175 protein-coding genes, 1 tRNA gene and 2 pseudogenes (2 of these 178 running past the window's edge) are annotated in these 173,522 nt (G+C 74.5%); 88 read left to right on the forward strand and 90 right to left on the reverse strand.

Translation table 11 applies throughout. The features are described from left to right. Both I4I82_RS28025 and I4I82_RS34560 read right to left on the reverse strand, forming a co-directional pair. Positions 1 to 565, reverse strand: the 5' portion of a protein-coding gene (locus I4I82_RS28025) for an ABC-F family ATP-binding cassette domain-containing protein (protein WP_226370287.1). 1,034 nt of this gene lie to the left of the window's left edge; the window shows 565 of its 1,599 coding nt (coding positions 1–565); its start codon is at positions 563 to 565; the stop codon falls past the left edge of the window. Between the two features lie 171 nt (positions 566 to 736). Continuing rightward, positions 737 to 2,665, reverse strand: coding sequence for a serine/threonine-protein kinase (locus I4I82_RS34560; RefSeq protein WP_218596227.1), 1,929 nt, complete (start codon positions 2,663 to 2,665; stop codon positions 737 to 739). A 190-nt stretch (positions 2,666 to 2,855) separates the two neighbouring features. Here I4I82_RS34560 and I4I82_RS28035 point away from each other — a divergent pair, with 190 nt between their 5' ends. Further along, the gene (locus I4I82_RS28035) at positions 2,856 to 3,359 is read left to right on the forward strand and encodes an SDR family oxidoreductase (RefSeq protein ID WP_218594529.1); all 504 of its coding nucleotides are present in this window, start codon (positions 2,856 to 2,858) and stop codon (positions 3,357 to 3,359) included. Between the two features lie 43 nt (positions 3,360 to 3,402). After that, the gene (locus tag I4I82_RS28040; protein ID WP_218594530.1) at positions 3,403 to 3,594 is read left to right on the forward strand and encodes a hypothetical protein; all 192 of its coding nucleotides are present in this window, start codon (positions 3,403 to 3,405) and stop codon (positions 3,592 to 3,594) included. Positions 3,595 to 3,645: 51 nt separating this feature from the next. On the opposite strand, the gene I4I82_RS28045 is transcribed toward I4I82_RS28040, so the two are convergent. Beyond that, on the reverse strand, positions 3,646 to 5,046 hold the full coding sequence (locus tag I4I82_RS28045; protein ID WP_218594531.1) for an RNA polymerase sigma factor: 1,401 nt from the start codon (positions 5,044 to 5,046) through the stop codon (positions 3,646 to 3,648). Positions 5,047 to 5,277: 231 nt separating this feature from the next. On the opposite strand from I4I82_RS28045, the gene I4I82_RS28050 reads away from it, so the two are divergent. Beyond that, a complete protein-coding gene (locus I4I82_RS28050) occupies positions 5,278 to 6,144 on the forward strand; it encodes an inositol monophosphatase family protein (RefSeq protein WP_226370288.1) in 867 nt (288 codons plus the stop codon). A gap of 4 nt (positions 6,145 to 6,148) precedes the next feature. On the opposite strand, the gene cei is transcribed toward I4I82_RS28050, so the two are convergent. Together cei and I4I82_RS28060 are read right to left on the reverse strand one after the other, a co-directional pair. Beyond that, positions 6,149 to 6,781, reverse strand: a complete 633-nt coding sequence (gene cei / locus I4I82_RS28055; RefSeq protein ID WP_218596228.1) for an envelope integrity protein Cei — start codon at positions 6,779 to 6,781, stop codon at positions 6,149 to 6,151. Next, on the reverse strand, positions 6,778 to 7,902 hold the full coding sequence (locus I4I82_RS28060; protein WP_226370289.1) for a phosphotransferase family protein: 1,125 nt from the start codon (positions 7,900 to 7,902) through the stop codon (positions 6,778 to 6,780). Before I4I82_RS28060 ends, cei begins: the two co-directional genes overlap by 4 nt. A gap of 220 nt (positions 7,903 to 8,122) precedes the next feature. Between I4I82_RS28060 and I4I82_RS28065 the strand changes: the two genes are divergently transcribed. Next, on the forward strand, positions 8,123 to 8,422 hold the full coding sequence (locus tag I4I82_RS28065) for a DUF4193 domain-containing protein (protein WP_172164589.1): 300 nt from the start codon (positions 8,123 to 8,125) through the stop codon (positions 8,420 to 8,422). Positions 8,423 to 8,524: 102 nt separating this feature from the next. Here the strand turns inward: I4I82_RS28065 and I4I82_RS28070 are convergent, their stop codons facing one another. Further along, positions 8,525 to 9,007 (reverse strand): DUF3093 domain-containing protein, encoded by a 483-nt coding sequence (locus I4I82_RS28070; protein ID WP_218594383.1) that lies wholly within the window; start codon positions 9,005 to 9,007, stop codon positions 8,525 to 8,527. 134 nt (positions 9,008 to 9,141) lie between these two features. Here I4I82_RS28070 and dut point away from each other — a divergent pair, with 134 nt between their 5' ends. Together dut and I4I82_RS28080 are read left to right on the forward strand one after the other, a co-directional pair. Next, complete coding sequence (gene dut, locus I4I82_RS28075) at positions 9,142 to 9,612, forward strand: dUTP diphosphatase (RefSeq protein ID WP_218594386.1); 471 nt, start codon at positions 9,142 to 9,144, stop codon at positions 9,610 to 9,612. Then, positions 9,609 to 12,110 carry a DUF3710 domain-containing protein gene (locus I4I82_RS28080; RefSeq protein ID WP_218596230.1) on the forward strand — a complete coding sequence of 834 codons (2,502 nt, stop codon included), beginning with the start codon at positions 9,609 to 9,611 and terminating at the stop codon, positions 12,108 to 12,110. The genes dut and I4I82_RS28080 overlap by 4 nt, the downstream gene beginning before the upstream one ends. Positions 12,111 to 12,142: 32 nt before the next feature. Here the strand turns inward: I4I82_RS28080 and I4I82_RS28085 are convergent, their stop codons facing one another. After that, entirely contained in the window at positions 12,143 to 12,892 is a 750-nt protein-coding gene (locus I4I82_RS28085; RefSeq protein ID WP_226370290.1) for an alpha/beta fold hydrolase, read from the reverse strand. Between the two features lie 99 nt (positions 12,893 to 12,991). Here I4I82_RS28085 and I4I82_RS28090 point away from each other — a divergent pair, with 99 nt between their 5' ends. Together I4I82_RS28090 and I4I82_RS28095 are read left to right on the forward strand one after the other, a co-directional pair. After that, on the forward strand, positions 12,992 to 13,369 hold the full coding sequence (locus tag I4I82_RS28090) for an OB-fold nucleic acid binding domain-containing protein (RefSeq protein ID WP_218592475.1): 378 nt from the start codon (positions 12,992 to 12,994) through the stop codon (positions 13,367 to 13,369). Then, complete coding sequence (locus tag I4I82_RS28095) at positions 13,366 to 14,004, forward strand: DUF3159 domain-containing protein (RefSeq protein ID WP_226370291.1); 639 nt, start codon at positions 13,366 to 13,368, stop codon at positions 14,002 to 14,004. Before I4I82_RS28090 ends, I4I82_RS28095 begins: the two co-directional genes overlap by 4 nt. Positions 14,005 to 14,038: 34 nt before the next feature. On the opposite strand, the gene I4I82_RS28100 is transcribed toward I4I82_RS28095, so the two are convergent. Then, positions 14,039 to 14,695 (reverse strand): potassium channel family protein, encoded by a 657-nt coding sequence (locus I4I82_RS28100; protein WP_218592476.1) that lies wholly within the window; start codon positions 14,693 to 14,695, stop codon positions 14,039 to 14,041. A 2-nt stretch (positions 14,696 to 14,697) separates the two neighbouring features. Next, on the reverse strand, positions 14,698 to 15,360 hold the full coding sequence (locus I4I82_RS28105; protein WP_218592477.1) for a potassium channel family protein: 663 nt from the start codon (positions 15,358 to 15,360) through the stop codon (positions 14,698 to 14,700). A 60-nt stretch (positions 15,361 to 15,420) separates the two neighbouring features. Here I4I82_RS28105 and I4I82_RS28110 point away from each other — a divergent pair, with 60 nt between their 5' ends. Next, the gene (locus I4I82_RS28110) at positions 15,421 to 17,451 is read left to right on the forward strand and encodes an APC family permease (protein WP_218592478.1); all 2,031 of its coding nucleotides are present in this window, start codon (positions 15,421 to 15,423) and stop codon (positions 17,449 to 17,451) included. After that, entirely contained in the window at positions 17,448 to 18,632 is a 1,185-nt protein-coding gene (locus tag I4I82_RS28115; RefSeq protein ID WP_218592479.1) for a class I SAM-dependent RNA methyltransferase, read from the forward strand. Before I4I82_RS28110 ends, I4I82_RS28115 begins: the two co-directional genes overlap by 4 nt. A 119-nt stretch (positions 18,633 to 18,751) precedes the next feature. Here I4I82_RS28115 and I4I82_RS28120 read toward each other — a convergent pair whose 3' ends face one another. The 3 genes from I4I82_RS28120 to I4I82_RS28130 form a co-directional block, all read right to left on the reverse strand. Beyond that, positions 18,752 to 20,671: a primary-amine oxidase gene (locus tag I4I82_RS28120; RefSeq protein WP_218592480.1), complete on the reverse strand. Its 1,920-nt coding sequence runs from the start codon at positions 20,669 to 20,671 to the stop codon at positions 18,752 to 18,754. 129 nt (positions 20,672 to 20,800) lie between these two features. After that, a complete protein-coding gene (locus I4I82_RS28125) occupies positions 20,801 to 21,292 on the reverse strand; it encodes a hypothetical protein (protein WP_218592481.1) in 492 nt (163 codons plus the stop codon). A 123-nt stretch (positions 21,293 to 21,415) separates the two neighbouring features. Further along, a complete protein-coding gene (locus I4I82_RS28130; RefSeq protein ID WP_218592482.1) occupies positions 21,416 to 21,616 on the reverse strand; it encodes a hypothetical protein in 201 nt (66 codons plus the stop codon). Between the two features lie 158 nt (positions 21,617 to 21,774). Here I4I82_RS28130 and I4I82_RS28135 point away from each other — a divergent pair, with 158 nt between their 5' ends. Continuing rightward, the gene (locus tag I4I82_RS28135) at positions 21,775 to 24,336 is read left to right on the forward strand and encodes a Tex family protein (RefSeq protein ID WP_218596231.1); all 2,562 of its coding nucleotides are present in this window, start codon (positions 21,775 to 21,777) and stop codon (positions 24,334 to 24,336) included. A 100-nt stretch (positions 24,337 to 24,436) separates the two neighbouring features. Here I4I82_RS28135 and I4I82_RS28140 read toward each other — a convergent pair whose 3' ends face one another. Together I4I82_RS28140 and I4I82_RS28145 are read right to left on the reverse strand one after the other, a co-directional pair. Next, positions 24,437 to 25,120 (reverse strand): haloacid dehalogenase-like hydrolase, encoded by a 684-nt coding sequence (locus tag I4I82_RS28140; RefSeq protein WP_218594284.1) that lies wholly within the window; start codon positions 25,118 to 25,120, stop codon positions 24,437 to 24,439. 34 nt (positions 25,121 to 25,154) lie between these two features. Continuing rightward, a complete protein-coding gene (locus tag I4I82_RS28145) occupies positions 25,155 to 25,871 on the reverse strand; it encodes a tyrosine-protein phosphatase (protein ID WP_275948782.1) in 717 nt (238 codons plus the stop codon). Positions 25,872 to 26,111: 240 nt separating this feature from the next. Between I4I82_RS28145 and I4I82_RS28150 the strand changes: the two genes are divergently transcribed. The 4 genes from I4I82_RS28150 to ilvD all read left to right on the forward strand — a co-directional run bounded on the left by I4I82_RS28150 (position 26,112) and on the right by ilvD (position 32,413). Then, a complete protein-coding gene (locus I4I82_RS28150) occupies positions 26,112 to 27,842 on the forward strand; it encodes a DEAD/DEAH box helicase (RefSeq protein WP_225920706.1) in 1,731 nt (576 codons plus the stop codon). A gap of 45 nt (positions 27,843 to 27,887) precedes the next feature. Beyond that, a complete protein-coding gene (locus I4I82_RS28155) occupies positions 27,888 to 29,312 on the forward strand; it encodes a hypothetical protein (protein ID WP_218596232.1) in 1,425 nt (474 codons plus the stop codon). A gap of 84 nt (positions 29,313 to 29,396) precedes the next feature. Beyond that, positions 29,397 to 30,743: an MFS transporter gene (locus I4I82_RS28160; protein ID WP_218594527.1), complete on the forward strand. Its 1,347-nt coding sequence runs from the start codon at positions 29,397 to 29,399 to the stop codon at positions 30,741 to 30,743. Continuing rightward, the gene (gene ilvD / locus I4I82_RS28165) at positions 30,740 to 32,413 is read left to right on the forward strand and encodes a dihydroxy-acid dehydratase (protein ID WP_218596233.1); all 1,674 of its coding nucleotides are present in this window, start codon (positions 30,740 to 30,742) and stop codon (positions 32,411 to 32,413) included. Before I4I82_RS28160 ends, ilvD begins: the two co-directional genes overlap by 4 nt. Positions 32,414 to 32,427: 14 nt before the next feature. Here ilvD and I4I82_RS28170 read toward each other — a convergent pair whose 3' ends face one another. Beyond that, complete coding sequence (locus I4I82_RS28170) at positions 32,428 to 33,687, reverse strand: HNH endonuclease signature motif containing protein (protein ID WP_218596234.1); 1,260 nt, start codon at positions 33,685 to 33,687, stop codon at positions 32,428 to 32,430. 289 nt (positions 33,688 to 33,976) lie between these two features. Here I4I82_RS28170 and I4I82_RS28175 point away from each other — a divergent pair, with 289 nt between their 5' ends. Continuing rightward, positions 33,977 to 34,495 carry a hypothetical protein gene (locus I4I82_RS28175; protein ID WP_218588862.1) on the forward strand — a complete coding sequence of 173 codons (519 nt, stop codon included), beginning with the start codon at positions 33,977 to 33,979 and terminating at the stop codon, positions 34,493 to 34,495. A gap of 24 nt (positions 34,496 to 34,519) precedes the next feature. On the opposite strand, the gene I4I82_RS28180 is transcribed toward I4I82_RS28175, so the two are convergent. After that, positions 34,520 to 34,837: a putative quinol monooxygenase gene (locus tag I4I82_RS28180; RefSeq protein WP_226370292.1), complete on the reverse strand. Its 318-nt coding sequence runs from the start codon at positions 34,835 to 34,837 to the stop codon at positions 34,520 to 34,522. A 111-nt stretch (positions 34,838 to 34,948) separates the two neighbouring features. Between I4I82_RS28180 and I4I82_RS28185 the strand changes: the two genes are divergently transcribed. The 5 genes from I4I82_RS28185 (at position 34,949) to I4I82_RS34565 (ending at position 39,996) form a co-directional block, all read left to right on the forward strand. Then, a complete protein-coding gene (locus tag I4I82_RS28185) occupies positions 34,949 to 35,869 on the forward strand; it encodes an alpha/beta hydrolase (RefSeq protein WP_218588863.1) in 921 nt (306 codons plus the stop codon). Positions 35,870 to 35,902: 33 nt separating this feature from the next. After that, positions 35,903 to 36,799, forward strand: coding sequence for a tyrosine-type recombinase/integrase (locus tag I4I82_RS28190; RefSeq protein ID WP_225922414.1), 897 nt, complete (start codon positions 35,903 to 35,905; stop codon positions 36,797 to 36,799). A gap of 176 nt (positions 36,800 to 36,975) precedes the next feature. Next, positions 36,976 to 37,314 (forward strand): DUF3291 domain-containing protein, encoded by a 339-nt coding sequence (locus I4I82_RS35110; RefSeq protein WP_218588865.1) that lies wholly within the window; start codon positions 36,976 to 36,978, stop codon positions 37,312 to 37,314. Positions 37,315 to 37,789: 475 nt separating this feature from the next. Continuing rightward, a complete protein-coding gene (locus I4I82_RS28200; RefSeq protein WP_218588866.1) occupies positions 37,790 to 38,605 on the forward strand; it encodes an EAL domain-containing protein in 816 nt (271 codons plus the stop codon). A 134-nt stretch (positions 38,606 to 38,739) separates the two neighbouring features. Beyond that, entirely contained in the window at positions 38,740 to 39,996 is a 1,257-nt protein-coding gene (locus tag I4I82_RS34565; RefSeq protein WP_267461584.1) for a hypothetical protein, read from the forward strand. Here I4I82_RS34565 and I4I82_RS28210 read toward each other — a convergent pair. Next, positions 39,887 to 40,852 (reverse strand): AraC family transcriptional regulator, encoded by a 966-nt coding sequence (locus I4I82_RS28210; RefSeq protein WP_218588867.1) that lies wholly within the window; start codon positions 40,850 to 40,852, stop codon positions 39,887 to 39,889. The two genes, I4I82_RS34565 and I4I82_RS28210, sit on opposite strands and share 110 nt — an antisense overlap. 254 nt (positions 40,853 to 41,106) lie before the next feature. Continuing rightward, entirely contained in the window at positions 41,107 to 41,454 is a 348-nt protein-coding gene (locus tag I4I82_RS28215) for an STAS domain-containing protein (protein WP_218588868.1), read from the reverse strand. Positions 41,455 to 41,744: 290 nt separating this feature from the next. Here I4I82_RS28215 and I4I82_RS28220 point away from each other — a divergent pair, with 290 nt between their 5' ends. Beyond that, entirely contained in the window at positions 41,745 to 42,485 is a 741-nt protein-coding gene (locus tag I4I82_RS28220; RefSeq protein ID WP_218588869.1) for a PAS domain-containing protein, read from the forward strand. A 16-nt stretch (positions 42,486 to 42,501) separates the two neighbouring features. Here I4I82_RS28220 and I4I82_RS28225 read toward each other — a convergent pair whose 3' ends face one another. Then, positions 42,502 to 42,843: an STAS domain-containing protein gene (locus I4I82_RS28225; RefSeq protein ID WP_218588870.1), complete on the reverse strand. Its 342-nt coding sequence runs from the start codon at positions 42,841 to 42,843 to the stop codon at positions 42,502 to 42,504. A gap of 235 nt (positions 42,844 to 43,078) precedes the next feature. Between I4I82_RS28225 and I4I82_RS28230 the strand changes: the two genes are divergently transcribed. Then, positions 43,079 to 43,765, forward strand: coding sequence for an MEDS domain-containing protein (locus tag I4I82_RS28230; protein ID WP_218588871.1), 687 nt, complete (start codon positions 43,079 to 43,081; stop codon positions 43,763 to 43,765). After that, entirely contained in the window at positions 43,762 to 44,166 is a 405-nt protein-coding gene (locus tag I4I82_RS28235) for a hypothetical protein (RefSeq protein ID WP_218588872.1), read from the forward strand. The genes I4I82_RS28230 and I4I82_RS28235 overlap by 4 nt, the downstream gene beginning before the upstream one ends. 40 nt (positions 44,167 to 44,206) lie before the next feature. Here the strand turns inward: I4I82_RS28235 and I4I82_RS28240 are convergent, their stop codons facing one another. From I4I82_RS28240 to I4I82_RS28300, 13 genes are all read right to left on the reverse strand, one after another. After that, positions 44,207 to 45,166: an AraC-like ligand-binding domain-containing protein gene (locus I4I82_RS28240; RefSeq protein ID WP_218588873.1), complete on the reverse strand. Its 960-nt coding sequence runs from the start codon at positions 45,164 to 45,166 to the stop codon at positions 44,207 to 44,209. Next, on the reverse strand, positions 45,166 to 45,618 hold the full coding sequence (locus I4I82_RS28245; protein WP_218588874.1) for a DUF1931 family protein: 453 nt from the start codon (positions 45,616 to 45,618) through the stop codon (positions 45,166 to 45,168). The genes I4I82_RS28240 and I4I82_RS28245 overlap by 1 nt, the downstream gene beginning before the upstream one ends. A gap of 15 nt (positions 45,619 to 45,633) precedes the next feature. Further along, positions 45,634 to 47,343: an FAD-dependent oxidoreductase gene (locus I4I82_RS28250; RefSeq protein WP_218588875.1), complete on the reverse strand. Its 1,710-nt coding sequence runs from the start codon at positions 47,341 to 47,343 to the stop codon at positions 45,634 to 45,636. Further along, entirely contained in the window at positions 47,340 to 47,612 is a 273-nt protein-coding gene (locus tag I4I82_RS28255) for a UBP-type zinc finger domain-containing protein (protein ID WP_218588876.1), read from the reverse strand. Before I4I82_RS28255 ends, I4I82_RS28250 begins: the two co-directional genes overlap by 4 nt. Beyond that, the gene (locus I4I82_RS28260; protein ID WP_218588877.1) at positions 47,609 to 48,022 is read right to left on the reverse strand and encodes a hypothetical protein; all 414 of its coding nucleotides are present in this window, start codon (positions 48,020 to 48,022) and stop codon (positions 47,609 to 47,611) included. Before I4I82_RS28260 ends, I4I82_RS28255 begins: the two co-directional genes overlap by 4 nt. Beyond that, on the reverse strand, positions 48,019 to 48,510 hold the full coding sequence (gene trxA, locus I4I82_RS28265) for a thioredoxin (protein ID WP_218588878.1): 492 nt from the start codon (positions 48,508 to 48,510) through the stop codon (positions 48,019 to 48,021). The genes I4I82_RS28260 and trxA overlap by 4 nt, the downstream gene beginning before the upstream one ends. Then, on the reverse strand, positions 48,507 to 51,137 hold the full coding sequence (clpB, locus tag I4I82_RS28270) for an ATP-dependent chaperone ClpB (RefSeq protein WP_218588879.1): 2,631 nt from the start codon (positions 51,135 to 51,137) through the stop codon (positions 48,507 to 48,509). Before clpB ends, trxA begins: the two co-directional genes overlap by 4 nt. Beyond that, positions 51,137 to 51,463, reverse strand: a complete 327-nt coding sequence (locus I4I82_RS28275) for a chaperone modulator CbpM (RefSeq protein WP_218588880.1) — start codon at positions 51,461 to 51,463, stop codon at positions 51,137 to 51,139. The genes clpB and I4I82_RS28275 overlap by 1 nt, the downstream gene beginning before the upstream one ends. After that, the gene (locus I4I82_RS28280) at positions 51,460 to 52,467 is read right to left on the reverse strand and encodes a DnaJ C-terminal domain-containing protein (RefSeq protein ID WP_218588881.1); all 1,008 of its coding nucleotides are present in this window, start codon (positions 52,465 to 52,467) and stop codon (positions 51,460 to 51,462) included. The genes I4I82_RS28275 and I4I82_RS28280 overlap by 4 nt, the downstream gene beginning before the upstream one ends. A 2-nt stretch (positions 52,468 to 52,469) precedes the next feature. Next, the gene (locus I4I82_RS28285) at positions 52,470 to 52,991 is read right to left on the reverse strand and encodes a nucleotide exchange factor GrpE (protein WP_218588882.1); all 522 of its coding nucleotides are present in this window, start codon (positions 52,989 to 52,991) and stop codon (positions 52,470 to 52,472) included. A gap of 48 nt (positions 52,992 to 53,039) precedes the next feature. After that, the gene (gene dnaK, locus I4I82_RS28290; protein WP_218588883.1) at positions 53,040 to 54,920 is read right to left on the reverse strand and encodes a molecular chaperone DnaK; all 1,881 of its coding nucleotides are present in this window, start codon (positions 54,918 to 54,920) and stop codon (positions 53,040 to 53,042) included. Between the two features lie 3 nt (positions 54,921 to 54,923). After that, a complete protein-coding gene (locus I4I82_RS28295) occupies positions 54,924 to 55,478 on the reverse strand; it encodes a general stress protein (RefSeq protein ID WP_225920708.1) in 555 nt (184 codons plus the stop codon). Positions 55,479 to 55,546: 68 nt separating this feature from the next. Continuing rightward, complete coding sequence (locus I4I82_RS28300; protein ID WP_226370293.1) at positions 55,547 to 55,948, reverse strand: Hsp20/alpha crystallin family protein; 402 nt, start codon at positions 55,946 to 55,948, stop codon at positions 55,547 to 55,549. A 551-nt stretch (positions 55,949 to 56,499) separates the two neighbouring features. Here I4I82_RS28300 and I4I82_RS28305 point away from each other — a divergent pair. After that, positions 56,500 to 58,221 carry a PucR family transcriptional regulator gene (locus I4I82_RS28305; protein ID WP_218588884.1) on the forward strand — a complete coding sequence of 574 codons (1,722 nt, stop codon included), beginning with the start codon at positions 56,500 to 56,502 and terminating at the stop codon, positions 58,219 to 58,221. Between the two features lie 46 nt (positions 58,222 to 58,267). Here I4I82_RS28305 and I4I82_RS28310 read toward each other — a convergent pair whose 3' ends face one another. Further along, complete coding sequence (locus I4I82_RS28310; RefSeq protein WP_218588885.1) at positions 58,268 to 58,864, reverse strand: Dps family protein; 597 nt, start codon at positions 58,862 to 58,864, stop codon at positions 58,268 to 58,270. Between the two features lie 298 nt (positions 58,865 to 59,162). Next, positions 59,163 to 59,465, reverse strand: a complete 303-nt coding sequence (locus tag I4I82_RS28315) for a putative quinol monooxygenase (protein WP_218588886.1) — start codon at positions 59,463 to 59,465, stop codon at positions 59,163 to 59,165. 303 nt (positions 59,466 to 59,768) lie between these two features. Between I4I82_RS28315 and I4I82_RS28320 the strand changes: the two genes are divergently transcribed. Further along, positions 59,769 to 60,182 carry a GlcG/HbpS family heme-binding protein gene (locus I4I82_RS28320; RefSeq protein WP_218588887.1) on the forward strand — a complete coding sequence of 138 codons (414 nt, stop codon included), beginning with the start codon at positions 59,769 to 59,771 and terminating at the stop codon, positions 60,180 to 60,182. 73 nt (positions 60,183 to 60,255) lie between these two features. Here the strand turns inward: I4I82_RS28320 and I4I82_RS28325 are convergent, their stop codons facing one another. Beyond that, positions 60,256 to 60,513, reverse strand: coding sequence for a WhiB family transcriptional regulator (locus I4I82_RS28325; protein ID WP_218588888.1), 258 nt, complete (start codon positions 60,511 to 60,513; stop codon positions 60,256 to 60,258). A 383-nt stretch (positions 60,514 to 60,896) separates the two neighbouring features. Between I4I82_RS28325 and I4I82_RS28330 the strand changes: the two genes are divergently transcribed. The 4 genes from I4I82_RS28330 (at position 60,897) to I4I82_RS28345 (ending at position 66,187) form a co-directional block, all read left to right on the forward strand. Continuing rightward, the gene (locus tag I4I82_RS28330; protein WP_218596236.1) at positions 60,897 to 61,796 is read left to right on the forward strand and encodes a hypothetical protein; all 900 of its coding nucleotides are present in this window, start codon (positions 60,897 to 60,899) and stop codon (positions 61,794 to 61,796) included. Positions 61,797 to 62,664: 868 nt separating this feature from the next. Next, positions 62,665 to 63,630 carry a helix-turn-helix domain-containing protein gene (locus I4I82_RS28335; RefSeq protein WP_218591325.1) on the forward strand — a complete coding sequence of 322 codons (966 nt, stop codon included), beginning with the start codon at positions 62,665 to 62,667 and terminating at the stop codon, positions 63,628 to 63,630. Between the two features lie 164 nt (positions 63,631 to 63,794). Continuing rightward, the gene (locus I4I82_RS28340; RefSeq protein ID WP_226370294.1) at positions 63,795 to 64,751 is read left to right on the forward strand and encodes a ferritin-like domain-containing protein; all 957 of its coding nucleotides are present in this window, start codon (positions 63,795 to 63,797) and stop codon (positions 64,749 to 64,751) included. Positions 64,752 to 64,915: 164 nt separating this feature from the next. Continuing rightward, complete coding sequence (locus I4I82_RS28345) at positions 64,916 to 66,187, forward strand: glutaminase (protein WP_218591323.1); 1,272 nt, start codon at positions 64,916 to 64,918, stop codon at positions 66,185 to 66,187. Between the two features lie 29 nt (positions 66,188 to 66,216). Here I4I82_RS28345 and I4I82_RS28350 read toward each other — a convergent pair whose 3' ends face one another. Continuing rightward, positions 66,217 to 66,993, reverse strand: a complete 777-nt coding sequence (locus tag I4I82_RS28350; protein ID WP_226370295.1) for a SigB/SigF/SigG family RNA polymerase sigma factor — start codon at positions 66,991 to 66,993, stop codon at positions 66,217 to 66,219. Between the two features lie 107 nt (positions 66,994 to 67,100). Between I4I82_RS28350 and I4I82_RS28355 the strand changes: the two genes are divergently transcribed. After that, a complete protein-coding gene (locus tag I4I82_RS28355) occupies positions 67,101 to 67,628 on the forward strand; it encodes a sigma factor (RefSeq protein ID WP_218591322.1) in 528 nt (175 codons plus the stop codon). Here the strand turns inward: I4I82_RS28355 and I4I82_RS28360 are convergent. From I4I82_RS28360 to I4I82_RS28370, 3 genes are all read right to left on the reverse strand, one after another. Continuing rightward, the gene (locus I4I82_RS28360) at positions 67,585 to 68,061 is read right to left on the reverse strand and encodes a DUF5134 domain-containing protein (RefSeq protein WP_218591321.1); all 477 of its coding nucleotides are present in this window, start codon (positions 68,059 to 68,061) and stop codon (positions 67,585 to 67,587) included. The genes I4I82_RS28355 and I4I82_RS28360 overlap by 44 nt on opposite strands. A gap of 3 nt (positions 68,062 to 68,064) precedes the next feature. Continuing rightward, complete coding sequence (locus tag I4I82_RS28365; protein WP_226370296.1) at positions 68,065 to 69,999, reverse strand: primary-amine oxidase; 1,935 nt, start codon at positions 69,997 to 69,999, stop codon at positions 68,065 to 68,067. A 218-nt stretch (positions 70,000 to 70,217) separates the two neighbouring features. Beyond that, positions 70,218 to 71,342, reverse strand: a complete 1,125-nt coding sequence (locus tag I4I82_RS28370) for a histone deacetylase-like amidohydrolase (RefSeq protein WP_218591319.1) — start codon at positions 71,340 to 71,342, stop codon at positions 70,218 to 70,220. Between the two features lie 215 nt (positions 71,343 to 71,557). Here I4I82_RS28370 and I4I82_RS28375 point away from each other — a divergent pair, with 215 nt between their 5' ends. Continuing rightward, positions 71,558 to 72,250 carry a helix-turn-helix transcriptional regulator gene (locus tag I4I82_RS28375; RefSeq protein WP_226370297.1) on the forward strand — a complete coding sequence of 231 codons (693 nt, stop codon included), beginning with the start codon at positions 71,558 to 71,560 and terminating at the stop codon, positions 72,248 to 72,250. Positions 72,251 to 72,278: 28 nt separating this feature from the next. On the opposite strand, the gene cynS is transcribed toward I4I82_RS28375, so the two are convergent. Together cynS and I4I82_RS28385 are read right to left on the reverse strand one after the other, a co-directional pair. Continuing rightward, positions 72,279 to 72,749 (reverse strand): cyanase, encoded by a 471-nt coding sequence (gene cynS / locus I4I82_RS28380; protein ID WP_218591318.1) that lies wholly within the window; start codon positions 72,747 to 72,749, stop codon positions 72,279 to 72,281. Then, the gene (locus I4I82_RS28385; RefSeq protein WP_218591317.1) at positions 72,730 to 73,095 is read right to left on the reverse strand and encodes a cupin domain-containing protein; all 366 of its coding nucleotides are present in this window, start codon (positions 73,093 to 73,095) and stop codon (positions 72,730 to 72,732) included. Before I4I82_RS28385 ends, cynS begins: the two co-directional genes overlap by 20 nt. 194 nt (positions 73,096 to 73,289) lie before the next feature. On the opposite strand from I4I82_RS28385, the gene I4I82_RS28390 reads away from it, so the two are divergent. Beyond that, complete coding sequence (locus tag I4I82_RS28390) at positions 73,290 to 74,039, forward strand: helix-turn-helix transcriptional regulator (RefSeq protein WP_218591316.1); 750 nt, start codon at positions 73,290 to 73,292, stop codon at positions 74,037 to 74,039. Between the two features lie 44 nt (positions 74,040 to 74,083). On the opposite strand, the gene I4I82_RS28395 is transcribed toward I4I82_RS28390, so the two are convergent. Continuing rightward, positions 74,084 to 74,674 carry a sigma-70 family RNA polymerase sigma factor gene (locus I4I82_RS28395; protein WP_218591315.1) on the reverse strand — a complete coding sequence of 197 codons (591 nt, stop codon included), beginning with the start codon at positions 74,672 to 74,674 and terminating at the stop codon, positions 74,084 to 74,086. A gap of 65 nt (positions 74,675 to 74,739) precedes the next feature. Here I4I82_RS28395 and I4I82_RS28400 point away from each other — a divergent pair, with 65 nt between their 5' ends. From I4I82_RS28400 to I4I82_RS28410, 3 genes are read left to right on the forward strand one after another with little or no spacing between them, the layout of a single operon-like run. Then, on the forward strand, positions 74,740 to 75,489 hold the full coding sequence (locus tag I4I82_RS28400) for a zf-HC2 domain-containing protein (RefSeq protein WP_218591314.1): 750 nt from the start codon (positions 74,740 to 74,742) through the stop codon (positions 75,487 to 75,489). A 54-nt stretch (positions 75,490 to 75,543) separates the two neighbouring features. Beyond that, positions 75,544 to 76,068 carry a MauE/DoxX family redox-associated membrane protein gene (locus I4I82_RS28405; RefSeq protein ID WP_218591313.1) on the forward strand — a complete coding sequence of 175 codons (525 nt, stop codon included), beginning with the start codon at positions 75,544 to 75,546 and terminating at the stop codon, positions 76,066 to 76,068. Beyond that, positions 76,065 to 76,736, forward strand: a complete 672-nt coding sequence (locus I4I82_RS28410) for a DsbA family protein (protein ID WP_218591312.1) — start codon at positions 76,065 to 76,067, stop codon at positions 76,734 to 76,736. Before I4I82_RS28405 ends, I4I82_RS28410 begins: the two co-directional genes overlap by 4 nt. Positions 76,737 to 76,743: 7 nt before the next feature. Here I4I82_RS28410 and I4I82_RS34570 read toward each other — a convergent pair whose 3' ends face one another. Together I4I82_RS34570 and I4I82_RS28415 are read right to left on the reverse strand one after the other, a co-directional pair. Beyond that, on the reverse strand, positions 76,744 to 76,869 hold the full coding sequence (locus I4I82_RS34570; RefSeq protein ID WP_267460546.1) for a class F sortase: 126 nt from the start codon (positions 76,867 to 76,869) through the stop codon (positions 76,744 to 76,746). Between the two features lie 105 nt (positions 76,870 to 76,974). Next, positions 76,975 to 78,213, reverse strand: coding sequence for a PP2C family protein-serine/threonine phosphatase (locus I4I82_RS28415; RefSeq protein WP_218591311.1), 1,239 nt, complete (start codon positions 78,211 to 78,213; stop codon positions 76,975 to 76,977). A 122-nt stretch (positions 78,214 to 78,335) separates the two neighbouring features. Here I4I82_RS28415 and I4I82_RS28420 point away from each other — a divergent pair, with 122 nt between their 5' ends. Then, a complete protein-coding gene (locus I4I82_RS28420) occupies positions 78,336 to 78,515 on the forward strand; it encodes a hypothetical protein (RefSeq protein ID WP_218591310.1) in 180 nt (59 codons plus the stop codon). A gap of 38 nt (positions 78,516 to 78,553) precedes the next feature. On the opposite strand, the gene I4I82_RS28425 is transcribed toward I4I82_RS28420, so the two are convergent. Next, on the reverse strand, positions 78,554 to 79,261 hold the full coding sequence (locus I4I82_RS28425; protein WP_218596237.1) for a DsbA family oxidoreductase: 708 nt from the start codon (positions 79,259 to 79,261) through the stop codon (positions 78,554 to 78,556). A 321-nt stretch (positions 79,262 to 79,582) separates the two neighbouring features. Here I4I82_RS28425 and I4I82_RS28430 point away from each other — a divergent pair. Together I4I82_RS28430 and I4I82_RS28435 are read left to right on the forward strand one after the other, a co-directional pair. Next, positions 79,583 to 80,314: pseudogene (locus tag I4I82_RS28430) on the forward strand (maleate cis-trans isomerase family protein); the annotation flags it as partial. Between the two features lie 617 nt (positions 80,315 to 80,931). Beyond that, positions 80,932 to 81,564, forward strand: coding sequence for a class I SAM-dependent methyltransferase (locus I4I82_RS28435; protein WP_218594132.1), 633 nt, complete (start codon positions 80,932 to 80,934; stop codon positions 81,562 to 81,564). On the opposite strand, the gene I4I82_RS28440 is transcribed toward I4I82_RS28435, so the two are convergent. The 3 genes from I4I82_RS28440 to I4I82_RS28450 are packed head-to-tail and all read right to left on the reverse strand — an operon-like array spanning position 81,497 to position 82,924. Beyond that, the gene (locus I4I82_RS28440; RefSeq protein ID WP_218594131.1) at positions 81,497 to 81,862 is read right to left on the reverse strand and encodes a DUF2256 and DUF3253 domain-containing protein; all 366 of its coding nucleotides are present in this window, start codon (positions 81,860 to 81,862) and stop codon (positions 81,497 to 81,499) included. The two genes, I4I82_RS28435 and I4I82_RS28440, sit on opposite strands and share 68 nt — an antisense overlap. Further along, complete coding sequence (locus I4I82_RS28445) at positions 81,855 to 82,634, reverse strand: shikimate dehydrogenase (protein WP_218594130.1); 780 nt, start codon at positions 82,632 to 82,634, stop codon at positions 81,855 to 81,857. The genes I4I82_RS28440 and I4I82_RS28445 overlap by 8 nt, the downstream gene beginning before the upstream one ends. A 20-nt stretch (positions 82,635 to 82,654) precedes the next feature. Continuing rightward, complete coding sequence (locus I4I82_RS28450; protein WP_225922428.1) at positions 82,655 to 82,924, reverse strand: MSMEG_0570 family nitrogen starvation response protein; 270 nt, start codon at positions 82,922 to 82,924, stop codon at positions 82,655 to 82,657. A gap of 59 nt (positions 82,925 to 82,983) precedes the next feature. Between I4I82_RS28450 and dprE2 the strand changes: the two genes are divergently transcribed. Continuing rightward, on the forward strand, positions 82,984 to 83,718 hold the full coding sequence (gene dprE2, locus I4I82_RS28455; protein WP_218594128.1) for a decaprenylphospho-beta-D-erythro-pentofuranosid-2-ulose 2-reductase: 735 nt from the start codon (positions 82,984 to 82,986) through the stop codon (positions 83,716 to 83,718). On the opposite strand, the gene I4I82_RS28460 is transcribed toward dprE2, so the two are convergent. The 3 genes from I4I82_RS28460 to I4I82_RS28470 all read right to left on the reverse strand — a co-directional run bounded on the left by I4I82_RS28460 (position 83,715) and on the right by I4I82_RS28470 (position 85,041). Further along, a complete protein-coding gene (locus I4I82_RS28460; RefSeq protein WP_218594127.1) occupies positions 83,715 to 84,332 on the reverse strand; it encodes a class I SAM-dependent methyltransferase in 618 nt (205 codons plus the stop codon). The genes dprE2 and I4I82_RS28460 overlap by 4 nt on opposite strands. A gap of 55 nt (positions 84,333 to 84,387) precedes the next feature. After that, complete coding sequence (locus tag I4I82_RS28465) at positions 84,388 to 84,864, reverse strand: DUF309 domain-containing protein (RefSeq protein WP_218596238.1); 477 nt, start codon at positions 84,862 to 84,864, stop codon at positions 84,388 to 84,390. Positions 84,865 to 84,967: 103 nt separating this feature from the next. Then, positions 84,968 to 85,041, reverse strand: a tRNA-Leu gene (locus I4I82_RS28470). A gap of 150 nt (positions 85,042 to 85,191) precedes the next feature. On the opposite strand from I4I82_RS28470, the gene I4I82_RS28475 reads away from it, so the two are divergent. The 6 genes from I4I82_RS28475 (at position 85,192) to I4I82_RS28500 (ending at position 91,552) form a co-directional block, all read left to right on the forward strand. After that, complete coding sequence (locus tag I4I82_RS28475) at positions 85,192 to 85,794, forward strand: ANTAR domain-containing response regulator (protein WP_226370449.1); 603 nt, start codon at positions 85,192 to 85,194, stop codon at positions 85,792 to 85,794. 194 nt (positions 85,795 to 85,988) lie between these two features. Continuing rightward, on the forward strand, positions 85,989 to 87,215 hold the full coding sequence (locus tag I4I82_RS28480; RefSeq protein ID WP_218592518.1) for a branched-chain amino acid ABC transporter substrate-binding protein: 1,227 nt from the start codon (positions 85,989 to 85,991) through the stop codon (positions 87,213 to 87,215). Between the two features lie 110 nt (positions 87,216 to 87,325). Next, the gene (locus I4I82_RS28485; protein ID WP_225920709.1) at positions 87,326 to 88,258 is read left to right on the forward strand and encodes a branched-chain amino acid ABC transporter permease; all 933 of its coding nucleotides are present in this window, start codon (positions 87,326 to 87,328) and stop codon (positions 88,256 to 88,258) included. Next, positions 88,255 to 90,030, forward strand: a complete 1,776-nt coding sequence (locus I4I82_RS28490; protein ID WP_218592519.1) for a branched-chain amino acid ABC transporter permease — start codon at positions 88,255 to 88,257, stop codon at positions 90,028 to 90,030. The genes I4I82_RS28485 and I4I82_RS28490 overlap by 4 nt, the downstream gene beginning before the upstream one ends. Next, entirely contained in the window at positions 90,027 to 90,833 is an 807-nt protein-coding gene (locus I4I82_RS28495) for an ABC transporter ATP-binding protein (RefSeq protein WP_226370298.1), read from the forward strand. The genes I4I82_RS28490 and I4I82_RS28495 overlap by 4 nt, the downstream gene beginning before the upstream one ends. After that, positions 90,830 to 91,552, forward strand: coding sequence for an ABC transporter ATP-binding protein (locus I4I82_RS28500; protein ID WP_218592520.1), 723 nt, complete (start codon positions 90,830 to 90,832; stop codon positions 91,550 to 91,552). Before I4I82_RS28495 ends, I4I82_RS28500 begins: the two co-directional genes overlap by 4 nt. Before the next feature lie 8 nt (positions 91,553 to 91,560). Here I4I82_RS28500 and I4I82_RS28505 read toward each other — a convergent pair whose 3' ends face one another. From I4I82_RS28505 to I4I82_RS28525, 5 genes are read right to left on the reverse strand one after another with little or no spacing between them, the layout of a single operon-like run. Continuing rightward, on the reverse strand, positions 91,561 to 92,052 hold the full coding sequence (locus I4I82_RS28505) for a cupin domain-containing protein (protein WP_218592521.1): 492 nt from the start codon (positions 92,050 to 92,052) through the stop codon (positions 91,561 to 91,563). Between the two features lie 34 nt (positions 92,053 to 92,086). Continuing rightward, positions 92,087 to 92,467: a PaaI family thioesterase gene (locus I4I82_RS28510; protein WP_218592527.1), complete on the reverse strand. Its 381-nt coding sequence runs from the start codon at positions 92,465 to 92,467 to the stop codon at positions 92,087 to 92,089. A 45-nt stretch (positions 92,468 to 92,512) separates the two neighbouring features. Then, on the reverse strand, positions 92,513 to 92,662 hold the full coding sequence (locus tag I4I82_RS28515) for a hypothetical protein (protein WP_218592528.1): 150 nt from the start codon (positions 92,660 to 92,662) through the stop codon (positions 92,513 to 92,515). After that, entirely contained in the window at positions 92,623 to 93,603 is a 981-nt protein-coding gene (locus tag I4I82_RS28520; protein ID WP_372451398.1) for a DNA glycosylase AlkZ-like family protein, read from the reverse strand. The genes I4I82_RS28515 and I4I82_RS28520 overlap by 40 nt, the downstream gene beginning before the upstream one ends. A gap of 25 nt (positions 93,604 to 93,628) precedes the next feature. Then, positions 93,629 to 94,444, reverse strand: a complete 816-nt coding sequence (locus tag I4I82_RS28525) for a class I SAM-dependent methyltransferase (RefSeq protein ID WP_218592523.1) — start codon at positions 94,442 to 94,444, stop codon at positions 93,629 to 93,631. A 221-nt stretch (positions 94,445 to 94,665) separates the two neighbouring features. Between I4I82_RS28525 and rpsA the strand changes: the two genes are divergently transcribed. The 5 genes from rpsA (at position 94,666) to I4I82_RS28550 (ending at position 99,998) form a co-directional block, all read left to right on the forward strand. Next, the gene (gene rpsA, locus I4I82_RS28530; RefSeq protein ID WP_218592524.1) at positions 94,666 to 96,171 is read left to right on the forward strand and encodes a 30S ribosomal protein S1; all 1,506 of its coding nucleotides are present in this window, start codon (positions 94,666 to 94,668) and stop codon (positions 96,169 to 96,171) included. A gap of 156 nt (positions 96,172 to 96,327) precedes the next feature. After that, on the forward strand, positions 96,328 to 97,014 hold the full coding sequence (locus I4I82_RS28535; RefSeq protein ID WP_218596239.1) for a hypothetical protein: 687 nt from the start codon (positions 96,328 to 96,330) through the stop codon (positions 97,012 to 97,014). A 23-nt stretch (positions 97,015 to 97,037) separates the two neighbouring features. Beyond that, the gene (gene coaE / locus I4I82_RS28540; protein WP_218594826.1) at positions 97,038 to 98,219 is read left to right on the forward strand and encodes a dephospho-CoA kinase; all 1,182 of its coding nucleotides are present in this window, start codon (positions 97,038 to 97,040) and stop codon (positions 98,217 to 98,219) included. An 88-nt stretch (positions 98,220 to 98,307) separates the two neighbouring features. Then, positions 98,308 to 99,336: an RNA polymerase sigma factor gene (locus tag I4I82_RS28545; protein WP_218596240.1), complete on the forward strand. Its 1,029-nt coding sequence runs from the start codon at positions 98,308 to 98,310 to the stop codon at positions 99,334 to 99,336. Further along, on the forward strand, positions 99,336 to 99,998 hold the full coding sequence (locus I4I82_RS28550; RefSeq protein ID WP_218594406.1) for a hypothetical protein: 663 nt from the start codon (positions 99,336 to 99,338) through the stop codon (positions 99,996 to 99,998). The genes I4I82_RS28545 and I4I82_RS28550 overlap by 1 nt, the downstream gene beginning before the upstream one ends. Here I4I82_RS28550 and I4I82_RS28555 read toward each other — a convergent pair. Continuing rightward, a complete protein-coding gene (locus tag I4I82_RS28555) occupies positions 99,991 to 100,533 on the reverse strand; it encodes a ribonuclease FAU-1 family protein (RefSeq protein WP_218594408.1) in 543 nt (180 codons plus the stop codon). The genes I4I82_RS28550 and I4I82_RS28555 overlap by 8 nt on opposite strands. Between I4I82_RS28555 and uvrB the strand changes: the two genes are divergently transcribed. Then, positions 100,532 to 102,805 carry an excinuclease ABC subunit UvrB gene (uvrB, locus tag I4I82_RS28560; RefSeq protein ID WP_225920710.1) on the forward strand — a complete coding sequence of 758 codons (2,274 nt, stop codon included), beginning with the start codon at positions 100,532 to 100,534 and terminating at the stop codon, positions 102,803 to 102,805. The genes I4I82_RS28555 and uvrB overlap by 2 nt on opposite strands. Here uvrB and I4I82_RS28565 read toward each other — a convergent pair. Further along, positions 102,798 to 104,141, reverse strand: a complete 1,344-nt coding sequence (locus tag I4I82_RS28565; RefSeq protein ID WP_218593008.1) for a DUF2254 domain-containing protein — start codon at positions 104,139 to 104,141, stop codon at positions 102,798 to 102,800. The two genes, uvrB and I4I82_RS28565, sit on opposite strands and share 8 nt — an antisense overlap. 150 nt (positions 104,142 to 104,291) lie before the next feature. On the opposite strand from I4I82_RS28565, the gene I4I82_RS28570 reads away from it, so the two are divergent. Then, positions 104,292 to 105,551, forward strand: coding sequence for a glycosyltransferase family 87 protein (locus tag I4I82_RS28570; RefSeq protein WP_226370301.1), 1,260 nt, complete (start codon positions 104,292 to 104,294; stop codon positions 105,549 to 105,551). A 336-nt stretch (positions 105,552 to 105,887) separates the two neighbouring features. On the opposite strand, the gene I4I82_RS28575 is transcribed toward I4I82_RS28570, so the two are convergent. Beyond that, a complete protein-coding gene (locus I4I82_RS28575; RefSeq protein ID WP_218593006.1) occupies positions 105,888 to 106,799 on the reverse strand; it encodes a LysR family transcriptional regulator in 912 nt (303 codons plus the stop codon). Positions 106,800 to 106,870: 71 nt separating this feature from the next. Here I4I82_RS28575 and I4I82_RS28580 point away from each other — a divergent pair. Further along, positions 106,871 to 107,758: pseudogene (locus I4I82_RS28580) on the forward strand (EamA family transporter); the annotation flags it as partial. Between the two features lie 2 nt (positions 107,759 to 107,760). Here the strand turns inward: I4I82_RS28580 and I4I82_RS28585 are convergent. The 7 genes from I4I82_RS28585 to I4I82_RS28615 all read right to left on the reverse strand — a co-directional run bounded on the left by I4I82_RS28585 (position 107,761) and on the right by I4I82_RS28615 (position 114,585). Continuing rightward, entirely contained in the window at positions 107,761 to 108,570 is an 810-nt protein-coding gene (locus I4I82_RS28585; protein ID WP_225920712.1) for a hypothetical protein, read from the reverse strand. A gap of 92 nt (positions 108,571 to 108,662) precedes the next feature. Next, on the reverse strand, positions 108,663 to 109,571 hold the full coding sequence (locus I4I82_RS28590) for an ABC transporter permease (RefSeq protein WP_218593004.1): 909 nt from the start codon (positions 109,569 to 109,571) through the stop codon (positions 108,663 to 108,665). Next, on the reverse strand, positions 109,568 to 112,372 hold the full coding sequence (locus tag I4I82_RS28595) for an alpha/beta fold hydrolase (RefSeq protein ID WP_218596242.1): 2,805 nt from the start codon (positions 112,370 to 112,372) through the stop codon (positions 109,568 to 109,570). Before I4I82_RS28595 ends, I4I82_RS28590 begins: the two co-directional genes overlap by 4 nt. Positions 112,373 to 112,418: 46 nt before the next feature. After that, positions 112,419 to 112,724, reverse strand: a complete 306-nt coding sequence (locus tag I4I82_RS28600; RefSeq protein WP_218593954.1) for an antibiotic biosynthesis monooxygenase family protein — start codon at positions 112,722 to 112,724, stop codon at positions 112,419 to 112,421. 15 nt (positions 112,725 to 112,739) lie between these two features. After that, positions 112,740 to 113,696, reverse strand: a complete 957-nt coding sequence (locus I4I82_RS28605; RefSeq protein ID WP_218593955.1) for a DNA polymerase domain-containing protein — start codon at positions 113,694 to 113,696, stop codon at positions 112,740 to 112,742. Between the two features lie 3 nt (positions 113,697 to 113,699). Then, the gene (locus I4I82_RS28610; protein ID WP_218593960.1) at positions 113,700 to 114,197 is read right to left on the reverse strand and encodes a metallophosphoesterase family protein; all 498 of its coding nucleotides are present in this window, start codon (positions 114,195 to 114,197) and stop codon (positions 113,700 to 113,702) included. Positions 114,198 to 114,210: 13 nt separating this feature from the next. After that, positions 114,211 to 114,585 (reverse strand): FKBP-type peptidyl-prolyl cis-trans isomerase, encoded by a 375-nt coding sequence (locus I4I82_RS28615; RefSeq protein ID WP_226370302.1) that lies wholly within the window; start codon positions 114,583 to 114,585, stop codon positions 114,211 to 114,213. A gap of 199 nt (positions 114,586 to 114,784) precedes the next feature. Here I4I82_RS28615 and I4I82_RS28620 point away from each other — a divergent pair, with 199 nt between their 5' ends. Then, positions 114,785 to 115,828 (forward strand): sodium:calcium antiporter, encoded by a 1,044-nt coding sequence (locus tag I4I82_RS28620; RefSeq protein ID WP_218593957.1) that lies wholly within the window; start codon positions 114,785 to 114,787, stop codon positions 115,826 to 115,828. Between the two features lie 16 nt (positions 115,829 to 115,844). Here I4I82_RS28620 and pqqE read toward each other — a convergent pair whose 3' ends face one another. The 7 genes from pqqE to I4I82_RS28655 are packed head-to-tail and all read right to left on the reverse strand — an operon-like array spanning position 115,845 to position 121,218. Continuing rightward, complete coding sequence (gene pqqE, locus I4I82_RS28625; RefSeq protein ID WP_218593958.1) at positions 115,845 to 116,927, reverse strand: pyrroloquinoline quinone biosynthesis protein PqqE; 1,083 nt, start codon at positions 116,925 to 116,927, stop codon at positions 115,845 to 115,847. Beyond that, complete coding sequence (gene pqqD / locus I4I82_RS28630) at positions 116,920 to 117,201, reverse strand: pyrroloquinoline quinone biosynthesis peptide chaperone PqqD (RefSeq protein ID WP_226370303.1); 282 nt, start codon at positions 117,199 to 117,201, stop codon at positions 116,920 to 116,922. The genes pqqE and pqqD overlap by 8 nt, the downstream gene beginning before the upstream one ends. Further along, positions 117,191 to 117,919 carry a pyrroloquinoline-quinone synthase PqqC gene (gene pqqC / locus I4I82_RS28635; RefSeq protein ID WP_225920713.1) on the reverse strand — a complete coding sequence of 243 codons (729 nt, stop codon included), beginning with the start codon at positions 117,917 to 117,919 and terminating at the stop codon, positions 117,191 to 117,193. Before pqqC ends, pqqD begins: the two co-directional genes overlap by 11 nt. 8 nt (positions 117,920 to 117,927) lie before the next feature. After that, positions 117,928 to 118,896, reverse strand: coding sequence for a pyrroloquinoline quinone biosynthesis protein PqqB (gene pqqB / locus I4I82_RS28640; RefSeq protein ID WP_267461585.1), 969 nt, complete (start codon positions 118,894 to 118,896; stop codon positions 117,928 to 117,930). 25 nt (positions 118,897 to 118,921) lie between these two features. Continuing rightward, positions 118,922 to 119,014, reverse strand: a complete 93-nt coding sequence (gene pqqA, locus I4I82_RS28645) for a pyrroloquinoline quinone precursor peptide PqqA (RefSeq protein ID WP_218591329.1) — start codon at positions 119,012 to 119,014, stop codon at positions 118,922 to 118,924. Positions 119,015 to 119,055: 41 nt separating this feature from the next. Further along, positions 119,056 to 120,744, reverse strand: coding sequence for a PQQ-dependent dehydrogenase, methanol/ethanol family (locus tag I4I82_RS28650; protein ID WP_218591330.1), 1,689 nt, complete (start codon positions 120,742 to 120,744; stop codon positions 119,056 to 119,058). Positions 120,745 to 120,759: 15 nt separating this feature from the next. After that, positions 120,760 to 121,218: an MSMEG_3727 family PQQ-associated protein gene (locus I4I82_RS28655; protein ID WP_218591331.1), complete on the reverse strand. Its 459-nt coding sequence runs from the start codon at positions 121,216 to 121,218 to the stop codon at positions 120,760 to 120,762. Positions 121,219 to 121,764: 546 nt separating this feature from the next. On the opposite strand from I4I82_RS28655, the gene I4I82_RS28660 reads away from it, so the two are divergent. Beyond that, entirely contained in the window at positions 121,765 to 122,535 is a 771-nt protein-coding gene (locus I4I82_RS28660; protein WP_218591332.1) for a hypothetical protein, read from the forward strand. Here I4I82_RS28660 and I4I82_RS28665 read toward each other — a convergent pair. From I4I82_RS28665 to I4I82_RS28705, 9 genes are all read right to left on the reverse strand, one after another. Beyond that, a complete protein-coding gene (locus tag I4I82_RS28665; protein WP_218591333.1) occupies positions 122,522 to 123,283 on the reverse strand; it encodes a ribonucleotide-diphosphate reductase subunit beta in 762 nt (253 codons plus the stop codon). The genes I4I82_RS28660 and I4I82_RS28665 overlap by 14 nt on opposite strands. Positions 123,284 to 123,295: 12 nt before the next feature. Next, complete coding sequence (locus tag I4I82_RS28670) at positions 123,296 to 123,511, reverse strand: rubredoxin (protein ID WP_218591344.1); 216 nt, start codon at positions 123,509 to 123,511, stop codon at positions 123,296 to 123,298. Between the two features lie 57 nt (positions 123,512 to 123,568). Further along, complete coding sequence (locus I4I82_RS28675; protein ID WP_226370304.1) at positions 123,569 to 124,000, reverse strand: YkvA family protein; 432 nt, start codon at positions 123,998 to 124,000, stop codon at positions 123,569 to 123,571. 69 nt (positions 124,001 to 124,069) lie between these two features. Next, positions 124,070 to 126,175 carry a S9 family peptidase gene (locus I4I82_RS28680; RefSeq protein ID WP_218591334.1) on the reverse strand — a complete coding sequence of 702 codons (2,106 nt, stop codon included), beginning with the start codon at positions 126,173 to 126,175 and terminating at the stop codon, positions 124,070 to 124,072. A gap of 27 nt (positions 126,176 to 126,202) precedes the next feature. Beyond that, on the reverse strand, positions 126,203 to 127,519 hold the full coding sequence (locus I4I82_RS28685; RefSeq protein ID WP_218591335.1) for an LCP family protein: 1,317 nt from the start codon (positions 127,517 to 127,519) through the stop codon (positions 126,203 to 126,205). A 149-nt stretch (positions 127,520 to 127,668) separates the two neighbouring features. Beyond that, positions 127,669 to 128,796, reverse strand: coding sequence for an ABC transporter substrate-binding protein (locus tag I4I82_RS28690; RefSeq protein WP_218591336.1), 1,128 nt, complete (start codon positions 128,794 to 128,796; stop codon positions 127,669 to 127,671). A 30-nt stretch (positions 128,797 to 128,826) separates the two neighbouring features. Further along, on the reverse strand, positions 128,827 to 129,579 hold the full coding sequence (locus I4I82_RS28695; RefSeq protein WP_218591337.1) for an ABC transporter permease: 753 nt from the start codon (positions 129,577 to 129,579) through the stop codon (positions 128,827 to 128,829). Further along, a complete protein-coding gene (locus I4I82_RS28700; protein ID WP_226370305.1) occupies positions 129,576 to 130,400 on the reverse strand; it encodes an ABC transporter ATP-binding protein in 825 nt (274 codons plus the stop codon). Before I4I82_RS28700 ends, I4I82_RS28695 begins: the two co-directional genes overlap by 4 nt. Next, positions 130,397 to 131,242, reverse strand: a complete 846-nt coding sequence (locus I4I82_RS28705) for an ABC transporter permease (protein ID WP_218591338.1) — start codon at positions 131,240 to 131,242, stop codon at positions 130,397 to 130,399. The genes I4I82_RS28700 and I4I82_RS28705 overlap by 4 nt, the downstream gene beginning before the upstream one ends. 151 nt (positions 131,243 to 131,393) lie before the next feature. On the opposite strand from I4I82_RS28705, the gene I4I82_RS28710 reads away from it, so the two are divergent. Next, positions 131,394 to 132,161, forward strand: a complete 768-nt coding sequence (locus I4I82_RS28710; protein WP_226370306.1) for an AraC family transcriptional regulator — start codon at positions 131,394 to 131,396, stop codon at positions 132,159 to 132,161. Between the two features lie 20 nt (positions 132,162 to 132,181). Here I4I82_RS28710 and I4I82_RS28715 read toward each other — a convergent pair whose 3' ends face one another. Next, the gene (locus I4I82_RS28715; protein WP_218591340.1) at positions 132,182 to 132,868 is read right to left on the reverse strand and encodes an MBL fold metallo-hydrolase; all 687 of its coding nucleotides are present in this window, start codon (positions 132,866 to 132,868) and stop codon (positions 132,182 to 132,184) included. Between the two features lie 153 nt (positions 132,869 to 133,021). Here I4I82_RS28715 and I4I82_RS28720 point away from each other — a divergent pair, with 153 nt between their 5' ends. The 5 genes from I4I82_RS28720 to I4I82_RS28740 all read left to right on the forward strand — a co-directional run bounded on the left by I4I82_RS28720 (position 133,022) and on the right by I4I82_RS28740 (position 137,617). Next, entirely contained in the window at positions 133,022 to 134,242 is a 1,221-nt protein-coding gene (locus I4I82_RS28720) for an ABC transporter substrate-binding protein (protein ID WP_218591341.1), read from the forward strand. A 4-nt stretch (positions 134,243 to 134,246) separates the two neighbouring features. After that, positions 134,247 to 135,104: a branched-chain amino acid ABC transporter permease gene (locus I4I82_RS28725; protein WP_218591342.1), complete on the forward strand. Its 858-nt coding sequence runs from the start codon at positions 134,247 to 134,249 to the stop codon at positions 135,102 to 135,104. Then, entirely contained in the window at positions 135,101 to 136,072 is a 972-nt protein-coding gene (locus I4I82_RS28730) for a branched-chain amino acid ABC transporter permease (protein WP_218596243.1), read from the forward strand. The genes I4I82_RS28725 and I4I82_RS28730 overlap by 4 nt, the downstream gene beginning before the upstream one ends. Beyond that, entirely contained in the window at positions 136,069 to 136,830 is a 762-nt protein-coding gene (locus tag I4I82_RS28735; protein WP_218591829.1) for an ABC transporter ATP-binding protein, read from the forward strand. Before I4I82_RS28730 ends, I4I82_RS28735 begins: the two co-directional genes overlap by 4 nt. 70 nt (positions 136,831 to 136,900) lie before the next feature. Next, on the forward strand, positions 136,901 to 137,617 hold the full coding sequence (locus tag I4I82_RS28740) for an ABC transporter ATP-binding protein (protein ID WP_218591817.1): 717 nt from the start codon (positions 136,901 to 136,903) through the stop codon (positions 137,615 to 137,617). 757 nt (positions 137,618 to 138,374) lie between these two features. Here I4I82_RS28740 and I4I82_RS28745 read toward each other — a convergent pair. After that, on the reverse strand, positions 138,375 to 138,776 hold the full coding sequence (locus I4I82_RS28745) for an OsmC family protein (protein WP_218591818.1): 402 nt from the start codon (positions 138,774 to 138,776) through the stop codon (positions 138,375 to 138,377). Between the two features lie 137 nt (positions 138,777 to 138,913). Here I4I82_RS28745 and I4I82_RS28750 point away from each other — a divergent pair, with 137 nt between their 5' ends. From I4I82_RS28750 to I4I82_RS28780, 7 genes are all read left to right on the forward strand, one after another. Further along, a complete protein-coding gene (locus I4I82_RS28750) occupies positions 138,914 to 139,420 on the forward strand; it encodes a DUF2617 family protein (protein ID WP_218591819.1) in 507 nt (168 codons plus the stop codon). Further along, complete coding sequence (locus tag I4I82_RS28755) at positions 139,417 to 139,818, forward strand: DUF4247 domain-containing protein (RefSeq protein WP_218591820.1); 402 nt, start codon at positions 139,417 to 139,419, stop codon at positions 139,816 to 139,818. The genes I4I82_RS28750 and I4I82_RS28755 overlap by 4 nt, the downstream gene beginning before the upstream one ends. Before the next feature lie 14 nt (positions 139,819 to 139,832). After that, the gene (locus tag I4I82_RS28760) at positions 139,833 to 140,276 is read left to right on the forward strand and encodes a DUF350 domain-containing protein (RefSeq protein WP_218591821.1); all 444 of its coding nucleotides are present in this window, start codon (positions 139,833 to 139,835) and stop codon (positions 140,274 to 140,276) included. A 36-nt stretch (positions 140,277 to 140,312) separates the two neighbouring features. Beyond that, complete coding sequence (locus I4I82_RS28765) at positions 140,313 to 141,869, forward strand: polyamine aminopropyltransferase (protein ID WP_218591822.1); 1,557 nt, start codon at positions 140,313 to 140,315, stop codon at positions 141,867 to 141,869. A gap of 729 nt (positions 141,870 to 142,598) precedes the next feature. Continuing rightward, positions 142,599 to 145,520: an excinuclease ABC subunit UvrA gene (uvrA, locus tag I4I82_RS28770; RefSeq protein ID WP_218591823.1), complete on the forward strand. Its 2,922-nt coding sequence runs from the start codon at positions 142,599 to 142,601 to the stop codon at positions 145,518 to 145,520. 119 nt (positions 145,521 to 145,639) lie between these two features. Next, positions 145,640 to 145,870, forward strand: coding sequence for a hypothetical protein (locus tag I4I82_RS28775; protein ID WP_218591830.1), 231 nt, complete (start codon positions 145,640 to 145,642; stop codon positions 145,868 to 145,870). 206 nt (positions 145,871 to 146,076) lie between these two features. Next, complete coding sequence (locus tag I4I82_RS28780; RefSeq protein ID WP_218591824.1) at positions 146,077 to 146,640, forward strand: hypothetical protein; 564 nt, start codon at positions 146,077 to 146,079, stop codon at positions 146,638 to 146,640. 13 nt (positions 146,641 to 146,653) lie between these two features. Here the strand turns inward: I4I82_RS28780 and I4I82_RS28785 are convergent, their stop codons facing one another. Genes I4I82_RS28785 through I4I82_RS28795 form a run of 3 tightly spaced genes read right to left on the reverse strand, consistent with a single transcriptional unit; the run spans position 146,654 to position 147,815 of the window. Then, positions 146,654 to 147,328 (reverse strand): class I SAM-dependent methyltransferase, encoded by a 675-nt coding sequence (locus tag I4I82_RS28785; RefSeq protein ID WP_218591825.1) that lies wholly within the window; start codon positions 147,326 to 147,328, stop codon positions 146,654 to 146,656. After that, positions 147,325 to 147,573 carry a hypothetical protein gene (locus I4I82_RS28790; protein ID WP_218591826.1) on the reverse strand — a complete coding sequence of 83 codons (249 nt, stop codon included), beginning with the start codon at positions 147,571 to 147,573 and terminating at the stop codon, positions 147,325 to 147,327. The genes I4I82_RS28785 and I4I82_RS28790 overlap by 4 nt, the downstream gene beginning before the upstream one ends. Further along, positions 147,573 to 147,815, reverse strand: a complete 243-nt coding sequence (locus I4I82_RS28795; protein WP_218591827.1) for a hypothetical protein — start codon at positions 147,813 to 147,815, stop codon at positions 147,573 to 147,575. The genes I4I82_RS28790 and I4I82_RS28795 overlap by 1 nt, the downstream gene beginning before the upstream one ends. A 69-nt stretch (positions 147,816 to 147,884) precedes the next feature. Between I4I82_RS28795 and I4I82_RS28800 the strand changes: the two genes are divergently transcribed. The 6 genes from I4I82_RS28800 to I4I82_RS28825 all read left to right on the forward strand — a co-directional run bounded on the left by I4I82_RS28800 (position 147,885) and on the right by I4I82_RS28825 (position 154,829). Then, positions 147,885 to 150,659, forward strand: coding sequence for an AfsR/SARP family transcriptional regulator (locus tag I4I82_RS28800; protein ID WP_218591828.1), 2,775 nt, complete (start codon positions 147,885 to 147,887; stop codon positions 150,657 to 150,659). Positions 150,660 to 150,833: 174 nt separating this feature from the next. Then, the gene (gene infC / locus I4I82_RS28805; RefSeq protein ID WP_218596244.1) at positions 150,834 to 151,523 is read left to right on the forward strand and encodes a translation initiation factor IF-3; all 690 of its coding nucleotides are present in this window, start codon (positions 150,834 to 150,836) and stop codon (positions 151,521 to 151,523) included. A 37-nt stretch (positions 151,524 to 151,560) separates the two neighbouring features. Next, positions 151,561 to 151,785 (forward strand): 50S ribosomal protein L35, encoded by a 225-nt coding sequence (gene rpmI, locus I4I82_RS28810; RefSeq protein WP_172164090.1) that lies wholly within the window; start codon positions 151,561 to 151,563, stop codon positions 151,783 to 151,785. A 34-nt stretch (positions 151,786 to 151,819) separates the two neighbouring features. Then, positions 151,820 to 152,206 carry a 50S ribosomal protein L20 gene (gene rplT, locus I4I82_RS28815; protein ID WP_218594451.1) on the forward strand — a complete coding sequence of 129 codons (387 nt, stop codon included), beginning with the start codon at positions 151,820 to 151,822 and terminating at the stop codon, positions 152,204 to 152,206. Between the two features lie 50 nt (positions 152,207 to 152,256). Then, positions 152,257 to 153,048 carry a TrmH family RNA methyltransferase gene (locus I4I82_RS28820; protein ID WP_218594453.1) on the forward strand — a complete coding sequence of 264 codons (792 nt, stop codon included), beginning with the start codon at positions 152,257 to 152,259 and terminating at the stop codon, positions 153,046 to 153,048. A gap of 74 nt (positions 153,049 to 153,122) precedes the next feature. Next, positions 153,123 to 154,829 (forward strand): carbamoyltransferase family protein, encoded by a 1,707-nt coding sequence (locus I4I82_RS28825; RefSeq protein WP_218594452.1) that lies wholly within the window; start codon positions 153,123 to 153,125, stop codon positions 154,827 to 154,829. Here I4I82_RS28825 and I4I82_RS28830 read toward each other — a convergent pair. After that, positions 154,786 to 156,186, reverse strand: coding sequence for a N,N-dimethylformamidase beta subunit family domain-containing protein (locus tag I4I82_RS28830; protein WP_218596245.1), 1,401 nt, complete (start codon positions 156,184 to 156,186; stop codon positions 154,786 to 154,788). The genes I4I82_RS28825 and I4I82_RS28830 overlap by 44 nt on opposite strands. Positions 156,187 to 156,313: 127 nt before the next feature. Here I4I82_RS28830 and pheS point away from each other — a divergent pair, with 127 nt between their 5' ends. The 3 genes from pheS (at position 156,314) to I4I82_RS28845 (ending at position 161,379) form a co-directional block, all read left to right on the forward strand. Then, positions 156,314 to 157,348: a phenylalanine--tRNA ligase subunit alpha gene (gene pheS / locus I4I82_RS28835; RefSeq protein ID WP_218591057.1), complete on the forward strand. Its 1,035-nt coding sequence runs from the start codon at positions 156,314 to 156,316 to the stop codon at positions 157,346 to 157,348. Positions 157,349 to 157,356: 8 nt separating this feature from the next. Then, entirely contained in the window at positions 157,357 to 159,843 is a 2,487-nt protein-coding gene (pheT, locus tag I4I82_RS28840) for a phenylalanine--tRNA ligase subunit beta (protein ID WP_218591058.1), read from the forward strand. 72 nt (positions 159,844 to 159,915) lie between these two features. Beyond that, positions 159,916 to 161,379, forward strand: a complete 1,464-nt coding sequence (locus I4I82_RS28845) for a carboxylesterase/lipase family protein (protein WP_218591059.1) — start codon at positions 159,916 to 159,918, stop codon at positions 161,377 to 161,379. A gap of 10 nt (positions 161,380 to 161,389) precedes the next feature. Here the strand turns inward: I4I82_RS28845 and I4I82_RS28850 are convergent, their stop codons facing one another. Continuing rightward, positions 161,390 to 161,962 carry a hypothetical protein gene (locus I4I82_RS28850; RefSeq protein ID WP_218591060.1) on the reverse strand — a complete coding sequence of 191 codons (573 nt, stop codon included), beginning with the start codon at positions 161,960 to 161,962 and terminating at the stop codon, positions 161,390 to 161,392. A 90-nt stretch (positions 161,963 to 162,052) separates the two neighbouring features. Then, positions 162,053 to 162,736: a DNA alkylation repair protein gene (locus I4I82_RS28855; RefSeq protein ID WP_226370307.1), complete on the reverse strand. Its 684-nt coding sequence runs from the start codon at positions 162,734 to 162,736 to the stop codon at positions 162,053 to 162,055. Positions 162,737 to 163,151: 415 nt separating this feature from the next. Here I4I82_RS28855 and argC point away from each other — a divergent pair, with 415 nt between their 5' ends. The 10 genes in view from argC to I4I82_RS28905 are tightly spaced (at most 41 nt apart) and all read left to right on the forward strand, a layout consistent with a single transcriptional unit that may run on beyond the window. After that, on the forward strand, positions 163,152 to 164,177 hold the full coding sequence (gene argC, locus I4I82_RS28860) for an N-acetyl-gamma-glutamyl-phosphate reductase (RefSeq protein WP_218591061.1): 1,026 nt from the start codon (positions 163,152 to 163,154) through the stop codon (positions 164,175 to 164,177). Next, positions 164,174 to 165,334 (forward strand): bifunctional glutamate N-acetyltransferase/amino-acid acetyltransferase ArgJ, encoded by a 1,161-nt coding sequence (argJ, locus tag I4I82_RS28865; RefSeq protein ID WP_218591062.1) that lies wholly within the window; start codon positions 164,174 to 164,176, stop codon positions 165,332 to 165,334. Before argC ends, argJ begins: the two co-directional genes overlap by 4 nt. Further along, positions 165,318 to 166,208, forward strand: coding sequence for an acetylglutamate kinase (gene argB, locus I4I82_RS28870; RefSeq protein ID WP_218591063.1), 891 nt, complete (start codon positions 165,318 to 165,320; stop codon positions 166,206 to 166,208). Before argJ ends, argB begins: the two co-directional genes overlap by 17 nt. Then, a complete protein-coding gene (locus I4I82_RS28875; protein WP_218591064.1) occupies positions 166,205 to 167,389 on the forward strand; it encodes an acetylornithine transaminase in 1,185 nt (394 codons plus the stop codon). The genes argB and I4I82_RS28875 overlap by 4 nt, the downstream gene beginning before the upstream one ends. Beyond that, positions 167,386 to 168,309, forward strand: coding sequence for an ornithine carbamoyltransferase (argF, locus tag I4I82_RS28880; protein WP_218591065.1), 924 nt, complete (start codon positions 167,386 to 167,388; stop codon positions 168,307 to 168,309). The genes I4I82_RS28875 and argF overlap by 4 nt, the downstream gene beginning before the upstream one ends. After that, positions 168,306 to 168,791 carry an arginine repressor gene (locus I4I82_RS28885; protein ID WP_218591066.1) on the forward strand — a complete coding sequence of 162 codons (486 nt, stop codon included), beginning with the start codon at positions 168,306 to 168,308 and terminating at the stop codon, positions 168,789 to 168,791. The genes argF and I4I82_RS28885 overlap by 4 nt, the downstream gene beginning before the upstream one ends. Positions 168,792 to 168,832: 41 nt before the next feature. Continuing rightward, complete coding sequence (argG, locus tag I4I82_RS28890; protein ID WP_218591067.1) at positions 168,833 to 170,272, forward strand: argininosuccinate synthase; 1,440 nt, start codon at positions 168,833 to 168,835, stop codon at positions 170,270 to 170,272. After that, positions 170,272 to 171,678 (forward strand): argininosuccinate lyase, encoded by a 1,407-nt coding sequence (gene argH / locus I4I82_RS28895; RefSeq protein WP_218591068.1) that lies wholly within the window; start codon positions 170,272 to 170,274, stop codon positions 171,676 to 171,678. The genes argG and argH overlap by 1 nt, the downstream gene beginning before the upstream one ends. Positions 171,679 to 171,703: 25 nt before the next feature. Next, complete coding sequence (locus I4I82_RS28900; RefSeq protein ID WP_218591069.1) at positions 171,704 to 172,954, forward strand: aspartate aminotransferase type Ic; 1,251 nt, start codon at positions 171,704 to 171,706, stop codon at positions 172,952 to 172,954. After that, positions 172,951 to 173,522, forward strand: the 5' portion of a protein-coding gene (locus tag I4I82_RS28905; RefSeq protein WP_218591070.1) for a DNA-3-methyladenine glycosylase. 49 nt of this gene lie beyond the right edge of the window; the window shows 572 of its 621 coding nt (coding positions 1–572); the start codon lies at positions 172,951 to 172,953; the stop codon falls past the right edge of the window. The genes I4I82_RS28900 and I4I82_RS28905 overlap by 4 nt, the downstream gene beginning before the upstream one ends.

Raw genomic sequence — 173,522 nt, forward strand, 5'->3', positions numbered from 1 at the left:
CGTGGCCCGCACCGAGCAGGCAGGCCAGCCGGACGCGGTGGCGCTGCCCGACCGACAGCGTCGCGAGCGGGCGCTCCCGGTCGGTGGCGGCACCGAGCGCGGCCAGGGAGACCTCGACGCGGCGGTCGGCGTCCCAGGCGTCGTGGGCCTCGGCGGCCGTCAGCGCGTCGGCGTAGCGCTGCTCGGCGTCGGGGAGGCCGTCGGCGAGGGCGGTGGTGGCCTCGTCGAGCTCCTGCAGGGCGCGGCGGACCGCGGCCATCCCGACGTCGACGAGGTCGCCGACCGTCCGCCCGGCGGCGGGGATCTCCTGCGCGGCCGCGCCGAGGGTGCCGACGCGGCGCACGGTGCCGCGGTCGGGCACCAGGGCGCCGGTCAGCACCTCGAGCAGGGTGGTCTTGCCGCGGCCGTTCTCCCCGACGACGGCGAGCCGGTCGCCGGGGGAGACGGCCAGGTCGACGCCGGTCAGGACAGGTCGCCCGCCGCGGGCGAGGTGGACGTCGGACGCGCCGAGGTGGGCGCGGGCGCGCGCGGGCAGGGTGGTGCTGGGTAGGCCGGTGCTGGGCACGGGGTTCCTCCGGGGACGGGCCCGTCGGTCGGGGCCCGGGTGTGCGGTCGGGTGCGGACGCGCTCGGCCGGGCCCGGACCCGGGGAACCGGGTGGGGCCGCCGAGGGGCCGCCCCTCAGAGGAAGAAGAGCTGCTGCACGGGAACCACGATAGGGCCGCCCGCAACGGGTTTCAGCCGGGGACGCGGGCGCGCGCTCCCGGCCCGAACCCGGGGGCCACTACGAGGGCGCCGCGCTCGCGGCGGCACGACGCCACGGCGACGTGGCAGGGCCGCGGCACCGACGCGGGCAGCAGCAGCCCGCCGTCGAGCTGGTAGCGCATGTTCGTGATCTTCCAGGTGGTGGCGGCCGGGTCGCCGGGGGACAGCGGCGGCTGGTCACGGCGGACCACGACCATCGCCTCGGTGACGCCGTCGGGCCAGGTGAGCACGAGGGTGCCGGGGGCGGAGACGGCCAGATCGGTGACCGCGGGGATCCCGCCGGGGTCGGTCACGTCGGGCGACGGAGCGGGCGCGGGCCGCTGCGGCTGCTCCTGCTGCGCCTCGTCGGGGACCACCTCCTCGGACACCGCCTGCGCCGACACCTCGCTGCCGACCCGCGCGACGACGGCGTAGACGGGGACGTCGGAATCGGCGGCCGGTGCGCCGTCGATGAGGCCCGTGGTCCGGGTACGGCCGACGACGTGCCACCGGCCGTCGGGGCACAGGCGGCTGACCTTGTACTCGACGTCCCGGTCGTCGCCCGGCGTCCAGGTGACGGTGACCGAGGTGTCGTCGGTGCCGCGCTCGGCGCGGACGTCGACGGGGGCGGGGACGGCAGGCGGTGCGGGGACGACGGGCTCGGAGGCGACGGGCTCGGGCTCGACGGGCTCGGGCTCGACGGGCTCGGGCTCGACGGGCTCGGGCTCGACGGGCTCGGGCTCGACGGGCTCGGGGGCGACGGGCTTGGGAGCCGCGGCGGCCGGGGCGGGCGCCACCGGCACGGGGTCGGGCGCGGCGTGCCGGGGCCCGGGGACGGCGGCGGGCGGCTGCTCCGGTTCCGCCTGCGCGGGTTCTGGCTTCGCGGGTGCCTGCTGCGCGGATGCCTGCTGCGCGGGTTCGGGCGGGGCCCCCGGCACCGGCACCGGGAGCGGCCGCGTGGGCCGCAGCGCGCGCCGCGTCGGGGCCACGGGCTCGGGCGGCACCTCCGGCGCTGCCGGGCGGCGGGGGCCGGGGGAGGGCCGCGGGCGCGACGGCGGGGCGGTGGCCGCCGCCGCGAGCGCCGCGACGAACGCCGCGCAGCTGTCGAACCGCCGGGCCGGGTCCTTCGCGGCGGCGCGGGCGAGCACGTCGTCGACGGCGGGGGGCAGGTCGGGGCGCAGCAGGCTCGGGCGCGGCGGGTCGGCGGCGAGGTGGGCGTAGATGACGGCGGCGGTGTCGTCGCGCGGGTAGGGCACCTGCCCGGTGAGCCCGCGGTGGACCAGGCACGCGAGCCCGTACTGGTCGGAGCGGCCGTCGATCCACTTGCCCTGGATCTGCTCGGGCGAGGAGTACTGGAGGGTCCCGAGGTAGCGGCCGGCCGCGGTGATGTCGCTGCCCGGGTCGGTGCGCCCGCGCGCGATGCCGAAGTCGCACAGGTACACCTGCCCCGACCGCGAGCGCCCCGGCCGCGAGATGAGGACGTTGCCGGGCTTCACGTCGCGGTGCACCAGGCCGGCCTCGTGCACGGCGTCCAGCGCGTCGGCCACCGGCCCGAGCAGCGCGCACAGCCGGGTGACGTCGAGCGGGCCCTCGCGCTGCAGCACGGCGCCGAGGTCGTCGCCCTCGATGAAGCGCATCGACAGGAACAGCACGCCGTTGGCGTGGCCGGCGTCGTAGATCGGGACGACGGCCGGGTGCTCGAGGCTGGCGGCGATGGTGGCCTCGCGCTCGAACCGCCTGCGGTACTCGAGGTCGGCGGCGAGCGCGGGGGACAGAACCTTGAGCGCGACCGTGCGCCGGAGGTTGAGGTGCGTGGCGCGGTAGACCACGCCCATCCCGCCCTCACCGACGAGCGCGTCGATGCGGTGGCCGGCCAGCACGTGCCCGACCCATCCCGCCGCTGCGCCCTGCTGCTGCGGCACCGGGGCCCCGCCCTCCCCTCGCTCTCGTGCGCGCCGTCCGGGGGCGGGCGCGGACCTGCACGGCCACCGAGGGCCGGTCCCCGCCGAGCCTACGGCCACCGGGCCGGGTGCGGCCGAGGCGCCCGCGCGCGAACGGCACTCTCGCCCGACCCGGTCGAGCGGGAGTGCCGCTCGCCTACGCTCGGGCCCCATGACGATCCTGGGCGCGCTCACCACCGACCCGGTGCGGGCCGCGCTGCCCGAGGGCGTGGAGGTCGCGCGGGGCTGGCTGCGCCGGCCGCACACGCTGCCCGCGGCGCTGCGCGGCGTCGACCGGATGTACCTCGCGCCGACCCCCGACACCGTCGACGAGGTGCTGGCCGCGGCGCGCGACGCGGGCGTGCGGCACGTCGTCGACCTGTCCGGGGAGCCGGAGAGCTGGTGGGGGAGCGTGACGCGGGCCGTCGAGGCGTCCGGGATCGCGTGGACGCACCTGTGGCCGGGCGACTTCTTCGAGAACGCGCTCACCTGGGCCCCGCAGGTCCGGCCGACGCGGACGGTGCGCGAGCCGTGGCCGCACGCCGCGAGCGCGCCGGTCGCCATGGACGACATCGCCTCGGTGGCCGCGACGGCGCTGCTCGACGACCGGGGCGCACGTGCACCGGGCCCACGCCCTCACCGGCCCGGAGACGCTCCGCCGGACCGCGCTCGTTGAGCACATCGCCGCGGCTCTGGGGGAGCCGGTCGATTTCGTCGAGGTGCCCCGCGACGAGGCCGTCGCGGTGCTGGAGCCGGTGATGGGCGCGGACGCGGGCTGGTACGTCGACGCCGTGCTCGGCGGCTTCGCGGAGCACCCGCGGGAGGCGACACCGGTCGTCGAGGAGCTCGCCGGGCGGCCCGGCACGACGTTCGCGGCCTGGGCCGTCGCGCACGTGGACGCGTTCCGCTGACACGACGACGGCCCCCGAGCCGGAGCTCGGGGGCCGTGGTCGGGAACGTGCCTAGTCCAGGTAGTCGCGCAGCACCTGGGACCGCGACGGGTGGCGCAGCTTCGACATCGTCTTCGACTCGATCTGCCGGATCCGCTCACGGGTGACCCCGTAGACCTGGCCGATCTCGTCGAGCGTGCGGGGCTGGCCGTCGGTGAGGCCGAACCGCAGCCGCACCACGCCCGCCTCGCGCTCGGACAGCGTGGCCAGCACCGACTGGAGCTGGTCCTGCAGCAGCGTGAAGCTCACCGCGTCGACGGCGACGACCGCCTCGGAGTCCTCGATGAAGTCGCCGAGCTGGGAGTCGCCCTCGTCGCCGATGGTCTGGTCGAGCGAGATGGGCTCCCGGGCGTACTGCTGGATCTCCAGCACCTTCTCCGGGGTGATGTCCATCTCCTTGGCGAGCTCCTCCGGGGTGGGCTCACGGCCCAGGTCCTGGAGCAGCTCGCGCTGGATGCGACCCAGCTTGTTGATGACCTCGACCATGTGCACCGGGATGCGGATGGTGCGCGCCTGGTCGGCCATCGCGCGGGTGATGGCCTGCCGGATCCACCACGTGGCGTAGGTCGAGAACTTGTAGCCCTTGGTGTAGTCGAACTTCTCGACCGCGCGGATCAGACCGAGGTTGCCCTCCTGGATCAGGTCCAGGAACGCCATGCCGCGGCCGGTGTAGCGCTTGGCCAGGGAGACCACGAGGCGGAGGTTGGCCTCCAGCAGGTGGTTCTTGGCGCGCTCGCCGTCGCGGACGATCCAGCGGAGGTCGCGGCGCAGCTGCGGGGAGACCTTCTCGCCGGCGTCGATCGCGCGGCGCAGCCGCTCGGCGGCGTAGAGGCCGGCCTCGATGCGCTTGGCGAGCTCGACCTCCTCCTCCGCGTTGAGCAGCGCGACCTTGCCGATCTGCTTGAGGTACGCGCGGACCGAGTCGGCCGAGGCGGTGAGCTCGGCGTCCTTGCGGGCCTGGCGGAGAGCCTCGGACTCCTCCTCGTCCCAGACGAAGTCCGACGACTTCGTAGGGGTGGAGGAGCGCTCGCGGGGGCCGCGGCGGTTGACGCCGGTGTTGGCCGGCTCGTCCTCGTCGTCCTCGTCGTCCTCGTCCTCGTCGGTGGCCTTGCCGGGCACCTGGACGCTCTTGGCGGGCGCATCGGGAACGAGCTCGGCGTCGTCGAGGTCGACCTCGACCTCCTCCAGATCGGCGCCCTCGGGGGCTCCGTCCAGCTCGACGCCGTCGACGTCCGCGCCGTCGAGGTCGGCGGGCTCGTCGCCCGCCTTCTTCGCGGGGGCGGCCTTGGTGCCGGTGCGGGGGGCACGCGGCTTCGGTGCGGTCTTCGCCCGAGGTGCCCGACGTGCCGGGGCGGGAGCGGCGGCCTGGTCGGCCGTCGGCTCGGTACGGGTTGCGGAATCTGCGGCTGCCACCTAGGCCCTCTCACTACGGTGCGCTCTGTGGTGAGCCGGAGAAAAGCATGCACCGGCTGCCTGACGAGAATCTTGTGTGGTCACGAACCCCGTCGCGTCGCCCCCCGGAGGTACCGGAGGCGGGCGTCCCGCGATGGGGTGCGGACCCATTGTAACTGCGTGCGCCCGCAGTGCTCGCGCCTCGCATCCCGTAGGCGTGTCCGGACCCTCCGGATGTGATCGGATGACGTCGTGAGCACCCCCTCCGACAGCCCTGCCCCGACGGTCGACCAGGAGGCGTTGCGCCTGGTCGCGGTGCGGATCGCCACCGAGGCGGCCGAGCACCTGCGCGGCCTCCCGAGGCCGTGGGAATCCGGTGGCGCGGCCGGTTCGGTCGCCACCAAGAGCACCCCGACCGACGTCGTGACGGCTTCGGACACCGCGGTCGAGACGCTGGTGCGCGAACGCCTCGCCGCACTGCGTCCGGCCGACGCCGTGGTGGGGGAGGAGCACGGCGGCAGCGCGGGCGTCGACCCCGAGCGCGTGGTGTGGGTCGTCGACCCGATCGACGGCACGGTCAACTTCCTCTACGGCCTGCCCTGGTACGCGATCTCGGTGGCCGCCACCCGCGCCGGGCAGACGCTCGCGGGCGCGGTCGTGGAGCCCGACTCCGGCCGGGTCTGGAGCGCCGCGCTCGGCCTGGGCGCCACCTGCGACGGGCGGCCGCTCGCGGCGTCGGGCGCCACCGACCCCGCGCTGTCGCTGCTGGGCACCGGCTTCGCCTACGACGGGACGCGGCGGGCCCGGCAGGCGGGGATGGTCGCGGCGCTGCTGCCCCGCGTGCGCGACGTCCGGCGCACCGGCTCGGCGGCTCTCGACCTGTGCGCGGTCGCGGCCGGCTGGACCGACGGCTACCTGGAGCACGGCTGCAGCTGGTGGGACTGGGCCGCGGCGGCGCTCGTCGCCCGGGAGGCGGGCGCGGTCGTGCGCACGCCCGGCGTCGCGGGGCTCGCACCGCCCGACGACGGCCTCGGCGCCGACGCCCTGCTCGCCGCCGCACCGGGCGTCGCGGACGCGCTGGCGGAGCTGGCCCGGGAGGCCGGAGCCGCCTCGGTGTGACCGGTCAGCAGGGCGTCGTGCTGCGCGCCTCGGCGAGCGCCGCCGGGTCCGGCGGGGCGGGCGCGCCGGCCTCGCCGTCGTCGGCGGGGGAGGGGGCGCCGAGCGTCTCCAGCACGTCGCGGACGGGGCGGGGCGGGTTGACGTCGCCGAAGCCCGTGCCCACCGCGACGTCGACGGTCTCGTCGGCGCGCTCGTCGCGGATGAGCTCCGCGCACGGCAGCACCAGCGCGAGCGTGCCCGCGGCGGCCTCACCGGCGGGGCCGAACCGGACCTGCCCGACGCAGTCCATGTCGCCGTCGGGGTAGAAGGGGTCGTTGTCGGGCGGGCCCGCCGTGCCGAAGCCCAGGTCGTCGAGCTGCGCGGCCACGAGGTTGGCCTGGCCGCGCTGGCCGCCGGCGTTGAGCACGCGCACCGGGATGGCGGCGGGCGGCGCGGGCGCGACGGCGTCGAGCGCCCCGGCCTCCAGCGTCACGCCGGGCGATGCCCCGGCCACCGGGGTCGGGCAGGACTGCGGGCCGCTCGGACCGGACGCGCCGACCAGCACGACGGTCCAGGTGACGACCGCGATCACGGCGAGCACGGACACCACCGCGACGATCGGCGTGCGCCGCCTGCGGCGGTAGGGGACCGCGGTCACCGGGCACCCCGCCCGAGGCCGTGGGCCAGCACGTGCTCGCCGAGCGCGACGAGCGGGTCGACCGCGTCGTCGAGGCCCTCGGCCATCGACGCCGGCACCATCCCGGCGTGCACGCGGGCCAGGATCCCGGCCAGCACCACGGCGAGCTTGAAGGCGCCGAAGGCGACGTACCAGGGCAGCTGCTCCAGGTCGAGGCCCGAGCCGCGGGCGTAGGCGGCGGCGATCTCGGTGCGAGTGGGGAAGCCGGGCAGGCGCGTCGGGCTCGACAGGTGCTGCGCGGCCCGCCACACCGGTTCGTCGTCGGCCTCGTGCCAGTAGACGAGCAGCAGGCCCAGGTCGGCGAGGGGGTCGCCGAGGGTCGAGAGCTCCCAGTCGAGCACCGCGCGGATGCGGCCGGGGTCGTCGGTGTCGAAGAGGCAGTTGTCGATGCGGTAGTCGCCGTGGACGATCGTGTGCCGCTGCGCCTCGGGGACCCGCTCGGCCAGCGCCGCGCCCAGCCCCGTGAGCGCGGTGGCGGTGCCCTCCTCGACCGCCCCGCCCGACTCGCGCGCCGCGTCCCACTGCTTGCCCCAGCGGCGGACCTGACGGGCCATGAACCCCTCGGGACGGCCGAAGTCGCCGAGCCCGACCTCGTGGGGGTCGACGGCGTGCAGCGCGACCAGCACGTCGACCAGCGCGGCTCCGGCGCGGGCGCGGTCGGCCCCGGTGTCGGCCCAGCCCGCCGGCAGCTCGCCCAGCGGCACCACGCCGTCGACGAGCTCCATGACGAAGCACGGCGCGTCGACGGGCGGGCCCTCCTCGGACCACGCCAGCACGGCCGGCACGGGCACCGCGGTGCCGGCCAGGCCGGCGATGACCCGCCGCTCGCGCCCCATGTCGTGCGCGGTGGCCGCGACCTGCCCGACCGGCGGGCGGCGCAGCACGACCGCGCCCGCCGCGCTGTCGACGCGGTAGGTGAGGTTGGAGCGGCCGCCGCCGATCGGTGACAGCGCGCACTCCGCCCACCGGGGATCGCCCAGACGCTCGGCCAGCCACGGCCCGACGGTGCCGGGATCGGCGCCGGGGACGATGCCGTACGGGGTGCCGTCGGGGGTGGATCCGGGGGGCGTCGACGCGGTCACGAACCGGAACCCTAGCCCGCGGCGCGCCGCCGGGCCGGGCCCGTCACGGGCACCCTCGCAGGGGCTTGACGGGTGGGTTAGGGTTCGCGCCCCGGGACAGGCGCGGGGAGCCTCCGGCGAGTGAGACCGGGGTCACTCCGGGCCCGGGCACAAACCCTGCTGCTGTGACGTTGTCCAGCGGCACGACGACGAAGAACTGCTGTTCACAGAGGGTGGGACGATGGCAACCGACTACGACGCTCCACGGCGCAACGAGACCGACGACATGGCGGAGGACTCGCTCGACGAGCTGAAGGCCCGTCGCAACGAGGCTCAGTCGTCCGTGGTCGACGTGGACGAGACCGACACGGCCGAGAGCTTCGAGCTCCCGGGCGCCGACCTGTCCGGCGAGGAGCTCACCGTCAAGGTGATCCCGAAGCAGGCCGACGAGTTCACCTGCTCCAGCTGCTTCCTGGTGCACCACCGCAGCCGCCTGGCCGAGAGCAGCCCCCAGTTCGTCTGCCGCGACTGCGCGGCCTGACGCACCGTCCACTTCGACGCCCCGGACCCGCGAGGTTCCGGGGCGTCTTCGTGTGCGCAGCCGGACCGAGTGGCCCGGAGCCGGCGACCCGTGGCCCAGGAGTCAGCGGCCCAGGGCCCGGACCAGCCCCTCGGCGTCGCGCACGCTGACCACCCAGTACGGCGTCGGGTCTTCCGGGTCGGTGACCTCCACCCGCACCACCGGACGCACCCACGCGCGGTGCAGCAGGTGGGCGGTCGGGTCGAGGTCGGGACCGAGCGCCACCTGCTTCTCGTCGCGGTCGCGCAGCACGTCGACGCGGCCCACGTGCCGCAGCGCCAGCGCGGCGCCGCCGGCCCGCAGCTCGCCGTCGCGGACCTGCACGCGCACCCGCCCCAGCCAGACCAGCACGGCGACCGCCAGCGGGATCAGCGCGGCGTAGCCGATCCACGCCCGGATGCCCGGGTAGCCCATGTGGATCTCGGCGCCCAGGAGCACCGCGACGCCGATCGCCGGGAGGTACCACCACCACGGCACGGACAACCGCTCGTCGAATCCGGAGGTGCCGGACGTCGCAGGGTCCGTGGCCGGTGCGTGCTCGTTCACGATTCCTCAGGGTAGCGTCGGCCGTCGTGTCCGGCCCCGTCGATGCTCCCCAGCAGGCGCCGTCCACCGCACCGCCCGCCGCGCCGTCCCCGCGCGCGCAGGTCGGGACGCCGGTCGACGAGCGCGCCGCCGCCGTGGCTGCCGCGCGTCCGCTCGACGTCGAGGTCGTGCGGCTGGACCCGTCGCTGCCGCTGCCCGCCTACGCGCGGCCCGGCGACGCGGGCGTCGATCTGGCCTGCACCACCGACGTCGTGCTGGCCCCCGGGCGTCGCGAGCTCGTCGGCACGGGGGTCGCGGTCGCGCTGCCCGAGGGGTACGCCGGGTTCGTGCACCCCCGGTCCGGGCTGGCCGCGCGGACCGGGCTGTCGATCGTCAACGCCCCCGGCACGGTCGATGCCGGCTACCGCGGCGAGATCCGCGTCTGCCTGGTCAACCTCGGGCAGGACGAGGTGCGCCTGGTGCGCGGCGACCGGATCGCGCAGCTGGTCGTGCAGCGGGTGGAGCAGGTGCGGTTCGTGGAGGTCGACGCGCTGCCGGAGTCCGAGCGCGGCCCGGGCGGGCACGGGTCGACCGGCGGGCACGCGGTCCTCGGGGGTGCGCGGTGACGGCCGACGCCCGCGTCGGGCGCCGCTCCACGGCCACCGGCACGTTCGGCACGGCGGCCATCCGCCGCCGCCTCGCCGCCTCGCGCGACTTCGGCCCGTTCGACGCCGAGGACCTCGACCCCGCCGTCGTCGACCCCGGGCTGCTCGACTTCGGGTCCATCCGCGTGCCGGTGCCGCCGGAGGGCTCGGTCACCGTCGAGCCGACGGCCGACGGACGGCTGCAGGCCGTGCACATCGCGCTGCCCGGCGGGCGGCTGTCGGTGAGTGCGCTCGCGGCGCCGAAGTCGTCGGGCCTGTGGGCCGAGCTGGTGGCCGAGATCGACAGCTCGCTGCGCGAGGGCGGGGCCCGCGTGCGGTCCTTCCAGGGCGACTGGGGCCGCGAGCTGCACGCGCAGACCGGCGCCGCCCTGTCGGTGTTCGTGGGCGTCGACGGGGCGCGGTGGATGCTCTACGGCGTCGCCACCGGGCCCGAGCGGCACGCCGGCGACCTCGACGCGGCGCTGCGGCAGATGCTCAAGGGCACCGTCGTCGACCGTGGCCGCTCGCCGTTCCCGGTGCGCACGGTGCTGCCGCTGACGGTTCCCGAGGAGCTGGCCGACGTCGACGTCGTCGACGGCTCGGCGCTCGGGGTGCCCGGGCCGCCGCCCCGCCGCCACGACGAGCTCCCGCACCACGACGACGCGCCGGGCTACGACGACCCGCTCGCCGAGGGTGCGGGCTCCGGTCCGGTGCGGGCTCCGCAGTGCCGGCCCGCCGTTCCCCCCGCCCACCTCCCGCCCGCCCACCTGCCTCCGGTGGGTCCTGGACGGCCCGGTCCGCCGCCCGGTGGGGATCGTCCCGGTGGGGATCGTCCCGGTGCTGCTCCGGTCCCGGTCCGCGCACCCGCGCCGGTGGTGCCGCGGCGCATCGACGCCCCGACGGTCGTGCGGCCCGCCGTGGCCCGCCCGGCCGCGGCGCGGTCGGTGCCGCCGGTCGCGCCGCCCGCCCACCCGGCGCCGCCCGTGCGGCCCGCCGCCGCGGCGTGGTCCGGGGCGTCCGACCCCCTCGGCCCCGACCCCCTCGGCTCCGACCCCTTCCGCTCCGATCCCCTCGGCGCCGGCCCGTCGTCGGGCGGGTCGTGGGCGGAGGAGACGCGGTACACCGAGGCGTGGTCGCCGCAGCCCCGGCAGCCCGAGCCCTCGCCCTACGACTCGCCGCCGTACGATTCCCCCTCGTACGGGTCGACGCCGGCCCGCAGCACGGCCGACCCGACGCAGGCCCTGCCCGCCGCCCGGCGCGACGGGCCGCGCGACCGCCCGTCGGAGACGCCCGTCCCGCTCTGGGCCGCTCCGGCCGGGCAGCCCGACGACGCCCTCGGACCCGACCCGACCACGGCGCTGGGCCTCGGCTCGTCGGGCGACCGCTCCGCCGACCGGTACCCCGTCGCCGACAGCGCCGAGACCGAGTGGTGGCCGGCCCTCGACCGGTCCGCCCCTGACCGGTCCGGCTCCGACCACCGCACCGCGGACCGGTACGACGGCCGACCCGACGACCGCGGCTCCGACGTCGCGCCAACCGAGATCCGGCCCCTGCGCCACGAGCCCCTGCGCCACGACCCGGAGCCGTCGGGCGCCCGTCCGTCGAGCGAACCCTGGTCGGCCGCCGACCCGTGGGCCGCCGCCACCCCGCTGCACGACGACCTCTCCGCGCCCCCCGCCGGCTACAGCGGCGCCCGCGACCCGGGCTTCGACGACTCCGGCCTCCTCGGCGGCCACGTCGGCGCCCCGGGCCACGACGACCCCCTGCGGCCTGATCCCCTGAGTCCCGACCCCCTCCGCCCGGACCCGTTCCGTTCCGACCCCGTCCGGCCCGACCCCCAACGGCACGACGCCCTGCGCCCCGAGCCCCCCGCCCGGTCGGCCGACGACCCCGCCGCCACGCAGTGGTGGCCCGCGCTCCCGCCCGAGACGCCCGCGGCCGACCCCGGTGCCGGTCCGTACCTCGCGGATCCGTACGAGGACCTCTCGCGCCACGGCCGCCCCCGCGAGGACCGGAACGGGGACCGCTACGGGTACGGCGACCGTCGGGCTGCGCCCGAGGTGCCCCGCACCGGCCGACGCCGTCGCGCCGAGGACACCGGCACCGGCCCGGCCGTCGAGGCCACCCTCGACCTCGCCGCACTCGTCCGCGAGCGCCCCGGCCGCCGCCGCTCCCGCTACGAGCCCGAGGCCCCGCCCGGCGAGCCGACCCCGGCGCGCTGGGAGTCCGGCGGGCACAGCACCCGCCGGTCCGACGACCTGCGCCCGTCGGGCCGCCGCCGCGCCCCCGAGGACGGCGTCACCGACCCCCTGCCGAGGGTCACCGGCAGCGCGGCCGACGAGGGCGGGGCGGCCCGTCCGCGCCGCCGCCGCAGCGTCGACGTGCCACCGGACCCCGACTGGGCGCCGCCGTCGGCGCGCGGCGGCCGGACCATCGGGAGCGACGACCCGGGCCCGGGCCGCCACTCCCGCCCCCGCTGACCCGTGCCCCGCTGGCGCGGGCCGGCTCCGGGCTACCGGCCCTGCGCCCGCCGCCACCCCGACACCGCGGCCCGCCCCAGGACGGCGGGGTCGGCGCCGAACGCGTCGAGCGTCGAGGTCTCCAGCACCGCGCGGGGGAGCAGGCCCGCCCAGCGCCGGGCCTCCGCCAGCGGGTGCACGGCGTCGCCGGTGAGCCCGACCAGCCCGGCGGGCACGTCCAGCCCCTCCAGGTCCGCGGGCGAGGGCCCGGGCTCGGCCGCCGCGGCGTCGCGGGCGTCGGCCAGCCCGTCGCCGTGCGCGGCCCACGCCCGGGCGAGCTCGTCGGCCAGCCAGGCCGGGGCGCCGGACCGCGCCGCGCCCGCCGCCGCGGCGAGCCCGCCGCCGCGCACCTGCGCCGCGGTCAGCCGGGCGGCGAGCGCGGCCGGGGCGTCCGCCGGGTCGCCGCCCCACGCGGGCAGCGCCAGCAGCAGCCCGGCCACCCGACCCTCCGCGAGACCGGTGCGCGCCGCCCACCGCACCGCCACGTGCGCCCCCAGCGACACGCCGCCGACCAGCAGCGGGCCGTCGGTGCGGTCGAGCGCGGCGTCCAGCGCGGCCCGGTACCCGGCGACGACGTCGCGGCCCCGCCGCGGTGCGGGCGCGACCAGCGCGATCCCGGCGTCGCGCAGCGGACCGGCGAACGCCGAGCGCACGAACACGTCGTCCGAACCGGACCCGGGCAGCACGACCGCCGTGGCGGGCCGCCGTTCGGCGCTCGGCGCGGCACGCGCGGCTCGGATCACGGGATCGGCCCCGTCCGGTGGCATCGACGCAGGTTTCCGGGGAGTTACATTGGTGACCGTAGCGGGCCCGACGGCGGGCCCGGATGTGATGGGGGAGAGATGGGCACCACCGACGGTGGCGCGTTCAAGCGGATGCTCAAGCGTCTCACCAGCGACGTCGACACCCTGGACGCCGACGACCTCTCCTCCGACGCCGAGAAGTCCGGTGCCCAGCGGGCCTCGGACTGCGCCTGCGGCGAGGAGGTCGAGGTGCTCGGTAGGCTCCGCAGCGTGGAGTTCTGCCCGCAGGACGCGAACGCGTCCCTGGAGGCGGAGCTGTTCGACGGGAGCGAAGGGGTCACCTTGATCTGGCTGGGCAGGCGGCGCATCCCGGGCATCGAGCCCGGACGCACCATGCGCGTGCGGGGGCGGCTCGCCGTCCGCGACGGGCGCAAGGTGCTCTACAACCCGTACTACGAGATCTGCCAGGCCCAGTGACGGCTGGTCCCGACGGGGAGCGGCCCGCGCGCGAGACGCCGACGCTGCTCGACCAGATGGGCGGTGTGTCCGGCGTCATCGCCTCCACCATCCCGGTGGGCGTGTTCGTCGTCGCCAACGTCCTGTCCGACCTCCAGCCCGCGATCATCGCCGCGCTCGTGGCCGGCGTCGCCGTGGCGGTGTACCGGATCGTGCGCAAGCAGCCGCTGCAGCCCGCGATCTCGGGGCTGTTCGGCGTCGGCCTGGCGGCGTTCATCGCCTCCCGCACCGGCGAGGCCCGAGGCTTCTACCTACCCGGCCTGATCACCAGCGCGTTCTTCGGGCTGGCGTTCCTGGTGTCGGTGCTGGTGCGCTGGCCGCTGGCCGGCGTGGTGTGGCACGGCGTCAACGGCGACGGGCACGGCTGGCGGCGCAACCCCGCCCTGCTCCGCGCCTACACCTGGGCCACGCTGCTCTGGACGCTCGTGTTCGCCTCGCGCGTCGTGCTGCAGGGCCTGCTCTACGACGCCAACGAGGAGACCTGGCTCGGCGTCGCCCGCCTGGCCATGGGCTACCCGCTCACCGGCCTGGCGCTGCTGTTCACGATCTGGGCCGTCCGCCGCGCCCACCGCACGACGGGCACCCCCGCGACCTGATCGGTCGGCAGCCGGGCGGTCAGCGCTCCGGTGGTCAGCGCTCCAGCGCGGCGCGGATGTCCTCCTCGACGGCCGTGGTGGCCACGAAGAGCAGCTCGTCGCCCGGCTCGAGGGCGTCGTCGCCCTGGGGCACGATCACGCGGCCGCCGCGCAGGATCACGACGAGCGCGGAGTCGGTCGGCAGCTTCACCGAGCGCACGGGGCGCCCGGCCAGCGGCGTGTCCTCGGGCAGCGTGACCTCCACGAGGTTGGCCTGGCCCTGGCGGAACGTCAGCAGGCGCACCAGGTCGCCGACGGCCACGGCCTCCTCGACGAGCGCGGCGAGCAGGCGCGGCGTGGACACCGCGACGTCGACGCCCCAGTTGTCGCCGAAGAGCCACTCGTTGCGCGGGTCGTTGACGCGGGCGACGACGCGGCGCACCGCGAACTCGGTCTTGGCCAGCAGCGACACGACGAGGTTGACCTTGTCGTCGCCGGTGGCGGCGATGACGACGTCGCAGCTCTCGATGTCGGCGTCCTCGAGCGTGGAGAGCTCGCACGCGTCGGCGTGGACCCACTCGGCGGCCTCGACCGTCTCCGGCGCGATGTTCGCGAGCTCGCGCTCGATGAGCATCACCTGGTGGCGGTTGTCGAGGAGCTCGAGGGCGATGGAGCGGCCGACGGCCCCGGCCCCGGCGATGGCGACGCGCATGGTCAGGACTCCTGGGGTGCGGCGGCCGCGGCGGCCGTGACGTCGCTGACGGTGCCCGAGACGGCGGCGACGTAGACCGTGTCCTCGGCCTGCACCACGGTGTCGGGCCGGGGCAGCACGCCCGTGCCGAAGCGGACGATGAACGCCACCCGCGACCCCGTGACGCGCTCGAGCTCGGACACCGGGTGCCCGACCCAGTCCTCGTGCACCGGCAGCGGCAGGATCGCCACCGTGCCCGACGGCTCCCGCCACGCCGACGCGACGCCGTCGGGCAGGATCATCCGCAGCAGCCGGTCGGTGCTCCACGGCACGGTGGCGACGGTGGGGATGCCCAGGCGCTCGTAGACCGCGGCGCGCTTCTCGTCGTAGATGCGGGCGACGACCCGCTCGACGCCGAAGTTCTCGCGCGCGACCCGCGCGGCGATGATGTTGGAGTTGTCGCCGCTGGAGACCGCGGCGAACGCCTGCGCCTTCTCCACACCGGCCTCCACGAGCACCTCGCGGTGGAAGCCCTCGCCGACGACCTGGCGCCCGTGGAACTCGGGCCCGAGCCTGCGGAAGGCCTGCGGGTTCCGGTCGACGACCGCCACCTCGTGGCCGAGCCGCTCCAGCCCGGCGACGAGCGACGAGCCGACCCGGCCGCACCCCATGATCACGACGTACACGAGGGGGAACGTTAGCGCGCCCGGTGCTCGGACGTCGGGTCGCAGGCATAGGCTGCGCGCGTGTCCACGCTCGCCACCGCGGTGAAGCGCATCCTGGTGGGACGGCCGCAGCGCAGCGATCGACTCAGCCACACGCTGCTGCCCAAGCGCATCGCGCTCCCCGTCTTCGCCTCCGACGCGATGTCGTCGGTCGCCTACGCGCCCGAGGAGATCTTCCTGACGCTGTCGATCGCCGGCGTCGCGTCCTACGCGTTCTCGCCGTGGATCGGGCTGGCGGTCGTCGTCGTGCTGCTCACGGTGGTCACGAGCTACCGGCAGAACGTCAAGGCCTACCCGTCGGGCGGCGGCGACTACGAGGTCGCGACGGTCAACCTGGGCAAGCGCGCCGGGCTCACCGTGGCGAGCGCGCTGCTCGTCGACTACACGCTCACCGTCGCCGTCTCGATCTCCGCGGCCGCGGCCAACGTCGGGGCGCTCGTGCCCTACGTCGCCGAGCACAAGGTGCAGTTCGCGGTGGCGGCGATCATCGTGCTCACCGCCGTCAACCTGCGGGGGATCCGCGAGTCGGGCGTGGCGTTCGCGATCCCGACCTACGCGTTCATGCTCGGCATCGCCACGACGATCGTCTGGGGCCTGACGCGGATCCTGCTGCTCGGCGAGACCGTGCAGGCGCCCAGCGCGAGCCTCGACCTGGTGGCCGAGGGCGACGCGCTCACCGGCCTCGCGCTGGCGCTGCTCGTGCTCCGCTCGTTCACCCAGGGCTGCGCGGCGCTCACCGGCGTCGAGGCGATCAGCAACGGCGTGCCGGCGTTCCGCAAGCCCAAGTCGCGCAACGCCGCCACCACGCTGCTGCTGCTGGGCGGCATCTCGGTCACCATGTTCATGGGCCTGATCTGGCTGGCGCAGCTCACCGGCGCGAAGATCGCCGAGAACCCGGCGGTGCAGTTCCCCGGCGCCCCGGCCGGCTACGTCCAGCAGACGCTGGTGGCGCAGCTGGCCGACGCCGTGTTCGACGACTTCCGCTTCGGCTTCTTCTTCGTCGTCGTCGTCACCGCGCTGATCCTGGTGCTCGCCGCCAACACCGCCTACAACGGCTTCCCGGTGCTCGGCTCGATCCTCAGCCAGGACCGCTACCTGCCCCGCCAGCTGCACACCCGCGGCGACCGCCTCGCCTTCTCCAACGGCATCCTCGTGCTGGCCGGGGTGGCGATCCTGCTGGTCGTCGGCTTCCAGGCCGAGGTCACGCGGCTGATCGCGCTCTACACCGTCGGCGTGTTCACCTCGTTCACGCTCAGCCAGTTCGGCATGCTGCGGCACTGGAACCGCCACCTCGCCACCGAGACCGACCCCGCCGAGCGAAGCCGGATGCGCCGCGCGCGCGTCGTCAACGGGTTCGGTGCGGGGATGACCGGCGTCGTGCTGGTCATCGTGCTGATCACCAAGTTCACCCGCGGCGCGTGGATCGCGATCGCCGCGATGGCCGTGTTCTACGTCCTCATGCTCGCGATCCAGAAGCACTACGACCGGGTGTCGGCCGAGCTGGTGGCGGGCGACGTCGACGGGGTGCTGCCCTCGCGCAACCACGCCATCGTGCTGGTCTCCACGCTGCACAAGCCGACCCTGCGGGCCGTCGCCTACGCCCGGGCCACGCGGCCCGACGTGCTGGAGGCCGTCACCGTCAACGTCGACGAGGCCGACACGAAGCGGCTCATGCGCGACTGGGACAAGCGCAAGATCCCGGTGCCGCTCAAGGTGATCGAGTCGCCGTACCGCGAGATCACGAAGCCGGTGCTCGACTACGTCAAGCGCATCCGCGGCGACAACCCACGCGACGTCGTCACCGTGTTCATCCCCGAGTACGTCGTCGGGCACTGGTGGGAGCAGATCCTGCACAACCAGAGCGCGCTGCGGCTCAAGGGCCGGCTGCTGTTCCAGCCCGGGGTGATGGTGACGAGCGTGCCGTGGCAGCTCGCGTCCTCCGAGCGGGTCGCCACGCCGCGCCCGGAGACCCCACCCGGCTCGGCCCGCCGCGGGTACGAGACGCCCGCGCGCGACCGCGCCCCCGACCTCCCTGTGAAGGCACGCCGATGACGCTCGACTGGACCGACCGGATCCTCGACCTCGAGATCGGCCCCGTCGCGCACGGCGGGCACTGCGTCGCGCGGTCGGAGGGGCGGGTCGTGTTCGTGCGGCACGCGCTGCCCGGCGAGCGCGTGCGCGCGGTCGTCAACGAGGACGGCGGCGGCTCGTTCTGCCGCGCCGATGCCGTCGAGGTGCTCGACGCCTCCCCGCAGCGCGTCCCGGCGCCGTGCGACTGGGCCCGCGCGGGCGGGTGCGGGGGCTGCGACCTGCAGCACGCCGACCCCGCCGCCCAGCGCGCGCTCAAGGCCACCGTGCTCGCCGAGCAGCTGCAGCGCCTCGCCGGGATCGTGCGCCCGACCGAGGTGGAGGAGCTCCCCGGAGGGCCGCTGGGCTGGCGGCACCGCGTGCGCCTGGCCGTCGACGAGGCCGGGCGCGCCGGGCTGCGCGCGCACCGCAGCCACGACGTCCTCCCCATCGCCGACTGCCCGCTCGCCCCGGCCGGCAGCCTGCCGCCCGTGCTGGAGCACGCGTTCGAGCCCGGGGGAGAGGTGGAGATCGCCTCCGACGCCGACGGGCTGCTGCACGTCGACGCCCCCGGCCCGCACGCGGGCGGCTTCCCCGAGGACGGGCCTGTCGTCCAGCGGGCCGCGGGCCGGGAGTGGCGGCTCTCGCCCGGGGTGTTCTGGCAGGTGCACCCGGCGCTGCCCGACACGCTCGCCGCGGTCGTGGGCGAGTGGGCGCAGGTCCCGGCGGGCGGCGTGGCGTGGGACCTGTTCGGCGGCGTCGGCCTGTTCGCCGCGGTGCTCGCGGAGCAGGTGGGGCCCGCGGGCGGGGTCACCGTCGTCGAGTCGTCGCGGCAGGCCGTGGCCGACGGGCGGGCCGCGCTGGCCGACCTCCCGCAGATCGGGTGGCGCGTCGGGCGCGTCGAGAAGCTGGTGACCACGCTCGACGGGCAGCCCGACGTCATCGTCGCCGACCCGCCGCGCAAGGGGCTGGGCCGCGAGCTCGTCGAGTCGCTGGTGGCGCGCGGGCCCGCGCGGATCGTGCACGTGGCCTGCGACCCGGCGTCGCTGGCGCGCGACGTGGCCCTGTTCGAGGGGCGCGGCTACGCGCTCACCGAGCTGCGGGCCTTCGACGCGTTCCCGATGACGCACCACTTCGAGTGCGTCGCGCTGTTCGTGCGCTCCTGAGCGCCGGACCCCTGCCCTGACGCCGGACCCCCGCCCGGGCGACGGGCGCGGGCCGCTGCGGCTCCGCCGCTCGTGAGCGGCAACCGCGGCTCTGGCCACGGTTGCCGCTCACGGGTGTGTCAGGAATGGCAGTGCGGGCTGCTGGCGGGCAGGTCGAGCGAGGGGTTGCCGTCGAAGAACCCGCTCGGCTTGAGCATGAAACCCGCCGTGCTCACCGGCATCACCGGCCAGTCCTCCGGACGCACCACGTGGTGGGCGCCGAAGGTGTACCAGACGACGACGTCGGTGGCCTCGAGCGGACGGTCGCCCGCCGCGTACGCCGGCAGTCCCTGGCCGCCGGGGTGCTGGTTGGGGTAGTCGCCCGCGGCGTAGCGCTGCGTGTCGTCGCTCGCCGTGACCCACAGCTGGTGCCCGGTGAACCCCGCGCGCGGCGCGAACACCGCGTCGGGGGAGTACATCGGCGGCACCGTGGCGCCCGGCATGAGGGCGTAGGCCGTGGGCGCCCCCAGCGCCGACGTCCGCTCCGCGCTCTGGATCTTCCAGTACCGCGCCCGCGACGCGTCGACGTCGCGCTGGGCCACCGCCTCCGACGCCAGCACCGTCTTCTCGACGTGCCACGCGTTGCCGTGCGGGTTGGCCGGGCCCGCCGGGCTGGGCGCGGAGTCGACCTCCACGACCGTGTTCGCGACGCCGTCGACGGTCATGTCCAGGCGCACGCAGAAGAAGTGCTGGTGGTTGGGCCCGTACAGCCCGGGCGCGACGAGCGTGCCGTGCTCGGGCACCTCGCCGGGGGCGATCGCCGCCGTCGAGATGACGCCCGTCAGCTTGACCTCGTACTCGATCGTGCCGTCGGTGTAGAGGTACCAGAAGTAGCCGTACTCGTAGTTGCCGACGGTGACGATCGTCGACACCACCAGCCGCCGCCGGCGCCGCACCTGCACGGCACCGGTGCGGAAGTCGGTGTGCTTCCAGGCGATCCCGGCGTCCTCCTCGTGCATGCACACCGCGTTCGGGATGACGACGGGCGCGCCGTCGTTGTCGTGCACGACGCCGTCGAAGTAGTGGATGTGGCCGACGCAGTCGCAGCCCAGCGTCAGCGAGTTGGCCAGCCACCCGACGCCGTACTCGCCCTGGTCGAACACGTTCTTGAAGCGGTGCGTGGGCGCCGGGTCGCCGTACGGGACGTACATCTCCGCGAGCGACGCGCGGTGCACGATCGGCCGCCCGTCGTAGGCGACCTGGTGCAGCACCAGACCCTCGCGCGGGGTGAACCCGATCCGCAGCGTCCACTTCTGCCACGCGACCGCGTGCCCGTCGACCGTGAACGACGGACCCTCGGGCTGGGTGATCTCGATCGGCTTGACGTCGGTGCGCGGGCCGTCGAACGCGGGCACGTTGCCCGGCTGCGACATCCACGGCTCCTCGTAGTTCCCGGCCTGCGTCGGGAACGGGACGATCCCGTGGTCGGTGACGTCGATGACCGCGCCGGCGTCCAGGTCGACCAGCACGATCAGCCCCTCGACGGGCCGGGCGTACCCGTGCTCCCCGGGCGCGGACCGCAGCCACGTCAGCGGCCGGGCGATCCGGCGCTGCGACGGGTCGTCCTCCGGCCCGGTCCAGCTCGACGCCCACGGGTCGACCATCGCGAGCGAGAAGTCCTCGACGCCGCGCCGGCGCATGGCCTCCTGCCAGCGGCTGTCGGCCATGACGATGGACTCGCAGGACTCGAACTCCTCGGCCATGATCGGCGGCTGCACGCCGGGCACGTGCGTCCACGCGACGACCGCGCGTTCGGTGAGCGAGACCACGGTCTCGTAGGTGTTGCGGGTGCCGCGCTCGTAGAGCACGAGGTGCGCCTCGCGCGGGACCTCCTCGCCCGACCAGCCGAGCACCACCGACTTCGGCGGCTCGTGCAGCGCCACGAAGACGAACCGCATGGCGGGGGTGAAGCGCTCGGAGTCGCGCAGGACCGCGGTGGCCGCGGTGATCTCGTCGGCGGTCAGCGGCTCCAGCGGATGGCCGGTGATCACTGCGGTCATGTCGTCACCTCGAACTGCCCGAGACGGGCGTAGACAAGCGGGCGCCGGGACCGCAGCACGAGCGCCACGGCCATCCCGACGAGGAACACGGCGAGCACCACCCAGGGAAGCACCCGGATGTAGGGCGCGTCACCCGCTCCGGACAGATCGGACCTGTTGACGACGAGCAGCACGCACGCGCCGGCCATCGCCAGACCGCCGAGGATCGGGACCACCAGCGTCGTCCACCAGTGGAACCCGTCGCGCCACGATCGCCGTCACGGGCATCGCCGCCGGCACCGGGCTGCGCGTCGCGGACACCCGCGCGAGCGCCGCGGGCAGCACCCCCTCGCGGGCGAGGGAGAAGGCGTAGCGGGCGCCGGTGTCGTAGAAGGCCTGCGCGCAGGCGAAGGAGCCGGTGACGATCTCGAACCCGACCCACGACCAGAACGCCGCGAACAGCGCGATCCGGGCCGCGCCGCCGCCGAACACCCCGACCGCGGCCGGGTTGTCGAAGATCTCCACCGGGTTCAGCGGCCGCAGCGAGAAGCCCTCCGCGCCCCCGACGGCGAGCACCCCCACCGCGAGCACGCCGAGCGCCTTCGCTGTCAGCCCGATGTGGAACAGCGCGAGCACGGTCATCAGCCGATCAGCAGGCCGGCCCCCACGCCGACCACGCGCCCGAGCCCCGGGCGACGAACGTGTAGAGGCCGCCCGCGGACGTCACGCGCCTGCTCATCGCGATGCAGCCGACGGAGAAGATCGTCAGCGCGGCGGTGGCGACCGCGAATGCGGCGGGGGGGCGTACCCACCGCCCGGGGTGGCGACCGGGACGTCGAACAGCACGGCCGTCAGCGGCGCGGCGCCGGTGACGATGCAGAACAGCACGGAGGTCAGCCCGAGCGCGCCGCCGGCGAGCTGCCCGGGTTCGCGGGTGGTGGTGGGTGGGTCGGCCGTGGCGGTCATGGGCACTCCCTGCGGGGCTGGGACGAGGGGATCGCTGCAGCGTGCGACCCCCACGTGGCGCCCGTGTCGCCCGCCCGTGTCGAGCGCGAGGCCCCGAACGGGAACGCCGGGCCCGCCCGGGCGTGGAGCGCCGCGCGTGACCGGGCACCATGTGACCGGTGACGAGTACTGCCCCCGCACCGCAGAAGACCCGCCAGCCCGGGACCCGCCCGCACACCGTCGAGCAGCGGATCGCCGACGAGCTCGGCGTCCGGCCGAACCAGGTCGCCGCGGCCGTCGAGCTGCTCGACGGCGGCGCCACGGTGCCGTTCATCGCCCGCTACCGCAAGGAGGCCACCGGCACCCTCGACGACGCGCAGCTGCGCACGCTCGAGGAGCGCCTGCGCTACCTGCGCGAGCTGGAGGAGCGGCGCGCCGCGGTGCTGGAGGAGATCGCGAAGCAGGGCAGGCTCGAGCCCCCGCTGGAGGAGCAGATCCGGGCCGCGGAGTCGAAGGCGCGCCTGGAGGACATCTACCTGCCGTTCAAGCCCAAGCGCCGCACGAAGGCGATGGCGGCGCGGGAGAACGGCCTGGAGCCCCTGGCCGACGCCCTGCTCGCCGACCCCTCGCTCGACCCGCAGGCCACCGCGGCCGGCTACGTCACCGAGGCCGTGGCCGACGCCGCCGCGGCGCTGGAGGGGGCGCGCTCGATCCTCGTCGAGCGGTTCTCCGAGGACGCCGACCTCATCGGCGGCCTGCGCGAGCGGATGTGGACCCGCGGTCGGCTCGTCACGAAGGTGCGCGAGGGCAAGGAGACCGAGGGCGCGAAGTTCGCCGACTACTTCGACTTCTCCGAGCCGTTCACCAAGCTCCCCAGCCACCGCATCCTGGCCGCGTTCCGGGGGGAGAACGAGGAGGTCCTCGACATCGCCCTGGAGCCCGACCGCGAGCCTGTCGAGCCTGGCGTGCGCACCGACTACGAGGCGACGGTCGCGGCGGCGTTCGGCGTCACCGACGAGGGCCGCCCGGCCGACAAGTGGCTCGGCGACGTCGTCCGCTTCGCCTGGCGCACCCGCATCCTGCTGCACCTGGGCATCGACATCCGGGTCCGGCTGCGCACCGTCGCGGAGGAGGGCGCCATCGGCGTCTTCGCCACCAACCTGCGCGACCTGCTCCTCGCCGCCCCCGCCGGCAGCCGCGCCACGATGGGTCTGGACCCGGGGCTGCGCACCGGCGTGAAGGTCGCCGTCGTCGACGCCACCGGCAAGGTCGTCGCCACCGACACCGTCTACCCGCACGAGCCCCGCAAGGACTGGAAGGGCGCCCTGGCGACGCTGACGAGGCTGGCCGCCGCGCACGACGTCGAGCTCGTCGCGATCGGCAACGGCACGGCGTCGCGCGAGACCGACCAGCTCGCCCGCGAGCTCGCCGCCACCAACCCCGCACTGAAGCTGACGCCGGTCACGGTCAGCGAGGCCGGGGCGTCGGTGTACTCGGCGTCGGCGTTCGCGTCGGCGGAGCTGCCCGACCTCGACGTCTCCATCCGCGGCGCCGTCTCGATCGCGCGCCGGCTGCAGGACCCGCTGGCCGAGCTCGTGAAGATCGACCCGAAGTCGATCGGCGTGGGGCAGTACCAGCACGACCTCGCCGAGTCGGCGCTCTCGCGCTCGCTCGACGCGGTCGTCGAGGACTGTGTGAACGCGGTCGGCGTCGACGTCAACACCGCGTCGGTGCCGCTGCTGCGCCGCGTCTCGGGCATCACCGAGGGCCTGGCGACGCAGATCGTCACCCACCGGGACGCGCACGGCCCGTTCCGCACCCGCACCGCGCTGGCCGACGTCCCGCGGCTGGGCCCGAAGGCGTTCGAGCAGTGCGCGGGCTTCCTGCGCATCCGCGGCGGCGACGACCCGCTCGACGTCTCCGGCGTCCACCCCGAGGCCTACCCGGTGGTGCACCGCATCCTGGGCGCGGCGAAGGTCGAGATCGGGTCGCTGATCGGCAACGCGCCGAAGCTGAAGTCGCTCAAGCCGCAGCAGTTCGTCGACGACAAGTTCGGCCTGCCGACCGTCACCGACATCCTCGCCGAGCTGGAGAAGCCCGGCCGCGACCCGCGCCCGGCCTTCCGCACGGCGACCTTCGCCGAGGGCGTGCACAAGATCTCCGACCTGCGCCCCGGGATGCTGCTGGAGGGTCAGGTCACGAACGTGGCCGCGTTCGGCGCGTTCGTCGACGTGGGCGTGCACCAGGACGGGCTCGTGCACGTGTCGGCGATGTCGAAGGACTTCGTGTCCGACCCGAGCGACGTCGTCAAGACCGGCGACGTCGTGCGCGTCAAGGTCATGGAGGTCGACGAGGCCCGCAAGCGGATCTCGCTGACCCTGCGCCTGGACGACGAGGTGGGCGCCGACGGTGTGCCCAAGGGCCGCCGCGGCGGCGGACGTCCCGAGGGTGCCGGTGGCGGCCGGGGTGCCGGGGGCGACCGCGGCGGACCCGGTGGCCGAGACCAGCGCGGCGGCCGTCCCGGTGGCGGCGCCAAGGGCGGTGCCGGGGGCAAGGCCGGGGCCGGAGCCAGGGGCGGTGCCGGCGGCGGCGGTGCCCAGGGCGGCGGCAAGGGCGGCGGGGGCAAGAGCGGTGCCCCGCGCGGCGGGTCGAGCAGCTCCGGCGGCTCGGGCGGCGGCGGCCTCGGCAACAGCGCGATGGCCGATGCCCTGCGCCGCGCCGGGCTGGCGAAGGACAAGTAGCCGCAGGCCACTCCCACCCGGCTCGCACACAGGCCGCGGGGGTCGCACACAGGGCCGGACCTGTGTGCGAGCCCCCGGAGGTGTGTGCGAGCGGGGCGGGTCAGCCCGTCAGCACCGCCACCGCCCGCTCCACGTCGTCCAGGCCCGGGAGGACGTGGTGGGCGCCCGCGGCCGTGAGCTCCTCGACGGTCGCCGGCCCCGTCGCCACCCCGACGGCGACGACGCCCGCCCCGAGCGCGGCCGCCACGTCGTGCACGGTGTCGCCGACGACGAGCACGTCCGCGTCGGCGAAGGGGCCGTAGGCGGCCTCGGCGCGCTCGCGGCTGCGGCGCACGAGCTCGGTGCGGACCGAGTGGTCGTCGCCGTAGCCGCCGACCGCCGTGTCGAGGTGCGGGTGCAGCCCGAACGCCGTCACCTTCGCGACGCCGACCGCCGCGATGTTGCCGGTGACCAGCGTCTGCACGACCCCGGGCCGCCCGGCCAGCGCGGCCAGCACCGCGGCGGCACCGGGCAGCAGCGTGCCGTGCGCGGGGAGCTGATCGGCGCGGGACGCGAACTCGGCGGTGTAGCGGGCGAAGAACGGCTCCAGGTGCGGGCCGGCGTCGTCGATGCCGTGCCGGGCGAACAGCTCGGGGGTGATCGACAGGTCGGTGCGCCCCGCCGCGACGAGCGCGCCGCGCCACGGCACCCCGGTGACGGCGGTGAAGGCCGCGGCGAACGCGTCGACGCCCAACCCACCCGCGACGAGCAGGGTCTTGTCGACGTCCCACTGGATCAGCCTCATGGGCCGATCCTGCGTCATGCCTCTGGTTCCGACGTCAGGCGGCCGACTCGTAGGCCCTGCCGAGAAGGCGGTCCGAGAGCCGCGCCAGCGCGGCGCCGTCGACGCCGTGCGCGGCCAGCCAGCCCGCGGCGCCGCACTCGTGCGCCTCGACCTCGTCGAGCACCGCCTCCAGCGCCGCGCGGTGCACGCCCATCAGGGCCCGGTTACGCGGCTCGGGGATCCCGGCGGCGCGCAGCGTGGCCCACAGGCGGGGGAGGTTGGCCTCGGTGCGCAGGTAGTCGGCGACGACGTCGTCCCGGCGCACGCCGACCGCGCGCAGCAGCACCGCGACGACGACGCCGGTGCGGTCCTTGCCCGCGGTGCAGTGCACGAGGACGGGGCCGGGGGAGTCGGCGACGAGCGCGGCGATGTGCGCGATCCGGTCGGCCGCGTCGCGGACGAGGATCGCGTAGGCCTCGGCCAGGTCGTGGCCGGTGGGCCGCTCGGCGGCCAGCGCGGGTGCGAGGTCGGCGCCCATCGGGACGGAGTGCACGGTGGTGCCGGGGAGGTCGAGCCGGTGCGGGGCGGGGTGCTCGCCGGGCACGCGCAGGTCGATGACGTCGGCGGGCGGCCACACCGCGACCTCGGCCGACGCGGCGGTGTCCGACAGCGGCAGCTCGCTGCGGTAGAGGACACCGCGGCGGACGATCCGGCCGTCGTCGGTGCGCAGTCCGCGGAGGTCCCGGAGGTTGGCGGGGGCGTGGTTCGTCACGCCGTCCAGGCTGCCGTCCGCAGGTGAACGGCGGGCGACGTCGTGACCGAGAGCCCGTGTGATCTCCGCGTCAGGTGACCCGCCGTCGCCGTGAGCGGCGTCACCTGGGAGTATGTGAGGCCGATGGTGCGTTGAGACCATCAGAGACCGCAACGGCCAGGCAGAACTCGTGCAGAGGGCCCGCGGGCTCGCCCGCGGGTACGCCGACGTGTGCCCGCTGACTGCGACGGAAGATTCCACTTGTCTGAGTTCGACCTCGACCTGCCCGCCTTCTCCGACCTGCCGCTGCGCGACGAGCTGCTCGCCGTCGTCCACGAGTTGGGCTACACCCACCCGAGCCCCATCCAGGCCCAGGCGATCACGCCCCTGGTCGAGGGCCGCGACCTGCTGGGCCAGGCGGCCACCGGCACCGGCAAGACGGCGGCGTTCGCGCTGCCGATGCTGGAGCGCATGGCCGACCAGCGCCCCTCCCGCGAGCGCGGAGCCGCCCCGTTCGGCCTGATCCTGGCCCCCACCCGCGAGCTCGCGCTGCAGGTGTCCGAGGCCGTCCAGCGCTACGGCGCCGGGCTGCAGGCCCGCGTGCTCACCGTCTACGGCGGCGCGCCGGTCGGCCCGCAGCTCAAGGCGCTGCACCAGGGCGTCGACGTCGTCGTCGCCACCCCGGGCCGCGCGATCGACCTGATGAACCGCGGCGCGCTCAAGCTGCACGACCTCGAGGTCGTCGTCCTGGACGAGGCCGACGAGATGCTCGACATGGGCTTCGTCGAGGACATCGAGACGCTGCTCGACTCCACCCCGGACACCCGGCAGGCGGTGCTGTTCAGCGCCACCATGCCGCGGCGCATCGAGACCCTGGCGCAGAAGTACCTGCGCGAGCCGGTCACGGTGCGGATCCGCCGCGAGGAGGTCGCGGAGGGCGAGGCCCCCAAGGTCCGCCAGACCGCCTACCTCGTGCCGCGCACCCACACCACCGCCGCGCTGGGCCGCGTCCTGGAGGCCGAGCGCCCCAAGGCCGCGATCGTCTTCTGCCGCACCCGGCTCGACGTCGACGCGGTCACCGAGACGCTCACGGGCCGCGGCCTGCGCGCCGAGGCGCTGCACGGCGGCATGGACCAGGAGCACCGCACCCGCGTGGTCGAGCGGCTGCGCAGCGGGCGCACCGAGCTGCTCGTCGCCACCGACGTCGCGGCCCGCGGCCTCGACATCGACCTGCTCACCCACGTCGTCAACCACGACGTACCGCAGAGCTCCGAGGCCTACGTGCACCGCATCGGCCGCGTCGGCCGGGCCGGGCGCGAGGGCGTCGCGATCACGCTGGCGCCGCCGTCGAAGGTCTACGCGCTGCGCAACGTGGAGCGGCTCACCGGCCAGACCATCGAGATGGCCGCCGTCCCCACCGCGGCCGACCTGCGCGCCGCCCGCCTCGAGCGCACCCGTGAGGCGCTGCGCGAGGCGCTGGCCGACATGCCGGCCGACGACGACGGCGTGGCCGCCGTGGTCGCCGGGCTCGCCGAGGAGTTCGACGCCGCCGACGTGGCCACCGCCGCGATCCGGCTGATGACCGCCGCCGCGGGCACGCCCGACGACGGCGAGGACATCCCGGTGGTCAGCGCGCCGCGCTCGGGCTCGCGCGACTCGCGGGGTCCGCGCGACGCCCGCGACTCCCGGGGCCGCGGCGGCGCCGCCGGCACCCGGGCGCCGAAGGCCGGCACCACGCGGCTGTTCGTCAACGCCGGCCGCGCCAGCGGTGTGCGCCCGCAGGACATCGTGGGCGCACTGGCCAACGAGTCGAACCTGACGGGTCGCGACATCGGCGCCATCCAGATCCACGAGCGGCACGCGCTGGTCGAGATCCCGGAGCACGCCGCCGACGACGTGCTGCGCAGCCTGCGCGGCACGACGACGCTCAAGGGCCGCCGCGCCAACGTGCGCCGCGACCGCGGCTTCGCCTCCGCCGGCAGCCGGGACTGATCTACTAGGCCGAACGGCCCAACGTCGTCCTGCTAGCGTTCGTCCATGCGCTGGCGGACGGCGGTGGCCGTGCTGGCCGCGCTCACGGCCGGGTCCACCGGGGCCGGGTGCTCGGCCACCGTGCCCGGCACCGGCTCACCCGCCCGCGACGCCGCGCTCGCCGCCCTGCCCTTCGACGAAGCCGAACGCGTCCTCGCGGGGCAGATGGCGGTCCTGCGGTCGTGGGACGTCTGCGCGATGCACGACGTCGCCGCGGCCGAGCGCGCCTCCGGGGCCGTGGCGTTCGCGCTGCGCCCGGTCCGCGGCCACGACGGCTGCGAGGTCGCGCTGGAGTCCGCCGCCGACGGCGCGCTGTCCTACGTGACGATCGAGGTCGCGGAACTCGTGCGGGGCCCGGGCGCCCCCCGCGAGATCGGCGGCCGCTCCTTCCCGCCCGTCGCGCCGGCCGAGGAGGCGCACGGGCGTCCCGAGTGCGGGTACGCCCGCGAGGTCGCGCTGGGCTGGGGCGTCGTCGTGCGCGGCGAGGTCGCCGACGACCCGGCGGCCTCCTGCGCGCTGGCCGGCGACTACCTCGCCGACGTCCTGCCCCGCATCGACGCCCCGCCGCTGCGCGCCGCCGCGGGCACCGACCCCGCGTTCGCGCTGGGGGAGCAGGACCCGTGCGCGGCGCTCGCCGCCGTCGACCCAGCGCCCGCCGGCGTCACCGTCGGCGGGCCCCGGACCTGCTCCGCGCCCGGCGTCGCGGTGGCGTTCGGGCTGGCCCAGGTCGAGGTCGACGTCGAGGGCGTCGCGGGGATGTTGCCCGACGGCCGGGTCGAGGTCGTCGACGACGCCCCGTCCGGCTGCACGGTGACCCGCCAGGTCAGCGACGCGACGCTGCTCGTACCGTCGCTGCCCTACCTGTTCCGCGAGACCCTCGCCGTGACCGCGCCCGGCTGCGACGCCGCCCGCACCGGCGTCGACCGGGCGGCCGCGACCCTGCCCGGCCCGCTCCCCGCCGCCGCCGGGGCGCTCGCGCTGGGCTCGCTGGAGGACCTGCCCACCGCCGACGACGTCGGCGCGCCGTTCGACCCCTGCGCGACGATCGGCTGGTCCGCGTTCCCCGCCGAGGTGCGCCCGCCCGGCGTCGACCCACGCCCGTTCCCCTCACCGGTGGAGGCCGGCACGCTCTACCGCGTGGGCTGCGACTACGCCTCGGACGCGCTGCTGTCGGTCGTGAGCTGGGGCCCGGCGGCGGGCGCCTACAGCGTCGACCCCGCCGCGCGTCCCGGCGTCGCCACCCGGTTCGGCGACCGCCCCGGCCTGGAGCACCGCGCCCCGCCGGCGCCCGGCCAGGCGGCCCTGTGCCTGTCGACGATGCAGCTGGGCAACGGGCTGGCCGGCGTCGTCACCCTCGCCCGCGGGACGCAGGCCGACCTCTGCGCGGTCAACCGCGCCGTGCTGGAGGCGCTGGCGCCCCGGGTGCCCTAGGAGGGTCCTGACCAACGCCGCGTTGGTCAGGGCGCTCCTGGCTCCCGCTTGTCCCCGTCCGCGACCCGGGGTAGGCAGTGCCGCATGGCCGATGACGTCCAGGGGTCCCCGCTCGTCGACGCGGCGGTGCGGCGCGCCATGTGGCGCCTGCTGCCCTTCCTCGGGCTCTGCTACCTGCTCAACTACGTCGACCGCGTGAACGTCGGCTTCGCCGCGCTGCGGATGAACCCCGACCTCGGGCTGTCGGCCGCCGCGTACGGGCTGGGGGCGGGGCTGTTCTTCGTCGGCTACTTCTTCTTCGAGGTGCCGAGCAACGTGGTCCTGCACCGGGTCGGCGCACGGCTGTGGATCGCGCGGATCATGGTGACCTGGGGGATCGTCGCGTCGTCGACGGCGTTCGTGACGAACGAGCTCGGCTTCTACGCCGTGCGGTTCCTGCTCGGCGTGGCCGAGGCCGGGTTCTTCCCCGGGATCATCCTGTACCTGACCTACTGGTTCCCGCGGGCGCGGCGGGCGCGGGTGGTGGCGCTGTTCTTCCTGGCGGTGCCGCTGTCGACGGTGCTGGGCGCGCCGCTGTCCACGTGGCTCATCGAGAACGGCGACGGCGTGCTCGGCTTCGAGCAGGGCTGGCGGTTCATGTTCTTCGCCGAGGGCGTGCCGGCCGTCCTCGTCGGGCTGCTGGTGCTCGTGCTCCTGCCCGACCGCCCGACGAAGGCGCGCTGGCTCGAGCCCGACGCGGCCCGCGCGCTGGAGGCGCGGATCACCGCCGAGGACGCCGCGCAGGTGCCCGGGACCACCGGGATGCGCGACGCGCTGCGGGACGGACGGGTCGTCGCGCTGTCGGTCGTCTACTTCGGGGTGGTGTTCGGGCTCTACGTGCTGGCGTTCTTCCTGCCGCAGGTGGTGTCGGACCTGCAGGAGCAGTTCGGCGTCGAGTTCTCGCTCGTGCAGATCGGGCTGATCACCGCGGTGCCCTACGCGGTCGCGTCGGTCGTGATGGTGCTCAACGCCCGGCACTCCGACGCCACCCGCGAGCGGACCCTGCACGTCGCCGTGCCGGCGCTGGTGGGGGCGGCGGGCGTCGCGGTCGCGCTGTTCCTGGACTCGCCCTACCTGGTGATCGCCGCGATGTGCGTGTGCGCGTCGGGCGTCTTCGCCGCGATCCCGGTGATCTGGCAGATCCCGCCGACGTTCCTCACCGGCGTCGGCGCGGCGGCGGGGATCGCGCTCATCAACTCCTTCGGCAACCTCTCCGGGTTCGTCGGGCCGTACCTGACCGGGTGGCTGCAGGGCGTCACCGGTGACTTCCGCGCCGGCATGTTCGTCGTCGCCGGGTTCATGGTGCTGGCCGCCGTGGTCGTCCTGGTCGTGGGACGCCGGGTGGGCACCCGCGATGATGGGGCCCCCACCACGGCAGGAGTCCGTTCATGAGCGACATCAAGCCCCGGTCCCGCGAGGTCACCGACGGCCTGGAGCGCACCGCCGCGCGCGGCATGCTCCGCGCCGTCGGCATGCGCGACGAGGACTTCGGCAAGCCCCAGATCGGCATCGCGTCGAGCTGGAACGAGATCACCCCGTGCAACCTCTCGCTGCAGCGCCTGGGCCTCGCGGCCAAGGAGGGCGTGCACCGGGCGGGCGGGTTCCCGATGGAGTTCGGCACGATCTCGGTGTCGGACGGCATCTCGATGGGTCACGTCGGTATGCACTGGTCGCTGGTCAGCCGCGAGGTGATCGCCGACTCCGTCGAGACCGTCGTGCAGGCCGAGCGCCTCGACGGCACCGTGCTGCTCGCGGGCTGCGACAAGAGCCTGCCCGGGATGCTGATGGCCGCGGCGCGCCTCGACCTCGCCGCCGTCTTCCTCTACGCCGGGTCGATCATGCCCGGGTACGTGGGGGAGCGGGAGGTGACGATCGCCGACGCGTTCGAGGCGGTCGGCGCGTGTCAGCGGGGCCTGATCACGCGCGAGGAGGTCGACGCCATCGAGCGCGCGATCTGCCCCGGCGAGGGCGCCTGCGGCGGCATGTACACGGCCAACACGATGGCGAGCGCGGCCGAGGCGCTCGGGATGGCGCTGCCCGGCTCGGCCAGCCCGCCCGCGGTCGACCGCCGACGCGACGGCATCGCCCGCGCGTCCGGCGAGGCCGTGATCGGGATGATCGAGAAGGGCATCACGGCCCGGCAGATCCTCACGCGCGAGGCGTTCGAGAACGCGATCGCCGTCGTCATGGCGTTCGGCGGGTCCACCAACGCGGTGCTGCACCTGCTCGCGATCGCGTGGGAGGCGGGCGTGCCGCTGGAGCTCGCCGACTTCACCCGCGTCGGCGACCGCGTGCCGCACCTCGCCGACGTCAAGCCGTTCGGGGCGCACGTGATGTCCACCGTCGACCGCGTGGGCGGCGTGCCCGTCGTCATGAAGGCGCTGCTCGACGCCGGGCTGCTGCACGGCGACGTGCTCACCTGCACCGGCTCCACCGTCGCGGAGAACCTCGCCGCGATCGACCCGCCGGACCTCGACGGCGAGATCCTGCGCGCCCTGTCGAACCCCATCCACCCCACCGGCGGCATCACGATCCTGCACGGCTCGCTCGCGCCCGAGGGGGCCGTCGTCAAGAGCGCCGGGTTCGACTCCTCGCGCTTCGAGGGCACCGCCCGCGTCTTCGACGGCGAGCAGGGCGCGATGGACGCCGTGCCGGACCTGCAGCCCGGCGACGTCGTCGTCATCCGGTACGAGGGGCCCCGCGGCGGGCCGGGGATGCGCGAGATGCTCGCGGTGACCGGGGCGATCAAGGGCGCCGGGCTGGGCAAGGACGTCCTGCTGCTCACCGACGGCCGCTTCTCCGGGGCGACGACCGGGCTGTGCGTGGGGCACGTCGCGCCCGAGGCCGTCGACGGCGGGCCGATCGCGTTCGTCCGGGACGGCGACCGGATCGTGCTGGACATGGCGTCGCGGACGCTGGACCTGGTCGTCGACGAGGCGGAGCTCGCGCGCCGGCGGGAGGCGTGGTCGGCGCCCGCCCCCACCCCCGAGCTGCGGCGCGGGGTGCTGGGGAAGTACGCGAAGCTCGTGGGGTCGGCGGCGCAGGGGGCGGTCTGCGGGTAGTCGGCGCGCGCCGACTACGCGGCCAGGTGGGCGAGGGCCGTGCGGCGGGGTCTCTGCGCGGGGTCGATCCAGCGGGGTGGGACGAACTCGGGTAGCCCGTCGCGGATCCTCACCTGCCAGTCGGTGTGGTGGATCTGGCGGTGGTGGGCTTTGCACAGCATCACCAGGTTGTTCAGGGCAGTTGCGCCGCCGTGTTCCCAGTGGTGGATGTGGTGGATCTCGGACCAGGAGGGTGGGCGGTCGCAGCCGGGGTGGGCGCAGCCGCGGTCCCGAGCGGTGACGGCGCGGCGGAGGCCGTCGGGGATGGTGCGGGTGGCGCGGCCGATGTCGAGGGGCTGTCCGGCGCCGTTCATCACGACCGGGATGACGCCGGCGTCGCAGGCCAGGGTGCGCAGCGCGGCCGGGGTGAGCGTGCCGCCGAACTCGAGCATGGCCGATCGGGCGCGGTGCTCGAGGTCCTCGAGCCGGACGAGGACGGTGAGCACGGGTCGGCGGCCGCCGGTGTCGGGGAGGTCGCCGTGGTCCAGGACGTAACCGCACACGTCGGCGAGCGCTTCGGCCTGCCGTTGAGCAGCAGGTCGATCGTCGTCAGCCGTCAGGGGCGCGGACTTTGCGTCGATGGCCGCGGCGATGGCGTCGTAGAGGGCGGGGTCCTCGAACCGGCCCTTGATCGACCCGCCACTGGCATGACGGGTCAAGCGCAGTTCATTCACCGGGGCCGGAGTGGAGTCGGGTTCGGCGCCGTCCTGGTCGAGCAGCGCGACCAGTGCGGTGCCCAGCGTCTGGAGTTCGGAGGGGTTGAGGCGGGTGGCGTCGGCGGGGAGCTGGGTCTCCACTGAGGCCCACTGCTCGGGGGCCAGGCGGGATGCGGCGTCGGTCGCGAGGACGCGTCCGATGACCTCGACGTGGCGCAGCGCGATGTCGCCGTCGGCGAACGCAGCGGCGGTGGCAGGCAGCCGGGCGGGGAGCGGCGTCCCGTCGAGCGTGGTGCGGGCGTGCACGTCACCGGCGACGGTCGTGCGGCGCCGGGCGTCGAGGTGATCGACGTGCAGCAGATCGGCCAGTGCCCGCGCGGTGGACCGGTAGCCGCGCGTCAGGAAGGCGCCCTGGTCGTCGAGAGTGGCGATGGCGGCGGTGGAGAGGGCCTCGACCCGCCGGGCGAGGTTCTCGCACAGCGTGAGCACGGACAGCAGCTCGGTCTCGGAGGCGGTGGCGAGCTCGTCCGACGCGGCAGCGAGGTGCTGCTGCGCGAGACGGATCGAGTTCGATGGCATGAGCACAGGGTACTCGAACACATGTTCGATTAGTAGCCTGTCGTCGCAGGTCAACAGCCGTTCGGCGCTTGTCCTGAGGGGATCACGGGCTGGTCCGTGCGTGCCTTGCAGAACCGCTCTGTGCTCAGGCTCGGAGGCAGGCCGACCACGACGGCAACCGACCCGGTCACCGCTCGTCTGCCCCACGGGACCACCGCTGAGCGACGATCGCACCCGGACGGGACCGGAACCGACCGCACGCCGAGGCCCACCATCACGAACCACGCGAACCCTGCCTAGGCTGGCCGACATGAAGGAAGACCGTGGGGCCCGGGAGATCGCGAAGGCCGCCGAGGCGATCGGCGACCTGCTCTACCGCGCGGTGGAGGCCACGCTGGAGGAGTCCTCGCCCGACCCCGGTCGCCAGGCCACGGCACAGTTCGTCGAGCTGGACGCCCGCGCGGTGCCCGACGGCGACGGCGGCCCGGCGCAGCTGATGGCCACGCTCACGCTCGTGCGGCTGCTCAGCCTGGTCCGCGAGGCCGTGGCCGACCGCCCGGACCGCGTCGAGGAGGCCCTCGGGTGGATCACCGAGCGGATGGGCAAGCGGTACTCGGCGCGGGCGCGGTACGTCACCGGGGTGCTGCAGAGCGAGGCGGACACGGCCGACGTGCCGGCGAAGCGCCAGGTGCTGATGTCGGAGTTCCTGCCGTCGCTGGTGTGGCTGCTGACGGGCGCGGTGGCCGTGTTCGGTGACGGCGACCTCGACTGGCTGCGCGGCCTCGAGGCCGGCACCCCGACGACGGCCAGCTTCCTCACGGGGAGCTGACCGCCGCCGTCGTCCGGGCGGTGCTCAGGCGACCCGGTTCAGCGGGGTGATGACGAGGTCGCCGTCGAGCAGCTCGGGGATCTTCGGCAGCGCGGACTGCAGGTGCGGGGTGCCGAGGTGGGCGTCGAGGGCGGCCTGGTTCGTCCAGTGCTCGACGAAGATGAACACCGCGGGGTCCTGCGCGCCCCGGTGCAGCGCGTAGGTGACGTTGTCGGCCTCGGCGCGCGTGGGCGCGATGAGGGCCTCGAGCACCTCCTGCAGCTCCTGCTCCTTGCCGGGCTTGGCGCGCATGGTGGCGACGACGGTGAGCAGGTCGCGGTTCTCGTCGGTGGGCAGGGTCACGGGGGCTCCTCGGGGTGGTTCGGCGGTGAACGGAGATCACCGTAGACCGCGAACCGGTAGCGTCCGCCCGGCGAAGGTGTGTGCGGGGCCACACGGGACGAGGAGCGGCACATGGTGAGCGAGACCGGGTTCGACAGCCACGGCACGCGGTGCTCCGCGTGGTACCTGGAGGCCGGGACCGGCGCGCTCACCGGCCCGCGCGGCCGCCCGTGCGTGGTGATGGCGCACGGCTTCGGGGCGACGAAGGACGCGGGGCTGCTGCCCTTCGCCGAGCGGTTCGCCGCGGCCGGCGCCGACGTGCTCGTCTTCGACTACCGCGGCTACGGCACCTCGGGCGGCAGCCCGCGCCAGAACGTCTTCCACGTCGCGCACCGGCAGGACTACCACGCCGCGCTGGCCCACGCCCGCGGCCTGCCCGGCGTCGACCCCGACCGGATCGTGCTCTGGGGCAGCTCCTACTCCGGCGGGCACGTGGTGCCGGTGGCGGCGCGCGACGGGCAGGTCGCCGCGGTGGTCTCCCAGGGCGCGGCCATGGACGGCCTCGCGGCGCTGCTGGAGATCGGGCGGTACGCCGGGATCGGTCAGCTGCTGCGGCTCACCGGCCACGGCCTGCGCGACCTCGTCGGCTCGGCACTGGGCCGCGGCCCGCACCTCATCCCGGTCGTCGGCCCGCCCGGCTCGCTCGCGGCGATCACGGCCGAGGGCGCCGAGGACGGCTACCGCTCGATCATGGGCCCGACGTTCCGCAACGAGATGCTGGCCCGCGGGGCCCTGTTCATCCCGCTCAACCGGCCCGTCGCCGCCGCCGCGAAGCTGCGGGCTCCGATCTTCCTGGTGGTGGCCGCCGACGACAACATCGCGCCGCCCGCCGCGGTACGGGCAGTGGCCGCGAAGGCCGGGGCCGGGTCGGAGATCCTGGAGCTGCCCTCGGGTCACTTCGACATCTATTCGGGCGAGTTCTTCGAGAGATCATCCGCTGCACAGGTCGCATTCCTGCAGCGGGTGCTGCGGGTCGAAGCGCCGGCGGTCTGACGGAGCGCGTCGACAGCGCTCACTCGCCTGATGATGTCGGAGGATGGATCTCACCCCGTTGATCGCCGGTTCCGCCGCGATCTCCGTGCGCAGCGGCGCAGCCCGTTGACGATCCGCAACTACGAGCTCTCGATCACGCAGTTCTGCGACTGGCTGCGGGCCTCGACGGGCCGGGCGGACCTGGCCGACGTGACGCGCGAGAACCTCAAGGGCTGGGTGCTCGACGCGTCCGGGAGGTGGGAGGCGTCGACCACGAACACGAAGATCGCCGGCGTGCGCAGCTTCGGTCGGTGGCTGGTCGAGGAGGAGTACCTGACCACGAACCCGGCGTCGAACCTCCCGGTCCCCGCCGTGGTGGAGGTCCCGCCGGAGGTCCTGAGCGACGAGCAGCTCACGACGCTGCTCGCGTCGTGCAACGGCAGGAGCTTCCTCGAGCGGCGCGACCACGCACTGATCCGGGTGCTGCTCGACACCGGCGTGCGGGTGTCCGAGCTGTGCCAGATGACCGTGAGCGGCACCGATCTCGACGCGGAGATGACCACGGTGCTCGGCAAGGGCGGGCGTCCCCGCGCCGTCTACTTCTCTGCGCGCACGATCTCGGCCCTGGACCGCTACCTGCGGGCGCGGGGCGGCAACCCGCACAGCTCGTCGGACCACCTCTGGTTGTCGCAGCGTGGTCGCCTCACCCCCGACGGCGTGCGGACGCGCCTCGAACTCCTCGGTGAGGCGGCCGGGATCCCGGGACTGCACCCGCACCGGTTCCGCCACACCTGGGCGCACGACCACATGCTCCACGACATGAGCACGACCGATCTGAAGCGCCTCGCCGGCTGGCGGTCGGATGCGATGGTGAGCCGGTACGGGGCGTCGGGCGCCGACGTCCGGGCCGCAGCGGCCGCACGCAGGGCGGCTCGCGGGGATCGGGTCTGACCGTCCGTCAGATGGTCGGATCCGTGGCCTCGGCGTGGCTGTCGCGTGGTCGGATGCGCTCGACCGGATCCACCGGCTCGCCGAGGCCAGCCTGGGTTCGTGTGGCGGCTCGGCACCGGCGCCGACCACGGCCTGGTCGTCGTCACCGATGACGGGGGCCGGCGTTCCTCAACCTCTTGATCTGGAGCGACTACGCGGCGCTGCACGAGTTCGTCTACCGCAGCGGGCACGGTGGGCTCGTGCGGAACCGCTCCCGGTGGTTCACCACGACCCGGCAGCCCTCGACGGCTCTGTGGTGGATCCCGGCCGGGACGCGTCCCACCGCGGGTGACGCCGCGCGCCGGCTGCAGCACCTCCGGACCCACGGCCCGTCGCCGCGGGCGTTCTCGCTGCGACGCCGCTTCACGGCCGGCGGTGATCCCGAGGGCCCGGTGCGGCCCGGCCCACGGGGCGCTGCGGGGCCACGGCAGCGGTGGTCACGTCACCCGTCCACGGTAGGTGGACGGCGAACCTAGTGCGCGTGCACGACCGCACGGTCGCGGGTGGTAGTCGAGCTCGTAGGTCTCCAGGTGTCGCCGCGTCAGCTGTCCAGCTCGCCGCGCACCCCAGGTGCTGGTGCCCCGCCGTGGCGTCGACCGCGTCTTCCGGCCACGACGGCGCGCGCAACGGCTCGACGCGGCGCGGCCGGTTGCGGTCTGATCTTGCGGCGCACCCTCGGAAGAGCGGACGCCCCTGATCGTGGGGGCTGCGGCAGAGCGGTTCGACAGGTCCTGATCGAGCTTGGGGCCGCTCGCGAGAGAGGACGTGTGTGACGCACGAGTGGGGTCCACCCGCTGACATCCCGTCCATCGTGGCGGCCGCGGCCGGCCAGGCTCCGGTGGCGATGCTGGTGGTCGACGGCAGCGGCGTGCGCTGGCACAACGCGGCGGCCGCCCGGCTCGTCGAGCCGCAGGGGGGCACTGGCAGGACCCCGAAGGCCCCGCCGCAGTGGTGGCAGCCGTCCTCTGCGGCGCGGTGCGCCTGCGCTGGCCGGCTCCGGACGGGTCGGTGCGCTGGTGGCGGGCGGGCAGCAGGGAGCTGCACGGCGGCCGGATGATCGAACTGTCCGACGAGACCGACTACGACGGCGGTCCGGTCGCGGCCGTCCCCGGCACCGCCACCTGGGACTGGGACGTCGTGACCGATCGGATGCGGCTGTCCCCGGCGCTGCTGGACATGCTGATCCACCGGCTCGATCGCTGGGTGCTCGGCCGCGCCGTCCGCGCCCTGGCGACGCCGCGCGCGCGGGCCCTCGGCCTGCGGCTGGAGGCGAACATCTCGGGTCGGTCGTTGGAGGATCCCGATTTCGGACCGTGGGTCCTCGCCGAGCTGCGCCGCCACGGCGTCGAGCCGGCCCGGCTGGGCGTCGAGGTCACCGAGACCGCGGCGGTGACCGACCTGGCCGCGGCCCGCAGCCTGGCCGCGGTGCTCATCGATTCCGGGGTCGGGTTCGCGCTCGACGACTTCGGCGCCGGGTTCGGCTCGTTCGCCTACCTCAAGCACCTGCGGTTCACCTCGGTGAAGATCGCCGGTGACTTCGTCGCGCATGTCGACCACGACCACGTCGACCGGGCGCTCGTCAGCGCCGTCGTCGTCGTGGCGCGGCGGTTGGGACTGGTGACCGTGGCCGAGCAGGTCGACCGGCCCGAGCTGGTCGACGACCTGCGCGAGCTGGGCGTCGATCACGGGCAGGGCTACCACCTGGGCAGGCCCGTCCCGCTCGACAGGCTGATCGGCATGGGAGCAGCACCCGGTCGCACCGGGTAGCGCCGCTGACCCGGGGCCACGAGGACGTCGGCGGCGCACCGTCGCCGGCGTCGCCGGGAGCGGCCTATGCTGCCGGCATCCCTGGAGGGCACCCCCGTCCCGTCGACCGCGATGAGCGGTCGCGTGCGGGCCTGTTGGGCAGTCCGCGACCTCGGTGGGTCGCTGTCGACCGACCCAGGGAGCCTCGAATTCCCGACGTGCAGCACCAGGACCGCGCCGGTTCGGCGGACGACGCGCGGGAGGTCGTGCTCGTCGGGCTGGTGGCGACCCCGCCGGACCATCCTGCCGAGGTCCTCGAGCGGTTGGCCGGAGAGTCGTCGAAGTTGCTCTCCGCGCGTGCGGACCGATCGGTGCGCTGGGAGGTGCGGACGGGGTGGGGTGCGGTCGCGCCGCGTCGCGACGGTGGGGTCGAGGCGTTGCTGGAGGACGTCGCGCAGCGCCGGGAGGGCGAGGGGTGGGACGTCGCGGTCTGCCTGACCGATCTGCCGCTCTCCGTCGAGCGGGTGCCCCTCGTCGCGCACGCGTCGGCTCGGCGCCGGGTCGGTGTGGTCTCACTGCCCGCGCTGGGCGTGGGTCAGTTGCGGGCGGCGCGCGCGGCCGTCCCGGGACTGGTGGAGGGACTGGCCGGCGGCTGGTCGGAGACGCCGGGGGCGTCGCGGGACGAACGGCTGGGACGGATGGTCGAGGCCGTCGCGCCGATCCATCGCGTCGTCGACCGGACCGACGACGGTGAAGTCGGGTTCGTGGCCTCCCGGGTCGGTGGCAGGTTGCTGGTCGGGGCGTTCGGGACAGCTGCGTTCGCGCTGACGACCAGCACCATCTGGGACATCGGCGACGCGCTGGACGGGCTGCGACTGACGGTGATCATGCTGCTGTCGCTGGCCGCGCTGATCACGTGGCTCGTCGTCGCGCACGACCTGTGGGAGAAGCCGTCCGCGGACACCCCACGGGAACTGGCTCGGATGTTCAACGCGGGCACCCTGGTCACGCTGGGCCTGGCGACCGCCGCGTGCTACCTGGTGCTGTTCATCGGGACGGCGGCGGCGGCAGCGCTGCTGATCGACCCGTCGGTGCTCGGACACCCTGCACCGCCCGGTCACCGTCGGCGACTACACCACCCTCGCCTGGATCATCAGCTCGATGGCGACCATCGGTGGCGCGATCGGGTCCGGGCTCGAGGACGAGGAGCACGTGCGTGCCGCGGCGTACGGCTACCACCCCACCCCGGGCGGCTGGCGGGACGAGGCCGACGACGCGGACGGCCGCTGACCGCGCCGGAGCTCAGTCCGTCCGGCGGAGGGTGGCCGAGGGGAGCTCGCCGTAGCGCGTCCGGTACGTCCGGGCGAAGCGTCCGATGTGGACGAAACCCCACCGCCGCGCGACGGCGCTGACCGTGGTCTCGGTCGGATCCGACGATCGCAGCTGGTCGTGGGCGCGGGCGAGCCGGGCGCGGCGCACGTGCTCGGTGGGAGTGGTGTCGAGGTGACGCCGGTAGAGCTCCTGGAGCGTGCGCACGCTCACCGCGGCGATGCGGGCCATGTCGGTGAGGGTCAGGTCGCGGGTGGGATCGGCCTCCACGGCGTCGACGACGCGGCGCAGGGCCGCCGGCCCGAAGGAGGGCGCCGGCGCGTCGAGGGCGTCGCGGTAGGGGTGGTCGACGGCTCGGAGCAGGCCGTGGAGCACTGCCTCCCGCAAGGGCGCGGCCACCATCTCGCTGCTGGCCACACCGCCGGGTCCGGCCTCTGCGACGAGCAGCCGCACGAGTCGGGCCCAGCCCGCTCCGGCACCGCTCCTGAGGTCGATCATCGGGCCGAGTGCCAGCGGCTGCGTGACCGGCCGCCCCAGGATGACCTCCAGCGCACCCTCGAGGGCGCCGGGAGCGACCTTGACCGCGAGGCAGGAGTAGTCGTCACCGGTCGTCATCGCGACATCCCCGGTCGCCTGGAAGACCACGCCCCGGCTCGGGTCGACCTGCACGACCTGCCCGCGGTGGCGGGCGAGCAGCGTGCCACCGGTGGCGATGTTGATGTAGACGGAGCCGACCTCCTCGATGCCGATCTTCATGCCCGAGGTGTAGTGGGCGTCGCCCACGGTGAGCGGGCTGTGCGCGTGTCCGACGAAGCGGAACTCGTAGGGCGCCGCGGCGGTGCAGAGGTCGAGCGTGGTGGGGAAGTAGCTCTGTGCGATCGCCGCGCGGGCGCCGTCGAGGTCGAACTCGTGGAAGGAGAAGGGGATCGGAGCCGGCACGGTTTCCCCTCGCGGTTGCCACTCGACGTCGGAACTCGACACTCGAGACTACTCCGGTGGCCGGCCGCTTCGGGCCCCGCCGGCGGGCACGCCGACGGGACCCGGGAGCCGGACGCCGCACCGGGAGGGGGCGGTGCGCCGGGCTCGGCGCACCGCGGGGCTCGACGGTGCGCTGCGGTGATCACACCGCAACCGGCCTCGTCGCGTCGAGCCGCGGCGCGCACGGTTCGGACCGGAATACGCGCTGACGGTGGTCACACCACTACGCGGAGAGCGGCGAGGGCGGCATCGACGTCGTGATGGAGGTCGAAGAGCTCGGTCAGGTCGACCTGGGCGACGGCGGACCGGACGGCGTCGGCACACACCAGGCTCAGACCGACGTCGAGTTCACCCGCGGCGACCGCCACCCGTACGAGCATCGCCATGCCCGCAGGTGTGATCGCGTCGAGCGGACGGAGGTCGGCGACGATTCCCCACGGGCGCCGGGCCAGCGCAGCATCGACCGCCGATCCCAGCTCCGCGACGGCGAAGCTGCCGAGCGTGCCTGCAGCGGCGCGGACCCGCACGATCCCCGGGCGGATGTCGTCGGTGCGCACCGGCACCGGCGCAGGGGACGGGGTGGAACACATCGGACCAGTCCACCGGCCGGAGCGGTCCACGTCGATCCGTTCTGCGTGCAGCTGAGGACGATTCGCGCCGATCCGGCTTGCCCGACGGCGTCGGTCGGTGCACCGTGGTGCGTCGGGAGGCCGTTGCGGATCCCCCGTCCGTCGGGTCGCCTGCTCTCGGCACCTGTCGAACCCTGTTCGAGAAGGTGTGGCCGACGATGATCCGACCGAGCGAGCATGCCGCCCCCGATCCGGGATCGGGGGCGACCCCGCAGCGTCCCGGCGTGGTGGATCCACTGCCCGCGCCGTTCGCCGCGCTGCTGGCGGCCCGGGAGGACGGGACGACGCTGTGGAGCGTCTGGGGCTTCGACTCCTACTTCCGGGACGCGGATCAGCGGCTGCTCGAGCTGCTCGGCTGGACCGAGGCCGAGTTGTCGAGTGCCTCGTACTGGGACTTCGTCCATGCCGACGACCAGCACCCGCTCGTAGAGGCCCTCGAGCGGATGATGACCACGGCGGGCACGCTGGAGGGCTACGAGATGAGGGTGCTGGGCCGCGACGGTGGGTGGCGTCGGATGCGGTGGGATATGGTCGCCGACCGCGAGACCGAGCTGGTGTTCAGCGTCGGCGCGCGGATCGAGACCGGGGAGTCCGTCGACGGGGTGGCTCGGCCGCTGGTGGGCACCTGGGCCTGGCAGGGCCGAGCGGGCACGTTCACCTGGTCCGACGAGCTGTACGACATGTTCGGCCTCCCGATCGGGACAGCGCTCACCGATGCGCTGATCAGGTCGCGCATCCACCCGCAGGACCATCCGCTCGTGGAGCAGGTGTGGCGGGCCCGGCTGGCCGACGGCGACGCACACGGTGTGCGCTTCCGGACGGTCCTGCCGGACGGGACGACGCGCCACGTGGAGTGCACGGGGCGGGCGACGGCCGGACGCGACGACCACGCGTTCACGATCCGCGGCATCACCGTCGATGTCACGGCCGCGCTCGCGGACTCCGGGACCGAGGTCGGAGGCTGATCCCGCTGGCTCCTCGTCACCATGTCGTCCTGACCGGCCACCCGACCAGTCCGAGCAGTCGCTCCACGGGCGGCGCGGGCGAGCCGACGAGCAGGATCGTCATGCCGCCCTCGTCGGCCAACTGCCGCACCTCGAGCAGCACGTTCAGCCCCGCCACCCCCAGGAACTCCAGCTCGGACAGGTCGAGGGCCACCAGCGCCGGGCGCGCCTCGATCTCCCGGCACAGGTCGAGGTGCAGGCGCGGCGCGCTGAACGCGTCGATCCCGCCGCGGAGCCGTACCACGCGGACGCGCGACCCGTTCCGGTCGCCCGCACCGAGGAGCACGAGCCGTGGGTCGATCCTGCTGGATGCCGTCATCGGGTCAGCGTCACGGGATCGGTCCACGACGGGCTTCGACTCCGCAGCGTCAACCGGGACGCCGCCGCTCGGCCTCCGAGGGCGACCGGCCGGTCCCGGGACGGTCCCGGCCGGGAGGTCCGCGGCCCCCGGCGGTGGCCCGGCTCGCGGCGGTTGGGCCTGCCGGGCCGATGCGGGACGAGGTGTCGAGCGGCTACAACACCTCTACCACCCGAGCGAACGAGAGGCAGATGCCGTGACGTCCGCTGACGACCCGTCGACATTCGAACAGTCCGCCACCATCGGCGGGCTGCCGGTGCGCACCCACGATCACGTCTGTGTCCTGTACCGGGGTGCGGCCCAGCGGGACGAGCTGATGGCGGAGTTCCTCGCCGACGGCGTCCGTGCGGGCAACCGGTGCTACTGCCTGATCACGGCCGACGACCACCGGCGGATCGCGGCTGCGGTGTCCGCACGCAACGAGCGGGCCGCGGCGGGCCCGGCATCCGGTGTCCCGGGTCGGGTCGACTTCGTCGACCCCGGAGGGAGCTACGTACGGGGCGGGGGGTTCGTGTCCGACCGGATGCTGCGATTCTGGGACGAGTGGGGAGCCGCGACCTATGACCGCGACGGCGTGGCCCATGCGCTGATCGGCGCGGACATGAGCTGGGCCAAACCGCTCGTCGACGCCCCGGGGTTCGTGATGGACCTGGCGCGCTACGAGACCCGGTTCACCGTCTGGGCCCGCCGCCGCCCCCAGGTGACGGCGTGCCTGTACGACCTGGACAGGTTCGACGGCGAAGTGATCGTCCCCGTCGTCCGCGCGCACCCGAAGGTGTGGATGAACGGTGTCGTCCTGACCAACCCGTACTACCTGCAGAGCGAGTACTTCTCGGCGGCCGAGACCCACGAGCTGTCGGGCCGTGCTGCGGCCCCCGTATGACGACCCTCCCCGGTGACGACCGCGGCCAGCAGCCGTTCTGGGCGCACGCCGAGATCGACGGGACCGCGCTCGACGTCGTCACCGCGCTCGTCCTCGCCCTGGCCACGCGCTGGGTGTCCGACGACCTGGCCGATCGGTTCGGCCACAGCGTCGCGACGGCCGCCGCCACCGTCGTGATGGGGGGCGACGGCACGTTCGACCTCTGGGAGGAGCCGGGACGGTTGGTGTGCCACGTCGCCCGCCGTGGAGCTCCTGACGCGATCGGCCTCCAGCCGGATCCGCGGCGGCTGCGACTGGTCACCCGGGCCGTGGGACCGGGCAGGCCCGAACCCGGGTCCGGCATCGTGGTCGAACGCAGCCCGGGCCGGGTCACGCTGATCCTGCCCGTGCCGTTCGAGTGACCCCGGCGTCCCCCCGCGCCGAGCCGACCGGGCCTGACCGTCAGGCCCAGGCGGGACCGCGCAGTGTCTGCTCGGGGGAGCGGCCGAAACGCGCGCCGTAGGCCGCCACGAACTGCTGCGGCCGGAATCCCCACGATCTCGCGACCGCGGTCACCGTGGTCTCTCCGGGCCGGTAGAACTGCAGGTCGCGGTGCGCCCGCCCGAGCCGGACCCGGCCGACGTCGTGCCCGGGGCGCACCTCCCGATGCCGCAGCCAACACCCTTCGAGGGCCCGGATGCTCAGCCCGGCGTCCGCGGCGAGGCCGGCCGGCGTCAGCGGGCGCTCCGGATGGGCCTCGATGTACTCGACGCATCGCCGCACGGCCCGGGGCCCCCAGGTGGGTACGCGTTCGTCGAGCGCGTCACGGTGCGGGTGGTCGGCCGCGAGCAGCAGCCGGACCAGCAGGGTCTCCTGCAGCGGTTCGGCGCTCATCGGGTCGGCCAGCACCGCGGCCGTGTCGGCGGTGGTGCCGGCAACCAGCCGCACCGTGTCCGCCCACGTCCGGCCGGCCGCGGTGCCGACGGTCATCGAGGTCAGCAGCCGGAGGGGACGGGGCACGGTCCGGCCGAGCAGCGCCTCCAGCATGTCCTCCAGCGCGGCCGATCCGACGTCGAACAGCAGCATGTCGAAGCGGTCGCCGGTGACCACCGTGGTCTCCGGCCACGGGGAGAAGACGGCCGCATCGCCCGGACCCAGGCCCAGCTCCTCGCCGCGGTGGTCGGCATGCAGCGGCCCGCGCACCGGCACCCCGATCTGGTAGCTCGGACGATCGGGCAGCCGGAGGTGGATCCCGTCGGTGCCGTGGGTCTCCTCGACCACGAGCGGGCCGCAGGTGACCCGGTGGACGTGGAACGCGAACGGCGCCGTCGGGACGTGATCGAGGTGCACGGCCGGCGGGAGCTGGGCGTCCACCCGGCCGACGTCGGTCACGTGGAGGTCGGCGAACGAGGAAGTCGTCATCAGTACACCTGCCGGAAGAGGTCGGTGACGCGGTCCCAGAGTTCCGGGGCGGGGTGGACGAGCTCGGGTCCGACGGTGCGCAGCGCCCGGGCGAAGGCGATGCCCAGGCCGCCGAAGACCTCCGGCAGCATCTCCTCGGTCTCCTCGGAGAAGGTCACGTCGGCCGGTGGTCGGCGCACGACCCCGGCCAGCACGGTGCGGATGTCGGCCGCCTCGTCCAGCTTGTCGAACTCGCGCATCCGCTCCTGGAGCCCCTTCGTGATCGGCAGGTCCATCGGAGCGATGACGTCCCGACCGTTCGCCCTGGCGGAGTTCCGGCCCGCGATGGCGATGTCGTCGACCATCTCGTCGACGAACTCGCGGAACCGCTTCACGTCGTTCCTGTCCACCTTCAGCTGCGCCACCGAGCGGAAGAACCGCTCGAACACCGGAACGTTCGACGGGCCGGCCATGTCTGCATCTCCTCGCTATCGCACGTGCGCCAGGTGCTCGTGCACCAGGCGGATCGCCATCGCTCCTTCGCCGACCGCGGACGCCACCCGCTTGGTCGACCCGCTGCGCACGTCGCCGGCCGCGAAGACGCCCGGGATGCTCGTCTCCAGCAGCGCGGGCGTCCGTCGCGCTCCCCGACCGCCGTCGCCGTTCTCGGCGGCCCGGCCGGTGCGCACGTAGGCGCCGGAGTCGAGTGCGACGGCGCCGGCCAGCCAGCCGGTGCACGGATCCGCACCGATGAACACCATCAGCTCACGCGCGGGCAGCGTGGACCGGGAACCGTCCTGCGAGTCCTGCACGACGACGGCCTCCAGCTGTCCGCCCTCACCGACCAGCTCGCGCACCTCGGTGTGCAGGTGCACCTCGATCCGCGGATCGTGCAGGATCCGGTCGGCCAGATAGCGCGACATGAACTCGTCGAGGCTCTGCTCGCGCACCACCAGCCGGACCGTGCGGGCGTGGTCGGCGAGGAAGAGGGCGGCCTGGCCGGCCGAGTTGCCGCCGCCCACCACCACGACCGGGTCGTTCACGCACAGCTGCGCCTCGATCTGGGTGGCCGCGTAGTAGACGCTCGTCTGCTCGAACTCCTCCAGCCGGGGCACGGGCAGCCGCCGGTAGTGGGCCCCGGTCGCGATGACCAGGGTGCGCGTGACCAGCGTGTCGCCGCCGCGCAGGCGAACCACGTGCTGCACGCCCGAGGTGTCCAGCGCGATCGCCTCGGCCGGCGCGCAGGTCGTGGCCCCGAACTTGACGGCCTGCACCACGGCCCGCTCGGCCAGCTCGGTGCCCGAGATGCCGGCCGGGAAGCCGAGGTAGTTCTCGATCCGCGAGGTGGTGGCCGCCTGGCCGCCGGTGGCCACGGCGTCGACGACCTGGGTGAGCAGGCCCTCGGACGCTCCGTAGACGGCGGCGGCCAGGCCGGCCGGACCGGCGCCGATCACCACCACGTCGTGCAGCCGGGACGGGGACTTGGCGGGGCGCTGCCCGATCAGCGCGGCCAGCGCGGCCGGGTCGGGGTTGCGCAGCACCTTGCCCCGCCAGACCACCACCGGGGTCTCGGCGGGGGTGATGCCGACGGCCCGCAGCAGCGATTCGGCGTCCGCGTCGGACTCCAGGTCCACGAACCGGTGCGGCAGCCGGTTGCGCGCCGCGAACTCGCGCAGCGTGCGGGTGCTGGCCGAGAACCGGGACCCGACGATGCGGAAGCCGTGCCCCTCGCCGATGGCCAGGGTGCGCCGGATCAGGTAGGCGCGCAGGATCTCGTCCCCGAACGCGGGTTCCCGCAGCAGGCATGCGCGCAGCCGGTCCAGGGGCACCTCGAGCACCTCGCCGGGGTCCGCCGTGATCGCCGTGAAGAACGCGACCTGCCCGGTGAGCAGGCCCAGTTCGCCGAGGAACCGGCCGGGCCCGTGCATCCGCACGATCTGCTGCTCCGGCGTGCCGAACGCCTTGACGATCGCGACCCGGCCGGAGAGCACGACGACGAACGCCTCGTCGGGGCGGCCCTCGACGATGAGCAGCTCACCGCGCGAGGTCGGCCGCCGCGATCCGTAGGCGCTGAGCATCCGGATCTGGTCAGCGGTCAGCCGGGGGTAGGCACCGGACAGGTCGGGTGTCTCGTTGGACGGGGCCGTGGCCAGCAGGTCCTCGACATCGGCTGTGACGGTCCCGGAGTCCTGCGTCATGCGAACGCCTCGTCCACGTAGCACCAGCGCCAGCTCTCGCCGGGCTCCAGCGAGCGGACGATCGGATGGCCGATCACGCCGGCGTGCGCGCGGGCGTGCCGCATGGGGGAGGAGTCACAGCACCCGACGTGCCCGCAGCTCAGGCACAGCCGCAGGTGCACCCACGGGGTGCCCATGCGCAGGCACTCCTCGCAACCGCGGGTGTGCGGGGTGACGTCCCGGATCCATCCCACGTGCGGATCGGTGAGGACCGAGCGCGGGGCGGTCACCGGCGGTCTCCCGCAACCAGCGCCGCCCCGATGGCGACCAGCCAGGAGTCCTTGGCCAGCGCGATGCCGTCCTGGGTGGGGAAGGGCGTGCCGGGCCTGCGCATCCCGGGGGTCCGCGCGTACAGGCCGAGCAGCCCGGCTCCGAACCCGAGCAGCCCGAGGCCGGCGATGCGGGCCGGGACGACCGGTACGAGCAGCGCCGCCCCGATCAGCATCTCGGCCGCGGCCAGCGCCTTGGTGAAGGTGACCGGCTGGACGGCGTCCAGGAACGGGTAGGTACCGGCGGCGAATCCGTGCATCTGCTTCGCCGTGTCGTCGTCGGGATCCCGCTTGCGCAGGCCCGAGTCCAGGATGTAGGTGCCGGCGGTCAGTCGCAGCGGCAGCTGCCAGGTGAGGTCGCGCCCGTTCATGACGGCTCCTTCTTCTCGGGCGGATTCGGTTCGGGGGCATCCGGTTCGGCGAGGGCGTCGTCCAGCCAGCGCCGCAACACCGCCACCGGGGCGGCCCCCGCCTGCCGGGCGGCGATCTCTCCGCCGCGCAGCACCAGCAGCGTGGGCACCGCCTGGACCTGGAACCGCCGGCCGAGCTCGGGAGCCCGGTCGATGTCGACCTTCACGAGCTTGATCACGCCGGCCCGTTCGGTGGCCAGCTGTTCCAGCACGGGGCTGACCATGCGGCACGGGCCGCACCAGGTCGCCCAGAGATCCACCAGCACCGGGATCGACGGCCGCTCGGCGACCGCGGCGAAGTCGTCGTCGCCCGCCTCGGTGATCCACGGCAGCGGGTTCCGGCAGTTGCCGCACCGGGGGAACCCGTCGGCCACCGACGGCACCCGGTTGCGCGTGCCGCAGTGCGGGCAGGTGACGACGGTGCGGCCCACGGCCACGTCGGCGGTCATGCCGGCGCCCCGGCCGGGATCTCGTGGGAGACGACCAGGTCGCCGCCCTCGTCGAGGTCGAGGTGGATCGTCGCGCCGTCGGGCACCGCGTCGCGCAGCAGCGCCCGCGCGATCCTGGTCTCCACCTCGCGGGCGATGTACCGGCGCAGCGGCCGGGCCCCGTACACCGGGTCGTACCCCGCCCGGGCGATGTGGGCCAGCGCCATCGGGCTCACCTCCAGGCTCAGGTCGCGGGCGGCCAGCCGGCGGCGCAGGTCACCGACGAGCAGTTCCGCGATGCGCTCGATCTGGACCGGGGTGAGCGGGGTGAACAGCACCGTGTCGTCGATCCGGTTCAGGAACTCGGGGCGGAAATGGCCCCGCAGCTCGCCCAGTACCAGGTCACGCGCGTCCGGCTTGAGCTGCCCGTCGGGGGTCACGCCGTCGAGGAGGTACTGCGATCCGATGTTCGACGTCATGATGATCACGGTGTTGCGGAAGTCGACCGTGCGGCCCTGGGCGTCGGTGAGGCGGCCGTCGTCCAGCACCTGCAGCAGCGTGTTGAACACGTCGGCGTGCGCCTTCTCGATCTCGTCGAACAGCACCACCGCGTAGGGCCTGCGGCGCACGGCCTCGGTGAGCTGACCGCCCTCGTCGTAGCCGATGTAGCCGGGCGGGGCCCCGACCAGCCGGGAGACGGTGTGCCGCTCCTGGTACTCGCTCATGTCCAGCCGGACGATGTTGTCCTCCGAGTCGAACAGGGCCTGGGCGAGCGTGCGGGCCAGCTCCGTCTTGCCCACCCCGGTCGGGCCGAGGAACAGGAACGAGCCGGTCGGCCGGCGCGGGTCCTTCACCCCCGACCGGGCCCTGATCAGGGCGTCCGCCACCGCCTGGACCGCCTCGTCCTGCCCGACGACCCGCTCGTGCAGCACCTCGTCGAGGCGCAGCAGCTTCTCCCGCTCGCCCTCGGTGAGCCGGACCACCGGGATGCCCGTCCACACCGACACGATCTCGGCGATCTCCTCGGGGGTGACGACCTCGCGCAGCAGCCGGTGCTCGCCCTGCTTGTTCGACAGCCGGGCCTCCTCGGACTGCAGGCGCCGCTCCAGCTCGCCGAGCCGGCCGTAGCGCAGTTCGGCGGCGCGGTTCAGGTCGTAGGCGCGCTCGGCCTCCTCGACCTCGTGACGAACCCGCTCCAGGTCGGCCCGCAGCTCCTGGACCCGCCGGATGGCCTGCCGCTCGGCCTCCCACTGGGCCCGCATCGCGTCGGCCTGCGCCCGCAGGTCGACCAGCTCGGCGCGCAGCTGGTCGAGCCGGGCCCGGCTCGCCGGGTCGTCCTCCTGGGCCAGACCCGCGTCCTCGATCTCCAGCCGGAGCACCTTGCGGGTGACCTCGTCCAGCTCGGCGGGCATCGAGTCGATCTCGGTGCGGAGCCGGGCACAGGCCTCGTCGACGAGGTCGATGGCCTTGTCGGGCAGGAACCGTTCGGTCAGGTAGCGGTGCGAGAGCGTGGCCGCGGCGATCAGGGCGGCGTCCTGGATCCGCACGCCGTGGAACACCTCGAACCGCTCGCGCAGCCCGCGCAGGATCGACACGGTGTCCTCGACGCTGGGCTCGTCGACGTGCACGGGCTGGAAGCGACGCGCCAGCGCGGCGTCCGCCTCGACCCGCTTGCGGTACTCGTCCAGCGTCGTTGCGCCGATCATGTGCAGCTCGCCCCGGGCGAGCATCGGCTTGAGCATGTTGCCGGCGTCCATGCTGCCCTCGGCGGCGCCCGCGCCGATCACCGTGTGCAGCTCGTCGAGGAACAGCAGGACCCGCCCCTCGGCCGCCTTCACCTCGGCCAGGACCGCCTGCAGGCGCTCCTCGAACTCACCGCGGTACTTCGCCCCGGCCACCAGCAGGCCCATGTCGAGGGAGAAGACGGTGCGGTCCCGCAGCCCCTCAGGGACGTCGCCGTGGGCGATCCGCTGCGCCAGGCCCTCGACGATCGCGGTCTTCCCGACGCCGGGGTCGCCGATGAGCACCGGGTTGTTCTTGGACTTGCGGGACAGGATCTGGACCACCCGGCGGATCTCGGCGTCGCGGCCGATCACCGGGTCCGGCTGCCCGGAGCGGACGGCGGCGACGAGGTCCTGCCCGTACTTGGCCAGCGCCTCGTAGGTGCCCTCCGGCGTGGCCGACCGGACGCGCTGGTTGCCGCGCACCTCGGCGAGCCGGCCGAGGAACGCGTCGCGGGTGATGCCGTGCCGGGCCAGCACCCGACCGGCCGGGCTGCGCTCGGCCTCGGCGACCATCGCCACGAGCAGGTGCTCGACGGAGACGTACTCGTCGGAGAGCCGCCGGGCCTCCTTCTCCGCCTCGTCGAGGAGCGTGGCCAACCGCGCCGAGACCACGACCTGGCCCTGCGGGGCGCCGGCGCGGGTCGAGCGCGGGACGCGCTGCAGTTCGGCCTCGACGTCGGCGGTGAGCCGTTCCGCGTCGACCTCCATGGCCTCGATCAGTCGCGGCACCAGCCCGTCGGGCTGCTGGAGCAGCGCGAGCAGCAGGTGCAGCGAGTCGACCTCGACATGGCCGGCCCGGGTCGCGGCGTCCTGTGCCGCGGAAAGGGCCTGCTGGGATTTCTGGGTCAGGCGGTTGGGGTCCATCAGGAGATCCACCCTCGGGTCGATTCGTGCGCGGCACGCTGCGTGCGCAGCGCCATTTCGAGCCGGCTGATCCGGTCGAGCAGCTCGACGATCAGGCCCAACGCGGCGTAGTTGACCGGCAGCTCGGCGCGCAGCCGCTCGATCCGGTGGACCGCGGCGAGCTCGCCGACGGGGAACGACAGCCGACCGTCGGCGTCGGGGGTCGCGCGCAGCAGGCCGAGGGCGAACAGCCGGTGCAGGTGCTCCGGGTGCAGGCCGCTCCGGCGCGCGAACTCGGCCTGGCTCAACGGCCGGCCGGGCCGGGCCAGGAGAGGATGGACCGTCACGACGTCGCCGCCTTCCGTCGTCGGGGGCTGTCGGGTTCCGAGCGGGGGATTTCCCGCCTCGGGTCGAAGGCCGACACGTCGGCCAGCTCGGAGAACAGCTCCCGCTCGCGCGGGGTGAGCCGGGGCGGGACCAGCACGCTGATCTCGGCGAGGAGGTCACCGCGGGCACCGCGCCGGCGGGGCATGCCCTCGCCGCGCAGGCGCAGCTGCCGCCCGGTGGAGGAGCCCGGCGGCACGGTCACCGTGACCTCGCCGCCCGGGGTGGTCACCGGCACCGTCGCCCCCAGCGCCGCCTCCCACGGGCTCAGCGGCAGCGGTACGACGATGTCCCGGCCGACCAGCCGGTAGCGCTCGTGCGGGAGGATCCGGACGACCAGGTAGAGGTCGCCCGCCGGGCCGCCGCCCAGGCCGCGGCCGCCCTCGCCGCCCAGCCGGATGCGCTGCCCGTCGACGACCCCCGGGGGGATCGTCACGGTGTAGGTGCGCGGGCCGGAGGTGCCCGACAGCTGCACCTCCCGACGGCCGCCGCGGTAGGCCTCCTCGACGGTCAGCGGGAGCTCGGCCTCCTGGTCGGCGCCGCCGACCGGCCGGCCGGCCCGGCCCCGGCCGAACAGCCCGCCCAGCAGGTCCTCGATGTCGACCCCGGCCCCGCCGAAGTCGGTAAAACCGGAGTCCCCGAAGTCGGTGAAACCGGCGTCCCCGAAGCCGGAGCCGCCCTCCCGGGATCCGCGGGCCCCACCGCGGCTCCCGGACCGGGACACCTGCTCCTCCCAGTCCTCCGGCACCCGCCGGAAGTCGTCGCCGAAGCGGTCGTAGCGGCGGCGCGTCGACGGGTCCGACAGCACGTGGTAGGCCTCGTTGACCTCCTTGAACCGGTCCTCGGCCGCCGGGTCCCGGTTCACGTCCGGGTGGTTGGCCCTGGCCAGCCGCCGGTACGCGGCCTGGATCTCCTCCGCGCCGGCATCGCGCCCGACGCCGAGCACGTCGTAGTAGTCGCGCGCCACGGCTAACGCCCCGACCCGTCGGCCACGGTGACGGCCGCGGGTCGCAGCTGCCGCTCGGGGTCGCCGTAGCCCGGTCGCAGCACGGCGGCGACCGCTCCGGCGGGCTGCCTGGCCTCCTCCGGGCTGACGACCGCGACGACCTCGTGGCGGAGCGGGTCGAACGGGACGCCGACGTCGTCCTGCCGCGGGTAGCCGAGCGCGGCGAGCACGGCCAGCGCCTGTTCGCGCACGGCCCGGACCCCCGCCACGATGGAGTGGGGGTCGGCGTCGGCGTGGGCCAGCGCCATGTCGATCGTGTCCAGCACGGGCAGGAACGCCGCAGCCACCCGCGCCCGCTCGGCGGCCCGGGCCTGGGCCAGGTCCCGGGCCTGCCGCTTGCGGACGTTGTCGAGATCGGCCACGGCCCGGCGCCACCGGTCCTCGAAATCGATCCCCGCCGATGCGGTCGCGGTCGCGGTCGCGTCGTCGGCGTCGACACCGGCGCCGGGCGCGGTGTCGTGGTCGTCCGATGGTGGGACGCTCATCGGTGTCCTCTCGGGTCAGCTCCGGTTCGCGGCAGGTCCGGTTCGTGGTCAGGTCCGGTCGAACTCGGCGTCGATCACGTCCTCGTCCGCGGTGTCCCCGGTCCCGCCGTCGTCCTGGGCGCCGCTGCGGCCGTTGCTCCGGCTGGTCTGCAGCCCGCTGAGCACGCTCTGCAGCTCGGTGGCCAGCTCGCGGACCCGGTCGATCGGGGCCTGCTCCCCGACGGCCTGCTGCGCATCGGCGATCGTGAGCTCCGCGCGGGACCGCTCGTGCGCCGGGACGGAGTCGCCGAGCTGGTCCAGCAGGCGCTGGGCCTGGTGCGCCAGCGAGTCGAGCTCGTTGCGGGCGTCGACCTCCTGGCGCAGCTGCTGGTCGGCGGACCGGTTCTGCTCGGCCTCGGCGACCATCTGCTCGACGTCGGAGGCGTCCAGGTTGGAGCTCTCCGAGATCGTGATCCGTTGCTCCTTGCCGGTGTCCTGGTCGCGTGCGGTGACGTTGAGGATGCCGTTGGCGTCGATGTCGAACGTCACGTCGACCTGGGGCTCGCCCCGCGGTGCCTGCCGGATGTCGGCGAGCTGGAACCGGCCGAGCACCCGGTTGTCGGCGGCGCGTTCGCGCTCGCCCTGCAGTACCACCACGTCCACCGCGGGCTGGTTGTCCGCCGCGGTGGAGAAGGTCTCGCTGCGGCGCACCGGCACCGTCGTGTTGCGGTCGACGATCCGGGTCATCACGCCGCCCTGGGTCTCCACACCCAGCGACAGCGGGGTCACGTCGAGCAGCAGCACGTCGGAGACGTCGCCCTTCAGCACCCCGGCCTGGATGCCGGCACCGACGGCCACCACCTCGTCGGGGTTGACCGTCATGTTGGGGTCACGGCCGCCGGTCAGCCGCCGGACCAGGTTCTGCACCGCCGGTACCCGGGTGGAGCCGCCGACCAGGATGACCTCGTCGATGTCGTCCGGGCTCACCTTGGCGTCGCTCATCGCCTGTTGCAGCGGGCCCATGGTCCGCTCGAGCAGGTCGCCGATGAGCTCCTCGAAGGTCGAGCGCATGATCGAGGTCGTGAGGTGCTTCGGCCCGGTCGCGTCCGCGGTCACGAACGGCAGGCTCACCTGTGTCTGGGTGACCGTGCTGAGCTCGACCTTGGCCTTCTCCGCGGCCTCGAACAGCCGCTGCAGGGCCTGCGGATCGGCCCGCAGGTCGATGCCGTTCTCCTTCTGGAACCCCTCGGCGAGGTGGTCCACGATCCGCCGGTCGAAGTCGTCGCCGCCCAGGCGGGTGTCGCCCGCGGTGGCCCGGACCTCGACCACGCCGTCGCCGACGTCGAGCAGGCTGACGTCGAACGTGCCACCACCGAGGTCGAAGACGAGCACGGTCTCGTGCTTCTGCTTGTCCAGCCCGTAGGCCAGCGCCGCCGCCGTCGGCTCGTTGATGATCCGCAGCACCTCGAGCCCGGCGATCCGGCCCGCGTCCCTGGTCGCCGTGCGCTGGGCGTCGTTGAAGTACGCCGGGACGGTGATGACGACCTCGGTCACCTTCTCCCCGAGGTTGCGGCCGGCGTCGTCCGCCAGCTTGCGCAGGATCATCGCGCTGATCTCCTCGGGCGCGTACAGCTTGCCCCGTACCTCGATCCGCGCGTTGCCGTTCTCGTCCGGCACGACGTCGTAGGGGACCTGACCGGCCTCCTGCTCGACCTCGGAGAACTTGCGGCCGATGAACCGCTTGACCGAGGAGATGGTGCCCTTCGGATTGAGGATGGCCTGGCGACGGGCGAGCTGGCCGACCAGCCGCTCGCCGTTCTCGGTGAATGCGACCACCGACGGGGTGGTGCGGGTCCCCTCGGCGTTGGGGATGACGTCGGCCTGACCGCCCTCCCAGGCGGCGATGACCGAGTTGGTGGTGCCCAGGTCGATGCCGGCGGCTCTGGCCACGGGTCACACCTCCCGGTCGAGCAGTCGGGCCGCGTCCACTGCGAACTCGTCGTCGACGACGAGGTCGTAGTGCTGGGCCTGCATGATCGTCACCGAGGAGAAGTCACGCCGACCGCGCTGCAGGGCGTAGGTGACCAGGCCCATCACCGCGCCGAGCACGGCGCCGAAGATCAGGCCGTACAGCGTGAGCAGCAGGGCTCCGATCAACGGGTCGAGCCAGGCGAACAGGCCGAAGATCCAGCCGATCAGGGCACCGGGCAGCGCACCGGACAGTGCTCCCTGCCAGGCGGCGGAGACGAAGGTCAGCCGACCGGTGATCTGCTCGACCGACCGCATGTCGCGGCCGACGATCGCGGCCCGCTCCACGGGGAATCCCTGGGAGGTGAGCCGCTCGACGGCCCGCTCGGCGTCGAAGTAGTCGTCGAACGTCGCGATTCTCCGGCGTGCGGGGTGCTTGGCGTGCTTGGCCGAGTCGATCGGCGACTGGTGCGTCCCGTTGTCGGTGGCCGCACGGCCGGTCGGCGGGCGGTCGGCGATGGGGATGGACTGCTCGGACATGGTGTGATCTCCGATCCGTAGGGGCCGGCCGCGACGGTCTCCCCGTCGGTCCCGGCCGCGCCTGGCGACTACTGGGAGGACGAGGCGAGTGCGACACGCCGGGGCTTGCTGGCCTCGCTGACCGGGATGCGCAGGGTGAGCACCCCGTCGGCGAGATCCGCGGCGAGACCGTTGGAATCGAGGTTGTCGCCGAGGAACAGCTGCCGGCTGAACTCGCCGTAGGTCCGCTCGTCGGCGATCACCTCGTCCCCTTCCTCGCGTTGCGGCATGCGCCGGGCCCGGATGGTGACCACGTTGTTCTCGACGGTGACGTCCACGTCGTCGCGGTTCACCCCGGGCAGATCCAGGTGCACGGCGAACTCGTCGCCACGGCGCAGGGCCTCCATGGGCATCGTGCGGGTGGCCTGGGAGAGGGTTCGTTCGGTGAGTCGATCGAGCTCGCGGAACGGGTCGAAACGCATGAGCGCCACGGGGACTCCAAACGGGTTGCAGGGGTGCTGATGCCCGGGCCCGGCTCGGTGCCGGTCGGTGGGGCCTGACGGTGGCAAAGGCGCACCGGCTCCGATTCGGTCCCGGAGAGGCAATCTCGGTGCGGCACCTAGGCCCGGCAGGTCGACCGGTGCCTGTCGGGGCATCACGACCGCGCGCGTCGCGATCGGCCCGGCGGGGTGAACCGGGGGCCGCGGGTTCGCCCCGGCCGGTCCTAGCCGCACGCCGCGGTCACCGCCAGGCTGGTCGCGGCCCGACGGACGAGTCGCGGCCCGGCGGACGAGCAGTCGGCGAGCGGGGGGACCGACGATGACGGATCACCGTTCCCGGACGGCGGGGTGATCATGAGGCCGGTCGAGCACGGCTCGTGGACCCCGGCCCCCGGTCGACGCACGCGACCACGTTGATGGCGCCCGTTCCTGCGAATTGTCGCGGCGCCGAAGACGCCTTCGATCGGCCCGAGCCGAGTAGCCTCCCGCACACGTTCCCCGGACGCCCGGAGCCGCGTCAGCCGCTCGGTCGGGGAGCCACGATGGACGATCGACAGCATCTGGTCGGGCTTCGCGCCGAGATGTCGAGCGTCTGCGGCATGTTCGCGCTGGCGATGGTCATGTTCGACCGGACCGAGACGCGGGACATCCTGCGGCTGGCGGTCAGCTCGGTCGGCGCGCTGGGTCCGTACTACGCGCAGGGCTCGTACCTGGTGGACGAGACCGGGATGCACAGCTCGGACGGTGACGACAGCCTCATCGCCCCGTTGATGGCGCTCGGCGGGGCGGACGGCACCGTCGAGGTGTCCGGAGCCGCGTGGTCCTGGGCCTTCCCGATGCGGGCGCTCAGCGGGAACACCGGCTACCTGGTCGTCTCGGCCGATCAGGAGCCCTCGATCGACCAGCGCTTCCTGCTGACGACCCTCGCCCAGCTGACGGGGGCGGCCCTGGTCAGCGCGGACCTGCACCGCCGGGAGCGGACCAGCACCGCGGAGCTGGGTGACCTCAACGCACGGCTCGAGTCGACCAACGAGCAGCTCCAGGGCGCCGTGACGGACCTGCAGCAGCGTCAGCGGATCCATGAGGTCCTCAGCCGGGTGGCGGCCTACGGAGGGGGGACGGCCGGGATCGCCGACGCGGTGCACGACCTCACCGGGCTGGCCGTCGTGGTCGAGGACCGCTTCGGCAACCTGCTCGCCTGGGCCGGGCCGGGTCGCCCGCGCACCTACCCGCGGCCGCAACCCCGGATCCGGGCCGAGCTGCTGAGCAGGGTCCGGCGCACCGGGCGGGCCATGCGGCACCGCAATCGGATCGTGGCGGTCGCCCAGCCGCGCGACGAGGTGCTGGGTGTGCTCAGCGTGGTCGATCCGGGCCAGCAGGCAGCGGAGCGGGACGTCTTCGCGCTGGAGCACGGTGCGGTCGTGCTGGCCATGGAACTGGCCCATCAGCACGCGTTGGCCGAGGCCGAGCTGCGGCTGCGCCGCGACCTCGTCGACGACCTGCTCAGCGGTGTCGACAACGAGAGCGCCTGGGCGCGTGCCGCGGCCATCGGGCACGACCTGCACCATCCGCACCTGGTGGTGGTCGCGCGGTGGGTCGGCCCGCTGCGCGACGAGGACGTCGTCACCGCCCTGGGGCGGGCCGCGTCGCGGGTGCTGGGGTCGGCCCTGCTCACCACCCGCCGCCGGGGTGCGGCGGTGCTGGTGGTGCCGCAGCCGGACGAGGTCGGCGGCCGCGCGCCGTGGACGGAGCTGCACCGCGCCGTGGCGTCGCTGGTGCGGTCGGGGAACGGGTCGATCGGCGTGGGCCGTCCGTGCGAGGAACCGGCCGAGCTCCCGCGGTCCTACTCCGAGGCCGTGCGCGCACTCGAGGTCAGGATGGCGGCCGTGGGGGCCGGGGGTGCGACCACCTTCGACGAGCTGGGGATCTACCGGCTGCTCGCGGCGGGCGCGGGCGACGGGGAGGTGCGCGCGTTCGTCCGGGAGTGGCTCGGCCCGCTCATCGACCACGACGCGGCGAACCGCTCCGATTTCGTCGCCACGCTGTGGCAGTACTACGAGTGCGGCGGCAACTACGACGCCACCGCGCGCGCACTCACCATCCACCGCAGCACCCTGCGCTACCGGCTGGGCCGCATCCGCGACCTGACAGGGCACGACCTGGGCGCGGTCGAGAGCCGGTTGAACCTGCACGTGGCGTCCCGTGCCTGGCGGGTCCTGGGCGGCTCGGGCGCGGGCCGGGACGACGTGCACCCACCGGAATGACTGCGGGCCACCGGTCCGGCCCGTCTCGGCAGGGTCCGCGCAACGGTCATCGACGGCGTGGTGCGTCGATGCGGACCAAGGGCGTGTCGACCAGGTGCTCGGCCAGGAACCAGGCCTGCAGCTCGCCGGTCCGGATGATCTCGGACACGAGCAGGTCGTTCGTGCCGTCGTCGCCCTGCTGAGCGACCCGCGCGGCGGCGTCGTGCGTGTCGACCAGGATCTCCTCGTGGGCCTCCAGGAGCCGCGACAGCATGGCCGGGACCTCCTCGACACCGTCGGGGGAGCGGGGGATGCGAGTGATCTCGGCGACGTGCCGCGGGTCGCCCACCGCGACACCGCCCAGGCTCTGCACCCGTTCCGCGAGCGAGTCGATCATCTCCAGCTGCTCGCCGGCGTGCTTGTCGAGCAGCAGGTGGAGCGCGTAGAAGGTCGGGCCGTGCATCAGCCAGTGGTGCTTCTTGTACTGCGCGTAGAGGATCTGCGAATCGGCGAGGACCTGGTTGAGCCGCTGGCACGAGTACATGCGCGCCTGCGCCGACAGGCCTATCGGGAACTGCCGCACGGTGCCGAAGGCCTGCACCTCGTGGCCGTGCTGGTGCAGCCAGGGCTGGGAGTGAGTCGGTCGGTCGGAGGTCGTGCTCATGGGCGCTCCCGGGTCGGCGGTCTGCTCAGGGTGGTCCGGTCCCGCTGGTGCGCTCGTCGGTCCGGCAGGTCGAGATCGGCGGTGCGGCACCGGCCCGCGAGGTGCAGGTCGGCGTTCCCCCGCCGGGTCTCGCCGACGGACTCGCACCGGTCGCCCGGCGACCGTCGTGGCGGCGTGCCCGACCGGGCGGTCGCGATCGACGCGTCACGGTCGGCCGCCGGCGCCGTGATCGGCGACGGCGGCCACCCGGTGCGCACCGGGGCGTCCGGCCACCCGCACGCCGCCCCGCCCCTCCCGGTCATGGCAGCTTCGACGCCACCACGTCGAGCTGCGTGATGTCGGGCGCCTTCGCGAACAGCTCGTCGGCCCTCGCCGCGAGCGCCTGCCCGACCTTGCCCTGCAGGTGAGCCGTGCGTCCGGCGTCGTCGGGGAAGAAGTCGACGATGGCGAACGTCGTGGGTCCGAGTCTCACGGCGAACCAGGCCACGGTGGCCGGCTCCTCCTCGACCAGCGAGCGGCCCGCCACGAGGAACTCCTCGACCTCGGCCTCCTTGCCCGGCAGCGCCTCCAGCGTCACCAGCAGTCCCATCGTGATCGACATGTCGCTCTCCTCGGAGTTCGTCGGGTCCCTGTCCTCGATCTGTGCGGAGATCAGCATCCGGGGCGCGGCCGGGCGAGGTATCCGCCCGCCAGGCCGGATCTGACAGGTGTCGGCCGGCCTGCCGGGCCGGGTCGCCGCTGCCGGCCGCCTCGTCGTCGATGCGCAGGTGCGGCCTCCGCGGCTCGGCCTGCCGTGGGCACCTGCCGACACACCTTCCGGCCCGGCAGGCGGACGTGCGCGGGGTGGGTGACCCACCAACCTGGGCCGGCACATGCACGAACCCACGACAGAGAGGACGACACCATGACCATCAAGTCCGAATCGGTGTCCCTGGAGGACGCACGCCGGATCGTCGCCGCGGGAGAGGCCAAGGCCGACGAGATCGGTCAGCCCAGCAACATCGCGGTCGTCGACGTCGGCGGCAACCTCGTCGCGCACGTCCGGATGGACGGAGCGTGGATCGGGAGCGTCGACATCTCGATCAACAAGGCCTTCACGTCCCGGGCCTTCGACACCAGCACCGGCGACCTGGCCGCCGACGCCGGCCCCGGCGGGCAGTTCTTCGGGATCAACGCCTCCAACGGCGGACGCGTCATGATCTTCGCGGGCGGTGTCCCGCTGCGGATCGGCGACCGGGTCGTCGGCGCTGTCGGCGTCAGCGGTGGTAGCGGCGAGCAGGACCGGCTCGTGGCTGAGGCGGCGGCCGCGGCCCTCTGAAGGCCGGGGTGTCCCACCACCTCCGTCGGTGGGACACCCAGCCGCGCCCACCCCGCACCCGCCGTCGGCCGGATCACGCTGCACCCTGCTCGGCTCGCGGGGCCCGGGTCCGGCGCAGCGCCCGGCGTTCGCCCGCGTCGAGCCCTCCCCAGACCCCGTCGTCCGAGGCGTGGAGCTGGGCCGAGTGCAGGCACTCCGAGCGGACCGGACAGCGCCGGCAGACCGACTTGGCCCGGGTCTCCTGACGCTCGGTGAGCCTTCCGGCGCCGGTGGGGAAGAAGGTCTCCGGGTCGACGTCTCGGCACGCCGCGCGATCCAGCCAGTTGGTCATGGAGGCGATGCTCCTTCCTCGGTCCGTCCGGGTCCTCGGCCTGACAGCGCCAACACGGAGGCCGCCGTCGGTCCGGCAGATCGGTCGTGGTGCCGGTGTGGCCAGGGCCGAACTCCTCGCGCTCGTGCAGCGTCTGGACGCGGTGGTGGATGCGATGGTCGCCGACGTCGAGCGGAAGCGCTCGTGATCACGAAGGTCGTCCACGGGTGGCGCGTCGGCGGGCTGATCGCGTACCTGATGGGTCCCGGCTGGTCCGGCAGGGCACGTGCCGACGTTTCTGGCCGTTCCAGGACTATCCGAAGCTGCGGGACACCGCTCGGCGGATCGAGCAGCGCCTCGGCCTGACCGCCACCGCAGCCGCGGACGGGACCGCGGCGCCCGCGGTGGCCAGAGGCGAGCGGGAGAAGGCCCAGCGCGAGGGCAGGGAGCCGGCACGGGTCGAGCTGGCGCGTGCAGTGCGGGAGGCCGCAGTCGGGTCGGGTGGGCCGGCGGAGTTCGTCGAGCTCCTGACCCGTGCCGGCTACCTGGTCGAGGTGCGTCGCGCACCCTCCGGTGGACTGCTCGGGTACAAGGTCGCCCGCGCCGGTGACGTGACCGCGACGGGGGAGCCGGTCTTCTACAGCGGCAGCAAGCTGGCGCCGGATCTGTCGCTGCCCCGGTTGCTGCGGGCATGGGAGGTGGCCGGGCGTGCCCGTGATGTGGCTGATCCGTGGTCGGCGGCGCCACGGCGGGTCGACGCGGCCAGGCGCGCGGTCCGTGCCGCCCGTCGCGGGCAGGGCGTCGAGGACCCGGACGGTCTGATCCACGCCGCGCACAGTGTGACGACGGCGATGCGGGGGACGTCGGGGGAGTGGACCGCTGCTGTCGACCACTACGACCGGGCGGCCCGACTGCCCCGCGGTACCGCCTTGCGGGAGGGGGCGCGGGCGGCGGGGCTGCGGAGGGTCGCCCGCCAGCTCATGCGGCAGCGCCGGATCCTCGGGATCCCTGACGAAGCAGGGGCGGCCGGTGTCGCGCTGGCACTGGCGCTGTCATCGCTGCTGCGGGAGATCGCCGCGTGGCAGCGCGACCGCGGGAGGGCGCACCAGGCCGACGCCGCCCTCTCGGCGGCCGACGCGCTGACCCCGTTGTCGGGGGGCCAGGGCACCCTCGTGATCGACGGGTTGCTGCTCCCGGTGTCGGCCGCACCCGGACAGCGACCGCGCACCCAGCCGTCCCGCGAGCACGGTGTGCCGGCTCGGGCGACGACTGGGGCGCGGATCGAACGGCTCGGAGGCCGTTGACGGCGGACCGTCACCGTTCCGGCGCGGCTCCACCGGCTGCCCGCCTCGACGGCGCCGGGGCTTGTGCCACCCGTAGGCGCCGGACCCGTGCGGAGCGCAGCGAGAGCCGGAGGTAGTAGGCGGCCCTCGCGTTCTCGGCCCGCTTGGCCCGCTCGGTCGGGGTCAACCGGCACTCGGGATCGACCTCGCGCTCGAACCGCGCATGGAGCGCGGCCCGGGCGGGCGCCGTCGCGGCGCTGCGATCGGCGGTGCGGGCCCATCGGATGTTGGCGGCCGCTCGGGCCTGCATGGATCGTTCGGACGGTGTGCTCTCGGGACGTGGCATGCCCGGGACCGTGCCGAGCACGCTGTGCGGAAGCGTGGTCGCGCCGTGGCTGCTTCGCGGTCGTCCGTGGTCGGAGCGTGGTTCGCAACGGTAGGATCGGCCCGTTCGAACACAGCGGGCCGATGATCGGGAACTCGCCGGTTAAGCTGCCGCTCACCGGCTGCGGCCGAGCAGCGTTGTCGCAGTTCAGCACATCGATGACCGTTCGATTACGACATCTACTCCGGCGAGATGTTCGAGCGGTCGGCCTCGGCGCAGGTGGCGTTCCTGCAGCGTGTGCTGCGTGTCGAAGCGCCGGCGGTCTGACGGAGCGCCGCGTCAGCGCCCATCCGCCTGGTGACGCCGGAGGGTGGATCGGCGACGCCCACACGAACCGCTGATGTGATCGCCGTCGAAGACGCCCGACATGAGGTTCCGTGAACTGCGTCGTGCGGGCCGCCGCTGCACCGGTGCACCGGCCGGCGCTCGTCCACCCGCCGACCCCGTACCGGGCGGTGCGGACGCACGCCGTGTCGTCGCCACGCAGGGCCGATCGTCCCGGCGATGACCGTCCACCCGTCGAGCGGGAGCTCGGCACGTATCGGCGCAGAGGCTCCGGAGCGGGCGCGTGAGCTGCTCGTCCTGCGTGCGCTGGCCGAGGACGTGACGGAGCCGGTGCTGGCGCTGCGGGCGCGGATGGTGCTGCTGTGCCTGCTGGGTGCGCCGTCGTCGGAGGTGGCCCTGGAGCTGGGCTGCAGCCGGCAGACCGTGGCGACGTGGCGGGCGCGCTTCCGCGCCGACGGGGTCGGCGGACTGCGCGACGCCCCGCGTCAGGGGCGGCCGGTCACGCTGAACCCGGCCGTGGTCGTGGTGCGCACGCTGCAGCCACCGGGTGACGGGCGCAGCCGGTGGTCGACCCGCCGGCTCGCGGCGGATCTGGGCATCAGCAACGTCTCGGTCGGCGCGGTGTGGCGGCAGTGGGGCATCCGCCCGGAGCCGGCGGGTCGGGTGGCGCTGCTGACCGAGCCCGTCCTCGATGCCGTGATCGTCGACGTGCTCGGGTTGTTCGTCAGCCGGTCGACCGTGCTGTTCGCCGTCGCGGTGGGGGAGCCGCGACGGCGTGCGGGCGCGGCCGTGGGGTTGGGCCGGGTCGCCGGCGACCTGCTCCCCGGGATCGCGGGCCGTGGGCCCTCCGGCGACGAGCTGCCGCCGGCGGAGTTCCTCGACCGGCTGGAGGTTCAGCTGCGCGCGCGGGCGTCGGAGCCGCGGTTGCTGGTGCAGGGGGACGCGACCGCGTGCCGGTGGGCGCACGAGCGGGCCGTGGCCACCGTGCACGTCATCCCACCGCACCTGGCGTGGGACCGGGTCGTGCGGGTCGGGTGCCTGATCACCGGGGCCGACGAGCAGGGTGCGGCCTCGGTCGGCGCACTGCGCACCGCGATCACCGGCCACGCGGCGGGTGGTGCGTTCGGCTGGGTCCGCGGGGCCGGTGTGGCTCCGGACCCGGTCTCGAGGGCCACCGGACCGTGAGCGGTCCCTGCGTGCACGACCGGTGGTCCAAGGACTTCGTTCACGGTCCGTGGCCGTACCGGCGGCGTGACGGACCTCGTTGACCCGAACGGCGGCACTGCTGTGCCGCGACCTGCACCCCAGCGCGGGTCGTCATGGACACACATCGCACCGAGGAGATCGCAGTGTTCGAAGGTTTCAGCAAGGCGTTCGTGCGCGAGGCCATCAACCGCAGCTCGGAGAACGCCCTCGACCGGCGCCGCTTCCTGCGCGCGGCCGGCCTGACCGGTCTCGGCGTGGCGGGTGTCGCCGGTGGCGGCCTCGCGCTGTCCGGCACGGCGTTCGCGTCCGACGGCGGCGACGACGGTGCGGTCACCGACGCCGCGGTCCTCAACTTCGCCCTCAACCTCGAGTACCTCGAGGCCGAGTTCTACCTCCGCGGCGCCTTCGGCGAGGGCCTGAAGGACTCCCAGATCGACGGTGTCGGCAAGCTCGGCGGCGTCACCGGCGGCCGCAAGGTCGAGTTCGAGTCGAAGCTCGCCCGGCAGTACGCCGAGGAGATCGCCAACGACGAGCGGGCCCACGTCGACTTCCTGCGTGCCGCGCTCGGCGACGCCAAGGTCGCCCGCCCGGAGATCGACATCGAGGCCGCGTTCTCCGCCGCCGCGACCGCCGCGGGCCTGATCGAGCCGGGCGAGACGTTCGACGTCTACGCCAACGAGGACAACTTCCTGCTCGGCGCCTTCGTGTTCGAGGACGTGGGCGTCACCGCCTACAAGGGCGCCGCCGCCCTGATCAGCAACAAGACCTTCCTCGAGGCCGCCGCGGGCATCCTCGCGGTCGAGGCCTACCACGCCGGCCTCGTGCGCACCGTGCTGCTGTCCAAGGGCCTGGAGGACGCCGCGAACGCCATCTCCGACGCCCGCGACAGCCTCGACGGACCGGACGACCTCGACCAGGGCATCACCGACGACGACGGCGACGGCAACATCGTGCCGACCGACGCCAACGGCATCGCGTTCTCGCGCGACGTCTTCCAGGTCCACAACATCGTCTACCTCACCCCGGAGGCGGCCGGCTCCGGCGGCTTCTTCCCGAACGGCACCAACGGCACCTTCACCACCAGCGGCGACCAGACCTGATCCCCACCCGCAGCGCGTCCGGCCGGTGACTGCGCACGTCGCGGACGTGCGCAGTCACCGGCTCCGGGCCCGTCGTGGAGCACGGGCACACCGGTGCTGCGGGCAGCGCCGTCCGGACGTCCGCCGCGCACTCGCGTGGAAGTATCCGGACCATGCGGACGCCCATGATCGATTACCTCCACCTGCTGCTCGGGTCGGTCGCTGAGGACGCGGGCGAGGTCGCCTCGTACATCCCCGAGCTCGAGCTCGCCGACCCGGACCGGCTCGGGATCGCGGTCGCGACGCTCGACGGCGAGATGTACGCGGCGGGCGACGCCGACGTCGAGTTCACCATCCAGTCGATCTCGAAGCCGTTCACGTACGCCCTCGCGATCGCCGACCAGGGTCTCGACGCCGTGCTCGAGCGCATCGACGTCGAGCCGTCCGGCGACGCGTTCAACGAGATCTCCCTGGACCGTGGGACCGGTCGGCCGCGGAACCCGATGATCAACGCGGGCGCGATCGCCGCCCACGCGCTCGTGCGGGGCGACGACGCCGAGGCGCGCGCCGAGCGCATCCTCGACCTCTACAGCCGCCTCGCGGGCCGCCGGCTCTCGATCGCCGAGGACGTCTTCGAGTCCGAGCTCTCCACCGCCGACCGCAACATGGCGCTCGCGTACATGCTGCGCACGGTCGGCAAGCTCCGCGGCGACCCCGCCGACGTCGTCCGCGGCTACACCCGGCAGTGCTCGGTCTCGGTGACGGTGCGCGACCTCGCCCGGATGTCGGCGGTGCTCGCCGCGGGAGGGCGGACGCCCGAGGGGGACCAGGTGTTCGACCCGGCCGTGAACCGTCAGGTGCTCAGCGTCATGGCGACGTGCGGCATGTACAACTCCGCGGGCGACTGGCTGACCTCGGTCGGCATCCCCGCCAAGAGTGGCGTCGCCGGTGGTCTCGTCGGCGTGCTGCCCGGCCAGGTCGGCATCGCGGTGTTCTCGCCCCGGCTCGACCCGCACGGCAACAGCACGCGCGGCGTGCGCCTGTTCGAGCGCATGAACCACGACCTGGGACTGCACCTCATGGCGCCGGCGGAGTCCGCGCGCTCGGTGTCGCGCCGGCTGGAGCGCGACGGCGCCGCGGTGCACGAGATCGCCGGGGATCTGCACTTCACGGAGGCCGAGCGGGTGCTGCGCGGCTTCGCGCTGGAGCCCGTGGGCGACGCGCCCGTCGTCGTCGACCTCGACCGCGTGCACCGTGCCAACGACATCGCCCGGCGCATGCTGCTCGAGGGCATCCGCCGGCTCCACGAGGACGGCCACGACGTGCGGATCGTCGACCCGTGGGGGGTCCTCGGCAGCGCGGAGACCGGCTCGGGGGAGCTGGTGCGCGGCGAGCAGGCGCACGGCGGCTACGTCCCGGCGTCGTTCCCCGACGTCGCGAGCGCCGCGCGCGCCTGAGCTGGTCGCGGACATGGGCGGCCGCTCCGTCAGCCGGCGCCCATCCGCGTGCGCAGCGTGGCGAGCGTCGCGCTGAGCAGCCGGGACACGTGCATCTGGGAGACCCCGACCTGCGCCCCGATCTGGGTCTGGGACAGCCCGCCGAAGAAGCGCAGGACCAGGATGGTGCGTTCGCGCTCGGGAAGGTCGGCGAGAGCGCGGCGGAGCTGGTCGCGGTACTCCACGGTGGTGAGCTCGACGTCGGCGATGCCGGCGATGTCGCCGACGGTGCCGGTGCTGTCGGGGCCGAGCAGGGAGTCCAGCGAGTCGGGGTGCTGGGCGTGGCGGACGCCGAGGGCCTCGATGACCTCCTCGACGCTCGTGTCGAGGTGGGCCGCGATCTCGCTGGGGCGCGGGGCGCGGTTGAGCCCGGCGGACAGGACGGCGACGGCGTCGCGGATGGGGACCTGCAGGTCCTTGAGGCGGCGGGGGACGCGCATGGTCCAGGTGCGGTCGCGGAAGTGGCGCTTGATCTCGCCGGTGATGGTCGGGACGGCGAAGCCGAGGAAGTCGACGCCGTGGTCGGGGCTGTAGCGCTCGAGGGCGCCGAGCAGCCCGATCGTGCCGACCTGCTCGAGGTCGGCGACCGGTTCGCCGCGGTCGCGGTAGCGGCGGGCGATGTGCTGGACCACGGGCCGGTAGGCGGCGGCGAGCTCGTCGCGCAGGCCGGCGCGGCCGGGGTCGTCCGTCGTCATCGCGGCGAGCTCGACGAGCTTGGGCGCCAGGTGGGCGTACTCGTCGTTCCTGGTCGTGCGGGGCGCGGTCACGTCGGCACCTTCTTCTCCGGCCGCCCGGTTCCGGTCGGCCAGGCACAGGCTGCCACCCGGGGGTGATCAACGGTCGAGCGGACCACCGGCGGTCCTACGATGCCGCCATGCACGCCCAGCCCGACGGCGCGGCACCGCCGCCGTCCGACCTCGACGGGGCGGCGGCCTCGTTCGCCCGGGTCCGGCCGCGCCTGTTCGGGATCGCCCACCGGATGCTGGGCGGGGTCGCCGACGCCGAGGACGTCGTGCCGGACGTGTGGGTGAAGTGGCAGGTCCACGACCGCGACGCGGTCCGTGACGAGACCGCCTTCCTCGTGACGATGGCGACCCGGCCGGCCATCAACGCCACGCGGACCGCCCGGGTGCGGCGCGAGACCTACGCGGGCGGTCGACGGGGGTCGGGCCCGGGGGCGGGTCGTCGACCGGATGGCCGTGCCGCGTGCCGGGCTCTACCGCGGGCGCGTCCCAGGGGCCGGCCGCGTGGTGGCGGTCGAGGTCGGTGCCGACGGGACGGTCTCGGTGCCCTCGGCAGCGGCCGTCGGCGGGACGATCTCCGTGCAGTTCGTCTGCGGGTCCTCCCGGGACCGGCCGTCACACCATCGACAGGAAGGTCGTGGCCATGGCCGCCCCCATGACGAGGTGCGCGGCGGGCTCGGCCCGGGCCCGTGAGCTCGTGAGCGGGCTGCACCACCGCACCGTGCGCACGGCGAAGTAGCCGGTCAGGGCCAGGCACAGCACGGCGACCGGGAGGCCGTCGTGCTCGCGCGGGAGCAGCGGCATGAGCACCATCGCCGCGGCGGCCGCGCAGCTGTGCAGCGTCTCGCCCGCGCTGCTCTCGCCCCGGCCGCGACCGGCCAGGGCGAACAGGCAGGAGGCGGCGGCGAGCACGGCCGAGAGGCCGTGCCGCCCCACGGCCATGGCGCCCATGGCCGCGGCCATGGCGCCGTGCCCCAGCGCGGTGGAGCGGTGCGCCGGGGCACGGCGGGCGCGGGTCAGGAAGACCACGGCGGCGGCGAGGCACGCCGTGCCGAGGACGGTCTCCCACAGGCCCGCGCCCGCGTGGTGCACGGCTCAGACGTCCTCGGGCCGGCGGTCCTTGCCCGGACCGTGGACGTCGCCCTCGGTGTGGCAGTGCCCGCCCGACGACGCCGGGACGTTCAGCGCCGGGTTGCGGTCGAAGAACCCGGAGGGCTTGAGCACGAAGCCGGTGTAGTCGACGGGCATGATCGGCCAGTCCTCCGGGCGCGGGAAGTGCGTGAGCCCGAAGGTGTGCCACACGACGATGTCCTCGCCGTCGACGGGCCGGTCGGCCTGCACCCACGCCGGGAGGCCGGCGCCGCCCGGGTTCTGGTTGACGAAGTCCCCGGCCGGGTAGCGCTCGTCCTTGTCGTACCCGGTGACCCACAGCGCCTTCGTGGCGAACGTGGCGCGGGAGTGGATGCTCGACGCCTCGTCGGCCAGCAGGGTCGGCTGACCCAGCGGGTGCAGGGCGTAGCCGACGGGCTGGCCCAGCGCGTTCGTCTTCTCGGTGTTGACGATGTGCCAGACGCGCCCGGTGGCGGCGTTGGCGTCGCGCTGGGCGTCGGACTCCCGGGTCAGCCGCGTGACCTTGCGGCGGAACGCGTTGCCGTAGGGGTTGTCCTCGCCCATCGGGACGCGGGCTGCCTCGACCTCCTCCACGGCGTTGGCGGTGCCGTCGACGGTCATGTCGAGGCGGGCGGAGAACAGGTGCTGGTGGAACGGGGCGCCGAGGCCGGGCGCGATCTCGGTCGCGTACTCGCCGGGGGTGCCGGAGGTGAACACGATGCCGGTGGCCTTGCACTCCAGCTCGATGGTGCCGTCGAGGTAGAGGTACCAGTAGAAGCCGTAGTCGTAGTTGCCGATCGGCGTGAAGAAGCTGATCACCAGGCGGCGCTGGCGGCGGGTCTCGCGGGCGCCGGTGAACATGTCCGAGTGCTTCCAGAGGACGCCGTAGTCCTCCTCGTGCATGCAGATCGCGTTCTGGATGGTGCGCGGGTTGCCGAGGTCGTCGGCGATGACCGCGTCGGTGTAGAGGATGTCGCCGAGGCAGTCGCAGCCCAGCTGCAGGGAGTCGGCGTAGCGGGCGAACATGTACTCGCCGCAGTCGAAGTAGTTCTGCCAGAAGCGCACCGGCGACGGGTCGGCGTAGGGGACCACCATCTCGGCGACCGACGCGCGGTAGCAGATGGGCCGGCCGTCGAAGCTGATCTGGTGCAGGGTCAGGCCCTCGCGCTCGTTGAACCCGATGCGCAGGTCCCAGTTGCCCCAGCGCACGCGGCCGTCCTCGACGGTGAACGAGCGGCCCTCGGGCTGGGTGATCTCGATGGGCTTGAGGTCCAGCGGCGCGCCCTGGAGCTGCGGGTCGTCGAAGTTGCCGCTGGTGGCGGGCACCTCGTGCACGGCCTCGTCGACGACGCGGTCGACCCGGCGGCCGGTGAGGTCGACGTAGGCGACCATCCCGTCGATCGGGTGCGCCCACGGGTGGTCCTTCTCGTGGTCCTGCCGGAACCCGAACGCCCGCACGACCCGGCGGCCCGGGATCTCCGGGTAGTCGGTGAACGCGCCCGCCGACAGCGGGACCGCCCGCACGGTGGTGGGGTCGATGCCGCGGCGCTCGAGGGCCGCGATCCACTCCGGCGAGCTGTTGAGGACGTCCTCGATGAACTCGAACTCGGTGTCGATGATGGGCGGCTGCCCCTCGCGGACCGGGTCGATCTGGCGCTGCGAGACCACCGAGCGGGATTCGGTGGAGACCACGACGTCCCAGGAGGTTCCGGTGGCGATGTCGAGCAGCACGACGCGGAAGCGCCGGTCGGTCCCGCCGCCGGCGAGCACCTCGTCCTTGGCGGGCTCCTCCGGCGCGAAGAAGGTGTAGCGGACGTTCTCGCCGAGCAGGCCGGAGTCGAGCAGCACCTCGCGGACGGTGCCGACCTCGGCCTCGCTCGTCATCGCGAGCGCGTGCGTGCGGTTCTCGAGTGTGGTCACGGGTGGATCTCCTTTCGGGCCGCGTCGGCGGCGAGGGAGGGGGTGGACGAACCGGAGGCTCATGCGCGCTCCTGCGGTGTCCGTGGTCACTGCGGACACGGTCGCCGCCCCGCGCCCGCCCGTCAAAGGCCGTTCTCATTCGACGCGGGCGGCGGTCCGCCGCGTTCTCGTTCGACGGGCGATCGCGGTCGGGGCCTCTCAGACCGGCGGCGCTGCGGTCAGGTCGAGCGGCCCGGGATGGTGTCGACCTCCTTGCGGGCGGCCTCGATGACCTCCACCTGCGCCGGGGTCAGCTCCTCGCGGCCGTGCAGGTTCTCGATGAGGAACCAGTAGGGGTCGTCGATCGGCTCGACGCCGGCGAGCCGCGCGATCGTGATCGCTCCGCAGATGGCGAGGTAGTGGATGCTGTAGCCGCCCTCCTGCACCATCACCAGCCGGCCACCGCTGGTCTCGGCCGCGACGGCCTTGATCATCTCGGTGAGCTTCCCGAAGCCGGCGGCCGAGACCATGGTGTGCGACATCGGGTCCAGGATGCTGGGGTCGAACCCGCTGCCGACGATCACCAGGTCCGGCCGGAAGGCCCGCAGGGCGGGGACGACGACGTCCTCCATCGCGCGGAGGTACCCGGCGTCGCCGGTGCCCGGGGGCAGGGGCACGTTCAGGTTCGTGCCGAGGCCCGCGCCGCCTCCGCGCTCGGTGGTGAAGCCCTGGTCCTGGGGGAAGTAGCGGTCCTGGTGCAGCGAGACCGTGAGGACGGACGGGTCCTCCCAGAAGATCGACTGCGTGCCGTTGCCGTGGTGGACGTCCCAGTCGACGATCGCGATGCGCTCGACGCCGAGCGCCTCCTTCGCGTGCTTCGCGGCGATCGCGACGTTGTTGAACACGCAGAAGCCCATGCCGGTCTCGGCGACCGCGTGGTGCCCGCAGGGGTGGACGAGCGCGTAGCCGTTGTCGACCCGGCCCTGCACCACCGCGTCGACCATCGCGATGGCGCCGCCCGCGGCCAGCGCCGCGATCTCGTAGCCGCCGCGACCGAACGGGGAGATGCCGTCACCGGCGTCCCCGCCCTTGGGCAGGGCGCTCTCGGCGACGATCCGGTCGTGGTGCTCCGCGGTGTGCACGCGCAGGATCTCCTCCGCGGTGGCGTACCGGGGCCGGATCACCTCCAGCTCGTCGATCAGCCCGCTGACCTCGACGAGCTCGTTGATCCGGCGCTTGTTGTCGGAGTGGGCGATGTGGAACGCGACCGGCTGCAGTCCGGCGGCCGGGTCGGCGGGGGTGAGGGAGCCGCTGCCGGTGTCGTTCCATCCGTACAGGGCGTGCCAGAGGTATCCGGTCGTCATCGTGTCTCCTCGGGGTGCGCGGGCCCGCGGCGGCGGGCAGCAGCGACGCTAGGGACGCCCGGCAGCGCCCACCATCGGTCGGTTGACGGATGCCGCGGCCGGTCGCGGCGCCCCGTGACGCGCTGGACACGCGGAACAGCTGCGCCGGCACCCCGTCCGTGGATAGCCTCCTGCTGCAGCACCGCGCACCGGCCACGGCCCGACGGGAGGACCCCGTGAGCAGCTTCGCCGACTCCCTCGGCGCGATCGCCTCCCACGACCCGGCCGCGCGGCTCCGGGGCGCGGTGGAGCTCCTGTGCCGGGAGACGGGCCTGGACGTCGCGCAGGTCAACGCCATCGACCCCGGATCGGGCGCGCACGTCGAGCTCACGAACGTGGGGCACGAGCAGTCCGTCGCCGACTACTACCGGTCGCACCGCTTCACCGCGCGCTGCATGGGTTTCCGCACCCAGCGGCGGGTCCCCGACGAGCTGCTGTGCTGGGACGACATCCCCGGGTTCCCCGACAGCCACACCGCGCGCGCGGTGCTGCGCCCGTCCGGGTTCAACAACGGGATGTCGGCCCTGGTCACGAGCGGGGCCGGGGTCGTCGTCGGCGTCTGCAACGTCAACTCGGTGGCCGACCGGATCGCCCCGGGCACCAAGGAGGTCTTCGCGCGCCTGCGCCCGACCCTCGCTGCCCTCGTCCAGGACGCCGTCCGCCACCGGAACCTCGGGCTGTCGCCCCGCGAGACCGAGATCGTGCGCCTGCTCGCCACCGGGATGTCCAACCGCGAGATCGGCGAGGCCCTCTTCGTCTCGGCGCGCACGGTCTCGACCCACGTCGAGCACGTGCTCGCGAAACTCGGCGTGTCGAGCCGGGTGCAGGCGGCCGCGCTCGCGGTCCGCTCGGGGCTCGTCGAGCCCTGAACCGCTGCCCGGCCGCCCGCCCGGCGCCTCACCACCGGTACGGCAGGAACTTCCCGTCGAACGTGACGACCACCCGGTCGCCGTCGGGGTCGGGGCGGCGGCCCACCGTGAGGTGGAAGTTGATGGCGCTCATGATCCCGTCGCCGAACTCCTCGTGGATCAGCGCCTTGATCGCGGAGCCGTAGACGTCGAGCGCCTCGTGGAAGCGGTAGACGGTGGGGTCCGACGCGGTCTCGGGGTCGGGGGTCCGGGTGGGCTGGAGCTGCAGCGCCTCGACGACCTCGTCGTCGAGCCCGAGGAGCGCGCCCACGGCCCGCGCCTCCTCGGGCGGCACCGGGTGCTTGCCGAGCAGCGCGGCGACCGTCCAGACCGGGGCCCGCCCGATCGCCCGCGCCACCTCCGCCCACGACAGGCCGCGGCGGATGCGGAGGCGGTCGACGGTGCGGCCGGCCTCGGCCTTGTCGACGAACCGGACGGGCTCAGGCGGAGTAGTAGTCATTGCCCCTCGAGAACTCGAGGAAGCGGCAGTCCTGCTCGCCGACGGCCCAGGCGTCGTGCCCGGGCGGCAGCAGCATGACGTCGCCCGCGGAGAACTCCTCGGTCGCGCCGTCGGCCATCCGCACGCCCAGGGTCCCGGCGACGACGTAGGCGACGTGGGGCAGCTCGCACAGGTCGGTGCCGGCGTGGTCCTTGAGGTCGCTGGACCAGCGCGCCCCGACGGCGAAGGTCACCTCGGTGACGCTGACGCCGTCGAGCTCGGCGGTCCTCTTCGAGATCAGGCCGTGCGCGTCGCTCTCGACGGCGGCGAGGGTCGCCTTCTGCATCACGGGGTTGTACGTGCCCATGTTCGCTCCAAGGTGGAAGGATCCGGTCCGGCCATCCCATCCCACCGCGCCGGTGGGAGCCAGGGCGATCCGCGCGGCGGGTCCGGCGTTCCGCGCAGACGGGAGCCCTCCGGTAACACGTTCTCAACCCGCAGGACACGCGCGTCGGCGAGCCTGCACGGACCGAGCCCCCTGCTGCCGAGCCGGAGACCGTGATGCCGCCCGCCGACCTCGCCGTGCAGATCCTCGCGCGGGTGCCCCTGCCCGTCTGGGTCCTCGACGTCGACGGAGTGGTGGCGTTCGCGAACGACGCCGCCGCCTCGGTGCTGGGCTACCGCGACCCCGGCGTCCTGCGCGGCCTGCAGGGTCACGAGACCGTGCACCACCACCGTCCCGACGGCTCGGACTACCCCGTCGAGCAGTGCCCGCTGCTGCGGCCGGCGTCGACGGGGGAGGCGGCCGCCGCCGACGACGAGTGGTTCATCCGCCGCGACGGCTCCCTGCTGCCGATCACCTGGTCGGCCGCGCCGATCGAACTGCCCAACGGCCGGGGGACCGTGCTGTCCTTCCAGGACCGGACCGCGCGGCTACCGCGGCCCGTCGACGGAGTCGGGCGCGACGGGCTCCTCGCGGCGGCCACCGACCACGTCGCGCGCCACGCCGCCGACCCAGCGCTGACGCCGCAGCGGCTCGCCCGCGAGCACCACGTCTCCCTGCGCCTGCTGCAGTCCGCGTTCGCGGCGAGCGGCACCTCACCCGCGCGCTGCATCCGGGAGCAGCGCCTCCTGCTCGCGCGGCGGCTCCTGCTGGAGGGGGCGCCGGTGGGCGTGGCGGCGACGCGCAGCGGCTTCACCGACGTCGGCACGTTCACGCGCGCGTTCCGGCGCTGGTCGGGCGGCACGCCGTCGGCGGTCGCGGGTGGCGCCGCGGACGCCGGGCTCCCGCCGGCGGTCGACCGGCCGTAACCGGGCGGACGGGCCGGTGCCCCCGGTTCGGGCCGGTGCCGCGGTCAGGTTCCGCCGACGCGGCGGATGCCGTGGGGCGACGTGGCGTCGAGCGCGGCGACGAGGTCCTCGCGGGCGCGGGCGACCCGCGAGCGGATCGTGCCGACCGGGCAACCGCACACCTCCGCGGCCTCGGCGTAGCTCAGGTCGAGCAGCTGGGTGAGCACGAACGCCTCGCGGCGGTCGTGGTCGAGGGCGTCGACGAGCTCGCGCAGCAGCACGGCCTCGTCCACAGCCGAGCGCGCCAGGCCCGGGCGGGACGCCACGGTGGCGGCGAGCGCCTCCCAGTCGTCGACGCCGCTGGTGCGGGGCCTGCGCACCGCGGTGCGGACCGCGTCGGCGCAGGTGTGGCGGGCCACCGACAGCAGCCAGGTGCGCGCGCTCGACCGGCCGCCGAAACCGGGCAGCGACCGCAGCGCGCGGAGGTAGGTCTCCTGGGCGAGGTCGTCGGCGTCGCGGGGCCCGGCGAGGTGGGTGACGAAGCGGTGCACGTCGCGCTGCGTGGCCCGGACGAACGCGGCCAGGGCCTCGCGGTCACCCCGTCCGGCGGCCAGCGCCCACGCGGTGGTGCGGGCGTCGTCGGGACGTTCGACCATGCGTCGAACGGTAGCCCGTGCGGGCCGGCGGGAACCCCGGGGCACCGGTGGGCGACCCTGTGGGCATGGAGCGCGGCGACGCCATGGCGTGCGGGGACTGCCGGGACGCGATCTCGGCGCGGCTGGACGGCGAGGACCTCCCGGGCGAGTCCGAGCAGGTCGACGCCCACGTCGCGGGGTGCGCGGAGTGCCGGGCGTTCGCCGAGCGGGCCGCGCGGGTCACGCGCCTGACCCGCACGCGGGCGGTCGAACAGGTGCCCGACCTCGCCGCGGCGGTGCTCGCCGCGGCGCCCCCAGTGCGGGCGCGGCGCGCCGACGCGGTGCGGCTCGCGCTGGGCGGCGTCGGCATCGGGCAGTTCGCCCTGGCGGTCAGCGGGGTCGTCGCCGGCGCCGGTCACCACGGCGCCATCGAGCTGGCGGGCGCGAGCGCCGCGCACTTCTCCCACGAGAGCTCGGCGTGGAACGTGGCGCTGGCCGTCGGTTTCCTGTGGGCCGCGGCGGGCGGCGCGCGGGCGGCCGGGCTGGTGCCCGTCGTCGGCGCCTTCGTCGGCGTGCTCGGCGCGCTCTCGCTCGTCGACCTGCTCGGCGGCCGCGTCGACCCGGCGCGCCTGCTCACCCACGGCCTGGTCCTGGCCGGGTTCGTCCTGCTGGTCGTCCTGCGCCGGCTCAGCGGTGACGGCGGCGGTGGCGCCGGGCGGGACACGGCCGGGTCGGACCGGACGGGACCCGCGCAGCCCTGGACGTCCCGCTGGACCGGGCCGTCCCCGGAGACGGGCGGCGGCCCCGCCCCGACCGCCCGCCGCCGCGCCGCCTGACGTTCTCGCCGGTCGGCGGGAACCGGGAGCGCACCGGCGGCGACCCCTCCGGCGATGAACACCGTCGCGCAGGACCTCCGGCCGGGCCTCCGGGACGCCGTCCCGTGGTTCGGCACCCTCGCCCGCCTCGTGCTCGGCATCGTGTGGATCGTCGCGGGCTCCGCGAAGATCACCGACCTCGAGGCGTCGGTCCGGGCGGTCCGGGCCTACCGACTGCTGCCCGAGGCGCTCGCCCAGGTCGTCGGGGCCGGGCTGCCGCCCGCGGAGCTCCTGCTGGGGGTGCTGCTGGTCGTCGGCCTCGGGGTGCGGGCGTCCGCGGTCGTGTCGGCGCTGCTGATGGCCGCGTTCGTCGTCGGCATCGCCTCGGCGTGGGCGCGCGGGCTGCGCATCGACTGCGGCTGCTTCGGCGACGGCGGCGAGCTCGCGGCGGGGGAGGACCCGGCCTACGGGTGGGACCTGCTGCGCGACGCCGCGCTGCTGGCGCTGTCGGTGGCGCTGGCCCGGTGGCCGCGCGGGCGGTTCGGGATCGACGGCGCGCTCGATGCGCGCCGGGAGCGCAGGGACCAGGAGGAGCAGTGACGGCGAGCAGGACGAAGCAGGTCGTGACCCGCGGAGGGCCGGGCGTCGGGACGGTGCTCGGGGTCGTCCTGGTGGTGTTGTTCGCCGGGGCCGTGGGCGTCGGGGTCTACCAGTCGCAGCGCAGCGCGGGCGAGGTGCGGGTTCCGCCGGGGGCCACCGCGTCCGGCGTCGTCGTCGGGGCGGACGCCGCTCCGGTCACGCTCGACGTGTACCTCGACTTCCAGTGCCCCGCGTGCCGGACGTACGAGGAGCGGTCCGGCGCGACGATCGACCGGCTGGTCGCCGGCGGCGCGGCCCGCGTCGTCTACCACCCGGTCGCCTATCTGAACCGGTTCTCCAGCACGCAGTACTCCAGCCGCTCGGCGGCCGCGTCCGGCTGCGCGGCCGAGGCCGGGGTATTCCCGCTGTTCCTGCGGCTGCTGCTCGCCGGCCAGCCGGCCGAGGGCGGCGACGGCCTGCCCGACGAGGCGCTCGTGGCGCTCGGGGAGCAGGCCGGCGCCGGGCCGGGGTTCGCGGCGTGCGTGGCCGAGGACCGGTACGCGGGCTGGGCGGCGGGCCTCACCGACGAGGCGTCGCGGGCGGGCATCACCTCCACCCCGACCGTCCTGGCCGACGGGCGGGAGATCGACCGGACCGACGCGGCGCTGCGGGCGGCGGTCGGGGGCTGACGGGTCCTCAGGCCGTCCCGGTGAGCCGGGCGTAGACGACGATGTTGTCCTCGTAGTCGCCCGTGCCGCCGTCGAACTCGCCGCCGCAGGTGATGAGGCGGAGCTCCGCCCCATCGACGTGCGCGGCAAGCACCGCGGGCCCGACCTCGCCCGGCGCACCTTCACCGTGTCCTGCCTCGTGGCCGCCGCCGCGATGCGGAGTCGCATGGTTACCCCTCCGTCGATGCAGCGGAGAGTGTTACAGCGGTGACTGCACGGAGTCGGCAGGCGGTCGGTCCTGCACGACGAGGGCCAGGACGGCGATGTCGTCGTGGGCGTGCTCGCGGCCGACGAGCTCGGCCATCACCGCCGCCGTCACCTTCTCGGCGGCGTCGGCCCGCACCGCCCGGCGGAGCAGTTCGAGGCCGGTGTCGATGTCGGAGTCCCGGCGCTCGACGAGGCCGTCGGTGTAGAAGCAGACGGCCGCGCCCGCGTGCAGGTCGACCTCGACGACGTGCCGGGGGAGCGTCGCGTCCACGCCCAGCGGCAGGTCGGGTCGCAGGTCGAGGACCTCGGAAGCCCGGCCCGGGCGCGCAATCACGGGGGGCGGATGGCCCGCGGTGGACACCCGCAGCCGCTGGCGGCACGGGTCGAGGACCGCGCACAGCGCCGTGGCCAGCGTCGACGGCTCGAAGAACCGCACGTGCTGGTCGACCCGGGCCAGCAGCTCGGCCGGGTCCTCGACGTCGAGCGCGTGCGCGCGGAACACCGTGCGCAGCCGACCCATCGTGACCGCGGCGGGCAGGCCGCGTCCCGCGACGTCGCCCATGACGATGCACACCCGCCCCGAGGGCAGCTCGAACACGTCGTACCAGTCGCCGCCGACCTGGCCCTCGCCCGGCACGTAGCGCGCGTCGAATCCCAGGCCCGGGACGGGCGGGAGCGCGGCCGGCAGCAGGCTGCGCTGCAGCGCGGCCGCGGCCGTTCGCTCGGCCTGCGAGCTCCGCGCCCGGGTCGCCAGCGCCACGCGGTCGGCGACGAGCTGGAGCAGGCCCGCGTCCTCCTCGGTGAACCGCCGTGGCGTCAGCGTGCCGACGTGCAGCACGCCCAGGACGTCACCCTCGACGAGCAACGGCACCCCCAGCAGCGACCGGATGCCGCGACGCACGAGCAGCGGGTTGTGCACGGTCGCCGGGGTGACATCGTCGAGGATCACGGGCTGCTTCTCAGCGGCGATCCGGCCCGCGAACCCCGCGCCGAGCGGGATGCGCACCCCCTGCTGCACCTCCTCGTCGATGCCCTGGGCCGCGGTCGCGATGAGGTGCCCGCCGGAGGGGTCGAGCAGCAGCACCGCGACCGTGTCGACGTCGAGGACCGCACCGAGGCGCGTGACCAGCGCCCGCAGCAGGTCCTCGACGCTGAGGTGGCCGAGGTCGCCGTCGAGCAGCGCTTCGATCCGGCGCATCCGCTCGAGGTCCTCGCGGGGCGCGGACGACATGGCGGGCAGCCTAGCCACGGTCGGGGGATCGGCCGGGTCTCCGGCGCGCGGGCGGTCGCGCCCACGACTATCTTCTTCCGTCGAGTGGACGCCGAGCTCGAGGAGCAAGCACCGTGCCGCCGATGAAGGATGTCGACGGGGACGTCGACACGCTGTCGACCTCACGCAGCGCCCGCTTCCAGTCCCGGTACCTGCGCGAGCGCGCGCGGGACGCGGTGGCGCGGGCCGAGGTGCTGCGGTCGGAGACCAGACGACTGTTCGCGCGGTCCTGGTTCGGCTCCCACCCGGCCGGACGGACCTGACGGCTCGCCGGCTGGCAGCCGGGCAGCCGGGCCGCCGGTCAGACGGCGCAGGAGCCGTCCGTGCAGGTCGCGCCGTCGGCCGACCTGGCCGGGGTGAGCACCTGCAGCGGGTGCGACTCGGCCCAGGCCGTCTGCAGCACCTGCAGGAGCTGGTCGGCGGGCTGGGCACCGGAGACGCCGTAGGTCGCATCGACGACGAAGAACGGCACGCCGTTGATGCCGTAGGCGCGGGCCTGCTGCTCGTCGGCGCGCACGGCGTCGAGGTAGCGGTCCGAGCCGAGCACCTCGCGGGCCTCGGCCTCGTCGAGCCCGGCCTCGGCGGCGAGCCGGGCCAGGGTGTCGTGGTCGCCGATGTCCTCGCGCTCGCTGACGTACGCGCTGACCAGTCGCTCCTTGACCGCGTCCTGGATCCCGCGGTCGTGGGCGAGGTGGATGAGGCGGTGGGCGTCGACGGTGTTGCCGCCCCGGGCGTCCTCCAGGTGGAACTCCCAGCCCTCCTCCGCCGCGGTCGCGGTCATGCCGCCGATCATCTCGCGGGCCTTCTCGACGGACGTGCCGTACTTCCCGGCGAGGTGCTCGACCAGCGTCCCCTCGCGCTGCTGCGGGGCCGTGGGGTCGAGCTCGAAGCTGCGCCACCGCACGGTCACCTCGTCGCGGTGCGGGAAGCGCGCGAGGGCGCTCTCGAACCGGCGCTTGCCGATCGCGCACCAGGGACAGACGACGTCGGACCAGATCTCCACCTGCATGCCGCCCTCAACCGCCGGGTGGCGTGGAGTGTTCCTGGGGGGTCGGTGAGCTGGCCCCGCCCGACCCGGTCCGCCCGACCCGCCCGGTCCGCCCGACCCGCTCGACCGTCGGTCGCGGGGGTCTTGCCGGTGATCGTCGGGAGTGTGACGCCAGGGTCGTCCGGAGGGCCGTGGTGGTGCGGTCCCGGTGATCATCGCCGGCCCGTCACCGGCGCCCGCCACGACACCACCCCGACGATCACCCGAACAGGGTCCTACCGTTCGGCGCGGCCTCACAGGCCCGTGACACTGTGAACATCGGGCTGGCCCTACCGTGTGCCCATGCACGAGGAACTGGGTGCGGGTGTGCTCCCTCCGCCCGACCCCGCAGGCGGTATCGGCGTCATCGTCCCGTTCGACTTCGCCCTCGACCGGGAGCTCTGGCGATGGGTGCCGGAGCCCGTCGAGCTGCACCTCACGCGCACCCCGTTCGTGCCGTCGCCGGTCACCGCGGAGATGGCGCGGGCGATCAGCGACCCCGAGCCCGTCCGCTGCGCCACGCGCGACCTCCTCGTGCCCGGCCCCGGCATCGTCGCCTACGCCTGCACGTCGGGCAGCTTCGTCGACGGCGTCGCGGGGGAGCGGGCGCTGCTCGACGTCATGCGCGACGCCGGAGCCCCCCACGCGCTGACGACGGCGGGCGCGCTGGTGTCGGCGCTCGGGGCGGTCGGGGCCACGCGGGTCGCGATCGTCACCCCCTACGTCGACAGCCTCACCGAGCTCCTCGGCGCGTTCCTCGCAGCCCACGGCATCTCCTCGACGTCGGCGGTCGGGCTCGGGCTGCTCGGCCAGATCTGGCGCGTGTCCTACGAGGAGGTCGTCCGCGCGGTCCGCGCCGCCGACCGCCCCGACGCCGAGGCGATCTTCATCTCCTGCACCAACCTCGCCACCTACGACGTCATCGCCCCGCTCGAGCGCGAGCTCGGCAAGCCCGTGCTCACCGCCAACCAGGTGACGATGTGGGCCGCGCTGCAGGCCATGGGCGTCTCCGCGAGCGGGCCGGGGCAGCGACTCATCTCCCGCGACGCCGCGCGCGTGCCGCACCTGCGCGCCGTCCCCGACCCGTCGCCGCTGCTGCGCCGCTCCGGCGGTTCGGCCTCCCTGCACCGCGTCCGCGTCCGGCTGCCCGACGAGTCGGGTGCGCTGGCCCGCCTCGCCGACGCCGTCGCCTCGGCCGGGGGCAACATCCTCGGGCTGTCGGTGCACGGGCAGGACTCGAGGTCGGTCGTCGACGAGCTGATCGTCGGCGGCGCGTCCGACCCCGAACTGCTGGCCGGGTCGGTGCGGGCGGCCGTCGGGCGGGCGGCGGGGTCGGTGCTGGTCACCGAGGCCGACCCGCACGATCTCGTCGACGGCCAGACCCGCGCGCTCGACCTCGCCGCGCAGGCCGTGCAGAACGGCGACCCCGCGGCGGCGCTGGCCGCGCTGTTGCACGCCGACTCCGTCGAGACCGTCGACGAGGAGCCGGTCACCGAGCCGCACGTGCTCACCGTCCCGGCCCCGGCGGCGCAGGGCTGGCTGGTGGCACGGCGGTCGTGGGCTCCGTTCACCGTCACCGAGACCGCGCGAGCGGAGGCGTTCGTCCGGGCCCTGCTCGCGCTGACGCCGGTGCCGCCGGCGCTCGACGCGCCGTGAGCCTGCCTCCCGACTGGTCGCAGTGGCGCGACCGCGTCGACCTCGACGGCTACGACGAGCGCTGGGCCCGCATCGAGGCAGAGGGCGGCAACCCGCACGGCGAGGCCGACTTCGTCCGCTCCCACAATCCGCGCTCGGTGCTCGACGGCGGCTGCGGCACCGGGCGCGTCGGCATCGAGCTCGCGCGCCACGGGATCGGTGTGCTGGGCGTCGACCCCGACCCGGACATGATCGCGGCCGCCCGCGCCAAGGCGCCGGAGCTGGAGTGGCTGCGCCTCGACCTCGCCGACCTCGACCGCCCCGAGCGCTTCGACCTCGCCGTCCTCGCCGGCAACGTCGTCCCCTACGCGGAGCGCCGCGCCGAGGTCGTGGCCGCGTGCGCGCGGCACCTCGTCCCCGGCGGGCGGCTCGTCGCGGGGTTCCAGCTGCAGGAGGGCTGGCCGACGCTGGCCGAGTACGACGCCTGGTGCGTCGCGGCCGGGCTCACCCGCGAGGGCCGCTACGCCTCCTGGGACCGCCTGCCCTACGCCGGCGGCGACTACGTCGTGACCGTCGACGTCCTCAGGGCCGGCGGATCCGGATCGGGCCCTTCGCGGTGGACGGGTCCACCACCCGGCCAGCCTGGGTGATCACGACCTCGCCCGCATCGACGAGCCGGCGCGCGGCGCGGCGGGCAGGCTCCATCAGCTCGCGCCACCCGTCGGCGTCGACGCGCCGGGCGGCCTCGGACGGGCAGATCGTGCCCGTCCGCGTCGCCAGCAGGTCGGTGATCGCGGCCTCCAGGCGGCGGTCGACGTCGGAGACGCCGCGGCGGCGGCACGCCGCGGAGCAGTAGCGCACGGAGTCCCAGTCGCGCTCCCACTTCTTGCGCCAGGTGATCCGCCGCCCGCAGGCGGCGCACACCTTGTCCTCCGGGGTGCTACGCACGGGCGCTCACCGCGGCGTCGAGGGCGGCGCGCATGGCGTCGACCGGTCCGGGCCGCCCGGTCATCAGCGCGACCTGCGCGACGGCCTGGTGCAGCAGCATCTCCAGCCCGCTGACGACCCGCGCCCCCGCGGCCTCCGCCGCCGCGGCGAAGGCGGTGGGCCAGGGCGCGTAGACGACGTCGAGCACGGTGCCCGCCGCGCCGGTGACGCCGTCGGCCGCGCCCTTCGGCAGCGTGCTGACGACGACGTCGGGCGCGTCGAGGTCGAACCCTTCGCGGATCCGCGGGGCGACGCCGAGCCGGTCGGCGGCGGCGCGCAGGTCGGCGGTGCGGGAGGCGTCGCGCACGCGCACCTCCACGTCGTCGACGCCCAGCTCGCGCAGCGCCGCCAGCGCCGCCTGCGCGGTACCGCCCGCGCCCAGCACGACGGCCCGCCCGCGCACCGGCCCGAGCGCGGCGACGATCCCGGCGACGTCGGTGTTGTCCGCGAACCACCCGCCGTCGCGGCGCACCAGCGTGTTGGCCGCGCCGGTCGACGCAGCGAGCTCCGACACCGTCGAGGCGACGTCGAGCGCGACCCGCTTGAGCGGCATCGTCAGCGACATCCCGGCCCACTCGGGCCCGAGCCCCGCCACGAAGCCGGCCAGCTCCGGCTCGGTGCACTCGTGGCGGCCGTAGCGCCAGCCGTCGAGACCGAGCGCCGCGTAGGCCGCGGTGTGCAGGACGGGTGAGAGCGAGTGGGCGACCGGGGAGCCGAGGACGGCAGCGCGCATCGCCCCAGGCTAGTGCCGTCCTAGCCGCGGAACCGCTCGACGTGCACCGTGCCCCCGTCGAACCCCCCGGCGGCGGCCTCGATCTGCGCCACCGCCACCGGCGCCATCGAGCAGCCCATCCCGTACTTCGCGCGCACGCGGGCGTCGGCGATGCCCATGGCCTCGCGGACGCGGTCGACGAAGTCGGCGACCGGGTAGTCGTGGCCCGCCTCCAGGTACTCGCGCACGATCAGCGAGGGGGAGTAGTAGGTCTGGTGCGACCCGTCGGGCCACCGCACCTCGAACAGCATCTCCGGCACGCCGGCCACGCTAGATCGGCGACGTTTCCGGCGTGTGTCAGGCTCGCCGCATGGGGACGGTGCTGGTGCTCGGCGGACGTAGCGAGATCGGGGTCGAGGTGGTGCGGCGGCTCGCCCCGGGCGCGACGGTGGTGCTCGCCGCCCGCCGGGCCGACGACCTCGACGCCGAGGAGGAGACGGTCCGTGAGGCGGGCGCGGTGGCCGTCGACCGGGTGGAGTTCGACGCCGACGACCTCGCCGCCCAGCGCCCCGTCCTCGACGCCGTCCTCGCACGGCACGGCCGGCTCGACACCGTCGTCGTCGCGTTCGGGGTGCTGGGGGAGCAGGCGCGGGCCGAGCGCGACGCCGAGCACGCGCTGGCCGTCGTGCACACCGACTACGTCGCCCACGTCGCCGTCCTCACGCACCTCGCGTCGCTGCTGCGCGAGCAGGGGTCGGGCGACCTCGTGGTGTTCTCCTCGGTCGCGGGCGCGCGGGTGCGCCGCGCCAACTACGTCTACGGCTCGGCGAAGGCGGGGCTCGACGGCTTCGCCTCCGGCCTGGCCGACGCCCTGCACGGCTCCGGCGTGCGCCTGCTGCTGGTGCGTCCGGGGTTCGTGGTCGGGCGGATGACCGAGGGCATGACGCCGGCCCCGTTCTCCTCGACGCCCGCGCAGGTCGCCGACGCCACCGTCCGCGCCCTGGCGTCGGGGCGCGGCGAGGTGTGGGTGCCCGCGGTGCTGCGGCCGGTGTTCGCGGTGCTGCGCCACGCCCCGCGCGCGGTGTGGCGGCGCCTGCCGCGCTAGAGGGCGGAGGCCCAGACGGCGTAGAGCGGGTCGCCCGGCGTGCCCGGTGGTGTGCGCAGCGCGCCCGTGACCTGCCCGAACCCCTCCGACAGCGCGAAGAAGGCGTGGACGATCTGCAGGTGGGTCTCGTCGTCCGACGCCAGCCAGCCGCGGATCGCCTTCGTGGGGAAGCAGCGGTTGGAGAAGGTCACGACGAACCGCCCGCCCGGGCGCAGCACCCGTGCGACCTCGCGGAACACCGCGACCGGTTCGACGAGGTAGTCGACGGAGACGCAGCACGTGGCGTCGTCGAAGGAGCCGTCGGCGAAGGGCAGGACCGGGTCGGTGTTGAGGTCGTGGACGACGTGCGCGGCGAGCAGCGGGTTCGCCGACAGCTCCGCCTCGTTCATGCCGAGGCCGACGAGGCGCCGCGGCGGCGCGGTGAAATGCGAGATCCACGACGAGCACAGGTCGAGGACCTCGCCGTCGAGCCCGAGCTCCGCGTACAGCGCGCCGACCGCCGCGATCGCCCGGTCGTCGATGTGGGTCACGAGGCGCGGCGGACCGTAGAAGTCGGTGTCGGGGGAGGGGTCGGCGCGGTCGAAGAAGCCCGGCGGGAACACGGCGTCGGTCACGGATCGACGGTAGGCGGGTGGTGAGTGGGGCGCGCGACGGGCGGTCGGCGCGCGGTCAGGTGCGCGTCAGCCGGGGGTTCAGGTCGTCGGCGGTCGGGGTCGCGCCGCCCTCGATCCGCCGGGCGAGGGCGTCGGCGTGGGCGGTGAGGCCGGGCAGGTCCAGGCGCGCGGGGGCGTCGCCGACCCAGCGGCGGACGTGGTCGGCGCCGCGGTCGAGCAGGGCGACGGCCCCCCGGGCGTTGCCGCGCTGGGCGTGCGTGAGGCCGACGGCGACCTGCGCGAGACCCCGCCACAACCCCCGCTCCGCCTCGGGCGCGGCCTTCCACGCCCCCTCCAGCACTTCGTGCGCGCCGAACGGCAGGCCGGCGTCGAGCAGGCGCTGGGCCTCGGCGACGGCCTCGTCCGCGGTGAGGACCAGGTCCTCGGGCACCCGCTCCACCCCGTCCGCCCCGTGCGGCAGCGGCCGCCCGGCGGCGTCCCGGGGGCGGGCGTTGCGCGCCCGCCCCGCCTCGTCCCGGTCGCGTGCGGTCATCGGACCAGGGTGTCAGCAACGCGGCGCGACCACCGGACGGGCGCACCACGGGCGAAGGGTGGCGGTGGGCGTCGAGGGGTCGTGCAGAGGCTCACGACCGCGGTGCCCCCGGTGCGATTCGAACGCACACTGGGTGGGTTTTGAATCCACTGTCTCTGCCGGTTGGACTACGGGGGCGGCGAAGGTCACGATAGCGGGTGGCCCGATCGCCCCGGATCACAGCAGGCGGCCTCTGTCGGGCCGATACCCTGGACGCTTCCGGTTCCACCCCCGTCCGGTGTGAGGAGATGCCCGGTGACCCAGTCGGTTTCCGAGGAGAGCAGCCCCGTGGAGGCCACCGCACCGGTGGTCGGCCTGCGCGTGCTGGTGGTCGAGGACGAGGCGCTGATCCGCCTGGACCTCACCGAGATGCTGCGCGAGGAGGGCTACGTCGTCGCGGGCGAGGCCGGTGACGGCGAGCAGGCGGTGAAGCTCGCGCGCGAGCTCTCGCCCGACGTCGTGATCATGGACGTCAAGATGCCGAAGGTCGACGGCATCGCCGCGGCCGGGGAGATCGTGGGGGAGCGCATCGCGCCCGTCGTCATGCTGACGGCGTTCAGCCAGCGCGAGCTCATCGAGCAGGCGCGCGACGCCGGCGCGATGGCGTACCTGGTCAAGCCGTTCGCCCGCCACGAGCTCGTGCCGGCGATCGAGCTTGCCGTGTCGCGGTTCTCGGAGAAGAAGGCCCTGGAGGACGAGGTCGCGACGCTGACCGACCGCCTCGAGACCCGCAAGCTCGTCGACCGGGCCAAGGGCCTGCTGATGAGCCGCCAGTCGATGTCGGAGCCCGACGCCTTCCGCTGGATCCAGCGCACGGCGATGGACCGCCGCACGACGATGAAGGCCGTCGCGGAGGCCGTGGTCGAGGGGTTGAACCCGCCGCGGGCCTGATCTTCCCTCACGCACGGCTACGCACCTGATCACGGTGCGCGATGTCCGAGTTGCGGTCCGGTAAAGGACGGCGGGGGGGTGGTGACGGGCCGTCCGCGGTCCGTCTAACGTCCCCGTCGCTTCCCACAAGGCGGGAGCGCCGTGGCGGTCGGGCGCCGCGAGATCGAAGTCGTGCAGTACGGAAGGACATCACCATGAGTCGGAGGCGCGCAGTCGTCACCGCCGCGATCCTCGCCGGGGGCCTCGTGCTCTCGGCCTGCGGTACGAACCGGGAAGAGGGTGGCGGCGCCGCCGGAGGTGCCTGCGACACGAGCAAGGGCACGCTGGTGGTCGGCATGGTCGCTCCGCTGTCCGGCCCCCTGTCGGCCCTGGGTCTCGGGATGCAGAACTCGGCCGACCTCGCGGTCGACCAGGCCAACCAGAACTGCACCGTGCCGGGCTACGCCCTGCGCCTGCAGGCCGAGGACGACCAGTCCCAGCCGGCCATCGCAGCCAACGCGGCCACGCGGCTCGCGTCGGACCCCAACGTCGTCGGCGTCGTCGGCACGCTGAACTCCTCGACCGCGCAGACCGTGCAGCCGATCCTGCTCGAGCGCGGCATCGTCCAGATCTCCCCGGCGAACACCAACCCCACCCTGACCCAGGGCGAGGCCTACGAGACCGCGCCGGCGCGGGCGTTCTCCAACTACTTCCGCGTCGCCACCACCGACGCCGTGCAGGGCCCGTTCGGTGCCCAGTACCTGGTCAACACCGCCGGCAAGAAGCGCATCGCCGTGATCGACGACGGCAAGACCTACGGGGCCGGCCTCGCCGCCGCCTTCGCCGCCGAGGCCACCCGCCTGGGCGCCGAGATCGTCTTCACCGGCAAGGTCGGCGAGAACGACACCGACTTCTCCGGCGTCGTCACCCAGGTCCGTGCCGCCACCCCGGACGCGGTCTACTACGGCGGCGAGTACCCCGCCGCGGGCCCGCTGTCGGCGCAGATCGCCCAGGGCGGCCTGGACATCCCGGTCATGGGCGGCGACGCCCTGATCAACGCCGAGTACGTCCCGCTGGGCGGTCGCGTCGGCGACCTGGGCACCAGCGTCGGCGCCCCGGCGGAGGACCTGGACAGCGCGCAGCAGTTCATCACCGACTACGAGGCGGCGAACTACGTCGAGGGGTTCGAGACCTACGGCGCGCTGACCTACGACTCCACGAACATCATCATCAACTCGCTGGTCACGGCGCTGAACGGCGGCGACTGGTCCGAGGACACCCGCGCCGCGGTCGTCGAGGCCGTGCAGGCCACCGACTACCAGGGCGCGGCGGGTCCGGTCACCTTCGACGAGTTCGGTGACACGACCAACAAGCTGCTGACGGTCTACACGGTCGAGGGCGACGCCTTCGTGCCGCTGGAGACGGGCACCTACGAGGGCTGACCTCCGGGTCAGTCGGTGAGCGACCCCGACCAGGGGCCGCACTGTTCGAGCCGAGCGGTGGGGGCGGGCCACGAGCCCGCCCCCACCGCGGCGCGTAGGAGGGACCCCTCTTGCTGTCCACGTTCCTGTCCCAGGTCGTCAACGGCCTGATCCTGGGGTCGTTGATCGGGCTCATCGCCCTGGGCTACACGATGGTCTACGGGATCATCCAGCTCATCAACTTCGCCCACGGCGAGGTCTTCATGGTCGGCTCCTACGGCGGCCTGGCCATGTTCACCTACCTGCTCCCCACCGCCATCCAGAACCAGTGGTGGTTCGCGCTGCCGCTGCTGCTCGTCGCGGGCGCCGGCATCGCCGTGATCGTCGCGGTGCTCATGGAGCGCTTCGCCTACCGGCCGCTGCGCAACGCCCCCCGGCTCGCCCCGCTGATCACCGCGCTCGGCGTGTCCGTCGCGCTGCAGGAGGCGGTCCGGGTCTTCTACCCGAACGCCACCGCGGCCGTGCCGTTCCCCAAGGTGTTCGTCGAGGGCACGCTCGCGATCCCGGTCGGTGACGGCATCGTCCCGATCCGCTACACCGGCGTGCTCATCATCGTGGTGTCGCTGGTGCTGGCCTTCGCGCTCAACACGTTCGTCAACGGCTCCCGCATGGGCCGCGCGATGCGCGCCACCTCCCAGGACCGCGACGTCGCGCGCCTCATGGGCATCAACCCCGACCGCGTCATCGTCCTGACCTTCGTCCTCGGCGCGGCCCTGGCCGGCGTCGCGGGCATCCTGTACGGCGCGGACCTCGGCCTGATCAACATCAACATCGGCCTGCAGAACGGACTGTTCGCGTTCACCGCGGCCGTGCTCGGCGGGATCGGCAACATCAAGGGCGCCGTCGCGGGCGGCCTGGTGATCGGCCTGGTCAAGACCCTCGGCGGGCAGTACCTGCCCGGGGGCAGCCCCTACGACTACGTCTGGATCTTCGTGGTGCTGATCGCGGTGCTGGTCTTCCGTCCGCAGGGCTTCTTCGGCGAGACGGAGCGGGTGCGCGCATGAGCCTCCTCGAGAAGGAGCGGGCGGCCCCGACCCCCGCACCGTCCGGTCGCCTGGCCGCGCTCGCCGCCTACGCCACGCCGCTGCGCGTGGCAGGCGCCCTGCTGACGATCGTCGGCGCCTACCTGCCCTGGGCCACCTTCGTGCTCAACGAGGGCCCCTACCCCGAGCAGGCGACGCTCGAGTTCTTCACGGTGCCCTTCGGGGTCACCGGGTTCCGGCTGCACCTGGTGTTGTTCGGGATCGCCGCGCTCGTCGTGGCGCTCGCGGCCGTCCCCGCGAAGGGCCGCATCCTGCGGGCCGTCGGGATCGGCGTCATCGCGGTCAGCGTCGTCAACGGCCTGTTCATCGTGGCCGAGGGCGGCGGTTTCGGAGCGATCACCGTGGCCGACGGGGTCGCCTTCGGCGCGATCGTCGCGCTGGTCGGCGGCGTGCTGCTCGTCGTCGGGGCGGTGGCCGGGGGCGTCGAGCCCCAGCCGGTGTGGGACCGCCGGCTCAACACGTGGGTCGAGCGGGCCCTGCTGATCGTGGTCTTCGTGCTCCTGCTGCTGCTCGTCGCGGCGGTGCTCACCAGCGGCGGGCAGGGCGGCGGCGCGGTCTACGCCGGTCCGATCTTCCTGTCCTTCCTCGGCGCGGTCGGCGGCCTGATGGCCGCCCTCTCGGCGGCGGGCGTGCTGGGCTGGGTCACGGCGATGACGGAGCGGCACCGCATCTACAGCGTGCTGCTGCTCCTGGTCACGGCGCTGCTGCTGCCGCTGACGTCGGCGGGCACTGAGTACTGGATGACGGTCGCGGCCACCATCGGCGTGTACGCCGCCACCGCGATCGGGCTCAACATCGTCGTCGGGCTCGCGGGCCTGCTCGACCTCGGCTACGTCGCGTTCCTGGGCATCGGCGCGTTCGTCGCGGCGAACCTGTCCGGCGCGGCGGCGTCGTCGATCGGCATCACGCTCCCGTTCCCGCTGGTCATGATCATCTCCGCGATCGTCGCGGGCATCTTCGGCGCCATCGTCGGCTCGCCGACGCTGCGCGTGCGCGGTGACTACCTGGCCATCGTGACGCTGGCGTTCGGCGAGATCTTCGTCCGCAGCGCGCAGAACAACATCGGCGGGCTCACGGGCGGCTCGAACGCGATCCCCGGCATTCCGCCGGTGTCGCTGTTCGGCACCGACTTCAACGACGGCGTGGAGATCGGCGGGCTCGAGCTGCCGCCGGGCTTCCTCTACTACGTGCTGATCGTCCTGATCATCTCCGTGGTCATGGTGATCTTCGCGAACCTCAAGTTCTCCCGGCTGGGCCGGGCGTGGATCGCGATCCGCGAGGACGAGGACGCCGCCCGGGCCATGGGCATCCGCACCGGCCCGATCAAGATCCTCGCGTTCCTCATCGGCGCGATGCTGGCCGGGCTGGCCGGGGCGTTCTACGCCCACAAGCTCGGCACGGTCTCCTACGAGAGCTTCCGGTTCCTGGAGTCGGTCACGCTGCTCGCGGCCGTCATCCTCGGCGGCATGGGTACCATCCCGGGCGCCGTGCTCGGGGCGTCGGTGCTGTTCGTGCTGCCGGAGAAGCTGCGCGAGTTCTCCGAGTACCGGCTCCTGTTGTTCGGCATCGCGCTCGTGCTCATCATGCGGTTCCGACCGCAGGGCATCCTGCCCGACGCGCACCGCCGCGCCGAGCTGGCGCCGGACACGGACCCGTCGATCGTGGCGGCCGAGCACCAGGGCGCGGAGCACGGGGCCGCCGGTCCCACCGGCGGGAAGGGGGCGTCGTCGTGACCGACCCGATCCTGGCGGCCACCGGCGTCACCATGAAGTTCGGCGGGCTCACCGCGCTCGACGACGTGTCCTTCGGGCTGTCGGAGGGCGAGGTCATCGGGCTCATCGGGCCGAACGGCGCCGGCAAGACGACGCTGTTCAACTGCCTGACCGGCCTGTACTCGCCGACGGCGGGGCAGGTCGCGCTGCGCGGCAAGCAGCTGCCCGAGGACCCGGCGAAGGTCACCGAGCTCGGCGTGGCCCGCACGTTCCAGAACATCCGCCTGTTCCCGTCGATGACGGCCACGGAGAACGTCCTGGTCGGGCGGCACTCGCGGATGAAGCAGAGCCCGCTCTCGTCCCTGCTGCACGGGCCGGGCTTCCGGCGCAGCGAGGCCGAGGCGGCAGCGCGCGCCGCGGAGCTGCTGGAGTTCGTCAACCTCAGCCGGTTCTCCGACGAGCTCGCCCGCAACCTGCCCTACGGCGATCAGCGGCGGCTCGAGATCGCCCGCGCGCTGGCCACCGACCCGTCCGTCCTCCTGCTCGACGAGCCCACCGCGGGCATGAACGCGCAGGAGACTGAGGTGACCCGCCGGCTCATCTTCGCGATCCGCGACCTGGGCATCTCGGTGGTCGTCATCGAGCACGACACCAAGTTCATCTTCACGCTGTGCGACCGGGTGCTGGTGCTGGTGCAGGGCGAGCTGCTCGTCGAGGGCACGCCGGACGAGGTGCGGGGCGACCCGCGCGTCGTCGAGGCCTACCTCGGGGCGCCGCCGGAGGAAGTCGACGCGCAGATCCACGCGGGGGAGCAGCAGCCGTGAGCTTTCTGGAGGTCACCGACCTGACGGTCGCCTACGGCGCGATCCAGGCCGTCCGCGGCGTGTCGTTCTCGGTGGAGCAGGGGCAGATCGTCAGCCTCATCGGCAGCAACGGGGCGGGCAAGACCACGACGCTCCGGACGATCTCGGGCCTGCTGCGCCCGGTCACGGGATCGGTCACGCTCGACGGCAAGCCGATCCACGCCCTGCCCGCGCACGAGATCCTCGGGCTCGGGGTGGCGCACAGCCCCGAGGGCAGGCGGCTGTTCGCGCGGATGACGGTGGAGGAGAACCTCCGCCTCGGCGCCTACACCCGATCCGACGAGCCGGGCATCCTGTCCGACCTCGACCGCATCTACGACCTGTTCCCGGTGCTCGGCGAGCGCCGCCGGAACAAGGCCGGCCTGTTCTCCGGCGGCGAGCAGCAGATGCTCGCCATCGGGCGGGCGCTGATGTCGCGGCCGAAGCTGCTGATGCTCGACGAGCCGTCGATGGGTCTCTCGCCGATCATGACGCAGAAGATCTTCTCGACGGTCCGCGAGCTGCGCGCCGAGGGCACCACGGTGCTGCTCGTCGAGCAGAACGCGCTGGCGGCGCTCGCGCTGTCGGACCACGCGTACGTCATCGACCTGGGACGCACCACGCTCTCGGGCACCGGGCCGGAGCTGCTCGCCGACCCGCGCGTCCAGGAGGCCTACCTGGGCGAGGGCGTCGCGAACTGAGGGCCACCTCAGGGCAGGTCGCGCAGGTTGACCTGGTCGTGCCGCGCCGCCAGCTCGTCGATCTCCTCGACGGTCGGCGGCCGGTCCCGGGTCGCCAGCGCGGCCATCTCGGCGAAGTACTCCTCCCGCGGCTGCCCGGCCGGGGAGAACAGGATGAGGAAGCGCGCCCCGTCGTCGCCCTCGGGGTGGAAGGCGTGGACGCCGCGCCGCGGCACCCGGACCAGGTCCCCGGGTGCCGCGGACGTCCACCGGTCCCCGGTGCGGACGGCGAGCCGGCCCGACAGCACGTAGAACGACTCGCTGAACCCCTCGTGGTAGTGCGGCACCGGGCCGGGCGAGCCGGCGGGGAGTCGGGCCTCGAACAGGCCGTACTCCTCGTCGGTGACCGACCCGGGGGCCAGCAGCACGGTCGTCATCCCCGCGCTCACGATCCGTGGGACGTCCGCGGCGAGCCGCACCACGCCGTCGGGGTGGTCGCCGGCGTGGGGCAGGTAGGTCATGGCTGCGACGCTAGCGCGGCGGCACCGTCCGCGGTCAGGGCTTCGAGTCGCGGTGCAGGCAGGTCAGCTTCGCCGTGCAGACGCGGCGGCCGTCGTCGTCGGTGATGACGATCTCGCTGGTCGAGGTGGACCGGCCGACGTGGATCGGGCGGGCCACCCCGGTGACGAACCCGGTGGTCGCCGAGCGGTGGTGGGTGCAGGCGAGCTCGAGCCCGACGGGGAACCGATCGGGCAGCGCGTGCAGCGCCGAGAGGGTCGATCCCAGCGTCTCGGCGAGCACCGCGCTCGCGCCGCCGTGCAACAGGCCGAAGGGCTGCTTGTTGCCCGCCACCGGCATCCGGCCGACGACCTCCTCGAGCGCCAGGCTCACGAGCTCGATGCCCATGCGCTCGGCGAGCTGCTCGGTCGTCTGCATGGGCGGGAGGTCCTCGGGATCGATCGGCACGCAGGAGACCCTAGGTCAGCCGGTGACCGCGACGCGCACCATGCCCGCGCCGAGCAGCGGTCCGTAGCGCGCCGCCGCGGCGGTGAGGGCGTCGCGGTCGGGCGCGTCGGCGAAGGGCCGGACGGTCAGCATGGCCTCCCCGTCCGCGACGGCGTGCTCCCACACCCCGGTACCACCCCGTCGACGACGAGCACCGGCGAGATCCACCCCGCCGTGCGCGACACCTCGGCGGTGCGGTCGGCGGGGACCGCGCGGGCGCGGTGGCTCAGCGGCGCGATCACCCACGGGTCGAATCCGGGCAGCAGCAGTGGGGCGTCGGCGGGGTCGGTGCCGCCGTCGGGCACCGCCGCCAGCTCGCCGAGGTCCTCGGCGCGGACGAGGAACCCCGGCTCCCCGTCGACGACGACCTCGGCCAGCGCGTCCGCGGCCGCCCGGACCGTCCGCCTCGCCGGCGCGGGCTGCTCGCCCCACCAGCGTGCGACGTCGGCCGCGGTGGCCGGGCCGTTCGCGGCCAGGAAGCGCAGCAGCACCGTCCGCTCGGCCGCGGCGGCCGGGGGAGGGTCGAGCGGGCGCCCGAGCCAGGCGGCGGGGAGACGAAGGTGACGGCGCCGTCGGCCGCGGGTCCCGAGCACAGCAGCCCCCGCGCCGCGGCCGGCTTGAGCAGCGCGCCCCAGCCCGTCGACAGCGGGCCGGCGATCGCGGGGTCGCCCAGGTGCGCGACGACGGCGTCGACGAGCCCGGCCCGGGTCAGCGGCACGTCGCCGAGGACCTCGCCGATCGCGTCGGTGACCGCGTGCAGCTGCGCGGCGGTGACGCCGTGCTCGCGCTCCCACGACGGCGGGAAGCGGCGCCGGGCGTCGCGGGCGGTCAGGGCGCCGACCCAGAGGTCGAGCTCGTCGGCCGGGAGCAGGTGCAGCGTGCCGCGGGCGGCCCAGGTGCGGACGAGCCGGCGCGCGGCCAGGTCGGCGTCGGGCGCGGTGCCGCAGCGGACGCCGCTGATCAGCGCGGCGCACGAGGCCACCTGCGCGTGGACGCCGCCGAGCGCCCGCGCCACCTCGACCGGCGTCGGGCCGGGGGAGAGCAGCAGCTGGCGCCGGGTCCGCCACCGGCGCACCTGCCGCCAGGTGAGCTTCACGGCCGGGTGCACACGAAGATCGCCGTGCCGGGGAACAGCGCGCCGCGCAGCGGGCTCCACTGCCCCCACACGCGGTCTCGGCCCTCGGGCCACTCGGGCTCCACGACGTCGCGCAGCACCAGCCCGGCGGCGACGACGTCGCGTACGCGGTCGCCGATCGTGCGGTGGTGCTCGACGTAGGTGGCCGCGCCGCTGTCGTCGACCTCGACGTAGGGCGTGCGGTCGAAGTACGACTGGACGACGGTGAGGCCGTCGGGGCCGGGGTCGTCGGAGAACATCCAGCGCATCGGGTGGTTGACCGCGAACACCCACCGCCCGCCCGGGCGCAGGACGCGGGCGACCTCGCGCATCACCCGCTCCGGCTCCGCGACGAAGGGGACGCCCCCGAACGCGGAGCAGGCGGCGTCGAAGGAGGCGTCGGCGAACGGCAGCCGCTCCGCGCCCGCCTGCACCAGCGGCACCGCCACGCCGGTGGACGCGCCGAGGGCCGCTGCGTGGCGCAGCATCGACGCGGACAGGTCCAGGGCGACGGCCCGCGCCCCCTGCGCGGCGAGCCAGCGCGCGCACGGCGCCGACCCGGAGCCGATCTCCAGCACGTCCTTCCCGGCGACGTCGCCGAGCAGCCCGGCGTCGGCCTCGCGCAGGCCCTCGGGACACCACACGAAGTCGACGTCGCCGATGTCGGAGGCGTGCTCGGCCAGGTAGTCGTCGGCGTCGGCGTCCCACCAGGCGCGGCTCGCGCGCTGCGACTCCGCCCCGTCGACGGCCCGTCGCGCGACCCCCGTGGTCCCCAGAAGCTCCTCGGCGCTCACCGAACCATCGTCGCAGCTCGTGGCGCGCGACCCGCGTTGTGCCGTGGTTCACCCCCCGCGTAGCATGGTGGGAGCACTGTGGTCAACGCCGCGGCGTCCGCGCCGGTGGTCCCTCCACGGGCTCCTCGCACCACCAGATCAAGGGTGACAGCACCACGTCACGAGCCGTACACCACCAGCCCAGCACCACGCCGACATCCATCACCGGAGCACCCCACTACATGTCCACCGACACCACCGCCGCGCCGACCTCCACGACCCCTCAGGTCGCCATCAACGACATCGGGTCGGAGGAGGACTTCCTCGCAGCCATCGACAAGACGATCAAGTACTTCAACGATGGCGACATCGTCGAGGGCACGATCGTCAAGGTCGATCGTGACGAGGTCCTGCTCGACATCGGCTACAAGACCGAAGGGGTCATCCCTTCCCGCGAACTGTCCATCAAGCACGATGTGGACCCCGCCGAGGTCGTGTCTGTCGGTGAGTTCGTCGAGGCCCTGGTCCTCCAGAAGGAGGACAAGGAAGGCCGCCTGATCCTGTCCAAGAAGCGCGCGCAGTACGAGCGCGCCTGGGGCACGATCGAGGCCCTCAAGGAGGCCGACGAGCCGGTCGAGGGCACCGTCATCGAGGTCGTCAAGGGTGGTCTCATCCTGGACATCGGCCTCCGCGGCTTCCTCCCGGCCTCGCTGGTCGAGATGCGCCGCGTGCGCGACCTGCAGCCCTACGTCGGCCGCAAGATCGAAGCGAAGATCATCGAGCTGGACAAGAACCGCAACAACGTGGTCCTGTCCCGGCGCGCGTGGCTCGAGCAGACCCAGTCCGAGGTCCGCAGCGAGTTCCTCAACCAGCTGGCCCGCGGCCAGGTGCGCAAGGGCGTCGTGTCCTCGGTGGTCAACTTCGGTGCGTTCGTCGACCTCGGTGGTGTCGACGGTCTGGTGCACGTCTCCGAGCTGTCCTGGAAGCACATCGACCACCCCTCCGAGGTGGTGGAGGTCGGCCAGGAGGTCACCGTCGAGGTCCTCGACGTCGACCTCGACCGCGAGCGCGTCTCGCTGTCGCTCAAGGCCACGCAGGAAGACCCGTGGCGCCTGTACGCCCGCACCCACGCGATCGGCCAGATCGTGCCGGGCAAGGTCACCAAGCTCGTCCCGTTCGGTGCGTTCGTGCGCGTCGAGGAGGGCATCGAGGGCCTGGTCCACATCTCCGAGCTGGCCGAGCGCCACGTGGAGATCCCGGAGCAGGTCGTCCAGGTCGGCGACGACGCCATGGTCAAGGTCATCGACATCGACCTCGACCGGCGCCGCATCTCGCTCTCGCTCAAGCAGGCCAACGAGGGCATGACGGCCGAGACCGAGTTCGACCCCACGCGCTACGGCATGGCGGCGGAGTACGACGACCAGGGGAACTACATCTACCCCGAGGGCTTCGACGTCGAGTCCGGCGACTGGCAGGAGGGCTTCGAGGCCCAGCGCGAGGCGTGGGAGAAGGAGTACGCGGAGGCCCACGTCCGCTACGAGCAGCACATCGCCCAGATCAAGAAGTCGGCCGAGGCCGAGGCCGAGGCGGCAGCCGACGGCGGTGGCACCAGCTACTCGTCCGACACGGCCGACGCCGAGGCCGGCACGGGCGGCGGCGGCGGCGGCGCGCCGGCGCAGTCCGGCGGCTCGCTGGCCAGCGACGAGCAGCTCGCGGCCCTGCGCGAGAAGCTGTCGGGCGGCGCCTGATCGGCCAGCAGCACACCGGGACGGCCCCGGCGACCACACGGTCGCCGGGGCCGTCCCCGTTCGTCGCCCTCCGTCCGGTCACGGTTGCGCTGCGTTCCCCGGACGCGCCGCTCCGGACGCCACCCGATCGACCCGGACCGCACTACCCTTGAACCCGTGGGTGGGGGAACACGGGCGGGTGCGGTACGGCTCCTGGTGGTGCTGATGGGGCTGGCGGCGGCGGCGGGATGCGCCAGGGTCGACGTCGAGACGACGGCGGTGCCCACGTTCGCCGCGGCCACCGGCACGGCCTCGGGCGAGCCGGGGGAGGCCGACCGCAACGGAGCCCTGCCCACCGAGTGTGGCGAGCTCCTGGCCGCCGCCGACCTCGGGGCCCTGCTGGGCCTCCCGCTCGACAGCGTCACCGTCCGCACGACGATCGGCGTCCCCGAGCCGTCGGTCGGGCGCACCGAGCGCGTGGCCTGCCGCTACTCCGGCACCGGGTCGGCCCGCGGCACCCTGCTCGACATCAACACCGCCCGCTACACCGACGCCGCCGCGGCGGCCGCGCAGTGGGAGAAGAACACCGGCGTGGAGGACGGCGACCGCCGCGATCTCGCCATCGGCGCCGCGCCCGCCGTGCTGTTCGACCGGTCGCGCGAGTCGGTCCTCATGGTCACGTTCGACGACGACACGCTCACCTTCGTCCTGCCCGAGGGCCCGCGGCCGGGCGACCGCCCCCGCGGTGACGTCCTCGTCGACCTCGCGCTGCGCGTGCTGCCGGTCGTCGGCCCGCCGCGCCCCGCCGAGCCGGTGGTCCCGTCGCCGACCCCGACCGAGGGCCCCGCGGTCGCCGCCGGATAGCGCCATCCCCTAGCGTGCGGCGCATGCTGCGCGTGGGGCTGACCGGCGGGATCGGATCGGGCAAGTCGACGGTCGCGCGGCGGCTCGTCGCCCGAGGTGCGGTCCTCGTCGACTCCGACGTGCTGGCCCGCGAGGTCGTCGCCGCCGGCACCGACGGCCTGGCCGAGATCGTCGCGGCCTTCGGCGAGGACGTCCTCGGCCCGGACGGTGGGCTCGACCGGCCGGCGCTGGCGTCCGTCGTGTTCGGTGACGCCGACGCCCGCGCCCGGCTCAACGCGATCGTGCACCCGCGTGTGCGGGCCGCGTCCGACGCGCTGATCGCCGCGGCCCCGGCCGACGCCGTGGTCGTGCAGGACGTCCCACTGCTCGTCGAGGGCGGGATGGCGCCGCACTTCCCGCTGGTCGTCGTCGTGCACACCGAGGCGGAGGAGCGCGTGCGGCGGCTCGTGGAGCAGCGGGGGATGCCCGAGGCCGACGCGCGCTCGCGGATCGCCGCCCAGGTCGACGACGACGCCCGGCGCGCCGCCGCCGACGTGTGGCTCGACAACTCCGGCGCCCCGGACGCGCTCGTGGCCGTGGTCGACGCCCTGTGGGACGAGCGGCTGGTGCCGTTCGAGTCGAACCTGCGCCGCGGCGAGGCCGTCCGCACGACGGAGGCGGTTCTCGTCGACCCCGACCCGGACTGGCCGGCGCACGCCGCGCGCCTCGCGGCGCGGGTCTCGGCTGCCGCGGGCGGGCGTGAGGTCGCGCACACCGGCTCGACCGCCGTGCCCGGCCTGCCGGCCGACGACGTGATCGACCTGCAGCTCGCCGTCCGGTCCCTCGACGAGGTGGCGGGCTTCCGCGCCGCGCTCGAGGCCGTCGGCTTCCCGTGGCGGCCCGAGATCGACCACGACGACCCCGAACCGCCCGGCCCAGTCCGGCCCAAGCTCTGCCACGGCACCGCCGATCCCGGCCGCCGCGCGCACCTGCACATCCGTGAGATCGGCTCACCCGGTTGGCGGTACGCGCTGCTGTTCCGTGACTGGCTCTGCGTCGATCGTGGGGCCCGCGAGGAGTACCTCGCGGTCAAGCGGCGGGCCGTCGCGGAGTCGGGCGGCGACCCGCTGCGCTACGGCGACCTCAAGGAACCCTGGTTCGACGGGGCCGCCGACCGCGCGGAGGCCTGGGCCGTATCGTCGGGGTGGGTTCCCTCGTTGGCCTGAGTGGAGATGACCCGCCGGTAACGGAGCGCGACCGCTCCACGATGGAGTGACAGAGGGCCGGACAGGACGAACGGGACGGGGAGTCGATGTGAGCGCGCAGGTCGAGCACCGCGCGGACGGGACCGACGGCGAGCAGGGTCTCCAGGAGGAGCCGCACGCCCAGGGCCCGCGCGTGGACGAGCCCGCCGCCGACGACTCCGGCAGCACCCGCGAGGCCGGCAGCGCCCCTGAGGCCGGCGCCCCTGAGGCCGACGCCCCTGAGGCCGACGGCGAGCCCGCGAGCGGGCCCGTCGAGGCCCCCACCACCGTCGCCGAGGCGCCCACGACCTCCGTCGGGTCCGGCGAGGCCGCCACCGCCTACGCCCCGACCGCCTACGCCGCCCCTGTCTCCGGCGGGTCCCCGGTCGCCGATCCGTATGCGCCGACCGCGTACGCCCCGGGGCCGGTGAACGCGGCGCCGTCCACCCCTGCGCCGTCCACCCCCGGGCCGTCAACCCCTGCGCCCTACCAGCCCTACGCCCCGGCGTCCGGCGGGTCGGCGCCGGTCGTGGTGCAGGACGCCCCCGCGCCGTCCCCGGCCTCGCTGCGCATCGACTTCGGCGCGCACATGGAGGCCAACTACCAGCGCCTCGTCGCCCAGCTCTACGCGATCACGCTCGACGCGGGCGAGGCGCACGACGTCGTCCAGGACGCGTACTCGCGGGCCTGGCGCAAGTGGTCCGAGATCCGCGTCGGCCCCGACCCCACCGGGTGGATCCGCCGCGTCGCCGTCCGCTCCACGCAGCGGGGCTGGCGCCGGGTCCTGGAGCGCGTCGGGCTCACCCGCACGCAGCCCGTCGGCGACGGCGACGCCCGCACCGCGGCCCTGCTCGGCGCCCTCGGGCGCCTGAACATCGCCGAGCGCCGCGCGGTCGTGCTGTTCCACATGGTCGGCATGTCCCGGCGCGACATCGCGTCCCTCGAGCAGGTCCCCGCGGAGACCGTCCGCGACCGCCTCCGGCGCGCCCACCAGGTGGTGTCCGAAGGCATGGCCGACGAGCTGCCGAGCGTGCTCGGCGTCGCCCCGGCCTACGACGACCCCTACACGCCCCACGCGGGTGCGGAGAGGCAGTACTGATGGACGCCCTGACCCGGGTCACCGACGAGTTCCGCCGGCTCGACGACGAGCTGTCGGCGGCCGTCACGCTGCCGCTGGTCGACGACGTCATCCGGCACGCCGGTTCGACCAACCGGGCCAGCACCGCCGCCGCCGTCGCCGTCATCGCGGTGGGCGCGCTCGGCGGCGTCACCGCCGTCACGCAGATCGGGAGCGCGCCGGCCACGGCCCAGGTCGCCCCGGCCGCGTCCGCGAGCGGCGAGGCCGTCCCGGTCCTGCCGGAGTCGACCACCGCCACCACTACCGTCGTGCCGCCGCCGTCCTCGGAGGAGACAGCCTCCGAGGAGGAGACCGAGCGGTCGTCGGCGACCACCCGCCGCCAGACGCGCGAGCGCACTGCCGCTCCGGCCCCGGCCACGACGGTCGCTCCGCCGCCTCCCGTCGTGGTGGCACCGCCGCCGCCCGTGGTGACCACCACGCGTCCGCCGGTGACCACGACGCAGCCGAACAACGAGGGGACGCCGGACCCGAGGCCGACGACGACGCCGCCGACGGAGGAGCCGGAGGAGACCACCACCAGCTCGATGCCGCCGGTGACCACGACGACCGACTCCGAGCCCACCACCGAGTCCGGCACCGTCTCTCCCGGCAGCCAGGCCGGCTCCCGCGCCGGGGTCAGCTGACCCCGGCCCACCCCGGGCGGGGCCGCTCCCGCCAGGTCAGCGCGACACCGAGGCTCCCGAGCCACGCGTCGAGGTCGTGCCCGTGCGCGGCCAGGCCGTCGACCGCGCGGTGCGTCCGGTGCATCGCCGTCTCCGCCGCCCCCGGGTCGAGCACCCCGCAGGCCACCGCGCCGACGAACTCGTCGACGTCGATCACGGTCGAGTCGAGCCCGTTGCGGACCACGATGTCGAGGTAGTGGTCGGTGAGCAGCCACCGGTCGCCGTCGCGCACGACGTCGCACACGTCGAGGTAGAAGTCCTGGTCGCGCTCGTGGCCGGGGTTCCACCACCAGTCGGTCACGGCCAGCCCGAGGTCGGGCAGCAGCCACGTCTGCATCCAGTGCGCCGTGGGGCGGGCCACCATCGCGCGGCTCATGTACAGCCCGAACGGCGTCTCGCGGTACTCGTCCACCTCCCGCACGTGGCCCTTGGTGTCGACGTTGAGCCGGGCGGGGACGTCGAAGGTCGCGGTCTTCGGCGGATGCACGGGCCCGATGCTGTCAGAAGCGGGCCGCCGTCGGCGGAAACTGTCGGTGGGGGCTCGTACCCTGGGGGACGTGGCATTCGCAACCGAGGTCCCCGGCAGCGCTCGTGAGTCCGGCGCTCGTGATTCCGGGCAGCACGAAGGCGATCTGCCGCTCGCGCACTCCGAGCACCGCCCGGTGGGCGACATCCCGCGCACGGGCGGCAGGTTCGAGGTCGTCAGCCCCTACGACCCGGCGGGCGACCAGCCCGCGGCCATCGCGGAGCTGGAGAAGCGCATCCGCGGCGGCGAGCAGGACGTCGTGCTGCTGGGAGCCACCGGCACGGGCAAGTCGGCCACCACGGCCTGGCTGATCGAGAAGCTTCAGCGGCCCACGCTGGTGATGGCGCCCAACAAGACGCTCGCGGCGCAGCTGGCCAACGAGTTGCGCGACATGCTGCCGAACAACGCGGTCGAGTACTTCGTCTCGTACTACGACTACTACCAGCCCGAGGCCTACATCGCGCAGACCGACACCTACATCGAGAAGGACTCCTCGATCAACGAGGACGTCGAGCGCCTGCGCCACTCGGCCACGCACAACCTGCTGTCGCGGCGCGACGTCGTGGTGGTGGCGTCGGTGTCCTGCATCTACGGCCTCGGCACGCCGCAGTCCTACCTCGACCGGTCGGTGCAGATCGCGGTCGGCGACACGATCGACCGCGACACGCTGCTCCGCGCACTGGTCGACGTGCAGTACACCCGCAACGACCTGGCGTTCAACCGCGGCACGTTCCGGGTGCGCGGCGACACCGTCGAGATCATCCCGGCGTACGAGGAGCTGGCGCTGCGGATCGAGTTCTTCGGCGACGAGGTCGAGTCGCTGTACTACCTGCACCCGCTCACCGGTGACGTCGTCCGCCAGGTCGACGAGCTGCGCATCTTCCCGGCCACGCACTACGTCGCGGGGCCGGAGCGGATGGAGCAGGCCGTCCGCGGCATCGAGAAGGAGCTCGAGGAGCGGCTCGCGCAGCTGGAGGGCCAGGGCAAGCTGCTGGAGGCGCAGCGGCTGCGCATGCGCACGCAGTACGACCTGGAGATGATCCGCCAGGTCGGCTTCTGCTCGGGCATCGAGAACTACTCGCGCCACATCGACGGCCGCGGCCCCGGCACGGCGCCGGCCACGCTGATCGACTACTTCCCCGACGACTTCCTGCTCGTCATCGACGAGTCGCACGTCACCGTGCCGCAGATCGGCGGCATGTACGAGGGCGACATGTCCCGCAAGCGCAACCTCGTCGAGTTCGGGTTCCGGCTGCCCTCGGCGGTCGACAACCGGCCGCTGACGTGGGAGGAGTTCGCCGACCGCATCGGGCAGACGGTCTACCTCTCGGCCACCCCGGGCAACTACGAGCTCTCCCGCACCGGCGGCGAGTTCGTGGAGCAGGTCATCCGGCCCACCGGCCTGGTCGACCCCCAGGTCGTGGTCAAGCCGACCAAGGGCCAGATCGACGACCTGGTGCACGAGATCCGCGAGCGCTCCGAGCGCGACGAGCGGGTGCTGGTCACCACGCTCACGAAGAAGATGGCGGAGGACCTCACCGACTACCTGCTGGAGCTGGGCATCCGGGTGCGCTACCTGCACTCGGAGGTCGACACGCTGCGCCGCGTCGAGCTCCTGCGCCAGCTCCGCCTCGGCGAGTACGACGTGCTGGTCGGCATCAACCTGCTGCGCGAGGGCCTCGACCTGCCCGAGGTGTCGCTGGTGGCGATCCTCGACGCCGACAAGGAGGGCTTCCTCCGGTCGGGCACATCGCTGATCCAGACGATCGGTCGCGCCGCGCGCAACGTGTCGGGCGAGGTGCACATGTACGCCGACAAGATCACCGACTCGATGCGGCACGCGATCGACGAGACCGACCGCCGCCGTGCGAAGCAGATCGCCTACAACACCGAGAAGGGCGTCGACCCGCAGCCGCTGCGCAAGAAGATCGCCGACATCCTCGACCAGGTCTACAAGGAGGCCGAGGACACCGAGGCGGTCCCGATCGGCGGCTCGGGGCGCAACCAGTCGCGCGGCAAGCGGGCGGCGGGGGAGCCGGGGCGGGCGAGCAGCGGGGTCGTGTCGGGCCGCGACACGAAGTCGATGCCGCGGGCCGAGCTGGCCGACCTCGTCCAGTCGCTCACCGACCAGATGCTCGCCGCGGCCCGCGACCTGCAGTTCGAGCTGGCCGGGCGGCTGCGCGACGAGATCGCCGACCTGAAGAAGGAGCTGCGCGGGATGGACGCGGCAGGCATCAGGTAGCGCCGGCGGTGGCCGCGCGGATCGCGGCGACGGCCGTGGCGGCCCGCCGGCGCAGCTCGACGACGTCGCAGTGCTGCGGGGAGGTCCGTTCGAACGCCTCCTGGAGCCGTTCGAGGTGGACGACCAGCCTGCTCGCGAGGCCCGTGTCGTCCGCGGCACCGGCCAGCTGCTGCGCGAGAGCGCACATCCGGTGCAGCACCGTCGGGTGTCCCGTGGCGTGCAGCCGGATCGCGTCGAACACCCGGTCCACCACCTCGGCCTTCCCGGCCCGCGGGGCGATCACCCGCAGCCGGTCGTCCGGGCCGTAGCGGTAGGGCGAGGGGACGTCCCGGCCGGCCAGGCGGGTGAGGCCGGCCGCGAGGTCGTCGAGCGCGTTCAGCGCGGTGTAGGGGTCGTTGGTGCTCGGCGAGAGCGCCCGCACCGCCATCTCCTCGAGCACCAGCACGGCGTAGTCGACGTCCTGGTCGGGCGTGCGGGCCCGCCCGATCGTCACACCGGAGAGCACGGCGGGGCCGAGCCGGTCGTCGACACGGTCCGGTGGCCACAGCAGCGCGACGACCTGGCCGTCCACCACGTGCGCACCGGGCCGGACGTGCAGCGCGACGACGACGTCGTGGCGCGCGGCGAGGTCGAGCAGCCGGTCCTCGGCCACACCCTGCACGTAGCCGACCCCGTCCGCGCGCACCTCGATGCCCTCGGACCACAGACCGTCCGGCACGTCGTGCTCCCCGGCCCCGTCCGGCACCTCCGCCGGGGCGCGGCCCCACCGCTCCGGGTACAGGCGGTCCACCGTCTCGACGAGCTCCGTCCGCACCCGTCGCGACAGGGTCCCCACCTGCACGGAATCGGCGATGTGGTTGATGAACCACACCAGCACCCCGATCGACAGCACCGCGAGCAGCACGGCCACGTTGACGGCGAGGTGCGGCACGAACACCTCGTCGGCGCCACCGGGCTCGCGGATCGACCGCAGGGTCAACAGGGAGTACACGAAGGTCGCGGCGTACACACCGAGGACGAACTGGTTGCCGCGGTCGGTCATGAAGTTGCGGACCAGCCGCGGGCCGTACGTCGACGACGCCGTGGCCAGCACCGCGATCGTGATCGAGAACGACGTGGCGGCCACGCCCAGCACCGACCCGGCGATCGCCCCCAGCACGTCGCGGCTCCCCGCCTCGCCGATCCGGGTGGCGAGCACCGCGAACGGTCCCAGGTCGAGTTCGTCGACCCGTTCGTCGAGGACGATGAGCGCCTCGGCCAGCACCGCGGCCAGCAGGCACAGCAGCCCCGGAAGAAACCAGAAGCTGTCCCGCACCGTGATCCACCGGGCCCTCACCGGGGCCGCTGCCGCTCGTCGTCCATGGACGGTGACGCTAGGCCGCTCCCGGGCCGCGCGCCCGCCGGCCGGGCCGGACGGCGGCCGGGCGCGGTCGACCACGCCGGGCCGGTTACCGTGCAACCGTCCAGCAGGAGAGGGGAAACCGGCGTGATCAGCCCGTCGACGGCCCACCCCGTGGTGCCCGCGGTGCGGGTGCCCGCGTGGCTGCGCTCGCCGCGCCGGGTCCTGCCGTTCACGGTCCCGCTCCTGGCGCTCGTGCTGGCCGGGCTGGTCGTGCACACCGGTGGGCGTCACATCGATCTCGAGGTCTACCGCTTCGGCGTGCAGGCCTGGTTGTCGGGCGGCGACATGTACGGCCCACTGCCCGAGACGTCCGGGCAGATCGCGCTCCCGTTCATCTACCCGCCGTTCGCGGCGCTGCTGATGACACCGCTGGCGGTGGTGCCGTGGGCCGTCGCCTGGCCGGTGCTGCTCGCGCTGTCGGTGCTCGCGCTGGGCGCCACGCTCTACGTCTTCGCCCGGCGGCTGTGGCCCTCGGGCGGGCGCGGCGGGGCGCTGTCCACGGCCTCGATCGCGCTGCCGCTCGCGCTGGCCGTCACGCCCGGGCACGCGATCGACTTCGAGACACCGGTCGAGGGCTTCGCGTACGCGCTCGACCCGGTGCTGCAGACCGTCGAGTTCGGGCAGGTCAACCTGCTGCTCATGGCTCTGGTCGCGCTCGACTGCCTGGTCGACCACCCGCGCTGGCCGCGCGGGATGCTCATCGGCATCGCGGCCGCCGTCAAGCTGACGCCGGCCGCGTTCGTGCTGTTCTTCCTGCTGCGCCGCGACTACCGGGCCGCGGGCGTGGCCGTGCTGTCCGGTGTGGTCGCCACTGCCGCCGCGTTCGCCGTGGCGCCGCGCGAGTCGCTCGCGTTCTGGCTCGGCAACCCCACCGGCGGCGTCAGCGGCTCGCCGTTCTTCACCAACCAGACCGTGCAGGCCGTGCTGGTGCGCGCCGGGGTCGAGGGCACCGCGCGCACGGTCGCCTGGCTGGCGCTCTCGGCCGCGCTGCTCGCCCTCGTCGTACCGGTGGTCCGCCGCGCGCCCGCGCCGCTCGCGCTCGTCGCCGTCGCCGGGGTGGCGCTGCTCGCGTCGCCGACGTCCTGGTCGCACCACTGGGTGTGGGTCGCGCCCGCGCTGCTCGTCGCGGCCGCGTCGGCGTGGCGCGCCCGCTCGTTCGGCTGGGGGCTGGTCACGGTGCTCGCCGCCACGGTCTTCGTCGTCGCGCCGCACCGGATCGGGCTGCCGCGGGCCGGGGAGGCCGAGCTCGGCTGGTCGACGTGGCAGCAGGTCGTCGGCAGCACCTACGTGTGGTTCACCGCGATCCTGCTCGTGGTGATGTTCCTGCGGTGGCGGCGGGCGTGACCCACGAGGAGCGGCGCCTGCGAGCTCGTCGGCGCCTCCCGAAGCGCCTGCGGCCCTGACGGGCGTGCTCCTGGGAACGCTGCTCCGGGCGCTCGCCGTGCCCACCCTGGCCACGGCCGCCGCCGGCGTGCTGCTGCGCCTGCTCCGGCCGCCCCTGCACTACCGGTGGTTCCGGGTGGGCCCGGGGGAGCGACGCCGGCACGGCCGGGCCGGGGGGGCGGGCTGCCGGCACACCCGCCTCTCGGAGGCGTCGCACCTGCTGGGCGGGGCCGCGGCGCTGCTGGTGCTCGGTGTCGACGCGCGCGGCGTCGCGCTGGCCGTGACCGGGGACGAGGGTCAGCCGGCCCGCGACGCGATCGCGGCCGCCTCGGCCACGAGTGCGTCGAGCACCGTCCGCACGGCCGGGCGGGCGGCGGCGCTGGGCCGCAGCACCGCCTCCACCAGCCGCGCGGCCCGGACCCCGGCCAGCGGGCGGCGGACCAGGCGCCGCCCGCCGCGGTCGTCGGTGGAGTAGCGCGGCAGCAGCGCGATCCCGCGCCCGGCCGCGACGAGCTCCTCGGTGACGGAGAAGTCGTTGATCCGCTGCACGACGCGCGGCGCGGTGCCGGTGCGCACCGCGAGCGAGCGCAGGACGTCATCGACGGGCCAGCCCACCTCCACGCTGATCCACGACTCACCGGCCAGCTCGTCGAGCCGCAGCCTGCGCCGCCGGGCGAGCCGGTGCCCGGGCGGCAGCACGACGTCGAGCGGCTCGCGCAGCAGCGGCACGACCTGCCGGCCGGGCGCGGGGCCCGGCCCGTGCTCGTCGCGGTGGGTCACGACGACGTCGAAGTCGGCGGTGAGGGCGACGACGGCGGCCGGGCTCATGTCGACGTCGCGGCACGCCACCTCCACGCCCGGTGTCGCATCCAGCCGCGCGAGCACCCCGGCCAGCATCATCCGCGCGCCCGACGGGAACAGCGCCACGCGCACCAGCCCGCGCGGCGACGTCAGCAGCCCCTCGACGGCCGCCTCGGCGCGGGCCAGCGCGGCCAGCACCTCCTCGGCCTCCGCGGCGAGCACGCGTCCGGCGTCGGTGAGGCGCAGGCCGCGTCCGGCCGGCTCGGTGAGCGCGGTGCCGACCTCCTCGGCCAGGGCTTTGAGCTGCTGCGATATCGCCGACGGCGTGAACGACAGCGCGGCGGCGACGGCCGTGACCGACCCGCGGTCGGCGAGCTCGCGCAGCACCCGCAGCCGCTGGACATCCATGCAGCCACGCTAAACCATCCCTGCAGAATGATTCGCTGGTCTGGAACCACGGTGGCCCGCAGGGTGGAGGGGTGCCGCTGCGCCACCGCCTGCTCGCCGTCCTCGTCGCCGCCCTGTGGGGCGGGAACTTCCTCGCGATACACGTCGGCCTGGAGCACTTCCCCCCGCTGTTCCTGGCGGCGCTGCGGTTCGCACTGATCGCGGTGCCGACGGTGCTGCTCGTCCCGCGCCCGCAGGTACCGCTGCGCTGGCTGCTGGGCTACGGGCTGGGGTTCGGGACCGTGCAGTTCATCGGGCTGTTCGTCGCGATGGACATCGGGATGCCGCCGGGGCTGGCGTCGCTGGTGCTGCAGGCGTCGGCCCCGTTCACGGTGCTGCTGGGGGCGCTCCTGCTGCGGGAGCGGCTCGGCGCGCGCCAGTGCGTCGGGATCGGACTCGCGGTCCTCGGGCTCGCGGCGATCGTGGTGGCTCGGGCGCAGACCGCCGCCGTGCTGCCGGTGCTGCTCACGCTGCTCGGAGCGCTGGGCTGGGCGTTCGGCAACCTGGCCAACCGCCTCGCGCAGGCGCCGAACCCGCTGCACCTGACGCTGTGGATGTCGGTGGTCCCGCCGGTGCCGCTGCTCGCGATGTCGTGGCTGACGGAGGGCCCGCAGGCCGGGTTCGCCGCCCTGGTGGCCGCGGCCGGCCCGTCCGGGGTTCCCGGGCTGCTGGCGCTGGCCTACCTCGTCGTGCCGGCGACCGTGCTCGGCTCCGGGATCTGGACCTGGCTGATGGGCAGGCACCCGGCCGGCGTCGTCGCGCCGTACTCGCTGCTGGTGCCCGTCGTCGGGATGGGGCTGGCCGCGCTGGTGCTGGGGGAGCGGCCCACCCCGGTCGAACTGGTGGCCGGCACCGTGATCGTCGGGGGTGTCCTGCTGGGCACACCCGGGTTCACGGCGCCGGCCACCTCACCGGCCCCGCCTCAGGGCGTTGCGGTCGGGACCGGTGGTACGGCGCGGTCGACGCGGCGGTGGAACCGCATCCCCGCGAGGCCCCCGAGGACGGCGCCGACCAGGCCGACCACGAGGGCGGCGGCCAGCGCGCCGACGGCGGCCGGGGTGAATGCGGAGGGGTCGACGACGCCGCCGACGAGGGCGGCGACCGGGGCGAGGTCGACGGGCGTGCCGGACACCGCGATGAGCACCGTCACCGCGACGGCGACGAGCACGGCCCAGATCCACACCGCGACGCCCTGCCGGGCCCCGTCGAAGCGGGCCATGCGGCCGGCGACGTACCCGCCGCAGAAGTAGGCGAGGAACAGCACGACCGCCACGGCGATCGCGGCCACGATCCCCTCCGGCGGCCCGCCGGGGCCCGTCGTCAGGCCGTAGCCCTGGGTGACGCCCGCGACGATGCCGCTGAGCAGGACCGCGGTGCCCAGTGCGGTGAGCCAGCCGAAGAACGCCGACCCCCACTTGATGCCGCCGAACTGCCGGCGCTGCTCGGTGCGGGCGGCGCGGCGCTGCTGGCGCGCGGTCAGGGCGCTACCCCCGGCGGCGCCCGCGGTCCCGGTGGCCACCGTCGGGGCGTCGGAGTAGCCGGAGGAGTAGGTGCCGGGCGGGCGCTGGTCGACCCCGTGCTGGTCGACCCCGTGCTGGTCGACCCCGTGCTGGTCGGACGCGCGGTGATCGGTCCCGTGGTGGTCGGGGGCGCGGTGGTCGGGCGCGGCGCGCTGATCGGGGGTCCGGCCCTGGTCGGCCGCTCCCGCTCCGCGGTCGGTGCTGGACGTCATCTGGGGCTCCCTCGTCACGCCCGTCGATCACGGGCCGTGCGGGGGTGTACCCACAACCGGTGACCCACCACACACCGGACGGGCCACCGACGTCAGCTCGTGATGTCCTTGCGTCCGAACCGGTACACGGCGGCCGCCCCGAGCACGAGCGCCCAGGTCAGCGACGAGAACACGCCGCGGGTCATGGCGTCCCAGTCGATGTCGGTGGCGAGCAGGTCCGACCACGCCGTCGAGAAGCGGGTGGGCAGGAAGTCGCGCAGGTCGCCCAGCGCCGTGATCTGGTTGAGGATCTGGCTGACGATCGACGCCATCACCGCCCCGCCGACGGCCCCGAGCGGCGCGTCCGTGGACACCGACAGCAGCAGCGCGAGCGCCGCCACCCAGCTCAGCTGCACGGCCACGTAGAGCGCGCCGAGCAGGACCCGCCCGGCGCCCATGGCGAACGTGAGCGACTCCCCGGTCGGGCTGACCAGATTGCCGGCACCGTAGGCCAGGCCGCCCACCAGCAGCGCCACCAGCGGCAGGGTGAGGATCGCGGCGACCGAGAGCCCGGCCGCGACGACCGCCTTCTGCCGCAGCAGCCGCGCCCGCGGGATCGGCGCGGCGAGCAGGTAGCGCAGGCTCGACCAGGACGCCTCCGCCGCCACCGTGTCGCCGAAGAACAGCGCGACCACCACGACGAGCAGGAACCCGGCCGAGGCGAACAGCGCGAACACGGCGAAGTTGGTGCCGCTGCCCTGGGCGAGGTCGACGAGGTTGAGCGATCCGGTGGGCGGGCCGTCGGGCGCGAGCGAGAAGGCGATCCAGAGGATCACCGGCAGCGCCGCGACCAGCGCGAACGTCACCTGCGTGCGGCGCCGCCGGAGCTGGCGCACCAGCTCGACGCGCAGCGGGAGCGTCGAGCCGGGCCGGTACGCCGCGGGGGGCGGCCCGGCGGCGAGGGCGCCGACGGTGCCCTTGCGGGTGCTGGGTCCGGGCGTGCTCGGTCCGGGGCTGGTCACGAGGGGCCGTCCTCTCCGACGAGCTGCAGGAACGCGTCCTCCAGGCGCCGCCGCGGCCCGGCCGACGCGACGTCGACCCCGGCCGTGACGAGCGCCCGCACCGCCGACGCGCGCGGGGTGCCGTTGAGCTCGGCGTGCACCTGCTCCCCGTCGACCTCCACCGCGTGGACGCCGGCGAGCGCGCCCAGGACGTCGGCCGCCCGGGCCGGTGCGTCGACGGCGAACGTCGCGGCGCCGCCCCCGGCGATGATGTCCTCGACGGAGCCGTCGGCGACGACCTGACCGTGGTGCATGACGACCACGTGGTCGCAGGTCTGCTCGACCTCGGCCAGCAGGTGGCTCGACACCAGCACGGTGCGCCCGCCCGCGGCGTAGCGGCGCAGGACCTCGCGCATGGCGTGGATCTGGGGCGGGTCGAGCCCGTTGGTCGGCTCGTCGAGCACGAGTAGCTCGGGCAGTCCGAGCATGGCCTGGGCGATGGCCAGGCGCTGGCGCATGCCCTGGCTGTAGGCACCGACGCGGCGCTGCACGCTGGCGCCGAGCCCGGCGATCTCCAGCGCCTCCTCCAGGTGGGCCTCGGCGGTGGGGCGGCCGGTGGCGGCCCAGTAGAGGCGCAGGTTGTCGGCGCCGGACAGGTGCGGCAGGAAGCCCGGCCCCTCGACGAACGCCCCGATCCGGGCGAGCACGGGGGCACCGGGTCCGACGGGCTCGCCGAACGCGGTGATCGCGCCCGCGGTGGGGCGGATCAGGCCCATCAGCATGCGCAGGACGGTGGTCTTGCCGGCGCCGTTGGGGCCGAGCAGACCCAGGACCTGCCCGCGCTCGACGCGGAACGACACGCCCCGCACGGCGCTGAACCCGCCGCGGTAGGTCTTGGCGAGGTCGCGGATCTCCAGCGGCGGGGCGTCCGGGGCGGGGTCGACGGCGGCCGCGCCCCGGCGGCGCAGCAGCGCGGCCGCGCCCCGGGCCAGCAGCGCGACGCCCAGCACGACGCCGATCCCGATGGCCGGGCCCAGCGGCACGGTGTTCGCGGTGACGGCCTCGCCGGGCACGACGGGCACGGTCAGGACGGCGCCGGCGTCGACGGTCCAGGCGGCCGGGTCGGTGCCGCCCGCGTAGGCCTGGTCGGTGGTGCCGACCGTGACGACGACGCGGTTGCCCGCCTCCACCGGCGCGACGACGCCGGGCAGCGTGACCGGGACGGTGACCGGCGAGCCGTCGGTGGGCACCGCGACCCGCACCGGCGCCACGGCCCCGCCGAGCAGCGTGCGCGTGCCGTCCGGGGTGACCTCGGAGGCCGAGACGAACAGGATCGCCTCGTCGGGGCCGGGCTGGCCGGGGACGCGGGCGACGGTGAGGTCGATCCGGGGCGCGCCGGTGAGCAGCAGCGGGTCGGCCAGCGCGGCCGAGGCGAACTGCGCGGACTGGCCGGGCAGCGCCGCGGTGAGCGCGGAGATCCGGCCGCCGAGGCTGCCCAGCGCCCCGCCGAGCCCGGGCAGCGCGGTGATCGCGGCGGGGCTGCCGCCCGCCGGGGTGACGACGACGCGGGTGCCGCCGGTCAGCGCGAGGTCCTGCGTCGACACGGCGGCGGCCCCGGCGAGGCCGGGGTAGCCCGCCGCGACGACGGTGCGGCCGGTGGCTGTGCTGCTGCCGGCGCGCAGGCCGCTCTCGACGCCGTAGGAGAACGTCGTGCCCGGGTCGTCGCCGGTGCCGAGGAGGTGGTGGTCGAACCACTCGCCGACCGCCTCCCGGACGTCGTCGCCGGGGGCGGCGCCGTCGTGGCCGCCCGCGTACCAGCGCACCTGCACCGGAGTGCCGTTCGCGGCGATCTCGCGGGCGTTGGCGTCGGCCTGGTCGAGGCCGAACAGGGTGTCCTGCTCGCCCTGCACCAGCAGCGTCGGCGCGGTGATCCGGCCGGTCACCGTTCGGGGGGAGGAGCGCTCGAGCAGGGCCGCGGTCGCCGGCGACAGGCGCCCGGTCGTCGCGGCGTCGGTGTAGGCGGCGCAGACCTCGGGGGTGAAGCGGCCGCAGGTGGGGGAGGCGCCGGGCGCGGGTGCCACGGGTGCGGACGCCGCGGGTGCGGACGCCGTGGGTGCGGCCGTCGTCGGGCCGTCGTCGGTGCCGGGCTCGCCGGCCGCCGGACCTCCGGTTCCCAGCCCGGCGGAGAAGAAGACCCCGGCCCAGCCGCGCTTGAAGACCCCGTCGCCGGCGAAGGCGCCCCGCGACGGGGTGTCCGCGGGCAGCGCGCCGGCCGCGGCGGCGTTGGGGAACAGCGCCTGGCCCAGGTCGTTCCAGGTGATCACCGGGGCGAGGGCGTCGACGCGCGGGTCGTACCCGGCGAGCAGCAGCGACAGCGCCCCGCCGTAGGACGCGCCGGTGACGCCGGCGCGCGGGTCGCCCGGACCGTCCTGCACGACCTCGGGCATCGCGGCGAGCCGGTCGAGCAGCGCGCTCGCGTCGGCGACCTCGGCGTCCGGGGCGTTGAGCCCGATCTGCCCGGTGCTCGCGCCGAACCCGCGGGCCGACCAGGCGAGGACGACGAAGCCGCGGTCGGCGAGCGCGCGGGCGTCGTCGTCGACCGAGGCCTTGCTCCCGCCGAAGCCGTGGGCCACCAGCACCGCCGGCGCCGGCGTCGTGGCGGGGAGGTAGAGCGTGGTGTCCAGCGTGGCCCCGGGGACGTCGACGCGCGCCTCGGTGACGCTCCCGGGGCCCGAGCCCGGGGTGGGGGAGGCGAGTGCCGTGGCGGGGACGAGCAGGAGGAGAGCGAGCGCGAGCAGCAGCGCGCGCGGGAGGCGGGGCACTCCTGCGACGCTAGGCGACCGGCCGTGACCCGCCCTCAGCCGCCTCTCAGTCCCCGGGATGCGCGACGAGCTCCTCGACGTGCTCGACCGTCGGCGGGCCGTCGAAGAAGGGGCCGACGATGGCGCGCCACTGCGGGAACAGCTCCGACTCGCGGAAGCCGACGGTGTGCGCCTCGACGGTGTCCCACTCGATGAGCAGCACGAACCGGGTGGGCGTCTCGATGCTGCGGGTGAGGCGGGCGCCGCGGAACCCGGGGGTCTGCGCGGCGAGCGCGAGGCCCTCGCGCACGGCGTCGGCGAACTGCTCCTGCTTGTCGGGGAGCACGGCGAAGTCGGCGATCTCGGTGATCATGACGTCATCCTCGCATCACCGCCGGCGCGCCCGCGCCCGCCGCTTGCCCTCGTGCATGGCGGCCACGCGGGCGACCGGGATGGTGTGGCCCTGCTCGACGAGGTCGGCGGGCAGCGCCTGCGGGGCGGGCAGCGCGGCGGCCCACGGGTCGGTGTCGCCGAGCAGACCGGGGGCGGTGCGGATCGTGAAGTCGGTGGGGTGGACGCCGGCGAGGTCGTCCCAGGCCACCGGGAACGACACGGGCGCCCCGGGACGCACGCGCGGGCTGTAGGCCGCGACGATCGTGGCCCCGCCCGCGCGGGTGGAGTCGACGAAGACCTTCCCCTCCCGGTCGTCCTTGATGTACGCGGTGGTCGCGACGGCGGGGTCGAGGGCGGCGGCCCGGGCGGCGAGCGCGCGGGTGGCCGCGGCGGCGTCGTCGACCGCGGAGGGCTCCAGCGGCACGACGACGTGCACGCCCTTCGCCCCGCTCGTCTTGAGCGCGCCCGCGAGCCCGGAGTCGGCCAGCGCCTGCCGCACGAGCGCGGCGGCCGCCACGACGTGCGCGAAGTCGTCGTCGACCGGGGGGTCGAGGTCGATCACGAGCTGCGTCGCGACGGTGTCGCCGGCCCGCATGAGCGTCGGGTGGTACTCGACGGCGCGCTGGTTGGCGAACCACAGCAGCGTGCGGCGGTCGTCGCACAGGGCGTAGTGGACCTCGCGCTGCGAGGCGTGCGCCCACGCCGCCGTGGTGGCGATCCAGTCGGGGGCGTACTTCGGGACGTTCTTCTGCATGAACGGCTCCTGCCCCGGCCGCACGCGCACCACCGACAGCGCGCGCCCGGCGAGACCGGGCAGGATCCGGGAGGACACGGCGTCGAGGTAGTCGACGAGGTCGCGCTTGGTGGCGCCGGAGCCGTCGAACAGGGGGCCGTCGAGGCTGCTGAGCTCGACGCCCTCGCGGCTCTCCTTCGGCGCCTTCTCCTTCGCCACCGGTCAGCGCTCCAGGTGGTGCAGGGTCACGGCGCCGAGGGTCCCGTCGTCGACCTCGGCCGTCATCCAGGTGTGCGTCGGCTGCCGGCGCCGGTCGGTGGGGGAGCCGGGGTTGAGCAGCCGCAGCCCGGACGCCGTGGTGGAGTCCCAGGGGATGTGGCTGTGCCCGAAGACGAGCACGTCGGCGTCGGGGTAGGCGGTGGAGCAGCGCTTCTCCCGGCCCTTCGACGAGCCGGTCTCGTGCACGACGGCGAAGCGGACGCCCCCGAGCTCGGCGCGGGCGACCTCGGGCAGCCGCGCGCGCAGGGCGTCACCGTCGTTGTTGCCGAACACGCCGATCAGCCGCCGCGCGCGGGCCCCCAGCGCGTCGAGGGCGGCGACGGAGATCCAGTCGCCGGCGTGGATCACCGCGTCCGCGGCGTCGACGGCGTCCCACACCGGCGCGGGCAGGTCGCGCGCCCGCGCCGGGAGGTGGGTGTCGCTCAGGATCAGGAGCTGCAGGGGACCGGTCCGATCAGGAGAGGCCGAGCAGGTCGACCACGAAGATCAGCGTCTCGCCGCCCTTGATGGCGCCACCGGCGCCGCGGTCGCCGTAGCCCATGTGCGGCGGGATGACCAGCCGGCGGCGTCCGCCGACCTTCATGCCGACGACGCCCTGGTCCCAGCCCGCGATGACGCGGCCGGCGCCCAGGGGGAAGCGGAACGTGGAGCCGCGGTTCCAGGAGGCGTCGAACTCCTCGCCGCTGCTGTGCGCGACGCCGACGTAGTGCACCTCGACGTTCTGTCCGGCGCGGGCCTCGGCGCCGTCGCCGACGACGAGGTCGGTGACGAGCAGGTCGGCGGGGGCCGGGCCGTCGTGCGGGTCGACCTCGGGCTTCTGCTGGGCCACGGTGGTCCTCTCGTTGGTGGGGTGCGCGGACGACAGCCTGCCAGACCGGCTGACGGGGTGCCGGGAGCGATCCCGGGACCACCGCGGGAACCCGCGGTGGTCCGGCACTAGCGGGCGACGACACAGGTTTGCGACCATCAGGGCGCGGTTGCGGGGAACCGCGCGACGACGGCAGTGCGGCCGGTGCGAGGGGGAACGCATGACCTCCGTGTTCGTGTTCATCTCCGGAGCGACGCTCCTGGTGTTCAGCGCCGAGAAGCTGATCGGCTACCTCGTGGGGGCCGCGAGCGGCCTGCGGGTCTCGCTGTTCCTGCTCGCGATCGTCTTCACGGGCATCGAGTTCGACGACATCTTCCTCGGGGTCGCGCTGAACCTCGAGGACCTCAGCGGCGTCGCGCTGGGCACGGTCTTCGGCACGGCGATCTCGCTGACCGGGGTCGTGCTCGCGATCGCCGCGATCCTCACCCCGGTGCGGCTGCAGATCCCGCGCGACTACATCGCACTCCTGGCCGCGGCACCGCTGGTGATGATCGTCTTCACGCTGACGGCCCCGCTCACCTTCGTCGACGGCGTCGTGCTCGTCGGCCTGTTCGTGCTGTTCATCGCCTACGTCGCGGTCCGGGAGTCCCAGCGCAAGATCCCGGTCTTCCGCAACGCCGAGATCTACGCGGGGACGGCCGGCGCCGACGTCGGGAGGGAGGAGCAGGCGGAGGAGCCGCCGGGCAACTCCTTCGCCGACGAGATGCCGTTCGCCGAGGCGCGCCGGCTGCCCGGTTGGGCCGGACTGGCGCTGGCGCTGCTCGCCCTCACCGGTCTCATCATCGGCGCGGCGACCACGGGCATCGGGGTCGAGGGGATCCTGGAGGCCTACGGGATCGAGGGCACGCTCTTCGGTGCCACGATCGTCACCGCCGTCCTGACCCTCGAGGACGTCTTCCTGACGGTGGAGCCCATCCGCAGGGGTGCGCCCGAGGTCGGGATCGGGAACGTGATCGGGAGCGTCGTCTTCTCGGTCACGGGGAAGCTCGGCGTCATCATCCTCGCGGGCGGCGCGATCGTCGTCGGCCCGGACGTGCTCACGTGGCACCTGACCGCGCTCATCGCGGTGACCGGCCTGGCGGCCGCCTTCCTCTACACCGGGCGGTTGCAGCGGTGGCACGGCTACGTGCTGCTCGCCCTGTACGTCGCCTACTGGATCCTGAGCTTCGTCGTGTTCGGGGGAGCCCCGATCGAGATGGACTAGCCCAACCCGCCCCGGCTCACGCGCGGTGCGGGCGCGGGACGAGCACCTCCTCCTCCCGTCGCGCTCCCGCGTTGGCCGCCTCCACCGCGTCGGCCACGAGGGCGTGATCGGGGGAGAGGTGGCACACCGGATCGGTGCGGGCGGCATCGCCGGTGAGCTGGAACGCCTGGCAGCGGCACCCGCCGAAGTCGATCTCGCGGCGGTCGCAGGTCCGGCAGGGGTCCTGCATCCATCCGGTGCCCCGGAACGCGGTGAACACCGGGGCGTCGTCCCAGATCCGCTGCAGGGACTCCTCCCGCACGCTGGCCCGCGGAAGCGGCAGGGTCTGCGCCGCCGGGCAGGGCAGCGCGTCGCCGTTGGGGGCCACGGTCAGCTGGCGTGCGGCCCACCCGCCCATGCAGGGCTTGGGGTACTCGCTGTAGTAGTCGGCCAGCACGTGCAGGACCTCCATCCGGCCTGCCAGGCGCTCGCGTGCGTCGCGGACGACGTCCTCGGCGGCGGCGAGCTGGGCGCGGCTGGGCAGCAGCGCGACCCGGTTGCGCCACGCCCAGCCGTAGTACTGGGTGTTGGCCAGTTCGACGCGGTCGGCGTCGAGCTCCTCGACCAGGGCGATGATCTCGGCGAGGCGGTCGATGTTCTGCCGGTGCACCACCACGTTGACCGTCAGCGGCCAGCCGAGCTCCTTCACCACCGCGGCCGCCCGGAGCTTCCGCTCGAACGACGGGATGCCGGCGATGCGGTCGGAGGTGGCGGGCTCGTCGGCCTGCACGCTGACCTGCACGTGGTCGAGCCCGGCTTCCCTCAGCTCCTCCGCGCGGCCGCGCGAGAGCCCGATCGCACTGGTCACGAGGTTCGTGTACATGCCCAGGTCCGCGGCCGTGCGCACCAGCTCGACGAGGTCGCGTCGCAGCAGCGGCTCGCCGCCGGAGAGGTGGCATTGCAGCACCCCCATCGCCGCGGCCTCGGTGAACACGCGCTGCCACTCGGCGGTGTCCAGCTCGTCGTCGTAGGCGGCGAGCTCGAGCGGGTTCGAGCAATAGGCGCAGGCCAGCGGGCAGCGGTAGGTGAGCTCGGCCAGCAGTCCGAAGGGTCTATCCATCACTGATCTCCACACATCGCTTCCTGACGAGCCGAGCGAGGAAGGCCGTGACCTCGTCGTCGACCACCCGCTCGTAACGCACCCGCAGCGCCGCGGCGACGTCGGACACGGTCCGCCGCCCGTCGCACAGGCCGAGGATGTCGGCGCCGGTCGGGTTGAGCACGATCACCGACTCCGGGCCCAGCAGCACGTGCCGCTCGCGGGTCGGGTCGAACCGCATCCGGACGTGGCGCGCCAGCGCCGGGCGGCCCGACGGCGGGACGTCACCCGGCACGAGACCGGTCCCCGTACGCCTGGTCGATCGCGTCCATCATCAACCACAGGACGTCGCACTTGAACGACAGCGCGGCCACCGCCGCGTCGCGGTCCTGCGGGGTCCGGCAGTACCGCAGCACCACCTCGAGGGCGTGCTCGGAGTCGCGGGGCGCCTGTTCCAGGCGGTTGCGGAAGTAGGCCAGGCCGTCCGGGGCGATCCAGGTGTAGCGCTGCTCGAACGCCCGGAGGCGCTCGGCCATCAGGTCCGGCGCGAACAGCTCGGTCAGCGACGACGCGACCGCCTCCACCCAGGGTCGCGTCCGGGCGAAGGTGACGTAGGCGTCCACCGCGAACCGCACGCCCGGCACGAGGTGGCGGTGGTCGGCGATCTCCTCGCGCCGCAGGCCGCAGGCCTCGCCCAGGCGCAGCCACGCCTCGATGCCGCCCTCGCCGTCCGCGGCGCCGTCGTGGTCGATGATGCGGCGGATCCAGCGCCGGCGCACGGCCGGGTCCGGGCAGTTGGCGAGGATCGCGGCGTCCTTGCGCGGGATCATCTCCTGGTAGTAGTAGCGGTTGGCGACCCACCCGCGGATCTGGTCGGGAGCGAGAAGGCCCTCGTTCATCCGCAGGTGGAACGGGTGGGTGCTGTGGTAGCTCTGCGAGTGGGCCCGCAGCCGCTCGACGAGGGCGTCGACCTCCGGGGGCGCCCCCGCCGTCATCGTGTCCGTGTCCGTCATCGTGTCCGTCATCGTGCGGGGACCTCCACCTCGAGACCGTCGTGGGCCACTTCCATGCCGCACCGCTCGACCTCCCGCCGTTCCGGCGAGTCCTCGAGCAGCATCGGGTTGGTGTTGTTGATGTGGACGTAGATCCGGCGGGCGATCGGCAGCCCGGCCAGCTGCTCGAGGCTGCCCCCGGGCCCGCCGACGGCGAGGTGCCCCATGCCGTGGGCCGTCTTCGCGGCCAGGCCCAGGCGGATCATCTCGTCGTCGTGCCAGCAGGTGCCGTCGACGAGCAGGCAGTCGACGCCCTCGAGCTCGGCGAGCACGGCCGGGGTGAGCTCCTGCACGCCCGGCAGGTAGACCGCCGCGGCCCCGCTGGCCTCGTCGGTGAACCGGTAGCCCACGACCCGCCCCTCGCCGGTGCCCGTTCCCCCGCCGAACCGGTCGTGCTTGCCGGTGGGGGCGTCGAAGGCCCGGTAGGAGACGCCGCCCAGCGACACCTCCTTGCCCGGGACGACGGGGGTCCACCCGACGGGGCAGTAGCGCTCCAGGGTGGTCAGCACGCCGGTGCCCGCGGTCAGCGTCGCGTGTGTCGCCGCGGTGGCGTGCAGCTCGATCCCGCGTCCCTCCCGCAGCAGGAGCAGTCCCAGCGTGTGGTCGAGCTCGGCGTCGGTGAGCAGCACCGCCTCCAGCGGCGTGGCCCGGCCGGCGCCGGGGTGCAGGCGCGGGAACGCCTCGACCTGCGCCCGGACGTCGGGGGAGGCGTTGACCAGGAACCACCGCTCGCCGTCCGGGCTCACCGCGATCGAGGACTGCGTGCGCGTCCGGGCCGGTCGGGTGCCCTCGCGGACCGCCCGGCACGTCGGGCAGCTGCAGTTCCACTGCGGGTAGCCCCCTCCGGCCGCCGACCCCAGCACCCGCACCCGCATGTCGTGCCCCCCGTCCTCGACGTCGGGGAGGGGCGCCGGAACCGAGTCCCGGCGCCCCTCCACGTCCGTCGTCCGCCGTCCGTCGGCCTCAGGCCTCCGAACGGGCGATGTACATCGTCACCTCGGGCGCACACCCGACCTCGTCGAAGTCGGGCGCCTCCCACTCAGCGAGACGCTCCATGTGCCGTCACCTCCCTCCTGGGTGTCGTGCGTCGTGCGGACCTAGTCCTCGGGCAGGGCGAAGGCGAACAGCGAGTCGCCCGAGGCGGCCCCGAGCAGCCCGGGGGTGAAGCCCTCGACCCACCCACCGAACCCGGTCGGGACCACGACGTACTGGCGGCCGTCGACGGTGTACGTGCTGGGGCTGCTGTGGTGGCCGCTGCCGCACTGGAACTGCCACAGCTTCTCCCCGGTCGCCGCGTCCAGGGCGATGAACTCGCCCGTCGCGAGGCCCACGAACACCAGTCCGCCCGCCGTGGCCAGCGTCGAGGCGGTCATCGGGTACTCGTAGCGCCAGCGCCACTTCTCCTCGCCGGTCAGCGGGTCGACGGCGCTCACGAACCCGTAGAAGTCGTCGAGGTCCACGGCGACTCCCGCGCCCCAGTACGGAATGCTCTCCTTGAACTCGCGGCGCCGTCGGGTGGCCGTGGCACCGACCTCCTGCACCGGGATGTAGACCAGCCCCGTCTGGGGGCTGTAGGACATGTGCGTCCATTCCTTGGCGCCGGCCGGACCGGGCCAGAAGTGCACCGGCACGCCCTCCTCGTCCGGGTAGATCTTCGCCGTGACCTCGCCGTCCGGGGTGATCTCGCCCCAGGTGATCCGGTCGCAGAACGGGAACACCCGCACCAGCTCGCCGTTGGTCCGGTCCAGGACGAAGAAGTACCCGTTCTTGTCCGCGTGCGCCAGCAGCTTGCGGCCGTCGGGGGCGTCGAACAGGAGGTTCTCCATAGTGGAGTCGTAGTCCCACAGGTCGTGCGGGGTGAACTGGTAGTGCCAGCGGATCTCACCGGTGTTCACGTCCACCGCGACGACGCTGTCGGTGTAGAGGTTGTCGCCCGGGCGGACGGCGCCGTCGAAGTCGGGCGCCGGGTTGCCCGTACCCGGGAAGAGCAGCTCCAGCTCCGGGTCGTAGGTGGGGGTGACCCAGCAGTTCCCCCCGCCGCGCTGCCACGCGTCGCCGTCGGCCGGCCAGGTCTCGGAGCCGGGCTCACCCGGCTTCGGGATCATGTAGCGGCGCCAGCGGCGCTCCCCGGTGTCGGCGTCGAAGGCGTCGAGGCACCCGCGGGTCCCGAACTCGCCGCCCGAGCTCCCGACGATGACCATGTCCTTCACGAGCAGCGGCGCGACGGTGCGGCTCTCCCCGGCCCGCACGTCACCGGCGGTCGTGTCCCAGACCATCTCCCCGGTGGTCGCGTCGAGTGCGATGACGTGGGCGTTGAGGGTGGCCATGTAGACCTTGCCGTGCCCCACGGCCACGCCGCGGTTGACGTTGCCGCAGCACAGCGAGACGTCGTAGGGCGAGGCGTGCTTGTACCGCCAGAGCTCCGCACCGGTCTTGGCGTCCAGGGCCCAGCAGCGGCCGTCGGGGCCCGAGACGTACATGACCCCCTCGACGACGAGCGGGGAGGCCTCGAACGAGTAGGTCGACGCGCCCGCCTGCATGCCCGTCGAGCCGGCCTGGAACACCCACGCGGGGGACAGTCGCCGGACGTTGTCCTTGCTGATCTGGTCGAGCTCGCTGTAGCGCTGCCCGTCGAAGGTGCCGTAGTAGGTGAGCCAGTTGTCCGGCTCCGTGCGGGCTCGCAGGATGCGGTCGTGGTCCACGTTGCCGGTGGCCGGCGCACTTCCCTTGACGGCACTGAGCTGCATCTGCGGAATCGCGGCGCCCGCGTCGACGTAGTCGGTCATGGTCTTCTCCTCATCTCACGGGCGCGGTTGCGGCGGGCGGTCGAGCTTGGCGTGGTCGGGGACTTCGCCACCGATGACGATGGCCCCGGTCAGGCCGCGGCCCTCGTCGTTGCCGGTGGTGGACCCGTAGTAGTAGGTGCCCGGCCCGTCCAGGTTGAGCGAGGCCGTGCCCTTCGAGTGGTTCACCAACCAGATGATCTTGGGGTCGCCGTTGTGCGGCAGCACCGCGCAGTGGGTGTTCTTGTCGTCGTTGATGAGCGTGAGCTCGAGGTTCCCGCCGTGGGGCAGGATGAGGGTCCCGGGCTCGAAGCAGAGCTCGTCCTCGGGGATCCGGATGGTGGCGGTCATGGTGCCGTCGGGTTGCTCCTCCGCGTGCCCGACGCCCCCGGACCCGAGCAACCGGCCCAGGCCGGTGCTGTTCTGCCGGTGCAGGCCGTCGGCCAGCTTCTCCGAGGGATCGCCTGTCGTCGTCATCTGCCGTACCTCCTCGTCACGAATGTCCGTCCTGTCCACGGCAGCATCGCCACCTGTGACCTCCCCATCTCGTCGGTCGTCCACGGTTCGCGCGCCGTGGGAGGCCGGGGATCGTCGGCAGAGCAGGAGTGCGGGACGGACTCCGGTCGGGGGGTCTTGTGCTCTCGACGACCCCGGACCCGCTCGGGCACTCCCACGTGCGCCTCCATGCCGTGCGCAGCCGAGAGCCGCGCAGCCGGGCACAGGGCGCCGCCACGGGGTCACTCGGCCGTCTGCCGATGATGTCGACCACTGGGGCGGCAGGACACGGTCCGGGACGGTGTCGAGCGGCCGCCGGAAGTGTGTGCTGAGCCACATTCGACCCTACGGAGCGGGTCCGAGATCGGCAAGGGGGAGCACCGGGCGATCCGGATCTCGGTCCGGGCGGCCGTGCGCGGCGTGAACCCGGCCCGGCGAGACGGTGCCCGGGAGCCGGTCGCGGTCCTATAGTGCGAACAGGCCGACGTCGACGTCGACGGCGGTCGGACCGTCCACGCAGGGGGGCTCGTGCGGAGGTTCGGATCACCGGAGGCGCTCGCCCGGCTGAGCGCCCGCTGCGCCCATGCCGACAGCATCGAGCTGAAGACGCTGCTCGTGTCCCCGGCCGTACCGGCCGCCGAAGCGCTGACCGGACGGTGTGCGCCGACGTGGAGCGTGCGGCAGATGTACCTGCTGGACACCCCGACGCTGGACCTGCTGCAGGCCGGGGTGGAGATCCGCCTGCGGCGCCGGGCGCGGGGCCGCTTCGACCTGTCGGTGTCCGCCTGCCGCAACGGCCCCGCCCGCCGGCGGTCGTTCCCGCGCGGGGTGCGCGTCGAGTTCGACATCGCCCCCGGGGCGCTGTGGCAGGACGTCGAGGTCCGGCGGGAGGTCGATCCGGCCGCGGCGGTCGACGTGATCGCCGGCGCGGTCGAGTCCCGGGAGCTGCTCACCGCGGCACAGGCCTCGTGGGCGCGCTGCGGCGGGCACGGGCCCGTGGACGACGCCCAGCTGCGCCGGCTGAGGGTGCACGGGCCGCTGGTGGTCCACCGGGTCAAGGTCGGGGCCGACGACCTGGGCCTGCACCGTGCGGACCTGGAGCACTTCCGCTACCCGAGCGGTCGGGAGCTCCTGGAGCTGTCCACCCGCTGCTGGCCCCGGGAGGTGCTGGCCACCGCCACGGCGTTCGAGCAGCTGCTCGACGAGCGGGACGTCACGGTCGCGCCGGGGCACCGCACGAAGGCGTCGGTGTGGCGGGACGAGATCTTCTGCGGACGGACCGCGGTCACCAGAACTTGATGCCGGCGGCCTTGAGCCGGCGCCGGTGCTGCCGCACCGCGGTCTCGATCGCCTCGGCGGTGATGAGGTCCCCCCAGACCTTGGCGGCCGTCTCGCCCTGCTCGAGCAGCGCGTCGGCCTCCTCCCGGCCGATCGCGGCGCTCTGGACGACGCGCGACCCGAACCCGATGTGCCAGCGCTCGTCGCGCAGCACCAGCTCCATCCCCCTGCGTACGCCCGGCAGCCCGACCGACAGGCCCTCGAGCGCGTCCAGCATCGCGTGCTGCCCCGCCAGCAGGACCACGCCCTCGATCACCATGTGGTACATGCCGACCGCGGCGGTCAGGCCCGCGTGGTCCTCGGCGAGCCGCCGGGCGGTGGCCGGCAGGCGGTGCTCGAACAGGTCGACGAGCTCGTCGCCGACGTGGGCGTGCAGCGCGTCCCGCCGCTGGGCGGGCAGGGCCCCGGGAACGCCGGCGACCTCGGCGCAGACACGGTCGAAGAAGCGGGCATGGCGCGCCTCGTCCCGGGCCTGGGCCTGGAAGACCGCCGCCATCGAGTCGTCGGACGCCGCCGCCTCGTAGGCGCCGAGCTGCCCGGACACCGACGTCTCGGCGATGACGAACCCGGCGATCAGCCCGAGCACCTGCGCGTTCTCCGCCTCCGTCAGCTGCGGCCAGGCCTCGCGGTCGGCGGAGAAGTCGATGGCCGTCTCGTCCCACTGCAGCGACTCGGCCAGCTGCGCGAAGTGGGCGTACCCGGTGATCATGACCCTGCGTCCTCAGTCCTCCGGGAACTCTCCCGGCTCCATCTCGCGGAAGTCCGCCTTGGTGGCACCGCAGATGGGGCACATCCAGTCGTCGGGGATGTCCTCGAACCGCGTTCCCGGCTCGATGCCGCTGTCCGGGTCACCCTCGTCGGGGTCGTAGACGAACCCGCAGGGCTCGCAGATCCACCTGGTGGGCGAGGCCCGCCGCACGTCCTGGTCCACGCCCATCACCCCCGACGTTACCTGCGTCACCCCGACGAGGGAACCAGGTCGGGCGGCGACCCGCTACCGGGGCTCCGGGTCGCGGTCGGGTCGGCGACGGCCGTCCAGCAGCCGTTCGAGCAGGCGGAGCTCGGCGGGCCAGGCCGCGACGAGCTGGTCACGCGGGATCGACCGCGCGGCGTAGCGCAGCAGCAGCACCACCGCGACGACGTCGTCGAGCGGCCCGATCACCGGTAGGAACTCCGGCAGCAGGTCGATCGGGGACACCACCCAGACGATCGCCACCAGCAGGGCCACCTTCGCGCGCCGCGGGACCGCGGGGGAGTTGCGCAGGCGCCGGGCGGTCGTGACGCAGGCGGGCAGGAACTCCGCGATGTCGCGGAGCAGGCCCGGCGGCAGCCTGCTGGCCAGCAGCACCATGACGACGCACAGCAGGCCCCAGACCGCGGCGGCCAGCCCCAGCCCGGTCAGCCACGCGGCCCAGTCGACATCCACGGCGACATGGTGCGCCCAACCCGGGCGGCGGGACAACAGGGTGCCGCCGGACGCCGCGGCCGGGGCTCGCTAGGCGGGGTCGCCGAGGAGCACGCGCTGCGCTGCTCCCTGCGGCGGCAGCCCGAGAGCAGTGCGGAGGAACTGCACCTGCAGGAGCAGCAGGTTCTCCGCGACGACCTCCTGGGGTGTCATGTGCGTGACCCCGGACAGCGGCAGGACGCTGTGCGGGCGCCCCGCCGCGAGCAGCGCCGACGACAACCGGAGCGTGTGCGCGGCCACCACGTTGTCGTCGGCGAGGCCGTGCACGAGCAGCAGCGGCCGCGCCAGCGACGGGGCGTCGGCGATGAGCGAGGAGTGCGCGTAGGCGTCCGGGTCCTGGGCCGGGTGCCCGAGGTAGCGCTCGGTGTAGTGGGTGTCGTAGAGGCCCCAGTCGGTGACGGGGGCGCCGGCGACCGCGGCGTGGAAGACGTCGGGGCGGCGCAGTACGGCCAGCGCGGCGAGGTAGCCGCCGAAGGACCAGCCGCGGATCCCGACGCGGGTGAGGTCGAGGTCGGGCAGCGAGGCGGCGACGGCGTGCAGGGCGTCGACCTGGTCCTCCAGCACCGGCGAGGCGAGGTCGCCGTGCACGGCCTTCTCGAACTCCGGCCCGCGACCCGGGGTGCCCCGCCCGTCGACGACGACGACGGCGAAGCCCTGGTCGGCGAACCACTGGCTGGTCAGGTGGGCCGCGCGCAGCGCCGTGACGCGCTGGGCGTGCGGGCCGCCGTAGGGGTCCATCAGCACCGGCAGCTTCGTGCCGGGCGTGTGCCAGGAGGGGAGCAGCACGGCGGTGCGCAGCCCGCGCTCGCCGACCTCGAACAGCGCGACGACGGGCTCCAGGCCCGGCGCCTCGGCGAGCGAGGTGATCGTCCGCTCCACCTCCCCGCGGCGCACGACGGTGCGGGCGCCGTCGGACTGCAGGTCGCCGCTGGTGACGACGGTCGTGGCGCCGGCGCGCCGCCCCGCGTGCACGCCCGGGGTGGTCGCGACCTCCACGAGCCCGTCGCGGTCCCACGTCCACAGCCCCACCGACACCGGGTCGGTGCTCGCGCGGAACAGCACCACGTCCTCGTCGACGTCGACGACCTCGCGCACCTGCACCGCGGACGGCGTCACAGCCTGCCCGTCGACGACGAGCCGGTGCGCGCCGTCGCGGGCCTCCACGGTGACCAGCGCGCCGGACGCGGTGTGCGCGGGCACGCCCGGGACGACGTCGACCCAGGCCGGGTCGGTCTGCTCGTGGACCGTGGCGGCCTCGCCCGTGCGGGGGTCGACGCGCAGCGTGCGCAGGGCGGTCTGGTCGCGCGGCGCGGTGGTGACCAGCAGGCCGTGCACGCCCCACGTGACCCGGACGAGGTACTCGTCGTCACCGTGGGAGACCGGGACGCGGGTGCCGTCGAGCCCGATCACCTCCAGCCCGACCAGCGCGTTCGGCGTGCCCGCCGCCGGGTAGGCGACGACCGCGGGGGTGCGCCCGGGGTTCTCCGGGTCGGCGATGTGCCAGCGCTGCACCGGGGAGGTGTCGACGCGCGCGACGGCGAGCCGGTCGCCGTCGGGGGACCACCAGAACCCGCGCATCCGGCCCATCTCCTCGGCCGCGACGAAGTCGGCGAGGCCGTGGGTGACGTCGGGGCCCTCGGGCCGGGCGAGGGTGGTCGTGGCCCCGGAGGCGAGGTCGTGGACGTGCAGCGCCCCCGCGCTGACGTAGGCGACGCGGCGGCCGAGGGGGTCGGGGTGCGGGTCGATCACGCCGCCGGGGGAGGGCAGGTGCCGCGGCGGCGCGCCCCCGGCGAGGTCGGCGACGTGCAGCTGCCCCGCGAGGCTGAACGCGGCCGTGGTGACCGCGCGGTCGGTGGAGTACCCGACGATGCCGCCGGCCTGCTCACGGCTGCGCTCGCGCCGCGCCCGCTCCTCGGCCGGCAGGTCGCCGTCCTCGCCGAGCAGCCGGGCGTCGGCGACGAGGTGCTCGCGCCCGCTCGCGACGTCGAGGACCCACAGGCAGGTGACCGGATCGGTGCCGCCGCGGCTGCGCAGGAACACGACGCGCGTGCCGTCGGGGGAGACGGTCAGGCCGCGGGGCGCGCCGAGGGTGAAGCGACGGGTGCGGGCCTGGCGGCGCGGGAAGGAGTCGAGCACGGCGACAGTCTGGCCGGGCGTCCGCGATCAGTCGACGCAGGGCACCGTGGCCGCGGTGATCGGGCGTTCGACGGTGGTGGCCGGGGCGGTTGGCTCCGCGTCCGCGGTCGGCGAGGGCACCGGTGTCGCCGTCGGGGCCGGTGTCGCCGTCGGGGTCGGCGACGGCACCGGGTTCGGCGGCCACGGCGGCACCGCCGTGCCCCGGACGGTCGTGGGCGCCGCACCGTCGGTGGATGTCGCGTCGTCCCTGGGCGCCGCGTCGTCGGCCGTCAGCGGCGCGGCAAGCCGCTCGCGCACGGCGTCGAGCTCGAACACGTCGGTCGTGAAGGCGCGGACGGCGTCGGGGTCGACCTCCACCGCCACCCCGTCGACGGGGGTGCGCAGGTCCGGGCGCCCGGTCGGGATCGTGCGGAACGCGATGTCGCTGCCCGAGGCGCGGCGCAGCTGGGCGACGAGCCGGTCGAGGTCCCAGCCGCGGTCGAGCACCACGTAGCGGGTGACGGCACCGACGAGCCGCTCCACGCGCACCGGGTCGGCGAGCGCCCCGGACGTGAGCGACGCGCGGGCGAGACCGGCCAGGAAGGCCTGCTGGCGCGTGACGCGGTCGAGGTCGCCGTCGGGGAGGTCGCGGCGCTGGCGGACGAAGGCGAGCGCGTCGCCGCCGCTGACGACCTGCGGCCCCGCCGGCAGGTCGACGCCCGAGCGCTCCTCGCGGACCGGGTTGTTGAGGCAGACCGGGACGCCGCCGATCGCCTCGGTGATCTCCACGAACCCGGCGAGGTTGATCTCGGCGAAGTGGTCGACGGTGACGCCGGTGAACGCCTCGACGGTCTCGACGAGCGTGCGTCGCCCGGCCTCCCGCGTGGCGCGCTCCAGCGCCGCGCCGCTGAGCCCGCGCGCCGTCAGCTCGTCCTCGGCGGCCGACATCCCGCGCCGGTACGCCGCGTTGATCTTGTGCTCGCCGAGGTCGCCCGCGATCTCGACGAACGAGTCGCGCGGGATCGACACCGCCGACGCGCGCGCGTCCGGACCGGCCGGGACGTGCAGCAAGATGATCGTGTCGGTGTTGAACTGGCCCTCGTCGACCCCGGCGCGGAGCTCGGCGAGGACCTCGGGCGGCAGCGGGTTGCCCGCGGCGTCGGTGCGGGTGTCGATGCCGACGAGCAGCGCGGTGAACTCCTCGTCCAGCCCGACGGGCTCGCTGTCGCCGAGCGCCTCGCTCGTGACGAGGGTGTCCGAGACCTGCCGCACGACCGACCAGCCGTAGCCGGTGGTGGCGAGCACCGCGGCGGAGAGCAGGACCACGCCTGCCCGCAGCACGTATCCGAGGTGGCGCCGGCTCATGCCTTCCCTGTACCCCGCCCGACACCCGGCACCCGCACCGGGCGGACGGCCGGGAGCCACGACCGGCCCCACCGGCGTTCACCCACTGTAGCCAGCTGTGGGTGAACGCCGCGCGGTCGAGTGTGACGATCGTGCGAACGGGCGGCCGGTCAGCTGCCGCCGGGGTTGAGCGTGACCTCCATCGGTGCGTACGAGGTCCCCTCGACGTCGACGCCCTCGGCCCGCAGCAGGTCCAGCGCCTGCTCGACGTAGGTGTTGGTGTAGGCGTCGGCGTCCGGGTCGGCGGTGATGACCGTCTGCCCGTCGGCGTTCACGGCGGTGCGCGCGACACCGACGGTGCGTGTCCAGGCGGCCTCGTCGATCGTGCCCGCGCCGGCGGGGGCCGGCCAGATCAGCTTGTTGACCTCGTTGATCTGCCACAGCTGGTGGCTCGCACCGAGGGTCGACCCGGCGGCCACGACGATGTCGCGGCACGACTCGACGTTGTCGCGGCAGTACGCCCAGCCCTGCAGCGACGCGGCGATGAACTTCGTCGTCGTGTCCTGGTAGGCGGGGTCGGACAGGCGCTCGGTGTTGGCCCAGATCGCGTCCTGCAGCATCGCGGTGCCCTGGTCCTCCCAGTTGATCACCGAGAAGTCCGAGGGCTGGTACAGCGCACCGGTGGCGGGGTTCGTCGCCTCCAGCACCTGCGCGTACTCGTTGTAGGACATGGCCTGGGCGGCGTCGATCTCGCCGGAGAGCAGGGCCTGCATGTCGAACTGCTGCTGCACCAGCGTCACGTCGGCGGCGGGGGCGATGCCGGCCGCGGTCATGCCCGCGAACAGCTCGAACTCGTTGCCGAAGCCCCAGTTGCCGACGCGCTTGCCGCGCAGGTCGGCGGGTGCCGCGATGCCGGCGTTCGCGAACGACACCTGGTACGTGCCCGAGCGCTGGAACACCTGGGCGACGTCGGTGATCCCGGCCCCCTGTTCCCGCGACGCGAGCGCCTTGGGCACCCACGCGATGGCGTAGTCGGCCTGGCCCTGCGCCAGCACCGTCTGCGGGACGATGTCGACCCCGCCCTCCAGGATCTCCACGTCGAGGCCCTGGGCCTCGTAGAAGCCCTGGTCGACCGCGGCGAGGTAGCCCGCGAACTGGCCCTGCGTGAACCACTGCAGCTGCAGCTTCACGGGGGTGAGCCCGCCCTCGGCCGGGGCCGCGGGCTCCGCGACCGTCGAGCACGCGGCCAGCGCGACCGCGCTCACGGCGACGGCCAGGGCCGTTCTCAATCGGGACATGTGACTCCTTCTGGAACCGGGGGAGGGGACTTACCGGGGGCTTCGGGTGGCGAGCCGCTCGAGGAGCAGCCCGGCGAGGTGGAACAGCAGACCCAGCACGATCGAGGCGACGACGAACGCCCACGCCCGCGCGTACGCGGTGTTCGCCGCGGCCGAGGAGATGCGGCTGCCGAGGCCGTTCTGCGGGCCACCGAAGTACTCGGCGACGATCGAGGCGATCACCGCGGCCGGGGCGGCCAGGCGCAGCCCGGTGACGATGTAGGGCACCGCGCCGGGCAGCCGCACGAACCGCGACGCCTGCCAGGGCGTGGCGGCCAGCGCCGTCATCAGGTCGGCGTGCACCGGCTGCACCTGGCGCAGCCCGCGCGCGGTCGACACGAACACCGGCACCACCACGACGACGGTCACCACCAGCCGGCGCGGCACCTCCGTCGTCGAGCCGAACATCGTCGTGAACACCGGCGCGAGCGCGACGATCGGCACCGCACTGGCGGCCAGCACCACGGGCGTCGCGAGCTCCTGCACCAGCCGTGACCGCGCCGCGAGCAGCGCCAGCGCCACCCCGAGGACGAACCCGGTGACGAGCCCGGCCAGCGCGTTGCCGCCCGTCACCGACGCCGTGGGGAGGATGACGCCGAACTGCGCGGCGACCTGCGCCGCGATGGCGGTGGGCGCGGGCAGCAGGAACGACGGCACGGCCAGCGCGACGACCAGCACCTGCCACACGACGAGCACGCCGGCCCCGAACAGCAGGGGCGGCGCCCACCGGCCAGCCGCACTCACTCGTGCCCCTTGCGCAGGGCCTCGCGCACGTCGGTGATCGCGGTGAAGAACGCCGCCGACTCGCGGACGTCCTCGACGTCGTCAGGCGCCAGCTCGGTGCTCGCGCCCGGGCGCCGTCCCGCGACCACCGCGGTGATCCGCCCGGGCCGCGGCGACATGACGACGACCCGGTCCGAGAGCACCACCGCCTCGGGGATCGAGTGCGTCACGAACAGCACGGCCGCGCCGGTCTCGCCCGCGATCCGCAGCAGCTCGGCCTGCATCCGCTCGCGCGTCATCTCGTCGAGGGCGCCGAACGGCTCGTCCATGAGCAGCAGCGAGGGCCGCGGCGCGAGCGCGCGGGCGATGGCCACGCGCTGCTGCATCCCGCCCGACAGCTCGCCCGGGCGCGACCGCGCGAAGTCGGCCAGGCCCACCATCTCCAGCAGCTCCGCCGCCCGCGCCCGCCGCTCCGCCTTCGCGACGCCGTGCACCTGCAGCGGCAGCTCGACGTTCTCCGCGACCGTGCGCCACTCCAGCAGCCCCGCCTGCTGGAAGGCGATGCCGTAGTCCTGGTCGAGGCGGGCCTGCGCGGCGGGCTTGCCGCCGACCCGCACGCTGCCCGCCGTCGGCTGCTCCAGGTCGGCCACGACCCGCAGCAGCGTCGACTTCCCGCACCCCGACGGCCCGATCAGCGACACGAACTCGCCCGCGCCGATCGTCAGGTCGACGCCCTCCAGCGCCTGCACCGGCCCGAACACCTTGTCGACGCCGGCGAGGTCGACGGCGGGCAGGTCCTCGGGGGGCAGGTCCGCCTCCGGCCGGGGGCCCGGGGCGCTCACGCGACGTTCCCGCGGTAGCGGCGCAGCACGACGTCGAGCAGGCCGACGGCACCGGCCGCGACCAGCCCGAGCACGGCCGCGCCCAGGATCGCGGTGTACATCCGCGACGGGTCGCCGGTGGCCGACTGCGCGTACTCGATGATCAGCCGTCCGACGCCGCCGCGGGTACCGGTGGAGATCTCGGCGACGATCGCGCCGACGACGGCCGCGGCCGCCGCGAGGCGCACCGCCGGCACGAGGTGCGGCACCGCGGCGGGCAGCCGCAGCCGCAGCAGGGTCGTCCACCAGCCGCAGGCCAGCGAGCGGAACAGCTCGAGGTCGGCGCGCCGGGGCGAGGTCAGCCCCCGCAGCGCGCCCACGGCGATCGGGAAGAACGCGAGGTAGGACGAGATCACCATGACCGACGCCCACGGCTGCCAGGGCTGCCCGAACACCGCGATCTTCCCGCCCCACCCGGCCACGAGCGGCGCGATGGCGATGAGCGGCACGGTCTGCGACAGCACGACCCACGGCAGCAGCGCGCGCTCCAGCAGCCCGAACCGGGCCATCCCCAGCGCCAGCAGCGCGCCCAGGACCCCGCCGATGAGCAGCCCGCCCAGCGCGAGCCCGAGCGTGAACAGCGCCCCGGAGGCGACCGCCTCGCCGACCGTCCGCTGCGCCGCGGCTCCCGCGACCTCCGGCTCGCCCAGCCGCGCCAGCACGGTCCACACGTGCGGCATCGCCGCGTCGTCGGTGCGGGGGAGGACCCGCGTGCCCCCGATGCTCACGCCCGCGTCGGGCAGCACCGCCTTGGCCAGCTCCCACAGCCCGACGAGCAGTGCGAACGCGACGACCGCGCTCACCGCCGTCCGCACCCGTCCCGCACTCACAGTGGCCACAACCGCACAGCGTCCTTCCCGATCACGTGAAAGGGAAGACTGCGCAGCGCGGATGACGACGGTGTTGCCGAGCTGTTGCCGTTCGCGGCACCGCCGCGCAGGTCACACTGGTGCCGTGGACCGCGACCCCCGCGAGCTCGACGGTGCCTGGACGCGCCACCAGCGCCACGCGTTCACGGTGCCCGCGCCCGACCTCGCCCCGTTCCTCGCCGCGCACTGGGCCGTCGAGTGGGACTACGCGACGCCCTACCGGCAGAAGATCGTCCCGTACCCGCAGGTGCAGGTCACGGTGCGGCCCGGGCGGGAACCGGAGGTGCACGGGGTGTCGAGCCGGCACGTCGTGCGGGTGCTGGAGGGGCGCGACCGGGTCGTCGGCGCGGCGTTCCGCCCGGGGGTGTTCCGGGCCGTGCTGGGCGGGTCGGTCTCGACGATCACCGACCGGGTGCTGCCCGCGTCGGCGGTCGCCGCGCTCGCCGGCGGCCCGGACGAGCCGGTGGACGCGGAGTCGGTGCAGCGGTGGCTGCGCGGCGCGCTGCCCGCGGCCGGTCCGGGGCCGGCCGCGGCGGACGCGGAGGCCGCCGTGGCGCTCGTCGCGGCCGACCGGGACCTCACCCGCGTCGACCGGCTCGCCGCCGCCACCGGGGTCGGCGTGCGCACGCTGCAGCGGCTGTTCGCCGAGCACGTCGGCGTCGGGCCGAAGTGGGTGATCCGCCGCTACCGGCTGCACGAGGTGACCGAGCGGCTCGCGGCGGGCGACCCCGTCGACTGGGCCGGGCTGGCCGCCGACCTCGGGTTCGCCGACCAGGCCCACCTCTCGCGCGACTTCGCCGCGCTGTTCGGGGAGCCGCCGACGACCTGGGCCCGGCGCTACCCGGGCCGGTGAGGATCAGCTCCCGGCGACGCTCAGCTCTCGTCCACCCAGCCCCGGGCCTTCCAGTCCGGGATCGACGGGCGCTCCTTGCCCAGCGTCGTGTCGTCGCCGTGGCCGGGGTAGACCCAGGTGTCGTCGGGCAGCACGTCGAAGACGCGGGCCTCGAGGTCGGCCACGAGCGACCAGAAGTCGGGCTCGGACCAGGTGCGCCCGGGGCCGCCGGGGAACAGCGAGTCGGCGCTGAACAGGTGCGGGTGGTCGCTGCCGCGGTAGAGCAGCGCGATCGAGCCCTGCGTGTGGCCGCGGAGGTGGATGACCTCCAGCTCGATCCGCCCGAACCGGACGACATCGCCGTGCTCGACGAGCTCGTCCATCGGGATCGGCAGCTCGGGGGCGTCGATCGGGTGGGCGATCAGGTGCGGCTGGAACATGCCCGCGACCGCCCCGAGCGCCTGCCAGTGGTCGGCGTGGCGGTGCGAGGTCACCAGCGTGCGCAGCTCGGGCCGCGCGGCGCCGGAACCGATCAGGTCGGCGAGCCGTTCGGCGTCGTTGGCCGCGTCGAGCAGCAGCGCCTCGCCGGTGGCCCGGCAGACCAGCAGGAAGGCGTTGTTGTCCATCGGGCCCACGGACAGCTTCGTGATCGTCAGCGCGTCGAGCTCGCGCCGCGCCGCGGGGCCGCCGGGATCGGTGTGACCGGAGTAGTTGTCGAGGACGTCCACGTGCGACAGCCTAGAGCGTCACGATCGGGTTGCGGCCTGCTCCGGTCGTCACGGGACGCGTTGACAAGCCCCGTTCAGCACTACACCATCCGTCCGGTTCGCTCCCCATCTGTAGAACGTCCCACCACCGGTCACTCACCGAGGAGTCCCGACATGGAGCACCCCGCCCTCTCCCGACGCCGCCTCCTGGGTCTGTTCGGTGCCGCCGCGACCCTCCCCGTTCTCTCGGCCTGCGGGAGCAGCGTCGGCGGCGGCGGTTCGGCGCCCGCCGCGGGCGGGGGCGGGGGCACGATCAAGGTCGGCCTCGTCGTGCCGCAGTCCGGGGTCTACGCCGCCCTCGGCGAGGACATGACGCGCGGCTGGAACCTCTGGCTCGACGCCAACGGCTCGAGGTTCGGCGAGTACACCGTCGAGACGATCGCGGTCGACGAGGGCGAGACGCCCCAGACCGGCGTGCCCGCGGTGCAGCGGGTGATCCAGCAGGACAACGTGGACGTGGTGGTCGGCCTGGTCAACTCGGCGACGGCGCTGGGCGTCAAGGACCTGCTGACGGAGTCGAAGAAGCTGCTCATCGTCACGAACGCGGGTGCGGGCGCGCTGACCGGTCCCGAGCGCACCCCCTACATCTGGCGCACCTCGTTCACCAACGCCCAGATCGCCGCGGCGATGGGAACGCACCTCGCCGAGACCGGCTTCGCCGAGGGCGTCTTCCTCATCGCGCCCGACTACGCGGCGGGCACCGAGGTCATCGAGGGCTTCAAGGCCGCCTACACCGCGGGCGGCGGCACGATCGCCGGCGAAGCCAAGCCTCCCTTCGGCTCCACGTCGGACTACCAGCCGTTCCTCTCCACGATCCAGGGCTCCGGCGCCCGTGCCACCTTCTGCTTCTTCTCCGGCGCCGAGGCGATCACCTTCGTGCAGCAGTACGCGCAGTTCGGCCTGGCCGGCTCGATCCCGCTCTACGGCTCGGGCTTCCTCACCGAGGGCAACGTGCTCGCGCAGCAGGGGCAGGCCGCGCTCGGCGTCCAGACGACGCTGCACTACACCGACCAGCTCGACAACCCGGCCAACACCGCGTTCGTCGAGTCCTACACGGCGGCCAACGGCGAGGCGCCCAGCACGTTCTCCGTGCAGACCTGGGACGCGGCCAACGTGCTCAACCGGGCGCTCGCCACGGCCACCGCGCTCGACGGCGACTCGCTGGCCACCGCGCTCGGCGGCATCGGCGCCGTCGACGACAGCCCGCGCGGCACGTGGGAGTTCGACGGCCAGAGCCCGCGGCAGAACATCTACCTGCGCAGCGTGCAGGACGCGAACGGCACGCTGGTCAACGCGGTCGTCGAGGACCTCGGCCAGCAGAGCCAGCCGGGCTGACGGCGTGCTCGTCAGCATCCTCAACGGGTTCGCCATCGGGTTCCTGCTGTTCATCCTCGCGGTCGGCCTGTCGCTCGTCTTCGGGATGATGGACGTCCTGAACCTGGCCCACGGCGCGCTGTTCCTGGGCGGTGCCTACGTCGGGGCGACGCTCGCCGGCAGCTGGGGCGGGTTCCTCGGCGCGCTGGCGATCGCCGCGGTCGGCGGGCTGGTCGGCGGGGTGCTGCTGTCGCTGATGACCGAGCCGCTGCGCAGGCGCAGCCACCTCGACCAGGCCCTGCTCACGCTCGGCGTGGCCCTGATCGCGGCGGAGCTGCTGATCATCGTGTTCGGTGACGACCCGCTGTCCGCCGCGGCCCCGCCCGGGCTCGACGGCTCGGTCTCGGTGCTCGGCGCGGTCTACCCGACCTACCGGCTGCTCATCATCGTCATCGGGGCGGTGCTCGCGCTGGCCGTCTACATCGTCGTCGACCGGACGCGGGTGGGCGCGCTGGTGCGCGCCACCGTCGCCGACCGGGAGATGGTGGCGACGCTCGGCATCGACAACCGGCTCGTCAAGGGGGCGGTGTTCGCGGTCGGCTCCGTGCTGGCGACGGTCGCTGGCGTGCTCGGCGGCCCGATCTACGGCGCCCGCCCCGGTCTCGACGCGACGGTGCTGATCCTGGCGCTCGTCGTCGTCGTCATCGGGGGGCTGGGGTCGGTGCGCGGTGCGCTGGTCGGCGCGCTGGTGATCGGGCAGATCGACACCGTCGGCCGGGTGCTGCTGCCGGACTTCGCGTCGTTCGTGCTGTTCGGGGCGCTGGCGCTGGTGCTCGTGCTGCGGCCGCAGGGGTTGTTCGGGACGCCGGCGGTGGCGCGGTGACCGCCGTGGAGTCGTCGGTCGAGCCCGTCGAGGCGGTGCGCCGCCGCGGGTACGGCCGCTGGGTGTCGGTCGTGGTGCTCGTGGTGCTCGCCGCCGCGCCGCTGTTCCTGGCCCCGTTCGCCACCACGACGCTGAGCCGGGTCCTGGTGTTCGCGCTGTTCGCCGTGAGCCTGGACCTGCTCGTCGGCGTCACCGGGCTGCCCTCGCTCGGGCACGCCGCCTACTTCGGCTCGGGCGCCTACGCCGCGGGCTGGGTGTCGATCAACGTCACGGCCGAGGCACCGGTGCCGCTGCTGGCCGGGCTCGCCGTCGGCGCGCTCGCGGCCGCGCTCACCGGCTGGATCACCGCCCGGTCGGCCGGGGTCTTCTTCCTCATGCTGACGCTCGCGATCGGGGAGATCGTCGGGCAGGTCGCCAACACCTGGGAGTCGGTGACGGGTGGCGCGAACGGCCTCACCGGCATCCCCGCGGTGCGCGTGGGGGGCGCGTCGCTGGTCAACGCCGGCTACTCCCACTGGTACGTGCTGGTGGTGTTCGCGCTCGGGTTCGCGCTGGTGTGGACGGTCGCGCGCTCGCCCTTCGGGGACGCGCTGCGCGGCATCCGCGACAACGAGCCCCGGATGCGGGCGCTGGGCTACTCCACCTCCCTCTACAAGTACGCGGTGTTCGTGCTGGCGGGCGGCGTCGCGGGGATGGCGGGGTCGCTGCTCGTCGCGCAGCAGCGGCTGGTGTCCACCGCCGACGCCGGGTTCCTCATCTCGTCGCTGATGCTGCTCGCCGTCGTCATCGGCGGGGCGGGGTCGCTGTGGGGGGCGGTGCTCGGGGCGGCGCTGGTCGTCGTCGTCCGCGACGCGCTGGGCCCGACGTTCGACGGCCACGGCCCGCTCGTGCTGGGGATCGTGTTCGTCGCCGTCGTCTACCTGCTGCCGCGGGGCGCGGCCGGGCTGCTGCGCAGGAGGTCGGGATGAGTGCGCTGACGTGCACGGGCGTCGGTCGGGCGTTCGGTGCGCTCAAGGCCGTCGACGAGGTCGACCTCGTCGTCGAGCCGGGCGCCCGGCACGCCCTGATCGGGCCCAACGGCGCGGGGAAGTCGACGTTCTTCAAGCTGGTCACCGGCACGATCAGGGCCGACGCCGGGCGGATCGAGCTGGCCGGCCGCGACGTCACCCGGCTCTCGGAGGTCAAGCGCAGCAGGCTCGGGATGAGCCAGACGCTGCAGCACTCCAGCCTGTTCTCCTCGATGACGGCGGTGGAGACGCTGACGCTGGCGATCCGGCGCCACACCGCGGGCGGCACGATCCCGCCGTGGCCGCGCCGCGACCCGGGGCTGCGCGAGCGTGCCGAGGAGCTGCTCGCCGACGTCGGGCTGGCCGGGCGCGGCGACACCGCCGTCCCGTCGCTGTCGCACGGCGAGCGCAAGCAGCTGGAGGTGGCGCTGGCGCTGGCCTGCCGCCCGTCGCTGCTCCTGCTCGACGAGCCCGCCGCCGGGATGTCGCCCGCCGAGCGCTCGCGGCTGGTCGAGCTGCTGTCCGGGCTGCCGCCGGAGATCACGGTGCTGTTCGTCGAGCACGACCTGGACCTCGTCTTCGCCCTGGCCGACGCCGTCACCGTGCTGCACCTGGGCCGGGTGCTGCTCTCGGGCACGCCCGCCGACGTGCGCGCGAGCGACGCCGTCCGCGAGGCCTACCTCGGCGCCGGGCGCCGCGAGGAGCTGTTCCTGCGATGAGCGAGCTCGCGAGCGAATCATGGGCGCAGCGCTCCGGGCTCATGCCGACCGAGCGCAGCGAGGGAGTGCGATGAGCCTGCTGGTGGTGCGCGACCTCGTCTCGGGCTATGACCGGAGCACGGTGCTGAGCGGGGTCGACCTCGACCTCGCCGCCGGCTCGACGCTCGCGCTGCTGGGGCGCAACGGTGCCGGCAAGTCGACGCTGGTGATGACGCTGGCCGGCCTGGTGCCGGTGACGTCCGGCTCGGTCGTGCTCGACGGCGTCGAGCTCGCCGGGCGCCGCGCCGACGTCATCGCGAAGGCCGGGGTGGCGCTGGTGCCGCAGGGCCGCCGGGTGTGGTCGACGCTGACGGTGGGGGAGCACCTGTCCCTGGCGTCGCGGGCGCGGCGCGGGCACCGGCACAGCGCGACCTGGACCGTCGACGGCATCCTCGACCTCCTGCCCCGCCTGCGCGAGCGCCGCAAGCAGCTCGCGGGCCAGCTCTCCGGCGGGGAGCAGCAGATGCTCGCCGTCGCGCGCGCCCTGCTCACCAACCCCCGGCTCGTGCTGCTCGACGAGCCCTCCGACGGCCTCGCCCCCGCGATCGTCGAGCAGATCGCCGGGGTGGTGACGACGATGCGGGCCGAGGGCGTGGCGGTCCTGCTGGTGGAGCAGGACCTGCACCTGGCCTTCGGTGTGGCGGACGAGGTGGCGGTGATGGCGCGGGGGGAGATCGTGCACCGGGTGCCGACGGGGGAGTTCCGGCGCGACCCCGACACGGCCCAGCGGCTGCTCGGGGTGGCCTGACTCTCGGCGCTCGCGCACACGGCCGGCCGCACACGGCCGGCCGCACACGGCCGGCCGCACACGGCCGGCCGCGCGGGGGCGGCCGCGCCGGGGTGGGCGCTCCCGCGCGCGTTCCCGGTTGCCGCATGCGTTCCCGGCTCGTGCGCGGCCCCGGGGCCGCGCGGGAGCCTGTTTCGCGCGCGGGAGGCGCCAGCGGTGCGATCCGTCACGCGCGGGGTTGCGGTGGTCGCCGGGAGTGTGACGCGGTGGTCGGGCGGAGGGCGCCGGCGGTGCGGTCTCGGCGATCAAGGGCTGATGGTCGCGGTGACCACCGCCTGCCGCACGCCACGGTCGTCGCGGGAGCTGTGGGTGGGACGGGTGGCGATCACGGGCAGATGGCTCGGCGCGCGCACCTGTCGGTCTCCCGCGCACGTCCGGTGGCGCGCGGGAGACCGGAGGGTGCGCAGTCGGCGCGGACGTGCGCGCCGCCGTCGGCCCTTCCGAGCTGCGGGTCGCGCCGGCCGCACAGCACGGCCGGCCCTCGCTCCCGCGCGCGTTCCCGGTTGCCGCGCGCGTTCCCCGCTCCTGCGAGGCCCCGGCGGCGCGCGGGACCCTGTCCGGCGCGCGGGACCCGGCTCGGCGCGCGGGAACGGCGGCGGCGTCGGCCCGCGGAACGGCCGGGCCGCGGGCGGCGCGACCCGTCACGGAGCAGTGCGTGATCGCCGGAAGCGTGACGCTGTGGTCCTGCGGACGGCGGCGATCCGGGGAGGGGCGGACCTCAGCCCGTGACCAGCACCGTCCGGATCGGCACGGCATCACGCAGCAGCCGGGTGACCGGCGTGTTGTCGATCTCCACCGACAGCTGCTCCCGCAGGTCCGGCTCCACCGCCCCGACCACCGTCACCCGCCGCTCCAGCATCGGGCTGGACCCGCCACGGACCGACACCCGCACCGTCACCTCGCCCGGCTCCACGCGCCAGCGGTGCAGGAACGTCCGCACCGACATCACCGTGCACGAGGACAGCGAGGCGGCCAGCAGGCCGAAGGGTGTGGCGCCGGTCGGCTCGGCGTCGTCGTCGGGGACGGCGCAGCTCAACGAGTACCCGTTGACCTCGACGTCGGTGTCGCGGCCCGCGCCGTCGGCGAGACGGGCGGTGGACCACACGTTCGGTTCTCCCACCGGCCGACCCTAGCCCGTCGACCCCGGACAGCCGCCTCGGTGATCCGGGGCTCCGTCACGGTGGCGCAACGATCGGCGCCGGGGAACCGGCCACCCGGTACGTTCCCGGCACTCGCATGATCACAGGGAGAACGAGGATGACGCTGCACCGGCTGCGGGTGCTGCCGCGTGACGTCGCCGCCGACGCGCTGGGCCTGCTCCTCGACGCACCCGTCCCCCCGGTCCTCGCCGAGCTGGCGCTGGAGCACGAGGGGCAGCGGCTCGTGCTGGGCGTCCTCGGCGCCTCGCACGCCGTCACGGCCACCGCGGGGGCCGACCGGCTCACCGAGCAGGTCTCCTGCGACGCCGTGGCCGCGGGCGGGCGGCCCCTGCCGCGCAGCGCCCGTTCGGGGGGCTACCGCATGACCTCGCAGAGCGCGACCGTCCCCACGGCCGACCTGGCCGCCACCGCGGCGGACCTGCGCGCCCGCGCGGCCGACGACGAGTCGTGGATCTGCGGCGCGTTCCCCGGCGACGGGGCCGCGCTCACCGCGCTGACCGGCGCACCGGTGCCCACCGGCGGCTGGGCCTGGCGCACCTGGCACCTCTACCCCGGACCCGAGGAGGGCGTGATCGTGACGACGCGGAGCAGGTGGACGCCGTGAGGCGGCACGCGGGACGGTGGGCGGCCGCGGCGGTGTCGCTCGCCCTGCTGACCGGCTGCGGCGCCGGCTCGGACGTCCGCGGCTTCCTCGACGACACCTTCGACGAGCAGAGCGAGTCCGGCGACACCAGCACCTACCTGGCCGCCGCACCGGTCGCCGCGGCGGCCTCGCAGATCGCCGGGGCCGTGCCGCCCGCGGCGCAGGCGAGCGACGCGGGCAGCGAGTACCTGCGCTTCGACGACGACATCGTCGTGGTCAGCCCGGCGAGCGGTGGCAGCACCGTCCGCGTCGAGGACCTCGACGGCGCCTACCGCGACGGCTCCTACGCCTACCTCGGCCAGGGCTTCACCCCCGGTTCCCCGGCCGCCACCGATGACGACGACGACGACGTGAAGTGAGGATGATCTTCGCCATGGAGTTCGGATCCGTGGACGCCACCCTGCTCGGTCAGGGCGTGCTCGCCACCCTGCTGTACTTCGTCGTCGGGTTCGCCGTGCTGGCGCTGGGCTTCGTCGCGCTCGACGTGCTGACGCCGGGCAACCTACGCCGCCAGGTCTACACCGACCGCAACCCCAACGCCGCGGTCCTGCTCGCGGCCAACCACCTGGCGCTGGCGCTGATCGTCGTCACGGCCATCCTGACCAGCGACGACTCGCTGGGTCAGGGCCTCGTCGACTCGCTGGTCTACGGCCTGCTCGGCGTGGTCCTGCAGGGTGTGGCGCTGCGGCTGCTCGACGCGTTCGTGCCGGGCCACCTGCGCGCGCTGGTCACCGAGACCCGCATGAGCGGCGCGGCCTGGGCCGTCGGGTCGAGCCTGCTCGCGATCGGGGCGGTGAACGCGGCGGCCCTCTCGTGACAGAGGTGCCGGGGCCGTGACGGCAGGATCGGGGTCGTGACCGCCCCACCCGTCCTCGACGTCCCCGCCGACGCCCCGCCGCTGGGGTCGCGCCGGGCGCGCCCGCTCCTGCTCGCCGCGGTCGCGGTGTGCGCGGCGTGCGGGCTGGTCTACGAGCTGGTGCTGCTCACCCTGGCCGTGACGCTCGCCGGGGGCGGCATCGCGGTCACCTCGCTCATCGTCGCCGGGTTCGTCGCGGCGCTCGGCGTCGGCGCGCTGGCGGCCAAGCCGCTGCTGCCGCACGCGGCGCCGGCGTTCGTCGCGATCGAGATCGTGCTCGGGGTGGTCGGCGGGCTCTCGGCCACCGCGCTCTACGTCGCCTTCTCCTTCCACGGCACGAGCAGCGCCGTGCTCGTGCTGGCCACCGCCGTGATCGGGGTGCTCGTCGGCGCCGAGGTGCCGCTGCTCATGACGCTGCTCGCGGGCGACGGCCGCTCCGCCGGGCGGCTCGTCGCCGACCTCAACGCCGCCGACTACGCGGGCGCGCTCGTCGGCGGACTGGCCTGGCCGTTCGTGCTGCTGCCGCTGGTCGGGCAGATCCGCGGGTCGGCCGTGACGGGGATGGTCAACCTGGTGGCCGCCGCCGTCGTCGCGGCGTTCGTGCTGCGCGGACAGCTGCGCGTGCGGGCGCGGGCGGTCGCCACGGCGGCGCTGCTCGTGGCGGCCACCGGGCTCGCCGTGCTGCTCGTGCAGGCCCAGGACATCGTCGAGACCTCGCGCCAGCGGCTCTACGCCGACCCCGTCGTCGTCGACCTGACGTCGGCCTACCAGCAGATCGTGGTCACCGAGCGGGGCGACGACGTGCGCCTCTACCTCGACGGCGACCTCCAGTTCTCCAGCGTCGACGAGCACCGCTACACCGAGGCCCTCGTCCACCCCGTGCTGTCGCGCGACCCGGCCCGGGTGCTCGTGCTCGGCGGCGGCGACGGCCTCGCGGCCCGCGAGCTGCTGCGCCACCCGTCGGTCACCGAGGTGGTGCAGGTCGAGCTGGACCCCGCCGTGCTCGACCTGGCCCGCACCCGCCTGGGCGAGCTCAACGACCACGCGCTGGACGACCCGCGCGTGCGGCTCGTCGTCGACGACGGGTTCCGCTGGCTGCGCGAGGCGGCGCCGGGCACCTTCGACGCGGTGGTCGTCGACCTCCCCGACCCCGACACCCCCGTGCTCGGGCGGCTGTACTCCACGGAGTTCTACGGCCTCGTCGCCCGCGCGCTGACCCCGGACGGGCAGCTCGTGGTGCAGTCGGGCAGCCCCTACTCGACGCCGCAGGCCTACTGGCGCACGGTGTCGACCGTCGCGTCGGCCGGGCTCGGCGTCACCCCGTACCACGTGCACGTGCCCAGCTTCGGCGACTGGGGCTTCACGCTCGCGGCACCCGGCGGCCCGCCGGGGCTCACGCTGTCGCCGCGGGCCCCGGAGCTGCGGTTCCTCGACGAGGCCGGGCTCGCGGCCGCCGCGGTGTTCCCGCGCGACCGGCCGCCCCTCGACCTGGAGCCGTCCACGCTGGACCGGCCGCTGATCGTCGACGACACCCGCGCGGGTTACGTGCGCTGAGCGCCCGCCTGGACCGCCTGGACCGCCCGGACCGCCCGGACCGCCCGGACCGCGCGCCGCTGCCGGGTTCGACGTCGCCCGCGCCTGAACCCGCCCGCCACCGCCGCGGCGGTGGCCGGCGCGCAGGAGTCGTCCGGCGTCCGGTTCCCCGCGGAGCTCGCGGCGCTGTACGCGCTCGCCGGCGGGCAGGGGCCGTCGCCGGAGGACCCGCAGGTGCTCCCGCACCACCTCCTGCCCGTCGCGGAGACCCGGTCCGCCGCGCCTACCGGCTCGCGGGGTGGTGGCCGCGTGGGACGGTCGGGCAGGTCGTCGTGGCCGGTCGCGACGAGGACGAGCGCCGCGTCCTCGCGCCCGGCCCGGCCGCGTACCTGCGCGCCCTCGCGGCCGCCGACCTGGAGTCCGACGAGGTCGGCGACGACGTCGTGCGGTGGGACACCCCGGCCTGCGCTGACGGGGCCGTCCGGCGCAGCGGGAGGACCGGTCGCCGTCGCGGACGGCTGCACCGCCGGCCCCCGGCGGGCCGGTCCGCCGGCGTCCTGATCGGACGCGGATCCCGGCTGACCTGCAGTTCCGGCGAGCGGCGCCGACCGGACGAGGGCCCGCCGACCGTGATCGAACGTCTGTGCGATCCTCGTGGTCGGCGCGTGGTTGTCGGTGCCCCTGCCTAGCATGGAGGGACCGGCGCGAGCACCGCCGGTTCGTCCCCTTCCGGACACAGGAGGCCCTTCCGTGGCGGATCGTCTGATCGTGCGCGGCGCCCGCGAGCACAACCTGCGCGGCGTCGACCTCGACCTGCCGCGCGACAGCATGGTCGTCTTCACCGGGCTCTCCGGCTCGGGCAAGTCGAGCCTCGCGTTCGACACGATCTTCGCGGAGGGGCAGCGCCGGTACGTCGAGTCGCTCTCGGCCTACGCGCGGCAGTTCCTCGGGCAGATGGACAAGCCCGACGTCGACTTCATCGAGGGGCTCTCGCCCGCGGTGTCGATCGACCAGAAGTCCACCAACCGCAACCCGCGCTCCACGGTCGGCACGATCACCGAGGTCTACGACTACCTGCGCCTGCTCTACGCGCGCGCCGGCATCCCGCACTGCCCGGTCTGCGGGCACGTGATCGAGAAGCAGACGCCGCAGCAGATCGTCGACCAGGTGCTGGCGATGGAGGAGGGCGCGCGGTTCCAGGTGCTCGCGCCCGTCGTGCGCACCCGCAAGGGCGAGTTCGTCGACCTGTTCGACCAGCTGCAGACGCAGGGCTACTCCCGCGTTCTGGTCGACGGCACGGTGCACCAGCTCACGAACCCGCCGAAGCTGAAGAAGCAGGAGAAGCACGACATCTCCGTCGTGGTCGACCGGCTCTCGGTCAAGGGGTCGGCGAAGCAGCGGCTCACCGACTCGGTGGAGACGGCGCTGCGGCTGGCCGACGGCCTGATCGTGCTCGAGTTCGTCGACCTCCCCGAGGACGACCTGCACCGCGAGGTTCGCTTCTCCGAGCGCATGGCCTGCCCCAACGGGCACCCGCTCGCGCTCGACGAGCTGGAGCCGCGCACGTTCTCCTTCAACTCGCCCTACGGCGCGTGCCCGGAGTGCAGCGGCATCGGCATCAAGAAGGAGGTCGACCCGGAGCTCGTCGTGCCCGACCCGGACGCCTCCCTGGCCGCCGGGGCGATCGCGCCCTGGTCCACCGGGCAGTCCGCCGAGTACTTCGGGCGGCTGCTCGAGGGCCTGGCGAGTGCGATCGGGTTCCGGATGGACACGCCGTGGCGCAAGCTCACGGCCGCCGAGCAGAAGGCCGTGCTGCACGGCAGCGACGACCAGGTGCACGTCCGCTACCGCAACCGCTACGGCCGCGAGCGCTCGTACTACGCCAGCTACGAGGGCGTCATCCCGTTCCTGGAGCGCCGGCTCGACCAGACGGAGTCCGACTCGCAGCGCGAGCGCTACGAGGGCTACATGCGCGACGTGCCGTGCCCGGTCTGCAAGGGCGCACGGCTGCGTCCCGAGGTACTCGCCGTCACGCTCACCCACCGCGACCAGGGCGAGCGCTCGATCGCCGAGATCTCCGCGATGTCGGTGGCCGAGTGCTCGGAGTTCCTCGGCGGGATGGTGCTCGACCGCCGGCAGACGGTGATCGCCGGCTCCATCCTCAAGGAGGTGCAGGCGCGCCTGGGCTTCCTGCTCGACGTCGGCCTGCACTACCTCTCGCTCTCCCGTGCGGCCGGCTCGCTGTCGGGCGGCGAGGCGCAGCGCATCCGGCTGGCCACGCAGATCGGCTCCGGCCTGGTCGGCGTGCTCTACGTCCTCGACGAGCCGTCGATCGGGCTGCACCAGCGCGACAACCGCAGGCTCATCCAGACGCTGGTGCGCCTGCGCGACCTGGGCAACACGCTGATCGTCGTCGAGCATGACGAGGACACCATCCGGGCGTCCGACTGGGCCGTCGACATCGGCCCCGGCGCGGGCGAGCACGGCGGGCACATCGTCTACAGCGGCCCCGTCGACGGGCTCGAGTCCCACGACACCTCGCTCACCGGCGCCTACCTGTCCGGGCGCCGGTCGATCCCGGTCCCCGCGGAGCGCCGCAAGCCCGACCCGCAGCGCAAACTCACGATCGTCGGGGCGCGCGAGCACAACCTGCGCGGCATCGACGTCGACATCCCGCTCGGCTGCCTCGTCTCGATCACCGGCGTGTCCGGCTCGGGCAAGTCGACGCTGGTCAACGACATCCTCGCCACGGTGCTGGCCAACAAGCTCAACGGCGCCCGCCAGGTGCCCGGCCGGCACACCCGCATCACCGGGCTCGACGAGCTCGACAAGCTGGTGCGCGTCGACCAGAGCCCGATCGGGCGCACACCGCGCTCCAACCCGGCCACCTACACCGGCGTGTGGGACCAGGTGCGCAAGCTGTTCGCCTCCACCACCGAGGCCAAGGTGCGCGGCTACCAGCCGGGGCGGTTCTCGTTCAACGTCAAGGGCGGGCGCTGCGAGGCGTGCTCCGGCGACGGCACGATCAAGATCGAGATGAACTTCCTGCCCGACGTCTACGTGCCCTGCGAGGTCTGCAAGGGCGCGCGCTACAACCGCGAGACGCTCGAGGTGCACTACAAGGGCAAGACCGTCGCCGACGTGCTCGACATGCCGATCGAGGAGGGCGCCGAGTTCTTCGCGCCGATCAACTCGATCAGCCGCTACCTGCGCACGCTCGTCGACGTCGGGCTGGGCTACGTCCGGCTCGGCCAGCCCGCGCCCACGCTGTCGGGCGGCGAGGCCCAGCGCGTGAAGCTGGCCTCGGAGCTGCAGAAGCGCTCCAACGGGCGCACGGTCTACATCCTCGACGAGCCCACCACCGGCCTGCACTTCGAGGACATCCGCAAGCTGCTGCTCGTCATCAACGGGCTGGTCGAGAAGGGCAACTCGGTGCTGGTCATCGAGCACAACCTCGACGTCATCAAGACCAGCGACTGGGTCATCGACATGGGCCCGGAGGGCGGCTCGGGCGGCGGCACGGTCGTCGCCGAGGGCACGCCGGAGCAGATCGCGGCGCACCCCACGAGCTACACCGGGCAGTTCCTGCAGGGTCTCGTCACGCCGCTGGCGGCGCGCCCGGCCCCGGCCCGGCGCCGCAAGGCCGGGTCGACGGTCCGCGCGGCCGGCTGAGCCCGGCCGCCGGCCCGGTCGGGGTCCGCCCCGGCGCTCCGGTTGGGTCCCGCCCCGGCGGGTAGCCGTCCGGCATCCCGGCGGGAGGTCCGCCGGGAGCCGACGCGGGGAGGACCACGATGACCCAGGGAACAGGCGGCCAGGACCGGGGCGGCACCGTCCCGCCGGGCACGAACACCGAGCGGGTGGCGCCCAACCCGGCGGGCATCCCGCAGCCCGACCCGCCGGAGGGCGGCGCCGCGGCCGACCCGGACAGCCCCGACCCGGCCGACCTCGCGCCGGGCTTCGGCGGCGACTCCGAGAGCAAGCCGGAAGGCACCGTCGAGGGCGATCTGGGCGACGGTTCGTAATCGTCCCCCTACTGGCGGTCACCCGTCCCGCCGCCTGCCGCCGATAGGTGCGGCAGGTTGGACCAATCGGGTGCGGCAGACGTCTGATGCTGCCGCGACCCGTGGATCACCGTCCGAAACGCTGTTACGACTGAATGGGCGGCGGGCAGCGGCCCGCCGCCCGGACGGTCGGCGGGGGTCGGATGATGGTGGAAGCGAGTACGTGCGTGGCGTTCCCGGCGACGGAGCCGCCGTTCCCGGAGGCGCTCGCCGTGGCCGAGCGGATCGAGGCAGGGGTGTTCCGGGCGACGTACGGCGAGTCGGCGGAGGACCTCGGCTGCTACTACGCCGAGCACCTCTTGCAGACCCAGATCGTGCTCGTCCGTGACGGCGGCTGGGCCGGGATGATGCGCCTCGGGCTGCCCGGGCCGCGCACGTCGCTGAGCCTGGAGGACGCCGAGGCGCAGCCGTTCGGGGCAGACGTCGGGGCCGACCTCGCGGGGGAGGAGCCGGTGGTGCTGCTCGACGTGCTCACCGCCGCCGTCCGCTCGCGGTTCCGCAACCGACGCATCTTCGAGCGCATGCTCGACGCCGCCGCCCGGGTGGCGCGGGAGCACGGCTGCACCCACCTCGTCGCGATGGTCGACCGGCGCGTGCTGGTCTACCTGCGCCGGCGCCGCCTGCACTACACGCTGCACACCGGCCTGCACGACTACCACGGGTCCCCGGCCACCGGCTTCGTCTCGGTCGAGACAGGTGAGCTGCGACGCTGGCTCGGGCAGGCGGCCTGAGCCGGCCGCACGGCTAGCGGCGGGGCCGGGCCGACCCCACCACCAGCGGGTGTACGAGCACCGGCATCCCGCGCCAGGTCTCCTCGTGCACCCGGTCGACGTCGAGCGCGCCGGCGATCGCGGTGAGCAGGTCCCGGTCGCAGCGGCAGCCGGACGCGAAGCGGGCCCAGGCCCCGGCGAGGAGGTGCTGGCGCCGGACCGTGCGCTCGTCGGCGGCCAGCACGTGCTCGCAGAACAGCAGTCGTCCTCCCGGCGCCAGCACCCGGGAGATCTCGCGCAGCGCCGCGAGCGGGTCGGGCACCGTGCACAGCACCATCGTCGACACGACGGTGTCGACCGATCCGTCTGCCGCGGGGAGCGCGTCGGCTCCTGCCTCGACGACCGTGGCGCGCCGCCCGGACCGGCTCACCGCGTGGCGCAGCCTCGCGGCCATCCCGGGGTCGGGCTCGGTGAGCACGAGGTCGTCGACGTCGTGGGGGTAGTGGCGCAGGTTCAGCCCGGTGCCCGCGCCGATCTCCAGCACGCGGCCGCGGGCCGCGCCGACCAGGGCGGTGCGGCGCCGGCGCATGCCGCGCACCTCGCCGAGCAGCAGCACCGGCCCGTAGAGCGCCGCGTCCAGGCGGGCGCCGAGGCCGGGGCGCGTGGTGAGCGGGGCGGTGGGCACGGCGGGAACCTCCCGGGCGGTCATCGGGTGACCAAGCGGTAGAAGCGGAAGAAGACGTCCTCGATCGGCAGCACGTCCACGCCGGCGAACCCGGCCTCGCCGGCGTAGTCGCGCAGCGTGTCCGGCCGCATGACGGTGCCCGTCCCGGCCGAGTGCGGGTGCGGGTGCGCCATGCCGTCGGGCAGGCAGCACATCAGGCTGTAGCCCAACATCACCTGCTCGACCTCGTCGCCGGGTGCGGTGAACGCGTCGGCCACCCGCTCGTCCATCACGAGGACGACACCGTTCGCTCCGGCGAGGCGGCGCATGGCGGCGAGGACCCCGACCGGGTCGGGCAGGTCGTGGATGCACTCGAACGCCGCGACCGGTCGAACGTGCCGGTGACGGACGTGGCGTCGGCGACGCGGCCCCCACGGGCCAGCACGGCGGCGACGTCCGGCACGGACGGGAGGTACTCGCGGGCGTCCTCCCCGAACTGCTCGGCGGTGGGGGACGGGAGGGTCGTGGTCATGGTGCGAACGGTAGGGGTGGGCGCTGTCGGCAGGGTGTCCGTGCGCTGTCAGCGGGCATGATGTCCGGTGTGGACGCGACAGCGGTCGGGGTGCTCGGTCCGCTCCTCGTGCTGGCCGCGGACGCCGTGCCGGTCCCGGTCCCCAGCGGGCGGCAGCGGCGCCTGCTCACCGCGCTCGCCCTGCACGCCGGGGCCGACGTCGGCGTCGACGTCCTCGCCGACCTCGTCTGGGGCGACGACCAGCCGGCCGACCCGGACGGGGCGCTGCAGACGAACGTCGCCCGGCTGCGCCGTCTCCTGCCGCCCGGCGTCCGCGTCACCACCGGTCCGCGCTGCTACCGGCTCGACGCACCGGTGGACGCCGTCGTGTTCGCCGGGCTCCTGGAGCGGCCCACCGTCTCCCTGGCGGACCTCGACGCCGCACTGGCCCTGTGGCGCGGCCGCCCCTACGCCGAGCTCGACGACCCGGGACCGGCGGCCGCCCGGCTGGTCGCCCTGCACAGCGCGGCCGCCGCGCGTCGGGCGGACGCGCTGCTCGCCGCCGGGCGCTCCGACGACGCCGTGGCGGCCGCGGCCGCGCTGCTGGCGGTGGAGCCACTGCACGAGGGCGCGGCCGCGACGCTGATGCGCGCGCAGGCCGCAGGCGGTCGACCCGCCGAGGCCCTGCGCGTCTACGCCCGCTTCCGCGCGGAGCTGGCCGAGCAGCTCGGCGCCGATCCGTCCCCGGAGCTGGCCCGGCTGCACGAACGCCTCCTCCGTGACGGGGAGCGCCCGCGCCCCGCGCTGCCGGTCAGCGCCTTCCTCGGCCGGGACGCCGACGTCACGCGGGCGGCGGCGATGCTCACCGAACACCGGCTGGTGACGCTCTGCGGGCCGGGTGGTGTGGGCAAGACGCGGCTGGCGCGGCACGTCGCCGCGTCGCTGGCCGACCGGTTCGACGACGGTGCGCTCCTCGTCGACCTGGTGCCGGCCACGCCGGACACCGTGGCCGGCACCGTGGCGGCCGCGCTGCGGCTGGCCGCGGGCGACGGGCTCCGAGCGCGGATCGTCGAGGTGCTGGCCACCCGGCGCCAGCTGCTGGTCCTCGACAACTGCGAGCACGTCGCCGACCCGGTCGCCGCGCTCGTGGAGGCCGTCGTCGCCGGCGCACCGGGGGTCGTCGTGCTCGCGACCAGCAGGGAGGCGCTGCGGGCCGACGGGGAGCACGTGCTGCCGCTCGCGCCGTTGGCGCCCGCGCCGGCCGCGGCGCTGCTGGTCGACCGCATCGGCGCCGCCGATCCGGTCGCCGTGCCCGATCCGGAGCAGGTCGCCGTCGTCTGCGCCCGCCTCGACGGCCTGCCGCTCGCGCTCGAGCTGGCCGCCGCACGGGTGGGGGCCGTCGGCCTGCCCGGCCTGCTCGCCGCCCTGGACGACCCCCTCGACGCGCTGGGGCGCGGCCGCCGTACCGCCCCGCTGCGGCACCGGTCGCTGCGCGACGTCGTCGAGTGGTCCTACGGCCTGCTCGACGACGACGAGCGCACGCTGTTCGTCCGGCTCGGGGTGTTCGCCGGAGCCGTCGAGGCGGGTGCGGTCGCCGCCGTGTGCGGCGACGCGCGGGTCCTCCCGGACCTCGTCGACCGGTCGCTGGTGCGGCGCCGCGACGGCGACCCGGTGACGTTCGGGATGCTGGAGACGCTGCGCGCCTTCTGCCGCTCCCTCCTCGCCACCGACCCCGGGTTCGCGGCCCTGCAGGCCCGGCACGCGGCGTGGGTCGTGGCGCTCGCGGTCGACACGCTGGCCGCGCGGTCGCGGCCCGACGAGGCCGCCGCCGTGCGCCGGTTCGACGCCCACCTCGCCGACATCGGTCGTGCCCACGCGTGGTTGTGCACGGCGGGTCCCACCGAGGACCTGCTGCGCCTCGCCCACGTGTGCGCGGAGCTCGGGTACCAGCGCGCCCGCGCCGACCTCGCCGCACTGGCGGAGGACGCGCTGGCCGTCGCCGGGACCGCGCACCCCCTGGTGCCCCGCGTGCTGGCGCTGACCGCCATGCCGCTGTGGCAGCGCGGTGACCTGCGCGGGGCCCGCGAGCGGTGCGTCCGCGCGCTCGGGATCGCCGATCGCCTGGGCGACGCGCTGCTCGGGGGCGAGGCGCACGACGGCCTGGCGAACGTCGCCCTGGCCGAGGGCGACCTCGTCGGGGCCGCGGTGCACGCCGGCCGCAGCGCCGACCTCGCCGCCGCCGCGGACGACGACGTGACCCGGGTGATGGCGCTGTGCGACCTCGCCATCACCGCCGCCTACGCGGGCGACGACGCGACCGCGGGCCGGCACGAGGAGGCGTGCACGGCGCTGGCCTCGCGGATGGGCTCGCCGCTCGCGCTCGGGTGGGCGGCGTACGCGGCGGGGGAGCGGCGGGCCGAGTCGGGACAGGACGGCGCGGCCGAGCACCTCGAACGGGCCGTGGCCCTGGCCGAGGAGGTGGACGCCGCGTTCCTCGCCGGGGTCGCCCGGCACACGCTGCTCACGACGGCGGCCCGCGCGGGTGCCCGGTCCCCGGCCTCGTTCGCCCCGCTGCTCGACGCCTGGATCGGGATGGGCGCGTGGACGCAGCTCTGGGTCGCGATGCGCGCGCTGGCCGAGGTGCTGTCGCGCCACGGCCGTCACCGCGACGCCACCGTGCTGCTCGGCGCGCTGCGCGCGAGCCCCCGCGCCGGCCGCGAGTACGGTGCGGACGCGGGGCGGGTCCTGGCCGTCGAGGACGCCGCCCGGACCGCACTGGGCGAGGGGTACGCCCCGGCCCTGGCCGAGGGTGCCGCGCTCGGCGACGCCGGCGCCGTCACGCTGGCGCGGCGCCTGGTGCGGTGAGGGCCCGGCGCCGGGGGCTGCTACGCTGGGGAATGCGACCACCCTGTCGCGCGTTCCCATCTGCGTCAGGGCGATCAAGTGGAGCCCCGCTCCCACCCGCCCACCCCAGGGTGTTCGGGTCCGGTCGCCGGCCGACGTGCCGCCCAGCGGCGGCACCCGTCTGTCGGTGATCGTTTGTCGGGTCTTCGCTCCGTCGCTCCCACGACGTCGATACGAGGAGACCCCATCAGCACAGAGACGCGCATCAACGACCGAATCCGCGTTCCCGAGGTCCGGTTGGTCGGGCCGAACGGGGAACAGGTCGGCATCGTGCGTATCGAGGACGCCCTGCGGCTGGCGCAGGAGGCCGAGCTCGACCTCGTCGAGGTCGCCGCCCAGGCCCGCCCGCCCGTCTGCAAGCTCATGGACTACGGCAAGTTCAAGTACGAGTCCGCGCAGAAGGCCCGGGAGTCCCGCCGCAACCAACAGCTCACCACGATCAAGGAGCAGAAGCTCCGACCGAAGATCGACAAGCACGACTACGAGACGAAGCGCGGCCACGTCCGTCGCTTCCTCGAAGGCGGCAACAAGGTCAAGGTCACGATCATGTTCCGTGGGCGCGAGCAGTCCCGGCCCGAGCTCGGGTTCCGGCTGCTGCAGCGCCTCGCGGAGGACGTGGCCGATCTCGGTGTGGTCGAGGCGTCGCCCAAGCAGGACGGGCGCAACATGACGATGGTGATCGGTCCGACCAAGAAGCCGGCCCCGCGCGCCCGCCCGGCGTCCGTCGAGCAGGAGCAGGCAGCCGATCAGGCCGTCGAGCACGAGCAGGCACCCGACCAGGTGTCCGCCGAGCAGGCGCCCGCCGCCGACACGGACCAGGCCTGACGGCCTGTCCCGTCCCAGCACTGGAGTAGGAACTGCCATGCCCAAGAAGGCCCGGAACCACAGCAAGACCCCGAAGAACAAGCGCCACAGCGGCATCGCGAAGCGGGTCAAGGTGACCGGCGGCGGCAAGCTCATGCGGCAGCAGGCCGGCCTGCGCCACCGCCTCGAGGTGAAGTCGAGCAAGGAGACGCGCGACCTGTCCGGCACGGTCGAGGTCGCCAAGGCCGACACCAAGCGCGTCAACACCATGCTCGGCCGCTGACCTCCCCCTTCCACCCCCCACGTTAGGAACTCTCATGGCACGCGTGAAGCGCGCGGTGAACGCCCAGAAGAAGCGGCGCACCACCCTCGAGCTCGCGAGCGGCTACCGCGGGCAGCGCTCGCGGCTGTACCGCAAGGCGAAGGAGCAGATGCTCCACTCGCTGAACTACGCCTACCGCGACCGTCGCGCGAAGAAGGGCGAGTTCCGCAAGCTGTGGATCACCCGCATCAACGCCGCGGCCCGCGCCAACGGCATGACCTACAACCGCTTCATCCAGGGCCTGTCGGTCGCGGGTGTCGAGGTCGACCGCAAGATCCTGTCGGAGATCGCGATCAGCGACCCGGCCGCGTTCGCCGCGCTGGTCGAGGTCGCCCGGGCCAACGTCCCGGCGCAGGCCTCGCAGAAGGAGTCGGCGGCCTGACCAGGCCGCAGGGTACACCGCCCGGCACACCGGTCGCAGCGCCTGCGGAGATCGCATCGACGCAGCGTTCACCCCGCGTCGTCGCAGCGCGCAAGCTGCTGCGACGCGCGGGGCGCGATCGGGCCGGGCGGTTCCTCGTGGAGGGGGCCCAGGCCGTCCGCGAGGCGCTGGACGCGGGCGCGGTGCACGAGCTGTTCGTCACCGACGCCGCGGCCGCCCGCCACCCCGAGCTCCTCGCGCGGACCGCGCGCGTCACCGTCGTCGACGACCGCGCCGCCGACTCGCTGTCCGACACCGTCACCCCGCAGGGGCTCGTCGCCGTCTGCGACCTGCTCGACGTGCCCGTCGCCGAGGCGCTGCGGGGCACCCCGCGGCTCGTCGCCGTGTGCGCCGGGATCGCCGACCCGGGCAACGCCGGCACCGTCATCCGCGTCGCCGACGCGGCCGGCGCCGACGCCGTGCTGCTCGCGGGCGACACGGTCGACCCGCACAACGGCAAGGCCGTGCGCGCGTCCACCGGCAGCGTGTTCCACCTGCCGCTGGCCCGTGACCGCGACGCCGCCGCCGTCCTCGACGCCTGCCGCGACGCCGGGCTCGTGCTGCTCGTCGCCGACGGCCACGGCGAGCTGGACCTGCACGACCCCGCCGCGGACGCCGTGCTCGGCGGACCCGTCGCCTGGGTCTTCGGCGGCGAGGCGCACGGCGTGCCGGCCGAACTCGCCGAGCGGGCCGACCACCGCGTGCGCGTGCCGATCCACGGCCGGGCGGAGAGCCTCAACCTCGCCACGGCCGCCGCGATCTGCCTGTACGCGAGCGTGGCCGCGCGGACCCGCCGGGGTTGACCGCGCTGCTGCCGGGTAGCCGCCGGGCGGTGGGCCGACCGGCGGCCCGGCCGTGCGGACCAGGAGGCAGCCCGATGCGACCCGAGCCCACCGTCGTGGGGATCAACCGCACGCAGGACGGCGCCGTCGCCGTGGCGCGCGGCGCCGACACCCTGTACACCCTGCAGAAGGAGCGCCTGAGCCGGCGCAAGCACCACTGGGGCCGCCTCGGCGACCTCCCGACGCTCTACCGCCCCGCGATGCCGGCGCTGCGCGAGCCCGTCGACCTGGTGGTGGAGTGCTTCTCCTCCGACGACGAGGTCAAGCACATCGACGCCTACCACGACGAGGTCCGCGACACCCTGGCGTTCCGGGACGAGCCGCGGATCGTGACGATCTCCCACCACCTCTCGCACCTCTACAGCGCGTTCCCGCCCTCCCCGTTCGACGCCGCCGCCGCGATGGTGATCGACGGGCAGGGCAGCCCCGTGCGCGACTTCACCGAGGTCTGCGGCTACGGGGAGGAGACGCCGCCGGACCTGCTCGAGGTGTCGTCGTTCTACCGCTGGGAGCGCGGCGGGCAGCCCGAGTGCCTCGCCAAGCAGCTGTGGGACGGCGACTGGGACCACCCGACGGGCCTGGGCTGCTTCTACTACCTGCTGACGCGCGTGATGTTCACCGGCGAGGGCAGCGAGGGCAAGGTCATGGGGCTGGCCCCGTTCGGCCGAGCCGACGCGTTCGACCTGCCCGAGCTCGTCGTCGACGGGCACGAGGTGTCGATCCCGCGCGAGTGGCTCGACGTGTTCGGCCAGCAGGCGCGCTTCTCCCACTTCCTCCAGGGCCCGGGCTCCTTCCAGGACGCGGCCGACCTCGCCGCCGTCGGCCAGCGCGCCTTCGAGACCGCGCTCCTGCGGGTCACGGCCTGGCTGCGCGACCGGACCGGGACGCCCGACCTGGTCTTCGCCGGCGGCACCGCCCTGAACTGCTCGGCCAACGGCCGGATCCTGCGCGAGAGCGGCTTCCGCGACGTGTTCATCCCGCCCAGCGCCCACGACGGCGGCACGGCGGCGGGCTGCGCGCTCTACGGGCTCATCGAGTGCCTGGGGGAGCCGGCGGGGTTCCGGTGGTCCGACGACTTCCTGGGCCCCGAGCCCGAGCAGGCGCAGCTCGACGGGGCCGTGCGCGCCGCGGAGTCCGACCCGGCGCTGCAGGTGGAGCGCCCCGCCGACGACGCCGCGCTCGCGGGACGGGTGGCCGACCTGCTCGCCGCCGGGCACGTCGTCGCCGTGCACCAGGGGCGCAGCGAGTCCGGGCCCCGCGCGCTGGGCCACCGCAGCATCCTCGGCGACGCCCGCCACCCCGCGATGCGCGACTTCATCAACTTCCGCGTGAAGGGCCGCGAGTGGTTCCGGCCGCTGGCCCCGCTCGTGCTCGCCGAGCGCGCCGCGGAGGTGTTCGACGTCGACCGGCCCGTGCGGTTCATGCAGTTCGCCATCGACGTGCGGCCCGAGCAGCGCGCGGCCCTGCCCGCGATCACCCACGTCGACGGGACCGCCCGGATCCAGAGCGTGGAGCCCGGGCACACGCCGTTCCTGCACGCGCTGCTCCGCGCGTTCGACGCCCGCACGGGCTGCCCGGTGCTGCTCAACACCTCGCTCAACGGCAAGGGCGACCCCCTCACCGAGCACCCCGCCGACTCGCTGGCCGTGCTGACCGGCACGCACATGCACGCCCTGGTGCTGGGCGGGCACCTGGTCGTCAAGCGCGACGCCGCGCCGGTACCGCCGGACTGGAAGCCCTAGCCGGGGCCGAGAGCCGGCTCACCACGGTGTGCGTCACCTGCTCCACCGCGGGGCAGGTGCCGCCGGCGAGGAGCCGGGGCCAGTCGGTCGTCGACGCGGTGAAGACGGTGCCCCCGCCCCCGCCCCCGCCGTGCAGGCCCATCGTGGCCGCGGCGTTCCCGTTGCCCCAGCCGCCGGGGGCGATGTCGCCGACGCCGAGGATGATGAAGTCGGCGGGCGTCCCGTCGTCGCCGGTGGGGCGGGCGGGCAGCCCGCGCGCGGTGCGGGAGCGGTCGAAGTGGGCGCCGTCGGCCTCGTAGCCGACGAGGTACTCGCCGGGGCGGTCGCCGAGGACGTCGCCGTCGGCCAGGCCCGTGCCCTCCCAGACCCAGTGGTCGGCGTGCTGGACCCGGTACCCGACGGGGACGGGGTGGTCGTCGCGGTCGCGCTCGCCGCCGTTGCGGAAGCTCACGCCGGTGAGGTGGTTCTCCGGGCGGTCCGGGCCCGCCGGGTCCCACCAGTTCGCGACACGGCGGAACGCGTGGTCGTCGTCGAACTCCACGCGCCACCAGCACGTGTTGCCGCCGAAGAACGCGACGTTGCCGCCGTCGGCCACGAACTCCTCGGTGCGGTCGCGCATGGCGTCGGTCCAGTACTCGTCGTGCCCGGCCGAGAGCAGGAGCGTGCAGCGGTCGAGCAGGGCGGGGTCGCGGTGCAGGTCGAGGTCGGTGCAGAGGTCGACGGCGACGCCGTGCTGCTCGAGCCAGGCGAGGAACGGCGCGTCCCAGTGCCGGAAGGTCTGGCGTGGGCTGGGGTCGAACGGGTCGTGGTTGAACGCGTCCCACGGTGTCCCGCCGGTGCCGCCGCCTGGCCGGCGCACCGAGACCGTCGGCGGTACGTCGGCCGGGCGCGGTTCGGGCAGGCTGTAGAGGCTCCACGCCCGTCCGGGGTCGGGCACCCCGAGGTTGTAGGCGTGGTAGGTCAGCAGCGGCAGCTTGTAGAGGACCCGCGGCCGCCGCTCGGCCGGGGCGCGTACCACGAACAGCACGCGCGCGGTCCGCGCGTCGGGGTCGGGCGGGATGTCCGGCGGCGCCTGCGGGACGGCCCGCCGCCCGTCGCCCTCCACCAGCACCGCGACGTGGACGCCCGCGGCGCGGTCGGCCGGCACGTCCAGCGCGTGGGCCGGCCAGTCCCAGTCCTCGCACGGCAGCAGCCGGGGCGCCGACCGGCCGGGGAGCCAGTCGGTGGCCTGCACGAGCTCGGTGCGGACGCCGCAGCGGTAGACCAGCACCCGGAACGCGGGGGCGTCGGTCGACACGCGCAGCACGATCCGCCCCCCGGCGGTGACGGTCGGGTCGTCCGGGTATCCGAGGATCACGGCCGCCGGGTTCCCGGCCGGGGGCGGGGCAACCACCCGCGCCGTCGGGGCGCGTCCGGGCGGCCGCCGGACGTCCACCTAGAATCCCCCTCGCCCTGCACCGCGGTCGAGAGGTTCCCTGGTTCCCATGTCCGATGCGCTCGATCCCGACGTCCTCGCCGCAGCCGTGCAGGCGGCCCGCGGGGCGTTCGACGGCGCCGCGGACCTGGCGGAGCTCGCCGCGGTCCGCCCCGCGCACCTCGGCGACCGGGCGCCGCTCCTGCTGGCCCGCCGCGAGCTGGGCTCGCTGCCCGGCCCCGACCGCGCCGACGCCGGCAAGCGCGTCAACGCCGCCCGCCAGGAGGCGCAGGAGGCGTTCGACGCCCGCCGCGCCGTGCTCGCCGCGGAGCGCGACGCGCGCGTGCTGGCCGAGGAGGCCGTCGACGTCACGCTGCCCTGGGACCGCACGCCACGCGGCGCCCGGCACCCGCTCACGCAGATCTCCGAGCAGATCGCCGACGTGTTCGTCGCGATGGGGTGGGAGGTGGCCGAGGGGCCCGAGGTCGAGTCGTCCTGGCTCAACTTCGACGCGCTGAACTTCGGCAAGGACCACCCGGCGCGGACGATGCAGGACACGTTCTACCTCGCCGACGACGCGGGCGGCGCCGGCGCGGTCCTGCGCACCCATACGTCACCGGTGCAGATCCGGTCGCTGCTCGACCGCGACCTGCCCGTCTACGTCGTCTGCCCCGGCCGCACGTTCCGCACCGACGCCCTCGACGCCACCCACACCCCGGTGTTCCACCAGGTCGAGGGCATCGCGATCGACAAGGGCCTCACCATGGCCCACCTCAAGGGCACGCTCGACGCGTTCGCGCGGGCGATGTTCGGCACGACGTCGAAGATCCGGCTGCGCCCGTCGTACTTCCCGTTCACCGAGCCCTCCGCCGAACCCGACGTGTGGTTCCCGGAGAAGAAGGGCGGCGCGGGCTGGGTCGAGTGGGGCGGCTGCGGAATGGTGCACCCCAACGTCCTGCGCGCCTGCGGCGTCGACCCCGAGGTGTACTCGGGCTTCGCGTTCGGCATGGGGCTGGAGCGCACGCTCATGTTCCGCAACGGCATCCCCGACATGCGCGACATGGTCGAGGGCGACGTCCGCTTCTCCCGCGCCTTCGGAATCTAGGAGTACTGGTGCGAGTCCCGCAGTCCTGGCTGTCCGAGCTCGTCGGCGACCTGCCGCCGGTCGACGAGACCGCCGAGGCGTTCGTGCGCGTCGGCTTCGAGGTGGAGGAGGTCCACCGCGCCCCGGAGCTGACCGGTCCACTCGTCGTCGGCCGCGTCCTGGAGATCGAGGAGCTCACCGGCCTCAAGAAGCCGATCCGCTGGTGCCGGGTCCAGGTCGGCCCGGAGCAGACCAACGGCATCATCTGCGGCGCGCGGAACTTCGCGGAGGGCGACCTCGTCGTCGTCGCGCTGCCCGGCGCGGTCCTGCCCGGCGGCTTCGCGATCTCCGCGCGGAAGACCTACGGCCACGTCTCCGACGGCATGATCGCCTCGGTCCGCGAGCTCGGGATCGGCGCCGACCACGCCGGCATCCTCGTGCTGCCGCCCGGCGCGGGGGAGCCCGGCGACGACGCCCGCGAGCTCCTCGGCGTCGACGACCCGGTGATCGAGCTCGACGTCAACCCCGACAGCGGCTACTGCTTCTCCCTGCGCGGTCTGGGCCGGGAGATGGCGTGCGCGCTCGACGCCGACTTCTCCGACCCGGCGGCGCGCGTCATCGTCCCCGCCGCCGAGGGGGAGGCCTGGCCGGTCGTCGTCGAGGAGCCGGAGCGCTGCCCGCGGTTCGTCGCGCGGCGCGTCGACGGCGTCGACCCCCGCCTGCCCGCGCCCTGGTGGATGCAGCGGCGGTTGCTCGCCGCCGGGATGCGGCCGATCTCGCTCGTCGTCGACGTCACGAACTACGTGATGCTGGAGCTGGGCCAGCCGCTGCACGCGTTCGACGCCGGGCGGCTGTCCGGCCCGATCGTGGTGCGCCGGGCGAAGCCGGGCGAGCAGCTGGTCACGCTCGACGACGCCACCCGCACCCTCGACGAGGACGACCTGCTGGTCACCGACGACTCCGGCCCGGTCGCGCTGGCCGGCGTGATGGGCGGGGCGTCCACCGAGATCGCCGGGCCGGGTCCGGACGGCACGATCGACGTGCTGCTCGAGGGCGCGCACTGGGAGCCCACCGGCATCGCCCGCACGGCGCGGCGGCACAAGCTGCCCAGCGAGGCGTCCAAGCGCTTCGAGCGCGTCGTCGACCCGCAGCTGCCGCCCGCGGCCGTCGAGCGGGCGGCGCAGCTGCTCGTCGAGCACGGCGGCGGCACGATCGCCGGCGGCCGCACCGACGTCGGCACCGTGCCCGCCCGCTCCGCGGTCACCATGCCGCTCGACCTGCCCGACCGTGTGGCCGGTCACGCCTACCCGCGCGGCGCCACGGTCCGGCGGCTCGGCCAGGTCGGCTGCGCCGTCGAGCTCGTCACGGGCGACGACGGCCGCGCGCAGGTGCTCGCGACCCCGCCGTCGTGGCGCCCCGACCTCGTGCAGGCCGCCGACCTCGTCGAGGAGGTGCTGCGGCTGGAGGGGCTCGACGTGATCCCGTCCGTGCTGCCCGCCGCCCCTCCCGGCCGCGGCCTCACCCCGGCGCAGGCCCGGCGCCGCGCGGTGTCGCGCGCGCTGGCCGAGGCCGGGTACGTCGAGGTGCTGCCGTTCCCGTTCGTCGGGCCCGCCGCGTGGGACGCGCTGGGGCTCGACGCCGACGACGTCCGCCGCCGCACCGTCCGCGTGCTCAACCCCCTCGACGCCGAGCGCGCCGAGCTCACGTCGACGCTGCTCCCGGGCCTTCTCGACATGCTGGTGCGCAACCGCTCCCGCGGTGCGGCCGACCTCGCGCTCTACCACGTCGGGCAGGTCGTGCTGCCGCACCACCAGCCCGTCGCGATGCCGGACCCGCCCGTCGACCGCCGTCCCACCGACGCCGAGTACGCGCAGATCCGCGCCGCGCTGCCCGCGCAGCCGCTGCACGTGGCCGCGGTGCTGGCCGGCGACCGGGAGGCGCGCGGCTGGTGGGGCCCCGGCCGCGCCGCCGGGTGGGCCGACGCGATCGCCGCCGCCACGCTCGTGGGGCAGGCCGCGGGGGTCGAGCTGCGGGTCAGCGCCGCCGCGCTCGCGCCGTGGCACCCCGGCCGGTGCGCCGCGCTGCGCGTGGGCGACTGGATCGTCGGGCACGCGGGCGAGCTGCACCCGAAGGTCGTCGAGGCGCTCGGGCTGCCGCCGCGCACCTGCGCGATGGAGCTCGACCTCGACGCCCTGCCGCTGCGCGAGCGCCGCACGGCGCCGCAGGTGTCGCCGTACCCACCGGTCGGGGTCGATGTGGCTCTGGTCGCCGACGTCGCCGTCCCGGTCGCGGCGCTCACCGACGCGCTGGTCGACGGCGGCGGTGAGCTGCTGGAGACGGTCCGCCTGTTCGACGTGTACGCCGGTGAGCAGGTCGGCGCGGGCAAGCGGTCGCTGGCGTTCACCCTGCGGTTCCGCGCGCCCGACCGGACGCTGACGAGCGAGGAGGCCAACGCGGCCCGCGACGCCGCAGTGGCGATGGCCACCGAGCGGCACGCGGCGGTGCTGCGGGCGTGATGCGGCTCCGCCGCCCGTGAGCGGCGATCGTGGCCAGAGCCACGATCGCCGCTCACGAGGTAGAAACGGGGCATGCACTCCGTCGTGAAGACCCCCTCCGGTGAGCTGCGCGGCCGCACGGCCGACGGCGTCACCGCGTTCCTCGGCGTCCCCTACGCGGCGGCACCGTTCGGGCCGCTCCGGTTCCGCGAGCCGGCGCCCGTCACGCCGTGGGAGGGGGTCCGCGACGCGCTCGAGCACGGGCCGACCGCGCCCGCGCCCGGCTACCCGCTGCCCTTCTCCGCCCTGCTGCCCGTCGTGCGGGTGCCGGGGGAGGAGATCCTCAACGTCAACGTGTGGACGCCGGACCCGTCGGCGTCCGGGCTGCCGGTGATGGTGTGGATCCACGGCGGCGCGTTCGTCAACGGCTCCAACTCCATCCCCTCCTACGACGGGTCGGCGTTCGCCCGCGACGGCGTCGTGCTCGTGTCGGTCAACTACCGCCTCGGCGCCGAGGGCTTCCTGCACCTGCCCGACGCCCCGCCCAACCGCGGCCTGCTCGACCAGGTCGCGGCGCTGCGCTGGGTGCGCGACAACATCGCGGCGTTCGGCGGCGACCCCGACGCCGTCACGGTGTTCGGCGAGTCCGCGGGCGGGATGAGCGTCGGCGCGCTGCTGGCCATGCCGTCGGCGGCCGGGCTGTTCCGCCGCGCGATCCTGCAGAGCGGCGCCGCGCACCACGCGCTGAGCCCGTCGACGGCGTCGAAGGTTGCCGGGTACATGGCCGAGGAGGTCGGCGTCGCGCCCACCGCCGACGGGTTCGCCGGGGTGGAGCCCGCCCGGCTGGTCGAGGCGCAGCAGGCGCTCAGCGCGCAGTCGGCCACCACACCCGATCCCGCTCGCTGGGGGGAGATCACGCTCAACTCGATGGTCTTCGAGCCCGTCGTCGACGGGGAGGTGCTGCCGGTGCTGCCGATCGAGGCGGTCGCGGCGGGGGCGAGTGCCGACGTCGCGGTCCTCGTCGGCAGCAACCGCGACGAGCACCGCTTCTTCCTGGTGCCGACCGGCGCGGCCGACCGTGTGACCGCTGCCGCGATGGCGGCGGTCGCCGGGGCGTACCGGCTGCCGGCCGGCGCCGTCGAGGCCTACCGCGCCGAGCGGCCCGGCACACCCGACGGCCTCGTCCTCGCCGACCTCATGAGCGACTGGTTCTTCCGGATCCCCGCCGTGCGGCTCGCCGAGGCGCACGGGCGCGCGCACGTCTACGAGTTCGACTGGACCACACCGGTCCTCGACGGGCGGCTGGGCTCGTGCCACGCGCTGGAGATCGGGTTCGTGTTCGACACCCTCGCCGCGGGCTCCGACCTCTCCGGCGGCGCGCCGCCGCAGGCCCTGGCCGACGCCATGCACGCGGCGTGGGTGGCCTTCGCCCGCTCCGGCGACCCGGGCTGGCCGCCCTACGCCGAGGGCCGGGCGGTCCGGCGGTTCGGAGACGTGGTCGAGACGCTGACCGACCCGCGGGGCGAGCTGCGGGAGCTGTGGGCGGGGATCCGGTAGCGCGGTCCGGTCAGGCAGGTAGGGCCGCGAGCGCGGTGGCCGCGGCGGTGCGCCAGGCGTCGTCGCCGGGGGCGCCGTCGAGGACCGCGATCGTCACGACGAAGCGGGCGCCGGCGAGCTGCAGCGTGACGCCCGGTGCGGTGTCGACGAGCGCGGCCGCCTCGCCGGCGCCGTCGAGGGTGCGGCGGCCCTGCGGCGGGGCGGACCGTACGAACTCGGCGGGCGTGCCGGTCCGGGGCTCGTAGACGTTGACCGACGCCAGCGGCTCCGGCGGCTCGGCGGTGGAGGTGGCGACGCAGCTCGTGGGGCGGGAACCGTCGGCGCGCGTCACCACGACCTGGCGCGGTGGGAGCACCGGCTCGCCGAGGAGCGCACTGAACGCCAGGGCGTCGACGAGGCACTCGTCGGGGAGGACGTCGGCGGCGAGGGCCGGGCGCGGGGGCTCGTCCGCGGTCTCGGGCGCGGTGCTGCCGAGCGGGTCCGGCGTCGCCGTCACGACCACCGGCGCGGCCGGCCGCCCGGCCCCCGGGACGACGGCGGCGCAGCCGGTGAGCGCGAGCGCCGCCGCGACCAGCACCGACACCGTCGGCCACCGTCCGCGAACTGCCCGGCTCCCCACGGACGGGACGGTAGCCGCGCACCCCCGCCTCCCGTGGCCGTTCGGCACAACCCGTCAGCCGCCCAGGTGCTTGAGGGCCTCCTTGCGCGACAGCGGCGACAGCGCCGGGTGCGCGTCGACGAACGCCCGCACCCAGTCCGGGTCGACCCGCCCGTGCCGGCGCAGCGCCCAGCCGATGCCCTTGCGCAGGAAGAAGTCGGGGTCGTCGAGGGTGGCCTCGATCGTGTCGGTGAGCAGCGCGAGGTCGGTGCCGGGCCCGGATCCGAGCTGCGCGATCACCGCTGTGCGCCGGAGCCAGCGGTCGTCGTCGCGCGCCCAGGCCCGCAGCACCGGCGTCAGGGCGTCGGGATCGGCCCGCAGCAGCGGCCCGATGCGGCGGGCGGCGATCTCGTCCGTGAAGTCCCACCACGCCCCGCTGACGATCCAGTGCCGGTAGAGCGGCACCCACGACGCGTCCTGCGGCGGCGCGCACCTCCGGTGCCCGGTGAGGGTGAGCGCGACGTAGCGCTCCTCCCGGTACTCCGCCCCGTCCCACAGCGCCCGCACCGCCTCGCCGAACTCCTCGGCCGACGGCACCTCCCGCGTGGCGACCAGCTCCCGCACCAACCGCTCCCGGGCCGGCTTCGGCACCCCCCGGAACGGCATCGCCGACTTCATGTACCGCTGCATCGGCCCCGCCGCCTCCGGATCGGCCAGGGCGGCCAGGCCGGAGCGGACGGCGGAGGCGAGATCGGTCACAGGAGGACGGTACGACCGGGCACCGACAGAACCGCCCACGCCGGCGTCGTGGGTCGGAAGATCACCGAGATAGCGCCACCAGGGTCGTCGGAGGCGCTGACGGTGCGGTCCCGGTGATCACCGCGACATGACGGCCGCCGTCCGCACACCGCGGTCGTGTCGCCCAGCATCCAGCTGCGGCCGGTGAGAATCACGGGGCTGAGCACGAAATGCGCACCTGTTGGCCTCCCGCGCACGGCCGCACGTGCGCAACCCGCCACGAGGTGCGCAGTTCGAGGCCCCGCGCCGATCTGCGGCCCGCCCGGCCGCCGAGACCGCGCCACCAGGGTCGCGGCGAGGGCGCCGAGGGCACGGTCCCGGCGATCACCGTCCATGAACAAGTCGGTTGCATCAGGTTGCACGACCGTGCATAGTCATGCACATGGTGCGGATCGCGGTGGCCGGGGCCAGCGGGTACGCCGGAGGAGAGGTCCTCCGGCTGCTGCTGGCCCATCCCGACGTCGAGATCGGGGCCCTGACGGCCGGGGGGAGCGCGGGGACGACGCTGGGCGAGCACCAGCCGCACCTGCTGCCACTGGCCGACCGGGTCCTCCTCGACACGACACCGGAGACCCTCGCGGGTCACGACGTCGTCTTCCTGGCGCTGCCCCACGGGCACTCCGCGGCGCTGGCGGCGCGGCTCGGTGACGAGACCGTCGTCGTCGACTGCGGCGCCGACCACCGCCTCACCGACCCGGCCGCCTGGGAGCGCTGGTACGGCGGCGAGCACGCCGGGAGCTGGCCCTACGGCCTGCCCGAGCTGCCCGGCGCCCGCGACGCGCTGCGCGGCACCCGCCGCGTCGCCGTCCCCGGCTGCTACCCGACGGCGATCAGCCTCGCCCTGTTCCCGGCGCTGGCCGCGGGACTCGCCGAGCCGTCGGTCGTCGTCACGGCCGTCACCGGCACGTCCGGGGCGGGCAGGTCGCTCAAGCCGCACCTGCTCGGCGCCGAGGTCATGGGCTCGCTGTCGGCCTACGGGGTCGGCGGCGGGCACCGCCACACGCCCGAGATCGTGCAGAACCTGTCGGGGGTCGCCGGTAGGACTGTCGACGTGAGCTTCACGCCGGTCCTCGCCCCGCTGCCCCGCGGCATCCTCGCGTCCTGCTCGGCGCGCACGTCGGCGAGCGTCGACGAGGTCCGCGAGGTCTACGCCAAGGCCTACGCCGACGAGCCGTTCGTGCACCTGCTGCCCGAGGGGGTCTGGCCCACCACGGCCGCCACACTCGGCGCCAACACGGTGCACCTGCAGGCCACCGTCGACCCCGACGCCGGCCGGCTGATCGTCGTCGCCGCGATCGACAACCTCACGAAGGGCACCGCCGGCGCCGCCGTGCAGTGCATGAACCTGGCGCTCGGCCTGCCCGAGACGGCCGGCCTCCCGCTGACGGGGGTGGCGCCGTGAGCGTCACATCGGCGCAGGGCTTCCGGGCGTCCGGCGTCGCGGCCGGCATCAAGTCCAGCGGCAACCCCGACCTCGCCCTCGTCGTCAACGACGGCCCCCACACGGCCGCCGCGGGCGTCTTCACCCGCAACAAGGTCAAGGCCGCGCCCGTCCTCTGGTCCGAGCAGGTCCTCACGTCCGGCGCGCTGCGCGCGGTCGTCCTCAACTCCGGCGGCGCCAACGCCTGCACGGGCCCCGAGGGCTTCCAGGTCGCGCACGCCACGGCCGAGCGGGCGGCCGAGCTGCTGGGGTGCGGCGCGGTCGAGGTGGCGATCTGCTCCACCGGGCTGATCGGTGCGCAGCTGCCGCGCGACACCGTCCTGGCCGGGGTCGAGAAGGCCCACGGCGCGCTCACGACGGGCGAGGACGCGGGCACCGCCGCCGCCACCGCGATCATGACCACCGACACCGTCGCCAAGCAGGCCGACGCGGCGTCGGAGGCGGGCTGGCGGGTCGGCGGCATGACCAAGGGTGCCGGCATGATCGCCCCGTCGATGGCCACGATGCTCTCGGTCCTCACCACCGACGCCCTGCTCGACGCCCCGGAGCTCGACGCCGCCCTGCGCGCCGCGGTCCGCGTGAGCTTCGACCGGCTCGACGTCGACGGCTCGATGTCCACCAACGACACCGTGCTGCTGCTGTCCTCCGGCGCGTCCGGGGTGCGGCCCGACCCGGCGGAGTTCACCGCCGCCGTCACCGACGTGTGCCGCGACCTGGCCCGGCAGATGCAGGCCGACGCCGAGGGCGTCACGAAGCGGATCACGGTGCGGGTCACCGGCGCCGCGAGCGAGGACGAGGCCGTCGTCGTCGCCCGGACGGTCGCGCGCGACAGCCTGGTGAAGACCGCCCTGTTCGGTTCCGACGCCAACTGGGGCCGGATCGCCGCGGCCGTCGGCTACTCCGACGCCGCCGTCGACCCCGACCGCCTCGACATCACCGTCAACGGGGTCCCGCTGTGCGTCGGCGGGGTCGCCGCGGGCGGACGGACCTCGGTCGACCTGTCCGGCACCGACATCCTCGTCGCCGTCGCGCTCGGCCTGGGCGAGGGGGCGGGCGAGATCCTCACGACCGACCTCTCGCACGCCTACGTGGAGGAGAACAGTGCGTACCCCTCTTGAGCAGCGGCTCGCCCGCGCGGGGGAGAAGGCCGGCATCCTCGCCGAGGCCCTGCCCTGGCTGCAGCGCTTCCACGGGCGCGTCGTCGTCGTGAAGTACGGCGGCAACGCCATGATCGACGAGGAGCTCAAGCAGGCGTTCGCCCGCGACATGGTGTTCCTGCGCCTGGCCGGGATCCTGCCGGTGGTCGTGCACGGCGGCGGCCCGCAGATCAGCGCGATGCTGACGCGCCTGGGCCTGCCCGGCGAGTTCCGCGGCGGGCTGCGCGTCACCACGCCCGAGACGATCGACGTGGTGCGGATGGTGCTGGTCGGCCAGGTCGGGCGCGAGCTCGTCGGGCTGATCAACCAGCACGGGCCCTACGCCGTCGGCCTGTCCGGGGAGGACGCCGGCCTGTTCACCGCCGAGAAGCGCACGGCGCTGGTGGGCGGTGAGGCCGTCGACATCGGGCTGGTCGGCGACGTCGTCGAGGTCAGCCCCGACGCGGTGCTCGACATCGTCCGCGCCGGGCGGATCCCGGTCGTCGCGGGCATCGCGCCCGACGTCGACGGGCAGGTCTACAACATCAACGCCGACAGCGCGGCCGCCGCGCTCGCCTCGGCGCTGGGCGCGGCGAAGCTCGTCGTCCTCACCGACGTCGTCGGCCTCTACGCCGACTACCCCGACCCCGACTCGGTGATCAGCGAGCTCACCGCGGGCGAGCTGGAGCCGATGCTCCCGGGGCTGGAGGCGGGGATGGCGCCGAAGATGGAGGCCTGCCTGCGCGCGGTGCGCGGCGGCGTCCCCCAGGCCCACGTGATCGACGGCCGGGTGCCGCACTCGGTCCTGCTGGAAGTGTTCACCCACGAGGGAGTCGGAACGATGGTGATCCCGTGACCACCCACGCCGAGCGCTGGCAGCACGCGCTCATGGACAACTACGGCACGCCGCCGCTCATCCTGGTGCGCGGATCCGGCGCCGAGGTGTGGGACGCCGACGGCCGCCGCTACCTCGACCTGCTCGGCGGCATCGCCGTCAACGCGCTCGGGCACGCGCACCCCGCCGTCGTCGAGGCCGTCACCACGCAGCTCTCGACGCTGGGGCACACCAGCAACCTCTACATCACCGAGCCACCGCTGGCCCTGGCCGAGAAGCTGCTGGAGCTGCTCGACGCCCCCGACGCGCGTGTGCTCTTCTGCAACTCCGGTGCCGAGGCCAACGAGGCCGCGTTCAAGATCGCGCGGCGCACCGGGCGGCCCGGCGTCGTAGCCTGCGAGGGCGCGTTTCACGGGCGGACGATGGGCGCGCTCGCGCTCACCGGCCAGCCCCCCAAGCGCGCGCCGTTCGAGCCGCTCGTGCCCGGCGTCACGCACATCCCGTTCGGTGACGTCGCCGCGCTCGACGCCGCCGTCACGTCCGACACGGCCGCGGTGTTCCTCGAGCCGATCATGGGCGAGGCCGGCGTCGTCGTGCCGCCCGAGGGTTACCTGCGCGCGGCCCGCGAGATCACCGCCGCGCGCGGCGCACTGCTCGTCCTCGACGAGGTGCAGACCGGCATCGGCCGCACCGGCGCATGGTTCGCCCACCAGGCGGCGGGGTTCGTTCCCGACGTCGTCACGCTGGCCAAGGGCCTCGGCGGCGGCCTGCCGATCGGTGCCTGCATCGGCATCGGCGCGGCGGCCTCGCTGCTGGAGCCGGGCCAGCACGGCACCACCTTCGGCGGCAACCCCGTGTGCTGCGCCGCGGCGCTGGCCGTGCTCGCCACGATCGCCTCCGACGGGCTGCTCGAGCAGGTCAGCCTCGTCGGCAAGACGATCGCGGCGGGCGTCGAGGACCTCGCGCACCCGCTGGTGAGCGGCGTCAGCGGGGCCGGCCTGCACATCGGGATCGGCCTCACCCAGCCCGTGTCGGCCGCCGTCGCCTCCGCCGCGCGCGACGCCGGGTTCCTCGTCAACAACGCCGTGCCCGACCGCGTCCGGCTCGCGCCGCCGCTGGTGCTCACCGAGGCCCAGGCGGGGGAGTTCCTCACGGCGCTGCCCGGGATCCTGGACCGGGCAGGCGAGGGCGGGCCGACGTGACCCGCCACCTCCTGCGCGACGACGACCTCACCCCCGCCGAGCAGCGGGAGGTCCTCGACCTCGCCGACGTGATGAAGGCCGACCGCTACGGCCACCGGCCGCTGGAGGGCCCGCGCCCGATCGCGGTGGTGTTCGACAAGGCCTCCACGCGCACGCGCATCTCGTTCGAGGTCGGCATCGCGCAGCTCGGCGGCACCGCGCTGATCGTCGACGGCAGGGCCAGCCAGCTCGGGCGCGGGGAAACCATCGCCGACACCGCGCGCGTGCTGTCGCGCTACGTCGACGCGATCGTGTGGCGCACCGGCGACCAGTCGCGGATCGAGGAGATGGCGTCGGCGGCCACCGTGCCCGTCGTCAACGCCCTCACCGACCAGTTCCACCCCTGCCAGGTCCTCGCCGACCTGCAGACGGTCCGCGAGCGCTTCGGCCGCCTCGCCGGGCTCACCCTGACCTACCTCGGCGACGGCGCCAACAACATGGCGCACTCGCTGCTGCTGGGCGGGACGACGGCGGGCATGACGGTGCGGATCTGCGCACCCGAGGGCTTCGACCCCGACGCCGAGGTCCTGCGCGACGCCAAGCACCGCGCCGGCGACACCGGCGGCTCGGTGGAGCTCGTCGCCGATCCGGCGGCCGCCGCCGAGGGGGCACAGGTGCTGGTCACCGACACCTGGGTCTCCATGGGCCAGGAGGACGACGGGCTCGACCGGGCGGCGCCGTTCCGGCCGCTGCAGATCGACGACGGGCTGCTGGCCAAGGCCGACGCGAGCGCGATCGTGCTGCACTGCCTGCCCGCCCACCGCGGCGACGAGATCACCGACGAGGTGATCGACGGGCCGCGGAGCGCGGTGTGGGACGAGGCGGAGAACCGGCTGCACGCGCAGAAGGCGCTGCTCACCTGGTTGCTGGTCCGGCGATGACCGCGGTGCAGGGCGGCCGGTCCCGCGCGTCGCGCCAGGCCCGGATCGTGGAGCTGATCGCCCAGCGCCGGGTCCACAGCCAGAGCGACCTGCTGGCCATGCTCGAGGCCGACGGCATCGGCACCACGCAGGCCACGCTCTCGCGCGACCTCGACGAGCTGGGTGCGGTCAAGCTCCGCGGGGCCGACGGCGGCACGCCCGTCTACGTCATCCCCGACGACGGCAGCCCGGTGCGCGGGATCGAGGGCGGCACCGCCCGCCTGGCGCGGTTGCTGGGGGACCTGCTCGTGTCCGCGGACGCGAGTGGGAACCTGGCGGTCCTGCGCACGCCGCCCGGTGGTGCGTCGTTCCTGGCCAGCGCGCTGGACCGCGCCGCACTGCACGACGTCGTCGGCACCATCGCCGGCGACGACACCCTGCTGGTGGTGGCCCGCGAGCCGCTCACCGGCGCAGAGCTCGTCGCGATCCTGCGCGGGCTCTGACCCGAACCGAACCCCGAACTCCGACCTAGGAGCTGTCACCCGTGAGCAAGGTCCTGACCTCCCTCCCGAAGGGCGAGCGCATCGGCATCGCCTTCTCCGGAGGGCTCGACACCTCCGTGGCGGTCGCCTGGATGCGCGAGAGCGGCGGGATCCCGTGCACCTACACCGCCGACCTCGGCCAGTACGACGAGCGCGACATGTCCGGGGTTCCCGGCCGCGCCAAGCAGTACGGCGCCGAGATCGCCCGGGTCGTCGACATCCGGCCGCAGCTGGTCGAGGAGGGCCTGGCCGCGCTCGCGTGCGGCGCCTTCCACATCCGCTCCGGGGGCCGCACCTACTTCAACACCACCCCGTTGGGCCGCGCCGTCACCGGCACGCTGCTGGTGCGCGCGATGCAGGCCGACGACGTGAACATCTGGGGCGACGGCTCCACGTTCAAGGGCAACGACATCGAGCGGTTCTACCGCTACGGCCTGCTCGCCAACCCCGAGCTGCGCATCTACAAGCCCTGGCTCGACGCCGACTTCGTCCACGAGCTCGGCGGGCGCGACGAGATGAGTCGCTGGCTCACCGCGCACGGCCTGCCCTACCGCGACTCGGCCGAGAAGGCGTACTCCACCGACGCCAACATCTGGGGCGCCACGCACGAGGCCAAGACCCTCGAGCACCTCGACGTCTCCCTGGAGACCATCGAGCCGATCATGGGCGCGAAGTTCTGGGACGCGTCGGTGGCCATCGAGGCCGAGGACGTCGCCGTCACGTTCGAGGGCGGGAAGCCCGTCGCGATCAACGGCACGCGGTTCGCCGACCCGGTCGACCTCGTGCTGGCGGCCAACGAGATCGGCGGCCGCCACGGCCTGGGCATGTCCGACCAGATCGAGAACCGGATCATCGAGGCCAAGTCCCGCGGCATCTACGAGGCGCCCGGCATGGCGCTGCTGTTCGCCGCCTACGAGCGGCTGATCAACGCCATCCACAACGAGGACACGGTGGCGGCCTACCACTCCGAGGGGCGCAAGCTCGGCCGCCTGCTCTACGAGGGGCGCTGGCTCGACCCGCAGGCGCTGATGATCCGCGAGTCGATCCAGCGCTGGATCGCCTCCCTCGTCACCGGCACGGTCACGCTGCGCCTGCGCCGCGGCGACGACTACACGGTCCTCGACACCCAGGGCAGCGGCTTCTCCTACCACCCCGACCGGCTGTCGATGGAGCGCGTCGAGAACGCCGCCTTCGGCCCGACCGACCGCATCGGCCAGCTCACCATGCGCAACCTGGACATCGCCGACTCCCGCGCGAAGCTCGAGGCCTACGCCGGGCAGCCGCACGACCAGGGCACGGTGCTCGTCGAGCACGGCACGCTCTTCGGGGAGCTGCCCTCGGGCGGCTTCGACCGGATCGCGGCGGCCACCGAGGACGGCACGGGCGAGCTCGACGCGGGCAAGTCCCTCGACGACGCAGCACTGGAAGCGGGTACCGACTGATGGCGGGCTCCGCGCTCTGGGGCGGGCGGTTCGCCTCGGGCCCGGCCGACGCGCTGGCGGCGCTGTCGAAGTCCACGCACTTCGACTGGCGCCTCGCCCCCTACGACGTCCGCGGGTCGATGGCGCACGCCCGCGTGCTGGCCTCGGCCGGCCTGCTCACCGACGCCGAGCTCACCGGCATGCTCGACGCGCTGGCGAAGCTCGGCGCCGACGTGGAGTCGGGCGCGTTCGGCCCGGCCCCCGACGACGAGGACGTGCACTCCGCCCTGGAGCGCGGGCTCATCGAGCGCGCGGGCCCGGAGCTGGGCGGCAAGCTGCGCGCCGGCCGCTCGCGCAACGACCAGGTGGCCACGCTGTTCCGGATGTGGCTGCGCGACGCGGCCGCCCGGGTCGGCGCGGGTGTGCTCGACGTCGTCGACGCGCTCGTCGCGCAGGCGTCGGCGCACCCGGACGCGCCCATGCCCGGCCGCACGCACCTGCAGCACGCGCAGCCGGTGCTGCTCGGCCACCACCTGGCCGCGCACGCCCACGCGCTGCTGCGCGACGTCGACCGCCTCCGCGACTGGGACGCCCGTGCCGCCGTCTCGCCCTACGGGTCGGGCGCGCTGGCGGGCTCATCGCTCGGGCTCGACCCGGAGGCGGTGGCCGCGGAGCTGGGCTTCGCCTCCAGCAGCGCCAACTCCATCGACGGCACCGCGTCGCGCGACTTCGCGGCCGAGGCGGCGTTCGTGCTGGCCATGGTCGCGGTCGACCTCTCGCGCCTCGCGGAGGAGGTGATCATCTGGGCCACGGCGGAGTTCTCCTACGTCACCCTCGACGACGCCTACTCCACCGGTAGCTCGATCATGCCGCAGAAGAAGAACCCCGACGTCGCGGAGCTGGCGCGGGGCAAGGCGGGTCGGCTGATCGGCAACCTCACCGGGCTGCTGGCCACGCTGAAGGGCATGCCGCTGGCCTACAACCGCGACCTGCAGGAGGACAAGGAGCCGCTGTTCGACTCCGTCGAGCAGCTGGAGCTCCTGCTGCCCGCCGTCGCCGGCATGGTCGCCACGCTCACGTTCCACACCGACCGGCTCGCCGAGCTGGCCCCGGCCGGGTTCACCCTCGCCACCGACGTCGCCGAGTGGCTGGTGCGCCAGGGCGTGCCGTTCCGCGTGGCGCACGAGGCGGCGGGCGGCTGCGTCCGGGCCGCCGAGAGCCGCTCGGTCGGCCTGGCCGACCTCACCGACGCCGAGCTCGCCGCCGTGCACCCCGCGCTCACGCCCGGGGTGCGCGAGGTGCTCACGGTGGCGGGCTCGATAGCCTCGCGCAACGCCCGCGGGGGGACCGCGGGGGAGCGCGTCGCCGAGCAGCTCGACGACCTGCGCGCCGCCGCGGCCACCGCCCGCAGCACTGTCTCGCCCTGATCTCGGCAACGACCGGAGGACCCTCATGAGCACGGATCTGGCCCGCCCCGACCTGGCCGGCGCCCAGGCCGACTACGACGCCCTCGTCGCGCAGGGCATGAAGCTCGACCTCACGCGCGGCAAGCCCTCGGCCGCCCAGCTCGACCTCTCGTCGGCGATCCTCGGTCTGCCCGGGGAGCGCTACAAGGCCGACGACGGCACCGACACCCGCAACTACCAGGGCCTGCAGGGGCTCAGGGAGCTGCGCGAGATCTTCGCGCCGTCGCTGCAGGTGCCGGTCGACCAGCTGATCGCGTTCGGCAACTCGAGCCTCGAGCTCATGCACGACACGCTGGTGCACGCGCTGCTCTCGCCGCTGCCCGGCGCCGAGCGCCGCTGGGTCGACGAGGAGCGGGTCGTCTTCCTCGCGCCCGTCCCCGGTTACGACCGGCACTTCGCGGTCTGCGACCGCCTCGGCATAGAACTGCTCGCCGTCCCGATGACGCCCGAGGGCCCGGACATGGACGTCGTCGAGCGGCTCGTGGCCGAGGACCCGTCGATCAAGGGCATCTGGTGCGTGCCGAAGTACGCCAACCCCGACGGCGTCGTCTACTCCGACGAGACGACGCGCCGCCTCGCGTCGATGCCGGCGGCCGCCCCGGACTTCCGGATCATGTGGGACAACGCCTACGCGGTGCACCACCTCACCGAGGACGCGATCGAGGTCGCCGACGTGCTGGCCCTGGCCGACGCGGCGGGCCACGCCGACCGGCCCTTCGTCTTCGGCTCGACGTCGAAGATCACACTCGCGGGCGCCGGCGTCGCGTTCCTGGGGGCGTCGCCCGCCAACGTCAAGTGGTGGCTCGCGCTCACCGGCAAGCGCACCATCGGCCCGGACAAGGTCAACCACCTGCGCCACGCCCTGTTCTTCGGCGACGCCGCGGGTGTCGCCGCGCACATGGCGCGCCACCGGGAGCTGATCGCCCCGAAGTTCGCCGTGCTGGAGCAGATCCTCACCGAGAACTTCGCCGACACTCCCGGTGTGTCCTGGTCCTCGCCGAAGGGCGGCTACTTCGTCACGCTGACGGTGCCCGCGGGCACGGCCACCGAGATCGTGCGCCTGGCCCGCGAGGCCGGGATCTCGCTCACACCGGCCGGCGCCACGCACCCCGGTGGCGAGGACCCGCAGGACGCGATCATCCGGCTGGCGCCGACCTTCCCGCCGCTCGACGAGGTGGAGAAGGCGATGGCCGGCGTCGCGGTGTGCGTGAAGCTGGCGCTGGCGAAGCAGGCGTGAGCGCGCTCCTCGACCGCGAGGAGCTGAGCACCGACGTCCTCCCCGCGGCCGTGCGGCTGCTGGGGTGCACCGTGGAGGCGGACACCCCGGACGGCACGGTCGCGGTGCGGCTCGTCGAGGTCGAGGCGTACCGCGGGGCCGACGACCCGGCGTCGCACAGCTACCGGGGGCGGACTCCGCGCAACAGCGTGATGTTCGGGCCGGCCGGGCACCTGTACGTCTACTTCGTCTACGGCATGCACTTCTGCGCCAACGTCAGCTGCCTCGACGAGGGGGAGGCGGGCGCGGTGCTGATGCGCGCGGGGGAGGTGGTGTCCGACCTCACGGTCGCTCGGACCCGCCGCCCCACCGCGCGGCGCGACACCGACCTCGCCCGCGGGCCCGCCCGTCTCGCGTCGCTGCTGGGGCTCGACCGCGAGCACAACGGCGTCGACGTGACGAGCGCGGCGTCGCCGGTGCGCGTCCTGTCCGGACCACCGGTGCCGGCGTCGCGGATCCGCACGGGCCCGCGGGTCGGGGTGGCCGGGGCGCGGGAGCTGCCGTGGCGGTTCTGGGTCGACGGCGCCCC

Source organism: Pseudonocardia oceani, assembly GCF_019263585.2.
Lineage (GTDB): Bacteria > Actinomycetota > Actinomycetes > Mycobacteriales > Pseudonocardiaceae > Pseudonocardia > Pseudonocardia oceani.

Coding starts and splice junctions, on each gene's coding strand:
- I4I82_RS28035 (WP_218594529.1), top strand. CDS start 2,856: ATGACGATCCTGGGCGCGCTCACCACCGACCCGGTGCGGGCCGCGCTG.
- I4I82_RS28065 (WP_172164589.1), top strand. CDS start 8,123: ATGGCAACCGACTACGACGCTCCACGGCGCAACGAGACCGACGACATG.
- I4I82_RS28090 (WP_218592475.1), top strand. CDS start 12,992: ATGGGCACCACCGACGGTGGCGCGTTCAAGCGGATGCTCAAGCGTCTC.
- I4I82_RS28100 (WP_218592476.1), bottom strand. CDS start 14,695: ATGCGCGTCGCCATCGCCGGGGCCGGGGCCGTCGGCCGCTCCATCGCC.
- I4I82_RS28115 (WP_218592479.1), top strand. CDS start 17,448: ATGACGCTCGACTGGACCGACCGGATCCTCGACCTCGAGATCGGCCCC.
- I4I82_RS28120 (WP_218592480.1), bottom strand. CDS start 20,671: ATGACCGCAGTGATCACCGGCCATCCGCTGGAGCCGCTGACCGCCGAC.
- I4I82_RS28125 (WP_218592481.1), bottom strand. CDS start 21,292: ATGACCGTGCTCGCGCTGTTCCACATCGGGCTGACAGCGAAGGCGCTC.
- I4I82_RS28130 (WP_218592482.1), bottom strand. CDS start 21,616: ATGACCGCCACGGCCGACCCACCCACCACCACCCGCGAACCCGGGCAG.
- I4I82_RS28140 (WP_218594284.1), bottom strand. CDS start 25,120: ATGAGGCTGATCCAGTGGGACGTCGACAAGACCCTGCTCGTCGCGGGT.
- I4I82_RS28155 (WP_218596232.1), top strand. CDS start 27,888: ATGCGCTGGCGGACGGCGGTGGCCGTGCTGGCCGCGCTCACGGCCGGG.
- I4I82_RS28160 (WP_218594527.1), top strand. CDS start 29,397: ATGGCCGATGACGTCCAGGGGTCCCCGCTCGTCGACGCGGCGGTGCGG.
- ilvD (WP_218596233.1), top strand. CDS start 30,740: ATGAGCGACATCAAGCCCCGGTCCCGCGAGGTCACCGACGGCCTGGAG.
- I4I82_RS28170 (WP_218596234.1), bottom strand. CDS start 33,687: ATGCCATCGAACTCGATCCGTCTCGCGCAGCAGCACCTCGCTGCCGCG.
- I4I82_RS28175 (WP_218588862.1), top strand. CDS start 33,977: ATGAAGGAAGACCGTGGGGCCCGGGAGATCGCGAAGGCCGCCGAGGCG.
- I4I82_RS28185 (WP_218588863.1), top strand. CDS start 34,949: ATGGTGAGCGAGACCGGGTTCGACAGCCACGGCACGCGGTGCTCCGCG.
- I4I82_RS28190 (WP_225922414.1), top strand. CDS start 35,903: ATGTCGGAGGATGGATCTCACCCCGTTGATCGCCGGTTCCGCCGCGAT.
- I4I82_RS28225 (WP_218588870.1), bottom strand. CDS start 42,843: ATGACGGCATCCAGCAGGATCGACCCACGGCTCGTGCTCCTCGGTGCG.
- I4I82_RS28235 (WP_218588872.1), top strand. CDS start 43,762: ATGACGACCCTCCCCGGTGACGACCGCGGCCAGCAGCCGTTCTGGGCG.
- I4I82_RS28240 (WP_218588873.1), bottom strand. CDS start 45,166: ATGACGACTTCCTCGTTCGCCGACCTCCACGTGACCGACGTCGGCCGG.
- I4I82_RS28245 (WP_218588874.1), bottom strand. CDS start 45,618: ATGGCCGGCCCGTCGAACGTTCCGGTGTTCGAGCGGTTCTTCCGCTCG.
- I4I82_RS28250 (WP_218588875.1), bottom strand. CDS start 47,343: ATGACGCAGGACTCCGGGACCGTCACAGCCGATGTCGAGGACCTGCTG.
- I4I82_RS28260 (WP_218588877.1), bottom strand. CDS start 48,022: ATGAACGGGCGCGACCTCACCTGGCAGCTGCCGCTGCGACTGACCGCC.
- trxA (WP_218588878.1), bottom strand. CDS start 48,510: ATGACCGCCGACGTGGCCGTGGGCCGCACCGTCGTCACCTGCCCGCAC.
- clpB (WP_218588879.1), bottom strand. CDS start 51,137: ATGGACCCCAACCGCCTGACCCAGAAATCCCAGCAGGCCCTTTCCGCG.
- I4I82_RS28285 (WP_218588882.1), bottom strand. CDS start 52,991: ATGAGCGTCCCACCATCGGACGACCACGACACCGCGCCCGGCGCCGGT.
- I4I82_RS28295 (WP_225920708.1), bottom strand. CDS start 55,478: ATGTCCGAGCAGTCCATCCCCATCGCCGACCGCCCGCCGACCGGCCGT.
- I4I82_RS28305 (WP_218588884.1), top strand. CDS start 56,500: ATGGACGATCGACAGCATCTGGTCGGGCTTCGCGCCGAGATGTCGAGC.
- I4I82_RS28310 (WP_218588885.1), bottom strand. CDS start 58,864: ATGAGCACGACCTCCGACCGACCGACTCACTCCCAGCCCTGGCTGCAC.
- I4I82_RS28315 (WP_218588886.1), bottom strand. CDS start 59,465: ATGTCGATCACGATGGGACTGCTGGTGACGCTGGAGGCGCTGCCGGGC.
- I4I82_RS28320 (WP_218588887.1), top strand. CDS start 59,769: ATGACCATCAAGTCCGAATCGGTGTCCCTGGAGGACGCACGCCGGATC.
- I4I82_RS28325 (WP_218588888.1), bottom strand. CDS start 60,513: ATGACCAACTGGCTGGATCGCGCGGCGTGCCGAGACGTCGACCCGGAG.
- I4I82_RS28335 (WP_218591325.1), top strand. CDS start 62,665: ATGACCGTCCACCCGTCGAGCGGGAGCTCGGCACGTATCGGCGCAGAG.
- I4I82_RS28345 (WP_218591323.1), top strand. CDS start 64,916: ATGATCGATTACCTCCACCTGCTGCTCGGGTCGGTCGCTGAGGACGCG.
- I4I82_RS28355 (WP_218591322.1), top strand. CDS start 67,101: ATGCACGCCCAGCCCGACGGCGCGGCACCGCCGCCGTCCGACCTCGAC.
- I4I82_RS28370 (WP_218591319.1), bottom strand. CDS start 71,342: ATGACGACCGGATACCTCTGGCACGCCCTGTACGGATGGAACGACACC.
- cynS (WP_218591318.1), bottom strand. CDS start 72,749: ATGACTACTACTCCGCCTGAGCCCGTCCGGTTCGTCGACAAGGCCGAG.
- I4I82_RS28385 (WP_218591317.1), bottom strand. CDS start 73,095: ATGGGCACGTACAACCCCGTGATGCAGAAGGCGACCCTCGCCGCCGTC.
- I4I82_RS28390 (WP_218591316.1), top strand. CDS start 73,290: ATGCCGCCCGCCGACCTCGCCGTGCAGATCCTCGCGCGGGTGCCCCTG.
- I4I82_RS28395 (WP_218591315.1), bottom strand. CDS start 74,674: ATGGTCGAACGTCCCGACGACGCCCGCACCACCGCGTGGGCGCTGGCC.
- I4I82_RS28400 (WP_218591314.1), top strand. CDS start 74,740: ATGGAGCGCGGCGACGCCATGGCGTGCGGGGACTGCCGGGACGCGATC.
- I4I82_RS28405 (WP_218591313.1), top strand. CDS start 75,544: ATGAACACCGTCGCGCAGGACCTCCGGCCGGGCCTCCGGGACGCCGTC.
- I4I82_RS28415 (WP_218591311.1), bottom strand. CDS start 78,213: ATGTCGTCCGCGCCCCGCGAGGACCTCGAGCGGATGCGCCGGATCGAA.
- I4I82_RS28420 (WP_218591310.1), top strand. CDS start 78,336: ATGAAGGATGTCGACGGGGACGTCGACACGCTGTCGACCTCACGCAGC.
- I4I82_RS28425 (WP_218596237.1), bottom strand. CDS start 79,261: ATGCAGGTGGAGATCTGGTCCGACGTCGTCTGTCCCTGGTGCGCGATC.
- I4I82_RS28445 (WP_218594130.1), bottom strand. CDS start 82,634: ATGCGCGCTGCCGTCCTCGGCTCCCCGGTCGCCCACTCGCTCTCACCC.
- I4I82_RS28450 (WP_225922428.1), bottom strand. CDS start 82,924: ATGCTGTTCGAGGTGCGGTGGCCCGACGGGTCGCACCAGACCTACTAC.
- dprE2 (WP_218594128.1), top strand. CDS start 82,984: ATGGGGACGGTGCTGGTGCTCGGCGGACGTAGCGAGATCGGGGTCGAG.
- I4I82_RS28465 (WP_218596238.1), bottom strand. CDS start 84,864: ATGACCGCACGCGACCGGGACGAGGCGGGGCGGGCGCGCAACGCCCGC.
- I4I82_RS28480 (WP_218592518.1), top strand. CDS start 85,989: ATGAGTCGGAGGCGCGCAGTCGTCACCGCCGCGATCCTCGCCGGGGGC.
- I4I82_RS28490 (WP_218592519.1), top strand. CDS start 88,255: ATGAGCCTCCTCGAGAAGGAGCGGGCGGCCCCGACCCCCGCACCGTCC.
- I4I82_RS28505 (WP_218592521.1), bottom strand. CDS start 92,052: ATGACCTACCTGCCCCACGCCGGCGACCACCCCGACGGCGTGGTGCGG.
- I4I82_RS28510 (WP_218592527.1), bottom strand. CDS start 92,467: ATGCAGACGACCGAGCAGCTCGCCGAGCGCATGGGCATCGAGCTCGTG.
- rpsA (WP_218592524.1), top strand. CDS start 94,666: ATGTCCACCGACACCACCGCCGCGCCGACCTCCACGACCCCTCAGGTC.
- coaE (WP_218594826.1), top strand. CDS start 97,038: ATGCTGCGCGTGGGGCTGACCGGCGGGATCGGATCGGGCAAGTCGACG.
- I4I82_RS28550 (WP_218594406.1), top strand. CDS start 99,336: ATGGACGCCCTGACCCGGGTCACCGACGAGTTCCGCCGGCTCGACGAC.
- uvrB (WP_225920710.1), top strand. CDS start 100,532: ATGCTGTCAGAAGCGGGCCGCCGTCGGCGGAAACTGTCGGTGGGGGCT.
- I4I82_RS28575 (WP_218593006.1), bottom strand. CDS start 106,799: ATGGATGTCCAGCGGCTGCGGGTGCTGCGCGAGCTCGCCGACCGCGGG.
- I4I82_RS28585 (WP_225920712.1), bottom strand. CDS start 108,570: ATGACGTCCAGCACCGACCGCGGAGCGGGAGCGGCCGACCAGGGCCGG.
- I4I82_RS28600 (WP_218593954.1), bottom strand. CDS start 112,724: ATGATCACCGAGATCGCCGACTTCGCCGTGCTCCCCGACAAGCAGGAG.
- I4I82_RS28620 (WP_218593957.1), top strand. CDS start 114,785: ATGACCTCCGTGTTCGTGTTCATCTCCGGAGCGACGCTCCTGGTGTTC.
- pqqE (WP_218593958.1), bottom strand. CDS start 116,927: ATGGATAGACCCTTCGGACTGCTGGCCGAGCTCACCTACCGCTGCCCG.
- pqqC (WP_225920713.1), bottom strand. CDS start 117,919: ATGACGGACACGGACACGATGACGGCGGGGGCGCCCCCGGAGGTCGAC.
- pqqA (WP_218591329.1), bottom strand. CDS start 119,014: ATGGAGCGTCTCGCTGAGTGGGAGGCGCCCGACTTCGACGAGGTCGGG.
- I4I82_RS28650 (WP_218591330.1), bottom strand. CDS start 120,744: ATGACCGACTACGTCGACGCGGGCGCCGCGATTCCGCAGATGCAGCTC.
- I4I82_RS28655 (WP_218591331.1), bottom strand. CDS start 121,218: ATGACGACGACAGGCGATCCCTCGGAGAAGCTGGCCGACGGCCTGCAC.
- I4I82_RS28665 (WP_218591333.1), bottom strand. CDS start 123,283: ATGATCACCGGGTACGCCCACTTCGCGCAGCTGGCCGAGTCGCTGCAG.
- I4I82_RS28670 (WP_218591344.1), bottom strand. CDS start 123,511: ATGGGCGTGGACCAGGACGTGCGGCGGGCCTCGCCCACCAGGTGGATC.
- I4I82_RS28685 (WP_218591335.1), bottom strand. CDS start 127,519: ATGAGCCGGCGCCACCTCGGATACGTGCTGCGGGCAGGCGTGGTCCTG.
- I4I82_RS28690 (WP_218591336.1), bottom strand. CDS start 128,796: ATGTCCCGATTGAGAACGGCCCTGGCCGTCGCCGTGAGCGCGGTCGCG.
- I4I82_RS28720 (WP_218591341.1), top strand. CDS start 133,022: ATGGAGCACCCCGCCCTCTCCCGACGCCGCCTCCTGGGTCTGTTCGGT.
- I4I82_RS28735 (WP_218591829.1), top strand. CDS start 136,069: ATGAGTGCGCTGACGTGCACGGGCGTCGGTCGGGCGTTCGGTGCGCTC.
- I4I82_RS28740 (WP_218591817.1), top strand. CDS start 136,901: ATGAGCCTGCTGGTGGTGCGCGACCTCGTCTCGGGCTATGACCGGAGC.
- I4I82_RS28750 (WP_218591819.1), top strand. CDS start 138,914: ATGACGCTGCACCGGCTGCGGGTGCTGCCGCGTGACGTCGCCGCCGAC.
- I4I82_RS28760 (WP_218591821.1), top strand. CDS start 139,833: ATGGAGTTCGGATCCGTGGACGCCACCCTGCTCGGTCAGGGCGTGCTC.
- I4I82_RS28775 (WP_218591830.1), top strand. CDS start 145,640: ATGACCCAGGGAACAGGCGGCCAGGACCGGGGCGGCACCGTCCCGCCG.
- I4I82_RS28785 (WP_218591825.1), bottom strand. CDS start 147,328: ATGACCGCCCGGGAGGTTCCCGCCGTGCCCACCGCCCCGCTCACCACG.
- I4I82_RS28790 (WP_218591826.1), bottom strand. CDS start 147,573: ATGGACGAGCGGGTGGCCGACGCGTTCACCGCACCCGGCGACGAGGTC.
- I4I82_RS28795 (WP_218591827.1), bottom strand. CDS start 147,815: ATGACCACGACCCTCCCGTCCCCCACCGCCGAGCAGTTCGGGGAGGAC.
- rpmI (WP_172164090.1), top strand. CDS start 151,561: ATGCCCAAGAAGGCCCGGAACCACAGCAAGACCCCGAAGAACAAGCGC.
- rplT (WP_218594451.1), top strand. CDS start 151,820: ATGGCACGCGTGAAGCGCGCGGTGAACGCCCAGAAGAAGCGGCGCACC.
- I4I82_RS28825 (WP_218594452.1), top strand. CDS start 153,123: ATGCGACCCGAGCCCACCGTCGTGGGGATCAACCGCACGCAGGACGGC.
- pheS (WP_218591057.1), top strand. CDS start 156,314: ATGTCCGATGCGCTCGATCCCGACGTCCTCGCCGCAGCCGTGCAGGCG.
- I4I82_RS28845 (WP_218591059.1), top strand. CDS start 159,916: ATGCACTCCGTCGTGAAGACCCCCTCCGGTGAGCTGCGCGGCCGCACG.
- argC (WP_218591061.1), top strand. CDS start 163,152: ATGCACATGGTGCGGATCGCGGTGGCCGGGGCCAGCGGGTACGCCGGA.
- I4I82_RS28885 (WP_218591066.1), top strand. CDS start 168,306: ATGACCGCGGTGCAGGGCGGCCGGTCCCGCGCGTCGCGCCAGGCCCGG.
- argH (WP_218591068.1), top strand. CDS start 170,272: ATGGCGGGCTCCGCGCTCTGGGGCGGGCGGTTCGCCTCGGGCCCGGCC.
- I4I82_RS28900 (WP_218591069.1), top strand. CDS start 171,704: ATGAGCACGGATCTGGCCCGCCCCGACCTGGCCGGCGCCCAGGCCGAC.